The sequence below is a fragment of the Arthrobacter sp. TJ-266 genome, from assembly GCF_058269115.1.
Window position 1 is genome coordinate 1 of the sequence record NZ_JBZCNC010000005.1, and the last position, 185,300, is coordinate 185,300.

168 protein-coding genes, 2 tRNA genes, 3 pseudogenes and 1 riboswitch are annotated in these 185,300 nt (G+C 70.5%); of the genes and pseudogenes, 138 read left to right on the forward strand and 35 right to left on the reverse strand.

Features of this window, described 5'->3' with window-relative positions; translation table 11 throughout:
• Nucleotides 1–243: 243 nt before the first annotated feature.
• From AC4D12_RS14500 to AC4D12_RS14600, 21 genes and pseudogenes are all read left to right on the forward strand, one after another.
• Complete coding sequence (locus AC4D12_RS14500) at nt 244–1,413, forward strand: FHA domain-containing protein (RefSeq protein ID WP_490950664.1); 1,170 nt, start codon at nt 244–246, stop codon at nt 1,411–1,413.
• On the forward strand, nt 1,410–3,119 hold the full coding sequence (locus tag AC4D12_RS14505) for a serine/threonine-protein kinase (protein WP_490950665.1): 1,710 nt from the start codon (nt 1,410–1,412) through the stop codon (nt 3,117–3,119). Before AC4D12_RS14500 ends, AC4D12_RS14505 begins: the two co-directional genes overlap by 4 nt.
• 9 nt (nt 3,120–3,128) lie before the next feature.
• Nucleotides 3,129–3,857 carry a hypothetical protein gene (locus tag AC4D12_RS14510; RefSeq protein WP_490950666.1) on the forward strand — a complete coding sequence of 243 codons (729 nt, stop codon included), beginning with the start codon at nt 3,129–3,131 and terminating at the stop codon, nt 3,855–3,857.
• Nucleotides 3,858–3,866: 9 nt separating this feature from the next.
• Entirely contained in the window at nt 3,867–8,330 is a 4,464-nt protein-coding gene (locus AC4D12_RS14515) for a type VII secretion EssC family protein (protein ID WP_490950667.1), read from the forward strand.
• A 176-nt stretch (nt 8,331–8,506) separates the two neighbouring features.
• Nucleotides 8,507–8,773 (forward strand): WXG100 family type VII secretion target, encoded by a 267-nt coding sequence (locus tag AC4D12_RS14520; protein ID WP_490950668.1) that lies wholly within the window; start codon nt 8,507–8,509, stop codon nt 8,771–8,773.
• A 158-nt stretch (nt 8,774–8,931) separates the two neighbouring features.
• Complete coding sequence (gene ligA / locus AC4D12_RS14525) at nt 8,932–11,259, forward strand: NAD-dependent DNA ligase LigA (protein ID WP_490950669.1); 2,328 nt, start codon at nt 8,932–8,934, stop codon at nt 11,257–11,259.
• Nucleotides 11,256–12,113: an inositol monophosphatase family protein gene (locus tag AC4D12_RS14530; protein ID WP_490950670.1), complete on the forward strand. Its 858-nt coding sequence runs from the start codon at nt 11,256–11,258 to the stop codon at nt 12,111–12,113. Before ligA ends, AC4D12_RS14530 begins: the two co-directional genes overlap by 4 nt.
• Entirely contained in the window at nt 12,110–12,577 is a 468-nt protein-coding gene (locus AC4D12_RS14535; RefSeq protein WP_490950671.1) for a DUF2087 domain-containing protein, read from the forward strand. The genes AC4D12_RS14530 and AC4D12_RS14535 overlap by 4 nt, the downstream gene beginning before the upstream one ends.
• A gap of 155 nt (nt 12,578–12,732) precedes the next feature.
• Nucleotides 12,733–13,074, forward strand: coding sequence for an META domain-containing protein (locus AC4D12_RS14540; RefSeq protein ID WP_490950672.1), 342 nt, complete (start codon nt 12,733–12,735; stop codon nt 13,072–13,074).
• Entirely contained in the window at nt 13,071–13,547 is a 477-nt protein-coding gene (locus AC4D12_RS14545; protein WP_490950673.1) for a YunG family protein, read from the forward strand. The genes AC4D12_RS14540 and AC4D12_RS14545 overlap by 4 nt, the downstream gene beginning before the upstream one ends.
• A gap of 99 nt (nt 13,548–13,646) precedes the next feature.
• Nucleotides 13,647–14,111: a hypothetical protein gene (locus tag AC4D12_RS14550; RefSeq protein WP_490950674.1), complete on the forward strand. Its 465-nt coding sequence runs from the start codon at nt 13,647–13,649 to the stop codon at nt 14,109–14,111.
• A 24-nt stretch (nt 14,112–14,135) separates the two neighbouring features.
• Nucleotides 14,136–14,666, forward strand: coding sequence for a GNAT family N-acetyltransferase (locus tag AC4D12_RS14555; RefSeq protein WP_490950820.1), 531 nt, complete (start codon nt 14,136–14,138; stop codon nt 14,664–14,666).
• Between the two features lie 115 nt (nt 14,667–14,781).
• Nucleotides 14,782–15,078: an Asp-tRNA(Asn)/Glu-tRNA(Gln) amidotransferase subunit GatC gene (gene gatC, locus AC4D12_RS14560; RefSeq protein ID WP_490950675.1), complete on the forward strand. Its 297-nt coding sequence runs from the start codon at nt 14,782–14,784 to the stop codon at nt 15,076–15,078.
• A gap of 3 nt (nt 15,079–15,081) precedes the next feature.
• Entirely contained in the window at nt 15,082–16,599 is a 1,518-nt protein-coding gene (gene gatA, locus AC4D12_RS14565) for an Asp-tRNA(Asn)/Glu-tRNA(Gln) amidotransferase subunit GatA (RefSeq protein ID WP_490950676.1), read from the forward strand.
• Nucleotides 16,596–18,110, forward strand: coding sequence for an Asp-tRNA(Asn)/Glu-tRNA(Gln) amidotransferase subunit GatB (gatB, locus tag AC4D12_RS14570; protein WP_490950677.1), 1,515 nt, complete (start codon nt 16,596–16,598; stop codon nt 18,108–18,110). The genes gatA and gatB overlap by 4 nt, the downstream gene beginning before the upstream one ends.
• A 145-nt stretch (nt 18,111–18,255) precedes the next feature.
• Nucleotides 18,256–19,135: pseudogene (locus AC4D12_RS14575) on the forward strand (aminoglycoside phosphotransferase family protein).
• Nucleotides 19,136–19,385: 250 nt separating this feature from the next.
• A complete protein-coding gene (gene tdh / locus AC4D12_RS14580; protein WP_490950678.1) occupies nt 19,386–20,429 on the forward strand; it encodes an L-threonine 3-dehydrogenase in 1,044 nt (347 codons plus the stop codon).
• A gap of 15 nt (nt 20,430–20,444) precedes the next feature.
• Complete coding sequence (locus AC4D12_RS14585; RefSeq protein ID WP_490950679.1) at nt 20,445–21,692, forward strand: glycine C-acetyltransferase; 1,248 nt, start codon at nt 20,445–20,447, stop codon at nt 21,690–21,692.
• A 57-nt stretch (nt 21,693–21,749) separates the two neighbouring features.
• Nucleotides 21,750–22,847: an NAD(P)/FAD-dependent oxidoreductase gene (locus AC4D12_RS14590; RefSeq protein WP_490950680.1), complete on the forward strand. Its 1,098-nt coding sequence runs from the start codon at nt 21,750–21,752 to the stop codon at nt 22,845–22,847.
• Nucleotides 22,848–23,049: 202 nt separating this feature from the next.
• The gene (locus tag AC4D12_RS14595; protein WP_490950681.1) at nt 23,050–23,532 is read left to right on the forward strand and encodes a cation:proton antiporter regulatory subunit; all 483 of its coding nucleotides are present in this window, start codon (nt 23,050–23,052) and stop codon (nt 23,530–23,532) included.
• Between the two features lie 7 nt (nt 23,533–23,539).
• Complete coding sequence (locus AC4D12_RS14600; RefSeq protein WP_490950682.1) at nt 23,540–24,733, forward strand: cation:proton antiporter; 1,194 nt, start codon at nt 23,540–23,542, stop codon at nt 24,731–24,733.
• Nucleotides 24,734–24,785: 52 nt separating this feature from the next.
• Here AC4D12_RS14600 and AC4D12_RS14605 read toward each other — a convergent pair whose 3' ends face one another.
• Nucleotides 24,786–25,631, reverse strand: coding sequence for a siderophore-interacting protein (locus AC4D12_RS14605; RefSeq protein WP_490950683.1), 846 nt, complete (start codon nt 25,629–25,631; stop codon nt 24,786–24,788).
• A 123-nt stretch (nt 25,632–25,754) separates the two neighbouring features.
• Between AC4D12_RS14605 and AC4D12_RS14610 the strand changes: the two genes are divergently transcribed.
• The 3 genes from AC4D12_RS14610 to AC4D12_RS14620 all read left to right on the forward strand — a co-directional run bounded on the left by AC4D12_RS14610 (nt 25,755) and on the right by AC4D12_RS14620 (nt 28,312).
• Nucleotides 25,755–26,972, forward strand: a complete 1,218-nt coding sequence (locus tag AC4D12_RS14610) for an allantoate amidohydrolase (RefSeq protein ID WP_490950684.1) — start codon at nt 25,755–25,757, stop codon at nt 26,970–26,972.
• Nucleotides 26,973–27,078: 106 nt separating this feature from the next.
• The gene (locus AC4D12_RS14615) at nt 27,079–27,891 is read left to right on the forward strand and encodes a CPBP family intramembrane glutamic endopeptidase (RefSeq protein WP_490950685.1); all 813 of its coding nucleotides are present in this window, start codon (nt 27,079–27,081) and stop codon (nt 27,889–27,891) included.
• A 133-nt stretch (nt 27,892–28,024) separates the two neighbouring features.
• Nucleotides 28,025–28,312 carry a DUF1540 domain-containing protein gene (locus tag AC4D12_RS14620; RefSeq protein ID WP_490950686.1) on the forward strand — a complete coding sequence of 96 codons (288 nt, stop codon included), beginning with the start codon at nt 28,025–28,027 and terminating at the stop codon, nt 28,310–28,312.
• A gap of 101 nt (nt 28,313–28,413) precedes the next feature.
• Here the strand turns inward: AC4D12_RS14620 and AC4D12_RS14625 are convergent, their stop codons facing one another.
• The gene (locus AC4D12_RS14625; RefSeq protein ID WP_490950687.1) at nt 28,414–29,055 is read right to left on the reverse strand and encodes a VOC family protein; all 642 of its coding nucleotides are present in this window, start codon (nt 29,053–29,055) and stop codon (nt 28,414–28,416) included.
• Between the two features lie 118 nt (nt 29,056–29,173).
• A riboswitch (SAM riboswitch) is annotated at nt 29,174–29,290 on the forward strand.
• A gap of 76 nt (nt 29,291–29,366) precedes the next feature.
• Between AC4D12_RS14625 and AC4D12_RS14630 the strand changes: the two genes are divergently transcribed.
• The 3 genes from AC4D12_RS14630 (at nt 29,367) to AC4D12_RS14640 (ending at nt 32,181) form a co-directional block, all read left to right on the forward strand.
• Nucleotides 29,367–30,683: a bifunctional o-acetylhomoserine/o-acetylserine sulfhydrylase gene (locus tag AC4D12_RS14630; protein WP_490950688.1), complete on the forward strand. Its 1,317-nt coding sequence runs from the start codon at nt 29,367–29,369 to the stop codon at nt 30,681–30,683.
• Between the two features lie 6 nt (nt 30,684–30,689).
• Nucleotides 30,690–31,829, forward strand: coding sequence for a homoserine O-acetyltransferase MetX (gene metX, locus AC4D12_RS14635; protein WP_490950689.1), 1,140 nt, complete (start codon nt 30,690–30,692; stop codon nt 31,827–31,829).
• A gap of 109 nt (nt 31,830–31,938) precedes the next feature.
• On the forward strand, nt 31,939–32,181 hold the full coding sequence (locus AC4D12_RS14640; RefSeq protein ID WP_490950690.1) for a hypothetical protein: 243 nt from the start codon (nt 31,939–31,941) through the stop codon (nt 32,179–32,181).
• A 248-nt stretch (nt 32,182–32,429) separates the two neighbouring features.
• Here AC4D12_RS14640 and AC4D12_RS14645 read toward each other — a convergent pair whose 3' ends face one another.
• Both AC4D12_RS14645 and AC4D12_RS14650 read right to left on the reverse strand, forming a co-directional pair.
• Nucleotides 32,430–32,783, reverse strand: a complete 354-nt coding sequence (locus AC4D12_RS14645; RefSeq protein WP_490950691.1) for a P-loop nucleotide/nucleoside kinase family protein — start codon at nt 32,781–32,783, stop codon at nt 32,430–32,432.
• A 118-nt stretch (nt 32,784–32,901) separates the two neighbouring features.
• Nucleotides 32,902–33,753: an SGNH/GDSL hydrolase family protein gene (locus AC4D12_RS14650; protein ID WP_490950821.1), complete on the reverse strand. Its 852-nt coding sequence runs from the start codon at nt 33,751–33,753 to the stop codon at nt 32,902–32,904.
• Between the two features lie 97 nt (nt 33,754–33,850).
• Between AC4D12_RS14650 and AC4D12_RS14655 the strand changes: the two genes are divergently transcribed.
• Nucleotides 33,851–34,636 carry an alpha/beta hydrolase gene (locus AC4D12_RS14655; RefSeq protein ID WP_490950692.1) on the forward strand — a complete coding sequence of 262 codons (786 nt, stop codon included), beginning with the start codon at nt 33,851–33,853 and terminating at the stop codon, nt 34,634–34,636.
• A 36-nt stretch (nt 34,637–34,672) separates the two neighbouring features.
• Here AC4D12_RS14655 and AC4D12_RS14660 read toward each other — a convergent pair whose 3' ends face one another.
• Nucleotides 34,673–34,903 carry an RNA-binding S4 domain-containing protein gene (locus tag AC4D12_RS14660; protein WP_490950693.1) on the reverse strand — a complete coding sequence of 77 codons (231 nt, stop codon included), beginning with the start codon at nt 34,901–34,903 and terminating at the stop codon, nt 34,673–34,675.
• A gap of 40 nt (nt 34,904–34,943) precedes the next feature.
• Between AC4D12_RS14660 and AC4D12_RS14665 the strand changes: the two genes are divergently transcribed.
• A complete protein-coding gene (locus AC4D12_RS14665; RefSeq protein WP_490950694.1) occupies nt 34,944–35,906 on the forward strand; it encodes a DMT family transporter in 963 nt (320 codons plus the stop codon).
• A gap of 192 nt (nt 35,907–36,098) precedes the next feature.
• Here the strand turns inward: AC4D12_RS14665 and AC4D12_RS14670 are convergent, their stop codons facing one another.
• Nucleotides 36,099–37,724 (reverse strand): M28 family peptidase, encoded by a 1,626-nt coding sequence (locus AC4D12_RS14670; protein WP_490950695.1) that lies wholly within the window; start codon nt 37,722–37,724, stop codon nt 36,099–36,101.
• Between the two features lie 319 nt (nt 37,725–38,043).
• On the opposite strand from AC4D12_RS14670, the gene AC4D12_RS14675 reads away from it, so the two are divergent.
• Both AC4D12_RS14675 and AC4D12_RS14680 read left to right on the forward strand, forming a co-directional pair.
• Nucleotides 38,044–39,432, forward strand: coding sequence for a glycine--tRNA ligase (locus AC4D12_RS14675; protein ID WP_490950696.1), 1,389 nt, complete (start codon nt 38,044–38,046; stop codon nt 39,430–39,432).
• Entirely contained in the window at nt 39,432–40,343 is a 912-nt protein-coding gene (locus AC4D12_RS14680) for a GNAT family N-acetyltransferase (RefSeq protein ID WP_490950697.1), read from the forward strand. Before AC4D12_RS14675 ends, AC4D12_RS14680 begins: the two co-directional genes overlap by 1 nt.
• A gap of 103 nt (nt 40,344–40,446) precedes the next feature.
• On the opposite strand, the gene AC4D12_RS14685 is transcribed toward AC4D12_RS14680, so the two are convergent.
• The 3 genes from AC4D12_RS14685 to AC4D12_RS14695 form a co-directional block, all read right to left on the reverse strand.
• Nucleotides 40,447–41,262: a lysophospholipid acyltransferase family protein gene (locus tag AC4D12_RS14685; RefSeq protein ID WP_490950698.1), complete on the reverse strand. Its 816-nt coding sequence runs from the start codon at nt 41,260–41,262 to the stop codon at nt 40,447–40,449.
• Nucleotides 41,263–41,264: 2 nt separating this feature from the next.
• Entirely contained in the window at nt 41,265–42,080 is an 816-nt protein-coding gene (locus tag AC4D12_RS14690) for a DUF1295 domain-containing protein (protein WP_490950699.1), read from the reverse strand.
• Nucleotides 42,081–42,157: 77 nt separating this feature from the next.
• Nucleotides 42,158–42,886 carry an alpha/beta hydrolase gene (locus AC4D12_RS14695; RefSeq protein WP_490950700.1) on the reverse strand — a complete coding sequence of 243 codons (729 nt, stop codon included), beginning with the start codon at nt 42,884–42,886 and terminating at the stop codon, nt 42,158–42,160.
• Nucleotides 42,887–43,100: 214 nt separating this feature from the next.
• Between AC4D12_RS14695 and AC4D12_RS14700 the strand changes: the two genes are divergently transcribed.
• The 6 genes from AC4D12_RS14700 (at nt 43,101) to AC4D12_RS14725 (ending at nt 51,181) form a co-directional block, all read left to right on the forward strand.
• A complete protein-coding gene (locus AC4D12_RS14700) occupies nt 43,101–44,648 on the forward strand; it encodes a YibE/F family protein (RefSeq protein ID WP_490950701.1) in 1,548 nt (515 codons plus the stop codon).
• 158 nt (nt 44,649–44,806) lie between these two features.
• On the forward strand, nt 44,807–46,012 hold the full coding sequence (gene dusB / locus AC4D12_RS14705) for a tRNA dihydrouridine synthase DusB (RefSeq protein WP_490950822.1): 1,206 nt from the start codon (nt 44,807–44,809) through the stop codon (nt 46,010–46,012).
• Between the two features lie 82 nt (nt 46,013–46,094).
• Nucleotides 46,095–47,378, forward strand: a complete 1,284-nt coding sequence (locus AC4D12_RS14710) for a deoxyguanosinetriphosphate triphosphohydrolase (protein WP_490950702.1) — start codon at nt 46,095–46,097, stop codon at nt 47,376–47,378.
• A gap of 73 nt (nt 47,379–47,451) precedes the next feature.
• Nucleotides 47,452–49,446: a DNA primase gene (dnaG, locus tag AC4D12_RS14715; RefSeq protein WP_490950703.1), complete on the forward strand. Its 1,995-nt coding sequence runs from the start codon at nt 47,452–47,454 to the stop codon at nt 49,444–49,446.
• Between the two features lie 54 nt (nt 49,447–49,500).
• A tRNA-Asn gene (locus AC4D12_RS14720) sits at nt 49,501–49,573 on the forward strand.
• 93 nt (nt 49,574–49,666) lie between these two features.
• Nucleotides 49,667–51,181 carry an SDR family oxidoreductase gene (locus tag AC4D12_RS14725; RefSeq protein WP_490950704.1) on the forward strand — a complete coding sequence of 505 codons (1,515 nt, stop codon included), beginning with the start codon at nt 49,667–49,669 and terminating at the stop codon, nt 51,179–51,181.
• Between the two features lie 77 nt (nt 51,182–51,258).
• Here AC4D12_RS14725 and AC4D12_RS14730 read toward each other — a convergent pair whose 3' ends face one another.
• The gene (locus AC4D12_RS14730; RefSeq protein ID WP_490950705.1) at nt 51,259–52,488 is read right to left on the reverse strand and encodes a multidrug effflux MFS transporter; all 1,230 of its coding nucleotides are present in this window, start codon (nt 52,486–52,488) and stop codon (nt 51,259–51,261) included.
• Between the two features lie 251 nt (nt 52,489–52,739).
• On the opposite strand from AC4D12_RS14730, the gene AC4D12_RS14735 reads away from it, so the two are divergent.
• The 7 genes from AC4D12_RS14735 to AC4D12_RS14765 all read left to right on the forward strand — a co-directional run bounded on the left by AC4D12_RS14735 (nt 52,740) and on the right by AC4D12_RS14765 (nt 59,655).
• Nucleotides 52,740–54,197, forward strand: coding sequence for a sugar porter family MFS transporter (locus tag AC4D12_RS14735; RefSeq protein WP_490950706.1), 1,458 nt, complete (start codon nt 52,740–52,742; stop codon nt 54,195–54,197).
• Between the two features lie 159 nt (nt 54,198–54,356).
• Nucleotides 54,357–55,214 carry a phage holin family protein gene (locus AC4D12_RS14740; RefSeq protein ID WP_490950707.1) on the forward strand — a complete coding sequence of 286 codons (858 nt, stop codon included), beginning with the start codon at nt 54,357–54,359 and terminating at the stop codon, nt 55,212–55,214.
• 114 nt (nt 55,215–55,328) lie between these two features.
• The gene (locus AC4D12_RS14745) at nt 55,329–55,940 is read left to right on the forward strand and encodes a CDP-alcohol phosphatidyltransferase family protein (RefSeq protein ID WP_490950708.1); all 612 of its coding nucleotides are present in this window, start codon (nt 55,329–55,331) and stop codon (nt 55,938–55,940) included.
• Entirely contained in the window at nt 55,928–56,803 is an 876-nt protein-coding gene (locus AC4D12_RS14750) for a DMT family transporter (RefSeq protein ID WP_490950709.1), read from the forward strand. Before AC4D12_RS14745 ends, AC4D12_RS14750 begins: the two co-directional genes overlap by 13 nt.
• 49 nt (nt 56,804–56,852) lie before the next feature.
• Complete coding sequence (locus AC4D12_RS14755; RefSeq protein WP_490950710.1) at nt 56,853–58,124, forward strand: glycosyltransferase; 1,272 nt, start codon at nt 56,853–56,855, stop codon at nt 58,122–58,124.
• Between the two features lie 62 nt (nt 58,125–58,186).
• Nucleotides 58,187–58,260 (forward strand) — tRNA-Ile (locus tag AC4D12_RS14760).
• Between the two features lie 204 nt (nt 58,261–58,464).
• Entirely contained in the window at nt 58,465–59,655 is a 1,191-nt protein-coding gene (locus AC4D12_RS14765) for an acyl-CoA dehydrogenase family protein (protein ID WP_490950711.1), read from the forward strand.
• A 133-nt stretch (nt 59,656–59,788) separates the two neighbouring features.
• Here the strand turns inward: AC4D12_RS14765 and AC4D12_RS14770 are convergent, their stop codons facing one another.
• Nucleotides 59,789–60,376, reverse strand: a complete 588-nt coding sequence (locus tag AC4D12_RS14770; protein ID WP_490950712.1) for a murein hydrolase activator EnvC family protein — start codon at nt 60,374–60,376, stop codon at nt 59,789–59,791.
• Nucleotides 60,377–60,835: 459 nt separating this feature from the next.
• Between AC4D12_RS14770 and rpsB the strand changes: the two genes are divergently transcribed.
• The 6 genes from rpsB (at nt 60,836) to AC4D12_RS14800 (ending at nt 65,936) form a co-directional block, all read left to right on the forward strand.
• Entirely contained in the window at nt 60,836–61,771 is a 936-nt protein-coding gene (gene rpsB / locus AC4D12_RS14775; RefSeq protein WP_490950713.1) for a 30S ribosomal protein S2, read from the forward strand.
• A 133-nt stretch (nt 61,772–61,904) separates the two neighbouring features.
• Nucleotides 61,905–62,741, forward strand: a complete 837-nt coding sequence (gene tsf / locus AC4D12_RS14780) for a translation elongation factor Ts (RefSeq protein WP_490950714.1) — start codon at nt 61,905–61,907, stop codon at nt 62,739–62,741.
• 232 nt (nt 62,742–62,973) lie between these two features.
• Nucleotides 62,974–63,711, forward strand: coding sequence for a UMP kinase (gene pyrH, locus AC4D12_RS14785; RefSeq protein ID WP_490950715.1), 738 nt, complete (start codon nt 62,974–62,976; stop codon nt 63,709–63,711).
• 119 nt (nt 63,712–63,830) lie between these two features.
• Complete coding sequence (gene frr, locus AC4D12_RS14790) at nt 63,831–64,388, forward strand: ribosome recycling factor (protein WP_490950716.1); 558 nt, start codon at nt 63,831–63,833, stop codon at nt 64,386–64,388.
• Nucleotides 64,388–65,281, forward strand: a complete 894-nt coding sequence (locus tag AC4D12_RS14795; protein WP_490950717.1) for a phosphatidate cytidylyltransferase — start codon at nt 64,388–64,390, stop codon at nt 65,279–65,281. The genes frr and AC4D12_RS14795 overlap by 1 nt, the downstream gene beginning before the upstream one ends.
• A 79-nt stretch (nt 65,282–65,360) precedes the next feature.
• Nucleotides 65,361–65,936: a DivIVA domain-containing protein gene (locus AC4D12_RS14800; RefSeq protein ID WP_490950718.1), complete on the forward strand. Its 576-nt coding sequence runs from the start codon at nt 65,361–65,363 to the stop codon at nt 65,934–65,936.
• 124 nt (nt 65,937–66,060) lie between these two features.
• Here AC4D12_RS14800 and AC4D12_RS14805 read toward each other — a convergent pair whose 3' ends face one another.
• From AC4D12_RS14805 to AC4D12_RS14820, 4 genes are all read right to left on the reverse strand, one after another.
• A complete protein-coding gene (locus AC4D12_RS14805; RefSeq protein WP_490950719.1) occupies nt 66,061–67,560 on the reverse strand; it encodes a sodium/solute symporter in 1,500 nt (499 codons plus the stop codon).
• Nucleotides 67,553–67,900 (reverse strand): DUF485 domain-containing protein, encoded by a 348-nt coding sequence (locus AC4D12_RS14810; protein WP_490950720.1) that lies wholly within the window; start codon nt 67,898–67,900, stop codon nt 67,553–67,555. The genes AC4D12_RS14805 and AC4D12_RS14810 overlap by 8 nt, the downstream gene beginning before the upstream one ends.
• A 101-nt stretch (nt 67,901–68,001) precedes the next feature.
• The gene (locus AC4D12_RS14815; protein ID WP_490950721.1) at nt 68,002–68,721 is read right to left on the reverse strand and encodes a LytR/AlgR family response regulator transcription factor; all 720 of its coding nucleotides are present in this window, start codon (nt 68,719–68,721) and stop codon (nt 68,002–68,004) included.
• A gap of 27 nt (nt 68,722–68,748) precedes the next feature.
• Nucleotides 68,749–69,936 (reverse strand): histidine kinase, encoded by a 1,188-nt coding sequence (locus AC4D12_RS14820; protein WP_490950722.1) that lies wholly within the window; start codon nt 69,934–69,936, stop codon nt 68,749–68,751.
• A gap of 310 nt (nt 69,937–70,246) precedes the next feature.
• On the opposite strand from AC4D12_RS14820, the gene AC4D12_RS14825 reads away from it, so the two are divergent.
• The 3 genes from AC4D12_RS14825 to AC4D12_RS14835 all read left to right on the forward strand — a co-directional run bounded on the left by AC4D12_RS14825 (nt 70,247) and on the right by AC4D12_RS14835 (nt 74,442).
• Entirely contained in the window at nt 70,247–70,630 is a 384-nt protein-coding gene (locus AC4D12_RS14825) for a DUF485 domain-containing protein (protein ID WP_490950723.1), read from the forward strand.
• Nucleotides 70,627–72,264, forward strand: coding sequence for a solute symporter family protein (locus AC4D12_RS14830; RefSeq protein WP_490950724.1), 1,638 nt, complete (start codon nt 70,627–70,629; stop codon nt 72,262–72,264). Before AC4D12_RS14825 ends, AC4D12_RS14830 begins: the two co-directional genes overlap by 4 nt.
• Nucleotides 72,265–72,450: 186 nt before the next feature.
• Nucleotides 72,451–74,442: a glycoside hydrolase family 3 protein gene (locus AC4D12_RS14835; protein WP_490950725.1), complete on the forward strand. Its 1,992-nt coding sequence runs from the start codon at nt 72,451–72,453 to the stop codon at nt 74,440–74,442.
• A 40-nt stretch (nt 74,443–74,482) separates the two neighbouring features.
• Here the strand turns inward: AC4D12_RS14835 and AC4D12_RS14840 are convergent, their stop codons facing one another.
• Nucleotides 74,483–74,965, reverse strand: coding sequence for an Lrp/AsnC family transcriptional regulator (locus AC4D12_RS14840; RefSeq protein WP_490950726.1), 483 nt, complete (start codon nt 74,963–74,965; stop codon nt 74,483–74,485).
• A 186-nt stretch (nt 74,966–75,151) separates the two neighbouring features.
• On the opposite strand from AC4D12_RS14840, the gene pdhA reads away from it, so the two are divergent.
• The 3 genes from pdhA to AC4D12_RS14855 are packed head-to-tail and all read left to right on the forward strand — an operon-like array spanning nt 75,152 to nt 78,965.
• A complete protein-coding gene (gene pdhA, locus AC4D12_RS14845; RefSeq protein ID WP_490950727.1) occupies nt 75,152–76,384 on the forward strand; it encodes a pyruvate dehydrogenase (acetyl-transferring) E1 component subunit alpha in 1,233 nt (410 codons plus the stop codon).
• Nucleotides 76,384–77,412 carry an alpha-ketoacid dehydrogenase subunit beta gene (locus AC4D12_RS14850; RefSeq protein WP_490950728.1) on the forward strand — a complete coding sequence of 343 codons (1,029 nt, stop codon included), beginning with the start codon at nt 76,384–76,386 and terminating at the stop codon, nt 77,410–77,412. The genes pdhA and AC4D12_RS14850 overlap by 1 nt, the downstream gene beginning before the upstream one ends.
• Entirely contained in the window at nt 77,409–78,965 is a 1,557-nt protein-coding gene (locus tag AC4D12_RS14855; protein ID WP_490950729.1) for a dihydrolipoamide acetyltransferase family protein, read from the forward strand. The genes AC4D12_RS14850 and AC4D12_RS14855 overlap by 4 nt, the downstream gene beginning before the upstream one ends.
• Nucleotides 78,966–79,062: 97 nt before the next feature.
• Here the strand turns inward: AC4D12_RS14855 and AC4D12_RS14860 are convergent, their stop codons facing one another.
• The gene (locus AC4D12_RS14860; RefSeq protein WP_490950730.1) at nt 79,063–79,530 is read right to left on the reverse strand and encodes a GNAT family N-acetyltransferase; all 468 of its coding nucleotides are present in this window, start codon (nt 79,528–79,530) and stop codon (nt 79,063–79,065) included.
• A gap of 68 nt (nt 79,531–79,598) precedes the next feature.
• The gene (locus AC4D12_RS14865; protein ID WP_490950731.1) at nt 79,599–80,252 is read right to left on the reverse strand and encodes a TetR/AcrR family transcriptional regulator; all 654 of its coding nucleotides are present in this window, start codon (nt 80,250–80,252) and stop codon (nt 79,599–79,601) included.
• A gap of 120 nt (nt 80,253–80,372) precedes the next feature.
• On the opposite strand from AC4D12_RS14865, the gene AC4D12_RS14870 reads away from it, so the two are divergent.
• The 16 genes and pseudogenes from AC4D12_RS14870 (at nt 80,373) to AC4D12_RS14945 (ending at nt 97,286) form a co-directional block, all read left to right on the forward strand.
• Nucleotides 80,373–81,992, forward strand: a complete 1,620-nt coding sequence (locus AC4D12_RS14870) for a carboxyl transferase domain-containing protein (RefSeq protein ID WP_490950732.1) — start codon at nt 80,373–80,375, stop codon at nt 81,990–81,992.
• Between the two features lie 4 nt (nt 81,993–81,996).
• Nucleotides 81,997–84,111, forward strand: a complete 2,115-nt coding sequence (locus tag AC4D12_RS14875) for an acetyl/propionyl/methylcrotonyl-CoA carboxylase subunit alpha (RefSeq protein WP_490950733.1) — start codon at nt 81,997–81,999, stop codon at nt 84,109–84,111.
• On the forward strand, nt 84,108–85,289 hold the full coding sequence (locus AC4D12_RS14880) for an acyl-CoA dehydrogenase family protein (protein WP_490950734.1): 1,182 nt from the start codon (nt 84,108–84,110) through the stop codon (nt 85,287–85,289). Before AC4D12_RS14875 ends, AC4D12_RS14880 begins: the two co-directional genes overlap by 4 nt.
• Before the next feature lie 45 nt (nt 85,290–85,334).
• Nucleotides 85,335–86,132, forward strand: a complete 798-nt coding sequence (locus AC4D12_RS14885) for a CoA transferase subunit A (RefSeq protein ID WP_490950735.1) — start codon at nt 85,335–85,337, stop codon at nt 86,130–86,132.
• A gap of 2 nt (nt 86,133–86,134) precedes the next feature.
• Nucleotides 86,135–86,785: a CoA transferase subunit B gene (locus AC4D12_RS14890; protein ID WP_490950736.1), complete on the forward strand. Its 651-nt coding sequence runs from the start codon at nt 86,135–86,137 to the stop codon at nt 86,783–86,785.
• A gap of 20 nt (nt 86,786–86,805) precedes the next feature.
• Nucleotides 86,806–87,348: a MaoC family dehydratase gene (locus tag AC4D12_RS14895; protein ID WP_490950823.1), complete on the forward strand. Its 543-nt coding sequence runs from the start codon at nt 86,806–86,808 to the stop codon at nt 87,346–87,348.
• The gene (locus AC4D12_RS14900) at nt 87,345–88,166 is read left to right on the forward strand and encodes an HpcH/HpaI aldolase/citrate lyase family protein (protein WP_490950737.1); all 822 of its coding nucleotides are present in this window, start codon (nt 87,345–87,347) and stop codon (nt 88,164–88,166) included. Before AC4D12_RS14895 ends, AC4D12_RS14900 begins: the two co-directional genes overlap by 4 nt.
• A gap of 43 nt (nt 88,167–88,209) precedes the next feature.
• A pseudogene (gene dxr / locus AC4D12_RS14905) lies at nt 88,210–89,424 on the forward strand (1-deoxy-D-xylulose-5-phosphate reductoisomerase); the annotation flags it as partial.
• Nucleotides 89,425–89,522: 98 nt separating this feature from the next.
• Entirely contained in the window at nt 89,523–90,866 is a 1,344-nt protein-coding gene (locus AC4D12_RS14910; RefSeq protein ID WP_490950738.1) for a M50 family metallopeptidase, read from the forward strand.
• Between the two features lie 39 nt (nt 90,867–90,905).
• Nucleotides 90,906–91,541: a MarR family transcriptional regulator gene (locus tag AC4D12_RS14915; RefSeq protein WP_490950739.1), complete on the forward strand. Its 636-nt coding sequence runs from the start codon at nt 90,906–90,908 to the stop codon at nt 91,539–91,541.
• 69 nt (nt 91,542–91,610) lie between these two features.
• The gene (locus AC4D12_RS14920) at nt 91,611–92,060 is read left to right on the forward strand and encodes a hypothetical protein (protein ID WP_490950740.1); all 450 of its coding nucleotides are present in this window, start codon (nt 91,611–91,613) and stop codon (nt 92,058–92,060) included.
• 9 nt (nt 92,061–92,069) lie between these two features.
• Nucleotides 92,070–92,360, forward strand: a complete 291-nt coding sequence (locus AC4D12_RS14925; protein ID WP_490950741.1) for a YciI family protein — start codon at nt 92,070–92,072, stop codon at nt 92,358–92,360.
• Nucleotides 92,361–92,459: 99 nt separating this feature from the next.
• Entirely contained in the window at nt 92,460–93,623 is a 1,164-nt protein-coding gene (ispG, locus tag AC4D12_RS14930; protein ID WP_490950824.1) for a flavodoxin-dependent (E)-4-hydroxy-3-methylbut-2-enyl-diphosphate synthase, read from the forward strand.
• Entirely contained in the window at nt 93,577–94,479 is a 903-nt protein-coding gene (locus tag AC4D12_RS14935) for a GNAT family N-acetyltransferase (protein WP_490950742.1), read from the forward strand. Before ispG ends, AC4D12_RS14935 begins: the two co-directional genes overlap by 47 nt.
• Nucleotides 94,480–94,635: 156 nt before the next feature.
• A complete protein-coding gene (locus AC4D12_RS14940) occupies nt 94,636–96,435 on the forward strand; it encodes a proline--tRNA ligase (protein WP_490950825.1) in 1,800 nt (599 codons plus the stop codon).
• 5 nt (nt 96,436–96,440) lie between these two features.
• Nucleotides 96,441–97,286 (forward strand): sulfite exporter TauE/SafE family protein, encoded by an 846-nt coding sequence (locus tag AC4D12_RS14945; RefSeq protein WP_490950743.1) that lies wholly within the window; start codon nt 96,441–96,443, stop codon nt 97,284–97,286.
• Here AC4D12_RS14945 and AC4D12_RS14950 read toward each other — a convergent pair.
• A complete protein-coding gene (locus AC4D12_RS14950; protein WP_490950744.1) occupies nt 97,254–98,312 on the reverse strand; it encodes an aminoglycoside phosphotransferase family protein in 1,059 nt (352 codons plus the stop codon). The genes AC4D12_RS14945 and AC4D12_RS14950 overlap by 33 nt on opposite strands.
• Nucleotides 98,302–99,654 (reverse strand): DUF4439 domain-containing protein, encoded by a 1,353-nt coding sequence (locus AC4D12_RS14955; RefSeq protein ID WP_490950745.1) that lies wholly within the window; start codon nt 99,652–99,654, stop codon nt 98,302–98,304. The genes AC4D12_RS14950 and AC4D12_RS14955 overlap by 11 nt, the downstream gene beginning before the upstream one ends.
• Nucleotides 99,655–99,714: 60 nt before the next feature.
• Between AC4D12_RS14955 and rimP the strand changes: the two genes are divergently transcribed.
• The 5 genes from rimP to rbfA all read left to right on the forward strand — a co-directional run bounded on the left by rimP (nt 99,715) and on the right by rbfA (nt 105,585).
• A complete protein-coding gene (gene rimP / locus AC4D12_RS14960) occupies nt 99,715–100,455 on the forward strand; it encodes a ribosome maturation factor RimP (protein ID WP_490950746.1) in 741 nt (246 codons plus the stop codon).
• Complete coding sequence (nusA, locus tag AC4D12_RS14965; RefSeq protein ID WP_490950747.1) at nt 100,445–101,515, forward strand: transcription termination factor NusA; 1,071 nt, start codon at nt 100,445–100,447, stop codon at nt 101,513–101,515. The genes rimP and nusA overlap by 11 nt, the downstream gene beginning before the upstream one ends.
• Before the next feature lie 209 nt (nt 101,516–101,724).
• The gene (locus AC4D12_RS14970) at nt 101,725–101,994 is read left to right on the forward strand and encodes a YlxR family protein (RefSeq protein WP_490950748.1); all 270 of its coding nucleotides are present in this window, start codon (nt 101,725–101,727) and stop codon (nt 101,992–101,994) included.
• A gap of 138 nt (nt 101,995–102,132) precedes the next feature.
• Nucleotides 102,133–105,033 (forward strand): translation initiation factor IF-2, encoded by a 2,901-nt coding sequence (infB, locus tag AC4D12_RS14975; RefSeq protein WP_490950749.1) that lies wholly within the window; start codon nt 102,133–102,135, stop codon nt 105,031–105,033.
• 114 nt (nt 105,034–105,147) lie between these two features.
• Nucleotides 105,148–105,585: a 30S ribosome-binding factor RbfA gene (rbfA, locus tag AC4D12_RS14980; protein ID WP_490950750.1), complete on the forward strand. Its 438-nt coding sequence runs from the start codon at nt 105,148–105,150 to the stop codon at nt 105,583–105,585.
• A 142-nt stretch (nt 105,586–105,727) separates the two neighbouring features.
• Here rbfA and AC4D12_RS14985 read toward each other — a convergent pair whose 3' ends face one another.
• A complete protein-coding gene (locus AC4D12_RS14985) occupies nt 105,728–106,903 on the reverse strand; it encodes a pyridoxal phosphate-dependent aminotransferase (RefSeq protein ID WP_490950751.1) in 1,176 nt (391 codons plus the stop codon).
• 101 nt (nt 106,904–107,004) lie between these two features.
• Between AC4D12_RS14985 and truB the strand changes: the two genes are divergently transcribed.
• The 4 genes from truB to AC4D12_RS15005 all read left to right on the forward strand — a co-directional run bounded on the left by truB (nt 107,005) and on the right by AC4D12_RS15005 (nt 109,550).
• Entirely contained in the window at nt 107,005–107,922 is a 918-nt protein-coding gene (truB, locus tag AC4D12_RS14990; RefSeq protein WP_490950752.1) for a tRNA pseudouridine(55) synthase TruB, read from the forward strand.
• 2 nt (nt 107,923–107,924) lie between these two features.
• The gene (locus AC4D12_RS14995; RefSeq protein ID WP_490950753.1) at nt 107,925–108,293 is read left to right on the forward strand and encodes a hypothetical protein; all 369 of its coding nucleotides are present in this window, start codon (nt 107,925–107,927) and stop codon (nt 108,291–108,293) included.
• Nucleotides 108,290–108,739: a hypothetical protein gene (locus AC4D12_RS15000; protein ID WP_490950754.1), complete on the forward strand. Its 450-nt coding sequence runs from the start codon at nt 108,290–108,292 to the stop codon at nt 108,737–108,739. The genes AC4D12_RS14995 and AC4D12_RS15000 overlap by 4 nt, the downstream gene beginning before the upstream one ends.
• Nucleotides 108,740–108,830: 91 nt before the next feature.
• A complete protein-coding gene (locus AC4D12_RS15005) occupies nt 108,831–109,550 on the forward strand; it encodes a DUF4345 domain-containing protein (RefSeq protein ID WP_490950755.1) in 720 nt (239 codons plus the stop codon).
• Here the strand turns inward: AC4D12_RS15005 and AC4D12_RS15010 are convergent.
• The gene (locus AC4D12_RS15010; RefSeq protein ID WP_490950756.1) at nt 109,547–111,367 is read right to left on the reverse strand and encodes a hypothetical protein; all 1,821 of its coding nucleotides are present in this window, start codon (nt 111,365–111,367) and stop codon (nt 109,547–109,549) included. The genes AC4D12_RS15005 and AC4D12_RS15010 overlap by 4 nt on opposite strands.
• Nucleotides 111,368–111,881: 514 nt before the next feature.
• Here AC4D12_RS15010 and AC4D12_RS15015 point away from each other — a divergent pair.
• From AC4D12_RS15015 to AC4D12_RS15030, 4 genes are all read left to right on the forward strand, one after another.
• On the forward strand, nt 111,882–112,877 hold the full coding sequence (locus AC4D12_RS15015; RefSeq protein WP_490950757.1) for a bifunctional riboflavin kinase/FAD synthetase: 996 nt from the start codon (nt 111,882–111,884) through the stop codon (nt 112,875–112,877).
• Between the two features lie 103 nt (nt 112,878–112,980).
• Nucleotides 112,981–113,250, forward strand: coding sequence for a 30S ribosomal protein S15 (rpsO, locus tag AC4D12_RS15020; protein WP_490950758.1), 270 nt, complete (start codon nt 112,981–112,983; stop codon nt 113,248–113,250).
• A 277-nt stretch (nt 113,251–113,527) separates the two neighbouring features.
• Nucleotides 113,528–115,783 carry a polyribonucleotide nucleotidyltransferase gene (locus AC4D12_RS15025; RefSeq protein ID WP_490950759.1) on the forward strand — a complete coding sequence of 752 codons (2,256 nt, stop codon included), beginning with the start codon at nt 113,528–113,530 and terminating at the stop codon, nt 115,781–115,783.
• A 101-nt stretch (nt 115,784–115,884) separates the two neighbouring features.
• A complete protein-coding gene (locus AC4D12_RS15030; protein ID WP_490950760.1) occupies nt 115,885–117,252 on the forward strand; it encodes a M16 family metallopeptidase in 1,368 nt (455 codons plus the stop codon).
• 160 nt (nt 117,253–117,412) lie between these two features.
• On the opposite strand, the gene AC4D12_RS15035 is transcribed toward AC4D12_RS15030, so the two are convergent.
• Both AC4D12_RS15035 and moaA read right to left on the reverse strand, forming a co-directional pair.
• Complete coding sequence (locus tag AC4D12_RS15035) at nt 117,413–117,664, reverse strand: MoaD/ThiS family protein (protein WP_490950826.1); 252 nt, start codon at nt 117,662–117,664, stop codon at nt 117,413–117,415.
• 1 nt (nt 117,665) lies between these two features.
• Nucleotides 117,666–118,736 (reverse strand): GTP 3',8-cyclase MoaA, encoded by a 1,071-nt coding sequence (moaA, locus tag AC4D12_RS15040; RefSeq protein ID WP_490950761.1) that lies wholly within the window; start codon nt 118,734–118,736, stop codon nt 117,666–117,668.
• 140 nt (nt 118,737–118,876) lie between these two features.
• On the opposite strand from moaA, the gene AC4D12_RS15045 reads away from it, so the two are divergent.
• The 7 genes from AC4D12_RS15045 to AC4D12_RS15075 all read left to right on the forward strand — a co-directional run bounded on the left by AC4D12_RS15045 (nt 118,877) and on the right by AC4D12_RS15075 (nt 124,643).
• Nucleotides 118,877–120,469, forward strand: coding sequence for a molybdopterin-dependent oxidoreductase (locus tag AC4D12_RS15045; protein WP_490950762.1), 1,593 nt, complete (start codon nt 118,877–118,879; stop codon nt 120,467–120,469).
• Between the two features lie 65 nt (nt 120,470–120,534).
• Complete coding sequence (locus AC4D12_RS15050) at nt 120,535–121,857, forward strand: molybdopterin molybdotransferase MoeA (protein WP_490950763.1); 1,323 nt, start codon at nt 120,535–120,537, stop codon at nt 121,855–121,857.
• Nucleotides 121,854–122,348: a cyclic pyranopterin monophosphate synthase MoaC gene (gene moaC, locus AC4D12_RS15055; protein WP_490950764.1), complete on the forward strand. Its 495-nt coding sequence runs from the start codon at nt 121,854–121,856 to the stop codon at nt 122,346–122,348. The genes AC4D12_RS15050 and moaC overlap by 4 nt, the downstream gene beginning before the upstream one ends.
• Nucleotides 122,345–122,959 carry a MogA/MoaB family molybdenum cofactor biosynthesis protein gene (locus AC4D12_RS15060; protein ID WP_490950765.1) on the forward strand — a complete coding sequence of 205 codons (615 nt, stop codon included), beginning with the start codon at nt 122,345–122,347 and terminating at the stop codon, nt 122,957–122,959. Before moaC ends, AC4D12_RS15060 begins: the two co-directional genes overlap by 4 nt.
• On the forward strand, nt 122,946–123,389 hold the full coding sequence (locus tag AC4D12_RS15065) for a molybdenum cofactor biosynthesis protein MoaE (protein WP_490950766.1): 444 nt from the start codon (nt 122,946–122,948) through the stop codon (nt 123,387–123,389). The genes AC4D12_RS15060 and AC4D12_RS15065 overlap by 14 nt, the downstream gene beginning before the upstream one ends.
• 16 nt (nt 123,390–123,405) lie before the next feature.
• Nucleotides 123,406–124,176, forward strand: coding sequence for a 4-hydroxy-tetrahydrodipicolinate reductase (gene dapB, locus AC4D12_RS15070; RefSeq protein WP_490950767.1), 771 nt, complete (start codon nt 123,406–123,408; stop codon nt 124,174–124,176).
• Nucleotides 124,173–124,643 carry a hypothetical protein gene (locus AC4D12_RS15075; RefSeq protein WP_490950768.1) on the forward strand — a complete coding sequence of 157 codons (471 nt, stop codon included), beginning with the start codon at nt 124,173–124,175 and terminating at the stop codon, nt 124,641–124,643. Before dapB ends, AC4D12_RS15075 begins: the two co-directional genes overlap by 4 nt.
• 119 nt (nt 124,644–124,762) lie before the next feature.
• On the opposite strand, the gene AC4D12_RS15080 is transcribed toward AC4D12_RS15075, so the two are convergent.
• Complete coding sequence (locus tag AC4D12_RS15080) at nt 124,763–125,941, reverse strand: heparan-alpha-glucosaminide N-acetyltransferase domain-containing protein (RefSeq protein WP_490950769.1); 1,179 nt, start codon at nt 125,939–125,941, stop codon at nt 124,763–124,765.
• A 105-nt stretch (nt 125,942–126,046) separates the two neighbouring features.
• Between AC4D12_RS15080 and dapA the strand changes: the two genes are divergently transcribed.
• The 6 genes from dapA (at nt 126,047) to AC4D12_RS15110 (ending at nt 133,420) form a co-directional block, all read left to right on the forward strand.
• Nucleotides 126,047–127,006 (forward strand): 4-hydroxy-tetrahydrodipicolinate synthase, encoded by a 960-nt coding sequence (dapA, locus tag AC4D12_RS15085; RefSeq protein ID WP_490950770.1) that lies wholly within the window; start codon nt 126,047–126,049, stop codon nt 127,004–127,006.
• Entirely contained in the window at nt 127,003–128,703 is a 1,701-nt protein-coding gene (locus tag AC4D12_RS15090; RefSeq protein ID WP_490950771.1) for a ribonuclease J, read from the forward strand. The genes dapA and AC4D12_RS15090 overlap by 4 nt, the downstream gene beginning before the upstream one ends.
• 142 nt (nt 128,704–128,845) lie before the next feature.
• Entirely contained in the window at nt 128,846–131,746 is a 2,901-nt protein-coding gene (locus AC4D12_RS15095; RefSeq protein WP_490950772.1) for an FtsK/SpoIIIE family DNA translocase, read from the forward strand.
• A complete protein-coding gene (gene pgsA / locus AC4D12_RS15100) occupies nt 131,743–132,360 on the forward strand; it encodes a CDP-diacylglycerol--glycerol-3-phosphate 3-phosphatidyltransferase (RefSeq protein ID WP_490950773.1) in 618 nt (205 codons plus the stop codon). The genes AC4D12_RS15095 and pgsA overlap by 4 nt, the downstream gene beginning before the upstream one ends.
• Nucleotides 132,361–132,370: 10 nt before the next feature.
• The gene (locus tag AC4D12_RS15105; RefSeq protein ID WP_490950774.1) at nt 132,371–132,856 is read left to right on the forward strand and encodes a CinA family protein; all 486 of its coding nucleotides are present in this window, start codon (nt 132,371–132,373) and stop codon (nt 132,854–132,856) included.
• Between the two features lie 123 nt (nt 132,857–132,979).
• A complete protein-coding gene (locus tag AC4D12_RS15110) occupies nt 132,980–133,420 on the forward strand; it encodes a helix-turn-helix domain-containing protein (RefSeq protein WP_490950775.1) in 441 nt (146 codons plus the stop codon).
• Nucleotides 133,421–133,493: 73 nt separating this feature from the next.
• Here the strand turns inward: AC4D12_RS15110 and AC4D12_RS15115 are convergent, their stop codons facing one another.
• Nucleotides 133,494–134,003 (reverse strand): MarR family winged helix-turn-helix transcriptional regulator, encoded by a 510-nt coding sequence (locus tag AC4D12_RS15115; RefSeq protein ID WP_490950776.1) that lies wholly within the window; start codon nt 134,001–134,003, stop codon nt 133,494–133,496.
• Between the two features lie 231 nt (nt 134,004–134,234).
• Here AC4D12_RS15115 and AC4D12_RS15120 point away from each other — a divergent pair, with 231 nt between their 5' ends.
• From AC4D12_RS15120 to dapF, 6 genes are all read left to right on the forward strand, one after another.
• The gene (locus AC4D12_RS15120) at nt 134,235–134,453 is read left to right on the forward strand and encodes a DUF3046 domain-containing protein (protein WP_490950777.1); all 219 of its coding nucleotides are present in this window, start codon (nt 134,235–134,237) and stop codon (nt 134,451–134,453) included.
• A gap of 189 nt (nt 134,454–134,642) precedes the next feature.
• Nucleotides 134,643–135,686 carry a recombinase RecA gene (gene recA, locus AC4D12_RS15125; protein ID WP_490950778.1) on the forward strand — a complete coding sequence of 348 codons (1,044 nt, stop codon included), beginning with the start codon at nt 134,643–134,645 and terminating at the stop codon, nt 135,684–135,686.
• Nucleotides 135,687–136,216: 530 nt separating this feature from the next.
• Nucleotides 136,217–136,690, forward strand: a complete 474-nt coding sequence (locus AC4D12_RS15130) for a regulatory protein RecX (RefSeq protein WP_490950779.1) — start codon at nt 136,217–136,219, stop codon at nt 136,688–136,690.
• Nucleotides 136,691–136,849: 159 nt separating this feature from the next.
• Complete coding sequence (gene miaB, locus AC4D12_RS15135) at nt 136,850–138,367, forward strand: tRNA (N6-isopentenyl adenosine(37)-C2)-methylthiotransferase MiaB (protein WP_490950827.1); 1,518 nt, start codon at nt 136,850–136,852, stop codon at nt 138,365–138,367.
• On the forward strand, nt 138,364–139,275 hold the full coding sequence (gene miaA / locus AC4D12_RS15140) for a tRNA (adenosine(37)-N6)-dimethylallyltransferase MiaA (RefSeq protein WP_490950780.1): 912 nt from the start codon (nt 138,364–138,366) through the stop codon (nt 139,273–139,275). The genes miaB and miaA overlap by 4 nt, the downstream gene beginning before the upstream one ends.
• Nucleotides 139,276–139,305: 30 nt before the next feature.
• Entirely contained in the window at nt 139,306–140,253 is a 948-nt protein-coding gene (dapF, locus tag AC4D12_RS15145; RefSeq protein ID WP_490950781.1) for a diaminopimelate epimerase, read from the forward strand.
• 26 nt (nt 140,254–140,279) lie between these two features.
• Here the strand turns inward: dapF and AC4D12_RS15150 are convergent, their stop codons facing one another.
• Nucleotides 140,280–140,888 carry a class I SAM-dependent methyltransferase gene (locus tag AC4D12_RS15150; RefSeq protein WP_490950782.1) on the reverse strand — a complete coding sequence of 203 codons (609 nt, stop codon included), beginning with the start codon at nt 140,886–140,888 and terminating at the stop codon, nt 140,280–140,282.
• A gap of 176 nt (nt 140,889–141,064) precedes the next feature.
• Here AC4D12_RS15150 and hflX point away from each other — a divergent pair, with 176 nt between their 5' ends.
• Both hflX and AC4D12_RS15160 read left to right on the forward strand, forming a co-directional pair.
• Nucleotides 141,065–142,648 (forward strand): GTPase HflX, encoded by a 1,584-nt coding sequence (gene hflX / locus AC4D12_RS15155; RefSeq protein ID WP_490950783.1) that lies wholly within the window; start codon nt 141,065–141,067, stop codon nt 142,646–142,648.
• A complete protein-coding gene (locus AC4D12_RS15160; protein ID WP_490950784.1) occupies nt 142,641–144,731 on the forward strand; it encodes an ATP-dependent DNA helicase in 2,091 nt (696 codons plus the stop codon). Before hflX ends, AC4D12_RS15160 begins: the two co-directional genes overlap by 8 nt.
• Before the next feature lie 68 nt (nt 144,732–144,799).
• On the opposite strand, the gene lexA is transcribed toward AC4D12_RS15160, so the two are convergent.
• Entirely contained in the window at nt 144,800–145,471 is a 672-nt protein-coding gene (lexA, locus tag AC4D12_RS15165; protein ID WP_490950785.1) for a transcriptional repressor LexA, read from the reverse strand.
• Nucleotides 145,472–145,878: 407 nt separating this feature from the next.
• On the opposite strand from lexA, the gene AC4D12_RS15170 reads away from it, so the two are divergent.
• From AC4D12_RS15170 to AC4D12_RS15205, 8 genes are all read left to right on the forward strand, one after another.
• Complete coding sequence (locus AC4D12_RS15170) at nt 145,879–146,319, forward strand: LysM peptidoglycan-binding domain-containing protein (RefSeq protein ID WP_490950786.1); 441 nt, start codon at nt 145,879–145,881, stop codon at nt 146,317–146,319.
• A 9-nt stretch (nt 146,320–146,328) separates the two neighbouring features.
• A complete protein-coding gene (locus AC4D12_RS15175) occupies nt 146,329–147,462 on the forward strand; it encodes a histidinol-phosphate transaminase (protein ID WP_490950787.1) in 1,134 nt (377 codons plus the stop codon).
• 84 nt (nt 147,463–147,546) lie between these two features.
• Nucleotides 147,547–148,164: an imidazoleglycerol-phosphate dehydratase HisB gene (hisB, locus tag AC4D12_RS15180; RefSeq protein ID WP_490950788.1), complete on the forward strand. Its 618-nt coding sequence runs from the start codon at nt 147,547–147,549 to the stop codon at nt 148,162–148,164.
• Nucleotides 148,161–148,799 (forward strand): imidazole glycerol phosphate synthase subunit HisH, encoded by a 639-nt coding sequence (hisH, locus tag AC4D12_RS15185; RefSeq protein ID WP_490950789.1) that lies wholly within the window; start codon nt 148,161–148,163, stop codon nt 148,797–148,799. The genes hisB and hisH overlap by 4 nt, the downstream gene beginning before the upstream one ends.
• A 4-nt stretch (nt 148,800–148,803) precedes the next feature.
• Nucleotides 148,804–148,959, forward strand: coding sequence for a hypothetical protein (locus tag AC4D12_RS15190; protein WP_490950790.1), 156 nt, complete (start codon nt 148,804–148,806; stop codon nt 148,957–148,959).
• A 133-nt stretch (nt 148,960–149,092) separates the two neighbouring features.
• Nucleotides 149,093–149,851: a bifunctional 1-(5-phosphoribosyl)-5-((5-phosphoribosylamino)methylideneamino)imidazole-4-carboxamide isomerase/phosphoribosylanthranilate isomerase PriA gene (priA, locus tag AC4D12_RS15195; RefSeq protein ID WP_490950791.1), complete on the forward strand. Its 759-nt coding sequence runs from the start codon at nt 149,093–149,095 to the stop codon at nt 149,849–149,851.
• Nucleotides 149,848–150,702, forward strand: a complete 855-nt coding sequence (locus AC4D12_RS15200) for an SseB family protein (protein WP_490950792.1) — start codon at nt 149,848–149,850, stop codon at nt 150,700–150,702. The genes priA and AC4D12_RS15200 overlap by 4 nt, the downstream gene beginning before the upstream one ends.
• 25 nt (nt 150,703–150,727) lie before the next feature.
• Nucleotides 150,728–152,023 carry an MFS transporter gene (locus AC4D12_RS15205; protein ID WP_490950793.1) on the forward strand — a complete coding sequence of 432 codons (1,296 nt, stop codon included), beginning with the start codon at nt 150,728–150,730 and terminating at the stop codon, nt 152,021–152,023.
• 58 nt (nt 152,024–152,081) lie between these two features.
• On the opposite strand, the gene AC4D12_RS15210 is transcribed toward AC4D12_RS15205, so the two are convergent.
• Nucleotides 152,082–152,399, reverse strand: coding sequence for a DUF1844 domain-containing protein (locus tag AC4D12_RS15210; RefSeq protein ID WP_490950828.1), 318 nt, complete (start codon nt 152,397–152,399; stop codon nt 152,082–152,084).
• A 516-nt stretch (nt 152,400–152,915) separates the two neighbouring features.
• On the opposite strand from AC4D12_RS15210, the gene infC reads away from it, so the two are divergent.
• From infC to AC4D12_RS15230, 4 genes are all read left to right on the forward strand, one after another.
• Nucleotides 152,916–154,124 carry a translation initiation factor IF-3 gene (infC, locus tag AC4D12_RS15215; RefSeq protein ID WP_490950794.1) on the forward strand — a complete coding sequence of 403 codons (1,209 nt, stop codon included), beginning with the start codon at nt 152,916–152,918 and terminating at the stop codon, nt 154,122–154,124.
• A 105-nt stretch (nt 154,125–154,229) separates the two neighbouring features.
• Entirely contained in the window at nt 154,230–154,424 is a 195-nt protein-coding gene (rpmI, locus tag AC4D12_RS15220; protein WP_055772451.1) for a 50S ribosomal protein L35, read from the forward strand.
• Between the two features lie 95 nt (nt 154,425–154,519).
• Nucleotides 154,520–154,909, forward strand: a complete 390-nt coding sequence (gene rplT, locus AC4D12_RS15225) for a 50S ribosomal protein L20 (protein ID WP_490950795.1) — start codon at nt 154,520–154,522, stop codon at nt 154,907–154,909.
• A gap of 44 nt (nt 154,910–154,953) precedes the next feature.
• Complete coding sequence (locus AC4D12_RS15230) at nt 154,954–155,865, forward strand: TrmH family RNA methyltransferase (RefSeq protein WP_490950796.1); 912 nt, start codon at nt 154,954–154,956, stop codon at nt 155,863–155,865.
• A 71-nt stretch (nt 155,866–155,936) separates the two neighbouring features.
• Here the strand turns inward: AC4D12_RS15230 and AC4D12_RS15235 are convergent, their stop codons facing one another.
• Nucleotides 155,937–157,277, reverse strand: a complete 1,341-nt coding sequence (locus AC4D12_RS15235; RefSeq protein WP_490950797.1) for an MFS transporter — start codon at nt 157,275–157,277, stop codon at nt 155,937–155,939.
• 408 nt (nt 157,278–157,685) lie between these two features.
• Between AC4D12_RS15235 and AC4D12_RS15240 the strand changes: the two are divergent.
• The 4 genes and pseudogenes from AC4D12_RS15240 to AC4D12_RS15255 form a co-directional block, all read left to right on the forward strand.
• A pseudogene (locus AC4D12_RS15240) lies at nt 157,686–157,954 on the forward strand (glutamate-cysteine ligase family protein); the annotation flags it as partial.
• A gap of 40 nt (nt 157,955–157,994) precedes the next feature.
• Nucleotides 157,995–158,792, forward strand: a complete 798-nt coding sequence (locus tag AC4D12_RS15245; RefSeq protein WP_490950798.1) for a YbdK family carboxylate-amine ligase — start codon at nt 157,995–157,997, stop codon at nt 158,790–158,792.
• A gap of 73 nt (nt 158,793–158,865) precedes the next feature.
• Nucleotides 158,866–159,114 (forward strand): hypothetical protein, encoded by a 249-nt coding sequence (locus AC4D12_RS15250; RefSeq protein WP_490950799.1) that lies wholly within the window; start codon nt 158,866–158,868, stop codon nt 159,112–159,114.
• A gap of 47 nt (nt 159,115–159,161) precedes the next feature.
• The gene (locus AC4D12_RS15255; RefSeq protein WP_490950800.1) at nt 159,162–159,611 is read left to right on the forward strand and encodes a (deoxy)nucleoside triphosphate pyrophosphohydrolase; all 450 of its coding nucleotides are present in this window, start codon (nt 159,162–159,164) and stop codon (nt 159,609–159,611) included.
• A 7-nt stretch (nt 159,612–159,618) separates the two neighbouring features.
• On the opposite strand, the gene AC4D12_RS15260 is transcribed toward AC4D12_RS15255, so the two are convergent.
• On the reverse strand, nt 159,619–160,716 hold the full coding sequence (locus AC4D12_RS15260) for an Rv2578c family radical SAM protein (RefSeq protein ID WP_490950801.1): 1,098 nt from the start codon (nt 160,714–160,716) through the stop codon (nt 159,619–159,621).
• A gap of 71 nt (nt 160,717–160,787) precedes the next feature.
• Between AC4D12_RS15260 and pcp the strand changes: the two genes are divergently transcribed.
• Nucleotides 160,788–161,426 (forward strand): pyroglutamyl-peptidase I, encoded by a 639-nt coding sequence (pcp, locus tag AC4D12_RS15265; protein WP_490950802.1) that lies wholly within the window; start codon nt 160,788–160,790, stop codon nt 161,424–161,426.
• 15 nt (nt 161,427–161,441) lie between these two features.
• Here the strand turns inward: pcp and AC4D12_RS15270 are convergent, their stop codons facing one another.
• The gene (locus AC4D12_RS15270) at nt 161,442–161,903 is read right to left on the reverse strand and encodes an eCIS core domain-containing protein (RefSeq protein ID WP_490950803.1); all 462 of its coding nucleotides are present in this window, start codon (nt 161,901–161,903) and stop codon (nt 161,442–161,444) included.
• Between the two features lie 173 nt (nt 161,904–162,076).
• On the opposite strand from AC4D12_RS15270, the gene pheS reads away from it, so the two are divergent.
• Together pheS and pheT are read left to right on the forward strand one after the other, a co-directional pair.
• On the forward strand, nt 162,077–163,156 hold the full coding sequence (pheS, locus tag AC4D12_RS15275) for a phenylalanine--tRNA ligase subunit alpha (RefSeq protein WP_490950804.1): 1,080 nt from the start codon (nt 162,077–162,079) through the stop codon (nt 163,154–163,156).
• Nucleotides 163,157–165,700 carry a phenylalanine--tRNA ligase subunit beta gene (gene pheT, locus AC4D12_RS15280; RefSeq protein ID WP_490950805.1) on the forward strand — a complete coding sequence of 848 codons (2,544 nt, stop codon included), beginning with the start codon at nt 163,157–163,159 and terminating at the stop codon, nt 165,698–165,700.
• A 154-nt stretch (nt 165,701–165,854) separates the two neighbouring features.
• On the opposite strand, the gene AC4D12_RS15285 is transcribed toward pheT, so the two are convergent.
• Nucleotides 165,855–166,820: a quinone oxidoreductase family protein gene (locus AC4D12_RS15285; RefSeq protein WP_490950806.1), complete on the reverse strand. Its 966-nt coding sequence runs from the start codon at nt 166,818–166,820 to the stop codon at nt 165,855–165,857.
• Nucleotides 166,821–166,925: 105 nt separating this feature from the next.
• On the opposite strand from AC4D12_RS15285, the gene argC reads away from it, so the two are divergent.
• From argC to AC4D12_RS15330, 9 genes are all read left to right on the forward strand, one after another.
• Nucleotides 166,926–167,957, forward strand: coding sequence for an N-acetyl-gamma-glutamyl-phosphate reductase (gene argC / locus AC4D12_RS15290; protein ID WP_490950807.1), 1,032 nt, complete (start codon nt 166,926–166,928; stop codon nt 167,955–167,957).
• On the forward strand, nt 167,954–169,123 hold the full coding sequence (gene argJ, locus AC4D12_RS15295; protein WP_490950808.1) for a bifunctional glutamate N-acetyltransferase/amino-acid acetyltransferase ArgJ: 1,170 nt from the start codon (nt 167,954–167,956) through the stop codon (nt 169,121–169,123). The genes argC and argJ overlap by 4 nt, the downstream gene beginning before the upstream one ends.
• 11 nt (nt 169,124–169,134) lie before the next feature.
• On the forward strand, nt 169,135–170,124 hold the full coding sequence (gene argB, locus AC4D12_RS15300) for an acetylglutamate kinase (protein ID WP_490950809.1): 990 nt from the start codon (nt 169,135–169,137) through the stop codon (nt 170,122–170,124).
• 35 nt (nt 170,125–170,159) lie between these two features.
• Nucleotides 170,160–171,497: an acetylornithine transaminase gene (locus AC4D12_RS15305; RefSeq protein WP_490950829.1), complete on the forward strand. Its 1,338-nt coding sequence runs from the start codon at nt 170,160–170,162 to the stop codon at nt 171,495–171,497.
• Nucleotides 171,494–172,447 (forward strand): ornithine carbamoyltransferase, encoded by a 954-nt coding sequence (gene argF / locus AC4D12_RS15310; protein WP_490950810.1) that lies wholly within the window; start codon nt 171,494–171,496, stop codon nt 172,445–172,447. Before AC4D12_RS15305 ends, argF begins: the two co-directional genes overlap by 4 nt.
• Nucleotides 172,444–172,983 (forward strand): arginine repressor, encoded by a 540-nt coding sequence (locus AC4D12_RS15315; RefSeq protein WP_490950811.1) that lies wholly within the window; start codon nt 172,444–172,446, stop codon nt 172,981–172,983. Before argF ends, AC4D12_RS15315 begins: the two co-directional genes overlap by 4 nt.
• Before the next feature lie 118 nt (nt 172,984–173,101).
• Nucleotides 173,102–174,304: an argininosuccinate synthase gene (locus tag AC4D12_RS15320; RefSeq protein ID WP_490950812.1), complete on the forward strand. Its 1,203-nt coding sequence runs from the start codon at nt 173,102–173,104 to the stop codon at nt 174,302–174,304.
• Entirely contained in the window at nt 174,304–175,749 is a 1,446-nt protein-coding gene (gene argH / locus AC4D12_RS15325; protein WP_490950813.1) for an argininosuccinate lyase, read from the forward strand. Before AC4D12_RS15320 ends, argH begins: the two co-directional genes overlap by 1 nt.
• Nucleotides 175,750–175,868: 119 nt before the next feature.
• Nucleotides 175,869–177,830, forward strand: a complete 1,962-nt coding sequence (locus AC4D12_RS15330) for an ABC transporter ATP-binding protein (RefSeq protein ID WP_490950814.1) — start codon at nt 175,869–175,871, stop codon at nt 177,828–177,830.
• Here the strand turns inward: AC4D12_RS15330 and AC4D12_RS15335 are convergent.
• Nucleotides 177,827–178,390 carry a methylated-DNA--[protein]-cysteine S-methyltransferase gene (locus AC4D12_RS15335; RefSeq protein ID WP_490950815.1) on the reverse strand — a complete coding sequence of 188 codons (564 nt, stop codon included), beginning with the start codon at nt 178,388–178,390 and terminating at the stop codon, nt 177,827–177,829. The two genes, AC4D12_RS15330 and AC4D12_RS15335, sit on opposite strands and share 4 nt — an antisense overlap.
• Nucleotides 178,391–178,472: 82 nt before the next feature.
• Nucleotides 178,473–180,005, reverse strand: a complete 1,533-nt coding sequence (locus tag AC4D12_RS15340) for a DNA-3-methyladenine glycosylase 2 family protein (protein WP_490950816.1) — start codon at nt 180,003–180,005, stop codon at nt 178,473–178,475.
• Nucleotides 180,006–180,112: 107 nt separating this feature from the next.
• On the opposite strand from AC4D12_RS15340, the gene AC4D12_RS15345 reads away from it, so the two are divergent.
• Genes AC4D12_RS15345 through tyrS form a run of 4 tightly spaced genes read left to right on the forward strand, consistent with a single transcriptional unit; the run spans nt 180,113 to nt 184,987 of the window.
• Nucleotides 180,113–180,772 carry a DNA-3-methyladenine glycosylase gene (locus AC4D12_RS15345; RefSeq protein ID WP_490950817.1) on the forward strand — a complete coding sequence of 220 codons (660 nt, stop codon included), beginning with the start codon at nt 180,113–180,115 and terminating at the stop codon, nt 180,770–180,772.
• 51 nt (nt 180,773–180,823) lie between these two features.
• Nucleotides 180,824–181,363, forward strand: coding sequence for an adenine phosphoribosyltransferase (locus AC4D12_RS15350; RefSeq protein WP_490950830.1), 540 nt, complete (start codon nt 180,824–180,826; stop codon nt 181,361–181,363).
• Between the two features lie 36 nt (nt 181,364–181,399).
• Entirely contained in the window at nt 181,400–183,652 is a 2,253-nt protein-coding gene (locus tag AC4D12_RS15355; RefSeq protein WP_490950818.1) for a HelD family protein, read from the forward strand.
• A 12-nt stretch (nt 183,653–183,664) separates the two neighbouring features.
• Nucleotides 183,665–184,987, forward strand: coding sequence for a tyrosine--tRNA ligase (gene tyrS / locus AC4D12_RS15360; RefSeq protein ID WP_490950819.1), 1,323 nt, complete (start codon nt 183,665–183,667; stop codon nt 184,985–184,987).
• Nucleotides 184,988–185,300 lie beyond the last annotated feature (313 nt).

Here is a 185,300-nt window from a genome sequence, read left to right on the forward strand (position 1 = left end):
TCGACGTCGACGTCGACGTCGACGTCGACGTCGACGTCGGAGTCGGAGTCGGTGTCCACGTCGGGGCCGGAGCCGGAGTCGACGCGGGGGCCGGCAGGCCGCGCGACGAGCACTCCAACCGCACCCGGCACGGTCCCGGCGTCCGATCCCGCCAGCAGGACCGCCGAGCCCTCCGGCACCGCAGCCGCTTCCGTCGCGCAGAACACGTCGGATCACGCCGCTCACGCCGCACAGATCACCTTGGTGGTCGCCGATCCGACAGCCGCCGACGTCGACCGCCCGGCGGCTCCCGCGGGCTCGAGCACATCGCCCGTGTCCTCCGCCCATGCCATCGAGGAGCAGGGCACCTCCGGGCTGGGCTACGACCACCTGTGGGACCAGACCGTGGCACGCCGCGTCGAGGACGCCGCAGTACGCGAGTCCGAGGGTGACGCCGACGGACACGGCGCGTCCTCGTCAGCGGCGGGCACAGCAGCCGAGGCGTCGGACGCCGACGACCAGCCCACGCTCGGCCGACGTGCCGCTGCAGGGAGCCCGGACGGCGCCGACGCCGCGGACGATGCCCCGAGCGGCGGCCGCCCGGTGGCAGCGGAGCCCGCCGTCGGCGCTGCACCGGCCACGATCCTCATCGACTCGGTGCCCTGGGCCACGCCGCGGCCCGCTCCCGCAGCACCATCGGACGTCCCTGCCACCGGTCCATTCGGAGCGGGGCGAGGTGCCGGTCCGAGGAGCACGGGCGGCACCGAAGCCGCCGGGCGGGGAACCGGAGGCGCCGACGAGGGCGATCACGACGGCCATACCGTGATGCGCAGCGAACTCGGCCGGGGCGGCGCTGCTGCGCCCGGCACGGCGCCGGGTGCGCCGAGCAGAACCGGGACCGGAGGCGCCGTACCCGCGGCAGCCGACGCCACGCCCGCCGCGGCGAGGGGCGCCTCGGATCGACCTGCCGGGACCGGTCCGCTGGTCCTCGCGCGGTTGTGTGTCGCCGGGCATGCGAACGCGCCCACCATCTCCGTCTGCACGGTCTGCGGCGGCGCGGTCAGCGCCGAGACGCAGCAGGTCCGCCGGCCGAGCCTCGGCGTCATGCGCATCTCCACGGGCGAGGTCATCCAGCTCGACCGCTCCCTGATCGTGGGCCGCCAGCCGTCGGTCTCGCGCGTGCAGGGCAAGGAGATGCCGAAGCTCGTGCAGGTGCAGTCCGAGACGGGTGACATCTCGCGGTCGCACGTCGAGGTGCGGCTGGACGGCTGGCACGTGCTCCTGTGCGATCTCAAGGCGACCAACGGGACCGTCCTCATCCGCGAGGGGCAGCCGCCGCGTCGCCTGGGCCAGGGGGAGACGGCGTTCCTGCTCGACGGCGACGTCGCGCAGCTCGGCGACGACGTGTCCCTGCGCTTCGAGGACCTCCCGTGACCACGAAGCGGGCCGCAGCCCCGCCGCCGTCCATCCCCGGGTACCGCTACATCAGCCTGCTCGGTTCGGGCGGCTTTGCGGACGTCTACCTGTACGAGCAGGACAGGCCGCGCAGGCAGGTCGCCGTGAAGGTGCTCATCTCGGACCTCAAGACCGAGGGTGCGCGCCGGGCCTTCGAGTCCGAGGCGAACCTGATGGCGCAGCTGTCCTCGCACCCGTACATCGTGACGATCTACGAGGCCGACACCACGGCCGAGGGCCACTCCTACCTCGCGATGGAGTACTGCTCGCGTCCCAGCCTGGACATCCGGTACCGGCGCGCACGCCTCTCGGTCGCGGAGACCCTGACCATCGGCATCCAGGTGGCGTCCGCCGTCGAGTCGGCCCACCGCGCGGGAATCGCGCACCGCGACATCAAACCCGCCAACATCCTCGTCACGGACTACAACAGGCCCGCCCTGACCGACTTCGGCATCTCCGGCACCATGGAGTCCACGCAGGGCGACGAGGACCAGGGCATGTCCATCCCGTGGTCGCCGCCCGAGGCGTTCCACGGCGGAGGGATCGACGGCGTCAAGGTGGACGTCTGGGCGCTCGGCGCCACCGTCTACACGCTGCTCGCCGGGCGCTCGCCGTTCGTGTTCCCCGGCATGGACAACTCGCAGGCGGCCCTCATGGACCGTATCGGCTCCATGGCGCTGCAGCGGACCGGCCGTGAGGACGTCCCGGATTCGCTGGAGCTCGCCATGGCGACGGCCATGTCCAAGCAGCCCGGCTCGCGGTTCGAGTCCGCGTACTCCTTCGCCCTCACCCTGCAGCGCATCCAGACGGAGCTCGGCTACTCCGTGACGCCCTTCGAGGTGCTCGACGACGCGCCCCAGCACGTCCAGGGGGAGGACGACGGCGCCGAGGAGACGCGCGTGCGCCGCGTCGTCTCGATCGATCCGGAGTCCACGACCTTCGGGCCCACCTTCCCCCACCCGTCGTCCTTCCGCACCACCTCCCCGCATGCGGGTCCGCCCCCGGCGGAGCCGCAGCAGACGGCGCACCCGTCGCCCGCGCCGACCCCGGAGGTCACCTCATCGAGATCCGGCGGCGTGCCTGCGCCCCCGCCCGCACCCGTGCCGCAGGAGAGCCAGGACGGAGGGTGGTCCGAGCGCACCGTCCTGCGCGGAGCGGCGGCGCCCGAGGACTCGCTGCGTCTCGACACCACCATGCACCGGCCCGCCGGGATCACCTCGGGTACCAGCGCGGGCGCGACGGCGGCGGACACCACCCAGCCCGGCCGACGTCGTCTGCCGCTCCTGATCGGGGTCGGCGCCCTGATCGCGCTCGCCGTCGCAGGCGGCGTCACCGCCGTGGCGCTCGGTGGGGGCGAGGACGAAGCGGCCCCGCCGCCGGGGCTCACGCAGCCGCCGTCGGACCCGATGGCGGGACTCGAGGGCAACGTCCCCGCGCCCGAGGGGATCACCGGAGTGCCCGACGGCAGCGTCGTCACGTTCTCCTGGACCAATCCTGACCCGCGCGAGGGCGATCTCTACCGCTTTCGTACGGCGACGGTGCAGCAGACGGGGGAGTGGGTGCGCACCGTGCGGCTCACCGCCGATGTGCAGGCGAACCCCTCCGGGGAGACGTGCATCGAGGTCCAGCTCGTCCGCAGCAACGGGTCCGCGTCGGAGCCCCTCACCAGCTGCTACTCGGGGTAGAAAGGCGTCATGGGGGAACTAGCACTGGATTTCTGCGGGGAATGGCACGAGCCCGCCGAGGACCGCGTCTTCGACATCGGCCGCGAGGGCGATCTCGAGATCGACGACAACCCGTACCTGCACCGGAAGTTCCTGCAGATCGAGCGCCAGAACGGCATCTGGTGGCTCAGCAACGTGGGGTCCATCATCTCCGCCACCGTGGCCGACGTCAGCGGAGGCATGCAGGCCTGGGTGTCGCCCGGCGCCAGGATCCCCCTGGTGTTCGGGCAGACACGTGTGGTGTTCACGGCCGGCCCCACCACCTACGAGTTCGACGTCCACCTGAAGACGCCCGCCTTCCGGCATGACAGCCGCGGTGGTGATGCGACGGGCGAGACGACCATCGGCCCCGTCCGCTTCACGGATGCCCAGAAGGCGCTGATCGTCGCGCTGGCCGAGCCCATGCTCCGCCGCGAGGGAACCGGCTTCAGCTCCATCCCGTCCTCCGCGGAGGCCGCCCGACGCCTCGGGTGGGCGCTCACGCGGTTCAACCGGAAACTCGACAACGTGTGCGACAAGCTGGACCGCGTGGGCGTCGCCGGTCTGCGGGCCGGTGGCGGCAAGCTGGCCACCAATCGCCGCGCGCGCCTCGTGGAGCACGCGATCACCTCCCATCTCGTCACGCCCGAGGACCTCCATCTCCTCGACCACCCGGCCGACGCCGTGCACGATCCGAAGGACACCACCGATGACGACTGACGCCCACGCATGAAACTCCGCCTCACCCTCAGGCGCGAGCCGGAGCCCGCGAAGGACCTCGCCGTCACCGTGGACGGCCTCGCGACCGTCAGTGACGTGGCCCGCGAGCTCTACGCCTCCGATCCCGGCCGCTCCGGAGCTGCCCAGCCGGACGGTCTCTCACTCACGGTCGACGAGTCCTATGTGGCGGGCGGTATGCGCGGGCGCACGCTGGACCCCGATCGCAGCCTCTTCGAGTCCGGCCTGAGGCCGGGTTCCACGGTGACCATCACGCAGGTCAGTGACCAGTTCTCCCTGCCCGGCCAGGACCGCGGACCGTCGGTCGCGACGCTCCGCGTGCTCGCGGGGCCCGACGCCGGCAAGGAGTTCTCGCTGCCGGTCGGCGCCAGCTACCTCGGCCGGGACCGCAACGCCGACATCCGTTTTGCTGATCCGATGATGTCCAAGCGCCACGCGAGGATCAACATCTCGGACACCATCGAGATCATCGACACCAATTCCGCCAACGGGTTGATGATGGCGGGCACGCGTATCAGCAGGGCCGCCCTGACCTCGGCCGACGAGGTGACGCTCGGTGACACCACCATCAGCGTGGTGTCCCTCGGCCGCGCGGGCGCCGGTGAGTCCACCAACCCCCTCGTGGAGTTCAACCGGTCCCCGCGTGTGGTCCCCGCCTTCGACGTGAAACCGCGGACACCGCCCGCCGGCCCCAAGCGCCCCCAGCCGCAGCGCTTCCCGTACATCATGATGGCCGCGCCCCTGCTCATGGGCATGGTGATGTTCGCGGTCACCCGGAGCCCGTTCAGCGCGCTGTTCGCGCTCATGATGCCCCTGATCCTCGTGGCCAACTACTTCGACCAGCGCTCGACGGCGAAGCGGGCCTTCCGTGAGGCCGTCGAGCAGTACACGGCCGCCATGGAGTTCTTCCGGCGGGACCTCGACCGGCTGCAGCGCGTCGAACGCGCCGTCCGGCATGCCGAGGCGCCGTCCGTCGCCGACACCGTGGACTCGATCTACAAGCTCGGGCCGCTGCTGTGGACGCACCGCCCCGAGCACGCGGCGTTCCTGACGCTGCGCTTCGGCACCGGCACGGCGCCGTCGCGCGTGGAGATCCGCGAGGCCTCGAGCAATGACACGCTCGCTGAGTACGCGGAGGAGATCTCCACCGCGGTGGAGCAGTACACCACCATCGACGACGTCCCGATCGTCGCGAACCTCCGGCTCTCCGGTGCGCTGGGCCTCGCCGGTCCCCGCGGCGTCGTGGACGACGTCGCCCGCGGTCTGGTGATCCAGGCCATCGGCCTGCACTCGCCGGCCGAGTTCGTCGTCACGGCGCTGACGTCCGTGGCCTCGAAGGAGCGCTGGAGCTGGCTGCAGTGGCTCCCGCACGTGGGCTCGGTGCACAGTCCGCTCGCCGGCGACCACCTCGGTGCCGGCCCCGCCGCGGGCGCCGCGCTCCTGTCCCAGCTCGAGGACCTCATCGCCGCCCGGTCCCGCCGCCGTTCCGGCCCGAGCCTGCGCGGCATGATCGACCTCAAGGACCTCAAGGACCTCAAGGACCTCAAGGACCTCGAGACGCCCGCCCCCGTGGTCCCGAGCGTGCTCGTGGTCGTCGAGGACGACGCCTCCGTGGACCGTGCGCGCCTCACGCGCGTCGCCGAACTCGGGGCCGACGTCGGCGTCCACCTGCTGTGGATCGCCACGTCCGTCCCCGCCCTGCCCGCGGCGTGCCGCGACTTCCTCGCGGTCGACGGCGACACCGCGAACGTCTCGGGGCAGGTGCGTCTCGGGCGGCTGACCACGCCGGTGAGCTGCGAGAGCGTCGACGAGGCGCTCGCGGGCCAGCTCGCCCGCATGCTCACCCCGGTGGTGGACGTCGGCACGCCGGTCGACGACGATTCCGACCTGCCGCGCGCCGTGTCCTACGTGACGCTCGCGGGTCATGACCTGATGGAGGCCACCGCCGCCGTCGCGGACCGCTGGCGCGAGAACAACTCCGTGGCGGCCTCCGCGGTGCCCAACCGCAAGCACCAGGGTTCGCTCCGTGCGCTCGTGGGGTCAAAGGGCGTGGAGCCCATGTACCTGGACCTCAAGACCGAGGGGCCGCACGCCCTGGTGGGCGGCACCACGGGTGCCGGCAAGTCGGAGTTCCTGCAGTCCTGGGTCCTGGGGATGGCCGCGGCCTACAGCCCCGACCGCCTCACGTTCCTCTTCGTGGACTACAAGGGCGGCGCGGCCTTCGCCGAGTGCGTGCAGCTACCCCACACGGTGGGGCTCGTCACGGACCTCTCCCCGCACCTCGTCCGGAGGGCGCTGACCTCCCTGCGCGCCGAACTGCACTTCCGCGAGCACCTGTTCAACCGCAAGAAGGCCAAGGACCTCCTCGCCATGGAGCGCGAGGCGGATCCCGAGACACCGCCGTCGCTCATCATCGTGGTCGACGAGTTCGCGGCGCTGGCCCGCGAAGTGCCGGAGTTCGTGGACGGCGTCGTCGACGTCGCGGCACGTGGCCGCTCCCTCGGCCTGCACCTGATCCTCGCCACGCAGCGACCCGCCGGTGTCATCAAGGACAACCTCCGCGCCAACACGAACATGCGGATCGCACTGCGCATGGCGGACACCGACGATTCCGAGGACATCCTCGGTGACCCGATGGCCGCCTACTTCAGCCCGACGATCCCGGGCCGCGGCGCCGCGAAGACAGGGCCGGGGCGTCTCCAGGGTTTCCAGACCGGGTACGCCGGCGGCTGGACCACGCGTACGCCGGCGCGGCCCCGGATCGACATCGTGGAGATGGACTTCGGCTCCGGCCCCGCCTGGGAGCGCGAGGGCGTGGCGGAGGTGGAGGAGATCGGCGGACCGAACGACATCTCGCGCATCGTGGCGAACGTGTCCCAGGCCGCGATCGAGCTCGGCATCACCCCGCCCCGCAAACCGTGGCTCGCGGAACTGGCCACCGCCTACGACTTCTCGAAGCTCCCGAACCCCCGCACCGACGAGAAGATGCTGCTCGGCGTCGCGGACGACCCCGCGAACCAGGCGCAGCCCACGGTGTTCTACTCACCGGACACGGACGGCAACATGGCGTTCCTCGGCGCGGGCGGCTCGGGTAAGTCCGCTGCGCTCCGCACCCTCGCCATCGGGGCCGCGGTGACCGTGCGCGGGGGGCCCGTGCAGGTGTACGGGATCGACTGCGCGTCCAACGGGCTGCAGATGCTCGACCAGCTCCCGCACGTGGGGGCGATCCTCGACGGCGAGGACTCCGAGCGCATCGGCCGCCTGCTGCGGTACCTCCGCGGCATCATCGACGAGCGCGCGGATCGCTTCTCCGAGGTCCGCGCGGGCACCATCACCGAGTACCGGGAACTCGCGGGCCGTCCCGACGAGCCGCGGATCCTCCTCATGGTGGACGGGCTCTCGACCTTCCGCGAGAGCTACGAGTTCAAGGGCTCGGTGCGCCACTTCGAACTCTTCCAGCAGATCGCCACGGACGGCAGGCCCATGGGCGTGCACGTCGTGGTCACCGGCGAACGCACCAACGCCCTGCCGCCGTCGCTCGCCGCCTCGATCCAGCGGCGCGTGATCCTCCGGCTCGCGGGGAAGGACGACTACGCGATGCTCGGCGTGCCGAAGGACGTCCTCTCGAACACCTCGCCGCCGGGACGCGGACTGAGCGACGGTCAGGAGATCCAGCTCGCCATCTTCGGTGGCAACGCGAACCTCGCCCTGCAGGCTCGCGAGGTGGAGAAACTCCGCGACGCGATGGTGCGCCAGGGCGTACCGCAGGCACCCGGCGTGCTCAGCCTGCCCGAGAGCCTGGACCTGCAGGTCCTCCCGGCCGGTGCGGAGGGCGCCCCCGTGATCGGTGTGGACGACTACAACCTCGAGCCCGCCGCGCTCACGGCGCACGGGGTCTTCATGATCAGCGGCCCGCCCGGAGCAGGCCGCACCACGGCGCTCGTCACGCTCGCCGCGGCGCTCCAGCGGTCCTCGCCGAGGACGCGGCGGGTCTACTTCGGCGCCAGGAAATCCTCGATCGCCTCCCTGCCGGTGTGGGACGAGGCGTATGCCACCCCGGCGGCCGTGCAGCCGGAACTCGCGCGTCTCCTCGCCCTGACCACCGAGGCGGACGACGCCGTGGCGTTCTTCATCGAGGGCGTCACCGAGTTCACGGACTCCCCGGCGGAGATGGAGCTCTCCGCCCTGGTGAAGGCTGCCGTCAAGGCGAACCAGTGGGTGGTGGGGGAGGCCGAGACGTCCACGTGGTCGAGTGCGTGGAACCTCGCCGGACCCTTCAAGTCGGGCCGCCGGGGGTTGTTGCTCAACCCCGGCGAGATCGACGGCGACACCCTCCTGAGCACGTCCCTCGGGCGGACAACGGGGAACCGCTTCCTGCCGGGCCGCGGGTATGTCATCGGACGGGGCAAGGCGTATAAGGTTCAGATTGCCACGACGATGGGCGGGGCGTCCTAGGTCTCGGATGCTCCGGACACACCCCTGGCAGTTGCTACGCCGTCATGGGTAGAGCTCCCCATCGACACGTCCAGGGGGCTCGCATAAGTTCGACGTAGTAGCTCGGCCGGACGGACCGGCAGGGCGAACGGCACCGGAGGAACCGGGGCCGGCACAACACGACAAGGTGGGGACACATGAGCCAGATCACGCACGGTAACAACCCTCAGGAGATGCAGGAACTTGCAACGCTCCTGACGCAGAAGTCCGAGGAGATCAACCAGATGGTCGGTCAGCTCACCACGAAGCTCGCATCGACGGGTTGGGAAGGCCCCGATGCCGGCCGCTTCCGCAGCGACTGGGAGGGCCACCGCGCCAAGCTCACCGCCATTGCCTCCGAGCTCGGCACCGTGAGCCAGACTGTCCAGAAGAACAAGCAGGATCAGGAGACCGCTTCGGCGTAGTCACTCCTCAAGGACAACGGCCCGCAGCCCCGGCTGCGGGCCGTTGTCCTTTAACGAGGAGTACTGAATGTCGGGCGGCGCGGACCGCCGTCGTCCCGGGGTTGCACCGCCGCCGGCCCGCGGTGGTCCGTGTCAGGGGTGTAGTGCAAGATGGGAAAGTGACCACAGGAATCGAAGACGCCGGCACGACGACGGGCCCCGACGCGGCAGTGCGGGAGGAGCACGCGGCCCTCGCCGAACAGATCCGCGCGCATCGCGTCGCGTACTACCGCCAGGACGCTCCCACGGTCTCGGACGCCGAGTTCGACGCCCTGTTCCGGCGACTGGAGGAGCTCGAGGCGCTTCACCCCGAGCTCGCCTCCAACGACTCGCCCACGCAGGAGGTGGGCGGTGACGTGTCCGCGGCCTTCGCGCCCGTGGACCACCTCGCGCGCATGTACAGCCTCGAGGACGTCTTCTCGCTCGAGGAGCTGAAGGTGTGGCTGGACCGCGCCACCGCGGGCGTCGAGCAGCGGTCGCCCGGCTCCACCATCGCCTGGCTCACCGAGCTGAAGATCGACGGCCTCGCCGTGAACCTCCTCTACCGCAACGGGGAGCTCGTCCGCGCCGCGACCCGGGGTGACGGCGTGACGGGTGAGGACATCACCCACAACGTCCTCACCATCGCGACCATCCCGAAGAATCTCGCGGGCTCCGACCATCCCGAGGAGGTGGAGATCCGCGGCGAGGTCTTCTTCCCCACCAAGGAGTTCGGCCAGCTGAACGAGCGCATGGTCGCGGCCGGCAAGGCGCCGTTCGCCAACCCCCGCAACGCGGCAGCCGGTTCGCTGCGGCAGAAGGACCCGGCGATCACCGCCGAGCGTCCCCTCGACATGTACGTGCACGGCATCGGCGCGCGCACCGGCCTGTCCGCCGAGACGCAGTCCGAGACCTACGACCTGCTCACGTCCTGGGGGCTCCCGACGTCGCCCTACTACAAGGTGCTGTCCACGCAGGAGGAGGTGGTCGAGTTCATCGGGCACTACGGGGATCACCGGCACGACCTCCTGCACGAGATCGACGGCATCGTCGTCAAGGTGGACAGCTTCGCCCTGCAGCGCGCCCTCGGCCACACCTCCCGCGTGCCGCGCTGGTCCGTGGCCTACAAGTACCCGCCCGAGGAAGTGAACACGAAGCTCCTGGACATCATCGTCAGCGTGGGCCGTACAGGTCGCGTGACGCCCTTCGGCCAGATGGTGCCCGTGAAGGTCGCCGGGTCCACCGTCGGGCTCGCCACGCTGCACAACCAGGAGGTCGTCAAGGCCAAGGGCGTCATGATCGGCGACATCGTGGTGCTCCGGAAGGCGGGCGACGTCATCCCCGAGATCGTCGGGCCCGTCATGGCGCTGCGTGACCAGCAGGACCCGCCGGTCCGTGAGTTCGTCATGCCGACCGAGTGCCCGTCCTGCGGCACCACCCTGCAGCCGGCGAAGGAGGGCGATGTGGACATCCGCTGCCCGAACGCCCGGTCTTGCCCCTCGCAGCTGCGGGAGCGCGTTTTCCACCTCGCCGGTCGCGGCGCCTTCGACATCGAGGCTCTCGGCTACGAGGCCGCGATAGCACTGACGCACCCCGCCGAGCCGGAGGCGCCGCCGATCACCACCGAGGCGGACGTCTTCGACCTGACGCCCGAGATGCTCGCCGACGTGCGGATCGAGCGCGACAAGAAGGTCAAGGGCGTGGTGACGGGCCGCGAGCTCGTGCCCTACTTCTACTCGAAGGGCACGGCGAAGAAGCCGTCGGAACCGAGCGCCACCACGCGCAAGCTGTTCATCGAGCTCGAGAAGGCGAAGAAGCAACCGCTCTGGCGCGTGCTCGTGGCACTGTCCATCAGGCATGTGGGCCCCACGGCATCCCGTGCGCTCGCGACGGCGTTCGGCTCCATGGACCGGATCCGGAACGCGTCGGAGGAGGAGCTGGCGAACGTGGACGGGGTGGGCCCCACGATCGCCGCGGCCCTGAAGGAATGGTTCGCCGAGGACTGGCACCGCGAGATCGTAAACCGCTGGGCGGCAGCAGGCGTGCGCATGGAGGACGAGATCGACGAGAGCACGCCCCGCACGCTCGAGGGCCTGACCGTCGTCGTCACCGGATCGCTCGAGAAGTACAACCGCGACGAGGCGAAGGAAGCCATCATCACGCGCGGTGGCAAGGCGGCGGGCTCGGTCTCGAAGAACACCAGCTACCTGGTCGCGGGGGAGAACGCCGGGACGAAGCTCGAGAAGGCCGAGACGCTCGGGGTGCCGGTGCTCGACGAGGAGGGCTTCATCGCGCTGCTGACGCACGGTCCTGCGGCCTTCGCCGAGGCGTCGGACACTCCCTCCGATACTCCGTCCGATTCGGCCCTGAACGTTCAGCCCGAGACGGAGAACGAGGAGCTGGAAGCCGCCGAGGAGCTCGAGGAGAGCGTCGAGGCGCTCCGGTCGGCAGCGGAGGACGGCGTGTGAGCGCAGACCTGCCATCCGTCCCGCCGACCCCCGGCGCACTCCTGCACCTCGCGCGCCAGGCCGCAGAGGCGGGAGCCCAGGTTTTGACGCGGCGCGACGCCGCTACGCTCGGGGCGACGAGCAAGAGCTCGGACAGCGACTGGGTCACGGACTTCGACGTCGCGGCGGAGCGCGCGGTGCGTGCCGTCATCCACCACTCCCGACCCCACGACATCATCACGGGTGAGGAACTGGGCACCACGGTGCCGGAGGGGCGGCACGGCAGCGGCCGTACCCGCTGGTCGATCGACCCGCTGGACGGCACCACGAACTTCATCAGGAACATCGTGTACTACGCCACGTCCGTGGCCGTGGCCGACGAGGACGGCACCTGGCTCGCCGGCGTGGTGCACGCCCCTGCGCTGTCCCGGATCTACTGGGCGTCCCGCGGGCAGGGCGCGTGGCTGAGCGATCACGGACGCGTCAGGCGGCTGACCGGTCCCGGACCCGGGGCGGGCACCGGACGCATCATCGGCACGGGCTTCTCCTACGACCCCGCGACCCGGGCGGACCAGCTCGGGGAACTGGGTCGGTTGCTCGAGGGGTTCGGCGACGTGCGGCGGCTCGGTTCCGCCGCGCTGGATCTCTGCATGGTGGCCGACGGCACGCTCGACGCCTATGCGGAACGCGGCCTCAACGAGCACGATCTCGCAGCGGGTGCCCTGATCGCCGAGGAGGCCGGCGCCGTCGTCCTGCGCCCCGCACTCACGCCCATGCTCCATGGCGGCCCGAGCGACGCCGAGCGGTTGGCCGCGCTCACCGTCGCGGGGTCGTCCGCCTTCGCAGCGTCGGTCACCGCCGGGCGCGTGCGATGACCGCGCCGTCCTGGCAGAAGGTGTTCTCGACCCTCGCGAGCGAGCGGTCGAGGGACCTGTACGCGCAGGCCGTCGTCGGGCAGCCGCTCGACGCTAGGCCGAAGGAACGGCAGCGTCTCGTGGACGCCGGCCTGCTGAGTGCTGACGGCTCGGTGAACAGCGGCCTGTTCACCGAGGTCCTCGCGCAGTCCGCAGCACCGGCGCCGAAGGGAGTCGACAGATTCTTCCGCGAGGGTCGCGTCGACGGTCTGCCGAGGGCGGGCCAGGACCGCCGGGACCTCCTGGAGCATCTTGCCGTCAGGCTGCTGCCGGAGGACGAGGATCTCGGTGAACTCGAGATCAATCGGCTGCTGGCCACCGTCACCCGGGACGTGCCGACGCTGCGCCGAGCCCTCGTGGACCACGGCTTCGTGCGGCGCAACCCGGACGGCACGGGGTACCGCCGGGTCGACGGGGGAGCGTGAGTCTGCCCCGCGTGAGGAGGTCCTTCGGTCCTCGGGCTCGTGGTCCTCGGCCCCGATCGAGCTCAGCTGCGCTTCGCGGGGCGCTGGTCGGCGTCGCGCTGCTGATCCTGATCACGGGATGCGTCCCCGCGGCGGAGCGTGCGTTCGACAGCGCCGTGTTCGCCTCGCGGGTGGGTCAGGACAGCACCGGCCCTCTCCCGTGGATCGAGGTCAATCCGGTGTACTGGCAATTGGAGTACGTCGACGGCCAGTACAGCGCCGTCGTGGGGCCTCCCTGCGCGCCCGTCACGGCACCGGTGACCCTCAGCGAGGACACCATCGAGGTCGACATGGATCGCGCGGCGATCGCCGACGTGGAGTGCGACGGGCCCCGCGCGGCGATGGACGCCTGGGTGCGGGACTTCATCGCCGAGCCCCTGGCGTACACGCTGGAGGGTGAGGTCCTCGTCCTGACCAACGGTGGGGGCAGCCTCACCTTCGAGCGGATCGACCGGTGACCGGCGGCGTCGTGCCCTCCGTCCCGATCTCCACCGCAGCGATCGAAACCGCGCCACCCACACCCGCGGCGGTCGGATGCGCGCCGATCACGCTCGCGGCGCTGGAACGCGCCGTCCGTGCGTCATGGGGCCCCGACACCACCTGTCTCGCGAGGGACAGCCTCCCCTGCTGGACCGCGGACGTCCCGGCGCGGGGCCAGTGCGGACCGACGGCGCTCGTGCTGCAGGACCTCCTCGGCGGGGACCTGCTGATCGCGGACGTCACGCATCCTGACCAAGCAGCCCAGGTGCACTACTGGAACCGGATGCCCGCCGGCCTCGAGATCGACCTGACCCGGGAACAGTTCGGGCCCGAGCACGTGATCGGGGAACCCCGCGTCGTCGTGCGGCCGCCCGGAGGGCCTCGTGCCTACGCCGGCGAGTACGAGCTGCTGCGCACGCGGGTGCTGGCTGCGCTGGGCCGGGCGATGTGACGAGCCCGCATCGATGAGCCCGAGGCCAGTGGGCGGTCCCCAGACCCTCGTGAGCCCGCAGGGTCTCGACCGCAGGCGGATTCCATGCTCCGATGAGCCATGACAGGACGCCGCCTCTCCACCCTCCTCGTGTCGCTCGCGATCGGCGGAACCCTCGCCCTGACCCTCACCGGATGTCTGTCCGCCGCCGAGCGTCGCCTGGATGACGTCGAATTCCGATCGGTGTCCGGCACGGACGGCTCGGGTGAGCTCGGCTGGATCGACCAGCAACCCGTGCGGTGGAGCGCCACCACCCTCAACGGTGAGTACACGGCGGTCATCCTCCCGCCCTGCGCTGCCATCAATGCGCCCGTCGTCATCACCGACGACGACATCGTGGTCGACATGTCGAGGGCTGCCGTCGCGGCCGTCGCCTGCGAGGAACCAACGGCGAGCCGCGATGCCTGGGTGCACTCGTTCTTCTCCGCACCCGTCAGCTACACCGTGGACGGCGGCACCCTGATCATGACCAGCGACGCCGGCACCCTTACCTTCGAACGGATCCCCGAGCGGGCCCGCGGGTGAGCATCGTGACAGGATGGTCGGGTGATTCCAGCCCCCTCCGGTGAAGACCCCCTCCGTTCCGGCATCGTCATCCGCCCTGTCCGGCCGGAGGACTACGACGACGTCCGCCGCATCACGCGCGGCGCCTACCTCGAGGCCGGCTACTTCACGGACGAGACGCACCCGTACATGGCGGTCCTCGCCGATGTGGAGCACCGTGCCGAGCACGCGGAGATCTGGGTGGCCGAGCGCGACGGCGCCGTCATCGGCTCCGTCGCGCTGACGTTCGCGGGCCAGCGGTACACGGACATCGCGGTGGAGGGTGAACTCGAGTTCCGCATGCTCGCCGTCGACCCCGCGGTCCAGCGCGGTGGCGTGGGGCGCGTCATGGTCGAGCGCATCATCGAGCACGCGCGGACCCTGGCCGGCATCGAGGCCGTGAGCCTCACGAGTGGTTCCGAGATGGTCCGGGCGCACGGCCTGTACGCGTCCATGGGCTTCGTCCGGGTGCCGGAGCGGGACTGGGTGGTCCCGAACGAGGACATCATCCTCTGGGTGTTCCGCCTGGCCCTCTGAATCCTGGCCCTCCGGATCCTGCTGCACCGCCGTCACCCACCCCGCAGTGCGGGCCATCGCGCGCGCCCGCACTAGGATGGACGCAGAAACCCACGCCTCCAACCAGGGGAGATCCATGGCCGAGATCAACCGGGACGACGTCGCGCACCTCGCGCGCCTCGCCCACATCGACATGACCGACGAGGAGCTCGACCGCATGGCCGGGGAACTCGCCGTGATCGTCGAGTCCATCAAGTCCGTGAGCGAGGTGGCGGGCGACGACGTCCCCGCGACCAGCCACCCGATCCCGCTGAGCAACGTGTTCCGCGAGGACGTGGTGGGGGAGACCCTCACCAACGAGGAAGCGCTGCTCGGCGCACCCGACAACGCCGACGGACGCTTCAAGGTGCCCGCGATCCTGGACGGGGAGTAACCCATGGCCGATCTGATTCACCTCTCCGCCGACGCCCTCTCGCGGAAGCTCGCGTCGAAGGAGGTCTCCGCCGTCGAGGCCACGCAGGCCTACCTGGACCGCATCGACGCCGTGGACGGCGCCATCAACGCCTTCCTGCACGTCAACACGGACGAGGCGCTGCTCGTCGCCGCCGAGGTCGACAGGGCCCGGGCCGACGGCGACACCCTCCACCCGCTGGCGGGTGTACCGATCGCCGTCAAGGACCTCATCGTGACGAAGGGCCAGCCGACCACGGCCGGCTCGAAGATCCTCGAGGGCTGGCAGAGCCCCTACGACGCGACCGTGGTGCGGAAGCTCCGCGCGGCGAAGATGCCGATCCTCGGGAAGACGAACCTCGACGAGTTCGCCATGGGCTCCTCGACCGAGCACTCCGCGTTCGGACCCACCAGGAACCCCTGGGACCTGGATCGTATCCCCGGCGGATCCGGCGGCGGGTCCGCTGCCGCCGTCGCCGCGTTCGAGGCACCCCTGGCCCTCGGCACCGACACCGGCGGCTCCATCCGCCAGCCCGGCGCGGTGACCGGGACCGTCGGCGTGAAGCCGACCTACGGCGGCGTGTCCCGCTACGGGGCCATCGCGATGGCGTCCTCGCTCGACCAGATCGGTCCGGTGTCCCGCACCGTCCTCGACAGCGCCCTGCTGCACGAGGTCATCGGCGGCCACGATCCCCACGACTCCACGTCGCTCACCGACCCCGTCGGCGCACTCGTCGAGGCCGCCCGCATGGGCCAGGTCGAAGGCATGCGGATCGGCGTGATCAAAGAACTGCAGGGCGAGGGTTACCAGGCCGGCGTCCTCACGCGGTTCTCGGAGTCGCTCGAGCTGCTGCGCTCCGCGGGTGCCGAGATCGTCGAGGTCTCGTGCCCCAACTTCCGGTACGCGCTCGGCGCCTACTACCTGATCATGCCGTCGGAGGCCTCCAGCAACCTGGCCAAGTACGACGGCGTCCGCTTCGGTCTGCGCGTGGTGCCCGATGGCGCCCCGACCATTGAGCGCGTCATGGGAGCCACCCGCGCAGCCGGCTTCGGCGACGAGGTCAAGCGCCGCATCATCCTCGGCACCTACGCGCTGAGCGCCGGCTACTACGACGCCTACTACGGCTCGGCGCAGAAGGTCCGCACGCTCATCCAGCGTGACTTCGCCGCCGCGTTCGAGCAGGCCGACGTGCTCATCTCGCCGACCGCCCCGACCACGGCCTTCAAGCTGGGGGAGAAGCTCGACGATCCGCTGGCGATGTACCTGAACGACGTCGCCACCATCCCCGCGAACATGGCGGGTGTCCCCGGGCTCTCCCTGCCGGGCGGGCTCGCGGACGAGGACGGGCTGCCGGTCGGCATCCAGCTCCTCGCCCCCGCGCGCCAGGACGCACGCCTCTACCGCGTGGGCGCGGTCCTCGAGGCGCTGCTCGAAGAGACATGGGGCGGCCCGCTGCTGGCCAAGGCCCCGCAGATCACTGCTATCCCAGGTGGTACGTCATGACTGCTGTAACCGATGAGGTCCTCTCCTTCGAGGAGGCCATGGAGAAGTACGATCCCGTGCTCGGGTTCGAGGTCCACGTGGAGCTGAACACGAGGACCAAGATGTTCTCCTCCGCGCCGAACGCCTTCGGCGACGTGCCGAACACCAACGTGACGCCGGTGGATCTCGGGCTGCCTGGCGTGCTGCCCGTGGTCAACGGTGTGGCCGTGGAGTCCGCGATCAAGATCGGCCTCGCGCTGAACTGCAGCATCGCCGAGAAGTGTTACTTCGCGCGGAAGAACTACTTCTACCCGGACACCCCGAAGAACTTCCAGACGTCCCAGTTCGAGGACCCGATCGCCTACGACGGCTTCATCGACATCGAGCTGGCCGACGGCACGGTGTTCCGCGTCGAGATCGAGCGCGCCCACATGGAGGAGGACGCCGGCAAGCTCACCCACATGGGTGGCTCGACGGGCCGCATCCAGGGTGCCGAGTTCTCGCTCGTCGACTACAACCGCGCCGGGGTGCCGCTCATCGAGATCGTCACCAAGCCGATCGAGGGCGCCGGGTCGCGTGCCCCCGAACTCGCGAAGGCCTACGTCGCCGCGATCCGCGAGATCGTCAAGAACCTCGGTGTCTCCGATGCCCGCATGGAGCGCGGCAACGTGCGCTGCGACGCGAACGTCTCCCTGCGTCCGTACGGCCAGGAGACGTTCGGGACGCGTACCGAGACCAAGAACGTGAACTCGCTCCGGTCGGTCGAGCACGCCGTCCGCTACGAGATCCAGCGGCACGCGGCCGTCCTCGACACCGGCACGCCCATCATCCAGGAGACCCGGCACTGGCACGAGGACACGCGGTCCACGACGTCGGGACGCCCCAAGTCCGACGCCGACGACTACCGCTACTTCCCCGAGCCCGACCTCGTTCCCGTGGTCACGAACGACGCCTGGATCGAGAAGCTCCGCGCGGAACTGCCCGAGCCGCCCGCCGAGCGCCGCAAGCGGCTCCAGGGTGACTGGGGCTACTCGGACGCCGAGTTCCGCGACGTCGTCAACGCAGGGGTCATGTCCTCCGTCGAGGACACGATCGCCGCCGGCGTGAGCGCAGCCGTCGCCCGTAAGTGGTGGATGGGCGAGATCTCCCGCCGGGCCAAGCTGGCCGACGTCGAGCCCGCCGAACTCGGCGTCACGCCCGAGCTGATCGTCGAGCTCAACGCGCTCATCGAGTCCGGCAAGATCAACGACAAGCTCTCCCGCGACGTGCTCGACGGCGTCCTCGCCGGCGAGGGCACACCCGCCGAGGTGGTCGAGAAGCGCGGCCTCGCGGTCGTGTCCGACGACGGCCCGCTCCTCGAGGCGATCGACGGGGCGCTCGCTGCGCAGCCGGACGTCGCCGAGAAGATCCGCGGCGGCAAGGTGCAGGCCGTCGGTGCGATCGTGGGAGGCGTCATGAAGGCGACCCGCGGACAGGCCGACGCCGGCCGGGTGCGCGAACTCATCCTGCAGCGCCTCGGCGTCGAGGGCTGATCAGGCCGGGTGCTCAAGGGACCCCCCCTGATCGGATACACACCGGGTCGGATCGCCGCGGCGGCCGGCCGGACCCGGGGTGAATTCACCCCGGGTCCGGCCCGTTGCCCCGGCTCTGCAGTTCCAGGAGGTTCCGATGGCCCTGATGCCGCAGGCCGAGTTCGACGTCACGGCCGCCCTCGTCCGATCGCTGCTGCACGAGCAGCACCCCGACCTGGCCGATCTTCCCGTGGAGTTCGTGGGCAACGGCTGGGACAACAAGCTGTTCCGGCTCGGACCGGCGCTCCTGGTGCGGCTGCCGAGGCGCGCGGTCGCGGACGCCCTCATGATCGAGGAGCAGCGCTGGCTGCCCGGCCTCGTGCGCACGGTGGGGCTCCCGACGTCGGCACCGTTGCGCGTCGGGGTACCCGGCGCGGGGTACCCCTGGCACTGGTCGGTCTGCCGCTGGATCGAGGGCGTCCCGGCCGCCGCCGTCCCGCGCGCCGACCGGACACCGGCCGCCGTCCCGCTGGCCCGTTTCCTCGCCGACTTCCATCGGCCCGCGCCCGACGACGCCCCGGTAAGTCCGGTGGGCCGCGGAGGACCGCTCGCAGCGCGCGACGACGTCGTGCGTGCGCGGCTCGTCTCCCTCGGGCAGGGACCGGGCAGCACGGTGCAGGACGTCTGGGCACGCGGTCACTGCGCCCACCCGGTCCGCGCCGCCCGTCTGGCTGCACGGCGACCTGCACCCGGCCAACACCGTGCTGACACAGCGGGGGGAGCTCGCCGGCGTCGTCGACTTCGGCGACCTGCGCGCGGGCGACCCGGCAACGGACCTCGCGGCGGCGTGGCTGCACTTCGGCGTCACCGGGCGTGCTGCGTTCCGCGGGCTCATCGACGATCGTGTGCCCGCCGATCCGGGCCTGTGGGACCGCGCCCGTGGCTGGGCGGTGAGTCTGGGCAGCGCACTCGCGGCGTCGTCGGACGACGCCCCGGCGCTCCGTGCACTCGGGATCGAGACGTTGCACGCCGTCCTCCAGGACTGACGGCAGCGCGGCCCGGGTGCGGCCGAGTGGGCACCCGCCGCGTAGGTCCCGCCCGGCCCCGGAACAATCCGCGTCCCGCCCGGCCGCGGAACGGCTCGATACCCGCGCGCCGTCGAGAGGGCACCCGCCGCGGAGGTCCCGCCCGGAGCCCGCTGATATCGTTGCTCCGGGCACATCCCGCCCAGCACTCGTACCGCACCCTCCGGCCCACCCCGCCGTGATCGGGAAGCGGCGTGGAAGGACGTGGTCAGTGAAGGCGCTGTACACCTCCGGAGCCCGTCCGGGCTTCGAGCTCGTGGATCGCCCCGAGCCCGAGGCGGGGTGGGGCGAGGTCAAGATCCGCGTGATGACCACGGGCATCTGCGGCACGGACCTCCATATCGAGAGCTGGGACTCCTGGGCGCAGAGCATGATCACCGCGCCGCTCATTCCCGGTCACGAGTTCTACGGGGAGGTCGTGGCGCTCGGCGAGGGGATCCGCGACGTGCGGGTCGGCGACCGCGTCTCGGGTGAGGGGCACATCGTCTGCGGGATCTGCCGCAACTGCCGCGCCGGCCGCCGGCAGATGTGCATCAGGACCTCCAGCGTCGGTGTGCAGCGCGACGGCGCCTTCGCCGAGTTCGTCGTCGTCCCCGAAACCAACGTGTGGGTGCACGACGCCACGATCACCCCAGAACTCGGCGCCGTCTTCGATCCGTTCGGCAACGCCGTCCACACCGCCCTGAGCTTCCCGCTCGTCGGCGAGGACGTGCTCATCACCGGGGCGGGTCCCATCGGCCTGATGGCCGTCGCGGTCGCCCGGCACGCCGGAGCCCGCAAGATCGCGATCACCGACGTCTCGCCGTCGCGCCTCGCGCTGGCCCGCGGGGTCGGGGCGGACATCGCCGTCGACGTCAGCCGGACGCGCATCGCCGACGCGCAGCGGGAGCTCGGCATGAAGGAGGGCTTCGACGTCGGGATGGAGATGTCCGGCCACGCCACGGCGCTGCCCGAGATGATCGACAACATGAACCACGGCGGCAGGATCGCGATGCTGGGCCTGCCCTCGGCGCCCATCACCATCGACTGGGGCAAGGTGGTCACGCACATGCTCACGCTCAAGGGCATCTACGGACGCGAGATGTTCGAGACCTGGTACGCGATGAGCGCCATGCTGCAGTCCAACCGGACGCTGCGCGACGCCGTCTCGTCGGTGGTCACCGACTGCCTGCCGGCGAGTGAGTGGCAGCAGGGATTCAGGACCGCGCGCGACGGCGCCGGTGGCAAAGTGGTCCTCGACTGGACCGTCTTCTAGGGAGGCAGGAACACCATGTACTCAGCAGTTCGCGATCAGCTCGCCGGTGAGCTCGACGACATCAGGGACGCAGGCCTCTTCAAGCACGAGCGCCGCATCTCTTCCGCGCAGTCCAGCCACATCACGGCCGGGGCGCTCGACGCCGAGGGCGCTCGGGTGCTCAACTTCTGCGCCAACAACTACCTGGGGCTGGCGGACCACCCGGACATCATCGCGGCCGCGAAGACGGCCCTCGACGAGCGTGGCTTCGGCATGGCCTCTGTCCGCTTCATCTGCGGTACGCAGGACCTCCACCTCGAGCTGGAGCGCCGCGTCTCGCAGTTCCTCGGCACGGAGGACACCATCCTCTTCTCCTCCTGCTTCGACGCGAACGGCGGGGTCTTCGAGTCGCTGCTCGGCGCCGAGGACGCCGTGATCTCGGACGCCCTGAACCACGCGTCCATCATCGACGGCATCCGGCTCTCCAAGGCCCAGCGCTTCCGCTACGCGAACCGCGACATGGCGGATCTCGAGGCAAAGCTCCAGGAGGCATCGGGGGCACGGCGACGCCTCGTGGTCACCGACGGCATCTTCTCGATGGACGGCTACCTCGCGCCGCTCGAGGCCATCTGCGACCTCGCAGAGCGCTACGACGCGATGGTCATGGTCGACGACTCCCATGCCGTCGGCTTCATGGGCCCGAGCGGCGCAGGAACGCCGGAGCACGCGGGTGTCGCCGACCGCGTGGACATCTTCACCGGGACCTTCGGCAAGGCGCTCGGCGGCGCGTCCGGCGGGTACGTCGCCGCACGCGCCGAGATCGTGGCGCTGCTGCGCCAGCGGGCGCGTCCGTACCTGTTCTCGAACTCGCTGGCACCGTCGATCGTCGCCGCAACGCTCACTGCGCTCGACCTCGTCGAGAACAGTGCCGAGCTCCGCGGCAGGCTGACCGACAACGCGGCGCTCTTCCGCCGCCGGATGACCGAGGAGGGCTTCGACCTCCTCGACGGCGAGCACGCCATCATCCCGGTCATGTTCGGTGACGCGGTCCTCGCCGCGCGGACGGCGGACGCGATGCTCGCGCACGGTGTCTTCGTGACGGCCTTTAGCTACCCGGTGGTGCCGAAGGGCAAGGCGCGCATCCGCGTGCAGCTCTCCGCGGCCCACACGGACGAGGACATCGAGTCGTGCGTGCGCGCCTTCGTCGCGGCGCGCGCCGACGTCTCCGCGGGCGCACCGGAGCACGACGACGCCGAGCAGGGTGCGCACGTCGGCGCCTCCTGAGCGAGGCCCCACGCCGCCGGAACGCCGGATGGGGGAGACCCCTCCTAGGATGACCGCATGAGCTCCCTCGAGTGCGACATCCTCATCGTCGGCGGCGGCATCGCCGGTCTCTCCCTGGCGTCCGCCGTCGCGCCCTTCGCCAGTGTGGTGCTCGTCGAGGCCGAGGCGACGCTCGGGTACCACACGTCGTCGCGCTCGGCACGCCAGCTCATCCCGAGCTACGGCCCCGAGCCGGTCCTCGACCTCACCCGGCGCACCCTCGACCTGCTCGCGGGTGTCCAGTCCTCCACGGGCCTGCCGCTCACCGTGCCGCGTTCCTTCCTGCTCGTCGGCTCCGAGGAGCAGGTGGAGGCCGGGGCGAGCGCCGCGATGCGGCGTGTTTCGCACGCCGAAGCGCTGGAGCTCGCACCGCAGCTGCGCCCCGGCGCCTTCGCCGCGGCGGCGATCGACGAGGCGTGCGTCGGCACGGACACGGATCTCCTGCTCGAGTACCACCGGCGGAGCGCGAGCGACGACGGCGTCATCATCCTCACCGGCGCCGAGGTCACGTCCGCGCGCTACGACGGTACGGGCTGGAGCGTGCGCGCGGGCTACCGGCCCATCACGGCGGAGATCGTGGTCGACGCCGCCGGTGCCTGGGCCGACGGCCTCGCGAGCGTGTGCGGCGTCGCTCCGCAGGGGCTCGTGCCGCACCGCAGGACCGCCGCGATCGTCAGGGCGGACAATGCGCCGGCGCTCGGTACACCGATGGTCGCCGCCGCCGACGAGTCCTTCTACTACCGCCCCGATGCCGAGGGCGTGCTCATCTCGCCGAGCGAGGCGGAACCGGCCGAGGCCGAGGACGCCCAGCCGCACCCGGGGGACGTCGAGCGGTTCGTGGAGCACCTCGGGACGCTGACCACACTGGGCATCAGCTCCGTGGTCCGTTCCTGGACGGGGCTGCGGACCCAGCGGGAATCGGGCCTGCCGGTGGTGGGGTTCGATTCCCGGCACCCGGGGTTCTTCTGGCTCGCCGGGCAGGGCGGATACGGGTTCCAGACGTCCTCGGCCATCGCCGAGCTGGCCGCGGTGCTGCTCAGTGGCATCGATCCCCGCGACGTCGGCGCCGACCCCGTGAGCGTCGCGGCCGCGGCGGAAGCCCTCCGGCCCGTGTGACGGGTGGCCACGCGGAGGCACATCACCGCGGGGAACAGGGTGCGGAGCAACGTCCACAGCGACCTGGCAGCGGTGCCGGACGAACCCCCGCCGTCGTGTCCGGAGGGCGGTCGGGACGCAGTCCGCAGCGCGCTCCAGGGTGCCGTCGCGAGTGCCGTCCCTACCGTCTGTCGCTCGTGCCCCGCGGGTCTAGGATGGGCGCATGAACGTCATCGAGATTCGACTCCCCGGCATCGGAGTGCGGCGCGAGATCGTCACGGGTTCGGGCCGGCGCGTAGGGATCGTCGCCCAGCGTGACGGCGATCTCGACCTCATCATCTCGAAGGCCGACGACCCCGACGCCTGCGTGGCGTCCATCCCTCTCACGCCCGACGAGGCCGCCACGATCGGCAACCTGCTCGGTTCCCGCCAGCTCGTGGCGCAGCTCACGGAGGAGCACCGGGACCTCCCGGGCGTCTCCACCCGCCAGTTTCTCGTCGAGGCGGGTTCCCCGTTCGACGGGCGCGCTCTCGCGGACACCCGGATGCGTTCGCGCTCGGGTGCCTCGCTGGTCGCCGTCCTCCGGTCGGGTCAGGTCCAGGCCTCGCCCACACCCGACTTCACCCTCGCCGCCGGCGATCTGCTGGTGGTGGTCGGCACCTCCGAGGGACTCGACACCGCGGCGGACATCCTGCGACGAGGTTGATCGGAACGTGCACTCGACCGCCATCATCCTGATCGAACTCGGGGCCGTCCTGCTCTTCCTCGGCATCCTCGGGCGGCTCGCAGGGAGGATCGGGCTCTCGCCCATACCGCTCTACCTCATCGGCGGACTGTTCTTCGGACACGGCGGGTTCATCGAACTCGAGGGCGTCATGGAGTTCAGTGAGATCGCCGGGGAGATCGGCGTCGTCCTGCTCCTGCTGATGCTGGGACTGGAGTACACGGCGAAGGAGCTCGTGACCGGTCTCCGGCAGTCGTGGCTCGCGGGTGTGGTGGATTTCGTCCTCAACTTCACGCCCGGCGCGCTCGTGGCCGTGATCCTCGGCTGGGGACCTGTCGCCGCACTCGTCATGGGCGGGGTCACCTACATCTCCTCCTCGGGCATCGCCGCGAAGGTCATCAGCGACCTCGGCCGCCTCGGCAACCGTGAGACGCCCACGGTCCTCGCGATCCTCGTCTTCGAGGACCTCGCCATGGCCATCTACCTTCCTGTCCTGACGGCGGTCCTGGCAGGGCTCAGCTTCGCCGGCGGGCTGGGGACCGTGGGGATCTCGCTCCTCGTGGTCACCCTCGTCCTCGTGATCGCCCTCCGCTGGGGCAACGTCGTCTCGGCCGTCGTGGACAGCACCGACCGCGAGGTCTTCCTCCTCACCCTCATCGGCGCCGCGCTGTTGGTGGCCGGACTGGCGTCCGCCCTGCAGGTCTCCGCGGCCGTGGGCGCGTTCCTCCTCGGGATCGCCATCTCGGGTGCGACGGCGGAGAACGCCGCGCGCATCCTCGAGCCTCTCCGCGACCTCTTCGCCGCCATCTTCTTCGTCGTGTTCGGGCTCAACACCGATCCCGCGTCGATCCCGCCCGTGCTCGGCTTCGCCCTGCTGCTCGCGGTGATCACGGCTGCGACGAAGATCGCCACGGGCTGGTGGGCTGCTCAGCGGCAGGGGATCGGGCGCCGCGGCCGGGTGCGCGCGGGGTCGGCCCTCGTGGCGCGCGGCGAGTTCTCGATCGTGATCGCGGGCCTCGCCGTCGCCTCCGGGGCGGTGGTCCCGGACCTCGCTGCCCTCGCCACCACGTACGTGCTGCTCATGGCGGTCCTCGGCCCCGTCCTCGCGCGGCTCGCGGAACCCGCGCTGCAGCAACTCGAGCGGCTTCCCGCGCTCCGGCCGCGACCCGTCGTCGCGGGCTGACCCGGCCTGACGAACCCTGCGACGACCGCTCCGGCGGAGCCCGCACGAGCCCTCAGTCGTCGAGGATCTTGCCGATCGGTTCGCGCTTCTCGGCCTGGAACATGTCCTCCTCGCGGCCGTACGCCCAGTAGCCCGAGAGCGAGACCTGGGATCGTGCGAGCCCTCTGCCCGTGAACAGGACGTCCCGCAGGGCCTTCATCGCGCCGCGCTCGCCGTGCACGAAGGCGTCCACGCGGCCCTCGGGCCACGGCCCGGCGGAGACGGCGTCGGCCAGCAGCGTCGTCGTGCCCGGCTCCCGGCCGGCGCGCAGCAGCCAGTGCAGCTCCACACCCTCGGGGTGTGCGAGCTCCAGGACGTCGGCGTCGCCGTCCACCTCGAGGTACGCGTACCCGACGGCGGTGGGCGGCAGGGCCTCGAGTCCGGCGGAGATCGCCGGGAGGGCGGAGTCGTCGCCGACGAAGAGGTGCCAGTCCGCCTCGGGGTCCGGTGACCACTTCCCGGAGGGGCCCATCATCACCAGCTGGTCGCCCGGGACGGCGCGAGCCGCCCACGGCCCGGCGATGCCCGCGTCACCGTGCACCACGAAGTCGATCGCCAGGCGCTGCGCGGCGCGGTCCAGCCACCGGACGGTGTAGGTGCGCTTGACCGGGCGGTCGCCGGAGGGGAGCCGGTCCTTGAGTGCGGGAAGGTCGTACGGGGGCGTCAGCCCGAGCTCTGGCTTCGCGAACAGCAGCTTCACGTACATGTCGGTGGCATCGCAGTGCTGGAGATCGGCGAATCCCGGCCCGCCCGCGACCACGCGGACCAGGTGCGGACTCAGCCACAGCGTCTCGATCACGGACAGGACGGCCTGCGGGCGCGGGGGCTTGCGCGGCGCATCGGACGGGGGGAGGGCCATGGGGCGGTGCTTCCTTCGCGGTGGGCTCCACTCACCCTAACAAGCCTGTCCGGGCAGTCCCGGGCAGTCCGCGGCCGTCCTCGTGGAATGCTGGAACCTCATCCTCCGGAGAAAGGCAGTGCCGTGCAGACAGTCTCCTCGGTCCTCGACACCATCGGCGCCGTGGGCCGCGACCCGGCACGCGGCGGGTACTCCCGCGGCGTGTTCACCGGTGCCGAGCTGAGCCTGCGCGAGTGGTTCGCCGCGGAAGCCGCGGCACGCGGCCTGGCGGTCGAGACGGACCGCAACGGCATCCTCTGGGCCTGGTGGGACGCCACGGACCGGCGTGACGGCGCACTCGTCACCGGCAGCCACCTGGACTCCGTGCCGGGTGGGGGAGCCTTCGACGGTCCGCTCGGCGTCGCCTCGGCCCTCGTCGCCGTCGACCTCCTGCGCGAGCGCGGGGTGCAGCCCCACCGGTCGCTGGCCGTCGCCGTGTTCCCCGAGGAGGAGGGCTCGCGCTTCGGGGTCTCCTGCCTCGGGTCGCGGCTGCTCACCGGGTCCCTCGACCCCGATCACGTGCGCGCCCTGACGGATGCCGACGGCACCACCTTCGCCGACGCCGCTCGGAGCGCCGGCATCGACGTCGACCACCTCGGCCGGGACGAGGAGGCCATCAGCAGGATCGGCGACTTCGTGGAACTCCACGTCGAACAGGGCCGCGGGCTGATCGACCTCGACTCCGCGGTCGCCATCGGCTCCTCGATGATCGGCCACGGACGCTGGCGCCTCTCGATCACCGGGCAGGGCAACCACGCAGGGACCACGCTCATGGCGGACCGCGCCGATCCCATGATCGCGGCCGCGCAGGTGGTCCTCGCGGCCCGGAAGGCCGCCGCCGAGCAGGACGGCGCCCGCGCCACGGTCGGGCGGCTCCAACCCGTTCCGGGTGGTACCAACGTGATCGCCTCCCGCGTGGACCTCTGGCTCGACGTCCGTCACGAGGACGACGCCGTGACCGCACAGCTCATCGAGAGGATCCACGGTCAGGCGCAGAAGATCTGCGCCTTCGAAGGCTGCCGCGCCACGCTGACCGAGGAATCCCGCAGCGGGACCGTCCAGTTCGACGGGGCCATGCAGCGCACACTCGGCCTCGCGCTCGGCCGGTCCTTCCCCGGCGCCCCGACCCTCCCCACGGGCGCGGGACATGACGCCGGCATTCTCGGCAGCATCGCACCCACCGCGATGCTGTTCGTCCGCAATCCCACGGGTATCAGCCACTCGCCCGAGGAGTTCGTGGAGCGCGAGGACGCCGACGCGGGAGCCATCGCCCTCGCGGACGTCCTCGAGGACCTGCTCTGACGTCGCCGTCCGGTCGGTGAGGGTTACGCCGGCCCCGCTGGGATCGGAGGCCTGCTCCGGTGCCGCCGCGCTGGGAAACACCAGCCGCCGCTGGAATGATGGCGCCATGTCCACCGACCGACGCCCCACCGATCGACGCTCGACCGACCGAAGCTCCTCCGTCCCGACGGTCCAGCCGCCGCGACGCCGGATCACGGCCGAACTGCTGATCGTGCTCGGGCTCTCGCTCGGGCAGTCGGGCGTCTACGCCGTCGTGAGCCTCGTGGACAAGTTGTCCCGCGGGCCCCTGGCCGCACAGACCACCACGTTGAACCCGGTGCTCGACGACCGCCAGTACATCGACCTGACCTACCAGCTGCTCGGGATCTTCTTCGCGCTGGTGCCGGTCGCCCTGGTGCTGTTCCTCCTGAGCGGACAGGGGACATCGGCCTTCCGGCGTCTGGGGTTCACCTTCGACCGCCCGCTGAGGACCTTCGGTTTCGGTGTGGGCCTCGCCGGGATCATCGGCGTCGGCACGCTCGGCGTCTACGCGGCCGGCCGCGCTCTCGGCATCACGACGGCGATCGTCCCGGCCGCGCTCGACGAGTACTGGTGGACCGTGCCGGTGCTGGTGCTCTCCGCGGTGCGGCACGCCGTGTTGGAGGAAGTCATCGTGGTCGGCTACCTCATGCTGCGTCTGCGCGAACTCGGGTGGTCGACGCCCGCCATCATCATCACGAGTGCCCTCCTGCGGGGGAGCTACCACCTGTACCAGGGGTTCGGTCCGTTCATCGGCAACGTGATGATGGGGCTGCTCTTCGCCTGGTTCTACACGCGCACCAAGCGCGTCATGCCGCTCGTGATCGCGCACGCGCTGATCGACATCACCGGGTTCGTGGGGTTCGCCCTGATCGGCCCGGCCATCGGAATAGGTAGCTGAGCCAAGGCTTACCTTTTCTTTTATCGCGCACAAATCATGACTAAATTATTCGCAATTACCGGTGTTACCGTGAATTCATTGAGCAGAAGTACGGATTCCGCCGTCAGGATCCGCCGCACCCCCAGGAGGAATCATGAGCGTCGTCACCAGTGTCTCCGAATGCAGTGTCCACAACTGCTCCTTCAACCATGACGGCTGCACGGCGGTCGCCATCACGGTGTCCGGGAGCGAGGAGCACGCCTCGTGCGCCACGTTCATCGACACGTCCATCAGCGGCGGACTGCCGAAGATGCTCGCCCATGTCGGGGCGTGCCAGCGCTCGGAGTGCTCGTTCAACGCGGATCTCCTGTGCACGGCACCCGCGGTCAAGGTCGGTCCCGGCGCCGAGGCCGCCGACTGCCTGACCTATACCCACGCCTGAGCCGGCGCCGAACCACTGACGAACACAGAAAGGGACCGGCCGTCGGCCGGTCCCTTTCGTCTGAGCTTCGTCTGAGCTTCTTCTGAGCAGAGTGCTGCGTGCTAGATCTCGACCCGCCCGTGGGCGGTCTCGAACGTCACGGACATGACGCCCGGCGTGCCGTTCGGGGCGATCCACTGGACCTGGACGCCGTCGAGCGTCTCCTCGACCTCCGTGCCGAGCCACTCGGTGACGCGCTCGGACGAGCCGGCGATGGTCAGGCAGTCGAGCTTCACCGATGCGGCACGCGCGAGGGAGGGGTGCAGGGCCTCGGTACCCTCGTCCCAGCGGAGGAGGTAGGGCACCTGAGGATCGGCGATGAGGCCCTTGATGCCGATCTGCTGCCAGGAGAGTTCCTGGCCGTCGGGAAATTTGCGGTTGCCCGGGACGGCGCTGCGTCCGAGGCGTTCCTCGAACGGACCGAGGTCGTCCACCGCCACGCACCAGCCCATCCAGCCGCCTCCGGCTTCGGAGCGGGCGCGGACGGCCTGACCGAAGGGGGCCTTGTCCGAGGCGGGGTGGTCGAGGACCTCCACGACCTCGAGGTACTGGCCGTTGACCAGGGGCACGATCATGTTCCGTGTACCGAAGCGGGGATGCACACCGCCTCTCACCGCGTCCGTCCCGAGCTTGGTAGAGATCCGCTCGGCGGTGGCGGCGAGACCGTCGGGTTCACAGGCGTACGACACATGATCCAGGCGCATGCCGATATCTTGGCACTAAGTGATCCACGTCTCGACTTAGGTTCGCCTTACTCGTTCGTCCCTTCACGAAGTGTCATACGGCTTGCCTCCAGCGGGGCCGTGCGCTTCCATGGAGTCAGGTCATGAGTGCCAGCACGAAGCCCCGGCTTGCTGGCCGGCAACCCTCCAACCGCGGTGGGGTGCCCCGGGTGAAGACCAGGCTCGACGCCGGACCGGCGTCGCGCAAGCGCGGGCCCGTGACGGCCCGGTGACCTGGGCGAGACGTCGGCAGGTTCCGGACACCAGCGAGGCCCCTTCCTACAGGGAGCATCATGTCCAACGAGTGGTCTTTCGAGACACGCCAGATCCACGCCGGCCAGGAGCCGGACTCCGCAACGGGGGCGCGCGCGCTCCCCATCTACCAGACGTCGTCGTTCGTCTTCCCGAGCGCGGAGAGTGCCGCCAACCGCTTCGCGCTGACGGAACTCGCGCCGATCTACACGCGTATCGGCAACCCGACCCAGGAGGCGGTGGAGACGAGGATCGCGAGCCTGGAGGGCGGCGTCGGCGCCCTGCTGCTCGCCTCGGGCCAGGCCGCGGAGACGTTCGCCGTGCTCAACATCGCGGAGGCGGGCGACCACATCGTCGCGAGCCCGAGCCTCTACGGCGGAACCTACAACCTCTTCAAGCACACGCTGCGGAAGTTCGGTATCGAGACCACGTTCGTCGAGGATCCGGACGATCTCGAGCAGTGGCGCGCCGCGATCAGGCCGAACACCAAGCTGTTCTTCGGCGAGGTGGTCTCCAATCCGCGGCAGGACGTCCTGGACCTCGAGGGGATCAGCGCCGTCGCCCACGAGCACGGGTTCCCGCTGATCGTCGACAACACGCTCTCGACGCCCTACCTGATCCGACCCATCGAGTGGGGTGCGGACATCGTGGTGCACTCGGCCACCAAGTACCTCGGCGGGCACGGCACGGCCATCGCCGGCGTGATCGTCGATTCCGGGAACTTCGACTTCGCGCGGTACCCGGACCGCTTCCCCGGCCTGAACACCCCCGACGAGAGCTACCACGGACTCGTCTATGCGCGTGACCTCGGGGTGGGCAGCGCCCTCGGTGTCAACCTCGCCTACATCCTGAAAGCACGCGTGCAGCTGCTGCGGGACCTCGGCGCCGCGGTGTCGCCGTTCAACGCCTTCTTGATCGCGCAGGGGCTGGAGACGCTCAGCCTGCGGATCGAGCGGCACGTCCAGAACGCGCAGACTGTCGCCGAGTGGCTGGAGGCCCACGACGACGTCGAGCGCGTGGCCTACGCCGGCCTCCCGTCCAGTCCCTGGTACGAGCGCGGCAGGAAGTACGGGCGGAACGGGACCGGCGCGATCGTCAGCTTCGACATCGCCGGCGGGCACGAGGCGGGCACGCGGTTCGTGGACGGACTCGAACTGCACTCGCACGTGGCGAACGTCGGTGACGTCCGCTCGCTCGTCATCCATCCGGCGTCGACGACGCACAGCCAGCTCGGCGCGGAGGCGCAGCTCACCGCGGGCGTGCGTCCCGGCCTCGTGCGGCTGTCCGTGGGCCTCGAGAACATCAACGACATCCTCGCCGACCTCGACGCGGGGTTCCGCGCCGCCAAAGGAGCCTGACCACCCGTGACCCACCCCCCTGTTGTCCTGAGGCCCGCGGCCGACGCCGCCGATCCCGCCGGAGACGGAATCCTCCGCGTCGCGTCGATCGGCCCGTTGGACCTCGAGACCGGGGGAGTGCTGCCCGAGGTGCACCTCGCGTACGAGACCTGGGGACGGCTCAACAGTGACGCCTCGAACGCAGTCCTCGTGCAGCATGCCCTCACCGGCAGCTCGCACGTGGCGCGGGGGGAGTCCGAGGAGGACGGCTGGTGGGACGGCCTGGTAGGTCCGGGCCGCACCGTGGACACCGACCGGTACTTCGTGGTGTCGGTCAACATGCTGGGTGGATGTTACGGCTCGACGGGGCCGGGCAGTCTCGCCCCGGACGGCACGCCCTGGGGTTCCCGCTTCCCGTTCGTGACCATCCGCGACTCCGTCCGCGCGGAAGCGCTGCTCGCCGACCTCCTCGGCGTCGAGCGCTGGCACTCCGTGCTCGGCGGCTCTATGGGCGGCGCCCGCGCTCTGGAGTGGGCCCTCGTGTTCCCGGAGCGCGTGGAACGATGTGCGGTCATCGCCTGCACCGCAGCCAGCTCGGCCGAACAGATAGCGTTCGCCCAGGCGCAGCTGCAGGCGATCCGCCTCGACCCCGCCTACCGTGACGGCGACTACTACGACGGCCCGCACCCGGACGGCGGGCTGGGAATCGCGCGGCGTATCGCCCACATCACCTACCGCTCCGAATTCGAGCTGGACGCCCGCTTCGGCCGTGCGGCGCAGGGCGACGAGCAGCCGCTCGGCGGCGTCCTGCCGACGGAGCGCGGCCGCTACCGCGTGGAGAGCTACCTCGACCACCAGGCGGACAAGCTGGTGGACCGTTTCGACGCCAACAGTTACGTGGTGCTGACCGAAGCCCTGATGAGTCATGACGCCGCCAGGGGGCGCGGAAGCCTCGAGGAGGCACTGGGGCGGGCCACCGCGCGGTTCTTCGTCGCGGCCGTCGACTCCGACCGGCTCTACTTCCCCGTGCAGTCCGAACGCCTCGCGGCCGGACTGCCCGGCGAGGTACCCGTGCACACCATCTCCTCACCCATCGGTCACGACGCCTTCCTCACGCAGATCCACCAGGTGGGAGCCGCCCTGAGGGCTGCGTTCTACGCAGGCTGACCGTCGGAGGATCGCGGGTTGGGTTTCCTGCGGCGGACACCTAGGCTGGGAGCTAAGCCTGCTTAGGATTCAGGGGCGGGACCGCACCACGACGCACAAGGAGCTGTTCATGGAACTGAGCACCATCGGCTGGAACCAGGAAGCACGCGACAAGATCCTCCTCGACTCGGACCGAGCGCTGCAGGGCGCCGTGCGTGAAGCCGCCGAGACCATGGACGGCAAGACCCGCGACGAGGTGTACGAGTTCCTCTTCGCGAAGCTGCAGCCGCAGTTCGTCGACTTCAAGCCCGGGCCCGATCTCAGCGCCTGCGCGGACGCCGTCGCCAACGGTGAGGTGGACCTCGACGCCTGAGCGGCCCGGAGGTCACCGACGGCACTGCGCACGTCGACGGCACAGCCATGATGACCGGTCGGGAACAACCCGACCGGTCATTCCTGTGAGGCTCAGTCCGCCGCGTGATCGGTCGGAGCGTCAGGCCCGTGCCGGACGATGACGAGTCCCTCCTCCGTCCGCGGTTCCTCGAAGAGGGCAGCGAGAGCACGGACGTCCTGGTCCCGCAGCCGGTGCGCACCGGCCTCCCCGTTGCCCCTCCGCGCGCGTCATCGGTCCAGGGCCGTCGCCAGGGGCACATCGACCCAGTGCACGACGACGGCGTGGCCGGCGCGGTGCGCCCGGTCGGCCCACAGCTGTCGATCCGCTGCTCGCCACCAGTCCCAGTCGAGGACGACGTCGTGCGCGGAGCCCAGCGCGCCCGCCGCGTTCCGCCACAGCGTCTCGCGCTCCTCGACCGCGGCTCTCCCGTACTCATCGGCGGCGTAGTCGAGGTGCGGGTACAGGCGGATCATGTGCTCGTCGAGGCCGAACCGCCGCGCGCCGGTCACCCGGGGGATGCCTCGCGCGACCGTGCTCTTGCCCGCGCCGTTGAAGCCGCACATCAGGTGCACCGTGGCCATGGGGGAGTCCTTCGATCGTCGTCGGTCGCGTCGGACGCGTCGGACGGCTGGCCGCTCCACCCGACGCGTCCGGTCGCGGTTGCTGGGCGCCGACCCGCGGCGGCCGCGAGCGGACGGTTCAGTCCGCCGCACCCGGGGGCATGCCAGGGCCGAAGACGGGCGTGGGTTCCGGTCGCTTGGCGATGACGCCGTCGCCCGATGACTGGTGACGCAGCCTGCGCAGCACCCACGGCACGAAGTATTCGCGGGCCCAGACGAGATCCTCCGTGCGCGCGGCTCGCCAGGTGCGCACCGGCAGGTCCTTCGGGTGCAGCGGTTCGAGGGTGTGCCGGACGGCCAGGGTGTCCAGAACCATCATGGCGATGGTGTGGTGCCCGAGCGGCGAGAAGTGCAGCCGGTCGATGGACCACATCTGGGGGGACATCAGTTGGCGGAGCGCCCACATGTCGGCGATCACGGCCTCGTGGCGTGCGGCGATGCAACGGAGGTTCTCGTTGTAGATGGCGGTCTTCGAGCGGATGCTGCCGAGCACCGTCTCGCGTACGTCCGGACCGGTGAACAGCACCACCGTGGCACCGGAGGCCGCCAGCTGCGAGACGACGTCGTCGAGCCTGTTGGCGAGTCCGTCGGGATCTCCGCCGGGCCGCAGCAGGTCGTTGCCGCCGGCCGAGATCGTCACGAGGTCGGGGCGGAGCTCGAGGGCGGGGCCCACCTGCTGGTCGATGATCTGCTGGAGGAGCCGGCCGCGCACCGCGAGATTGGCGTAGGCGAAGTGCGCCTGGCCTCGGGAGAGTTCCTCCGCCACGCGATCCGCCCACCCCCGATTGCCGCCGATGCTCTCCGGGTTGGGGTCGCCGATGCCCTCGGTGAACGAGTCGCCGAGCGACACGAGGCGATGCCAGGGATGCGGCTCGGTGGTGAGGGTCGGGTCGACCAGCGGACCGTTCGGGATGGTACTCACGCCCCACATTGTTGCAACCTCCGCTGCCGCCGCGCCACACCAGGTCGGGGCGGGAAGCCCCGGGACGGCTCCACCACCGGCGCCCGCCCGTGTCAGGATGGACGCCATGACCGACGCTCCCCACGGCACCGCCGTGCCCTCCCCACCCTCCGCCTCGCCCTCGACCGGCTCTCCAGTGCCCGCCGTCGCACCGCGTGCCTCCGCACCCACCGGTCCGTCGGCGGAGACCTCCGCGACAGTTGGACGCAGCGCGGACTGGGCACCCGTGGTCCTTTGGTCGAAGCCGGAGAGCGAGCGCGACGGCACCCCGCTCCTCGTGCTGTTCCACGGCTACATGGCGGACGAGGCGGACCTCATGGGCCTCACCGACCACCTGCCCCCGGAGTTCACGGTGGCCTCCGTCCGTGCTCCGCAGCCCGCCGGCCCCGGCTACTCCTGGTTCCCGCTCTCGCGCGAGGTCACCTACTCGGTGGAGAGCGTGGTCCGGAGCGTCGAGGCGGTGTCCGCCTGGCTGGACACCGTGCGCGGCGCCCATTCGAGCGTGAGCCTTCTCGGCTTCTCGCAGGGCATGGGCGTGGCGACCTCCCTCCTGCGGCACCGGCCCGCCGACTTCGCGTGCGTCGTCGGGCTGTCCGGCTTCGCCGTGGCACCCGAGGGCCATGCGTTCTTCCGGGACGACGACGTCCGGGCGGCACCCGTGCCCTTCTTCTGGGGTCGCGACCAGGAGGACCCGGTGATCACGCCCGAGCTGATCGAGTACACCCACGGCTGGCTCGTGAAGCACACCACGCTGACGAAGATCCTCTACCCGAACATGTTCCACAGCATCAATCAGCAGGAACTCGCGCACGTGCGCGAGTTCCTCAGCATGACGGTGCTGGGACGGCGCTGACCGGTCCGGGCGGCGGGTGGGGCAGGGCGGCGGGTCCTAGCCGCGGCTGATGCGCACGGCCTGCCCGTTGACGCTGACGACGTCGCCCGGGTGCAGCTGACGCCCCCTGCGCTCCTCGATCTCGCCGTTGACCTGGACCAGTCCGTTGTCGATCAGGGTCTTGGCCTCCACGCCGTCCTCGGCCAGGGAGGCGAGCTTCAGCACCTGACCCAGCCGGATCATGTCGTCGCGGATGGGCAGGTCTTCGACGGGGGCGCGATCACTCATGCGTACCATCATGCCGGACACGCAGCACTAGGCTGGCGGGGTGCAGAATGCCCCCACCCTCCCGCCCGCCGTCGGGTTCCCGCTGGCGCTCGCGGCGGGGCTCGCGGTTCCCATCCAGGGGCGCATCAACGGCGCCCTCGGTACCGCCCTCGACGACGGCATCGCCGCGGCACTCATCAGCTTCGGGACGGGCCTGGTGGTGATGATCGCGATCACGCTGGTGCTGCCGAGCGCGAGGGCGGGCGCCCGCCAGATCATGCCGTCGGTGCGCGAACGGCGCTTCCCGCCGTACTACGTGGCGGCAGGCATGATCGGTGCGTTCTTCGTGTTCTCGCAGTCCCTGACCATCGGGCTGATCGGGGTGGCGCTCTTCACCGTCGCCGCCGTCATGGGTCAGTCCTTCAGCGGCTTGCTGGTGGACAGGGCCGGCATCGGACCGGGCGGGCGTCGGGCTGCCACCCCCATGCGGATCGTCGGGGTGTCCCTCACCGTACTGTCGGTCGTCTGGGCGGTCTCGCCGCGTTTCGGGGGAGCGGGCGAGCTGTCCTCGTGGCTGGTCCCGGTGCTGCTGCCCGTGATCGGGGGGATCATGTTGAGCTTCCAGTCGGCCATGAACGGCACGGCCGCGCTGCACTACGGGTCGCCGCTCGCGGCCACGCTGATGAACTTCGTGGCCGGCTCCACGGTGCTGCTCGTCGCGTGGCTCATCAAGCTCGCGGTCGCCGGACCCACGAACCCTCTGCCCACGGAGTGGTGGTACTACCTCGGCGGACCGATGGGGTGCGTGTTCATCGGCCTCGGCACGCTGCTCGTCCGGAGCCTCGGTGTGCTGCTGACGGGCCTCGTCATGATCGGCGGGCAACTCGTGGGGTCCCTCGCGCTCGATCTCCTCGTCCCGACGCCGGGCAGCATCGTCGTGTTCGCGACGATCGCCGGAACGCTGCTCACCCTCGTCGCGATCGTCCTCACCACTCTGCCCTGGCCGCGCCGACGATCGCTGTGACACCGATGGCCGCGCGGGCCTAACAGCTGACGGCTCGTTGTGATGGCCGTCGGCCAGCGACGATCGCCGTCGTACGGTCCGGAGCTCGAGAGCGGAGAGCCCGCACACGGCACAGGGGCCGTCCGATATGGACGACCCCTGTACTGAGTTCCTCACTGATGCTGCTGGTGGTGCTGCTGCTGGTGGTGCGGGTCAGCGGTCCGCGACGTCGTGGTCGTGGTCGTGCTCCGGGTGGAGCCCGCCGCCGCTCTCGGTGCCGCCACCGAGGGGGTTGCCCTCGAAGCGGTCCTTCTTGCCCTTGCCCTTGACCGGTGCGCCGGCGCCGTTCACACCGAAGGTGCTGGAGGCATAGGTCACGGTCAGGTGCGCCACGGCGTCGCTCAGCTGGTCGAGCGCCTCGATGCTGAGGTTGTTCGTGTCATCGCAGGCCACGTGGTAGCAGGCGTCGTACGGTGCGCCGGCCACGCCGCCGAACAGGGCTGCCTGCTCGACGGTCTTGATGCCCTCGGCGCCGGTGAACAGACCACCGGCAGGAACGCCCTCGGCGATGAAGGGTCCGTAGTCGCTCCGGCCGCTGAACGCGGTCTCGCCCGAGGCGAGGCCTTGCGACGCGAAGTAGTCGTGGAAGTCCTGCTCGATCTGGCCGGACCCCTCCGGGCCCGCGGCGGCGTCGGGACCGACCGGGAAGGCGGAGTTGTCGCCGTCGTACACGAAGCGGCCGAAGTTCGGCGAACCGATCATGTCGAAGTTGAGGTACAGGCCCACGCTGTCCAGCTCGTCCTTCTCCACGAGGTCGGCCACATAGAACTCGGCCCCGAGCAGGCCTTCCTCCTCGGCACCCCACCAGGCGAAGCGCACCTTGTTGGCCGTCGTGACCTTGCTCATGCCCTCGGCCACCGCGAGGATGCCCGCGCTGCCCGTGCCGTTGTCGTTGATGCCGGGTCCGGCGAGCACGCTGTCGAGGTGCGCGCCCACCATCACCACGTTGTCCGGATCACCCGTGGCCGTCTCGGCGAGCACGTTGTACGTCTCGCGGTTCTCGGAGATGGTGTCCACGGCCACGCGGCCACTGACGCCCTCGCCGATGAGGGCGTTGCCCGCTGTGAAGCTCGCTCCCACCACGGGGATGTCGACCACGCCGGGTGCCCCGAGCGTTCCCGCCACCGGGCCCGTGTTGAGGCCCACGCCGGTGTTGAAGATGACGACGGCAGCAGCACCTGCGGCCTCGGCGTTCTCGGCCTTGATCGCGAAGGTGCAGCCACCGCGCTGGACCAGGGCGATCGATCCGGGGGTGAAGCCCGCGAAGTCGGACGGCTCGCAGCCGCTCGTGCCGGTCGCACTCGCTGTGCCTGTCGTGTCGATGGTGCGGATCGCGGCGGAGACGTCGCCCGCTCCCGAGAAGTCCATGGTAGCGACGTCCTCGGCGCCGTAGGTCGTGGCATCCGGGGCGGTCTCCTCCAGGACGGCGGGGGACAGTTCGGCGAAGTAGGGGAAGAGGAACGTCTGGATGGTCGGCGTGTAGCCGGCGGCGGTGAGTTTCCCGACGATGTAGTCCACCGAATCGGAGTAGCCCTCCGTGCCCGAGGCGCGGGTGTTGCCGTTGGCCTCGGCGATGGCGTCGAGCGCCGTGAGATGACCGACCACCTTGTCGACCGTCACCGCGGCTCGCAGCTTCTTCGAGGAGTTGTTGGTGCTGGAATCGAACGTGGGTGCAGCGGTCGCGGTGACGCCGCTCCCTGCCACGAGCGCGACGCTCCCGGCGATGGCGAGCGCGGCGCGGCCGAGGCGGGCGCGCGATGGTGCAATGGGGTGGGGCATGAGGGTCCTTCGTGAGGCGAACGCCCGATCACACGGGCGCGAGTGACGTGTGTCACGTCGACGGTGCCCTCAACCTAGGAAGCTTTCGGCCGGCGGTCAAGGGCCGACGCCGTCGATCCGCGCCCCCAGGCGGCGGACGTGCGCCGAGCGGGCGGCGGAGCTCGCCGATCACGAGTGCCGCGACGTGCCACCCGGTAGGCTTGCCGGGTGGCTTTCCGCCCGCGGTCGACGGCGACGGCGGGCGGCGTCGCACGTATCCGCCCCCCCGCTCGACCCCGTGGGACCGCACCCAGCGGCCTGCACAGAACTGGAGAACTCCGTGGCACAGGCCAAGTCCGCGCTCGACCCCATCATCTCGCTCGCCAAACGGCGCGGCTTCGTGTTCCAGTCGGGGGAGATCTACGGCGGCTCGCGCTCGGCGTGGGACTACGGACCGCTCGGCGCCGAGCTCAAGGAGAACATCAAGCGTCAGTGGTGGCAGACCATGGTGCGCGGCCGTGAGGACGTCGTCGGACTCGATTCCGCCGTCATCCTGCCGCGTCAGGTGTGGGAGGCCTCCGGACACGTCGACGTGTTCAGCGACCCGCTGGTCGAGTGCCTCTCCTGCCACAAGCGCTACCGGGCCGACCACCTGGAGGAGGAGTTCGAGGAGAAGAAGGGCCGTGCCCCGGAGAACGGACTCCAGGACATCACCTGCGCGAACTGCGGCACGAAGGGCCAGTGGACCCCGCCGCAGGAGTTCTCCGGGCTGCTGAAGACCTTCCTCGGCCCCGTCGCGTCCGAGGAGGGCATGCACTACCTGCGCCCCGAGACCGCCCAGGGCATCTTCGTAAACTTCAACAACGTGCTGACCACCGCGCGGAAGAAGCCCCCGTTCGGGATCGGTCAGATCGGCAAGAGCTTCCGCAACGAGATCACGCCCGGCAACTTCATCTTCCGGACGCGCGAGTTCGAGCAGATGGAGATGGAGTTCTTCGTGGAGCCCGGCACCGACGAGCAGTGGCACGAGTACTGGATCAAGGAGCGCTTCGACTGGTACACCGGCCTCGGCATCAACCCCGAGAACCTGCGGCTCTTCGTCCATCCGCTCGAGAAGCTGAGCCACTACTCGAAGGGCACCACGGACATCGAGTACCGCTTCGGCTTCCAGGGCTCGGAGTGGGGTGAGCTCGAGGGCGTCGCCAACCGGACGGACTTCGACCTCTCGACGCACTCGAAGCACTCCGGCACGGACCTCGGCTACTTCAACCAGGCCACCAACGAGCGCTACACGCCGTTCGTGATCGAGCCCGCGGCGGGCCTGACGCGCTCCTTCATGGCCTTCCTCGTGGATGCCTACACCGAGGACGAAGCACCCAACGCCAAGGGCGGCGTGGACAAGCGCACGGTCCTGAGGCTCGACCCCCGCCTCGCACCGGTCAAGGCCGCCGTGCTGCCGCTCAGCCGCAACGAGGACCTCTCGCCGAAGGCGAAGGACCTCGCCGCGCAGCTCCGCAAGGGCTGGAACATCGAGTTCGACGACGCCGGTGCCATCGGGCGGCGTTACCGCCGCCAGGACGAGATCGGCACGCCGTTCTGCATCACGGTGGACTTCGACACGCTCGAGGACCAGGCCGTCACGATCCGCGAGCGCGACACCATGGCGCAGGAGCGCGTTGCGCTCGACCAGGTGCAGGGATACCTCGCCGCGCGCCTGATCGGAGCCTGATGGCTCTCGAGTACCGCGCCTGGCAGGAGGGCGACGACCTCGAGCTGCTCCAGCTGTGGGGTGGCCCGGAGACGGCCGCCGCCGAGCAGTTCCGCGGATCCTTCCGCACGCCGTCGGACCAGCCGTGGAACCGCTGCATCACGGCCGTGGACAAGGGCGTCCCCGTGGCGGCGGGCTGCGTCTACGGTGCCGCGCTGCATCCGGACCGGTTGTGGTGCTACATCGAGGTCGCCGAGGACCACCGCCGTTCGGGCGTCGGCTCGACGCTCCTGACGATGCTGCAGCACGAGGCCGCGCTCTCGCCGTCGGGCGTCACGGCCCTGCGGACGAAGGTCTCGCCCGAGACCACCGGCGCGGCCTTCGCCGAGGCCACGGGCTTCGGGACGCTGCAGCGCTCGCGGCTCGTCGTCGTCGGGCCCGGCGCACTCGCGGCTCCCTCCTTCGACGACCCCGCCGGGCCCCAGCTCGAGGAGGCCGCCACCGGCTCGGTGGAGCTGACGCGCGCGCTGGCGACGTTCTACGAGTCCGTGCACGGGTGGGACCGCGCCGACCTCAGCCTCGGCAGGGCCCAGCAGCTCTTCCTCGGGGAGGCGAGCGGGGCCGGCGGGGCGATCGTCCTGCGTGATCGTCCCAGGGCCGACGGCGGAGCGATCGCGGCGTTCGCGGTCAGCTACACCCAGGCGCGGACCGACGATCCCGCGGACGTCCTCCTCGGCTACGACACCACGCTCACGCCCACGGAGCAGCAGGCCGCGGTGGCCACGATGATCGCGATGCTCGTGCACCAGTACCCCATCCAGCTCGAGATCGACGACGCGATGGAGGCCCTCGTCGCCGTCGTCGAGCCCCTGCTGGGCACGGGCGCAGCGCGGCTCGCCGGGCCGGAGACGCTGGTCGTCGCGACCGCCTGAGGTGAGGCTCCGGTTCCGCGGACCGGACCATCCGCGGCGCGATCGGCGCAGTCGGCGGCACCGGCGTGCGACCGACGCTGCCGACCGACCGAATCGACAGGCGTCAGCCGCGATCGTGCCGGCCGGCCTTCTGGTCGGCGAGGTCCGCCGCCTCGCGTTCCTCGTCCGTCATGGCGCCGCCGCCGAGGTGCGCGGGCATCCACCAGGCGCCCGGCTCGGGCTGTCCCGGGTAGTCGGCGATGCAGAGGTCGATGCCGTTCTGCAGCTCGCGGCGCAGCTCCTCCGTCTCGACGGCGACGTCGAGGCCCGGTGCGTGGTGGATCGGAGGGTTCACGTGCACGCGGACGGGCGTCCGCAGCGCGCGCCTGACCGAGAAGCCGTGCCCGCGGGTGAGCAGCCTGTGCGAGCCCCACACCGAGACGGGGATGACCGGCACGCCCGCCTCGGCGGCGAGGCGCACCGCGCCGGTCTTGAGCGCGCGGACGGTGAAGCTGCGGGAGACCCCGGCCTCGGGCAGGATCGCCACGTACTCGCCGGCGCGCAGGCGCGCCAGGGCGTCGTCGTACGCGGCCGCTCCGGCCTTGCGGTCGGTGATGACGTGCCCGAGCCCGTAGACGAACGGGCTGACGAACCAGTGCTCCACTGCTCGCTTCGAGATCAGGTACCGGGCCTGGATGCGGGCGTGGTTCCAGAGGACCAGCTCGGCGAAGGCGAAGTCGAGGTAGCCGAAGTGCGTGATCGCGACCACCGCGCCGTGTCCGGGGACCGCGCGGCGTGAACGGCCGTCGAGGGGATCCGAGGCGGGCAGGTTCTCCGTCCCGGAGACCGTCACCGGCAGGCGCAGCGCCGTGAAGACGGCCTTCCCCGCGTACACGACCGTCCGGTACATGCGGTCGCTCTGCCGCGGCTTCCATCCCATGCTCAGATACCTCTTCCGGCTCTCGGCGGCAGCGGGAGGAACCCGCTCGTGCGCTCCATGTACTCTTTGTACCCCGGCCGGCCGGACATCCGCTGCTCGGTGAGGGGCTTGCCCGTCTTCCCGGCGAGCGCCCAGATCATCAGGGCAGGGGAGAGCACCGTGAGGATCCCCGGCCACGAGTCGGCGGCCACGAGGAACAGCCCCGTCCACACCAGGGCGTCACCGAAGTAGTTGGGGTGGCGCGTGTAGCGCCAGAGGCCGGTGTCGAGCACCGTGCCGCGGCGTGCGGGGTCGTTCCTGAACGCGGAGAGCTGGTGATCGCCGACGGCCTCGAACGCCAGTCCCGCCGCCCACACGAGTGCACCTGCCCACGCGACGACCCCGAGCGGCCCGGTGCTGACCATCGCCACCTGGAGGGGCAGGGAGACGAACAGCATGACGCCCGCCTGTGGGAGGTACACCTTCCGGAGGGCCAGGAGCGCCGGGGAGCCCTGCGGATCGGCCAGCATCGCGGTGTAGCGGGGGTCCTCCTCGCCACCGCGGGCGCGCCACCCGATGAACGCGGCGAGTCTCACGCCCCACACCGCGACGAGTACCAGCACGAGCAGGCGCCGGCCGTCGTCGGCATCCTCCACGCCGGCGGAGGCGAGGAACGTGACGGCGGCGATCACCACGAAGCCGAGCCCCCAGGTCACGTCGATCACGGAGTGGCGCCGCTGCGCGGTCGCGACGGCGAAGGTCACCGCCATCAGGAGGACGACGGCGAGGATCGAGAGGGCGAGTCCGGTGAGGAACGCGGGGAACGGGAAGCTGGGCACGGGAGCCTTCTGGGAGGGGTGAAGAGATGGGCTGGACGGGATGCGGTGACGGGGACGGAGGAGCGGCCGGGGCCGGCTCAGGCGGTGATGCCCAGCGGATCGTTCGCGCGATAGAGGGATTCCGACGCCTCGAGCGCCCGGGAGCTGATCGCCGCTCCGGTGTCCTCGGCGAAGTGCCGCAGGAGGAAGGAAGTGCTCATGCCGTGCCAGACGGGCACGGAGCGCAGCATGAAGTGACCGGCACCGAGCATGCGCACGTACCGGACGTCCCGGGCCACACCCTGGGCCCGGCGGGCGAAGGAGAGCGACGCCGTCGGACTCGTCCAGCGGTCCGTGTCGCCGTGCATGATGAGGACGTTCCGCCCGCGGACCTGCTCGACCGGGGCCGAGGGTTCCAGCCACGGTGCCAGGGCGCTGATGCTGCGCACCTGCGGGTGGTCGGCAGCGTAGAGGGCGGTCAGCCCGCCCATCGAGTGCCCCAGGAGGTACACCGGCAGTCCCGGATGCTGCGCCTCGATGCGGTCGAGCGCCCACCGGGCGTCCGTGAGGGCGGACTGGTCCGCTCCGTTCCAGCCCCGCACGCGGTTGCGCAGGGTCCAGACCGCGAGACCGTGCGGGCCGCCCTGTGCTGCGAGACGGGCGGCGAACGGACGCATCCGCAGAGGGCTGAGGTGGTACGCCTCCGCTGCGTCGAAACTGTTCGCGCGGCCGCCATGGAGGACGAGCGCGACACCGCGGACGTCCGACGACGCGCCGGTGACCCTCACCACCGGGTCCTGCTCGCGCGCTGGTCCTGCTGGGGCCATCGGTGCCCACCGTCCCTTCGTGCCCCGTGGGGCGTTCCATGCTCGAGGAGCTCTGCTTCGTTGCCGAGTGGGCGCGGGTCCTGGCCTCGCCTTCGCCGGAACCGGCTCGGCCCCACCGTAGAATCGCACACGGCGCCCGGCCCCGCCGGGTTCCGCACCCGCCTCCAGGATCTCCGGATCAGACCGCACGTCCCCGACCAGCCGAGGTACCACCGTGGGCCACAGCCACCTGCAGGCCGCTCGCTCCGACGAGGGTTCGGAGCCGTCACCCTCCGCGATTGCCACGCGGCGGCGGGCCACGCTCCTGCTCTCGATGATCCTCGTACCCATCGGCGTCATCACGCTCGTCGCGATGATCCTGCTGTGGCCCGACGGCGACCGCGGCTCGCTCTCGGTCGCGAACCCCTACGCCACCGCCGAGGGGGTCAGCTTCGAACGCGGCACCGTCCGGGAGGTCACCGAGGCGGACTGCCCCTCCTCACAGGCCGTGGTCGACGCCGGAGGGACGGCGAGCACCTGCACCGTCGCCTACACCGAGCCCGCCGCCGGCGGTGACCGGATCGCCGTCGAGGTGACGCCGGAACTGGCGATGACCGACGCCGTCGAGCCCGGTGACGAGATCCGCTACCTCGACCTCGCGGGCGTCGTGCAGGGCGGAGCGGCGGCCTACGTCTTCGTCGACTTCGTGCGGTCGGTGCCGATCGTCGCGCTCGCGGTGGTCTACGCCGTCGTCGTGGTGGCGGTCGCGCGGTGGCGCGGGCTGCGCGCGATGATCGGGCTCGTCGGCGCTCTCGTGGTCCTCGCGCAGTTCATCCTGCCCGGTCTCCTCGACGGGGCGCCGCCGCTGTTCCTCGGCCTCGTGGGTTCCGTGGTGATCATGTACGGCGTGCTGTACTTCGCGCACGGGTTCTCCGCGCGGACCTCCACGGCGCTGCTGGGAACGGTGTTCGGTCTCGGTATCACGGCACTGCTCGCCGCGTGGGCCACCGATGCCGCGCACCTGACCGGGGTGGGGGACGAGAACGCGTACACGCTGGTCAACGCCTCGGACGAGCTGTCCATCTCGTCGATCATCCTGTGCGGGCTCATCATCTCCGGCCTCGGCGTGCTCAACGACGTCACCATCACGCAGTCGTCCTCGGTGTGGGAGCTGTACGAGCTCGCGCCGGAGACGCCCGCGCGCCAGCTGTTCGGGTCCGCCATGCGCATCGGTCGCGACCACATCGCCTCGACCGTCTACACCATCGCCTTCGCGTATGCCGGTGCCGCCCTGCCCGTGCTGATCCTCGTGTCCCTCTACGACCGCGCGCTGCTCGACACCCTGACCAGCGGTGAGCTCGCCGAGGAGGTGGTCCGGACCCTGGTGGGGTCGATCGGACTGGTCCTCGCGATCCCGCTGACCACGCTCGTGGCGGTCCTCGTGGTGAAGGCGGTGGGGCCGAGGGGAGGCGGGCGATCCGCCGTCGGCGCTTCGACAGGGGGCGACCGCGGCGTCGATGCGGCTCACGAGGGTGATCCGCGTGCCGACGGCACGGCGGTTCACACGGCCGACGGCGGATCGCCGCCTGCCGTGCGTCACGCACCGCGCTTGACGGCCCTCCGGCCGGGCGAACGGCGGGTGGCGGTGGGGGAGCGGCGCGACGCGCTCACGAGGAGCCGGGACGGCGGGCAGGGCGGGCAGGATGGCAGCGGGACGGATACGTCCGGCGGCGGGTACCGCGGTGATCTGCGCTCCGGTCGACCCGGGGAGGACGACGCATGACGAACGCCTGGCGGAAGGCCGCCCGGGAACGACGTCGGCCACCCGGTGGCCTCGGGGCGGCGATCGACGAGCGGAACCCGCACCGTCCCGGATTTGCGGAGCCTTGCGACAATGGAGGGGTGACTGCCGTGACCACCCATCCCGCTCCCGCGCCCTCGGTGAACGCGCCCGACGCAGCGATCGACGTCGTCCCCGACCGGACCGACGCGGCCCTCAAACTCGACCTCCCGCCCCTGACGCTCGGCAACATCACGGTGACCACGCCCGTGATCCTCGCGCCGATGGCCGGCATCACCAACAAGGCCTTCCGCCGCCTGTGCCGCGAGTACGGCGGCGGCCTGTACGTCTCCGAGATGGTCACCTCGCGCGCGCTCGTGGAGCGCAGCCCCGAGTCGATGCGCATCATCTCCCACGACGACGACGAGGCGGTCCGCTCCGTGCAGCTGTACGGGGTGGACCCGAAGACCGTCGGGGCGGCCGTCCGGCTCCTCGTCGAGGAGGACCGCGCCGACCACATCGACCTCAACTTCGGCTGCCCCGTGCCGAAGGTCACCCGGAAGGGCGGCGGTGCGGCCCTGCCCTGGAAGCTCGACCTCTTCACGGCGATCGTGCAGACGGCGGTCCGCGAGGCGTCGAAGGGTGACGTGCCGCTGACCATCAAGATGCGCAAAGGCATCGACGAGGACCACCTGACGTTCCGTGAGGCGGGGAAGATCGCCCGCGACAGCGGGGTGGCCGCCGTCGCCCTCCACGGACGCACCGCGTCGCAGTTCTACTCCGGCCAGGCCGACTGGAACGCCATCGCCGAACTCCGCGAAGCCCTCCCGGACATCCCCGTGCTCGGCAACGGGGACATCTGGAGCGCCGAGGACGCCGTGCGCATGGTCCGGCAGACCGGTGTGGACGGCGTCGTGATCGGCCGCGGCTGCCAGGGGCGGCCGTGGCTCTTCGGCGACCTCATGAACGCCTTCGAGGGCAGCGCGTCCCGGCACCGTCCGGGCCTGGGTCAGGTGGCGGAGACCGTGTACCGGCACGCTGAGCTCCTCGTGGAGACCTTCGGCAGCGAGATGATGGGCCTCCGTGACATCCGTAAGCACATGGCGTGGTACTTCAAGGGGTACGTGGTCGGCGGGGAACTGCGGGCCAAGCTCGCCGCCGTTCCCACGCTGGAGGTGCTGCGGGGCCTGCTGGACGAACTCGACGCGACGTCGCCCTACCCCGGCCAGGACGCCGAAGGGCCACGCGGGCGGGCCGGATCGCCGAAGAAGACCGCCCTCCCCGAGCACTGGCTCGACGGCCGCGTGCTCAACGAGGCGCAGCAGGCGGACATCGCCGCCGCCGAGGTGGATGTCTCCGGCGGATGACGTCCCGTCCGCGCCGTCGATCCCCGTCCACATCCGGCGACCTCCGCTCTTCCCCCGCTCGTCCGTGCACTAGAAAGGCATCATGAGCTTCCTCGATCTCGCCGCCACCACGGGCTACAGCCCGTCGGACACCGAGCGCTGGGTGGCCGAGCACGCGAAGAGCTCGCACCGCACCGACTTCGAGCGTGACCGCGCCCGCGTGCTGCACTCGTCCGCGCTGCGACGCCTCGGTGCGAAGACGCAGGTCGTGGCGCCCGACACGGACGACTTCGTGCGCACGCGCCTCACCCATTCGCTCGAGGTGGCCCAGGTGGGCCGCGAGCTGGGCCGGACGCTGGGCTGCGACCCGGACATCGTCGACACCGCGTGCCTCGCGCACGACCTCGGCCACCCGCCGTTCGGGCACAACGGCGAGTCCGCGCTCAACGGCATCGCCCATGCCATCGGCGGGTTCGAGGGCAACGCCCAGACGCTCCGCCTCCTCACGCGCCTCGAGCCGAAGGTGGTGCAGGCCGACGGCGGGCCGGCCGGCCTCAACCTCACGCGCGCGAGCCTCGATGCCGCCTGCAAGTACCCGTGGACGGCGTCCTCCGCGCCGGTGCTCGCGGGCCGACGCACCACCAAGTTCGGGGCGTACGACGACGACCTCCCTGTCTTCTCCTGGCTGCGCGACGGGGCCCCCGAGGGCCGCTCCTGCCTGGAGGCCCAGGTCATGGACCTCGCCGACGACATCTCCTACTCGGTGCACGACGTCGAGGACGCGATCGTCGCCGGTCACCTGCAGCTGAAGTGGATGGACAGCGCCGACGCGCGCGCCCGGGTGGTCGGTTACACCCAGCAGTGGTACCTGCCGGGCAGCGACGCCGCCGCCGTGGACGCCGCCCTCGCGCGGCTCGAACGGACCCCGGTGTGGGTGCGCGAGGCCGACGGCACGCGCCGCTCCATGGCGGCCCTGAAGAACATGACGAGCCAGCTGATCGGCCGGTTCTGCCTCAGCGCCATGGAGTCGACGCGCTCCATCTACGGGCCGGACCCCCTGACGCGGTACAACGCCGAGATGGTGGTGCCGGAGGAGACCATCATGGAGATCGCCGTGATGAAGGGCCTCGCCACCACCTACGTCATGACCACCGACCACCGCCAGCCGCTCTACGAGCGGCAGCGCGAGGTCCTGACGTCGCTGGTGGCCCAGATCCACGCCGACGGTGACCGCTTCCTCGAGCCGATGTTCGCAGCGGACTGGCGAGAGGCGGCCGACGACGACGCCCGCCTGCGCGTCGTCGTCGACCAGGTCGCCTCGCTCACCGACGCTTCGGCGCTCGGACTGCACGAGCGGATCGTGGGCCCCGTCCCCGCCCTCTGGTGACGCCCGGGAGTGTTTGCCCACATGCTCCCGGCCTGCGTCCGGGGCCGTGGAGGGGCGGGCCTAAACTGGGGCCATGCCCGGACTCATCAAGCGTGAAGACATCGATGAGGTCCGTCAGCGGACGGACATCAAGGAAGTGGTCGAGGGGTACGTCACCCTGAAATCGGCGGGCATCGGCTCCTTCAAGGGGCTGTGTCCCTTCCACGACGAGCGCTCGCCGTCCTTCCACGTCAGGCCGCAGATGGGGTCCTACCACTGCTTCGGGTGCGGCGAGGGCGGTGACGTCATCTCCTTCGTGCAGAAACTGGACCACACCTCGTTCTCGGAGACGGTCGAGAAGCTCGCCGCGCGGATCGGCTTCGAGCTGCACTACGAGGACGGCGGCACGGGCCCTCGCCGCGAGGACGTGGGCCGACGGCAGCGCCTCCTGGACGCCCACAAGATCGCCGCTGAGTTCTACCGCGACCAGCTCCTCACACCGAACGCCGCGACGGCCCGGGAGTTCCTCCAGGGCCGCGGGTTCGACCGCGCCGCCGCCGAGCAGTTCGGGGTCGGCTACGCACCCCAGGGCTGGGACACACTGCTCAACCACCTCACCGGGCGCGGCTTCAGCATGGACGAGCTGAAGCTCACCGGCATGTTCAGCGCCTCGTCGAGCAACGCGGGGCGTTTCTACGACCGCTTCCGCGGCCGGTTGATCTGGCCCATCCGCGGCATCACGGGCGAGACCGTGGGCTTCGGGGCGCGGAAGCTCTACGAGGACGATCAGGGACCCAAGTACCTCAACACCCCGGAGACCTCGCTCTACAAGAAGTCGCAGGTGCTCTACGGCATCGACCTGGCCAAGCGCGAGATCGCCAAGAACCGGCAGCTCGTGGTCGTCGAGGGGTACACGGACGTCATGGCGTGCCACCTCGCAGGCGTGGGTACCGCCGTCGCCACCTGCGGTACGGCCTTCGGAACGGACCACATCAAGATCGCGCGCAGGCTCCTCTCCGACGACGGCACGGGTGGCGAGGTGATCTTCACCTTCGACGGCGACGCCGCCGGACAGAAGGCGGCGTTGCGCGCCTTCGAGGAGGACCAGCGCTTCACCTCCCAGACCTACGTGGCCGTCGAGGCGTCCGGCGCCGATCCGTGCGAGTTGCGCCAGACCAGGGGCGACGACGCCGTGCGCGCGCTGATTGCCGACCGGCGGCCCCTCTTCGAGTTCGCGATCAAGGCCTCCTTCGAGAACTTCGACCTCTCCTCGGGCGAGGGACAGGTCAAGGCACTACGCCACGCCGCCCCGATCGTGGCGCAGATCCGCGACGTGTCCCTCCGTTCCACCTACACGCGCGAGCTGTCCCGCTGGCTCGGGATGCAGTACGTGGGGGAGGACCAGGTGGCGCGAGCCGTCTCCTCGGCTGCGCGGCGCGAGGCGTCGAGCGCGCAGTCGTCGTCCGGGTCGTCATCGGGAGGGCAGTCGTCCGGCGGGCGGCAGTACTCCCAGCAGGGGCAGGGCGGCTCGGGCCCGTCGGGATTGGGGCAGCAGGGCGACCGGCGGCCGGACGGCGCCGAGGGTCCGGGGTCCGGTGCTTCCGACGAGCCCTACTTCGAGCGACCGGATCCCCGTGACCCGATCGCCCGCATGGAGCGTGAGGCCCTCGAGGTGGTGCTCCAGCAGCCCACGATGCTGACGGCGGTGCAGTGGGAGAGCTTCTCGACGTCGCACTTCACGGTGCCCGTGTACGAAGCCCTGCACACCGCGGTGATCGCGGCAGGCGCGGCGGGCGCCGAGCTCTCCCGCTGGGTCGAGGCCGTTCGTGAGGGCGTGCCGGACGTCCTGCGTCCGCTGGTGAGCGAACTCGCCGTCCGGCCGCTGCCCGCGAAGGACGCCGACGCCATGGTCAACTACTGCCGGGACATCCTCAACCGGCTCACCGAGATGAGGATCACGCAGCAGAAGGCGGAGAAGCTGGGGCAGCTCCAGCGCATGGATCCTGCGGCTGATCCGGCTCTCTACAACCAGCTGCAGCGGGACCTCATGGAGCTGGAGATGCAGCGCCGTCAGCTCCGCGTGGACTGACCCCCGGACGATTTCATTCAGCCCTGCAACCTATGTAGAGTGGTAACCGCGCATTCCTCCGTAGCTCAATTGGCAGAGCATTCGACTGTTAATCGAAGGGTTACTGGTTCAAGTCCAGTCGGAGGAGCAGAAGACGCCCCTGACCAGTGGTAACACCGGTCGGGGGCGTTCCTTTTGGGGGCCCGGGTGACCTGTCAGGGGGCGAGCGTAGGCTGTGCGCATGGACACTGACGGCATGCAGGACACTGACGGCACGCTCATCCTGGTCACCGGCGCCACCGGCTACATCGGCGGCCGTCTCGTCACCAAACTCGTGGCGGACGGGCACCGCGTCCGGGTGGTCGTCCGGTCCCCGCAGAAGCTCAAGGACGTGCCGTGGGCCGGCTCGGTGGAGATCGTGCAGGGTGATCTCCAGGACGGCGACACCATGCGGCGGGTGAGTCGCGGCGTGGACACGCTGTACTACCTGGTGCACTCGATGAACTCCGGCAAGGACTTCGACAAGCGGGAAGCGGACATCGCCTCGACCGTCGCGGAAGCGGCGGACGACGCCGGCGTCAAGCGCATCGTCTACCTAGGCGGTCTGCACCCCGAGGGCGTCGAACTGTCCACGCACATGCGCTCACGCACGCAGGTCGGGACCATCCTCCTGCGCTCCGGCACGCCGACCATCGCCTTCCAGGCCGGAGTGGTGATCGGATCCGGGTCGGCGTCCTTCGAGATGATCCGGCACCTCTCCGACGTGCTGCCGGTGATGCCCGCGCCGAAGTGGGTGCTGAACCACATCGAACCCATCGCCGTCCGGGACGTCATCCACTACCTCGTCGGCGCGCTGAACCTGCCGGCGGACCTCAACCGGACCTTCGACATCGGCTCCCGCGAGGTCCTGACCTACGCCGAGATGATGAACCAGTACGCGGAGGCCGCCGGCCTGCCGCGCCGGAAGATCCTCGCCCTGCCGGTCCTCACGCCCCGGCTCGCCGGGCACTGGGTCAACCTGGTCACGCCCATCCCGCGCGTGATGGCGATGCCCCTCATCGAGTCCCTGCAGCACGACGCCGTCACCTCCGAGCACGACATCGACGAGTACATCGACAGGCCCGAGGGCGGCCTGACGGGGTACCGACGCTCCGTGGACCTCGCGCTCGGCAAGATGCGCGGGGGCGAGGTGGAGACCAGCTGGGCCGGGGCGTCGCAGATCGACTCCGAGGCGGACCCCCTGCCCTCCGACCCCCAGTGGGCCGGACACACCGTGTTCACCGACGTGCAGACCTACAGTTCGACGGCGTCGCCCCAGAGGTTGTGGAGCGTGGTCGAGGGCATCGGCGGCGAGAACGGCTGGTACTCCTGGCCCGTCGGCTGGGCTGCCCGTGGCTGGATGGACAAGGTGGCGGGCGGCGTGGGACTGCGGCGAGGCCGCCGCGACTCCCGTGAGCTGCTCACGGGTGAAGCCCTGGACTTCTGGCGCGTCGAGGAGATCGTGCGGGGCGAGCGCCTGCGCCTGCGGGCGGAGATGAAGGTCCCCGGCCGGGCATGGCTCGAGTTCACGGTGGAGCCGGAGGGCTCGGGAAGTGCCTACTACCAGCGCGCCGTGTTCTTCCCCCAGGGCCTCTCCGGCCGCCTCTACTGGCTCGCCGTCCTGCCGTTCCACGGCTTCATCTTCAAGGCCATGGCACGGAACATCGCGAAGGCGGCTGAGGCGTTGCCCGCGGAGTCTGGCGCCGCGGCGTCCTGAGTCGGGGGGACGAGCGACGTCCTGAGGTGCGTTCCGGGTAGCTTCCGGGCAGGCTCCTCGGGGCGTCCTCCGTCCGCCTACTGGAGGGCGGGTACCGTCCGCGGCCTGACCACGGCCCACAGGAACACCACGGCGAAGCCGATGCAGACCGCCATCACCAGTGCCATCGGCGTGGCCGATTCGATGCCGTCGCCGAGCAGGCCCACGAGCGGAGAGATCACTCCGGCCAGGCCGAAGGTGACGGCTCCGAGCAGGGACGCGGCGGTGCCGGCCTGCGCGCCGTTGTTGATCAGCGCGAGCACCTGGACGCAGGGGAAGATGAAGCCCGTGGCCATGATGTAGAACCAGAGCGGCACGGCCGTTCCCCAGAACCCCAGGCCCATCTGGTCGAAGGCGACGATCAGCGATGCCATGACCACCTGCACGGCCGTGGCCCCCGCGATCACCCACTGCGGTCCGAGCCTCCGCAGCAGCCGGGCGCTGACCTGGACGGCGGCCACGATCCCGAGGCTGTTCACGGCGAACAACCAGCCGTACTGCTGTTCGTCGAGCCCGTAGACGTCCTGGAAGAGGAACGGCGACGCCGACAGGTAGGAGAAGAGCCCGGAGAAGTTCATCCCGCCGACCAGCAGGACCCCGATGAACACGCGGTCCCCGAGGACGATCCGGTAGCGCTGCACCACCGTCACCTCGGACTTCCGCCGGTTCTCGGCCGGCAGGGTCTCGATGATGAAGAGCACCACGCCGACGATCACGAGGATCCCGTAGCAGGCCAGGAACCAGAAGATGCCCGGCCAGGGGAACAGCAGCAGGAGCTGTGAGCCGATCACGGGGGCGAGGATCGGGGCCATGCCGTTGACCAGGGCCATGTAGGACAGCATGCGCACGAGCGTGTACCCGCCGAAGAGATCACGCACCATCGCCATCGCCACCACACCGCCGCCCGCGGCCCCGATCCCCTGGAGGACACGGAAGAGCATGAGCATGCTGACGTCCTCGGACGACGCCGCCCCGATCGAGGCACCGACGTGCAGGATCGTCGCGAGGATCAGCGGGACCCGACGACCGATCGCGTCGCTCAGCGGGCCGATGAGGAGCTGACCGCCCGCGAAGCCGATGATCGTGCCGGTGAGCGTGAGCTGGATGGCCGCCTCGGTCACGCCGAAGTCGGCCTGCAGCGCGGGGAACGCGGGCAGGTAGAGGTCGATGGTGAAGGGGGCGAGCGCGGTCAGCGTCCCGAGGATGAAGACGTAGCGGATCTTCTCGCTGCGGGAGAGGGTGTCGCCCGGATGAAGGGTTGTGCTCACGGTGGTACCTCACGATGACGGGATGTACTGCGAGGAGTCGGGGCGGAAGGCCCGGCTCCTGCGGCCCGGCGACGATGGCGGAGCGGCTCGCGCGGCAGCAGCGTCCACGGGCGGAACGGTTGCTGAGGCGAATCAATGACACCACCATCCTAGGGGCCGCGGAAGCTCTACGGGCCCGCGGGAGGAGCCGGAACGCGACCCGTCCATCGGCGTAGGGTGAAGCGACAGGCCACGAGCAGGGAGAGCGCGTCATGACGGACCGGCACACGGATCGGGACACCGAGGGGCAGACGGAGCGGGAGACCCCGCAGTCACCGAAACACATGGCGAGGGTCATCGCGATCACCGTCGCGGCCGCCGTCGGCGGTCTGCTGTTCGGGTTCGACACCGCCGTGATCAACGGGGCCGTGGACTCCATCCAGGCCGACTTCGAGCTCAGCCCGAGCGTGCTCGGCTTCACGGTCGCCATCACGCTGCTCGGGTGCGCGGCCGGCGCTTGGTTCGCAGGAGGTCTCGCCGACCGCTGGGGACGCAAGAAGGTGATGGTGGCCGCGGCCATCCTGTTCGCCGTGAACTCCGCGGGCTCCGCCTACGCCTTCTCCGAGTGGGATCTCATGGCGTGGCGCCTCGTGGGAGGGCTCGCGATCGGCATCGCGTCCGTGATCGTCCCCGGGTACATCGCCGAGATCGCCCCGACGAAGTGGCGGGGGGCGCTGGGCTCGGTCCAGCAGCTGGCCATCACGGTGGGTATCTTCGCCGCCCTGCTCTCGGACGCCTCGCTGGCGAGCGCCGCCGGGGGAGCAGGCAACGAGTTCTGGTGGGGTCTCTCCGCCTGGCGGTGGATGCTGCTCGTCGGGGTGATCCCCGCCGTCGTCTACGGCGTGCTGGCGCTGATCATCCCCGAGTCGCCGCAGTTCCTCGTGCGGGCGGGCAGGGACGACGACGCCGCCCGCGTCCTGTCGCGCGTCACCGGCGTGAGCGACACGTCCGGCAAGATCGACCAGATCCGCCAGAGCTTCGAGCGTGAGGACAGGGCGAGCTACCGCGACCTGCGGGGACCCGCGTTCGGTCTGCAGCCCATCCTCTGGATCGGCATGGCGATCGCGGCCCTGCAGCAGCTCGTGGGCATCAACGCGATCTTCTACTACTCCACGACGCTGTGGCAGTCGGTGGGGTTCAGCGAGAGCGATTCCTTCACCACGTCGGTCATCACGTCCGTGATCAACGTGAGCATGACGTTCGTGGCCATCTTCTTCGTGGACCGCGTGGGTCGCCGGAGGCTGCTGCTCATCGGTTCGGTCGGTATGACGGTGGGACTGCTCGCCGCGACGGTCTCCTTCCTGCAGGCCGAAGGCACGGGTGAGGAGATCACCCTGCCGGGAGTCTGGGGCCCGGTCGCGCTGGTCGGCGCCAATCTCTTCGTGATCTTCTTCGCCGCGACCTGGGGGCCCGTCATGTGGGTCACGCTCGGCGAGATGTTCCCCAACCGGATCAGGTCCATCGCCCTGGGCGTCGCCACGATGGTCAACTGGGTCTTCAATTTCATCGTCACCCTCACCTTCCCGTGGGTCAGCGAGAACCTGGGTCTGTGGATCATGTACGCGGCGTTCACGGTCTTCGCCGTCCTGTCCTTCGTGTTCGTCCGGACCAAGCTGCCCGAGTTTAACGGCAAGGACCTCGAGGACAACGCGGAGCTGACGCACGCATGATGCTCGGCCGGACGTGTTCGGCCGGGTAGCCATACAACACATTCCCGCTGCGGGTGGCCGGGACGGCGGCCCGGAGCACGCGCCGGGCGGGTTCCGGGTCCGGTGGTAATTTTGGTTCAGCCAATGTCCAGCAACACCTTCAGAACGGAGCCAGGGCCTATGAACAGCTCGGCCACTACGCGCGGCAAGCGGTCCACGGGCTCGCTCTCACTCTTCGGGCTGATCAAGCTCCTCGCGCGTCTGACGCCGCGGCAGGTGAGCGACGAAGTGTCGATCGCCATCGGTCAGATGAAGCAGAAGGGCATCAAGGCCGGGATCGCCGTCGCCTTCCTGGCGGTCGCGCTCGTCTTCGTGCTGTTCTTCGCCGTCGCGCTGGTCGTCGCGGCGATCATGGGTCTCGCGGAGGTCATGCCGGCTTGGCTCGCCGCGCTCCTGGTGGCGCTGTTCTTCCTCGTCGTGGGGGGAGTGCTCGCCCTCATCGGGGTGTCACGCCTCAAGAAGCAGCTCCCGCTGGTCCCGCAGGACGCGATCCGCGGCCTGCGCTACGACCTCGGCGTGCTGAAGGAGGGCCGCAGCTTCGACCCCGCGACCCTGGACGTGAAGAAGCCCAAGGACGAGAAGGACGGCAAGGGCGAGAAGGACGGCAAGGACACCACGCCGAAGGAGCCCACGCCCTCCTACGAGGAGCTGCGGAGCCGCTCGGGCGAGCGCCGCACGCACATCGCGGAGGCCCGCGACTCGCTCGGAGCCCGCGCGGACATCAAGGCGCGGCTCGGCAAAGCCAGGCACCGTTCCGGCGACCAGACGTCGAGCAAGGGCTCGGGCACGGGCTCGCAGACCCGCGCCGGCGTGAGCGGGAAGAACGCCGATCCGGGCGCCACGAGGCCCGCGGCTGTCGCCGTGCGCCGCGACGTCCCGCACAACACGACTCTCGCGGATCGGTGGAAGCCGCTGAGCGTGCTGGCCGCGTCGGTCGCCGCGATGCTGGTCATGCTCCGCCGTCTGCTCACCAAGTAGTTCCGCACACTCCACGGCCGTTCACCGGCGATCACGACGGCTCGCTGCCGCCGGGGTCGCCGGAGAGCGGCCGTTCGCTGTGCATAATGGCAGGGAGAGGCTCGGTGATGGGGAATGAGGTCAGGCGCGCAGCCGGACGGTGACGCCGTCCTCGCGACAGCGTGGACCCTGCCGAACCTGATCACGGTCATCCGCTTCCTCGGGGTCCCGCTCTTCGTGTGGTTCATCACCCAGCAGAGGTACGGAGCAGCGGTGATCACGCTCGTGGTCGTCGGCTCGACGGACTGGGTCGACGGCTGGCTCGCCCGACGGCTCCACCAGGTCTCGGTCGTCGGCAAGTGGCTCGATCCCGTGGCCGACCGCACCGCGCTGATCGTCATCGCCGTCACGTTCGTGGTAGACGGCATCACGCCGGCCTGGTTCGTGTGGACCATCGTCATCCCCGATGTGATCCTCATCGTGAACGCGCTCGTCCTCTTCCGTGGACCACTGCATCTGCCGGTCATCACCGTGGGGAAGATCCGGACGGCTCTCCTCCTCGTCGGCGCACCCCTCCTCCTGCTGTACCGCGTGGACGGGTTCGCCCAGGAGTGGATCCTCGTCACCGCGCAGGGGCTGTTGGCCGCGGGCTGCGCGCTCCACCTCGTCGCCTTCGTCCTCTACTTCAGGGCGGCGCACCACAAGTACAGGCTGGAGCAGGCCGAGCAGCAGTCGTGCCCCTCCTAGCCATCGTCCTGGCGCTCCTCGGTGCCGTCTTCCTGGCGTTCGGAGCGCAGCGGCAGGGCAGTGCCGTCCGTGCCAACACCGGCGGCCTGAACCTCAGCTCGTCGGGCTTCAGCAGGCTCCTCGTCAACCCCCGCTGGCTGTTCGGTCTCGTGCTCCTCGGCGCGGGCATGGCCCTGAACGTCGTGGCGCTCACCCTCGCCAGCCTCACCGTGGTGCAGCCCATCGGCGCCGTCGCGCTGGTCATCACCACCGTCGTGAACGCCCGTGATCAGGGCATCCGCATCAATCGGCCCACCGTCGCGGCCATCACGGCGTGCGTCACGGGCAGCGCCCTCTTCGTGTTGCTCGCCGTCACGGTCACCCGGGAGAACCATGCCATCGACCCGGCGCAGGAGCTGTCCGTGGTGCTGCTCGTCGGGGCCGCCGTCGCGCTGTTCGGCTCGCTCGCGGTGATGGGCAGGCACCGCCTCAACGCCTTCGCCTACATCCTGGGCGCCGGGGTGCTGTTCGGTTTCGTCGCCGTCCTGACCAAGATCACGGCGGGGCACCTGCTGGACCCGAACGGCCGGTTCCTACTCAACGTGCCCGTCCTCACCGTCGTCGCCCTGGTGGCGGCTGCCGCACTCGGCGCGTGGTTCGTGCAGAGCGCCTACGCCACGGGCCCACCGGACCTCGTCATCGCCGGGCTCACCGTCATCGACCCCATGATCGGGATCGCCGTGGGCATCGTCATCCTGGACGAACTGCAACCGGATGTCCGGACCGTCACGGCCCTGGGCATGGGGGCAGCGGCCCTCGTTGCTATCGTGGGGGTCGTCGCGCTGTCACGCCACCACCCCGATGTGGTCAAGCGTCAGCGGTGACGCCGACCGGCACCCCGAGTGCCAGCACACCGACGTAGGGGATCCACGCGTGAGTTACCCGGCTGATACCAAGCCTCTGACCATCCTGATCGCCGCCGACACCTACCCGCCCAATGTGAATGGCGCGGCGCAGTTCGGCTACCGCCTGGCGAAGGGCATGGCCGGCCGCGGCCACGACGTGCACGTGCTCGCTCCGAGGCCCTCGAACGGCAGGAGCTACACCGAGGCCGACGGCGACTGGACGGTGCACCGGCTCAGGTCCCACAGCGTGCCGACCCACGACTACTGGCGCATCTGCTACCCCTGGGAGATCCGGCGCGACATCAGTCTGCTGTTCGACCACGTTCAACCCGACGTCGTCCACATCCAGTGCCACTACATGGTGGGCGAGTACACGCTCTACGAGGCGGTCAAGCGGGGCATCCGCGTGGTCGCCACCAACCACTTCATGCCGGAGAACCTGAATCCGTTCCTGCCGTTCCCGGAGTGGTTCAAGCGCATCATCGCGAAGAACTCGTGGAAGGACATGGGCAAGGTGATGGGCAAGGCCGCCGCCGTGACCACTCCCACGCCGCTGGCCGCGAAGGCGATGCACGACCACGCGTTCCTGACGGAGGTACTGCCGGTCTCCAACGGGATCGACGCCTCGGCGTACGAGGTCCGGCCCGGCGAGACGGTCGTGCCGCACGACCACCCCACCGTCCTGTTCGTGGGCAGGCTCGCGGAGGAGAAGCACGTCGACGTCCTGATCGACGCCGTCGCCCGGACGCCCGAGCACCTCGACGTGCACCTGGAGATCGTCGGCGGCGGTGAGGTCAAACCCGCACTGCAGGCGCAGGCCGCGCGGCTGGGTATCAGCCACCGCGTGAGGTTCCGCGGGTTGATCGACGACGACGAACTGCGGCTGAGCTACATCCGCGCCTCCCTGTTCTGCCAGCCCGGCACCGCTGAACTGCAGTCACTCGTCACGCTCGAGGCGATGTCCGCCTCGACACCCGTGGTGCTCGCTGACGCGATGGCCCTGCCGCACCTGGTCGACGACGGGAAGAACGGGTACCTCTTCACCCCGGGCGACGCCGACGGTCTCGGTCGCCGCATCACGGAGATCCTCGGTTCCTCCCCGGAGCAGCAGCAGCGAATGGGCGCGGCCAGCCGGGATCTCGTCCGTGCGCACGACATCGGGACCACCCTCGCGACCTTCGAGGCGCTGTACTACGGAACACTGCGCGCGGGCGCGGCGACGTCGGCCGCGGGTGGTCACGTCGACGTCCCGGGTGCGGTCGCCGGCCCGGAACGAGGCGGAGCGGTCCGCATACAATAGGACTCGCGCCGAGCGGGACGGTCCGGTCACCGGGCGGTGCGGGGGAGCTCGGGTCTCCCCGAGGGGCTGTAGCTCAGCTGGTTAGAGCAGCGGACTCATAATCCGTTTGTCCTGGGTTCAAGCCCCAGCAGCCCTACGGACGGTCGGATCACATCATCGAGGACGGCGCTTCCCGCGATCGGGAGGCGCCGTCCTCGCTGTGTGTGGTGCCCTCGTGCCGCTGGCGCGCTAAGTTACCGGCGGGTAACATAGCTCTCGCGTCGACGACGGCGCACCCGTCAGGCGTCCGCCTGGCCGAGCACTAGTCCTGGTCGCCGATGACCGGAGTGAGGCCGTACCGATGAGCAAGACACCGATCGACATCGACAACCTTCCCTATGCCGACGGCGACTTCTACGCGTTCGAGGAGCTGCTGACCGACAAGGAGCGCTCCCGGCTCGAGGAGGTGCGTTCCTGGCTCACGCGCGAGGTCCGCCCGCACGCCGTCGAGTGGTGGAACCAGGGTGCGTTCCCGCAGGAGCTCATCCCCAGGATCGCCGAGCTGGATCCGGTCAGCCCCGTGTACCGCCAGGGCTACTCGAACCTCTTCGCGGGCATCGTCCACGCCGAGTTCAGCCGCGCGGACACCTCCATCGCCACGTTCATGGGAGTGCACGACGGTCTCTTCACGGGGTCGATCGAGGCGCTCGCCTCCCCGGAGCAGCAGCAGGAATGGCTCCCGGACGTCTATGCGATGCGGAAGATCGGCGCCTTCGGGCTCACCGAGCCCCTCGGGGGATCGGATGTGGCCGGCGGTACCCGCACCACGGCCCGCCGCGACGGGAACACCTGGATCCTCAACGGCGCGAAGCGGTGGATCGGTAATGCCACCTTCTCGGACTGGGTCGTCATCTTCGCCCGGGACGTGGCGGACAACCAGGTCAAGGGCTTCATGGTGGACACCTCCTCGGAGGGTTTCTCGGCGACGAAGATCGAGAACAAGATCGCCCTGCGCATCGTCGAGAACGCGGACATCGTCCTCGAGAACGTCGTGGTGCCGGACGACCATCACCTGAAGGGTGCGAACAGCTTCCGCGACACCAACAAGGTCTTGAAGGTCACGCGACTGGCTGTCGGGTGGCAGGCCGTGGGCCAGCAGATGGCGGCGTTCGACGTCGCGCGGCGCTACGCCGTGGAGCGCGAGCAGTTCGGCCGGCCGATCGCGAGCTTCCAGCTCGTACAGCAGCAGCTCGTGCAGATCCTCGGCAACGCGATGAGCTCGATGGGCATGATGGTGCGGCTGTCCCAGCTCGAGGACGCGGGCAAGGCGAAGGACGAGCAGTCCGCGCTCGCTAAGGCGTTCACCACCGCGCGCATGCGCGAGAGCGTCGCCGCGGGACGCAACATCCTCGGAGGCAACGGGATCGTCACCGACTACGAGATGGCGAAGATCTTCTCGGACGCCGAGGCCATCTACTCCTACGAGGGAACGCAGGAGATCAACACCCTCGTGGTGGGGCGTTCCATCACGGGCATCGCCGCGTTCGTCTGATCCGGAGCGCGTCCGCGACGCACCGGATGACGCATCGGACGACGTCGGAGCAGATGACGTATCGGATGACACAGCGGATGACGTATCGGATGACGTCGGAGTAGGGGTCCCTGGGCGCCGCGCGATGCCCGGCTCAGGGCTCGAGGGGCAGGAGGACCGACGGCCTCCTGTCCGTCACGAAGCCGAGCGGATCGACGTACTCGCCGTCCTCCCGCACTCCCCAGTGGAGGCATCGGGACGGGCAGTGGAAGAGGCCGGACGTGCCGGGAGCATCGGCGAGGACGGCGACCACCTGACCCTCGCGCACCTGCTGTCCCTTGACGAGGTCCGTCCGCACCGGTTCGAAGCTGCTGACGCGACCGCCGCCGTGGTCGATCGACAGCACGCCCCGGTCCACCACGGTGCCCGCGAATGAGACGACGCCGTCCGCGGGGCTGAGTACGCCGCCGCCGGGCGATCCGGCCGGTGCCGCGAGGTCGACGCCGCGGTGGCCGCGCTGCCACGGGCGCGGCGGCTTCTCGAAGGGCCTCAGCACCCGGGGAGCGGGTGCCAAGGGCCAGGACCACTCGGCGACGAACGGCGAAGCTGCGGATGTCCGAGCCGCCCCTCCCGTCTCGACGCCGTGCGCGCCCTGCACCCCGGACGTGCCCAGCAGGGCGAGCGTCAGGAGGAAGACGGCGGGCAGTGCCGGCGTCGGGCGTGGTCGCGGGGGAGGGGCCATGGCACCACGATGCCGTGGACCGCGCGTGGACAACGGCTCGCCCGCCCCTATGTGGACAATCCCCTGCCCGCCCCTCGGTGGACACTCCCTGGGCCGGCGGAAGGGCCGGCGAAAGGGCTCTCGGGAGGCCTTTCGGGCGCGCCGCCGGTAGGTGTCAGGAGCCCCGGCCCGACCCCGCCGCTGTAGTACACTTGTGCGAGCAGTCTGCTGCTCCCATGCCCTCGTGCCCTCGGCACGCGTGCGACCGGGAAGAAGCAACTGACTACGCGTATCCATGGTTCGGCCCCCTCGAGGGTCCGAGGATCCGCCCCGCGGTCCGGCGTCGTCCGGTGGGGGTGGGTGTCCTGATGGACGAACGGGTACCAGGAATGTGCCGCCCGCCCTGGGCGGCGCGAAGACAACCGTCAACAAGCACCGGCGGCGCCCTGCGCAGGAGCCGATGCTGAGGAAAGGCATGACATGCCAGTAGTAACAATGCGCCAGCTGCTCGACAGCGGCGTCCACTTCGGTCACCAGACCCGCCGCTGGAACCCGAAGATGAAGCGTTTCATCTTCACCGAGCGCAACGGCATCTACATCATCGACCTGCAGCAGTCGCTGGGCTACATCGACCGCGCGTACGAGTTCGTGAAGGCCACCGTGGCACACGGCGGCACCGTCCTCTTCGTCGGTACGAAGAAGCAGGCCCAGGAAGCGATCGCCGACCAGGCCGCCCGCGTCGGCCAGCCCTACGTCAACCAGCGTTGGCTCGGCGGTATGCTCACCAACTTCCAGACGGTCTCCAAGCGCATCCAGCGCATGAAGGAGCTCGAGGAGATCGACTTCGACGACGTCGCCGGGTCGGGCCACACGAAGAAGGAGCTCCTGCTCATGCGGCGTGAGCTCACCAAGCTCCAGACCAACCTCGGTGGCATCCGCAACCTGACCAAGGCTCCCTCGGTCGTGTGGGTCGTGGACACGAAGAAGGAACACCTCGCCATCGACGAGGCCAAGAAGCTCAACATCCCTGTGGTCGCGATCCTCGACACCAACTGCGACCCGGACGAGGTCGACTTCCCGATCCCGGGTAACGACGACGCCATCCGCGCCGTCAACCTGCTGACCCGCGTGATCGCCGACGCCGTGGCCGAAGGCCTCATGGAGCGTCACAACCGCTCGGGCAACAACAACGACGCCGCGGCCGCCGAGCCGATGGCCGAGTGGGAGCGCGAGCTGCTGCAGGGCAACGCGGACGCCGAGCCCGACGCCGCCCCCGCCGCCGAGGCCGCAGCACCCGAGGCTGCTCCCGAGGCCCCCGCGGCCGACGAAGCACCCGCCGGTCTGCAGGCCCCGATCGCCGAGGAAGTCCCCGAGGCAGTCGCTCCCGCAACGGAAGCCGCAGCCGACACCAAGTAGTACCCGTGCGTGAGGGGTGTGGGTATCCCACGCCCCTCTCGCATGTTCCACACGTGTTCATCGCGTGAGACTTGCTCCGAGGGCTGCGCCCTGCGGATGCTACTGGTAGATCATCAACGACTGAGGAGTTCGTATGGCAAATTTCACTGCCGCTGACATCAAGGCCCTGCGCGACCGCACGGGCGCGGGCATGATGGACGTCAAGAAGGCGCTCGACGAGGCCGACGGCAATGCCGACAAGGCACTCGAGCTCATCCGCATCAAGGGCCTGAAGGGCGCCACCAAGCGTGAAGGCCGCTCGACGGCCGAGGGCCTGGTCGCCGCGCGCGTCGAGGGTTCCGTGGGCGTCATGGTCGAGGTCAACTGCGAGACCGACTTCGTGGCCAAGGCCGGACCCTTCATCGACTTCTCGAACAAGGTCCTCGGTGCGGCCATCGAGTCCGGCGCGAGCGACGTCCAGACGCTCCTCGCGTTCGAGCTCGACGGCAAGCCCGTCTCCGAGCACGTCATCGAGGCCGGTGCCCTGCTGGGCGAGAAGGTCGACGTCCGCCGCATCGCCCGTGTCGAGGGTCAGATCGTTGACGCCTACCTCCACAAGACGTCGAAGGACCTCCCCGCCCAGGTCGGCGTGCTGTTCGCCGTCGAAGGTTCGGGTGACGCCGCCGTCGAGGCCACGCACGACATCGCCGTGCACATCGCCGCGTACTCGCCCACGTACCTGACGCGCGAGGACGTCCCCGCCGAGCTCGTCGAGTCCGAGCGCCGGATCGCCGACGAGACCGCACGCGCCGAGGGCAAGCCCGAGCAGGCACTGACGAAGATCGTCGAGGGTCGTCTGACCGGCTTCTTCAAGGAGGGCGTCCTCGTGGACCAGGCCTTCGCGAAGGACGCCAAGAAGTCCGTCGCCGCGGTGCTCTCCGAGGCGAACGCCACGGCAACCGCGTTCGCCCGTTTCCGGGTCGGCGCCTGATCGTCCACTGATCACCCTCTGATCACACGGCGACCGGCACGGCCGGTCGACGCACCACCAGGAAAGGGCGGCCGCCGTCGAGGAGGCCGCCCTTTCCCGTGCCCGCGGCCCGGCACGTATCCTGAGACGGATCCGTCCCAGCGCCGATGCGCAGCAGACAGCACCCCACCCACACGCAACCGGCCGTTCGACCACGAGCGGCGAACAGCCCTACGCCCGGGAGGCACCCCCCATGGACACCACCGAAGCACCGACGGGCGGCACACCCACACGGCGCCGCGTGCTCCTCAAACTGTCCGGGGAGGTCTTCGGCGGCGGCAAGCTCGGCGTCGATCCTGAGACCGTCCGGGGCGTGGCCCGGCAGATCGCCGAGACCGTCGACGAGGTCGAGGTGGCGATCGTGGTGGGTGGCGGCAACTTCTTCCGCGGCGCCGAGCTGTCGCAGAGCGGCATGGACCGCTCGCGCGCGGACTACATGGGGATGCTCGGGACGGTCATGAACTGCCTCGCGCTCCAGGACTTCCTCGAGCAGGCGGGCGTCGAGACGCGCGTGCAGAGCGCCATCACCATGGGGCAGGTCGCGGAGGCGTACATCCCGCGGCGGGCCATCCGCCACCTCGAGAAGGGCCGTGTGGTGATCTTCGGAGCCGGTGCCGGCCTGCCGTACTTCTCCACCGACACCGTCGCGGCGCAGCGTGCCCTCGAGGTCCACGCGGACGAGGTCCTGATGGCCAAGAGCGGAGTGGACGGCGTCTACACGGCGGACCCACACAAGGACCCGACGGCGCAGAAACTGGACACCCTCTCCTATGACGAGGCCCTGCGTCGCGACATCCGCGTGATGGACCAGACGGCCATGACCATGTGCAAGGACAACGACCTCACGATGGTGGTCTTCGGCATGGAGGGCGAGGGGAACGTCACCCGCGCCATCCGAGGCGAAAGGCTCGGAACGCTCGTCACGGCCTAGCGGCTGCACGCCGACTCGGCAACGGAAGGCCGCGGCCCCCGGGTGGGGACGCGGCATTGAACTAGGATTGTCCACTGGACCGGTTGCCTGTCAACCGACTGCGGAGCGAAGGAGACATTGTGATCGAAGAGACCTTGCTGGAAGCCACCGACAAGATGGACAAGGCCGTGGAGGTTGCAAAGGACGATTTCGCGACGGTCCGCACCGGCCGAGCGAACGCCGCGATGTTCTCGAAGGTCGTGGTGATGTACTACGGCGCCCCGACGCCGCTGCAGCAGCTCGCCTCCTTCCAGAACCCCGAGGCCCGCACGCTGCTCATCACCCCCTTCGACCGTGCCTCGCTGAACGACATCGAGAAGGCCCTGCGCGACTCCGACCTCGGGGCGAACCCGTCGAACGACGGCAATGTCATCCGCGTGGTGCTGCCCGAGCTGACGCAGGAGCGCCGCAAGGAGTACGTGAAGCTGGTCCGGACGAAGGCGGAGGACGCCAAGGTGTCCGTCCGCAACGTCCGCCGCAAGGCGAAGGACGGCATCGACAAGGCCGTGAAGGACGGCGATGCAGGTGAGGACGAGGGGTCGCGGGCCGAGAAGGAACTGGACGCCCTCACGAAGTCCCGCGTCGACCTGATCGACGAGCTGCTGAAGCGCAAGGAAACCGAGCTGCTCGAGGTCTGATGGCTGACTCCGATCCTCCCGGCCCGGGCAGGGGGACCCTCGTGTCGCGACTGCCCGGCCGGCGTCGGCCCGGGGCGCCGTCGCGTGCGGGCCGGGACCTGCCGGCGGCGTTCGGCGTCGGAGCCGCCCTGCTGATCCCCGTCCTCGCCGGGCTGCTGTTCTTCCCTGTCGTCTTCGTGGCGATGGTGACCCTCTTCGGGGCCGTGGGCGCCTGGGAGCTGTGCCGGGCGCTCGAGCTCCGCCGTATCCACGTTCCCCTGCCGCCGGTGATGGCGGGCTCCCTGGCGCTGCCGTTCTCCGCCTACCTCCACGGACCGGAGGGATTGGCCGCGGCGACGGTGTGCGCGGTGCTGGTCCTGTTCGTCTGGCGCACGCTCGACCCGGCGCCGGATGCCGCGAAGAGTCTTGCGGCCGGCTGCTTCGCGATGCTCTGGGTGCCGTTCATGCTGAGCTTCGCGATGCTGCTCATGCGCGCGGACGGCGGCTACCTCGTCATCGCCACGCTCCTCCTCCTCGTCGTCGCGAACGACACCTTCGGCTACCTCATCGGCGCGTTCTTCGGGAAACACCCCATGGCCCCGAAGATCAGCCCCAAGAAGTCCTGGGAAGGGTTCGGCGGCTCGATCGGCGGCGCCTTCGTGGTCGGGGGTCTCTGCGCCGTCCTGCTGCTGGACCAGCCCCTGTGGCTGGGTCTCGCCCTCGCCGTCGCCATCGTGGCGTCCGCAACGGCCGGCGATCTCGCCGAGTCGATGATCAAGCGGGAACTCGGCGTCAAGGACATGGGCACCATGCTGCCGGGGCACGGCGGCATCATGGACCGCCTCGATTCCATCGTCTTCGCCTCCCCGGTGGCCTATCTCCTGTCCGCTACATTGATACCGGGATTGCTGTAGCCGCACGTCGGCCGGCGTCCTTCGGGGGACGACCCACTCCCGCTCGGTCTCAGCAGGGTTCGGCAGAAGGATCTCGACAATGGATGTGGCTCGCCCCGGCAGCTCCCCGTTCGCCCGTGTGGGGCGCCGGGCCTACGGCTACAACACCCGGCAGGTCGACCGCTTCCTCACCAAGGCCCGGGAGCACTACAACGCCGAGCACGTCACGGCCTCGATCACGAGCAACGACGTGCGCGCGATGTCCTTCGACCCGGCCAGGGGCGGCTACGAACCGCAGGCGGTCGACGCTGCCCTGGACCGCCTCGAGGACGTCTTCGCGCAGCGGGAACGCGATCATCTCATCAGCACGGAGGGCGAGGACGCCTGGCTGCGACGCATCGGCCGCACCGCCGCCGTGCTCCGGAACCGCCTCCACCGGCCGCCGGGCGAGCGGTTCAGGAGGCCGTCGAAGAAGCGGACGTCGAGCTACGACGTCGACGACGTCGACCGCCTCTGCGACGAGCTGCTGCAGTACCTCGAGCACGACCGGCCCATGAGCGTCGACGTGGTGCGCAGGGCCGTGTTCCGCGAGGCGCGGGGTGCGGACGGCTACGAGGAGAACCAGGTGGACGCCTTCCTCGACCGCGTCGTGGAGCTGATGGCCGGGATCGACTGACGCGGCGGTCGGACCACCCGGCGCGACCCAGCACGACCGTCACGATCAGCCACGCCCGGCACCTCCAGCGGCCGCGCGGCCAAAGGCACGCGCAGCGCCAGCAGCGCGACCGGGACGACTGTTGCTAGTGGCGCGCCTCGGGCGTGTGCAGGCGGGCGAGCACGCGCGACGCCGACGCCGGCCGCCGCCCCGCCGTCGCCCGTGAGACCAGGACCATGGTGACGAACGCGGTGGGGACGGTCCAGAGGGCCGGCTGGGCGAGCCACTCCCACGCCGTCTCGCTTCCCGGACCGAGCAGCGCGGTGACGAGGATCGCCCCGCCGCAGAGCACCGCCCCGGTGAGCATCCCGGCGATCGCCCCGGCGTCGGTCAGCCCACGCCACCAGATCCCGAGCACCAGCAGCGGGCAGATGGTCGATGCGGTGAAGGCGAACACCGAGCCTACGCTGCCGGCGAGGGCCAGGCTGTCGGTGAGCAGTGCGAACACCAGGGGCACGACGGCGGAGAGGAGTGCGGCGCGTCGGAACCCCCTGACGCTGCCACCGAAGAACTCCTGGCTGACCACCCCTGCGAGGGAGACCACGAGCCCGCTGGTGGTCGAGAGGAACGCGGCGAACGCGCCGGCGGTCACGAGGGCCGAGAGGATGTCGCCCGTCGCGCCGTCGAGGATCCGTCCCGGCAGCAGGAGCACGGTGGCGTCCGCCGCCCCGGCCGCGGCGAGCTCGGGCGTGTGGATGCGCCCCAGGATCCCGTACACCGTGGGGAACAGGTAGAAGACGCTGAGCAGACCGAGCACGATCACGGTGGTCCTGCGCGCCGAGGCGCCGTCCGGGTTGGTGTAGAAGCGCACCAGGACGTGCGGCAGTCCGAGCGTGCCGAACAGCAGCGCGATGACGAGGGAGATGGTGCCGTACAGCGAGGCGTCCGCGGCCGAGTCGAGATCCCGGGCGAAGGCGCTGCCGCCACCCGTGATCGGTCCGCCGTCCGCGCCGAGTCGCAGCAGGACGAACACCACCGGGACGGCGAGCGCCGTCAGCTTCAGCCAGTACTGGAAGGCCTGCACGAAGGTGATGGACCGCATGCCACCGGTCACGACGCTCAGCGACACCACGACGACGACGGCGACGGGGCCCACCCAGGCGGGGAGACCGGTGGTGATGGTGACCGTCAGGGCCGCCCCGTGCAGCTGCGGCACGATGTAGAGCCAGCCGACGACGACGACCAGCAGGCTCGTGACCCGGCGCACCAGCAGCGAGTCGAGGCGCGCCTGGGCGAAGTCGGGGATCGTGTAGGCGCCCGAGCGGCGCAGGGGAGCGGCGACGAAGAGCAGGAGCATGAGGTAGCCGGCGGTGTAGCCGATGGGGAACCAGAGGGCGTCCACTCCGGACACGAGGATCAGGCCCGCCACACCGAGGAAGCTCGCGGCGGAGAGGTACTCCCCGCCGATGGCCGACGCGTTCCACCAGGGGCGCACGGTGCGGGAGGCCACGTAGAAGTCGCCCGTGGTCCGTGAGACGCGCAGGCCGTAGATGCCGATCAGCACCGTGCTGAGGGCCACCAGGATCAGCGCGGTGTACCCGACGGCGGGGCTGAGCTGCAGGGCGGCGTCCCGGACGTCAGTCATCGTCCACCAGGTCCTGGAACCGGCGCTCGTTGCGGGTCGCGCTCCGAAGGTAGAGGACGGCGGAGCCGATGGCGAGCGGGTAGATGCCGAGGCCGAGCAGCAGCCAGGGCACGGGCACCGTCAGGATCGTGACGGTGTCGATGGCGGGGAACACCGCCAGGAGCACGGGGATGCCGATGAGGATCACGAGGAACCCCCCGGCCACCACGAGCGCCAGGCGGAGCTGCGAGCGGATCAGGGAGGTGACGAAGAGCTGGCCCACCTCGGACTGCTCGGCCATCTCCCGGGACACCGGGAACGAGGCGCCCGTCGCGCGGGCTGCCGCACGGGGAGCGGTCACGCGCACGCGGGGAGGCGGCGAGGCCGGCTGGTCGAGGGGCGCGGGGCTCGCGGGGGAGACTCCTCCATCCGGCGGATCGGACGACGGCACGGGGCGGACCGTCAGTGGCCGGGGCGCAGGCGCGTGGCTTCGAGCTTCTCGCGCACGTCCGAGAGGTGCCGGCGGCTCACGGGCAGCTCGGCGTCCCCGATGTACAGACTCGCGCGCCCGGCGCCGATGCGCACCTTGCGCACCTGATCCATCGCCACGAGGTAGGACCTGTGGGTCCGCAGGAACCCGGCGTCGGACCACTGGCGCTCGAGGTCGTTGAGCGGTATGCGGATGAGGTAGCTCGCCTCGGAGGTGTGGAGGCGGGCGTAGTCGCCCTGCGCCTGGACGTAGCGGACGTCGTCGCGCCTGATCATGCGGCTCACGCCGCCCTGGTCCACGGTGATGAGTTCGGGTGCCGCGGCGGCGCCGTCCATCAACTCCGAGATGCGGCGCACGGACTCCGCGAGGCGGTCGGTCCGCACGGGCTTCAGCAGGTAGTCGACGGCGCGGAGGTCGAAGGCCTCGAGCGCTCGGTCCTCGTCGGCGGTGACGAAGACGACGGCGGGGGGCCGGGGCTGCCCGGCGATCACGCGCGCGATGTCCAGACCTGACAGCGCGGGCATGTGGATGTCGAGGAACATCGCGTCCACGGGGTGCTGCTCGAGGAGGCGGAGGGCTTCGGCGCCACCGGACGCCCGGTGGATGGATCCGATGCGCGCGTCCCGGCGGAGGAGGAAGGCCAGTTCCTCGACGGCGGGTTGTTCGTCGTCGGCGACGATGACGTTGACCATGGGCCTACAGTACGTGGACCGCGCGCCTCAGGCCCGGTGATCGGGCTGAGACTTCGGCACCCTCAGGGTGATGAGGGTCCCTGCGCCCGGCGCGGTGTCGATGATGAGCCCGTGGTCGTCGCCGTAGACCTGACGGAGCCGCGAGTCGACGTTCCGCAACCCCACGTGCACCCCTTCCGTGTGGCCGGCGAGGACGGACCGCAGGTGGTCGGGGTCGATGCCCACGCCGTCGTCCTCGATGGTCACCTCGGCGTAGGGGCCGGCGTCGTGCGCGGTGATGGTGATGTTGCCGATGCCGTCCTTCGAGTCGAGGCCGTGCCGCACCGCGTTCTCGACGAGCGGCTGGAGGCTGAGGAAAGGGATCACGGTGCTGAGGACCTCCGGCCCGATCTCGAGGGTCACCGTGAGCCGGTCACCGAACCGCGCACGCTCCAGGAGCAGGTAGCGGTCGATGCTCCTCAATTCCTCGGCCACGGTGGTGAAGTCCCCGTGCCGGCGGAAGGAGTACCGGGTGAAGTCGGCGAACTCCACCACGAGATCGCGGGCCCGCTCGGGGTCCGTGTTGATGAAGGATGCGATGGCGTTGAGGGAGTTGTAGATGAAGTGGGGGCTGATCTGCGCGCGCAGTGCCCGGAGCTCGGCCTCGGCGAGGAGCCGGCGCGAGGAATCGAGCTCCGCCAGTTCCACCTGCGTGGACACCCAGCCCGCCAGCTCGTTGGTGGCACGCACGAGACCGGCGTCCACCACCGAGGTGAACGCGCCCACGGTGCCGACCACGCGGTTCTCGACCCGGACCGGGGAGACCACGCCCTCGCCGAGACCGGGCAGTCCGGCTGCGTCCAGCTGCTGCCGGCGGAGGATCTGCGTGCGCCCGCTCTCGAGGACCTGGCGGACGAGCGGCATGACGTCCGGTGGTGTCCCGCGGCCGCCCTCCCACGCCAGCACTCCGGCGTCGTCGCTGATCATGAGGACGTCGCAGCGCAGCAGGCCGCGGAGATGGCGGCTGGCCTTCGTGGCGCCCGCGGGGGTGAGGCCCTCGCGGAGGTGCTCGGAGGCGAGGGCCGCCGTGTGCAGGGTGGCGTAGGTGGCGCGGTCGGCGTCGGACCCGAGGTCGCGGTAGGAGCGGGAGAGGCGGAAACCCAGCGAGGCGACGACGGCGAGGGTGATCACCGCGACGGCGAACACCAGGGCGGTGTCGACGGCGGCGCTGAACATTGCTCAACACTAGCTCCCGGTTGCGGACCGGCCTCCCGCCGTCGCCCGCCCGGTGGGGGCCGGAGCCGACCCCTCCGGACGACGCCGCGCCTCGCCGCAGCGGGCCACCCGGGCGTCGCCGGCGCAGCAGGAGCCGGCCACGTGCGACCGTTCACCGCACTTCGCCGCTCGTTCACCGACGCGCCCGCGCGTGCTTCTGGTGGGCGCCGTCGTCGTCGCGCAGAGTGATGGCAGTCACACCGCCGTGCCTCCCTGTGCGGCGATGCCGCCGCCGTCGCGGCCCCGTGACCACCGAGACAGAGGAGAAACAATGGGTTCGCACCCGGTCGAGCCGTCCAGCGGCTCCGGTGCTGCCGTCGACTTCACGGAAGTCCAGCAGACCGAGCAGTTCAAGGAACTGCGCAAGCGCCACCGCAGCTTCGTCTTCCCCATGGCAGTGTTCTTCCTGCTCTGGTACTTCGCCTATGTGCTCCTGGCCGACTACGCCCACGAGTTCATGGCGACGCCCGTGTTCGGCAACATCAACATCGGCATCATCCTCGGACTGCTGCAGTTCGTCAGCACCTTCGCGATCACCATGTGGTACGTGAGCTACGCGAACAAGCGGCTCGACCCGATCGCCGCGAACCTCAGGCACGAGCTCGAGGAAGCGGCCCCCGATGTGTTCGTCGACCCGGCAGGTGGAAAGAAATGATCGGCATCACCCAGGGCGCCGTGCGCGTCCCGTCCCAGACGGCGGAGGTCACGACGGTCGGCTCGCCCGTCCTCAACATCGCCATCTTCGGCATCTTCGTGGCCATCACCCTCGTGATCGTGCTGCGGGCCAGCCGCAACAACAAGACGGCAGCCGACTACTACGCGGCCGGCCGCTCCTTCACGGGAGGCCAGAACGGCACGGCCATCGCGGGTGACTACCTCTCTGCGGCGTCCTTCCTCGGGATCGTGGGCGCCATCGCCATCAACGGGTACGACGGCTTCCTGTACTCCATCGGGTTCCTCGTCGCCTGGCTCGTGGCGCTGCTGCTCGTCGCGGAACTGCTGCGCAACACCGGCAAGTTCACCATGGCGGACGTGCTGTCCTTCCGCCTGAAGCAGCGACCGGTCCGCATCGCCGCAGCGATCACCACCCTGGCCGTGTGCTTCTTCTACCTGCTCGCTCAGATGGCCGGCGCCGGTGGCCTCGTGTCCCTGCTGCTGGGCATCAATGACCGCGTGGGGCAGTCCGTCGTCATCACCGTGGTGGGCGTGCTCATGATCATGTACGTGCTGATCGGCGGCATGAAGGGCACCACCTGGGTGCAGATCATCAAGGCCGTGCTGCTCATCGCGGGCGCATTCATCATGACGGTCTGGGTGCTCGCCAAGCACGGCTTCAACTTCTCGACGCTGCTCGGTGCGGCGATCGAGACCAGTGGCAACGCCGCGATCACGAGCCCGGGTCTGCAGTACGGCCTCAGCGCCATCACCCGCCTGGACTTCCTCTCGCTGGCGCTCGCCCTCGTGCTGGGAACCGCCGCCCTGCCGCACGTCCTCATGCGCTTCTACACCGTCCCGACGGCGAAGGAGGCCCGCCGCTCGGTGGTCTGGGCCATCTGGCTCATCGGTGCGTTCTACCTCTTCACCCTCGTGCTCGGCTACGGCGCCAGCGCACTGATCGGCCGGGACCGCATCCTCGCGGCTCCGGGCGGCGTCAACTCGGCGGCTCCGTTGCTGGCCTTCGAGCTCGGCGGCTCGGTGCTGCTCGGTCTCATCTCGGCCGTCGCGTTCGCCACCATCCTCGCGGTGGTCGCGGGCCTCACCATCACGGCCGCGGCGTCCTTCGCGCACGACATCTACGCCAGCGTGATCCGCAAGGACCGCGTGGACCCGGACGGCGAGGTCAAGGTGGCCCGCCGCACGGTGGTCGTCATCGGGCTGCTCTCGATCCTCGGCGGCATCGGCGCCCAGGGCCAGAACGTCGCGTTCCTCGTGGCGCTCGCCTTCGCGGTCGCAGCCAGCGCCAACCTGCCGACCATCCTCTACTCGCTGTTCTGGAGGAAGTTCAACACGCAGGGCGCCATCTGGAGCATGTACGGCGGCCTCGGCTCGGCGATCCTCCTCATCGCCCTCTCGCCCGTGGTCTCGGGCGGCGAGCGCTCCATGATCCCCACCGCGGACTTCTCCCTGTTCCCGCTGAGCAACCCGGGCATCGTCTCGATCCCGCTGGCCTTCTTCCTGGGCTGGCTCGGAACGGTGCTCTCGAAGACCACGGAGGACCCGATGAAGCAGGCCGAGATGGAGGTGCGGTCCCTCACGGGCGTCGGAGCCGAGAAGGCCACCGACCACTGACGACGTGCTGCCCCGCGTGACGAGGCCGTCCCACCGAGCGGTGGGGCGGCCTCGTCCGTTCCCGTGAGAACGGCACGCGGCGCGTCGGACAGGGCACCTCCGGAAGCAGAACGAAAACCCAGTAGCACTCGGTTTTTCTGTAGGCTGGGTCACATCGACCATCACCGACGTGACGAGGGAGTCATCATGGGAAGACCTTCAGCAGGTTCCGGCGGACAAGGACGCCGACCGATCGCACTCGTGACCGCGGGGGTGATGCTCGCGACGATCCTCGCCACCGGGACTCCCGCCTCGGCCGGACCGCCGGCGAAGCCCCGCCAGCCGATCCTGGACAGTCGATCGGCGGACATCCTCCGGGTGGACGGGCGAACCTTCCGCGACCTCGACGGGGACGGCGGGCTCACGCCCTACGAGGACTGGCGCCGCTCGCCGGAGGACAGGGCCCGCGACCTCGTAGGCCGCCTGTCGCTCGAGCAGAAGGCCGGGCAGCTGATGCACGCGTCGCTGTCCGGGCAGGGTGCCTACGACCGCGCAGCCTTCCAGCGGCTCCTCTCGGAGCGTCACATCACGACCTTCATCTCCCGCCTGGGGGCCGGCGCGGGGACGCTCGCCGAGGAGCACAACAGCCTGCAGGAACTCGCCGAGGCGGAGCCCTTCGGCATCCCGCTGAAGATCAGCACGGACCCGCGCAACGGTTTCACCGTCACGGAGGGCCAGACCGTCTCGAACGGGGACTTCACGCCCTTCCCCGACCCGATCGGCATGGGAGCTGCAGGGCGGCCCGATGCCACTCGAGCCATGGCCGACATCATCCGCGAGGAGTACCGCGCCGTCGGGATCCACGAGGCACTGTCGCCGCAGGCCGACCTCGCCACCGAGCCCCGGTGGACGAGGATCAACGGTACGTTCGGCTCGACCGGCGAGGCGGTCGGAGAGCACGTGCAGGCGTACGTCGAGGGCATGCAGGGCGGCCCGGAGGGGTTGTCACCCGATGGGGTGGCGACGGTCGTGAAGCACTGGGTGGGCTACGGGGCGCAGGTGAACGGCTACGACAGCCACTACTACTACGGCCGGTACGCCGCCTTCCCCGGCGGCAATTTCGAGGAGCACCTCACGCCGTACGAAGGGGCCTTCGACGCCGGAGCGGCGGGCATCATGCCCACCTACTCGATCCTCCAGGACCTCGAGCGGAACGGGACGGCGCTGGAACAGGTGGGCGCGAACCACAACGAATACCTCCTCCAGGACGTGCTCCGCGGCGAATACGGCTTCGAGGGAGTCATCACCTCCGACTGGGGGATCGCCAACGACTGCCCGGCGTCGTGCCTCGCCCTCAGGCCACCGCTCTCCTTCGTCGGCGCGCACGGCGCGGGGATGCCGTGGGGCGTCGAGAGCCTCACCCTCCCGGAACGCTACGCGAGCGCCATCAGCGCCGGTGTGGACATCATCGGTGGAAGCGACAAGCCCCAGTACGTGATCGAGGCCGTGCGCACGGGGCTCCTTTCCGAGGACCGGGTGAACGAGGCCGCGCGACGTGTGCTGACGCAGAAGTTCGAGCTCGGACTCTTCGAGAACCCGTACGTGGATGTCCGCGCCGCCGAACGCACCGTCGGCAGCGCCCGGTCGCAGAGGGCCGGTGAGGCCGCCCAGCGGGCGAGTCTCACACTCCTCGAGAACGACGCCGTGCTGCCGCTGTCACGGAAGGACGTACGGAAGCTCTATCTTCAGGGCATCGACGCGGACGCCGCCCGGGAAGCGGGTTTCACGCCGGTGGACACCGTGGAGGAGGCCGACGCCGCCGTGATCCGGATCTCCGATCCGAGGGGCGGGCCCGATCTCACCGACCTCGATGTCGGCGGCGACGATCCCGGGTACCAGGCCCTCCTGGCGGCGTCGAACGCCGGCATCCCGGCCATCGCCGTCCCGAACCTCTCGAGGCCGCTCGTCCTCGCTGACGTCGTCGAGCATGCCGACGCGGTCCTCGCGGACTACGGCGTAGCGGACGCTGTTCTCGTGGACGTGCTGCGCGGTCGCGGTGAGCCAGGCGGGCACCTGCCGTTCGAACTGCCGTCGTCGATGGCCGAGGTGGAGGCGCAGTTGCCCGACGTCCCGGATGACACCGCCGCGCCTCTCTTCCCCGCGGGTTTCGGGCTCACCTACGACCGCGCGGGTCGCTGAGGGGGGGGGGCGGCTCCCGGAGTCGGCGCCCGGGGAGGAATCAGGGCGCCGGCTGCGGACCCCGCGCGAGCAGCGGCTCCACCCGGAAGGGGATGAGCTCGCCCATCGCCAGCGAGGTGTCGCAGCGCTCCACGCCGTCGCAGCTGAGGATCTTGCCGTTGATGCGGAAGAGGTCCTCGGCGTCCACCGCGACCACACGCACCAGGATGTCCGCCTGCCCCGTGAGCCCGAACGCCTCGATCACCTCCGGCACGGCTGCGATGCTCTCGGTGATGGCGGCCAGCTTCTGCTGCTGCACGTGGACGTGGATGAACGCGGTGAGCGGATAGCCGAGCGCCGCGGTACTCACGCGGCGCTCGAAGGAGAGGAAGACGCCCTTCTTCTCGAGCTGCGCCATCCTCGCCTGCACGGTGTTGCGCGAGAGTCCGAGCTTCTGGGCCAGGGCCACGACGGTGCGTCGGGGATCCTTCGCCATCGCCTGCAGCAGGCGGGTGTCCGTGAGGTCGAGGTCAGGGGAGCGCATACTGCGCAACGCTAACACGGGCAGTCGCGGCCTGATCGAGCAGGATGCTCAGTGCGGGACAAAACGGTTGTGCGACCTGCGCGCTGTGAGTAGGGTCACAGTCACTCCGGGTGATGGCGCCCGGACGTCCACGGAGGCGCTCGACGAGCCCGTGGACACGCGTCTGCCAGTGCGGAGGAACGTGCGATGAACCAGGACGAGGCCCTTTCCGATCCGGTGGAGGCCGGTGGCCCGGCGGCCCGCGGGAGCGGACCCTTCGACTTCCCGCCCGCGGCGACCGACACCCGGAGCTCGTCCGGGACGGCACGGCCCGGGCCCCAGCATCCTGGCGCGGACGACCTCGTCCAGCTCATCGACGAGCACGGGGTGCGCCACCCTCACGCGCACTACGACCGCTTCGTGGACGACGTCGACGGGCCGGCGCTCCAGGCCCTGTACGAGGACCTCGTGGCGGTGCGCCGCATCGACGCCGAGGCGACGGCCCTGCAGCGGCAGGGCGAGCTCGCGCTGTGGCCACCGCTCCTGGGTCAGGAGGCCGCCCAGATCGGTTCCGGCCGCGCGCTCCGCTCGGACGACTTCGTGTTCTCCAGCTACCGCGAGAACGCCGTCGCCTACTGCCGCGGCGTGGACCTCACGGACATGCTCCGGGTGTGGCGCGGCAATGCCTCCTCGGGCTGGGATCCCTACACCGTCAACATGGCGACCCCCCAGGTGATCATCGGCGCGCAGACCCTCCACGCCACGGGCTACGCCATGGGGATCCTGACCGACGGCGCGGACTCGGTGGCCGTCAGTTACTTCGGTGACGGGGCAACCAGCCAGGGCGACGTCAACGAGGCCATGGTCTTCGCCGCCAGCTACCAGGCGCCGGTCATCTTCTTCTGCCAGAACAACCACTGGGCCATCTCCGAGCCCGTGGGTCTCCAGGCGCATGTCCCGATCGCCCGCCGGGCGCCGGGCTTCGGCATCCCGTCGGTCCGCGTGGACGGCAACGACGTCCTCGCGTGCCTCGCCGTGACGCGCGAGGCGCTCGACCGAGCACGGTCCGGCGGTGGGCCCACCTTCATCGAGGCCGTCACCTACCGCATGGGTCCGCACACCACGGCGGACGATCCCACGCGCTACAGGGACGCGAACGAGCTGGAGGACTGGGCGGCCCGCGACCCCCTGGCGCGCGTCGCGGCCCTGCTGGACTCGCTCGGTCTGCTCGGGGCCGACTACACGGACTCCGTGAAGGCGAAGGCCGACGCCGTCGCCGCCGAGCTGCGGGAGGGCTGCCTCACCATGGCCGAACCCGCGCCGTCCGATGTCTTCCGGCACGTGTACAGCGAGCCGAACTCCTGGCTGGACCGCCAGCAGGACCACTACGAGCGTTACCTCGCCTCCTTCGGGCAGGCGTCCCAGGGAGGAACCCACTGATGCCGACGATGACCTTCGGCCGCGCGATCAACGCCGGCCTGCGGCGCGCCATGGACACCGACCCGAAGGTGATCCTGATGGGTGAGGACATCGGGAAGCTCGGTGGGGTCTTCCGGATCACGGACGGCCTGCAGAAGGACTTCGGGCAGCACCGGGTCCTGGACAGCCCCCTCGCCGAGGCCGGCATCATGGGCACCGCGGTGGGCATGGCCTACCGCGGGTACCGGCCCGTGGTCGAGATCCAGTTCGACGGCTTCATCTACCCGGCCTTCGACCAGATCGTCTGCCAGGTCGCGAAGCTGCACTACCGCACGCAGGGCGCCGTGACCATGCCGATCACCATCCGGGTGCCGTTCGGCGGCGGCATCGGTTCGCCCGAGCACCATTCGGAGTCGCCCGAGGCGTACTTCACCCACACCTCCGGCCTCCGGGTGGTCAGCGTCTCCGACCCCCAGGACGCCTACACGATGATCCAGCAGGCCATCGCCTGCGACGACCCCGTGCTGTACTTCGAGCCCAAGCGCCGCTACCACGTCAAGGGCGAGGTGGACGAGTCGGTGGACCTGTCGTCGTCGGACATGGGTGCCGCACGCGTGGTGACGGAGGGGACCGACGTCACGCTCGTGACCTACGGACCGCTCGTCCCGACCGCTCGCGACGCGGCGATCGCCGCGTCCGACGACGGCGTCTCGATCGAGGTCATCGACCTCCGGTCCCTGGCCCCCATCGACTTCGCGACCATCGAGGCGTCCGTCCGGAAGACCGGCAGGCTCGTGGTCACGCACGAGGCGGCGCAGTCGGGAGGGCTCGGCGCGGAGATCGCGGCGAGCATCACCGAACGCTGCTTCGACCACCTGGAGCACGCGCCCGTGCGCGTCACCGGCTTCGACATCCCGTACCCGTACTCCAAGCTCGAGTTCCACCACCTCCCGGACCTCGACAGGATCCTCGACGGCGTGGACCGCGCGCTCCGCCGCCCCAACTCGCTCAGCGGTCTCGACCGCCTCCCCGAAGGAGCGGCACAGTGACGGCTCCCGCCGAGACCCGCAGCACGACGACGGTGCGCGAGTTCCGCCTGCCCGACCTCGGGGAGGGCCTGACGGAATCCGAGATCGTCCAGTGGCACGTCGCCGAGGGTGACCGGGTGGAGCTGAACCAGATCATCGCCGACGTCGAGACCGCGAAGGCCGTCGTCGAGCTCCCCTCGCCGTACGCCGGAACCGTGGTGCGGCTTCACGAGGGAGCCGGTACCGTCGTCGACGTCGGGGCGCCGATCGTCTCCTTCGAGGTGCCGGGGGAGCCGGGCGCCACGGGCCGTGTTCCGTCGTCGAGCCCGTCGTCGAGCCCGTCCGCTACCTCTGACATGCCTGGGGCGGACGCCGCTCCGGCCCGCCGCGAGCCGAACCTGGTGGGCTACGGTGCCGCTGTCGAGAAGGGCGGACGTCCGCAGCGCAGGAGCAGGACGCTGCCGCAGCCAGCACCCGCCGCAGTACCGCACGAGGGTGCGCGCGCCGTCGCTGGCGCCGAGCCCGGACCGGTGCACGACGCGCGCGTCACCGCTGCCGCCGCCCCGGCGTACGCGGTGTCACTGAGCGCCCCCTCCCCGGAGACGTCAGCGACGCGCATCACCGAGCGGCCGCGGTCCACCCCGCCGGTCCGCAAGCTCGCGCGTGACCTCGGCATCCCGCTGGAGGGGCTCACGGGGACGGGACCGCAGGCCCTGATCACCCGCGCCGACGTCCTGGCTGCCCTCGCGAGTTCCTCGGGCGGGGCAGCCGCGCCGTCCGTCCCCGACGACGCGTCCGCGGGCGCTCAGGGTGCGACCGTCAGCGTCCCTGCGAGCGCGGCAGCCACATCGCCGGCCGGTCGGGCGACGCCGGGCGCCGTCACCCGCATCCCGATCAAGGGGATGCGCAAGCACACCGCCGCCGCGATGGTGGCCAGCGCGTTCACGGCCCCGCACGTCACCGAGTTCCTCACCATCGACGTCACGCCGACCATGGACCTGCTCGCGGAGCTGAAGGCGGGGCGCGCGTTCGAGGGCACGAAGGTCACGCCGCTGACCATCGTGGCGAAGGCCGTGTGCATCGCGGTGGGGCGCAACCCCTCGCTCAACGCCTCGTGGGACGAGCAGGCCCAGGAGATCGTGCAGTACGAGGACGTGAACCTCGGGATCGCCGCGGCGACACCCCGCGGTCTGCTCGTCCCCACCATCAAGGCTGCGCAGACCCTGCCGCTCGTGGAGCTCGCCCGCGCACTCGGCGCGCTGACGGAGACCGCGCGCGCCGGGAGGACCACACCGGCGGATCTCGCGGGCGGCACCATCTCCATCACGAACATCGGGGTCTTCGGAATCGACGCCGGCACGCCGATCCTGAACCCGGGCGAGGCGGCCATCCTCGCCATGGGTGCCGTCCGGCGCATGCCGTGGGAGTACCGCGGGGAGATCGCCCTCCGCTCGGTGATGACGCTGAGCCTGTCCTTCGACCACCGGCTGGTGGACGGCGAGCAGGGCTCACGCTTCCTCGCCGACGTCGGCACCATTCTGCGGAACCCGGCCATGGTCCTGACCATGGTCTGAGCCGCCCGGGCGACCGGTTCACGCACAGGAGCCCCGCACCACAGCTGTGGTGCGGGGCTCCTGCCGTCCGCCGGATGCGCCACCCGGAGAGCGGGCGTCAGACCAGTTCGAGGATGAGCTCGCGGACCACGGCGCCGCGGGCGGGTGCGAAGCCCTGTGTCTCGCCGACCTGGCGGAAGCCCCACCGCTCGAGGATGCGGATGGAGCTCGCGTTGTCGGCCACCGCGCGCGCCCTGAGCGGCCGCTCGGTGACCTCGTTCAGGAACTGCCCTACGGCCGCTGTGGTGATGCCCTGGCCCCAGCGTGACCTGTCGATCCAGTAGCTGATCTCCGGCGTGGCCTCGTGGTGGTAGGCGAGGATGCTCCCCACCACCTCGCCGTCGGAGAGGATGGTGCGCACGGTGATCTTGCCGTCGTTCAGGATGTCCTGCCAGTGGTGGTCGAACACCCCGCGGTCCGAGGGGTTCTTGGCGCCGAAGGCAGCCATGTGGTTGGCGCTCGGGTCCAGCTGGTGGGTGAAGAACTCGTCGACATCGGCGGCTTCCACGGGACGTAGCGTGATCACAGCGTCACTTTCAGTAGGCGGTGGGCCGGCTCGTGCGGCGCGGCCCGGGAATCTCGTGCTTCAGCGTACTAGGCGGTCCGGGTCCCGTTCACGGCCGGTGCGGCCCCGCCGTCGACCGTCAGTGCAGCCCAGGCCATGTGCTGCAGGAGGTCCTCGAGCAGATCGAGGTCCTCGGGGGTACCCGAGCGGCGGGTGGTGTGGGGCGTGGAGTTGATCAGACCGAACACGGCGTGCACCCGGGAGCGCAGGAGCGAGGTGTCGACGCCGGGGCGGTGCGCGGCGAGCTGCTCGACCCAGACCTCCACGTAGCTGCGCTGGAGGGACCGCACCGTGCGGCCGTCGTCGTCCGTCAGGGACCCGAGGTCGCGGTCCTGGACGCGGATCACGTCGGGGTTCCCGAGCGCGAAGCCCACCTGGAACCGGATGAGTCCGCGGAGGGCGTCCGCGGGGGACGGCGCGGCGGCCGCGACGTCCCGGCCACCGCTCAGGAGATCCTCGCTGACGCCCGTCAGCAGGGCGGAGAGGACGGCCGGTTTGCCGGAGAAGTGGCGATACACGGCGGGTCCGCTCACACCGGCCGCCGCGCCGAGGTCCTCGATGGACACACCGTTGTAGCCGCGCTCCGCGAACAGTCGCGCGGCGGCACGGAGCAACGCCGTGCGCCGCGACGCCTTCGCGATGCTGCGGCCGGTCATGCGGTCTTCGGCGGGTGGTGCTTCCATGCAGGTCCTTCGCGTCCGCTGGGGGAGTTTTCCCTCATTCTGATGGACAGGAGGGTTAATGACCACTAACCTGATTCCGGTTAGTGTCTGCTAACTGAAGGCCGCTCGAGGAAGAGACCGATGGAGACCCTTGCGTCGAAGGTGGACCCGCTCTCGCCGTCGTTCCTGGCCAATCACGCGGCGCAGACCGCGCTGGTGGGGGAGCTCCGCGAGCGGCTCGCCGCCACCGCCCTGGGCGGCCCCGAGCGGTCCCGTGAGCGCCACGTGGCGCGGGGCAAGCTCCTGCCGCGCGAGCGGATCGACCAGCTGCTCGACGACGGCAGCCCCTTCCTCGAGATCGCCCCGCTCGCGGCCAACGGCATGTACGACGACGAGTGCCCGGGAGCGGGCGCCATCGCGGGGATCGGCCTGGTGCACGGCCGCCACGTCCTGGTGCTCTCCAACGACGCCACCGTCAAGGGCGGCACCTACTACCCCATGACGGTCAAGAAGCACCTCCGTGCGCAGGAGATCGCGCTCGAGAACAACCTGCCCTGCGTCTACCTGGTCGATTCCGGTGGAGCGTTCCTCCCGCGCCAGGACGACGTCTTCCCGGACCGCAACCACTTCGGTCGCATCTTCTTCAACCAGGCCACGATGTCCGCGCGGAAGATCCCGCAGATCGCGGCGGTGATGGGCAGCTGCACCGCGGGCGGGGCCTACGTACCCGCGATGAGCGACGAGACCGTGATCGTCCGGAACCAGGGGACCATCTTCCTCGGCGGGCCGCCGCTCGTGAAGGCCGCGATCGGCGAGGTCGTGACGGCCGAGGAGCTCGGCGGCGGTGACGTGCACTCGCGCATCTCGGGCGTCACGGACCACCTCGCCGAGAACGACCAGCACGCGCTGGAGATCGTGCGCGACATCATCGCCACCCTCCCGCCGCCCTCGGCACCTGCCCCCTTCGCGCCGCCGGTCGACGCGGAGGTCCTCGAGCCCGCCGTGCCGGAGGACGAGCTCTACGGGGCCGTCCCGACGGACGTCAACGCGTCCTACGACGCCCGCGAGATCATCGCGCGGATCGTGGACGGCTCGCACTTCCACGAGTTCAAGCGCGAGTACGGCACCACCCTCGTGACCGGCTTCGCGACCATCCACGGCCACCGCGTCGGCATCGTCGCCAACAACGGCGTGCTGTTCAGCGAGTCCGCGCTCAAGGGGGCGCACTTCATCGAGCTCTGCGACCAGCGCGGGGTGCCCCTCGTGTTCCTGCAGAACCTCTCCGGCTTCATGGTGGGCAAGGACTACGAGGCCGGCGGCATCGCGAAGAACGGGGCCAAGATGGTCACCGCCGTCGCCACCGCCCGTGTCCCGAAACTGACCGTCGTCGTCGGGGGGTCCTTCGGCGCGGGGAACTACTCGATGTGCGGCCGGGCGTTCTCGCCGCGCTTCCTGTGGATGTGGCCCGCCGGCCGCATCTCGGTGATGGGTGGCAACCAGGCCTCGAGCGTCCTCGCCACCGTCAAGCGCGACCAGCTCGAGGCCCGCGGCGAGGAATGGGCGCCCGAGGACGAGGAGTCCTTCAAGCAGCCCATCCGCGACCAGTACGAGGCGCAGGGCAACCCCTACTACTCGACGGCGCGCCTCTGGGACGACGGCGTGATCGATCCCGCGGACACGAGGACCGTCCTGGGCCTCGCCCTCGACGTGTGCGCCAACGCGCCGCTGCCCGAGACCTCCTTCGGCCTCTTCAGGATGTGACCCGATGACCCCTCCAACTCCGGCCGGTCCCTGGCCCTTCGACACCGTGCTCGTCGCGAACCGCGGCGAGATCGCCTGCCGCGTCATCCGTTCCGTACGGGCCCTCGGGCTGCGTTCGGTCGCGGTGTACAGCGACGCCGACGCCGGTGCCCGGCACGTGCTCGAGGCCGACGTCGCCGTCCGCATCGGTGAGGCGGCATCGACGTCCAGCTACCTCTCCATCCCCGCCGTGCTCGACGCCTGCCGCCGCACCGGCGCCGGTGCGGTGCACCCCGGGTACGGCTTCCTCAGCGAGAACGCGGCCTTCGCCGAGGCGCTGCGCGAGGCGGGGATCGTCTTCATCGGTCCGAGCGTGCACGCCCTCGACGTCATGGGCGACAAGATCCGCTCGAAGAACCACGTCGCGGGGTCCGGAGTGCCGGTGGTCCCGGGCATCGCCGAGCCGGGACTCACGGATGAGGCCCTCATCAGGGCCTCGACGGACGTCGGCTTCCCCCTGCTCATCAAGCCGTCCGCGGGTGGCGGGGGCAAGGGCATGCATGCCGTCCACCGCCCGGAGGACCTCCCCGAGGTCCTCGCGACGGCGCGCCGCGTCGCCGCGCGCGCCTTCGGTGACGACACCCTGTTCCTGGAACGGCTCGTCGAGCGTCCGCGCCACATCGAGGTGCAGGTCCTCGCGGACGGGCACGGCACGGTGATCCACCTCGGGGAGCGCGAGTGCTCCCTCCAGCGCCGCCACCAGAAGGTCATCGAGGAGGCGCCCTCGGCCCTGCTCGACGACGCCACGCGGCGCCGCATCGGCGAAGCCGCCTGCCACGCCGCCCGGAGCGTCGACTACACCGGCGCCGGGACGGTGGAGTTCCTCGTCTCCGACACGGCGCCCGACGAATTCTTCTTCATGGAGATGAACACGCGCCTGCAGGTGGAGCATCCCGTGACCGAACTCGTGACCGGCGTGGACCTCGTCGAGTGGCAGATCCGTATCGCGGCAGGCGAGCACCTGCAGCTCACGCAGGACGACGTCGTGCTCACCGGGCACGCCGTGGAGGCGCGCGTGTACGCCGAGACGCCGGAGGCGGGGTTCCTGCCCTCGACCGGCCGCATCCTCGCGCTGACCGAACCGTCCGGCGAGGGCGTCCGGGTGGACAGCTCGCTGCTGACCGGCGGCACGGTCTCCTCCTCCTACGACCCGATGCTCTCGAAGGTCATCGCCTGGGGGGAGGACCGCGCCCAGGCCCTCGACCGGCTGGACACCGCGCTCGCCGGCACCCGCGTGCTCGGCGTCGACACCAACATCGAGTACCTCCGCCTGCTGATCGCCGACGAGGACGTCCGGGCCGCGCGCCTCGACACGACCATGATCGAGCGGAAACTGCCGGGGCTCGCGTTCCGGCACGTGGGGCCGGATGAGCTCGCGCTCGCGGCCGTCCTCCTCGTCGAGGCCGCCACTCCTGCGAGCGGCCGTCCATGGCAGCGCGGCGACGGCTTCCGTCTCGGGCCCCCGCGTCCGCGCACGGTGGTCCTCGAGCACGCCGGCGGCACCGACACCGTCCGCCTGCTGCGGCGCGGTGCGGCATGGTCCGTGACCGTCGGCGACGCGACCGGCGTCGTGACCACGGGAAGCGCCGGGGCCGCGATCGACGGCGTCCGCGCGGGGCTCACGCACCACGTCGACGGCGACACGGTCTGGATCGGCGACGCCGGCTGGTCGGCCCGCCTGCGCCGGCCCGGGCGCCGCGAACTCCTCGACGCCGTGCTGTCGCGCATCGAGCGCGAGGAGGGCTCGGCCGATCCGCTGGTCCGCAGTCCCATGCCCGGCACCGTCGTCTCCGTCGCCGTCGCCGACGGGGCAACCGTGCAGGCGGGCGACGTCCTCGTCACCGTCGAGGCCATGAAGATGGAGCACCAGCTGACCGCGGGCCTCGCCGGCGTCGTCCGCCTGTCCCTCGCACCGGGCGACCTCGTGAAGGCCCAGCAGGTCGTCGCCACCATCGAAGCCACCGAAGCCATCGAAGCCACCGAAGCCACCGACCCCGCCGGTGCGCCAAGCGCGCCCGGCACCACCACGATGAGAACCGACACCGCATCACCGAGTCCCACGGAAGGGAACGCAGCATGAACTTCGAACTGAGCGAGGAATACCAGGATCTCGTCGACACCGTGCGCGAGTTCGCGGACGAGGTCGTGGCCCCGGTCTCCGCCAAGCACGACGCCGAGCACAGCTTCCCCTACGAGGTGGTCAAGCAGATGGGTGACATGGGACTGTTCGGCCTGCCGTTCCCCGAGCAGTACGGGGGAATGGGCGGGGACTACTTCGCGCTGTGCCTCGCCCTCGAGCAACTGGCCCGCGTGGACCAGTCCGTCGCGATCACGCTCGAGGCCGGCGTCTCCCTCGGCGCCATGCCGGTGTACCGGTTCGGCACCGAGGAGCAGAAGCAGCAGTGGCTGCCCTCCCTCGCGTCGGGTGCGGCGCTCGGCGGCTTCGGCCTGACCGAGTCCGAAGCCGGATCCGATGCCTCCGGGACCAAGACGACGGCGAAGCTCGAGGCGGGGGCCGACTCTTCAGGAGCGTCGGAGTGGGTCATCAACGGCACCAAGGAGTTCATCACCAACTCCGGCACGGACATCACCTCGCTCGTCACCGTCACCGCGGTCACGGGGACCTCCGAGCGCCCGGACGGGACGGTCAAGAAGGAGATCTCGACCATCCTCGTACCGAGCGACACACCCGGATTCACGGCGGAGAAGGCCTACAACAAGGTGGGCTGGAACGCCTCGGACACGCACCCGCTCACCCTCAAGGACGTCCGTGTCCCCGAGGCGAACCTCCTCGGCGCCCGCGGCCGCGGGTACGCGAACTTCCTGCAGATCCTCGACGAGGGCCGGATCGCCATCGCGGCCCTCGCCACCGGTGCCGCGCAGGGGTGTGTGGAGCAGTCCATCAAGTACGCCAACGAGCGCTCGGCGTTCGGCAGCACCATCGGCACGTACCAGTCCATCCAGTTCAAGATCGCGCGCATGCAGGTCCGCGCCCACACCGCGCGGCTTGCCTACTACGACGCCGCGGCCCGCATGCTGGCCGGGAAGCCGTTCAAGAAGCAGGCGTCCATCGCGAAGCTGGTGGCCGGTGAGGCCGCCATGGACAACGCCCGCGACGCCACGCAGATCTTCGGCGGCTACGGCTTCATCAACGAGTTCGTGGTGTCCAGGCACTACCGTGATTCGAAGATCCTCGAGATCGGTGAGGGGACCACGGAGGTCCAGCTCATGCTCATCGCGAGGGATCTGGGGCTCTAGCACCTGACCGCCGCAGCCCTGCGTGCGGCGACCGAAGGAGAAGCAGTGATCGACAAAGTGGTTGGCAGTGCGGCGGACGCCGTGGCGGACATCCCCGACGGCGCCTCGCTCGCCGTCGGGGGGTTCGGTCTGTGCGGTATCCCCGTGACCCTCATCGACGCGCTGCACGCGCAGGGCACGTCGGAGCTCGAGACCGTCAGCAACAACTGCGGGGTGGACGACTGGGGCCTCGGGATCCTGCTCGCGGACCACCGGATCCGCCGGACCATCAGCTCCTACGTGGGCGAGAACAAGGAGTTCGCGCGCCAGTACCTCTCGGGTGAGCTCGAGGTGGAGCTGACGCCGCAGGGCACTCTCGCGGAGAAGCTCAGGGCCGGGGGCGCGGGTATCCCCGCGTTCTACACCACGGCGGGGGTGGGCACGCAGGTCAGCGAGGGCGGATTGCCCCGGAAGTACGACGCCGAGGGGAACGTCACCGTCGCCTCGCAGGCGAAGGAGGTGCGCACCTTCGACGGCGTCGACTACGTCCTCGAGGAATCGCTGCGCCCGGACTACGCGCTCGTGCACGCCTGGAAGGGCGACCGCCACGGCAACCTGGTGTTCAACGCCACCGCCATGAACTTCAACCCGCTGTGCGCCCAGGCCGGCCGGATCACGATCGCCGAGGTGGAGGAGCTCGTGGAGCCAGGCGAACTCGATCCCGCGCAGATCCACACGCCGGGTATCTTCGTCCAGTGTGTCGTCGTCGCCTCCGGCGTCGAGAAGCGCGTGGAGAAGCGGACCGTCTCGATCGGTGGCAGCCCCGATCCGCGGACCGGCGTCAACGCGCCCGAAGGAGCATGACCATGGCACTCACCCGGAACGAACTCGCCGCTCGCGTGGCACTGGAGCTCGAGAACGGCCAGTACGTGAACCTCGGCATCGGGATGCCCACCCTGATCCCCAACTACATCCCCGAGGGCGTGGAGGTGGTGCTGCACTCCGAGAACGGGATCCTCGGCGTGGGCCCGTACCCGGCGGAGGACGCCGTGGACCCGGACCTCATCAACGCCGGCAAGGAGACCGTCACGGCGAACGCCGGGGCCGCGTACTTCGACTCGGCAGCCTCCTTCGGCATGATCCGGGGCGGTCACGTGGACGTCGCCGTGCTCGGTGCCATGGAGGTCGCGCAGAACGGGGACCTCGCGAACTGGATGGTGCCCGGCAAGATGGTCAAGGGGATGGGCGGCGCAATGGACCTCGTGTTCGGGGCGAAGCGCGTGATCGTGATGATGGAGCACGTGGACCGCGCGGGTCGGCCGAAGATCGTGGAGTCCTGCTCGCTGCCGCTCACGGGCAAGGGGTGCGTGGACAGGATCGTCACGGACCTCGCCGTCATCGACGTGACGGCGGAAGGTCTCGTGCTCCGCGAGACCGCGCCGGGCGTCAGCCCCGAGGACGTCGTCGCCGCCACCGGTGCGCCGCTGCGCGTCGACCTCGGGGGAGCCGTCGCGTGAGTACGGACGCCTCCGGGGGAGTGGACGACGGCGGTGCCGCGGCGGCGTCGACCGCTGCGCCGAGCGCTGCGCCCGCGCGGCGCGTCATCGAGCAGCGCGGCCTGTACCTCGACGAGCTCGAGATCGGGGCCGTCTACGCCCACCGGCCGGGCCGCACGCTGACCGAGGCCGACAACGTCCTGTTCACCACGCTCACCATGAACACGCAGGCTCTCCACCTGGACGCTGCCTGGTCCGCGGAGCAGCCGTTCGGTCAGCGCCTCGTGAACTCGATGCTCACCCTCGCGACCCTCGTGGGTCAGTCCGTGTCCCATCTGACGCAGGGCACCATCGTGGCGCAGCTCGGGCTCACCGACGTCGTGTTCCCGAAGCCGCTCTTCCACGGCGACACGCTGTACACGGAGACGGAGATCACTGGGGTCCGGCCGTCGTCGTCGCGCCCGGGCCAGGGGATCGCGACCATGACCCACACCGGGCGGAACCAGCACGGCGAGGTGGTCGCGACGGCCGCCCGTTCGGTGCTCATGTGGTCCTCGGACGCGGCACCCCAGGAGCGGGCGTGAGCCTCACCCACCTCGGACCGGCCCTGCTCTTCTGCCCCGGCGACCGCCCCGAGCGCTACTCCAAGGCCGCCGAGCGGTCGGACACCGTGATCCTCGACCTCGAGGACGCCGTGGCACCCGCTGCGAAGGACGCCGCACGGCTGGCACTCGGGGCCACCCTGCTGGACCCGGACCGCACCGTCGTCCGGCTGAACGCCGTCGGCACCGACGACTTCGTCCTGGACTGCGAGGCTGTCCGCGGCACGCCCTACCGCACCGTCATGCTGGCGAAGACGGAGTCGCCCGAGGACGTCGCCGTCGTCCGGGCGGCGCTCGGCGAGGTGGAGGTGATCGCGCTCTGCGAGACGGCACGCGGAGTGCTCCGGGCCGCGGACATCGCGGCGACGGACGGCGTCGTCGCGCTCATGTGGGGCGCGGAGGACCTCGTGGCATCCCTCGGTGGCACCTCGAGCCGATCGGCCGGCGGCGCCTACCGGGCGGTCGCCGTGCAGGCGCGCTCGCAGGTGCTCCTCGCTGCCGGTGCCGCGGGCGTCGCCGCGATCGACGCCGTGTACGTGGACATCGCGGACACGGCGGGCCTGGCGGAGGAGGCCGACGACGCCGTCGCCTCCGGATTCGGGGCCAAGGCCTGCATCCACCCGGGTCAGGTCGCGGTGGTCCGCGCGGCCTTCGCGCCCGAGGAGACCGAGGTGGTCCGCGCCCGGGCCCTGCTCGCGGCGGCCGAGGACGAGCGCGGCGTCTTCGTGTTCGAGGGACGCATGGTGGACGAGCCGATCCTCCGTCACGCACGCGCCGTCCTCGCGAGGTCCCGCGCCTGACAGCCTGAGCGGGCCGCGCGCCGGTCTGCGGGATACTGGGGCCATGGATGTCAGCAACCTCTCGCGGGCCCACCGGCGCGTGACGATCCTCGGATCCACCGGCTCGATCGGCACGCAGGCCCTCGAGGTCATCGCCGCGGCCCCCGACCGGTTCGGCGTGGCCGGACTGAGCGCCGGCGGACGCAACCTCGCGCTCCTCGCACACCAGGCCGTCGCCGTGCGGGCTCCCGCCGTCGGTGTCGCGTCCGCCACGGAGGCCGACCTCGAGCGGGCGATCGGCCGCGCGGCCGACGCCGCGGGCGTGAGCGGCTACGCGCCGCAGCTCTTCGCGGGCGGGAGTGCGGCCGCGCGGGTCGCCGCCTGGCCGGACGCCGACGTCGTCCTGAACGGCATCACGGGGTCCATCGGGCTGGAGCCGACCCTCGCCGCGCTGGCCGCCGGGCACCTGCTGGCGCTGGCCAACAAGGAGTCGCTCATCGCCGGGGGAGCACTCGTCCGGGCGGCGGCGGCTCCGGGCCAGCTCGTGCCGGTCGACTCCGAACACTCGGCGATCGCGCAGGCGCTGAGGGGCGGCACCGCCGACGAGGTGGACCGCCTGGTGCTCACGGCATCGGGAGGGCCGTTCCGCGGCCTCACCCGCGAGCGGCTGCGCCACGTCACCCCGGCGCAGGCCCTCGCGCACCCCACGTGGGACATGGGCCGCGTGATCAGCACGAACTCGGCGTCCATGGTCAACAAGGCCCTCGAGGTGGTCGAGGCCCACCTGCTCTTCGACATCCCCCTCGAGCGGATCGACGTCGTGGTGCACCCGCAGTCCGTCATCCACTCCATGGTCCAGTTCGTCGACGGGTCCACGCTCGCCCAGGCCTCACCGCCGGACATGCGGCTGCCGATCGCCCTCGGGATCGGGTGGCCCTTCAGGGTGCCGGGCTCCGCGCGCCCCTGCGACTGGAGCAGGGCTGCGCAGTGGTCCTTCGAGCCGCTCGACGAGGAGGCGTTCCCGGCGATCGCGCTGGCCAAGCGGGCGGCGTCGGAGGGTGGCACGCGCATGGCGGTGTACAACGCGGCGAACGAGGAAGCGGTCGAGGCCTTCCACAGCGGGGCCATCGGTTTCACGGACATCGTCGACGTGGTGGCCGCCGTGGTCGACGAACAGCGGGTCACGGAGCCGGCCCCGGGCTCGCGCGCGGTGACGCTCGACGAGGTGCTCGGGGCCGAGCGCTGGGCACGGACCCGGGCACGGATCCGTTGTGGCGTGGGGGAGTCCGGACGCGGTGCGGTCGACGCACCGGGTGCGGCGGGTGCTCCATCTACAACCGACGCGCCGTCGGACCCGAGAGGCCAGAAGGAAGAGCTGTGACCGTTCTGCTGTTCATCGTCGGAGTACTCGTCGTGGTCCTCGGCATCGCCGCGTCGATCGCGCTGCACGAGGTGGGCCACCTCGTGCCCGCCAAACTCTTCCGCGTGCGCGTCACGCAGTTCATGGTGGGTTTCGGACCCACGGTGTGGTCACGGCGCCGCGGCGAGACCGAGTACGGGCTGAAGGCGATCCCGGCCGGCGGCTACGTGTCGATGGTGGGCATGTTCCCGCCCGCCGCCACCGAGGACGGCGCCGTGAGGCAGTCCAGTACGGGCGTGTTCCAGCAGCTCTCCAACGACGCCCGGCAGGCGGCCGCGGAGCAGCTCCGGCCGGGGGACGAGAATCGCGTGTTCTACAGGCTGCCCATCTGGAAACGCATCATCATCATGCTCGGCGGACCCCTCATGAACCTGCTGATCGGGACGGTGCTGTTCGCCGTGCTCATCATGGGGTTCGGTACGGCCCAGTCCACCACCACGATCGCCTCCGTCTCCGAGTGCGTGGTGCCCGCGAGCCAGCAGGCCGCGACGGGACAGACAGAGTGCACGCCCGAGGACCCCGCGGCCCCGGCCTTCGAGGCGGGGCTCCTCCCGGGCGACCGCGTGGTGGCCTTCGACGGCCGCGAGGTCACCGACTGGGACCAGCTCTCCGGATGGATCCGGGACGCCGCGGGTCGTGAGGTGGACATCACCTACGTGCGTGACGGCGAGACCGTCGAGTCCACGATCACCCCTCTGCTGACGGAGCGGCCGGTGGCCACCGAGGCCGGCACCGCTGCGGTCGACGACGACGGCGTCGCGATCACCGAGGAGGTGGGCTTCATCGGCGTCGGCTCCACGCAGGAACTCGTCCGGCAGCCCGCGAGCGAGGTGCTTCCCGCCGTCGGGGACTCGCTCGTGAGCGTCGCCGGGGTGGTGCTCAACCTGCCGCAGCGGCTCGTCGACGTGGGCGAGGCCGCCTTCTCCGACGCGCCACGCGACCCCGAGGGGCCCATCAGTGTGGTGGGCGTGGGCCGGATCGCCGGCGAGATCTCCGCCATGGACGAGGTGCCGGTCGCCTCGCGGGCGGCCACGCTCGTCGGTCTCGTGGCGGGTGTCAACCTCGCCCTCTTCGTCTTCAACCTCATCCCGCTGCTGCCGCTCGACGGCGGGCACGTGGCCGGCGCCCTGTGGGAGGGGCTGCGGCGGACCGTCGCGCGGCTCTTCAAGCGGCCCGATCCCGGACCGTTCGACATGGCGAAACTGCTGCCGCTGACCTACGCGGTGGCGATCCTGCTCATGGGTATGGGGGCCTTGCTCATCTACGCGGACATCGTGAAGCCCGTCGACCTCTTCGGCTGATCGGTTGTAATCCGCAATTCAACCGCATACGGTTGATCAATGTTCGTCCTCACGATCGACCAGATGGGCAGCCGCGTGACCGGGGACAGGATCCCGGAACTCCTCGACCTCCTCGCACCCATTACGCCCGTGCTCCCCTGGGAGCGGTCGGTCGGCGACGAGGCGCAGGGCGTCCTCGCGGATGCGACCGCCGTCGTCGACGCCGTCATGCTGTGCCTACGAGCGGGTGGCTGGTACGTGGGCATCGGAATCGGCGAGGTGGAGCGGCCCTTCCCGGCCTCGCCCCGTGAGGGCCGTGGTGCCGCCTTCGTCGCAGCCCGTGCCGCCGTCGAACGCGCCAAGCGGGCCGGCGGCGCCTTCAAGGCCCCGCTGGCCGTGGAGGCCCCCGATGGACGCGCCGCGGCAGCCGCGGAGGCCGAGGGCGTGCTGGCGCTGCTCGGGCGTCACGTCATGAACCGGTCCGAGGCCGAGTGGCGCATCCTCGATCTCCTGGAACCCGGGACGCGCGGCTCGCAGACCGTCGTCGCCCGCGCCCTCGGCATCACCCCGCAGGCCGTGAGCAAGGCTGCGGCCCGCGCTGCCTGGCATGAGGAGCAGGCGGCACGTCCCGCCGCCGCGCGTCTGCTCGCGTGGGCAGACGACGACGACGGTGACGGCGACGGCGACGGCGACTGAGCCGGGCCGCGGCGACCGCCGTTTGGGGGAGCGGTGGGATACACATGGACCAGGACACAAGGAGGTCGGATGGACGCGCTGTGGATCGTGCTGGCGCTCGTGGTGGCGGGCGCCCTGGGTGCACCCGTGACGATGCTCGTGCTCCGGCTCGCGCGATCGGTGGACAGCGCGGAGAGGCGCCGCGAGGAACTCCCGGAGCCCGCGGACCAGCCGCAGCTGGAGCTCCCCGCCCCTCCGGCAGAACCTCCCCGCGTGCCCATCGACGCCCTGCCGCCCGGGGTGCTGCGCGGCGGGCTCGTGATCGGCGTCCTCGAACGGCTCGCGGTGACCGTCGCCATCCTCGGGGGCCAGCCGGTCGCCATCGCCTACGTGGTGGCCGTGAAGGCGCTCGGCCGGTACGCCGAGCTCAAGGAGACGCCCGCGGCCTCGGAGCGCTTCATCATCGGCACCCTCGCCTCGATGCTGTGGGCCGCGGGCATCGCCACCCTCGTCAAGGTCTACCTCCTGCCGGTCACGTAGGGTGAGAACATGAGCATCTTCGCCGTCGAATACGTCTACAACCCCGACCACGACGACCTCCGGACCGAGCACCGGCCGGCCCATCGCCAGTGGCTCGAGGGCCTCGCGGAGCAGGGCGTCGTCCTGTCGTCCGGGCCCTTCACCGACGGCAGCGGGGCGCTCCTGCTGTTCTCCGCCGAGGACGAGGCCGCGCTGAACGGGATCGTCAGCCAGGATCCCTTCGCGCTCGCCGGCGCCATCTCCGCGGTGAAGACCATCGGCTGGAACCCGGTCATCGGGGCGTTCCGCGACCGCGTGTGACGTGCGTCCTGCCCGGCGTCCCGCGCGGTGGGCCGGGTGGATAATGAAGTCGAACAGCTCGTCCGATCCGCGGTGCAGGCCGCCAGCATGGAGGAAGTCGTGGCCTCGGTCAACCTAGGAATGCCAGCAGCGCCCCCGCCGGTACTCGCTCCGCGGCGCAAGACCCGCCAGATCAAGGTCGGCTCCGTGGGGGTCGGGTCGGACTCCCCGATCAGCATCCAGTCCATGACCACCACCCAGACCACCGACATCAACGCGACCCTCCAGCAGATCGCGGAACTGACGGCCACGGGCTGCGACATCGTCCGCGTGGCGTGCCCCACGAGCGACGACGCCGCCGCACTCCCGATCATCGCGAGGAAGTCGCAGATCCCGGTGATCGCCGACATCCACTTCCAGCCCAAGTACGTCTTCGCCGCGATCGACGCCGGGTGTGCGGCCGTCCGTGTGAACCCGGGCAACATCCGCAAGTTCGACGACCAGGTCAAGCAGATCGCCGAGGCGGCGAAGGCGGCCGGAACCTCCATCCGCATCGGTGTGAACGCCGGATCGCTCGATCCGCGCCTCATGGAGAAGTACGGCAAGGCGACGCCCGAGGCACTCGTCGAGTCGGCGGTGTGGGAGGCGTCCCTGTTCGAGGAGCACGACTTCCACGACTTCAAGATCTCGGTCAAGCACAACGACCCCGTGATCATGGTCCGCGCCTACGAACTCCTCGCCGAGCGCGGTGACTGGCCCCTGCACCTCGGCGTCACCGAGGCGGGCCCGGCCTTCCAGGGCACCATCAAGTCGGCCACCGCCTTCGGCGCGCTGCTCTCCAAGGGCATCGGCGACACCATCCGCGTCTCCCTGTCCGCGCCTCCGGTCGAGGAGGTCAAGGTGGGCAACCAGATCCTGCAGTCGCTCAACCTGCGCCCGCGCAAGCTCGAGATCGTGTCCTGCCCCTCGTGCGGCCGTGCCCAGGTCGATGTCTACACCCTCGCCGAAGAGGTCACCGCCGGCCTCGAGGGCATGGAGGTGCCCCTGCGCGTCGCGGTCATGGGATGCGTCGTCAACGGGCCCGGCGAGGCTCGCGAGGCGGACCTGGGTGTCGCGTCCGGCAATGGCAAGGGCCAGATCTTCGTCAAGGGGGAGATCATCAAGACCGTCCCCGAGGACCAGATCGTGGAGACGCTCATCGAGGAAGCCATGAGGCTCGCAGAGGAGATGGAAGCTGATGGCGAGACTGCTGGCCAGGGTGGCCCCATGGTTACCGTTAGCTAGACCACAGCCCGACCCGGAGGGCCCCTGGTCCTTCCGGGTCCTCGGGGAGGCGGACACGCGTGACCTCTGGGCCCTCGTGCTCGCCGACCCCGTGGCGAACGTGTTCGTGGCCGCCCACCTCGAGTCCATGGGTAACGCGGCGCCCTCCTTCTCCGGCGGCGAGATCATCGGGATGTTCCGGCACGGGACGCTGCGTGCGGCCTGCTGGGCCGGGGTCAACCTGGTGCCGGTCGGTGTGACGGACGAGACCGGCGCCATCTTCGGCGACCACCTCGGGCGGTCCGGCCGCACGTTCTCCTCCATCTTCGGGCTCTCCGAGGGCGTCATGGACCTCTGGTCCACGTTCGAGGACTACAGCGCCGACCCGTTCGACGTACGGCCCAACCAGCCCCTCATGTCCATCGACACCGACCCGCTGATCACCCCCGCACCGGACCTCCGGTTCACGCGCCCCGACGAGCTCGATCGCGTGCTCCCCGCGTGCGCGGCCATGTTCGAGGAGGAGGTCGGCTACTCACCCTTCATCGGCGGCTCCGAGCACTACCGGCGGCGCGTCGCCTCGCTGATCGGACGGAAGCATTCGCTCGCGGCCTTCGACGACGACGGCGGGGTGATCTTCAAGGCCGAACTCGGCACGGTCTCCTCCCAGACGGTGCAGGTCCAGGGCGTGTGGATGCACCCGGACCAGCGTGGTCGCGGGCTCAGTGCCGCTTACATGGCCGCCGTCGTCGTCGCCGCGCGGGCACTCGCACCGACCGTGAGCCTGTACGTGAACTCCTACAACGCGCGGGCCATCGCCGCCTACCAGCGTGTGGGGTTCCGGCAGGTCGACACGTTCGCGACCATCCTCTTCTAGAGCTTTTCCCGAGGCCCTGCTCGTCCGGAGGCGTACCCGTCGAGCGGACCGTGCCTCGGCGCGCTTCCGCCGACCCACTAGATTGGTACGTGGTTCTCCGCCCCACGGCGGGGAGCGTCACGGCACGGCCCGACGAACATGAACGGAACAACCCGCGTGGTCCTACGACTCTCGACCCTCTTCCTCCGCACGCTCCGCGAGGATCCCGCCGACGCCGAGGTCGCGAGCCACCGCCTGCTCGTCCGCGCCGGTTACATCCGCCGCGCGGCGCCGGGGATCTACAGCTGGCTGCCGCTCGGACTGAAGGTCCTGGCGCGGGTCGAGGGGATCGTCCGCGAGGAGATGGAAGCCATCGGCGCCCAGGAAGTGCACTTCCCCGCGCTGCTGCCGAGGGAGCCCTACGAGGCCACCAACAGGTGGACCGAGTACGGTGACGGGATCTTCCGGCTGAAGGACCGCAAGGGCGCGGACTACCTCCTGGCACCCACCCACGAGGAGATGTTCACCCTCCTCGTGAAGGACCTGTACACCTCGTACAAGGACCTGCCGCTCAGCCTCTTCCAGATCCAGACCAAGTACCGTGACGAGGCTCGGCCCCGCGCCGGGCTTCTCCGCGGACGCGAGTTCATCATGAAGGACTCCTACTCCTTCGACATCGACGACGAGGGCCTCGAGGCGAGCTACCAGCGCCACCGCGGCGCGTACCTGAGGATCTTCGATCGTCTGGGCCTCGAGGTGGTTCCCGTGACGGCGACCGCCGGCGCGATGGGCGGGTCCAGGAGTGAGGAGTTCCTCCACCCCACGCCCATCGGTGAGGACACCTTCGTCCGGTCGGCGGGCGGCTACACCGCCAACGTGGAGGCCGTCACCACGGTGGTGCCCGCCGCCGTCGACTCGACCGACGCGCCCGCTGCGGAGGTCCGCGACACCCCGGACACGCCGACCATCGACACCCTCGTGCAGCACGCCAACTCCTCCGTGCCCCGCGACGACCGTCCCTGGACGGCAGCGGACACGCTCAAGAACGTCGTCCTCGCCGCCGTCCTGCCCACGGGGGAGCGCGAGATCGTCGTCGTCGCCGTCCCGGGCGACCGCACCGTGGACCTCAAGCGCATCGAGGCGACGATCGCCGGTCACTTGGAGACCGGTGGCGAGGTGGCCGTCGAGGCCGCGACCGAGGACGACCTGAAGGAGTACCCCGGCCTGGTCAAGGGCTACATCGGCCCCGGCCTCACGCTCGAGGCTGCGGTCCTCGGCGCCGAGTCGTCGACGGGGCTGCGCTACCTCGTGGATCCCCGCGTCGTGGTGGGTACCGCCTGGATCACCGGCGCCAACGAGCAGGGACGGCACGTCTTCGGGCTCGTGGCCGGCCGCGACTTCACCTGGGACGGCACCATTGAGGCCGTCGAGGTGCGCGAGGGTGACGAGGCTCCGGACGGCTCCGGCCCGCTGGTCGCTGCGCGGGGCATCGAGATGGGCCACATCTTCCAGCTCGGGCGCACCTACGCCGAGGCGCTCGGCCTCAAGGTGCTCGACCAGAACGGCAAGCTCGCCACGGTCACCATGGGTTCCTACGGCGTGGGCGTCACACGTGCCATCGCGGCGCTCGTCGAGTCCAACTTCGACGACCGCGGCATCATCTGGCCCCGCAACGTCGCCCCCGCGGACGTGCACGTCGTCGCGACCGGCAAGGGTGCGGAGATCTTCGAGGCGGCCGAGAAGCTCGCGACCGAACTCGAGTCCGCCGGGCTCACGGTGCTCTACGACGACCGCCCGAAGGTGTCCCCGGGCGTGAAGTTCGGTGACGCGGAGCTCATCGGCATGCCGACGATCGTCGTGGTGGGCCGCGGTCTCGCCGACGGCGTGCTGGAGGTCAAGGACCGGCGGACGGGTGAGGCGCAGAACGTCGCGGTCGACGACGCCGTCGCGCTGCTGCTCGACATCACCGCGCACTAGCGGCCGTGTTCCCCCTCGGTTCGGGCCTCGAGGAGTTGCAGCTCGCCACCATTTTGCTGGTCCTCGTGGCAGGGTTCGCCGCAGGATGGGTGGACGCCGTGGTGGGTGGCGGCGGTCTGCTGCAGCTGCCGGCGCTGCTGCTGGTGCCCGGCATCACCCCGGTGGAGGCGCTCGCCACGAACAAGCTCGGGTCGATCTTCGGCACCACGACGAGCGCCGTCACCTACTACCGCCGGGCGCACCCGGACCTGCGCACGGCGCTGCCGATGGCGGGTATCGCGCTCGTGGGCAGCTTCGGCGGTGCCGTGCTCGCCGCGTCCCTGCCGGCCTCTGTCTTCAAGCCGATCATCGTCGTCGCGCTCGTCGCGGTGGCGGTCTTCACGGCGCTCAAGCCGTCCGTCGGCACGCTGACCCAGCTCCGCCACCAGGGCGCCCGCCACTACGGCACCGCAGGTGGGATCGGGCTCGTCATCGGCTTCTACGACGGGCTGATCGGTCCCGGGACGGGCTCCTTCCTGATCATCGCGATGGTGACCCTGCTCGGGTACAACTTCCTCGGCGCCAGCGCCAAGGCGAAGATCGTGAACATGGCCACCAACTTCGGTGCGCTCATGTTCTTCCTGCCCAACGGCTCCATCTTGTGGGGCCTCGGGCTCCTGCTCGGCGTCGCGAACATGGCGGGCGGCTACACCGGCTCCCGCATGGCCATCAGCCAGGGGAGCAGATTCATCAGGATCGTGTTCCTCGTGGTGGTCGGTGCGCTGATCCTGAAGCTCGGTCACGACGTCTGGGTGGAGAACATCCGGCCGCTCGTGGCCTCAGAGCCTCTCGAGGTCGCGCGCGGCAGGTAGCCCGTCGAGCGTCCTGCCGAGCACGGAACTCGCCACCCACAGCGAGCGCTCGGCGCCGCCGGTCCGCCCGAGGCCCACGTGCCAGAGCGCGTTGCGGACCTCGCGCACCACGGCCCATCCGACGGCGAGTTCGGCGTCCATGCCTGCCGCGTCGGCCAGGGCTGCGCAGTGCGCGCGCAAATGTCCCGCGGGATCCGCGGCGTCGAGGTCCTGCAGCCGGTTCCACAGCATCGGGGCCAGGGCGTACTCCGCGTCGCCGAGCACGGGTTTCGGGTCGATCGCCGTGAAGTCCCTCAGCTGGCCCCGGGTCGAGGGCAGGAGGTTCTCGTAGTGCAGGTCGGAGTGCACCAGGACGTCGCGGGCCGAGCGGCGTCCCACGATCCCGCGGAACTGGCAGATCTCGAGCGCCGCTTCCATGAGCCAGCGCGGGAACGGCCGGCCCAGCTCGTCCCAACGCGCGGGGAGGGTATCGGTCCACTGCTCCGCCTCCGAGGCGAGACGGGGGAACGCGGCCCACTGCGGGCCCTCGCCGACGGGGAGCGAGAGCGCCTGCACCACGCGACCCCACGCGTCGGGGGTGTCGGCGAGCGGCACGTCGGCGAGGGAGCGGTCGCCGTCGAGCCTCGGCAGCAGGAGCGCGTAGTCATTGCGCGACGCCGCCAGCAGGCGGACGGCGCCGACTCCGTCCCAGAGCTCGAGGGCGTCCGGTTCGGTCAGCGCCTCGTCGTGCGGGACGGTGAGTTTGAGGACGGCCCGCGTTCCGTCGGTGTCCAGATCGGCGTTCGGATCGGCGTTCAGGCGGGTCACCGGGATCACGACGGCGCACTGGCCGGACCAGACGCTGCCGTCGGGCGGCAGGTCCAGCTCGAGGTTCCACGCCTCGAGGCGGTCGCGCAGGAGGTCGCCCCAGGTGTGCAGCCAGGCGGCGCCACCCTCGATCGCGCGGGCACTGCGGACGAGCCGTTCCGGCAGGTCGGGGATTCCGTGCGGCGTGCGGCTCGCCGGGACCGGCACGTCAGTCGCCATCGCGCCGCTCCTCCTCCGCGTCCTGCCCCGGCATGGGGGAGGGTGAACCGGCGTCGCCCGACGTACTGGGCGGGCCGTCGGCCGGACGCGGTTCCGCGTCGATACCCGGCAGCGGTTCCAGCGGCGCGCCGGACTCCACGCTCCGCAGGACCGCCGCCACCAGGGAGATCGACGCCCAGGCACGCGCATCCCGCCCGACCGTCGCCACGTATCCCGCGTAGAGATCCACGTGCTGCTCCTCGAGGCGCCGCAGCTCGCCCACCGGGTCCGAGCGGAAGGCCGCCGTGAGCACGAAGCCGGCGGGAACCGGGGGTTGGTCCGCGCACAGGGCGGTGAGGCGCTCCGCGGCGAGGCGCGCGGCGGACTCGTGTTCTGCCGCGCGTCGGAGGGGAGCGTCACGGTCCGGCAGCAGCGCTGCCGCGACCTCGTAGCCGTAGTGTGCCTGCTCCGCCGCCGCCCTCGCGTTCGTGAGTGCCTGCCGGTCAGCGTCGGGCCCGAGCGGTGTGCCTGCGCACTCCGACCCCGGGACCGGGTTCGGGGTCGGCTCACCGGTGCCCGACGTGCTGCCGGGGGCCGGGGTGGGCATCGGCCCGGTCACCGGCTCGTCCGTCGAGCCGGCCGTGGCGCCGGGTCCGGCCGTGCCGAAGGGGCCGGTCGCGCCGAAGGGGCCGCTCGCGTCGTCGAGGGCCGTCAGGGCGGCGGCGTCCGGCGCGGGCAGATCCGACGCGACGCTGAGCGCGGCAGCGAGGGAGAGCGTCCGCTGCCACTGGTTCGCACCCGCGGCGGCCAGCACGCGGGCGGGTCCCGGATCGGCGTCGAGCGCGTCCGCGAGACTGCCGAGGGCGCTCTCCCGGAGCAGCGACAGGAACCGGGGTGCGTCGACGGCCGGGCGAACCGCGTCCGTGGGCGCAGCGCCCTCCGGCGTTGCCTCCGCAGAATCCGGGTCCGGAGAGCCCGATGCGGGCGCGTCGGACGGGAGGGGAAGGGCAGCGGGGCCGGGAGAGTCCGGGGAACGGGGGAGGGCGACGGCGTCGGCCTGCCGGTCCAGATCCGAGGCCGTCGAGAGGAGCAGGTCGGCGAGTGCCGGTTCGGTCGCCGAGAGGTTCCGGGCCGACGCGGCGAGTGAGCGGAAGCGCTTCTCGGCTGAGAGCTGCGCTTCCTGCGACGCGGAGTAGACCGGGGCCTCGCGGTCGGGCGCCCGCAGACCGGCGCCGATGCCCACCACGAGGAGCACCACGACGGCGAGTCCGACCAACCGCGCGCACCACGCGACCAGGCGGGTCATGGCGGAGCGCGCGCGTCGGGGGAGCCCCTCGCGCCTCGTCCGCCCCTGCTTCTCCACAGTCCCCGATGATGTCACGGGTGGCCCGTTCCGCTCCGGCCATACACTCCGCCCAGCGGAATGTCGGTACTCTGGAAGGACAACATCATCGAGCGGGAGGCAGTCATGGCGGTCCGGTCCGGGAACGAACATCATGCCGCGGCCCGCAGGCCGTCCGTCGAGGCGGAGCTGCAGGTCGAAGCCCAGCGGCTGCGCACGCGGCTGCAGCCCGTCGTCGAACAGCATGACCTCTTCCTCGAGGAGATCGACATCAAGGTCGCCGGGAGCCACCGCACCATCCACGTGATCGTCGACCTCCCCGAGACGGCGTCGGGGAGCGTGGGCCTGGACGTCATCTCGTCCGTCTCCTCCGACCTCTCCGCGGCGATGGACAGCATCTCCGACGACGAGGGCGACGACCGCCCGTACAACCTCGAGATCTCCTCGCCCGGCGTCTCGCGTCCCCTGACCGAGCCGCGCCACTGGCGCCGCAACGTCGGGCGGATGATCGAGGTGAAGCCGGTCAGCGGCGACGTCGTCCTCGGACGACTGCTCGACGTCACCGCGACGGGCATCCGGCTGCTGCCCGAGCTGCCCGTGAAGAAGGGCACCAAACCGAAGCAGGGCGACCCGCTCGCCCTCGACTTCTCGAAGATCCGCAAGGGGATCGTCCAGGTCGAGTTCGCTCACCTCGACGACGCGCCGCACGCCGGCGATCCCGACGAAGCCAACGCCGACGACGGCGTCCACGACATCGATGGAGCCGGACCGGACACCTCCGGGCCCGGGCACCACGCCCAAGGAGACCCACATGAACATTGACATGAGCGCGCTGAGGCTGCTCGAGCGCGAGCGGGAGATCCCGCTCGACAAGCTCGTACCGACGATCGAGCAGGCACTGCTCATCGCCTACCACCGCACGCCGGGAGCGCACGAGACCGCGCGCGCCGAACTGGACCGCCGCAACGGCCACGTGACCATCTGGGCCACGGAGAAGGACGACGACGGCGAGCCGGTCGGCGAGTTCGACGACACCCCCACCGGATTCGGCCGTATCGCAGCGAGTACCGCCCGCCAGGTGATCCTGCAGCGGCTGCGCGACGCCGAGGACGACAACATCCTCGGCGAATTCCGCGGCAAGGAGGGCGAGCTCGTCGCCGGGATGATCCAGCAGGGCACCAACCCGCACATGGTGCAGGTGAACCTCGGCTCGGTCGAGGCCGTGCTGCCCCCGCCCGAGCAGGTCCCCGGGGAGAAGTACCTCCACGGCTCGCGTCTCCGGGCGTTCGTCGTCGACGTGCACCGCGGCATGAAGGGTCCGTCGATCACGCTCTCGCGCTCGCACCCCGGCCTGGTCCGGAAGCTCTTCGAACTCGAGGTCCCGGAGATCGCGGACAGGACGGTGGAGATCGTCGCCATGGCCCGCGAGGCCGGGCACCGGACGAAGATCGCGGTGAGGGCGAACGTCCCGGGCGTCAACGCGAAGGGCGCCTGCATCGGTGAGATGGGTACGCGTGTGCGGGCCGTCATGAACGAGCTCAACGACGAGAAGATCGACATCGTCGACTACAACGACGACGCCGCCGCCTTCATCGCGAGTTCGCTGTCGCCGTCGCGCGTGACGTCGGTGACCATCACGGACGAAGCCACGCGGTCGGCTCGCGTCGTCGTGCCCGACTACCAGCTCTCCCTGGCCATCGGCAAGGAGGGCCAGAACGCACGCCTCGCGGCGAAGCTCACCGGATGGCGGATCGACATCGTCTCCGACGCCGCACCGTCCACGCCGTCCGGCGCGTCCGGTACCACCGGCACGTCCGCACCGTCGGGCCGGTCGGGCCAGCCACCCCGGTCCCAGCAGCCGCCGCGCACCGCGGCGAACTGACGCGACGCACCGGGGCCGGGACAGGTCCTGGACCAGGGCAGGGACCGACGCCACGACCGGTTGACCGGTCGGGTGGAGGAACTGGAAGGGGTATCATGAAAGGGACTGCTGCCGAGCCGCGCCCTGACACAACCGGGCGTCAGCCGGAGGAGAGCCATCCCGTTCGCACTTGCGTGGGATGCCGCCGGCGGGACCGCCAGTCACACGTGATGCGGGTTGTCGCACGATCGAAGGACGGCAGGATGATCGCCGTGCTCGACGAGCGCCGCCGGCTGTCCGGACGGGGTGCATGGCTGCACCCCGACCCGGCATGCATGGAAAGAGCGGTAGCACGGAAGGCCTTCTCGAGGGCGTTCCGAGGGCCCGTGGAGACTGCGCAGTTGGCGGTCGAGGTCCAGGCACTCCTGGAGCGTCGTGACGCTCCGAACCACAACCGTCCCCCCGGAAAGCGGGTTACAACCCTCATGGAAATCCGATGAGTACCCAGCGATGAGTGCGCAACGATGATTCATTCGTCGCGCTCTGCATTCGATCTGCCGGCCGCCCTCGCGGCTGGGATCAACAGCAGGAAATAGACGGTTCGTGCCTGACTCGGTGCGGACCGAGACAGGAGAAATGTGGCCAAGGTCCGCGTACACGAGCTCGCGAAAGAGCTCGGTATAACCTCGAAAGACGCAGTTGCGAAACTGCAGGAACTGGGCGAGTTCGTTCGTTCAGCCTCGTCCACCATCGAGGCCCCCGTCGTGAAGAAGCTTCGCGGCGCATTCCCCAACGCTGCAGCCCCCACCGCTGCGGCTCCCGCACGCACTCCGGCCCCCGCGTCGTCGGGTCCCAAGCCGGGCGCGGCACAGCCGGCAGCACCCGCTCCGGCAGCGCAGGCACAGGAGACGGCACCCACGCCGGCTCCGACGGCAGCACCGTCGCCGTCGCCCGCCGCCACACCCCAGGCATCACCTTTCTCGAACGGCGCCGCACCGGCTACGTCGGCCGAGCCACAGGACGCACCGGCCACGGGTGGCGAGGCCCCGTCCTCGGACTCCCGTCCGGGCCCCCGCCCCGCCACACCGCCCGAGGCCCCGTCGGCCGGCACCACCCGCCCGTCGGGTGCCCGTCCCGGTGGAGCGCCGCGTCCCGGCAACAACCCGTTCGCCCCGTCACAGGGCATGGGCTCGCGCCGCGGGGACACGGATCGTCCGGAGCGCACGTCGCGTCCCGGCAACAACCCGTTCGCCCCCTCGCAGGGAATGCCCCGACCCGGTCGTCGTGACGACGTCCAGCGTCCCGCAGCAGGACCGGGCGGACCCCGTCCTGCCGCCGGTGCAGGCGGACCCCGTCCTGCCGCCGGTGCAGGTGGACCCCGCCCGGGCGCACCGCGTCCGGGTGCCCCCCGCCCCGCCGGAGCCCCGGGCTCGCGTCCCACTCCGGGCATGATGCCCAACCGCACCGAGCGTCCCGCTGCCCCCGGCCGCGGTGCACCCGGGGCGGGAGCCGGACCGCGTCGCGGTCCCGGTGGAGCGCCGGCCAGCCCCAGCGGAGCACCCGCAGGTGGCGGTTTCGGCAAGGGCACCCGCGGACGCGGCGGCACCGCCGGTGCGTTCGGCAAGGGTGGCGCCGGTCGTGGCAAGCAGCGCAAGTCGAAGCGCGCGAAGCGGCAGGAACTCGAGCAGATGTCGGCTCCGTCGCTGGGTGGCGTGAGCGTACCCCGTGGCGACGGCACCACGATCGTGACCATGCGTCGCGGCTCGTCCATCACGGACTTCGCCGACAAGATCGAGGCGAACCCCGCAGCGCTCGTCACGGTGCTCTTCCACCTCGGTGAGATGGCCACGGCCACCCAGTCGCTGGATGAGGACACGTTCGAGGTGCTCGGAACCGAGCTGGGCTACAAGATCCAGGTCGTCTCGCCCGAGGACGAGGAGCGCGAACTCCTGTCGAGCTTCGACATCGACTTCGATGCCGAGCTGGAAGCCGAGGGCGACGAGGACCTGGAGGTCCGGCCGCCGGTCGTCACGGTCATGGGCCACGTCGACCACGGTAAGACGCGCCTGCTCGATGCGATCCGCAACACGAAGGTCGTCGAGGGCGAGCACGGTGGCATCACGCAGCACATCGGTGCCTACCAGATCCAGCACGTCCACGAGGACTCCACGCGCGCCATCACCTTCATCGACACCCCCGGTCACGAGGCGTTCACCGCCATGCGTGCCCGTGGTGCGAAGGTCACGGACATCGCCGTGCTCGTCGTCGCCGCGGACGACGGCGTCATGCCCCAGACCGTCGAGGCGCTGAACCATGCCCAGGCGGCCAACGTCCCGATCGTCGTCGCCGTCAACAAGATGGACAAGGAAGGCGCGAACCCGGACAAGGTCAAGGGCCAGCTCACCGAGTACGGTCTGGTCCCCGAGGAGTACGGCGGCGACACCATGTTCGTCCACGTCTCCGCCCTCCAGGGCATGGGGATCCAGGAACTGCTCGAGGCCGTCCTGCTCACCGCCGACGCGGCGCTCGACATGCGGGCGAACCCGAACAAGGACGCCCGCGGTATCGCGATCGAGGCCAACCTCGACCGTGGCCGAGGCGCCGTCGCGACGGTGCTCGTGCAGTCCGGAACGCTGAACGTCGGCGACACGATCGTCGCCGGTACGGCTCACGGCCGTGTGCGAGCGATGTTCGACGAGAACGGCGACGTCGTCACGACGGCGGAGCCGTCGCGTCCCGTCCAGGTGCTGGGTCTGTCCAACGTCCCCCGTGCAGGTGACACGTTCTTCGTCACGGACGACGAGCGCACCGCCCGCCAGATCGCCGAGAAGCGCGAGGCAGCGGACCGCAATGCGGCCCTCGCCAAGCGTCGCAAGCGCATCAGCCTCGAGGACTTCGACCAGGCCGTCGCCGACGGCAAGGTCGACACCCTCAACCTCATCCTCAAGGGTGACGTGTCGGGTGCCGTCGAGGCCCTGGAGGACTCGCTGCTCAAGATCGACGTCGGGGAAGGCGTGCAGCTGCGCGTCATCCACCGCGGTGTCGGTGCGATCACGCAGAACGACGTCAACCTGGCGACGGTCGACAACGCGATCATCATCGGCTTCAACGTCAAGCCGGCAGAGCGCGTCGCCGATCTCGCCGAGCGCGAGGGCGTCGACATGCGCTTCTACTCGGTCATCTACGCCGCGATCGACGATATCGAGCTCGCCCTCAAGGGCATGCTCAAGCCGGAGTACGAGGAGGTGCAGCTCGGTACCGCAGAGGTCCGCGAGGTGTTCCGTTCCTCCAAGTTCGGCAACATCGCCGGTTCGATCGTCCGCTCGGGCATCATCCGACGGAACTCGAGGGCTCGTGTCACGCGTGACGGCAAGGTCATCGGCGACAACCTCTCGGTCGACTCGCTGAAGCGCTTCAAGGACGACGCCACCGAGGTCCGCACGGACTTCGAGTGCGGTATCGGCCTCGGCTCCTTCAACGACGTCAAGGAAGGCGACATCATCGAGACCTTCGAGATGCGGGAGAAGCCCCGCGCCTAGCACGCAGGTCAGCACAGGCGCCCCGGGTCATCCGGGGCGCCTGTGCCTTTCGTACCGCGGGAACCGGCAGGGCCGGGGTCCCGATTCCATCCGCTTCACGAGGAGTTATCAGCAATGGCAGATCCGGCCCGCGCCGCGCGGCTCGCGCAGCGCATCAAAGTCATCGTCGCCGAGGCGCTCCGGCGTCGTGTGAAGGACCCGCGGCTGGAAGCCGTGACCATCACGGACGCCCGCGTCACCAACGATCTCCAGCACGCCACCTTGTACTACACGGTGCTCGGAGATCCGGAGGAGCAGCAGGCCACGCGCATGGCACTGGAATCGGCCCGTGGCGTCCTCCGTTCCGAGGTCGGCAAGAACATCACGGCGCGGCTCACGCCGACGCTCGAGTTCGTCCCCGACGAGGTGCCGGTCAACGCCAGCCACCTCGAGGAGCTGCTGCAGAAGGCGCGCGAGCGCGACGCCGAGGTGGCCGCCCTGGCGCAGGGAGCCGACTTCGCCGGCGATGCGGACCCCTACCGCAGCTCGGACGACGACGACACGGAGCGCTAGGCCGGGCGCGACGTCGTCCGAACCATCGCTCACGGGCAGCCGACCATCCGGTCGGCTGCCCTTCGTGTGTCCGGCCGCCGATGAGGACGGGCGTCGTCCGGGAGGCTCTCCGCAGGACGGGCGCCGGACGACGTCCGGAGGATCAGCCGCGCGGCGACGGAAGGCGGGACAGTCCCTCGACGAGGTCCTCGGTCCGGCCACACAGCGCGATCCGCACCCAGCCCTCGCCCATCGCGCCGAACGCGGTGCCGGGCGCGACGGCGACGCCGCGCTCCGCGAGCAGGGTCCGCGTCCAGGCCCTGACGTCGCCGCCGGTTGCATGCGTCATGTCGGCCCACAGATAGAACGCGCCGCTCGCGTCGAGGTAGTCGACGCCGAGCGTGTCGAGGACGGCCGTGGCCGCGTCGCGGTTCGACCGGTAGTGAGCGAGCGCCGTCTCCACGTAGTTCTGCGGTCCCGTGAGCGCGGCGAGGCCCGCGTACTGCGACGGCGCTGAGACGCAGGAGACCGTGGCTTCCATGACGTTGCTGAGCACGGTTTCCATACCGGACGGCGTGATGAGCGCCCCGATGCGCAGGCCGGTCAGCCCGTAGGTCTTCGACAGCGTCAGCGACGTGATGACGCGAGCATCGCCGGCCCCGGCGACGGCCTCGGGGCCACCGGTGTCGAAGCGCGCCGGACTGACGTGCGGCACGTCGTAGGTGAAGGCTTCGTAGCACTCGTCCGAGATGATCCACAGATCGTGCTCGTGGGCGAAGCGGACGAGGTCCCGCGTCAGGTCGGCGTCGAACACCGAGCCGAGCGGATTCGACGGCGAGTTGAGCATGAGCACCCGGGTGCGGGGCGTCAGTAGCTGCTCGAGATCGGCGATGCGCGGCTGGAAACCGTGCTCGGGTACCAGGGGATAGGGCACCGGTCGCCCGCCCAGCAGGCCGACGGTCATGGCGAAGGTGGGGTACCCGGGGTCGGGGACGAGGACGTCGTCGCCCGCGGTGATGAGCGTGCTGAGCGCCAGGTGGAGGCCCTGCTGGGCGCCCGCGACCACGAACACGCGCGACGGGTCCGTCGCCACGCCGGAGCGCGCGGCGAACCGGTCCGCGAAGGCCGACCTCACCGGGGCCAGGCCGGAGTTCGGCGTGTAGTTCGTGTCGTCCCGGGCCAGCGCCGCCATCGCGGCGTCGAGCACGTGGCGTGCGACGGGGAACGCCGGCTCGCCGATGCTGAGGACGATCGAGTCCGGAGTGGCCCAGGCCGCCTGGGTGATCTCGCGGATCTGGTTGACCGGCACATCGGTCGCAGAGGGGGCGATGGAGGGCATACGGAGGATGGTATCCCGCAGGTGACGGCCGGTCCGCTGCCTGGGCTGTGCGCCCGGCCACCCCGTCAGGCCCCCCAGCAGCGGCTCCTATACTGGGGAGCGTGAATTCCGGGCAGGTCCACTCAGGGCTGATCATCGTGGACAAGCCTCAGGGCTGGACGAGTCATGACGTGGTGGGCAGGCTGCGGAGGCTTGCGGGGACCCGAAAGGTGGGCCACGCAGGCACGCTGGATCCCATGGCGACCGGCGTCCTGGTGGTCGGCATCAACCGCGCCACACGCCTGCTGACGTTCATCGTCGGTACCTCCAAGACCTACACCGCCACCATCCGGCTCGGCCAGTCCACCCTCACGGACGACGCCGAGGGGGAGGTCACCGGGGGCGCCATCGCAGCGGCCGTCACGGAGGAACAGATCCGGGCGGCGATCGTCGAGCTGACCGGTGACATCCAGCAGGTTCCGAGCAGTGTGAGCGCCATCAAGGTGAAGGGCGAGCGTTCCTACGCCCGCGTGCGCTCGGGCGAGGAGGTGGACCTCCCGTCCCGGCCCGTCACCGTCCACCGCTTCGAGGCCCACGCCGTCCGACGCGTCAGCAACGGCAGGCTGCAGGACGTCGACGTCACGGTCGACTGCAGCTCCGGCACCTACATCCGTGCGCTCGCCCGGGACCTCGGCGCAGCGCTCGGCGTCGGGGGACACCTCACCGCGCTCCGCCGCACCCGGGTGGGACCCTATTCGATCGACCAGGCGCGGACGCTCGAGGACCTCGCGGCCGAGCTGCGGGTGCTGCCGCTGCAGGAGGCCGGACGGGCGCTGTTCCCCGTCCGGGAACTGACGGCGGAGGAGGCTGAGGACGTCTCCCACGGCCGGAGGATCACACCGAGCGCCGCCGCCGACGGGCCGGCCGCGGAGGGGCCTGTCGCCGCGTTCTCGCCCGACGGGACCCTCGTGGCGTTGCTCGAGGACCGCGGCGGTGCCGCCCGCACAGCCCTGGTCTTCGCGCCCGGCGGGGGCGACTGATCGTGGACCCGTTCTTCGTGGTCGGAGCGCTGGTGTGTGCGGTTTCGGCCCTCCTGTGCCTCGGAGCAGGTGTGCTCCGACAGCCGCCCAACGACATCACCATCCTCTCCGTGGCCGCCGTCGAGCTGTTCCTGCTGGTCTACACCGTCGCAGCAGTGATCAGGCAGCTCACGGGCGATCCCGTGGTGGGGGAGGCATGGGAGTTCTGGGGCTATCTCCTGACGGCACTGGTGGTGCCCGTCGGAGCCTTCTGGTGGTCGATCATCGAGAAGACACGCTGGAGCAATTTCGTCCTCGCGGCGTCCGGCCTGACGATCGTCGTCATGCTGTATCGCATGGAACAGATCTGGGACGGGGTGGCAGGACTGTGAGCACCGAGCACGGGCGCACCCGCGCAGCGGAGACCGATCGTGGAACGAGCCGGGCAACCGGACCGGGCCGACTCCTGGTGGCCGTCTACGGCGTGTTCGCACTGGCCGCGACGGCGAGGGCGACCTTCCAGATCACGACGAAGTTCGACGAGGCCCCGCTCGCCTATGCGCTGTCTGCCGTCGCAGCACTCGTGTACGTCGTGGCCACGGTGTCCCTCGCCCGACCAGGGGCGGTGGCCTACCGGGTGTCGGTGATCGCCGTGACGCTCGAGCTGCTGGGAGTCCTGACGGTGGGTGCGCTGAGCATCGCCGACGCGCAGGCCTTCCCTCATGAGACGGTGTGGTCGGCCTTCGGGCGGGGCTACGGCTTCGTGCCGCTCGTGCTCCCGATCCTCGGTCTGCTCTGGCTCCGCCGGACCAGGCCGCGTATGCACCCCGCGCCCTAGTCCGCACGCCGGCGTCCGCCCCGGCGGAGCGGTGCGGCGCGTGAGAGTATGACGAACGAGTGCACCATCGAGCCGTTCCAGGGAGTAAGCCATGACCAGCAACAGTCACGAGCGCGACGACGCGTCGGCGACATCGGGTACGTCCTCCGTCTCCGGGCGGGACGGCCGCCGCGGAGCTCCGGGCGATGCACCGTCGCCGAACGGCGGGCCTGTTGCCGGCGCGGCTGGAGCGGGCACCGCCCCCTCGAACGCGCCGACCGGTCGCGGCGACACGTCCGCGACGAGTTCGCCTGCCTCCTCCCGTCCGAGTGGGCGCGGGTCGGCGCAGGGGACCGGAAAGGCCAAGCCCACGGAGAAGGGCGCCGGTCGGACCCCCGGCACCGCGTCGAAGGGCGGGGACTGGAACGTGTTCCGCACCGTCGTCGTCCTCGTCGGGCTGGTGATCGCAGGATTCGGCGCGTACTACCTCATCCTGGGAACCGCGGGCCTGCCTGACACCGAGGCGGATCCCGTCAACCCGACGCTCGAGAACCAGTTCCGGTTCTTCTCCGCGATGATGGTCGGCGTCGGGGCAGCCTTCATCACGATCGCCATCAAGTTCCAGTGGGCCAACATGCTGTGGCTCGTCTGCCTCATGGTCTTCGTCGGCGGGATCGGGCGCGTTCTCTCCTGGGCGTTCTCGGGGACGCCGAACTACATCCTGATCATCCTCATGGTGGTGGAGCTGGCCTTCCCGCCGGCCCTGCTCGTCTGGCACAAGTACATCGCCAAGACTTCGGACCTGCGTCGGGAGTTCGCGGAGCGCGGTTAGGCCCTGCGCCGCGCGAGCGTCCGGAGCCCCAGCCCGGCACCGACCGAGATCAGCGCCAGACCCGACACCACCGCTGCGCCTACGCCGGTCCGCGCCAGTTCGGCGGGCGGTGCTGCGGCCGGTCCCGGCGGCGGTCCTGCAGCGGGTACCGGGGAGTTGTCGGGCACAGGTGCGGACTCGGTGCCCGTCACCGGCGGAACCGGAACCGCGGGTGGCTGGACGCACACCGTCTCCTCGGGGATCCCGAACGCCGAGGTGAACGGGGACTCCTCACCACTGCCGACGAAGGTGGCCACCACGGTGTAGCATCCCGGCTCCACGAGAGGCGCGAAGTCTCCGGACGTCATCGACCCGTTCCGTGCGGGCACCTCGAGTGCTGAGTGGACGGGGGCGCCTTGCGGGACGTCGGCGCTTTCGACAGGGGACCCGGCGAGAGGGCCGTACATGGTGAGCTGCACGACATCGTCGTCGTCCGTGGGCGCGAAGCCGCTCATGACGATCGTGTCCTGGACCGTTCCGCCCGGCTCGGCCTCGGTCCGTGTGAGACGGGTGGTCACCGCCGGCGACCACGGCACGAGGGTGGTTTCCGCCGCGAGCCCGAACCGGCCGGCCCATGCGTCGACGAAGGGTGCGGCGCCCGCCGGGAGGGTGCTGGCCGGATCGATGGTCTCCGTCCAGACGTAGTAGCCCGGTGCGGGCACCGTGAGGGCCGGCGTCTCGTAGCGGCCGGGTCCCTCGACGCGGGAGACAGTGCTACCGAGCGAAGGAGTGCCGGCCGGAACGGAGGCGCCCTCGACGGGTGGAGCGGGCAGCGGCCCCCACAGCGTCGAGACCACCTCCAGCGTGACGGGGCGCCCCGTCACCGGATCGATCGACCAGGGGGCATCGGAGCTCACCTCGAGGACGTCGAACACCTCGGCGCCGGGTGCTGTCCGCGCCGAGGAGGTCGCCGTCGTGACCTTCGGTGCGAAGCGGGTGGGCGCAGGTACTGCGACCGAGGCCGATGCTTCCGCGGATACCGGTGCCACGACGAGGCGCTGGACGTCCCGCTCGACCGGCGACAGCCACGTGGCGTTCGACGCGGGAACTGTCGGGGCGACGATCGTGACGCCGGCGGGTCCGAACCCCGTCCTCCGGACGACCAGGTCGTGCGATCTGTCGGTCGAGGTCCAGCGCGCCGTGGTCGAGGTGTCTTCGAAGACTCCTCCTTCGACCACAGCCGAGACCTGCAGGCCCGGCCGTGGCGTGCCATCGGCGGACACCACGGTGGCTTCGACCCGACCACCCGTCTTGTCCGGCGCGAACGAGGTCCGGATACTGTAGGGGCCTGCCTCCGTCCGGGCCTGCTCGAGCATGGCTCGGGCGCGGATTTCCAGCTCCGGAGCGAGGCGCTGTGCGCTGAGGAAGGACGTCATGCCGGGGCCGTCCCAGTGCATGCCGACCGCGGTCAGGGACCACACGGCGAGCTGGACCGACGCCGCGTCGGCGTCGTCGGTGGTGGCGCCCCATCTGCCGAGGACGAACGCCAGTGCGCCATTGTCCGAGGCCGAGAGCGCCGTCCCGTCGCTGCGCGTGAACGGTCCGGTGCCGCCCTCCGTGTATCCCGAGGCCCGGTCCGGGGAGAGGCGCTCGATATCGGTGCAGTAGGCGATCTTCCCGTCCGCGGTGCGGTGCTGGCCGACGAAGTACCCGGTGCCGACTACTCCGGCGCCCCTGGACCACCCCCCGGCCTGGGACTCGGCCGTGGCGGGCGTGGCCGCGGCGAGACCGCCCAGCAGGACGAGGACGCCCACGAGGAAGCCGGTCAGCCGCAGCATCAGCCCGCGCCGTCCTGGCGATGTCGGCAGTCCGTGCGCCTGCGGAGCGGTACGGGCGACGGACAGGTCGGGAGCGTGAAGGCAACGGTCGCGGGACCGCGATCCATCAGGAGCCGACGTGGTCGGGGCGGTCGGTCGATCGGCCGGGTGGACAGCGGGGTCGACGGGTCGGTAGGGGAGCGGGACATGCATGGCGGGCACCAATCAGAAAAGAGACGGAGGAGACGGGCGAGTCACAGGTGACGGGGAGGAGGGGAACAGGGGCGTCGTACCGATGCTCCGGTGCAGGGCGTGCCGGCGCCCGCCGCGCTCCTCGTATGTGGACAAGTCGTCGGCTGAGCGTGCGAGAGTACCCGCTGTGCTGTGCCGTGCCGGGGACGCACGGGCGGATGACGTCCCCCGCGATCGTGTCGTCCATAATGGGAGCGGCGATCAGGCGGCTCCTCACCCGCGACACCCCACCCGTGGCACCCACCCGGGACCGCAGCACGCCGCCGAATCACGAAGGAGATGCGTGTTCTACTGGAGAGACCTGGACAGCGTGCCCGCGGATTTCGGGCCCTCCGTCCTGACGCTCGGTAACTTCGACGGCGTCCACCGGGGCCACCAGCGCGTGCTGCAGCAGGTCGTCGACGCCGCTCGGGAGCGTTCCGCGGCCGCCGTCGTGGTGTCCTTCGACCCGCACCCGTCGCAGGTCCACCGGCCCGAGAGCGCCCCCGAACTGATCATGGGCCTCGACGACCGCGTGGAGACCCTCGCCGGGACCGGCATCGACGCGCTCCTGATGATGCACTACACCCTGGATCTCGCCTCGAACACACCCGAGGAGTTCGTCGAGCGCGTCTTCGTCCAGGCTCTCGGGGCGAAGGCAGTGGTGATCGGGCATGATGTCCGGTTCGGACGCGGCAACAGCGGCGACCTCGAGACGATGCGCGCGCTGGGCCTGAAACTCGGGTTCGAGGTCATCGCGATCGACGACTTCGGTGCCAGTTACCCGCAGGACGCCACGGACGCCGACGGGGATCGCCGATGCTCCTCGACCTGGGTCCGGGAGGCCCTGGAGGCCGGAGACGTCGGAACGGCCGCGCGGGTGCTCGGTCGGCTCCACCGGATGCGCGGCGAGGTGGTGCACGGCGCCGCGCGCGGCCGCGAGCTGGGGTACCCCACCGCCAACCTCGGACCGACCGCGCAGGGGTTCATCCCGGCGGACGGCATCTACGCGGGCTGGCTCATCGACGAGGCGGGGGAGCGCTGGCCGGCGGCCATCTCGGTGGGGTCGAACCCGACGTTCGAGGGGGTGGACCGGCAGGTGGAGGCCCACGTGATCAACCGGCCGCCCGAGCGGGTCCAGGACTTCGACCTGTACGGGCAGAAGGTGGCCGTCGAGTTCGTCGAGCACCTGCGCGGACAGGTGACCTACACGGGTCCCGAAGCACTGATCGAGCAGATGAAGCTCGACGTCGCGCGAGCACGCGATCTGCTTTCGACAGAACAACGGCCCAGACGCTAAACTGATCACAGATCCGGCTGCAGTCCGTGGTGGCTGGATTTTTCTGTGTCGTCGTGCAAGCGACGCTCAGCACTTGATCACGGTACAACTCTAGGAGTTACTCGTGGCCCTTGACGCCGCCATCAAGCAGGAAATCATCAAGCAGTACGCACTGGCGGAGGGCGACACCGGGTCACCCGAGGTGCAGATCGCGATGCTCTCGCGTCGCATCCTCGACCTCACCGAGCACCTGAAGATGCACAAGCACGACCACCACACACGTCGTGGCCTGCTTCTTCTGGTCGGTCGCCGTCGTCGCCTGCTCGACTACCTGCGCGACACCGACATCACGCGGTACAGGACGCTCATCGAGCGTCTCGGCCTGCGTCGATAGCAGTACGAGAAGGCGGCATCCCATCACGGGAGGCCGCCTTCGCTGCTGGTGGCGATCACCGGCACAGCAGGACCAGCACCATCACGACCAGCAGAATCCAAGAACACCAGGAGCAACCGGCACCACGCATTCGCGGTCCTCGGTAGTGGTCTCCGGAGGGCCGACAGGGCACTTCCGTGGATCTCGATCGAAGACCGGGTGCTGCGGTTCGTCCCGACGGACGGAACCGAGATGGGTGCCGATTGCCTCCGATACCGCAGAAACGGAGGTGACTCTCGTGGAGGGTCCCGAAATCCAGTTCGCCGAAGCAGTGATCGACAACGGTCGCTTCGGAACACGCACCGTCCGGTTCGAGACCGGACGCCTCGCCCAGCAGGCTGCCGGCGCGGCCATGGTCTACATCGACGAGGACACCGCGCTCCTGTCGGCCACGACGGCCGGCAAGCACCCGCGCGAAGGCTTCGACTTCTTCCCGCTGACGGTCGACGTCGAGGAGCGCATGTACGCCGCGGGACGCATCCCGGGCTCGTTCTTCCGCCGCGAGGGCCGTCCCTCGACCGAGGCCATCCTCGCCTGCCGCCTCATGGACCGCCCGCTGCGCCCCGCCTTCGTCAAGGGTCTCCGCAACGAGGTCCAGATCGTGGTGACCGTCCTCGCGATCAACCCCGACGTCCGCTACGACGTCGTGGCCATCAACGCGGCGTCGATGTCCACGCAGCTCTCGGGCCTGCCCTTCTCGGGTCCGATCGGCGGCGTGCGCGTCGCCCTCGTGTCCGACGGCAGCGGCACCGACCAGTGGATCGCCTTCCCGAAGCACTCCGAGCTCGAGAACTCCGTCTTCGACATGGTCGTCGCCGGGCGTATCGCCGGTGACGACGTCGCCATCATGATGGTCGAGGCCGAGGCCACCGACAACTCGTGGACCCTCATCAAGGAGAACGGCGCCACCGCCCCCACCGAGGAGATCGTCGCCGACGGCCTCGAGGCGGCGAAGCCGTTCATCCGCGCGCTGTGCGAGGCGCAGGCCGACCTCGCGGGGCGTGCCGCGAAGCCGACCGTCGAGTTCCCGGTCTTCCTCGACTACCAGGACGACGTGTACCAGGCGATCGAGGCCGCAGGCTCCGAGAAGCTCGCACAGGTCTTCCAGATCGCCGACAAGCAGGAGCGCAACACCGCTTCCGACGCGCTCAAGGACGAGCTCATGGGCGCCCTGGGCGCCCAGTTCGAGGGACGCGAGAAGGAGCTGTCCGCAGCCTTCCGCTCCCTCAACAAGGCCGTCGTCCGCCAGCGCATCCTCAAGGACCAGGTCCGCATCGACGGCCGTGGCCTGAGCGACATCCGCAAACTGACCGCCGAGGTCGAGGTCCTGCCGCGCGTGCACGGTTCGGCGATCTTCGAGCGCGGCGAGACCCAGATCATGGGTGTCACCACGCTGAACATGCTCAAGATGGAGCAGCAGATCGATTCGCTGTCGCCCGTCACGCGCAAGCGCTACATGCACAACTACAACTTCCCGCCCTACTCCACCGGTGAGACCGGCCGCGTCGGTTCGCCGAAGCGCCGCGAGATCGGCCACGGAGCACTGGCCGAGCGCGCCCTCGTGCCCGTCCTGCCGACACGCGAGGAGTTCCCCTACGCGATCCGCCAGGTCTCCGAGGCGCTGAGCTCCAACGGCTCGACGTCGATGGGCTCGGTCTGCGCGTCCACACTGTCGCTGCTCAACGCCGGTGTGCCGCTGCGCGCGCCGGTCGCGGGCATTGCCATGGGTCTCGTGTCCGACGTCGTCGACGGTCAGACCCGCTACGCGGCGCTGACCGACATCCTCGGGGCCGAGGACGCCTTCGGTGACATGGACTTCAAGGTCGCCGGTACCGCGGAGTTCGTCACGGCCATCCAGCTGGACACGAAGCTCGACGGCATCCCGGCGTCGGTCCTCGCTGCGGCCCTGAAGCAGGCCCGTGAAGCACGCCTGCACATCCTCGGCGTCCTTCAGGCCGCGATCGACGCCCCGGACGAGCTCTCCGAGTTCGCACCGCGGATCATCTCGGTCAAGATCCCGGTGGACAAGATCGGCGAGGTCATCGGCCCCAAGGGCAAGATGATCAACCAGATCCAGGAGGACACCGGCGCCGACATCTCGATCGAGGACGACGGAACCGTCCTCATCGGGGCGACGAACGGCGAGTCGGCCGAGGCCGCGCGCGCGGCGGTCAACGCCATCGCGAACCCGCAGGTCCCCGAGATCGGCGAGCGCTACCTGGGCACGGTCGTCAAGACCACGACCTTCGGCGCCTTCGTCTCGCTGACCCCGGGCAAGGACGGCCTGCTGCACATCTCCGAGCTGCGCAAGCTCGCCGGTGGCAAGCGCGTCGACAACGTCGACGAGGTCGTGTCCGTGGGCCAGAAGGTCCAGGTCGAGATCACCAAGATCGACGACCGCGGAAAGCTGTCCCTCTCGCCCGTCGTGGCGGACGAGATCGCCGACTCCGAGGACGCCGGGATCGACCTGCCCGACGCCGTCGACGCCGAGTAGTCCCTCGCGCTCGTCCTGAGCGACACACGGCCCCGACGCCACCGGTCGAATCGGTCGGCGCCGGGGCCGTCTGCCTTTCCCGAACCGTCAGAAAGTCCAGGATGTCCCTGTCCTCCGTAGTAGCCCTGCCCCTCCTGCCCACCCCGCGCGACGGCGACGGATCCGATTCGTTCGTGGCCGGTGACCCGGGTGGCAACGTCGTCCGGCGCAGCGTGCTGCCCGGAGGGGTCCGCGTCCTGACCGAGGCCATGCCCGGCCAGCGATCCGCCACCATAGGGTTCTGGGTCGGTGTCGGTTCCCGTGACGAGGCCGAGGGCCAGCACGGTTCGACGCACTTCCTGGAACATCTCCTCTTCAAGGGCACCGAGCGCCGGAGCGCCATGGACATCGCGTCCGCCTTCGACGAGGTGGGCGGCGAGTCCAATGCGGCGACCGCGAAGGAGAACACCTGCTACTACGCACGCGTGCTGGATTCGGACCTCCCCATGGCCATCGACGTCATCGCGGACATGGTGACCTCGGCGGTGCTGGATCCCGAGGAGCTCGAGCAGGAGCGCGACGTGATCCTCGAGGAGATCGCGATGGACAGCGACGATCCCGGTGACGTGGCGCACGAGAAGTTCGTGGAGCTCGTCCTGGGGGAGCACCCCCTGGGCCGTCCGATCGGCGGTACGCCGGAGGCGATCAAGGCCGTCCCGCGGGACTCGGTGCTCGCCCACTACCGCCACTACTACGTGCCCTCCGAACTCGTCGTCACCGCGGCGGGCGGCCTCGACCACGATGTCGTCTGCAGCCTCGTGCAGGAGGCGCTGGAGGCGGCCGGCTGGTCTCTGGAGGACGGCGCCCTCCCGGTCCCGCGGCGCTCGACGACGGCGGCCCCGGTCCGTGGCGCGACGGGTACCCACGTGATCCGCAGGGCTGTCGAACAGTCCAACATCCTCATCGGCTGCCCGTCCCTGACGGCCACCGACGAGCGGCGCTTCGCCATGAGCGTCCTCAACGCCGTCCTCGGCGGCGGGATGTCCTCGAGGCTGTTCCAGGAGATCCGCGAGAAGCGCGGCCTCGTGTACTCCACCTACTCGTTCTCCGCGGCCTACGCCGACGCCGGCTACTTCGGCATGTACGCGGGCTGCTCGCCCGCGAAGACCGGGCAGGTCATCCGGCTGCTCGGCGCGGAACTCGACCGTCTCGCCTCGGACGGCATCGACGCGGAGGAACTCCGCAAGGCCGTGGGGCAGCTCTCGGGCGGCCTCGTCATGGCGCTCGAGGACAGCAGTTCCCGTATGTCGCGGCTCGGGCGCTCGGAGCTCGTGTCAGGGGAGTTCGTGGACATGGACGCCTCGCTCGAACGGATCCGGGCCGTCACGGCCGAGGACGTGCAGGCGCTCGCCCGTGATCTCGCGGCAGCTCCACGCACCACCGTGGTCGTCGGTCCCTTCGACACCGAAGCGGACTTCGCCGACCGCTGAGGCGCTCGTCGACACGAGGCCCGGGCCGGTCGTTCGGCCGACTGCCGGGCCTCGCCGCGCGCTGCGGAGGCTGCTGAGCCGGATGCCCAGCAGGACCGGCGAACGGTCTGCTGACGACGCCGGGTGGACCCGGGCCGGACCAGCGTGTGTCGGTGCGGGCTCAGCCGCCGGCGAAGGGCGGCAGGACGTCGAGGACGTCGTCGGGTCCGAGGACCGTCGCATGATCGCGGAGGGCGATCTCGTTGAGCAGGAAGCTGCTGCGACCCAGTACCGTCGCTAGCGAGGGGGCGCCCGGTGCGACGGGTCGGGTACGGAGCTCGGCAAGGACGTCCGCGAGCGTGCGCCCTGCGGGCAGGGACTCCTGATCGACGCCGGTCGCGGCCCGCGCCGCGCCGAAGTACCGGACGAGCACCTCAGCCACCGATGGCGCTCATGGATCGGTCGGGCTGCACGAAGTCCTCGGCGCCGAGGCCGGTGTGGCCCATGCCGTGTGCCTTGGGCTTCAGCCACATGGCGTCGCGCCACCGCTGGGCGACGGCGGCGTCGTCGGCGCCCGATCGCAGGAGGTCGCGCAGGTCCGTCTCCTCCCGGGAGAACAGGCAGCTCATGACCTTGCCCTCGGCGGTGACGCGCGTGCGGCGGCAGTCGGCGCAGAACGGTTCCGTCACGGAGGCGATGATGCCCACGATCCCGAGGACGACGTCGGGCGCGTCCTTGGAGCGCACCTCCCACCGCTCGGCGGGAGCGCCGTCACGTGTGCGGGGATCGGGGGTGAGCACGAAGCGTGTCTCGACGAGGGCGCGCATCTCCGCCGCCGTCACCATGCCGTCCCTCGTCCAGCCGTGGTCGGCGTCGAGCGGCATCTGCTCGATGAAGCGGAGTTCGAAGCCCCGGGCGACGGCCCACTCGACGAGGTCGGGCGCTTCGTGGTCGTTGATGCCGCGCATGAGTACGGCGTTGATCTTCACGAGGCCCAGCCCGGCGTCGGCAGCGGCCTCGATGCCCTTGAGCACCCGGTCGAGGAACGGACGGCGGGTCAGCTGGGCGAAGGTCTCGGGGTGCAGCGAGTCCATGGAGACATTGATGCGGGTGAGCCCGGCCTCCTTGAGCTGGACGGCGCGGCGGTCGAGCCCGAGGGCGTTCGTGGTCATCGAGATCGGGAGGTCGGGGTGATTGGCCCGGATGTCGCGGATGATCTCGAGGAGGTCCGCGCGCACGAGGGGCTCGCCACCCGTCAGACGGAGTTCGCGGACACCGAGCGAGTCGACGCCGATCCTGACCAGGCGGACGATCTCCTCGCGGGAGAGCACCTGGTCCTTCTGCAGCCAGTTCAGCCCCTCCGCCGGCATGCAGTACGTGCAGCGCAGGTTGCATTTGTCGGTCAGGCTCAGGCGCATGTCAGTGGCGCGGCGGCCGTGGGTGTCGATGAGACCCGGGGCCGCTGCCTCGCGGGCGAGGCCCGGCATTCCCAGTTGGAGTCCCATGCATCGAGGGTACGCCTTTCGACGGCCCGGCCCGAAGTCGGGGGAACTGCCACCGGACGGCGGTCGTGGTACCAGAGGCCACCCCGGCCGGCATCGAGCCGTCCGTACCTGCACCAGATCCGCACGACGAGGGAGCGACGATGATCCGACGCCGAACGTGGGCCGCGGTCTCCGGTGGGCTCGCCGTGGGCCTCGGGGTCATCGGCGGCGAGCTGTCCGCCGCGGCGCTGAGCCCCTCCGTCACGCCTGTCAGCGCGGTCGGGTCCTGGGTCATCGACATCCTGCCGCCGGGCGTCAAGGACTGGGCGATCGCCGCGTTCGGCACGTCCGACAAGCTCGTCCTGCTCTCGACCATCGCCGTGATCATCGCGGTCATCGCACTCGCAGCGGGCCTCGCCGAGTTCCGACGCAGGTTCGCCGGACGCGCGGTCATCGCCGGCTTCGGGGTGCTCGGCGCGATCGCGGTCGCCTCCCGCCCGCAGTCCTCCGCGATCTCCTACGTCGCTCCGATCGTGGCGGCGTTGGTCGCGATCGTCGTCCTCGACGCCCTCATCCGCTCGCTCCGCACCTGGTCGAGCGCAGCGGAGAACGCGGGCAAGAACGCGGGGGAGGACGCCGGCACGGACGACGCCACGTCCGGCCGGTCTGCTCGCCGCCGGTTCCTGCAGGGCGCGGGGGGAGCCGCCGTCGTCGCCGTCGCGACCGGCGCCGCAGCCGGTGGGGTGCGGTCCTCGCAGTCCGCCGTGACGCAGCAGCGTTCCGCGATCGTGCTGCCGGCGCCGTCGGAACCGGCGGTACCCCCGCCCGCCCCGGGCTCCTTCGTCCCCGAGGGCGCCGATCTCGGCGTCCGGGGTGTCAGCGAGCTCGTGACGCCGTCGGACGACTTCTACCGCATCGACACAGCTCTCGTGGTGCCGGTGGTCGACGCCGCCGAGTGGAGGCTGAGGATCACCGGTCTCGTGGACCGGGAGGTGGAGATCGGGTTCGACGAGCTGCTCGCCCTTCCCCTGATCGAGCGGTACGTGACGCTCGCCTGCGTGTCGAACCCCGTGGGCGGGAACCTGACCGGGAACGCGCGATGGCTCGGTTACCCCGTCCGGTCGCTCCTGGAACGGGCCGGGGTCAGGCCGGGAGCGGACATGGTGCTCTCGACGAGTGCGGACGGATTCACCGCGGGCACCCCTCTCGAGGCGCTGACCGACGACCGCGACTCGTTGCTCGCGGTCGGCATGAACGGACAGCCGCTGCCGGTGGAGCACGGCTTCCCGGCGCGCCTGGTGGTGCCGGGTCTGTACGGATTCGTCTCCGCCACCAAGTGGGTCACCGAACTGAAGGTGACCCGGTTCGCCGAGGACAAGGCCTACTGGTCCACGCGTGGCTGGTCCGAGCGCGGACCGGTCAAGACGTCGTCGCGCATCGACGTGCCCCGGGCGAACGCGAGCGTCCCGGCGGGCGCCGTGACCATCGGTGGCGTGGCCTGGGCGCAGCACAGGGGAGTGGAGGCGGTGGAGGTACGCGTCGACGGCGGGGCCTGGCAGCGCGCGACGCTCGCCACACCCATCTCCGCCGATACCTGGTGCCAGTACAGCGTCACCCTGACCCTGGAACCGGGCTCCCGCACCGTGCAGTCCCGTGCCGTCGACGCCCGGGGCGACATCCAGTCGGACGCCTTCGTCGATCCCGCCCCGGACGGCGCCGAGGGACTGCACACGGTAACGTTCACGGTGACCTAGGCCGGACGGTCGTCGCCCACGGACAGCCGTGAGCCGCGATGCCGGCAGACCCGCGGGAGGCGCGCGTGAAGAGATCTGTCGCCGAACACCAGGCCGCCGTCAGCGGACTCCTCCGGTGGAGTGGCGGGTACGACGCCGCCCGCAGCGAGGTCCTGCCCCTCACCGCAGCGCGGGGTCGGGTCCTCGCCGAGGACGTCACAGCGCCGGTCAGCCTGCCACCCTTCGACAATTCGCAGATGGACGGCTACGCCGTCCACGCGGACGATCTCGACCGCACCTCGCCGCTCGTCGTCGCCGAGGCGATCCCCGCGGGCTCGATGCCCGGTGAGCTCCAGCCCGGCACGACGGCGCCCATCATGACGGGCGCCGTCCTGCCACCGGGTGCGGCCGCCGTCGTGCCGATCGAGCAGGCCGATCCGGCGCAGTTCCCGACGCCCGCCGCGGTGCGGGCGGGCGAGGTGACGGTCGTCCTTCCTGCCGGCGTCGACACGGGACGTTTCGTCCGCCGGGCCGGCAGTGACATCGCGGCCGGCGATGTCGCCCTCCCGGCAGGCACCGCCCTCGGCCCCGCCCAGCTCGGACTCCTCGCGGCGTGCGGGGTCGACGTCGTGCCCGTCCGTCCCCGCTTCCACGTCCTGCTCCTCTCCACCGGGGACGAGGTCGCCGAGCCCGGCGCACCGCTGGTGCCGGGCACCATCTACGACGCGAACACCACCCTGCTGGAGGCCGCCCTGCACGAGGCGGGCGCGGAGGTGACGCGGCACAGACTCCTCGGTGACGACCCGGCCGTGCTCCGGGAGGTGCTCGGCGGCATCGACGGCAGCACCACGCACCTCGTCCTCAGCACCGGCGGCATCAGCCAGGGCGCGTACGAGGTGGTGAAGCAGGCGCTGGCCGATAGCGCCGTCGAGTTCTCGTCCGTGGCGATGCAGCCCGGGGGCCCGCAGGCGCACGGCACCATCGGGGGCGTCCCGTTCCTCGGGTTCCCGGGCAACCCCGTCAGCGCCTTCGTGTCCTTCGAGATGTTCCTCCGGCCGGTGCTGCGCCGGCTGACCGGTGCTCCCGCACGTCGGCCGGTCCTCCGGGCCGACCTCGCGGACGCGATCACCAGTCCCGCCGCGAAGCACCAGATCCGACGCGGCCTGTACCGGCAGGGCCGCGTGACCGTGGTCGGCGGTCCGGACTCCCACCTCCTCCACGCACTCGCCGCGTCGAACTGCCTCATCCACGTGCCCGAGGGCGTCGTGTCCCTGGAGCCGGGGGACGCCGTCGAGGTGACGCTCTTCGGCCCCGAACCCGAGGACCCCTTCGCGGTGGACGACGTCCTGGTCACGGAGGAGGCCGTCTCGCCGGACGACACGCGCAACCCCGCTGGAAGGACCCCATGACACACCCGCCCGCCCCGCAGCCGGAGGGCCTCTCCCACGTCCGCGCCGACGGCACCGCCCACATGGTCGATGTCTCCCACAAGCAGGCCACCGTCCGGGAGGCCGTCGCCGAGGCGACCCTGCAGACCACCCCCGAGGTCGTCGCACTCGTGTCGGCCGGCGGACTGCCCAAGGGGGACGCGCTCGCCGTCGCCCGCGTGGCAGGGATCATGGCCGCGAAGCAGACGTCGACGCTCATCCCGCTTTGCCACCCGCTCCCGCTGTCCAAGGTCACGGTGGACTTCGAGCCCGACGACGGCGGCCAGGTACGCGTGGTCGCGCTCGTGCGGACCACGGCGCTGACGGGCGTCGAGATGGAAGCCCTCACGAGTGCTTCCGTGGCGGCGCTGACGCTGTACGACATGATCAAGGCAGTGGACAAGCGCGCCGTCATCACGGGCATCCGCGTGCTGTCGAAGACCGGTGGCAAGAGCGGGGACTGGACGGCATGAGCGCTCCCCACGAGCACGGCGCGAGCAGCCACACGACCAGTGGCACGAGTAGCGACACGACCAGCGACACGAGCGGCGACACGAGTGGCCACGCGCACGGGCGGAGCCATGGGCCGACCGGCAGGGGGCCGGGGATGCGGTCGGCCGCGATCGTCATCGCCTCCACCCGCGCCGCCGTGGGCACGTACGAGGACGAGTGCGGCCCGGCGATCGCCGCCTGGCTCTACGAGCACGGCTACGCGGTGGCCGACGCCGTCGTCGTCCCGGACGGTGACGCGGTGGGGCAGGCGATCGGGGTGGCCCTGGAGGCACGGCCCGCCGTGCTCATCACGAGTGGCGGCACGGGACTCAGCCCCGACGACGCCACGCCCGAGCAGACGGCGCCCTACCTGACCCGGAGCCTGCCCGGCATCATGGAGGCCGTCCGGCGGGCGGGCGAGGCCGCAGTGCCCACGGCCGTTCTCAGTCGCGGGCTCGCCGGCGCCGCCGGTTCCACGTTCGTGATCAACCTGCCCGGATCTCCGGGCGGCGTGCGGGACGGACTGGCCGTGCTCTCGCCGCTCGTCGACCACATCTGCTCGCAACTGGAAGGCCACAATGACCACCGATAAGGCCCTGGGCGTCGTCGTCCACGCAGCCGTCGCCGAGGCTCCGATCACCCCCGACCAGGCCCGGGCGGGCGTCGATTCCCCGCAGTGCGGCGCCGTGGTGGGTTTCAGCGGTGTGGTGCGGAACCACGACGGCGGGCGCGAGGTCACGTCGCTCAGCTACTCCGCGCACCCCAGCGCGGAGCGGATCATCCGGGAGGTCGCCGAGGAGATCGCCGCGCGGCACGACGGCGTCCGCCTCTGGGTGGCGCACCGGGTGGGTCCGCTCGTGATCGGGGACCAGGCGCTCGTCGCCGCCGTGGGTGCCGCGCACCGCGGCGAGGCCTTCGCGGCGTGCTCGGAGCTCGTGGACCTCGTGAAGGAACGCGTCCCCATCTGGAAGGAGCAGTTCTTCACGGACGGCACGGTCGAGTGGGTCGGCGCAGGAGCCTGACAGTAGGCTGGGACGCATGACCGATCTACTGCCCGTGGCCGTGCTCGGTGCCCGTGGCCGGATGGGATCGGAGGCCGTGCGCGCCATCGAGGCCGCCCCCGACCTCGATCTCGTGGCGGTCCTCGGCAGCTCCGATCCGCTCGAGGACCTCGTCTCGGCGGGAGCGCGGGTCGTCGTCGACCTCACCGTCCCCGACGCGACGGCCGCCAACGTGCGCTTCGTCGTCGAGCACGGCATGCACGCCGTGGTGGGTACCACCGGCTGGACGAGCGAACGCGTCAGCGAGCTCGAGGCCCTGCTCGCGGACACACCGGCCGCGGGTGTGCTGATCGCTCCGAACTTCGCCCTCGGGTCCGTGCTCGCCACGGCCTTCGCCGCCGCCGCCGCACAGTACTTCGACTCCGTGGAGATCATCGAGCTGCACCACCCCGACAAGGTGGACGCGCCGTCCGGGACCGCCACCAGGACGGCCCAGCTCGTCGCTGCGGCGCGGCTGGCGGCAGGCGTGCCCGACGCACCCGACGCGACACGCGACCAGCTGCCCGGAGCCCGTGGCGCGGCGGTCGACGGCGTCCCGGTCCACTCGGTCAGGCTCCGCGGCCTGACCGCGCACCAGGAGGTGCTGCTGGGTGGCCCGGGGGAGCAGTTGAGCATCCGGCACGATTCCTTCGACCGGGAGTCCTTCATGCCCGGCGTTCTCCTCGGTATCCGCACGGTGGTGCAGCGTCCCGGCCTCACGGTGGGGCTCGACGGCTACCTCGATCTGCACCTCGGCCGCACATCGTGAACGGAATCGTCGGTTTCTACCGCGAGCACAGCGTCAAACTGGGCGTGCTGCTCGTCACGGCGCTGCTGGTCTTCTGGCTCGTCGTCGCCTTCCAGCGGAGTTTCCTGTTGCTGGGTGACCCCGATCCCGTCGCGAAGGCGCTCGGCGTCGGCTACCTCCTGCTTCCGTGCATCGGTGCCTGGGCGCTGATCCGCGAACTCCTCTTCGGCGCGCGCACGCAGTCGATGGCCCGCCACCTGGAGCGCGAGGGCGGGCTGCCCGTCGACGACCTCCCGCGGACGCCGGCCGGGCGGATCGTCCGGTCCGCCGCCGACGAGGCGTTCCCGCCGTACCAGGCGGCGGTCGAGGCGGACCCCGAGAACTGGCGTACCTGGTTCCGGCTCTCGTGCGCCTACGACGCCGCCGGCGATCGCAAGCGAGCCCGCCGCGCCATGCGCGATGCCGCGAAGCTGTACTCGGCGCGCTGACTGCGCCGCCGCTGACGATGGTGCTCACGCCGGGGCCGAGAGCTCACTCGTCCGGTCGCTCGTCTTCGCGGTTCTCCGCCCGGCTGCTGCCCGATCGTGTCACCGTCGTCGTTCCGACGTCAGGTGCGGGCGTCCGCCCGGCTGTCCCGTGCGGCCGTCGCGGCCCCGGAGGCCAGGAGCTCCAGCGGCCCGCGTGAGCGCAGGCGCTGGAAGAGCATGCCGATCAGGACCGCCACCACCACCTGCAGCCAGTACAGCTGCGTGGGGTCGGGGAGGGGCGTCAGCTGGTCGGCCCAGCTCATGACGCAGATGTGCAGGGTGTAGAGGGTCAGCGTCATCGCGCCCGGCGCCGAGAGCGGCAGGAGCGCGAGCGGGAAGCGGCGGGTCAGGAGCAGGCACAGCCCGACGACGGCGGCGGAGGACCCGCTGACCGAGAGGAGGTCCAGTGTGGTCCCGGAATGCGGTGCGCTCACGGCGAGCCACCACCAGGACCCCGACTGGTCGATCCCGGCGAGACCGACGTCCAGCATGGCCTCCAGCGGGTACCGGGCGCCATCCGGCGTCTGCAGGATCTTCGCGAGCCCTCCCGCCGGCCCGAGCAGCTGGAGACTGGCGAACTTCGCGGCAGCCATCGCGAGGACCCCACCGGCGACGAGGGCCACCTGGACGGGGAGACGCCGCAGGTCCGTCCGCCCGATCAGCAGGCCCACGAGGATGAAGCCGAGCCACTGCAGCACGGGATAGTAGCCCGTGAGGAAGACGTCCGCCGCGAGGGTCTGCGGCGCGAGGACGTGCTCGAAGATCGGGTTGCCGCCGAGGGAATCCGGTTCCACGACATTCCGCACGACCGGCCGCAGCAGGTAGGCCGCCACCGGAGCGAGGAGCAGCCACCCGGCCGCCCACGCGGCGAGCGCGCGGACCGGCAGGCCGAGGAAGGGCAGCGCCAGGAGGAACAGCACGCCGTAGTGGAAGAGGATGATGGCGATGTTCGTCTCCACCCCACCGAGGACGAGCCCGATCAGGGAGATGATCACGGCGCGGACGGCGATACCCGTGCGGTCCGCGGACAGCAGCCCGTCACGGTGGGGCGACCGTCCGCCCGTGAGCAGCGCGAGGCCTATCCCGGCGACGACGGCGAAGAGGCCGGAGGCACGGCCCGAGAAGAGGAGTGCGGTGGTCGAGGCCTCGACCGTTCCCGGGACGTAGAGCGGGAATATGTGCGTGCTCATCATGCCGAAGAGCGCCACACCGCGGGCGGCGTCGATACCGGTCAGTCGCCGCGCGGGGGTGGTCTGCATCCAGCCATGGTTGCACAGCCCCTCGGGTGGCGGCTGGGAGCGACTGTGGGCGACAGGGAGCTTCTGCCCACGTCCGCGGGACGTCGAACGGGTAACGTTTCTCCCATGGCCGATACCTCCACGCCCACCCGTCCGTTCGGCACCCTCGTGGCCGCCATGGTCACGCCCTTCGACGCCGATGGAGCAGTGGACCTCGATGCCACCGCGGCCCTCGCCGTCCGGCTCGTGGACGAGGGCTGTGACGGCCTGGTCGTGTCGGGGACCACGGGGGAGACCTCCACGCTCGAGGACTCCGAGAAGGAGGACCTCTACCGTGTCGTCGTCGACGCCGTGGGGGACAGGGCGCGCGTGATCGCCGGCACGGGGACGAACCACACCTCCCACTCCGTCGAGATGGCCCGGCGGGCGGAGCGGGCAGGCGCCCACGGACAGCTCGTGGTGACGCCGTACTACAACAAGCCGACGCAGGCCGGCGTGGTGGCGCACTTCGAGGCGGTCGCGGCGGCGAGCGACCTGCCCATCATGATCTACGACATCCCCGGCCGCTCCGGCATCCCCATCGAGACCGACACGATGCGCAGGCTCGCCGAGAACCCGCGCATCACGGCGCTCAAGGACGCGAAGGCGGACTTCGCCGCGGTCACCCGCGTCCTCGCCTCCACCGATCTCGACGTCTACTCGGGCGACGACGGCCTCACGCTGCCCTGGATGGCAGCGGGCGCCGTCGGCGTCGTGAGCGTCAGTGTGCACGTCGCCACGCGGACGTTCCGCGCCCTCGTGGACGCGGCCGCCGCCGGGCGCTTCGACGAGGCACGCCGTCTCCACTTCGAACTCGACCCCGTGATCCGGGCCGTGATGACACACATCCCCGGCGCGGTGTCCGCCAAGCACGTCCTCCGCCTCCAGGGCGTCCTGGCCAACGACGTCGTCCGCCTGCCGCTCGTGGCGCCTGAGCCGGGAGAGGTCGAGGCGATCCTCGCCGACCTCGCTGAGGCCGGCTGGGACCTGTCCGCGGTATCGAAGGAACCGACGGGGCCGTCGGATCGCGCGGAGCTCCCCGCATGAGCGACGCCGCGCACCTCGCACCGCTCCTGCCGTCGCTGCCGCCGCCCCTGGAGCCGGGGACGCTCCGCGTGGTGCCGCTCGGCGGGCTCGGTGAGATCGGCCGGAACATGGCGGTCTTCGAGATCGGCGGGAAGATCCTCATCGTCGACTGCGGCGTCCTGTTCCCCGAGGAGACGCAGCCCGGCGTCGACCTGATCCTGCCGGACTTCTCCTATATCGAGGACCGGCTCGACGACGTCGTGGGGCTCGTCCTCACCCACGGGCACGAGGACCACATCGGGGCGGTCCCGTACCTGCTGCGCCTGAAGGCGGACATCCCGCTCATCGGGTCGCAACTCACCCTGGCGCTCATCGAGGCCAAGCTGCAGGAGCACCGGATCCGGCCCTACACGCTGACGGTGTCCGAGGGGCAGATCGAGCAGTTCGGCCCGTTCGAGTGCGAATTCGTCGCCGTCAACCACTCAATCCCCGACGCCCTCGCGGTGTTCATCCGCACCGAGGCCGGCAACGTCCTCCACACGGGCGACTTCAAGATGGACCAGTTGCCGCTCGACGGCCGGATCACCGACCTGCGCGCGTTCGCCCGCCTCGGCGAGGAGGGCGTGGACCTGTTCATGGTGGACTCCACGAATGCCGACGTACCTGGCTTCACGACGGCGGAGCGCGAGATCGGACCGGTCCTCGAGAACCTCTTCGGCCAGGTCCGCAAGCGCATCATCGTGGCGTCCTTCTCGTCCCACATCCACCGCGTGCAGCAGGTCCTCGACGCCGCGCACGCCCACGGCCGCTTCGTCTGCTTCGCGGGGCGCTCCATGGTGCGCAACATGTCGATCGCCGCGAAGCTCGGGTACCTGAAGGTGCCCGACGGCATCCTCGTGGACATCAAGAACGTCGACGACCTGCCCGACGACCGCGTGGTGCTGATGTCCACCGGCTCGCAGGGCGAACCCATGGCCGCCCTGTCGCGCATGGCGAACGGCGACCACCGGATCACGGTCGGGCCCGGCGACACGGTGATCCTCGCGTCCTCGCTCATCCCCGGCAACGAGAACGCCGTGTACCGCGTGATCAACGGGCTGCTGAAACTCGGCGCGGACGTCATCCACAAGGGCAACGCCAAGGTGCACGTCTCCGGGCACGCCGCTGCGGGTGAGCTGCTGTACTGCTACAACATCCTCCGGCCCAAGAACGTGATGCCGGTGCACGGCGAGACGCGGCACCTCATTGCGAACGGCAAGCTGGCGCAGCAGACCGGCATCCCCGCGTCGAACGTCCTGCTCACGGACGACGGCTCGGTCATCGACCTCGTGGACGGCACCGCGAAGGTGGTCGGCGCGGTCGAGTGCGGATTCGTGTACGTGGACGGTTCGAGCGTCGGCGAGATCACCGACGCCGACCTCAAGGACCGGCGCATCCTCGGCGAGGAGGGATTCATCTCGATCATCACCGTGGTCAACCGCACCACGGGCAAGATCGTGTCCGGCCCGGACATCCACGCGCGCGGCTTCGCGGAGGACGACTCCGTGTTCGACGAGATCAAACCGAGGATCGCCGAGGCCCTGGAGGAAGCGGTGATGACGAACCGCGACCACACCACCTACCAGCTCCAGCAGGTCGTCAGGCGCATCATCGGTACCTGGGTGAACCGGCGCCACCGCCGGCGCCCCATGATCATCCCGGTGGTGCTGGAGGCCTGAGCCGGGAGCGACGCGGTGACTGTATGGCTCTCGCTCGCGGCCCGGAGTCGCCCGCTCCGCAGGCCGGTAGCGCTACCCGTTCCCGATCGGGCGGGTGCGGGAATCCGGCGTCGCGCCAGACCTGTCGGGTACCGTGAGGATCATGGCCACTCGAACGTCCCCCGCCCCGCGGGGCCAGCAGCAGACCCGCGGCAGGGGAGCCTCGGCCGCTTCGACGCCCTCGCGTGGCAAGGCTCCTGCGAAGGCCGCGGGCCGCGCGGTCACGGAGACACGGCAGGCCCCGGTGACGCCGGAGCCCCAGCACGAGGAGCGCCTCGCCTTCCCCCTGAGGGCCGTGCGCGCCGTCTGGATGAGCATGGCCCGCGTGGTCGCCTCGGGTGTCCGCACCTTCGGTCACGACGTCGCCCCCGAGCGTGAGCTCCGCCGCGACGGTTCCGGATTCTTCCTGATGCTGCTCGCCCTCGCGGTCGCCGCCGTCGAGTGGTGGGCACTGACGGGCCCACCCGCCGACGTCGTCCATGCAGCCGCGGGCGGCACGTTCGGCTGGATGGCCCTGCTCCTGCCGTTCATGCTGGTGATCGGAGCCGTGCGTCTGTTCCGGTATCCCGAGCGACACCGGGGCAACAACCGCATCGCGATCGGTCAACTCGTCATCCTCTTCGCCGGCTCCGGGATAGCGCACCTGTTGGGCGGCGCTCCCGGCCTGTCGGACGGCCTCGATGCGCTGTGGCGTGCCGGCGGCGTGGTCGGATTCCTCGTCGCGGGCCCGTTGAGCAGCGTCCTCACGGCCTGGCCGGTCGCCTTCCTGCTCGGCCTCCTGGTGCTGCTCGGCCTGCTGATCGTGACGGCAACGCCGTTCCGACACATCCCCTCGCGCCTGCGCGCGCTCTACGAGCACCTCATGGGTCAGGATGCGGACGGTTCCGGCGGACCCGCCCGCCGGCGCGACCGCAGCGACGACGAGGACCACGACCAGAGCTACCTCTACGAGACGCACGGCGCCAGTGCGGCGCCGGGGCCGAAACGCCGTAAGCGCCTGTTCGGCCGCGACACAGCAGCTGCACCGCACGACGCCGGTTCCGAGTCCGAGATCGACGGCTACGTGGGCGACGAGGCCTTCGAGCGGGCGCTCATCGAGGACGAGGAGCGCCGCGCCCGTGAGGCGGAGGCGGCCGTGCCGCCGGGCGTCCGTCGTCCGACGAAGCAGGAGCTCGCAGCCGAGGAACTGAAGCGGACCCAGGTGGCCCGCGCGGCGGCGCCCGCCGCTCCTCCGGTCGCGCTGCCCCGCGCCCCCGAGGGCGCCACCGAGGCCATCGACGTCGTGCCTGCCGCCCAGGCACTCATCGTTCCTTCCACCCCCGTGCAGCCGCAGGTGCCTCCCACGCCCATCCCGCAGCGGACGGAGCAGCTGCAGCTGGCCGGCGACGTCGCCTACACCCTGCCCCCGTCCGACTACCTGCCCGCCGGGACCCCGCCGAAGGAGCGCTCGGAGGCGAACGACGCCGTCGTCGCCGCCCTGACGCACACCATGGACCAGTTCAACGTGGACGCGAAGGTGACCGGCTTCTCCCGCGGGCCCACCGTCACGCGGTACGAGATCGAGCTCGCCCCGGGTACCAAGGTGGAGCGCGTCACCGCGCTGTCCAAGAACATCTCCTACGCCGTCGCGTCCTCGGACGTCCGGATCCTCTCGCCCATCCCCGGCAAGTCCGCCATCGGTATCGAGATCCCGAACACGGACCGTGAGACCGTCTCACTCGGTGACGTGCTCCGCTCGGGGAACGCCCGGAAGACGGAGCACCCGATGGTCATGGGTGTGGGCAAGGACGTCGAGGGCGGGTTCGTCGTCGCGAACCTCGCCAAGATGCCGCACCTGCTCGTCGCCGGAGCCACCGGCGCCGGCAAGTCCTCCTTCGTCAACTCGATGATCACGTCGATCCTCATGCGGTCCACGCCGGACGAGGTCCGGATGGTCATGGTCGATCCGAAGCGCGTGGAACTGACCGCCTACGAGGGCGTCCCGCACCTCATCACCCCGATCATCACCAATCCGAAAAAGGCTGCAGAGGCGCTGCAGTGGGTGGTCCGCGAGATGGACACGCGCTACGACGACCTCGCCAACTACGGCTACAAGCACATCGACGACTTCAACAAGGCCGTGCGCAACGGCAAGGTGGTGCCTCCCGAGGGGTCCAAGCGCGTCGTGCGCCCCTACCCGTACCTGCTGGTGATCGTGGACGAGCTGGCCGACCTCATGATGGTCGCCCCGCGCGACGTCGAGGACTCGATCGTCCGCATCACCCAGCTCGCCCGAGCCGCGGGCATCCACCTCGTGCTCGCCACCCAGCGTCCGTCGGTCGACGTCGTGACCGGGCTCATCAAGGCCAACGTGCCCTCCCGGATGGCCTTCGCGACGTCCTCGGTCACCGACTCCCGCGTGGTCCTCGACCAGCCCGGCGCCGAGAAGCTCATCGGGCAGGGCGACGCCCTCTTCCTGCCCATGGGTGCCTCCAAGCCCATGCGAGTGCAGGGGGCCTGGGTCACGGAGTCGGAGATCCACCGGGTCGTCGAGCACGTGAAGGGACAGCTCCAGGCGACGTACCGCGAGGACGTCGCCGTGGAGGCGCCGAAGAAGCAGATCGACGACGACATCGGGGACGATCTCGACGTGCTGCTGCAGGCCACCGAACTCGTGGTGACCACGCAGTTCGGGTCCACGTCGATGCTCCAGCGGAAGCTCCGCGTCGGCTTCGCGAAGGCGGGCCGGCTCATGGACCTGCTGGAATCCCGCGGTGTCGTCGGTCCGTCCGAGGGGTCCAAGGCCCGCGACGTGCTGGTCAAGCCGGACGATCTCGAGTCCGTCCTGGGCGCCATGCGCGGAGACGAGGCGCCCCGGCAGGCAGAGGTCCGGCCGCCGATCGATCTCGTGGCGGACGACCTCGCGGCCAGGGCGCAGGCCGTCGATTACCACGACGGCGCCGATCCCAGCACGGATCCGGACGACGACGACGGGCACGACGCCTGGAACCTGACCGGGAGATGAGCGTGGCCGACTCCACGAACGCGGCAGTGCCGGTCCTCAACATCGCGAACGTCCTCACAGTCGTCCGCATCCTGCTCGTCCCCTTCTTCATCTGGTTCCTCCTCGCGGACGACGGCGCGGACGGCCTGTTCCGCTGGTTCGCGGTGATCACCTTCGCGATCGCCATCTACACGGACAAGCTCGACGGCGACCTCGCGCGGAGCCGCGGACTGATCACGGACTTCGGCAAGATCGCGGACCCGATCGCGGACAAGCTGCTCATCGGGTCCGCGCTGGTGCTGCTGTCCGTCCTGGGCGAGCTCTGGTGGTGGGTGACCATCCTGATCCTCGCCCGCGAGCTGGGCATCACGCTGCTGCGGTTCGCCGTGATCCGCTACGGGGTCATGCCGGCCTCGCGCGGCGGGAAGCTGAAGACCGTGGTGCAGACGGCCGCCATCCTGCTGTTCCTCGTCCCGCTGCAGACGTTGCTCGGCGAGTGGGCCTGGTGGCCCGCCGCCGTCGTCATGGCCGCCGCCGTCGTGATCACCGTCGTGACGGGCGTCGACTACGTCGTCCAGGCGATCAGGCTCCGCGCCGGTGCCCGGTCCGCGGGTCATGGTGACGGTCGCGCCTAGCACGGCGTCGGTGCTCGCGGCCCGCGTCGTCGGGCTCGCGACCGAACGCGGCCTCAGCCTCGCCACCGCGGAATCACTCACGGCCGGTCTGATCGCGTCCGCTCTCGCCGACGTCGCCGGGGCGTCCGCCGTGCTCCAGGGTGGCGTGGTCGCCTATCAGCTCTCCGTCAAGCAGGCGGTGCTCGGGGTCGACGCCGAGCTGCTCGAGACGGCGGGGGCGGTCGACCCTCGGGTCGCGGCGGCGATGGCCGATGGTGCACGGCGTCTGTTCTCGGCGGACATCGGGGTTGCGACCACCGGTGTCGCAGGTCCAGGGCCGCACGAGGGCAAGCCGTCGGGCACCGTGTTCACGGCGGTGAGCACGAGCGAGGGGACGCGCACCTTCTCCTACGGCTTCCCCGGCGACCGTCAGGCAGTGAGGTTCGCGACGCGGGAGGCGGTTCTCACCGAGCTGTTCGCCGAGCTGTCCAGGGGAACAAACCATCACCGAGGGTAGTTATGTAGACAGTCGCCCGTTGGTAGGGTTGACGACTCAAGCTCAGGTCGAACGGGGCAAGTCATCATCAGGAGGCACGCCCACCGGGCGGCGCCTCATCTATGAGGGAGCAAGGCGATTCAGATGGCAAAGCAGCCCGTCTCCGTAAACGGTGTGGTCCGTTGGCGTGATGTGGGGTTGGCGGAGGACGCACAACGCAAGCCCAAGGAGCGCAAGATGGTAGTTCTACGTCATGAGATCGGCGACGTCCTCCGTGACGTCCGCCAGCGCCAGGGCCGTACCCTGCGAGAGGTGTCGCACAGTGCGAGGGTTTCCCTCGGATACCTCAGCGAGGTCGAGCGTGGGCAGAAGGAAGCATCCTCCGAACTCCTCTCGTCGATCTGCAGTGCACTCGAGGTACCGCTCTCCTCGATGCTGCGCGAGGTCAGCGACCGCTTGGCAGAAGCAGAAGGCGTGTCCATCCCGGACACCATCCCTCAGGAATTCTCCCGCGAGTTCGGGGACGAGTTCACCGAGGGTCTCAACGACGACTTCCGTCGGGGGCTCGCGGCGACGAACCGCTAGTCCACCGAACCGGTCCGGGACACCCCGGGAACAAGGAAGGCCCGCCCCTCGGGGCGGGCCTTCCTGCCGTTCGTCACCAGTTGTCCTTGGTGTACGTGTTGTTGAGCTGGGCGATCAGGGTACCCAGACGCGTCAGGTCCGACACGTCCCAGTCCTCCATCAGCTCGTGGAACGCCTGCTTGCGCGCGGTCTGGGCCGCGACGAGCTGACGCGTGCCGGCCGCCGTCAGCGAGATCGCCTGCGCACGGCCGTCGAGGGGGTCGGCTTCCTTCTGCACCAGGCCGAGATGCTCGAGCATGGCGATCTGGCGACTGACGGACGGCTTGCCGACGCCGACGCTCGCGGCGATGTCCGTCAGGCGCATGGAGCCCTCCCGCTGCAGGATCACCAGCAGACCGTAGGCAGCGGGCTCCATGTCCGGGTGCACGCGCCGGGCGACCTTGTAGGAGTTCGAGCGAGCACGCCGCCACAGCATGCTGAGCTGCTGCTCGAGGGCTTCGATCGCGGCATCGGTGTCCGCGTCGTCGCCCGGACGAGCTGCGAGGCCCGGGGCGGCGTCTGTGGTGCTCGACTTCGAGTTCATGGGGCAATTGTAGGGTTCAGGGCGCGGGCCGCCAGTACCGGACGGCGCGACGTTCCTGTGGCCGTCGGGCACGGGCTCCGGGATCCATGATGGGGTGGAGCGTGCGGGGCGATCGGCGGACAGCACGAGCGACACATGGGCAGGGTCGGGGACAGGGAGCACGGGCCCGGACAGCGGCCCGGACTCGGGCACGGACACGGACACGGACACGGATGAGGACAGGGATGGACGATGCGGACGAGTGACTTCTGGCGGCTGATGGACGACGAGTTCGGGGCCGGCTACTCGCGGACGCTGGCGCGGGATCTCGTCGTCGACCGTCTGGGGGATCGGACGGCCGCCGAGGCGCTGGATGCCGGTGTCGATCCGAAGGCGGTCTGGGAGGCGATCTGCCGGGTACAGGACGTGCCGCGCGAGCGGTGGCTCGGTCGCGACGTGAGGCCCCGCTGACGCACCGACAACACGCGCGCGGAGGACGAATTAATCGAATGCCTGTTCGGTCTGTCGTATGATCGACACTGGCGGTGGTCCCCACTTGTGCACATAGCGGCGGCCGCATCTCAAACTGTCGGCGACTGCAAATACAGTCGTCATGAACACGTAAACAGGCCGTTTGGCCATGGATGACCGAGGTGAAGAATGGCCGCTCCAGACCGCGAGAAAGCCCTCGAAGCTGCACTCGCACAAATCGACAAGCAGTACGGCAAGGGCTCGATCATGCGTCTCGGGGACGAGATCAGGGCCCCGATCGAGACGATCTCGACGAGCTCCATCGCCCTCGACGCCGCGCTCGGCATCGGTGGCCTCCCGCGGGGCAGGATCGTCGAGATCTACGGGCCGGAGTCCTCCGGTAAGACCACGGTGGCACTGCACGCGGTCGCCAGTGCCCAGCGCAACGGCGGCATCGTCGCCTTCATCGACGCCGAGCACGCGCTCGATCCCGAGTACGCGAAGCGGCTCGGCGTGGATACGGACGCCCTGCTCGTCTCTCAGCCGGACACCGGCGAGCAGGCGCTCGAGATCATGGACATGCTCATCGGGTCCGGCTCCATCGACCTCGTGGTCATCGACTCCGTCGCCGCTCTCGTGCCGCGTGCCGAGATCGAGGGGGAGATGGGTGACAGCCACGTGGGTCTGCAGGCCCGTCTGATGAGCCAGGCGCTCAGGAAGATCACCGGTCGCCTGAGCCAGACGAAGACCACTGCCATCTTCATCAACCAGTTGCGCGAGAAGATCGGCGTGTTCTTCGGAAGCCCCGAGACGACGACGGGTGGTAAGGCGCTGAAGTTCTACGCCTCCGTCCGCATCGACGTGCGGCGCATCGAGACGCTGAAGGAGGGTGTGAACCCCATCGGTAACCGCACCCGCGCCAAGATCGTCAAGAACAAGATGGCGCCGCCCTTCAAGCAGGCCGAGTTCGACATCCTGTACGGCTACGGGATCTCACGTGAGAGCGGACTGATCGACGTGGGCGTGGAGAACGCCCTGGTCAAGAAGTCCGGTGCATGGTTCACCTACGACGGCGACCAGTTGGGCCAGGGCAAGGAGAACGCGAGGAAGTTCCTCATCGACAACCCTGACCTCGCCGACGAACTGGAGCAGAAGATCAGGGTGAAGCTGGGCATCGGCGTTCAGGTCGAGGAGCCGGAAGCGCCGAAGCTGAAAGCGGTCGGCGGCGAGTAGCACCTGTGCCGTCGGACACCGCGCCCGAACCGGCCGGATGGGGAATCTCCTTCGGCCGGTTCGACGGCCATGACCCGGTCGGCCGCGCCCAGCCGGACGGGGACGCCGAAAGCCCTCCGGTACACGGACGCCGCGACCGACAGCGGTCCCGCACAGAGCCCTCGCCCGGCCTGGACTCTGCCGACGAACGGGACGGAAGCAGCGTAGGGGGGCGGCCGCGGGCTGCCCGGACGAGCCGGAGCCGGTCCTGGAAGCGGTCGTCGTCGTACAGCGACCCCTTCGCGCCGGCTTTCGGCACCTCGGCCGAAGCCGCCGACGAGGCCCGGCCGCCCTCCGCGGAGGACCTCGCCGGCGCCCCGTACGCGACGTCTCCGTCCGATGCCGACGGCTCCGGCCGAGGTACGCGCCGCGCGGCGTCCAGGAGTCAGGGGCGGAACGGTGACCGCGACGCCTCAGGCGATGGAACGGCTGCGGACAGCGTCGCGCAGGACCGAAGTGACGAGGAATGGGCGACCGAAGGTCGAGCGATCATGCTCAGACAGCTCGCACTCGGTCCGCGGAGCCGTCATCAGCTGGGGCAGAAGCTCGCCGAACGGGACGTCCCTGCATCCGTGGTGACGGCACTCCTCGATCGCTTCGAGGAGGTGCAGCTCATCGACGACGCAGAGTTCGCCCGTCTGTGGGTGAGAACGCGTTCCTCGGTGAAGGCGCTCGCCCGGGCGTCCATCCGACGGGAACTCGCGGAGAAGGGTATCGATCCCGAGCTCGCCGAGGACGCCCTCCTGCAGATCTCCGACGAGGACGAGCACGACCAGGCGCGGGAGATCGTCGTGCGCAAGCTCCGGACGCGGACCGATCTCTCCGACCGCTCGCTGCGCGACAAGGAGATCCGGCGGCTCGTCGGGGTCCTCGCGCGGAAGGGCTACAGTCCTGGTGCCGCTTTCACCATCGTCAAGGACGTGGTGGCGGAGACCGAGGCAGACGCCGGTGCCGCGTCCGAGTAGCCGGACGAGCAGCAGTAGCCGGAGTGGCCGGACGAGCAGCAGTAGTCGTAACGCAGGCGGATTGCGGGTGGCTGCGCCGCCCGCCGTACGCTTGATCGCGTGAGTATCGCCCAGACCCCCCGGCTCGACGCGCCGTCGACCGTCCTCGATGAAGGTCCCGTGTCAGCAGACGCTCCGGCGGGCTCCGCACCCGCCGACGGACGTACCTATGAGGTCCGGACGTTCGGGTGCCAGATGAACGTGCACGATTCCGAGCGCATCTCGGGCCTGCTCGAAGGTGCAGGGCTGCAGCGCACCGGTGGAGGCCAGGCGGACGTCGTCGTCTTCAACACCTGCGCCGTGCGGGAGAACGCGGACAACAAGCTCTACGGGAATCTGGGCATCCTGAAGGCGGTCAAGGAGGCTCGCCCCGGGATGCAGATCGCCGTGGGCGGCTGCCTCGCGCAGAAGGATCGCGAGACCATCCTGAGGAAGGCGCCCTGGGTGGATGCCGTGTTCGGCACCCATAATATCGGGGCGCTGCCGGCCCTGCTCGAGCGGGCCCGACACAACCAGGAGGCCCAGCTCGAGATCCTCGAGTCGCTCGATGTCTTCCCCTCGACGCTGCCGACGAGGCGTGAATCGGTCTACGCGGGGTGGGTGTCCATCTCCGTGGGGTGCAACAACACGTGCACCTTCTGCATCGTCCCCTCCCTCCGGGGGAAGGAACGTGACAGGAGACCGGGTGAGATCCTGGCCGAGGTGGAGGCTCTCGTCGCCGACGGCGCCGTCGAAGTGACCCTGCTGGGTCAGAACGTCAATTCTTACGGGGTGGAGTTCGGAGATCGCGGAGCTTTCGCGAAGCTCCTACGCGCCTGCGGCGCGATCGAGGGCCTCGAGCGCGTCCGCTTCACGAGCCCACACCCTGCCGCCTTCACCGACGACGTCATCGACGCTATGGCCGAGACGCCGAACGTGATGCCCCAGTTGCACATGCCCCTGCAGTCGGGATCGGACCGGGTGCTGAAAGCGATGCGCCGTTCCTACCGGTCCTCACGATTCCTCGGGATCCTCGACCGCGTGCGCGAGCGGATGCCGCACGCGGCGATCTCGACGGACATCATCGTCGGCTTCCCCGGGGAGACCGAGGAGGACTTCCTCGCCACACTCGACGTCGTAGAACGGTCGCGGTTCGCCACCGCCTTCACCTTCCAGTACTCCAAACGTCCCGGGACCCCGGCCGCCGATCTGCCGGACCAGCTGCCGAAGGCCGTGGTCCAGGAGCGTTTCGAGCGTCTGACCGCCCTGCAGGACCGCATCGCCCGGGAGGAGAACGCCCGTCAGGTGGGCCGCATTGTCGAGGTGCTCGTGACGGACCAGCCGGGGCGGAAGGGCGGCGAGACGCACCGGCTCACCGGCCGTGCGAAGGACCAGCGGCTGGTGCACTTCTCCGTACCCGACGGCGCCGAGATCCCGCGGCCCGGGGACTTCGTCACGGTGCCCGTCACGGAGGCCGCCTCCTTCCATCTGCTGTCCGATCCGACGACAGCCGAGTACGGGGTGCGCCGCTCACGTGCGGGGGATGCCTGGGACAGAAGTCAGGCTGACTCGTGCGGGGCGCCGGCGCCTGCGACGGGAGCGCCCCGGGCGGTCTCGCTGGGCATGCCGCCGCTGCCCGTGCGCGGTTCCGCCGGGTGACGCAGCCGATCATCGCCGTCGTCGGTCCCACCGGGTCAGGGAAGTCCGACCTCGGCGTCGCGATCGCACGCGAGCTGGACGGCGAGGTCGTGAATGCCGACGCGCTGCAGTTCTACCGGGGCATGGACATCGGCACCGCGAAGCTGCCGCCTGCCGAGCGCGAAGGCATCGAGCACCACCTCCTGGACGTCCTCGACGTCACCGAGGAAGCCAGCGTCGCCGCGTACCAGGACCAGGCCCGCCGGGTCTTCGAGGACATCCGGTCCCGCGGCCGTGTGCCGGTGCTCGTCGGGGGCTCGGGCCTGTACGTCCGCGCAGCACTCGACACCCTCGAGTTCCCGCCCACCGACGCCGGCGTACGGAGCCGCCTCGAGGCCGAGCTCGGCGTCGAGGGGCGGGAGGTCCTCCGCGGCAGGCTCCACGCGGTCGACCCCGTGTCCGCCGCACGGATCGAGGACGATCGGCGGCTCGTCCGTGCCCTCGAGGTCCACGAGATCACCGGCCGCCCGTTCAGCTCCTTCATGCCGCGCCGGGAGTACCACCAGCCCGCGGTGCAGATCGGCCTCGCAGTGGACCGGGAGCTCCTCCGCGAACGCCTTGCACAGCGCGTGCACGCGATGGTGGGCAACGGTCTGGCGGAGGAGGTGGCGCGGTTGGAGGAGGCAGGGCTCCGGCGTGGCCGGACGGCGTCGCGCGCGCTCGGCTACTCCCAGTTCCTGCGGGTGCTCGACGGGAGCATGACGGCGGCGGCGGCCACGGAGGACACCATCGACGCCACACGCCGCTTCGCGCGCAGGCAGCTCACGTGGTTCCGCGCCGACCCGCGGATCGCGTGGCTCGACTGGGAGGCGGCCGATCTCAGGGAGCGGGCCGTCGATGTGGTCCGTCGCGGGACCGACCTAAGCTAGGACCGTGACCTACGAGCCCATGACCCGCCCATGACCACTACCGGCGCCATCGACGAGTCCTCCCGCCCGTCGGGGGTGCCCTTCACCAAGGGCCACGGGACGGGCAACGACTTCATCCTGACCCTGGATCCGGAGGGCTCCCTCGCGCTCGACGTGCCGTTCGTCGCCCGGGCCTGCGACCGCCACCTGGGTATCGGCGCGGACGGGTTCATCCGCGCGGTGCGCTCCACGGCGCTCCCGGAGGGCCGGGCCCTCCTGCCGACCGAACCGGACGCCGAGTGGTTCATGGACTACCGCAACGGTGACGGCTCCGTCTCGGAGATGTGCGGCAACGGTGTGAGGGTGTTCGTGCACTTCCTGATCGCCCAGGGCCTCGTCGACCTGCCCGACGGCGCCACGCTCCCGATCGGCACGCGGGGAGGGGTCAAGCGCGTCTCGCGGTCCGGTGAGGGATACGCGGTGGACATGGGTCCATGGGACCTCATCGACCCCGAGGCGGCGGCAGCGCGGGGAACCGACGCGATCGTGGATGTCGCGGGGCTCGACGTCGACCGCCCCGCCCTGTCCATCAGCATGGGAAACCCGCACACCGTCGTCGCCCTCGCGGAGTACGAGGAACTCGGGACCGCGAACCTCCACACTGCGCCGATCGTCCGGCCGGTACCTCCGCACGGTACCAACGTCGAGCTGGTCGTGCCGTCGGAGCCGCTGGTGGGCGATGACGGCGTGGGCCGCGTGACGATGCGCGTCCACGAGCGGGGCGTGGGGGAGACCCTCTCGTGCGGCACGGGCGCCTGCGCGGCCGCGGCGGCGATCCGGTACTGGGCCGGAGCCGGAGCGCCGGACCAGTGGCTCGTCGGCGTGCCGGGTGGCACGGTCGGCGTCGCGTTCTTCGCCGGACCCGAGGGCCGCGAGCACATGCAACTGAGCGGTCCGGCAGTGCTCGTGGCCGAGGGAACGCTCCACCCCGACCTCTGAACCCCGGGTCTTTCGCGCCCGACGACTCAGTCGGGGCGCCGCACCTCGAGGACGCGGAACGACTTCGACGTCTCCGCCCGGCGCGCCACGAATCCCGCGGGCAACTCCTCCTGGAGCCAGCGCAGCAGGGAGTCGGCGCCGAGGTTCTTCTGCACCACCAGCCACGCGCGACCACCCGGGGCCAGGCGGGGGAGCCAGCGCAGCAGCAGGGCGTGGAGCTCCTGCTTGCCGATACGGATGGGCGGGTTGGACCAGATCGTGTCGAACTGCAGCGAGGGATCCACGTCGTCGGGTGTGCTCGAGCGGATGGTGCGGAGCCCCAGGCGGTCGGCGTTCTCGGCCGTCAGGGCGATGCTGCGTTCGTTGACGTCGATCGCGTACACGGTCGCCTCAGGTGACAGCAGTGCCATGGTGAGGGCGATCGGTCCCCACCCGCTGCCGATGTCGAGCAGCGTGCCGCCCTCCGGCGGCGGGACGGTGTCGAGCAGGATCGCCGTCCCCTTGTCGATGCCGTCAGGGCTGAACAGGCCCGACGACGTCACGAGCTCGCGCCGTGCCCCGGCGAGCACCACGGAGAGGGGACGACGGACCGCAGGGCCCTGCGGCGAGGCGGTGAAGTAGTGCTGCGAATCCATGCAGAAAGCCTATCGGGCGGTTGGCGGGCGGCGGACGGGCGGTGCGGCGGCCGGTTCCCCCCGCGCACCGCTGCGCCAGAGGCGGTCGAGGAGCGGGGAGTTTCGCGCTGGGAGAAGAACCTGCCACAGGGGAGGCACGCAGCCGTAGAATTAGGGGACATCCCATAAAGGAGAACATGACCACGAATGACGGACGAACCGACGGAGCCGACATGGGCCCGGAGGAGATCCAGGCAGTGATCGACCGGATCCTCGCCAGCGATGAAGCTGCTGTGGCGAAGGTGAAGAAGTCGGGAGCGGGCGAGGAGACGTCCGCCGCTCCCATCGAGAAGACGTGGCGGTCACGGGCCCTCGCGCTGTCGCGGGACGACACGCCATCCGACGCCGACGGCGACCAGGAGGACCTCGCCGAGCGGCGCGCCCTCCGGCGCGTGGCGGGACTGTCCACGGAGCTCGAGGACGTCACCGAGGTCGAGTACCGGCAGCTGCGGCTCGAGCGGGTCATCCTCGCCGGGCTGTGGAGCGAGGGTACGGCCAAGGACGCCGAGAACTCCCTCCAGGAGCTTGCGGCGCTGGCCGAGACGGCGGGCTCGGAGGTCCTCGACGGGATCGTCCAGCGGCGGCTGAAGCCGGATCCGGGCACGTTCCTCGGCTCGGGCAAGGCGCAGGAACTGAAGTCGATCGTGCAGGCCACCGGTGCTGACACCGTGATCGTGGACAGCGAGCTCTCGCCGTCGCAACGACGTGGCCTCGAGGACATCGTGAAGGTCAAGGTGATCGACCGCACGGCCCTGATCCTCGACATCTTCGCGCAGCATGCCAAGAGTCGCGAGGGCAAGGCGCAGGTCGAACTCGCACAGCTCGAGTACCTGCTGCCGCGCCTGCGTGGCTGGGGCGAGTCGATGTCCCGGCAGGCCGGTGGCCAGGTGGGTAGCGCCAGCGCCGGTATGGGTTCCCGTGGTCCCGGTGAGACGAAGATCGAGCTCGATCGCCGGAAGATCCGTACGCGGATGGCGAAGCTCCGTCGTGAGATCGCCGGGATGAAACCTGCCCGCGAGACGAAGCGCTCCAACCGACGGAGGAACCAGGTTCCCTCGGTCGCGATCGCCGGGTACACCAACGCCGGGAAGTCGTCGCTGCTGAACCGGCTGACGGACGCGGGCGTGCTCGTCGAGAACGCCCTGTTCGCGACACTCGATCCGACGATCCGCAGGGCCGAGACGCCGGACGGCATCGGCTACACGCTGGCCGACACCGTCGGCTTCGTGAGGTCACTCCCGACGCAGCTGATCGAGGCGTTCCGTTCCACGCTCGAGGAAGTGGCGGACGCGGATCTGATCCTGCACGTCGTCGACGCGTCCCACCCGGACCCCGAGGGGCAGATCGCGGCCGTCCGCGCCGTGCTGACGGAGGTCGACGCCCGCAAGGTGCCGGAGATCATCGTGCTCAACAAGGCCGATGCAGCCGATCCGTTCGTCATCGAGCGCCTCCGGCAGCGTGAGCCCCGCTCCGTGGTCGTCTCCGCCCGCACGGGCGAGGGCCTGACCGAGTTGCGCCAGCTGGTCAGCACCAGCATCCCGCGGCCCGGGGTGAAGATGGACCTGATGATCCCCTACGAGCACGGTGAGATCGTCAGCCGCCTGCACGAGGAGGACGCCGAGATCCTCGGCATGGAGCATGTGGACGAGGGAACGCGCCTCGAAGTGATGGTGCGTGAGGGTCTGGCAGCCGAACTGGAGCCGTACCTGCGGCATGAGTGAGTCCACGCGGTCCGGCGCCGTGATCGCGGCGCCGGACACCGCGGCCGGCGGGGTGCCCTCCCCGCACGCCCGCCGATCCCTCGAACTGCTCGACGCCGCCGTGGGTGCGATGGGCGGTGAGATGCGCTTGGGCCAGCACGAGATGGTGCGTCAGGTCAGTGAGGCGATCGACTCCGGGGATCACCTCCTCGTCCAGGCCGGCACGGGCACCGGTAAGTCCCTCGCCTACCTCGTGCCGCTGATAGCCCATGCCATGGAGAGCGACCGCCCGTCGGTCGTCTCCACGGCGACCCTGGCCCTGCAGGCGCAGATCGTGGGACGGGATCTCCCGCGGTTGCTCGACGCCGTCCGACCGGCGCTCTCCCGCCCGGTCGACGTCGCGCTCCTCAAGGGGCGCTCCAACTACGTCTGCCTCCACAAGACTGGCGGCGGCTTCCCGGAGGAGGACGCCCCGGGAACGCTGTTCAGCCTCGGCGAGGACGCCGCACAGCATCCGTCCCCGGCGCTGGGCGGCGGTGCACCCGCCTCGGCCCTCGGCCAGGAGGTGGTGCGGCTGCGTGAGTGGGCCGGGGAGACGACGACGGGCGACCGCGACGACCTCGTGCCCGGCGTGAGCGACCGCGCGTGGCGACAGGTGTCCGTGTCCAGCATGGAATGCCTCGGCGCGGCACGCTGTCCTATGGCGCAGGAGTGTTTCAGCGAGAAGGCGCGCGCGGCTGCGGCGGACGCCGACATCATCATCACCAACCACGCGATGCTCGCGATCAGTGCCTTCGAAGGGCTCGCTGTGCTGCCCGAGTACGACGTCGTGGTCATCGACGAGGCCCACGAGCTGCACGACCGCGTCACCGGTGCCGTGTCCGGTCAGCTCTCGGCGTCGATGGTCTCCGCCGCCGCCGCAGCACTGCGGCGGCACGCGTCCATCAGCACGGGCGCTCTCGACACGGCCGGCGACGCCTTCGAGGCGGCCTCGGAACGCCAGCCGTCGGGGCTCCTGCCGGGCGGACTGCCCGAGGAACTCGCGCAGTCCCTGGAGCAGGTGCGGGACGCCTCCCGTGCCGCCCTGTCGGACACGAAGACCGAGGGGAAGTCGGAGGCCGACGCCGACGGCGGGCGGCAGGTGGCGCGCTCCCGGGTGACGCTCGTCTTCGAACTCGCCGAGCGGATCCTCGCCGCGGCCGATCTGAACGAGGTGGTGTGGGCCTCGCGCCCCAGCACGTTCACCCCGGGCTCCGGGTACTCCCAGCCGGACGAGACCTCACCGGCCACGCTCAACGTCGCCCCGCTCTCGGTGGCGGGTCGCCTGCGCGAGGGTCTGTTCGAGGACCACACGGTGATCCTCACCTCCGCCACGTTGGCCATCGGTTCCGAGTTCGGTCCCGTCGCGGGATCGCTCGGGCTCAGCGGCCCGGGTGCGCCGGCCTGGACCGGGGTCGACGTCGGCAGTCCGTTCGACTACCCCAAACAGGGTGTGCTCTACGTGGCACAGGACCTCCCGAAGCCGGAGCGGGGGGTGTCCGACGCCCAGCTCGCGGAGATCCTCACGCTCATCACGGCGAGCCGTGGGGGAGCGCTCGGCCTCTTCTCGTCCAAACGGGCCGCCGAGGAGGCTGCGGAGACGCTCCGGCCCAAGGTGGACTTCGAGATCCTGTGCCAGGGCGAGTCCTCGCTCAACGCCCTCGTGACACAGTTCGCCGACGAGCCGGACACCTGCCTGTTCGGGACGATGTCCCTCTGGCAGGGGGTGGACGTCCCCGGGTCGTCCTGCAGGCTGGTGATCATCGACCGCATCCCGTTCCCGAGGCCGGACGATCCGCTCATGACGGCGCGCACGCGAGCCGTTGCGCGGAACGGGGGCAACGGGTTCATGAGTGTCTCGGCGACGCATGCCGCGGTGCGGCTCGCGCAGGGCGCGGGTCGTCTGATCCGCGCGGCGGAGGACCGCGGCGTGGTCGCGGTGCTCGACAGCCGCCTCGCGACCGCGCGGTACGGCGGGTTCCTCCGCGCTGCGCTGCCGCCCTTCTGGGCGACCACCGACCGGGCGACCGTGACCGGCATCCTCGAGCGGCTCTCCGCGCGCTGACCCGGCCTGACGGGCGGTGACGACCGCAGTCGACGGGAGTTGTCCGGGGCGGTCAGGGCCCGACGGCCTCAGAGTGCGCGCATCACCGAGACGACCTTGCCCATGATGCTGGCGTGGTCGCCGAGGATCGGTTCGTACCTCGTGTTCTGGGGGAGCAGCCAGGTGTGCCCGTCACGCTGGCGGAAGGTCTTGACGGTGGCCTCGTCGTCGAGCAGCGCCGCGACGATGTCCCCGTTCTGGGCGCTCTGCTGTTTCCGCACCACCACCCAGTCGCCGTCGCAGATGGCTGCGTCGACCATGGAGTCACCGGAGACCTTGAGCATGAACAGCTCCCCGTGCCCGACGATCTGGCGCGGGAGGGGCATCACGTCCTCGATCACCTGGTCCGCGAGGATCGGCCCACCAGCCGCGATGCGTCCTACGAGGGGTACCAGTGCGGTGTCCACCGCGATCTGCTGATCCGCGCTCGACGCCGCCCCGCCGTCCGACGGGTCCGATGACGCGCCGTCGGTCGTCAGCGTGAGCGGGAGGAGGACCTCCATGGCCCGCGGACGCTTGGGATCCCGCCGGAGATAGCCGAGGCGCTCCAGCTGGGACAGCTGATGGGTCACGCTCGAGAGACTCGCGAGACCGACGGTGTCGCCGATCTCACGCATCGACGGTGGGTAGCCCTTGTCCGAGATGGACCGCTGAATGGTTTCCAGGATCGTCAGCTGCCGCGGCGTCAGGCCCTTGGACACCGACCGCCCGCGGGGACGACCACGACCGGCCGGCCCGGGAACCGCGCGCGGACCGCTCGCTGTGTTCGATTCCTGCCGGTCTGCCGGTGCTGCTTCCGCCACGCGCATGCCCTTCGTCCAGATCTGGGTTCCCCCGCCGGACCGTCCGGACCGCGGGAGCGATTCTGTCGGTGGCGGGTGATTGTCTGGACCTAGATCGGAAGCCCCGGTCCCCGAGGGGACAAGGAATAACGGTCGTCGGTCCTTCACGCCACGCTAGGCGAGTCGATGCTTGTTTTCAAACATATGTTCGAGCGAGTCTCGACACGCATCGTCCCTCAGTGCTAAGAAGGACCCAGGAGTATTAGTACGCATGTTCGATTCGGAATCAGATCCCGGACGGACCGTTCGAAGGGAAGAGGCAGGTCATGACCGAAGCACTGGTTCTGCAGGGCAGCTCCACGACGTCCATCGTCGATCGTGGCGTCATCGTGCCCACCGTCGCCCGTTCCCGGACGTCGGCCGGCGCCGAGCGCGTCCACACGCCCGCCGGCGTATCCGATCGCATCACCTTGACCCGCCGCGGGCGTCTCCTCCTCGTCGGGCTCCCGATCACCCTGATCGTCGCGATGCTCATCCTGCTCGGGGCGTTCCTGACGTCCGAGGCCCAGGCAGGGGACGGGCCGTCGCAGGCAGCGCCGACCATCGACGTGACCGTCGCGGCGGGGGAGACACTCTGGGGCCTCGCCTCGTCCTATGCGCCTGATCGCGATACGCGGGATGTCGTCGCCGAGATCGTCGAGCTCAACAACCTGCGGACCTCCGTGGTGCAGGCCGGACAGAGCATCTCGGTACCCGTCCAGGGCTAAACTCGGCAGGTGCCTTCCTCTGCCGACGCCCTTGCGAGCCTGCCCCTCCGCGACGACCTCGTAGGGCAGCACCCCTACGGTGCGCCCCAGCTGGACGTCCCCATCCTCCTGAACGTCAACGAGAACACGCACGGTGTCCCCGCCGACGTCCACGAGGCCATCGTGGCCGCCGTGTCGGACGCCACCGGCGGGTTGAACCGGTACCCGGACCGCGAGTTCTCGGAACTCCGCGCGAACCTCGCCGCGTACCTGGGTCACGGGTTGACGCCCGACCAGCTCTGGGCGGCCAACGGCTCGAACGAAGTGCTCCAGCAGATACTGCAGGCCTTCGGCGGTCCCGGACGCACGGCCATCGGCTTCCCGCCCACCTACTCCATGTATCCGCTGCTCGCCAGCGGCACGGGGACGCGCTACGTGACCGCGGAGCGCGGAGCGGCCTTCGCGATGGACCCCGAGTCCACGGCGCGGGCGGTCACGGAGTCGGGCGCGAACGTGGTGTTCCTCTGCTCACCCAACAACCCCACGGGGACGGCCCTTGGTCTCGACGTGATCGAGGCGGCCTATGCAGCGGGTGAGGCGGCCAGGGCGATGATCATCGTCGACGAGGCCTACGGCGAATTCCTCCAGCAGGGCACCCCGAGTGCGCTGACCCTGTTGCCCGGCCGGCCGCGCCTGATGGTTTCGCGCACCATGAGCAAGGCCTTCGCGATGGCGGGCGCGAGGCTCGGGTATCTCGCGGCGGCCCCCGAGGTGACGGACGCCCTCCGGTTGGTGCGGCTCCCGTACCACCTGTCCGCCCTCACGCAGGCGGCGGCGAACGCGGCCCTCACGCACGCCGACACCCTCCTGGCCAACGTCGAGGCGATCAAGGTGCAGCGGGACCGCATCGTCCGCGAACTGACCGATCTGGGCCTCACTCCTGCGCCGTCGGATGCGAACTTCGTGTTCTTCTCGGGCCTCGAGGATCCCCGCCGGATCTGGGAGGGTCTCCTCGAGGCGGGCGTCCTGATCCGCGACGTCGGGATCGCCGGTTCACTGCGGGTGACGGCCGGCACGGAGGAGGAGACCACCGTCTTCCTCCGGGTGCTCTCCGGACTCCTCGAGCGCGACCAGGCCACCGTGCCCGGCGCGCACGTCTTCTAGACTGGTTCGGCGGGTCCGCGCGATCCGCGGTCCTGGGCGAAGGCCCACCACACCCCCTGATCATCGATCCTTCGAAGGGATGTCATGACAGTCACTGCCTCCGGCACTCGTACGGCACGCATCGAGCGCGTCACCAGCGAGTCCAGCGTGCTCGTCGAGCTTGACCTCGACGGCACCGGAGTCTCGTCGATCGACACCACCGTGCCGTTCTACGACCACATGCTCACGGCTCTGTCCAAGCACTCCCTGATCGACCTCACCATCAAATCGAGCGGTGACACGCACATCGACGTCCACCACACGGTCGAGGACACCGCCATCGCCATCGGTGAGGCGCTGAGGCAGGCACTCGGCAGCAAGGCCGGTATCCGTCGCTTCGGGGAAGCCACCGTGCCTCTCGACGAGGCGCTCGCCCAGGCCGTCGTCGACATCTCCGGACGCCCCTACTTGGTCCACGGGGGTGAGCCCGCCGGGCAGGAGTACCACCTGGTCGGAGGCCACTTCACCGGGTCGCTCACGCGCCACGTGTTCGAGGCCATCGCCCTGCACGCCGGGATCTGCCTGCACGTCACCGTGATCGCCGGACGCGACCCGCACCACATCGTCGAAGCGCAGTTCAAGGCGCTCGCGCGGGCGCTGCGCGCGGCTGTCGAGCCCGATCCGCGGGTCACGGGCATCCCGTCGACGAAGGGATCGCTGTGACCTCACGCACGGTGACCGTCCTCGACTACGGCTCGGGCAACGTCCGCTCCGTGGTGCGGGCGCTCGAACACGTCGGGGCGGAGGTCGTCCTCAGCGCCAAGCCGGACGACGTCCTCAACGCCGACGGGCTCCTCGTGCCGGGTGTCGGCGCTTTCGAGGCGGTGATGAAGGGCCTGAAGGACGTCGACGCCCTCCGCATGATCGGGCGGCGCGTCGCCGGTGGACGGCCCGTGCTCGGCATCTGCGTGGGCCTGCAGGTGCTCTTCGACGAGGGTGTGGAGCACGGTGTGCGCACGCCCGGCATGGGCGAGTGGCCGGGTACCGTCGAACGGCTCAAGGCCGACGTGGTGCCCCACATGGGATGGAACACCGTGGAGCCACCCGCCGGGTCGGTACTCTTCGACGGGCTCGAGGACGAGCGCTTCTACTTCGTGCACTCCTACGGTGTGCAGGACTGGTCCTTCGACGTGACCCAGCCCGCGATGAAACCTCCGCAGGTCACCTGGTCGCGCCACGGCGGCCCCTTCATCGCAGCCGTGGAGAACGGTCCGCTGGCCGCGACGCAGTTCCATCCGGAGAAGTCCGGCGACGCCGGGGCCCAGCTCCTGCGCAACTGGATCGGCAGCCTGCGGTGATCGGATGCTGAGCCTGGTCCTGATGGGAGTCGCCGGGCTGTTGATCGGCGGAGCGTTCTCACTCCGCGGTCAGGAATTCCCACGCTGGGTCTGGATCGCCTTCCTCGTCCTCGCGGGCCTCTCCCTGCTCGCCGCCTACCTGTTCACCCTCCAGGCGTGACACCCTCGCACGCACTCGTCCCACCCGGATCACCACCGGTCACCACCGGTCCGCCCCGTGACCACGACCGACCGCGAACCTCCCCGACCGACGTCGACCCTCGGCCCGTTCCGTCCCCGCAGAAAGCAGCCCCATGAGCCCCTTCGCCGAATCCCCCTCGCTCGAACTCCTGCCCGCCGTCGATGTCGCCGACGGCCAGGCCGTCCGCCTGGTGCAGGGTGAGGCGGGCAGCGAGACCAGCTACGGGGACCCCCTGGACGCCGCCCTCGCCTGGCAGGAGGCCGGCGCGGAGTGGGTGCACCTCGTGGACCTGGACGCGGCGTTCGGTCGCGGTTCCAACCGGGACCTCCTCGAGCGCGTCGTGAAGCACCTCGACATCAAGGTGGAACTCTCCGGGGGCATCCGCGACGACGTCTCGCTCGAGGCCGCGCTCGAGCTCGGAGCCACCCGCGTCAACCTGGGCACGGCTGCACTCGAGAACCCGGAGTGGACCGAGCGGGTCATTGCGCGCTTCGGTGACGCCGTCGCCGTCGGGCTCGACGTCCGGGGGACCACCCTCGCCGCGCGCGGCTGGACCGAGGAGGGCGGTGACCTCTGGGAGGTGCTGCAGCGCCTCGAGGACGCCGGGTGTGCCCGGTACGTCGTCACAGACGTCACGAAGGACGGCACGCTGAAGGGTCCGAACATCGACCTGCTGCGCGAGGTCCTCGCCAGGACGATGCGGCCCGTGGTCGCATCGGGTGGCATCAGCAGCCTCGACGACATCGCCGCCCTGCGCGAGCTGGTGCCGCTCGGCCTCGAGGGCGCGATCGTCGGCAAGGCGCTCTACGCCGGAGCGTTCACGCTGCCGCAGGCGCTCGACGTCGCGGGGCTGCCCGGCACCGACGAGTGAGCGGTCGGCAGCTCCCGGCACACATCCGGGCGGCGCTCGAGGGCAACGCGGCGGACTCGGCCGGGAGGCCGTGGGCCGACCGCGACCTCTCGGGGGACAGGAACCCGTTGCACGTGTTCGACGACGACGACGGCTCACCCGACGCCGGTCTCGTCACCGCCGTCGCGGCGCTGCTCGGGACGCCGGGTCAACCCGGCCCACGGGAGCGAGCCGTCTTCGCGGCCCTCGGGAGCGCCAGGGTCTTCATCCCGATCGTCGCGCAGGTGGCTGCGGCCGTGGAGACCGACGACGGCCTGACGGCCGACAAGGAAGCCGACATGGCGCTGGTCACGCTGACGGCGCCCGACGGGCGGGCGGCGCTGCCCGTGTTCTCCTCGACCGCGCGGCTCGCGTCGTGGCACCCGACCGCGCGGCCCGTCGCTGTCGTCGCCCCTCGCGCGGCTCTTGCGGCCGCCGCCGAGCAGGCGGAACTCCTGGTGCTCGATCCCGGTGCCGAGGTGACGTTCGTCCTCCGCCGTCCGGCCGTGTGGGCGCTCGCGCAGGGGACCGCGTGGCTTCCGTCCTACGAGGACGAGGGACTTGCCTCCCTCGTGGGTGACGTCGCCGTCGGGGAGGAGTTCGTCGTCGGGCTCGAACTGCGACCGGGCGCCGGCGTCCTCACCCGCGCCGCCGACGGTAGCATTGCCTCCGGTGGCGGCCCGGGCCCCGAGCTGCGGATGGACGTGCGGCTCCGGGAGGGCTTGTCCGCCGACCAGGTGAAGACTGCCGTGACGTCGCTGCGGGCCAGGCTGCTGGGCCTCCCCGCGTTCGTGGAACGCGTCGATTCGCTCGACATCAAACTCATGCGCTGACGAGGGTCGGCAAGGAAGAACGCCCGTGAATTTCGCCGTGTACCGAGAGCTGCTCCGCGTGCGGCCCGTCCGCATGCTGCTGCTCGTCGGCATGATCGCCCGCTTCCCCCACTCGGCAGCCGGTGTGCTGCTCACGCTGCACGTGGTGCAGACCCTCGACCGGGGGTATGCGGAGGCCGGCGCCGTCGCCGCGGTCGTGACGATCGGGATCGCCGTCGGCGCCCCGTGGCGCGGCCGACGGATCGACACCGTCGGTCTGCGACGTGCGCTGATCCCGTCCGTGGTGGCCGAGGCGGCCATCTGGTCCATCGCGCCGCACCTGTCCTACCAGTGGTTGCTCGTCGCGGCGCTGATCGGCGGGCTGTTCACGCTGCCCGCCTTCTCCGTGATCCGCCAGGCGCTGGGCGTCCTCGTGGACGGCGATCAGCGACGCACGGCCTTCACGCTCGACGCCATCTCCACCGAGGTGATCTTCATGGCGGGCCCGGCGGTCGGCGTGGTGCTCGCGACGCAGATCTCCACGGTGCTGGGTCTGACCCTCGTAGGCCTCGCGACAGCCACCGCGGGCATCTTCCTCATGTGGTTCAACCCGCCGACGCGCTCCGACCGATCCGCCGAGGCCGTGACCCTCGCCGCTGCGGCACCCGCAGGAGTGGGGGAGGCTGCAGCGGACCTGATCGGCCCGGGTGACCCCGACCACCGCCCCAGGGCGTCCCTGCTCCGCCGCGGCGTCAGGCAGGCCTTCCCGTGGCTGACGCCGTCGCTCGTGCTCGTCATGGTCATCGCCGCAGGCGCGGGGCTGGTGCTCTCGGGGTCGGAGGTGGGGATCGTCGCCACGCTCGAGCTGAACGGCAACGAGGGCCAGCTGGGGCTCGTGTTCGTGGCATGGTGTGCGGCGTCCGTGGTGGGTGGCCTGGTGTACGGGGCGCTCCACCGTCCTGTCCCGCCGTCCCTGCTGCTCCTGGGCATGGCACTGCTGACCCTGCCGCTGGGCTTCGCAGAGACGACGCTCGCCCTCGCCCTCCTGACTATTCCCGCCGGGTTGCTGTGCGCACCCGTGCTGTCGGCGGCGTCGGAGAAGGTGGCGGAGCTGGTGTCGGAGGACCGCCGGGGAGAGGCCATGGGCTGGTACGGATCGGCACTGACCTCGGGCGTCGCGCTGGGCGCGCCGGTCGCGGGCTTCCTCATCGACCTCACCGGTCCCTGGGGCGGCTTCACCGCCGTGGCCGTCGTCTCCGCGCTGATCGGCGTCGTGGGGCTGACGGTGCAGGCTGCGCACGGCCGGCGCGCGGTGAGCGACGCGGCCCCGGCGTCCCGCTAGGGCTTCCGCTGCCGCCGTCGCGGCACCGGTTCCGTCCCGCGAGGGCCCTACTGACTGGTCAGTTGACGGGGCCGGTGTACTTCTCGCCCGGGCCCTTGCCCGGAGGGTCCGGGATGATCGATGCTTCGCGGAAGGCGAGCTGCAGCGACCGCAGCCCGTCGCGCAACGGTCCGGCGTGCTGCGAGCCGATCTCGGGAGCGGCCGCCGTGACGAAGCCCGCGAGAGCCGTGATGAGCTTCCGGGCCTCGTCGAGGTCCTTCAACTGTTCGGCGTTGTCCTCGTGGGCGAGCCCGCACTTGACCGCCGCCGCGCTCATGAGGTGGACGGCCGAGGTGACGATGACCTCCACGGCGGCGACCTCGGAGATGTCGCGCATCTGACGACGCACACCCTCCTCGGCGTCACTCGCCGTGTCGGTGGTCCCTGCCTCCCCGGGCACACCGGATGCGCCCGAGTTCATCGCGCCGGCGGTCGATTCCTGCTCGTCGGTGAAGCTGCGGCGGGAGGCGGTCGGCTCGACGGGGCCGGGGGAGTGCTGCGGATTGTCGCGGGGCGTGTCCATACTGGTAAGCTTGGCACAGACCAACCGGTCGCTGGAACCCGCGTGCTCTTCGGAGCCCGGGCCTGTAACCGGTATGCAAGCGGAGACCTCTCCCACCCGCGTTTGCCTGGTATCTCCCCGGAGGTATTGCAGGTAGCCGGGTCCCTGGTCGGTCCTGGCGGTGATCGCAGGGAGCTCGCGCTTCCCTCCGTCCCCCGGATCGTCCGTCGAGGCCTTCGATTGCTCATGCAATGGAAGGCCTTCTTTCGTTTGCACGGGTATCCGCCTGAGAAGCCACAGGAGTTACACATTAGCGAGCCAAGAATCAATGATCGTATCCGCGTCCCCGAGGTGCGGCTGGTCGGTCCTGCCGGCGAACAGGTAGGAATCGTCCGTATCGAGGACGCCCTCCGTCTCGCCGCCGAGTCCGACCTGGATCTGGTCGAGGTAGCACCGCAGGCCAAGCCTCCGGTCGCGAAGCTCATGGATTTTGGTAAGTACAAGTACGAAGCGGCCGTCAAGGCACGCGAGGCCCGGAAGAACCAGACCAACACGGTCCTCAAGGAGATCCGGTTCCGCCTGAAGATCGACACGCACGACTACGAGACCAAGCGCGGCCACGCCATCCGCTTCCTCGGTGCGGGCGACAAGGTCAAGGCCATGATCCAGTTCCGTGGACGTGAGCAGCAGCGCCCCGAGATGGGTATCCGTCTGCTCCAGAAGTTCGCGGAGGACGTCTCCGAGGTGGGTGTCGTCGAGTCGACCCCCCGCATCGACGGACGCAACATGGTGATGGTCATCGGGCCCACGAAGAACAAGGCCGAAGCGAAGGCCGAAGCGCGCCGGGAGTCCCAGCGCGCCGAGGCCAAGGCCGCGAACGAGGCCGCGAAGACCGGGGGTGACACGCGACGCGTGGACACGTCCGGTAACAGCGGCGCGCCGCTGACGCAGTCGCTCGCCGACCTGCTGCCGGAGGGGTACTCGATCACGACCGAGCCCGAGTCCGCGGTGGAGGAGACGTCCGCGCCGGCCGCAACCACGGACCGGGCGGATGCTCCGGCTGTGACCGAGGCACCCGAGGCGACACCCGTCACCGCACCGGTGACGAGCGCGCCTGAGGCGCCCGCGACCACAGCAGCTCCCGCGAGGAGCACGTCGGCCCCGCGGTCGACCTCGTCCGCCCCGCGGTCCACGTCCTCCGCACCCCGGTCGACGTCGTCGCGCCCGGCCTCCGAGCGTTCCGCACCGCCTCGCTCGACGTCCGGTACCGCCGCACCGCGGCCCGCGACGAGCACGCAGTCCAGGCCGGCCACCCAGCCGACGCGGACCCTTCCGGCCCCCCGACCGGCGACAGCGGCACCCGCTGCGTCGTCGGCTCCGGCTCCGGCCACCCCGGCTGCGGCCACCCCGGCTGTGGCACCCAAGCCTGCAGCCGCGGCGAAGCCGTCGGCCATGCCGAAGCCAGGTGCGCCGAAGCCCTCGGCCACACCCAAGCCAGCCGGCCGCACGGCTCCGACCAAGAGCCCGACCAGCCGTCCCAAGCCCGGGAGCACCGACTAGGGCTCAGGCCCTGTCCCTTCCGGACACGTTCGACAACCAGCAGGCACCTTCGGGTGCCGACCTCCGGGTGCACCCGCCCCGGCTAGAAGAAGGAGATCGGTTCCCATGCCGAAGATGAAGACCCACAGCGGCGCCAAGAAGCGCTTCAAGCTGACCGGTAGCGGAAAGCTCAAGCGCCAGCAGGCGAACCGCCGCCACTACCTCGAGCACAAGTCCTCGACCCTGACCCGCCGGCTCGCGAGCGACCAGATCGTCTCCAAGGCCGACACCAAGGTCATCAAGAAGATGCTGGGCATCTAACACCACCAATCCACCCCCTCGGGAAAGCGCAGGTACCTCCGGGTACCGTGCTGCGGCTACGGCCGTGACCGAAGAAGATCCAAAGGAGTACACACGTGGCACGTGTGAAGCGGGCAGTCAATGCCCACAAGAAGCGTCGCGTCATCCTCGAGCGCGCCAAGGGCTACCGCGGACAGCGCTCGCGCCTGTACCGCAAGGCCAAGGAGCAGCTGCTCCACTCGTTCGTCTACAGCTACGGTGACCGCCGCAAGCGCAAGGGTGACTTCCGTCGACTCTGGATCCAGCGCATCAACGCTGCGTCCCGCGCCAACGGCCTCACCTACAACCGCCTCATCCAAGGTCTCAAGGCCGCCGACATCCAGGTGGACCGCCGGATGCTCGCCGACCTCGCCGTGACAGACGGCGCCGCGTTCGCCGCACTCGTGCAGCTCGCGAAGAACGCCCTGCCGGCCGACACGTCGGCTCCGCTCAAGGCTTCGGCCTAGGCACATCGGCTGCGGCGGGCCCCTGCCCGCGCAACCGGTCCACGATGACTGCTCACGGACGCCCCCAGGCGCCACTGATGACCAACACCCAGGCTGATCGGGTGAAGGAGGTGGCACGCCTGGCCGGGCGTCCGTCGCGGTTAAGGCGCCGCGAGTTCCTCGCCGAGGGACCGCAGGCGGTGCGTGAGGCCCTCCGGCTGCACCTGCAGAGGACGGACGACGGCGCCCCGGGCGTCGTCGTTAACGTGTACGCCACCGCCGACGCACTCGATCGCCATGCGGACGTCGCGGAGCTGTTGGCCGCGGACAGTGCGCCGACGGTGCGACTCGCGAGCGCCGACGTCCTCGCCGCGATGTCCTCCACTGTCACACCGCAGGGCTTCATCGCCGTCTGCCGCTTCGTGGACAGCACCCTGGAGGACGTCCTCTCCGCCGGACCCCGACTCGTGGCCGTCCTCGTCGAGGTCCGCGACCCCGGCAACGCCGGCACCATCATCCGGGCGGCCGATTCGGCGGGTGCCGACGCCGTCATCCTCACCGGTGCGAGCGTGGACCCGTACAACCCGAAGACCGTCCGCTCCACCGTGGGGTCCCTCTTCCACCTGCCGCTGGTCATCGGCGCCGACCTCGACGGTCTCGCCGATCGCCTCCGGTCAGCAGGCCTCACCGTCCTGGCCGCCGACGGATACGGGACGACGAGCCTCGACGACCTGCAGGACGCCGGGGACGCCGGGGGCGCCGCCGCTCCGACGACCGACGGCGGCCGGCCCGTCCGCCTCGAGGACCCGGCGGCGTGGCTGTTCGGCAACGAGGCGCAGGGTCTTCCGCCCGAGGTGTCGTCCGCCGCGGACGCGCAGGTCGCCGTGCCGATCTACGGGAAGGCCGAGTCCCTCAACGTGGGAACGGCGGCGACCGTCTGCCTCTACGCCTCCGCACGCGCGCAGCGCCGCCGCTGACGTCGTCCGCTCGCGCGCAACGCCGCGGCTGACCCCTAGTCCTCAGCGCAACGTCGTCAGCGCGTCGTAATTCAGGGGGCGCTGACGCGTCCGGTCGGGGAGTCCTGCGCCGTGGCGCCCACCGACCCGGCGGAGGCGGCCGTTCCGGCCGTGCCTGCTGCCCCGGGAGTCCCGGCTGTCCCGGCTGTCCCGGAGGTCGCCGAGCCGGAGCCACGACGGTCCATCCGACCGCTCACGAGTGCCACACCGAGCCCGAGGACGGCCAGGCCGGCACCCACGAGCGCCGGCGACGTGAAGCCCCACCCGGCGGTGATGACCGCTCCGCCCACCGCTGCTCCGAGGGCGTTGGCCGTGTTGAGCGCCGAGTGGTTCATCGACGAGGCGAGGGACGGCGCCCCCGGTGAGACGTCGAGGAGCCGGGCCTGGAGCGGCGGGATGAGCATCGAACCGCTCGTTCCGACGAGGAACACGAACAGGCATGCCGACCACGGCGCCGTGGCGGCGAGGGGAAAGAGCAGCAGGACCACGGTGATGGCCGCCATGATGGCGTAGATGCTGCCCATGATGGAGCGGTCTGCGAGCCGTCCGCCCAGGATGTTGCCGACCACCATCCCCACCCCGTACAGCGCGACGACGAGCGGCAGCAGGGCAGCACGCAGTCCCGCCACCTCCGTCATGATCGGGGAGATATAGGTGTAGACGGCGAAGAAGCCGCCGAAGCCGACGATCCCGATGAGGAGCGTCATCCAGAGCTGTGGGCGCCGCAGGGCTCCCAGCTCCGACCGGATGCTCGCTCCCGCCCTGACCGGGATCGACGGGACGAAGGTGCGGATCAGGACCAGCGTCCCGAGGCCGATCAGGCCCACCAGCAGGAACATCGAGCGCCAGCCGAACTGCTGGCCGAGCCACGTGGCGAACGGTACCCCGACCACGTTCGAGATGCTGAGACCCAGCATCACCATCGAGATGGCCCGGCCACGCCTGGCAGGATCGGCCAGGGTCGCCGCGATCACGGCGGCCACGCCGAAGTAGGCGCCGTGGGGCAACCAGGACAGGAACCGGGAGGCGAGCATCCAGCCGAAGCCGGAGGCGAAGAAGGAGGACAGGTTGGCGAGGGTGATGACCAGCATGAGCGCCAGGGCGACCGTGCGCTGCGGTTTCTTGGCCCCCATGGTCGCGAGGATCGGAGCGCCCACCACCACGCCGAGGGCGTAGGCGGAGATGACGTGGCCACCCTGCGCGTAGTCGACGCCCAGGTCCGCGCGCATCTCCTCGAGCAGGCCCATGATCGTGAACTCGGTGGTTCCGATGGCGAAGCCACCGACGGCGAGCGCCGCGATGGCGAGCGTCAGTCTGCGGCCCGACAGGCGCTGGGACGGTGTGTCGGTGGGGTTCGGGGCGGGGGCGGTCATGGGTGTCCTAGCGACGGGAGGTGATCGGGATCGGCCGGCCTGCCGTCGACGGGCCCTTCGGACAGGGCTGTCCATGGAGGGGGACGGCAGCAGGGTGACGCCGTCGTCCCGGTCAAGCCTAGGTGACGGCTCTCCCTTCATAGCGCCGTGCGCCGTAATGACAAGCGGAAAATGGGGCCGCACAGGCTTTGCGCCACGAAGGTCAGCCGCCTTACCGTTTCAGACGGAATCACGGTTCAGCAGCGGCCCTGACACTTCTTCTGCTCAGGAGCCCGACATGTACCCACCCGTCCTGCGCGCAGCGTGGCGCGCACCATCCACATCCCTTCACGACGAGGTGGTCGGATCATGAGGACCTTCGGGGTCGAGGAGGAGTTCCTGCTCATCGACGCCTCGTCGGGACAGCCGATGCCCCTCGGTCAGGAGGCCGTGGGCCAGTGCATCGACGATCGGCTGACCTGCGAGATCAAGCAGGAACAGATCGAGACCGGCACCCTCCCGCACCTCGACGTCCATGACCTCGCCGTGGACATCGCCCGGTGCCGTGCGCTCGCCGACGAGACCGCCGCCCGCGTCGGAGCCCGGACCGCGGCCCTCGCCACCTCCCCCAACCTGTCACCCTCCTCGCCTCGCCCGGCCCCCGGTACGAGGTGATGCAGGAGCGGTTCGCCCTCACGGCGCGCGAACAACTGACCTGCGGCTGTCACGTGCACGTCAGTGTCGACGACGACGAGGAGGGCGGATGCCGTCCTCGACCGGATCCGGGGCTGGCTGCCCGTGCTCCTCGCCCTCTCGAGCAATTCCCCCCTGTGGAGCGGCACCGACACGGGGTACGCGAGCTACCGGTCGCAGGCTTGGAGCCGTTGGCCCATGACGGGCCCGTGCGACATCTTCGGCACGGCCGAGCGGTACCACGCGGCCGTCGACGGTCTGCTCGAGACAGCCGTCCCCGTCGATCTCGGACAGATCTACTTCGACGCCCGGCTCAGCCACCACCACCCGACCGTCGAGATCCGCGTGAGCGACGTGTGCCTGTACTCCGACGATGCGGTCCTCATCGCGCTGCTGACCCGCGGGCTCGTCGAGACCGCCGCCCGTGAGTGGCGCGCCGGTGTACCTCCCCTCGACGTCCCCAGGGTCGCCATCCGGATGGCGTCCTGGCGGGCGGGCAGGTTCGGTATGGACGGCGATCTGCTGCATCCGCTGAGCGGCAAACCGCAGGACGCCGGTACGGTCGCGTTCGCCCTGCTGCGCCACATCGCGCCTGCCCTCGCAGAGCAGGGCGAGGCCGATCTCGCCGAATCGCTGCTCCGGCAGCTCCTGGCGCGCGGGACGGGCTCCCGCCGTCAGCGCGCGGCCCTCATGCGCAGGGGCATGCTGAGCGACGTCGTCTCCGAGGCCGTCCGCGTGACCAACCTGCCACGCGGCGGGATCGTGGACCACCACGAGGCTGCGCACGTCCCGAGCCGCCGCGCCGTCGCGGGCCTCGGCGCCTGGGGGAGTGCGCTGCCGTGAGGGCCCCGGCCAGAGCTGGGCGGCGGTCTTCGGTGACCGGAGCGGCGCACCTTCGACGAACAGGACGAGAACGATGAGCTGGATACCGCGGCCCTTCGAGGTGCCACGGAGCGAGCACCTGCGCGAGGACATCAAGCTCCCCGAGGAACCGGGCGCCGAGGACGCGGCGGAGTTCTCCGAGGACACCTACACCTCCACGGAGCTCAACGCCGGGCAACAGGTGCCCGGTCTCAGCCCGCACGGGGAGTACCGGCGAGGGGACAACCCGGAACGCCGCACGACGCCCACGGGGGACGGGCTGGCCTCACCCGAGGAGAGCTGATGACGGTCCGCACGGAAGCCGTCGGGCAGGCTGACTAGACTCTCCGGGTGACCCAACCCGTGCCGGACCGCCTCCGCCAGATCGTGGGCGCCGCTCTCGTCGACTCCCTCGCTCGCCCGTCGCACCTCCTCGTCGCCCGGCGTACGGCACCGCCGGAGTTCGCCGGCATGTGGGAGTTCCCCGGCGGCAAGGTGGAATCCGGGGAATCGTGTGAGGCGGCGCTGTGCCGCGAGCTCTCGGAGGAACTGGGGATCACTGCAGCGCTGGGGTCCGAGGTCGTGGGGCCGCACCCGCAGGGCTGGCCCCTGAACGGGAGGGCCGCCATGCGCGTCTGGCTGGCCGAACGGACCGCCGGAGACCCGCAGCCACTCCAGGACCACGACGAACTCCGATGGGTCCCGTTCGATCCCGCCGACGAGTTGGATGCGCTGCCCTGGATCCCGGCGGACCGACCCATCGTCGCCGCGCTCCGTGGGCTGGTGGCCGTCCGGCCGTGACGGCTCCCTAGAACAGGGCGGCCTGCATCGGAGCAGCGGAAGCCGGCCGGGTGCGTGCCCGGCCGGACGCCGCGCCTGCCCCGGCGCCGGCGCCTGCCCCGGCGCCGGCGGGGGCCCCGGCCGGCGTCAGGTTCCGGAAGAAGCCGGCGCCCGCGGCGAGACCGTGGTTCCTGCGGTGCACGCGGATACGGCCGGAGAGCCAGTCCCGGTACTCCTTCGAGGCGTAGCTCCCTTCCGCGTACAGCGCCTCGTACCGCGTGACGAGCTGCGGGTGGTGCGCCGAGAGCCACTGCATGAACCATTCGCGTGAGCCGGGCCGGAGGTACAGCGGACCCGCGCTGACGCCGCTCGCACCTGCTGCCGCGAGGGCGCCGAAGAGCCGGTCCAGGGATTCGTCGCCATCGGTGAGCCAGGGGAGGATCGGCATCGCCAACACACCGCAGGGCAGCCCCGCTTCCCGGAGCCGCGAGATGAGCGCCAGGCGCGCCCTCGGTGCGGGAGTCCCGGGCTCGATCGACTCGGCGAGGACGGGATCGAGCAGCGCGAGCGAGATGCCCACGCCGACCATGACGGACGTCGAGGCCGCCGCGAGCAGAGGGATGTCCCGGGCCAGCAGGGTGCCCTTCGTGAGGATCGAGAACGGCGTCCCGGAGTCCGCCAGGGCCGTGATGATGCCCGGCATGAGCTGGTACCGGCCCTCGGCGCGCTGGTAGGGATCGGTGTTCGTGCCGAGCGCCACGTGGTCACGGTTCCACGAGGGGCGCGCGAGTTCCCGGGTGAGCACCTCCGCGGCGTTGATCTTCACCACGACCTGGGAATCGAAATCGAGGCCCGTGTCCAGGTTCAGGTAGCTGTGGGTCTTGCGTGCGAAGCAGTAGACGCAGGCATGGGAACAGCCCCGGAAGGGGTTGATGGTCCAGGAGAACGGCATCGAGGACGTGGGCGGCACCTTGTTGAGCACCGACTTCGCGGCGACCTCGTGGAAGGTGATGCCGGCGAAGTCGGGGGTCCGCACGGTCCGGACGAGCCCCGCCAGGGGCAGCAGGCTCGGCGCCGCGACGACGGCGTTGTCGTCCTCCCTGATCTTCTGACCTTCCCACCGCATGGACAGTATTAGAACACGTGTTCTAATACTGTGTCACCCCTGGTCCCGTGAGCTTGTCCTAGGCTTGGGCCATGATCCTCCTCACCGGTTTCGAACCCTTCGGGGGAGAGACCACGAATCCTTCATGGCTCGCCGCCCGCCGTGCTGCCGACCTGCTGCGTGCGGAGGGGCATGACGCGGTCGCCGTCGAGGTGCCCTGCGTCTTCGGCGCCAGTGTCGACGCCGTCACGACGGCGATCGAGCGGTACCGACCAGAGATCGTGCTCTGCGTGGGCCAGGCGGGCGGGCGCCCGTCCGTCTCGGTGGAGCGGGTGGCGATCAACGTCGACGACGCGCGCATCCCCGACAACGCGGGCCGTCAGCCGATCGACGAGCCGATCGCCCCGGGCGGTCCTGCGGCCTACTTCTCGTCCCTGCCCATCAAGGCCTGCCGCCAGGCGGTCGCCGCACTCGGCATCCCGGTGGAGGTCTCGCAGACTGCCGGGACCTACGTGTGCAACCACGTCTTCTACGGGCTGATGGATCACCTCGCCTCCCGGGACGGCACGAGAGGTGGGTTCGTCCACGTCCCCTATTCGGCGGAGCAGGGCGTGGCGAACAGTGCACCCGGTCTCGCCCTCGAGGACATGGCGGCAGCCCTCGTGGCCATCGCGCTGACGACGGCGGACACCACGGCGGACCTCCGGGTCACCGGCGGCGCGGAGCACTAGACCTGCGCCGGGGCGCTACCCGCGGGGTCGGCCCCGTGTGAGCGCTGCACGCACGGACGCCGTGACGGGACGCACCGGCTGTTCGCGGTACCCGCCGTCGGCCAGCCCTGCGCCCCGCTCGAAGGGGTTGCGCGACGCAGGGTCGCCCGTCCGCAGCAGGGACCAGCCGGCAGCGAGCAGGTAGGCGGGAAGGAACGGCAGCCCCAGGAGCGCTGCGTACTGCCGGGTGTGGCGTGCTTCGTGCTCGAGGAGCCGAGCGAACCCGGCCGGCGCGTCGTGGGGTACGCGTCCGCGAAGCAGCACCACGCTGCCCACCGTGAACGCCCTCGCCTTCGGCAGGCGGCGGCGGTAACCCTCGGCGAGCAGGATGCCGTGGGGTCCCGGGGAGATGCGGCATCCCGCGAGCGCGGCGACGGCGAGGCCGCAGGGCGTGGACAGGTTGATCCAGTTGAGGAACGGGACGATCCTGCTGTTCATGGCGTCATCGTACGGGTGCGGACGTGGCAGACGCTTCACCTAGACTTGTCACGCCGGTGCGCCAGCAGTGCTCCGCGCACCCCGACCGACTCCTGTCCCATCCCAGGCCACGACTGCGTCCCACCACCGGTGTCCGCCGCAGCCCTGTCCGAGAGTGCGAGGTAAGCCAGCCCATGACCGACACGCCAGAGCACTCCGGAGCGGCTGGAAGCCTGCGGGTGCCGGACCCGACCGACGCCGCGGAGGTCGCTGCGGCGGTCGACGCCGCGCTCGCCGACATCGCGGCCGCAGCGGATCTCGACGAACTCAAAGGCGTCAGGATCGCCCACACGGGGGAGAAGTCCCCGCTGAGCCTTGCCAACCGCGGAATCGGCGCACTGCCCAAGGACCAGAAGTCCGCTGCCGGCAAGAACATCGGCCCGGCGCGGGGCCGCATCAACCAGGCGCTCGCCGGCCGCACCACGGAGCTCGAGGCCGAGCGCGACGCCCGTATCCTCGTCGAGGAGGCCGTCGACGTCACGGCCGCCCCGCGGCGTCGTCGTCCCGGTGCCCGGCACCCGCTCTCCACCCTGCAGGACCGCGTCAGCGACGTGTTCGTCGGCATGGGCTGGGAGATCGCCGAGGGCCCGGAGCTGGAATCGGAGTGGTTCAACTTCGACGCCCTGAACTTCAAGCCCGATCACCCCGCCCGCGAGATGCAGGACACGTTCTTCGTGGAGCCGCCCGAGGCGCACCTCGTCCTGCGCACCCACACGTCCCCGGTGCAGGTCCGCTCCATGCTCGAGCGCGAGCTGCCCATCTACGTGCTGTGCCCGGGCAAGGTGTTCCGCACCGACGAGCTCGACGCCACCCACACGCCCGTCTTCCACCAGTTCGAGGGCCTCGCGATCGACAAGGGCCTCACGATGGCCGACCTCGTGGGGACGCTCGAGCACTTCACCCAGCAGCTCTTCGGCGACGACGCGAAGGTGCGGCTGCGCCCCAACTACTTCCCGTTCACCGAGCCCAGCGCGGAGCTCGACATCTGGCACCCCGGTGCCAAGGGCGGTCCGCGCTGGATCGAGTGGGGCGGCTGCGGCATGGTCAACCCCAACGTCCTGCGCGCCACGGGGATCGACCCGGACGTCTACTCCGGCTTCGCCTTCGGCATGGGGATCGAGCGGGCCCTCATGTTCCGCAACGAGGTCATCGACATGCGCGACATGATCGAGGGCGACGTCCGTTTCAGCGAACACTTCGGGATGGAGATCTAAGTGAGAGTCCCACTCTCCTGGCTGCGCGAGTACGCAGCCGTACCTGCGGATGCGACCGCGGAAGACGTCATGGCCGAGCTCGTGAAGGTCGGGCTCGAGGAGGAGGACGTCCACCGTCCCACCGACGAGCTGTCCGGCCCGATCGTCGTCGGGCAGGTGCTCAGCGCGGTCAAGGAACCGCAGACGAACGGCAAGACCATCAACTGGTGCCAGGTGCGCGTGGTGCCCGAGGGTGCTGAGCAGACGCTCACGGGTGAGGGCATCGACCCCTCGGGCGTGCAGGGGATCGTCTGCGGAGCGCACAACTTCGTGGAGGGCGACAAGGTGGTGGTGACGCTTCCGGGCGCCGTGCTCCCGGGCGACTTCCGCATCAGCCCCCGCACCACCTACGGGCACGTGTCCGCGGGCATGATCGCCTCCGTGCGTGAGCTCGGCATCGGCGACGACCACGACGGCATCCTCGTGCTCTCGACCCTCGGGCTGGACCCGGAGGTCGGTACCGACGCCATGGAGCTGCTCGGGCTGTACGACGAGGCCGCGGAGATCAACGTGACGCCCGACCGCGGCTACTGCTTCTCCCTCCGCGGCGTCGCCCGCGAGTACGCCCACGCGACCGGCACGGCCTTCACGGACCCCGCGGGTGCCGTCGTCGTCCCGCCCTCCGCGGGTGACGGCTACCCGGTGCGCCTCGAGGACGCCGCTCCCGTGTACGGGGTGCCGGGCTGCGACCGCTTCGTGGCCCGCACGGTCCGCGGCGTGGACCCGACGCGCCCCACGCCGCCGTGGATGTCCGCCCGCCTCCGACTCGCCGGGATCCGCTCCATCTCCCTCGTGGTCGACATCTCCAACTACGTGATGCTCGACCTCGGGCAGCCGCTGCACTTCTACGACCTCGCCCGGCTCGAGGGCGACATCGTGGTGCGCAGGGCCGCGGCGGGGGAGACGCTCCGCACCCTCGACGACAAGGTGCGCACGCTCGACGCCGGCGACCTCCTGATCACCGACGCGTCCGGGCCCATCGGCATCGCCGGGGTCATGGGCGGCGCCGCCACCGAGGTCACGGACGCGACCGTCGACGTCCTGATCGAGTCCGCGCACTTCGACGCCGTCAGCATCGGCCGCTCACGCCGCCGTCACAGGCTGCCCTCGGAGGCGTCCAAGCGGTTCGAGCGCGGCGTCGACTGGCACGTGGCGGACATCGCTGCGCAGCGCGCGGTCGAGCTCCTCCTCGACCTGGCGGGCGGGACTATCGACGACGCCGCGACCGACGTCGGCCAGGCTCCGGAGGCCCGCGTGATCGATCTCGCCACCGACTTCCCCGCGCGCCTGATCGGGCGCACGTTCACCGACGAGGAGATCGTCGGGACGCTCACCGACCTCGGAGCCTCCGTGGAGCGCGTGGACGGCGGCTACCGGGTCACCGCCCCGAGCTGGCGTGCGGACCTCGAGACGCGCGAGGACCTGACGGAGGAGATCATCCGCCTCCTCGGGTACCACACCATCCCGTCCACGCTGCCCGTCGCGCCTCCGGGGCGCGGTCTCACCCGCGTGCAGCAGCAGCGCCGTAGGCTCCTCACCGCCCTCGCGGCGGCAGGCTTCACCGAGGTGCTGTCCTACCCGTTCGTGGGGGTGCGCGCCAACAGCGTGTTCGGCGCTGCCGAGGCGGAGGCCGACGCCCCGGCCGTGAAGCTCGCCAATCCCCTGAGCGCCGAGCTCGCCTTCCTGCGGCGGTCCATCCTCCCGGGACTCGTGGAGCTCGCGAAGCGCAACATCTCGCGCGGCTTCCGTGACCTCGCCCTCGTCGAAGCCGGTGCCGTCTTCCTGCCGTCCGGGCCGATGGGTACGGCGACCATCCCGCCGCTCGGGGTCAAACCGGAGGACGCGGTGCTCGACGGGCTCTACGAGGGCATCCCCGACCAGCCCCTGACCGTCGCCGCCCTCTTCACGGGACACGAGGCTGCGGCGTCCGCCGGCGCATCGCCCCGCCCGTGGGACTGGGCCGACGCCGTCGACGCGGTGCGCCTCATGGCGCAGGTCACCGGTGTGGACGTCGTGGTGCGGCAGGGGAGCCACCAGGCGTTCCATCCGGGCCGCACGGCGGAGTTCTTCCTGCGGAGCGGGGAGCTGCTGGGGTACGCCGGCGAGCTCCATCCGAAGCTCGTCGCGTCCGAGGACCTGCCGGCCCGCACGGTGGCCTTCGAGATCAACGCCGACCTGCTGTTCGAGGCCGCCGCGGACGTCATCGTGGCCCGTCCCCTCTCGACCTACCCCGCCGCGACGCAGGACGTGGCGCTCGTCGTCGACTCCGCCGTCGTCGCGGGTGACGTGCTCGAGGCCCTGCGCGAGGGCGCCGGGGACCTGCTCGAGGACATCAGCCTCTTCGACGTCTACACCGGCGCGGGTATCGCGGAGGGCCGGAAGTCCCTCGCGTTCGCCCTGAGGTTCCGTGCTCCGGACCGCACACTGACCGCCGAGCAGGCGAGCGGCGCGCGGGACGCCGCCGTCGCCCTCGCGGCCGAACGGTTCGACGCCGTTCAGCGCTGACGTACGCAGGAGAAGGCCCGCCCGCCCCGTCGGGGCGGGCGGGCCTTCCCCGTCCAGCTCGGGGTCCGAGGAACCAGGTCCGAGGATCCCGGTCCCGGTCCCGGTCCCGGTTCCGGTTCCGGTACCGATCAGGGTCAGGGGAGCCCGGTCCCGATCAGGGGATGAGCAGCACCTTGCCCGTGGTGCGGCGGGCCTGCAGGTCCTCGTGGGCGCGTGCCGCCTCGGCGAGCGGATACCGCGCACCGATCCGGACGTCGAGCTGCCCTGCGGTGACGGCCCCGAACAGTTCCTCGGCCCGCCAGCGTCGCTCCTCGGCCGAGAGCAGGTAGTGCACCAGGGTGGGCCGGGTGACGAAGAGGGAACCGCCGGAATTCAGCCGCTGCAGTTCCAGCGGCGGGACGGCGCCCGACGCCGCGCCGAACAGCACCATCGTGCCGCGGACGCGCAGCGAGCGGAGGGACTCGTCGAAGGTCGCCTGCCCCACGCCGTCGTACACGACGTCGACACCCACGCCGTCCGTCAGGGTCCTCACGGCGTCTGCGAAGCCCTCGTACCTGAGCACCTCGTCGGCACCTGCGCCGCGAGCGAGGTCCTCCTTTTCCGGCGTCGAGACCGTGGTGATGACGCGGGCGCCCTTCGCCTTGAGCAGCTGGATGATGAGCAGGCCCACGCCGCCGGCACCCGCGTGCACGAGCACCGTGTGGCCCTGCTGCACCGGGAACGTCGAGTTGATGAGGTAGTGCGCCGTCATGCCCTGGAGGGGGAGCGCTGCCGCCGTCTCGATGTCCACGCCGTCCGGTACGGGGAGGGCGCGATCGGCGTCGACCAGCGCGTACTCGGCGTAGGTGCCCCTGCCCTCGGCGAAGGCCACGCGATCTCCCACCTCGAAGCCCTCGGTCCCGTCACCGAGTGCCTCGACCGTGCCTGCGGCCTCGGCCCCCGGAGTGAAGGGATGCTCGACGGCGTAGGCACCGCTGCGCTGGTAGGTCTCGATGAAGTTCACGCCGGCGGCGGCCACCTTCACGAGGAGCTGACCCGCGGCGGGCTCGGGGCGGTCGGTGGCGGTGAGGCGGAGGACGTCGGGCCCACCGGGGGCGGCGACGGTGATGGCTGAGGGCATGATGGTTCCCTTTCGGTGGCGTGCGTCCATGCTATTCGTGCGCTCGGGGGCCGGGCAGTGCATAAATATGTGGGCTGCTGCATGTTGTTGCTGTAGGGTTGGAGAATGACCTTCACAGCAGCGGTATCCGGAGCCAGTGGGTACGCCGGGGGAGAACTCCTGCGCCTCCTGGCGAACCACCCGGACGTCGAGATCGGGGCGATCACGGCGCACAGCAATGCCGGTTCCACCCTCGGGGAGCTCCAGCCGCACCTGCACGTGTTGGCCGACCGCGTGCTCCAGGACACCACGGCGGAGGTCCTCGCCGGGCACGACGTCGTCTTCCTCGCCCTGCCGCACGGCGCAAGTGCCGGCATCGCGGCGCAGCTCCCGCCGGAGACGCTCGTCATCGATGCCGGTGCGGACCACCGGCTCCAGGACGCTGCTGCGTGGCAGGCGTTCTACGGTTCGCCGCACGCCGGGACGTGGCCCTACGGCCTGCCGGAACTGCCCGGCGCACGCACTGAGCTCGCCGGCGCGCGCCGCATCGCCGTGCCGGGCTGCTACCCCACCAGCGTGCTCCTGGCCCTCACTCCCGGCTTCGCCGCGGGCCTCCTGAAGTCCGACGACGTCGTCGTCATCTCGGCATCGGGCACCTCGGGCGCCGGCAAGGCGGCCAAGCCGAACCTCATCGGCTCCGAGGTCATGGGCGGCATGAGCCCCTACGGCGTCGGCGGCGGGCACCGCCACACGCCCGAGATGGAGCAGGGCCTCAGCCTCGCCGCGGGGGAGCCCGTGTCCCTGTCCTTCACGCCGACCCTCGCGCCGATGGCGCGTGGCATACTCACGACGGCGACCGCGAAGGTGCGCGCCGGCGTCGGGTACGCCGAACTCAGGGCCGCGTGGGAGACGGCGTATGCGGACGAGCCCTTCGTGCGCGTTCTTCCCGAGGGGCAGTGGCCCGCCACCAAGTCCGTCCTCGGGTCCAACTACGCAGCGCTGCAGCTCGCGTTCGACGAGCACGCCGGGCGCGTGATCGTGAGCAGCGTGATCGACAACCTCACCAAGGGGACCGCCGGCGGCGCCGTGCAGTCCATGAACATCGCCCTCGGTCTCGACGAGACTGCAGGCCTGACCACGCAGGGGATCGCGCCATGAGCATCACGTATCCGGGCGGGTTCCGCGCCGCCGGCGTCGCCGCCGGGCTCAAGAGCACCGGCAAGCCCGACGTCGCGCTCGTGGTCAACGATGGCCCGCTGCACAACGCGGCTGCCGTCTTCACCTCGAACCGCGTGGCCGCGGCGCCCGTTCTCTGGTCACGTCAGGTCGTCTCCGACGGACGCGTCGACGCCGTCGTCCTGAACTCCGGCGGCGCCAACGCCTGCACGGGGCACGAGGGTTTCCAGAACACCCACCGCACCGCGGAGGTGACCGCCGATCTCCTCGGCGTCTCGGCCACCGACGTGTTCGTGTGCTCGACGGGCCTCATCGGGGAGCAGCTTCCCATGGACCGGCTTCTCGCGGGCGTCACGGATGCCACCGGGTCCCTGAGCAGGGGCGGCGGGCCCACGGCGGCCGAGGCCATCATGACCACGGACACCGTGCCCAAGGAGGCGCGCTACCCGGCCACCGCCGATTCCGCGAGCGAGGGCTATGCGATCGGCGGGATGGCCAAGGGTGCGGGCATGCTCGCCCCGGGGCTCGCCACGATGCTCGTGGTCCTCACCACCGACGCCGCCCTGGACGCCCCGGCGCTCGACGCCGCGCTCCGCGAGGCCACACGCGTGAGCTTCGATCGCACCGACGCGGACGGCTGCATGTCCACGAACGACACCGTGGTGCTGCTCGCCTCCGGCGCCGCGGGAATGGCCCCCGACCAGGCGCAGTTCACCGCCGCGCTCACGCAGGTCTGCCTCGACCTCGCCGCACAGCTCATCCACGACGCCGAGGGCGCGAGCCACACGATCGCCGTGACCACGCTCAACGCCGCCAGCGAGCGCGATGCCGAGGTGGTCAGCCGCGCCGTCGCCCGTTCGAACCTCTTCAAGACCGCGATCTTCGGCAACGACCCGAACTGGGGCCGTGTGCTGGCCGCGGTCGGGACCACCGACGCCGCCTTCGAGCCGGACCAGCTGAACGTCTCCATGAACGGGGTGCAGATCTGCAGGAACGGGGGCATCGGGGACTCCCGCGACCTCGTGGACCTCACGGGACGCGAGGTCACCGTCGAGATCGACCTCGCGTCGGGATCGGCGAGCGCCACGATCTGGACCAACGACCTCACGCACGAGTACGTGCACGAGAACTCGGCGTACTCGAGCTGATGGGAACCGCGATGCCCGACGTGACCGGTGTGACCGACGCAGCCACCCCCTCCGCCTCGACCCTGCGCGCGCAGGACAAGGCGGCGACCCTCATGGAAGCGCTGCCCTGGATCCAGCGATTCGCCGGGACCACCATGGTCGTCAAGTACGGCGGTAACGCCATGGTGGACGAGGACATGCGGCGTGCCTTCGCCGAGGACATCGTGTTCCTGCACCACGTGGGGATCCGCCCCGTCGTGGTGCACGGCGGAGGTCCCCAGATCAATGCGATGCTGGGCCGGCTCGGCATCGAGTCCGAGTTCAAGGGCGGGCTCCGCGTGACCACGCCCGAGGCCATGGACGTGGTCCGGATGGTCCTCACCGGCCAGGTGGGCCGCGAGCTCGTGGGCCTCATCAACTCCCACGGCCCGTACGCCGTCGGCCTCTCGGGGGAGGACGGCGGCCTGCTCCGCGCCGTCCGCACCGGGACCGTCGTCGACGGCGAGCCCGTGGACCTCGGCCTCGTCGGCGAGGTCACCGCGGTGCACCCCGGGGCCATCCTCGACATCCTCGAGGCCGGCCGGATCCCTGTCATCTCCACGGTGGCGCCGGAGTACGATGCCGACGGCGAGGCGACGCAGCAGGTGCTGAACGTCAACGCCGACTCGGCAGCCGCCGCGCTCGCCGCGGCGCTCGGCGCGTCGAAGCTCGTGATCCTCACCGACGTCGAGGGCCTCTACGCCGACTGGCCCGACCGCAGCTCCCTCATCTCGAGCCTCTCGGCGTCGCAGCTGCGCGAGCTCCTGCCCGGGCTCCAGAGCGGCATGATCCCGAAGATGACCGCCTGCCTGCAGGCCGTCGAGGGCGGCGTGGAGCGGGCGCACATCGTCGACGGTCGCCTCGCGCACTCGATGCTCCTCGAGACCTTCACCACGGCGGGCATCGGCACGCAGGTGGTACCCGACGAGCTTCCAGCAGAAATTCCGGCAGAGATTCCATCAGGGACGGGAGACCGGTCATGACCGAGCTCGACACGGCGGCGTCCGTCGCCCCATCCATGACCACAACCGGCCCGACGGACAGCAGCCCGTCCCTGACCGCGACCGGCCACGGCCGGCACGCGGCGCCCGGCCCGGTCGACTCCGTGGCGTCCACCGAGGGCGTGGACGTCCTCACGGGCGGCGACTCGGGGGCCGACTGGCTCGCCCGGTACAGCGGCTCGCTCATGGGCGTCTTCGGCACACCACAGCGGGTGCTGGTCCGCGGTGCGGGGTGCTACGTCTGGGACGCCGACGGCGCCCGGTACCTCGACCTGCTCGGCGGGATCGCAGTCAACGCACTCGGCCACGCGCATCCGTTCGTGACCTCGGTCATCTCGAGTCAGCTGGCCACGCTCGGCCACATCTCCAACTTCTTCACCAGCCCCACGCAGGTGGCGCTCGCGGAGAAGCTCCTCGCGCTGGCCGTGGCGCCGGACGGCTCGCGGGTCTTCTTCACCAACTCCGGCGCGGAGGCCCTCGAGGCCGCCGTGAAGCTCGCCCGCCGCAACAGCACGCCCGAACGCACGCGGATCCTCGCGCTCGACGGCGCCTTCCACGGCCGCACCATGGGTGCACTCGCCCTGACGTCCAAGAAGGCGTACCGGGAACCGTTCGAACCGCTGCCCGGCGGCGTGGAGCACATCGCCTTCGACGACGTCGATGCCCTGAGGGCCGCGATGGACTCCACCGTGGCCGCGCTGATCGTCGAACCCATCCAGGGCGAGGCCGGTGTCCGCCCGCTGTCCGCCGAGTACCTGAGGGCCGCCCGCGAGCTGACGCGCGAGCACGGTGCGCTGCTGATCCTCGACGAGGTGCAGTCCGGCATCGCACGGACGGGCCGCTGGTTCGCGCACCAGTGGGTGGACGGCGTCATGCCCGACGCCATGACCCTCGCGAAGGGACTCGGCGGGGGCTTCCCGGTCGGCGCCCTCGTGACCTTCGGCGAGCGCGTCTCGACCCTGCTCTCCGCGGGTCAGCACGGCTCCACGTTCGGCGGCAATCCCGTGGCCACCGCGGCGGGTCTCGCGACGATCCACGCCCTCGAGTCGGGGGGCTCCCTGCAGGGCGCGCACGACGTCGGCGGTCACCTGCGCGAGCGGCTCGCCGCCGTGGAGGGCGTCACCGAGGTGCGCGGCGCGGGCCTGCTCATCGGCTTCGACCTCGACGGCGGGTACGCTCCCGCAGCGGTGCAGGCTGCGCTGGCGGCGGGGTTCATCATCAACGCCACCGGCCCCACGACCATCCGGCTCGCCCCTCCGCTGATCCTCACGCGCGAGCAGGCCGACACCTTCCTCGACGCCCTGCCGTCGATCCTCAGCACCGCTCAGACCACACTCCGGGAGGCATCAGCATGACGCGCCACTTCCTCGTCGACACCGACCTCTCGCCCGCCGAGCAGGCGGAGGTCCTCGACCTCGCCCTCGACCTGAAGGCGGACCCGTACGCGCACGCGCCCTTCGCCGGAACGGGCGCCGGGCGGCAGACCGTCGCCGTGATCTTCGACAAGACCTCCACCCGTACGCGTGTCTCCTTCGCGGCAGGCATTGCGGATCTCGGGGGAGTGCCGCTCATCATCGGGGCGGGGGATTCGCAGCTCGGCCACAAGGAGACCATCACGGACACCGCGAAGGTCCTCGAGCGCATGGTCGCCACCATCGTGTGGCGCACCTACGCCCAGTCCGACCTCGAGGAGATGGCCGCGGCGTCCAGGGTGCCGGTCATCAACGCGCTCTCCGACGACTACCACCCGTGCCAACTGCTCGCCGACCTGCTCACCATCCGCGAGCACAAGGGCACGCTGGCCGGGCTCACCCTCGCGTACCTGGGGGACGCCGCGAACAACATGGCGAACTCCTACCTGCTCGCCGGAGTCACGGCGGGGATGCACGTCCGCATCGCCGGTCCCGAGGGGCACCTCCCGGACGCTTCCGTCGTCGCCGCCGCGGAGGACCGCGCGGCCGAGACGGGCGGATCCGTCCTCGTCACCACGGATCCCGCCGGGGCGCTCGCAGGGGCCGACGTCGTCGCCACGGATACCTGGGTGTCCATGGGCCAGGAGGACGAGAAGGCTGCACGGCAGGAGCTGTTCCGCTCCTACGCCGTGGACTCCGCAGCCCTGGCGCAGGCCGCCCCGGACGCCGTCGTGCTCCACTGCCTGCCCGCCTACCGCGGGTACGAGATCTCGGCCGACGTCATCGACGGCCCGCAGTCGGTCGTCTGGGACGAGGCCGAGAACCGGCTGCACGCGCAGAAGGCCCTCATGACGTGGCTCCTGCGGAAGTCCGCGGAACAGGGCGGATCATGACCGTCCAGCGGGACTCCGCCCGGCCCACCACCAAGACGTCGCGGCACGCACGCATCACGGATCTGCTGACCGCGCAGTCCGTGCGCTCGCAGGTGGAGCTCGCGTCCCTGCTCGCTGCGGACGGCGTCCAGGTCAACCAGGGCACGCTCTCGCGCGACCTCGTGGAGCTCGGCGTGGTGCGCGTCCGCGGGGCCGACGGCGCGCTCGTCTACGCGGTGCCCGTCGAGGGTGGCGGGCGGCACGTCCAGAGTGGTGTGTCGCAGGAGATCCTCGACGCGCGGCTGACCAAGCTGTGCAACGAACTGCTGGTCACCGCCGAGGCCAGCGGGAACATCGTCATCCTGCGGACCCCGCCCGGTGCGGCGAACTTCCTGGCCCTCGCGATCGACCACTCGGTCATGCCGTCCATCCTCGGCACGATCGCCGGCGACGACACCGTGATGCTCGTCAGTCGCGAGCCCGACGGCGGCTCCGCCGTCGCCGAGCGTTTTCTCCGCCTGGCGCAGGAGGCGCAGGCCGGCGCCGAGCCCGCCTGACCCCGACCACCCGGACAGACCCGAACCCGCCGCCGCTACGCTGACAGCTGCGGCCCCACCGATCGAGTGGCCCGGCACGAGCCCGGCCACCCACCGCACAACCTAAGGAGCACCTCCCGTGACCGAACGCATCGTCCTCGCCTACTCCGGCGGACTCGACACCTCCGTGGCCATCGGCTGGATCGCCGAAGCCACCGGGGCCGAGGTGATCGCCGTGGCGGTCGACGTCGGACAGGGCGGCGAGTCCCTCGAGACCATCCGCCAGCGCGCGCTGGGCTGCGGCGCCGTCGAGGCCTACGTGGCCGACGCCCGCGACGAGTTCGCCAACGAATACTGCATGCCGGCGCTCAAGGCCAATGCCCTGTACATGGACGCCTACCCGCTGGTCTCGGCGGTGTCCCGTCCGGTCATCGTCAAGCACCTCGTCGCAGCAGCGCGGGAGTTCGGCGCCACCACCGTGTCCCACGGCTGCACCGGCAAGGGCAACGACCAGGTGCGTTTCGAGGTCGGCATCCAGACCCTCGGCCCGGACCTGAAGTGCATCGCGCCGGTGCGCGACCTCGCACTGACCCGCGACAAGGCCATCGCCTTCGCCGAGGAGAAGGGCCTGCCCATCGAGACCACGAAGAAGAACCCCTTCTCGATCGACCAGAACGTCTGGGGCCGCGCCGTCGAGACCGGCTTCCTAGAGGACATCTGGAACGGTCCCACGAAGGACGTCTACGACTACACGGCTTCTCCCGAGTTCCCGCCGGCCGCGGACGAGGTCACCATCTCCTTCAAGGAGGGCATCCCCGTCGCGATCGACGGCAACCCCGTCACGCCGCTGCAGGCCATCGAGGAGCTCAACCGCCGAGCAGGCGCGCAGGGCGTGGGCCGGATCGACATCGTCGAGGACCGCCTGGTCGGTATCAAGAGCCGCGAGATCTACGAGGCCCCCGGCGCCATGGCCCTCATCGCGGCGCACCGCGAACTGGAGAACGTCACCATCGAGCGCGAGCAGGCCCGGTTCAAGAAGACCGTGGGCCAGCGCTGGACCGAACTGGTGTACGACGGCCAGTGGTTCTCGCCGCTGACGCGCTCGCTGAACGCGTTCATCGACGACACCCAGAAGTACGTGACCGGGGACATCCGCATGGACCTGCACGGTGGCCGCGCCACCGTGACGGGGCGCCGCTCGGATGTCGGCCTGTACGACTTCAACCTGGCCACCTACGATTCCGGCGACACCTTCGACCAGTCGATGGCCCGGGGCTTCATCGAGCTCTTCGGCATGTCCTCCAAGGTGGCGTCGCGCCGGGACCAGCAGGCGGGCGCCTGATGGCTCCAGCGCAGGGCGGCGGACCGCGAGCGCAGGGGACGAACGAGGGATCGCTGTGGGGCGGCCGGTTCGCCGGCGGCCCCGCGGACGCCCTCGCGGCCCTGAGCAAGTCGACGCACTTCGACTGGCGGCTCGCCACGTACGACATCGAGGGATCCCGCGCCCACGCGCGGGTGCTGCACACCGCGGGCCTCCTGGACGACGACGAGCTCAGTGGCATGCTCGACGCCCTGGACCGGCTCGACGCCGACGTGCGGTCGGGTGCCTACATGCCGGCCGAGACGGACGAGGACGTGCACGGCTCGCTGGAGCGCGGGCTGATCGAGCGGGCCGGGCCGGCCCTCGGCGGCAAGCTCCGCGCCGGGCGTTCGCGGAACGACCAGGTGGCGACCCTCGGCCGGATGTACCTGCGTGACCATGCGCGGATCATCGCCCGGGGCGTCCTGGCCACCATCAAGGCCCTCGTCGACCAGGCGGAGGCGAACCTCGAGGCGCCCATGCCCGGGCGCACCCACCTGCAGCACGCCCAGCCCGTGCTGCTCAGCCACCACCTGCTGGCCCACGCGTGGGCGCTCCTGCGGGATGTGCAGCGGCTCTCCGACTGGGACCGCCGGGCAGGGGTCTCGCCGTACGGCTCGGGCGCCCTCGCCGGGTCCTCGCTCGGCCTCGATCCCGAGGCGGTCGCCGCAGACCTCGGGTTCTTCTCGGCCACCCACAACTCGATCGACGGCACCGCGTCACGGGACGTCTACGCCGAGTTCGCCTGGGTCACGGCGATGATCGGGGTGGACCTCTCGCGCATCAGCGAGGAGGTCATCATCTGGGCCACGAAGGAGTTCTCGTTCGTGACGCTCGACGACGCCTTCTCCACCGGGTCCTCGATCATGCCGCAGAAGAAGAACCCCGACGTCGCGGAGCTGGCGCGCGGCAAGGCGGGCCGCCTCATCGGCGATCTCACCGGCCTGCTCGCGACGCTCAAGGGCATGCCGCTGGCTTACAACCGGGACCTCCAGGAGGACAAGGAGCCCGTGTTCGACGCCGTCGACACCCTCGAGGTGCTGCTGCCGGCCGTCTCCGGGATGATCGCCACGCTCGTGTTCAACACCGAGCGGATGGCCTCGCTCGCGCCGCAGGGCTTCGCCCTGGCCACGGACATCGCGGAGTGGCTCGTCCGTCAGGGCGTGCCCTTCCGCGAGGCCCACGAGCTGTCGGGTGCGGCCGTGCGCGTCGCGGAGTCACGCGGCGTCGAGCTCTGGGATCTCACCGACCACGAGTTCGCCGGGATCTCGGACCACCTCACCCCGGCGGTCCGCGAGGTGCTCACGGTCGAGGGCTCGCTCGCGAGCCGCGACGCGCAGGGCGGCACGGCGCCGTCCGCCGTCCGGCGTCAGCTCGAGGCGCTGGCGGCGGAGCTCGACGCTGTGGGGGCGTACGCCGCTGGCTGACCCGGCTGAGGACGCCGCGCCGCCCCGGTGCGCGGCGTCCGCCGGGTTACGGACCCTCCGCTGCTACGCCTGCCGCGAAGTCCTTTGACTGGGGTGCGTGCCCGGCGCATCGTGTGATCATGCAGCCGTCCGGTCCGGCACCGCAGCAGCGGGCCACCCTCAGAGAATTCTTTCCCTACCTCCGCGGGCACGTCCGCGTGCTGGTCCTCGTGGCCGTGGTATCCCTCGTGTCCACCGGCCTGTCCATCGCCCAGCCGCTCATGGTCCAGCAGCTCGTCAACGCGGTGTCGGCCAACGAGCCCGCAACGATCTTCGTGTGGTTCCTCGTGGGTATCACGCTCGGCGGGGCCGTGTTCGGCGCAGCGCAGTCCTACCTCCTGCAGCGCACCGCGGAGTCCGTGGTGCTCGGTGTGCGCCGGTCACTCGTGGGCCAGCTGTTGGCCCTGCCCGTGCGGGAGTTCGACCGGCGTCGCGTCGGCGACCTCATGTCCCGCGTGGGCTCGGACACCACCCTGATGCGCAGCGTCATCACCTCGGGCCTGTTCGAGATCGTCTCCTCGGTCCTGATGTTCTGCGCAGCCGTCGTCCTGATGGTCCTGATCGACCCGCTGCTCTTCGGCATCACGCTCACCGCCGTCCTGCTCGGGGCCGGCGGTGTGCTGTTCCTGGGGCGTCTGATCCGCAAGCGCAGCCGCGACGTCCAGGACGCCGTGGGGTCCATGACGGCGGCCGTGGAGCGGGGCCTGTCCGGGATCCGCACCATCAAGGCGTCGGTGGCGGAGGAGCGCGAGGCGGCCGTGATCGACGTCGAGGCCACCAGTGCATTCCGCGCGGGCATCGCGATGGCGAAGCTGCAGGCGGCGGTCCAGCCAATCATGTCGATCTGCATCCAGGGCGCGTTCATCGTGGTGCTGGCCGTCGGCGGCATCCGGGTGGCAGCCGGCGAGCTGCAGCTGGGCGACCTCATCGCCTTCATCCTCTACCTGTTCCTCCTGGTCATGCCGATCGGCTCGGCGATGAGCGCGTTCGTCCAGATCCAGTCCGGGCTCGCCGCACTGGATCGGATCCAGGAGATCGCCCGGCTCGAGCCCGAACGCGCGGACGAGGCAGGCACCGTCGCCGCCGGTGCAACGACAGCAGCACGCCCCGCCGCGCCCGTCGGCGCCCTGGAGCTGAGGAACGTCAGCTTCCACTACGCGGAGGCCGACGACGGCGCAGGTACAGATACCTCTCCCACCGTCACCGCTGACGGTGCAACCGGTACGGGTGGTGCCACAGCCGACGACGGCGCCGTCAGCCGCGACAGCAGTCCCCTCGAAGGGCCTCCACGGAGCGGCCCGGATGTCGAGGGCCCGCGCGAACCGCTCCGTCCCGTGCTCGACGGCGTGAGCTTCACCGTGCCGGCCGGCAGCAGGACCGCGCTCGTGGGCCCCTCGGGTGCCGGGAAGTCCACGGTGCTCGCCCTGCTCGAGCGGTTCTACGAGCCCACAGATGGCAGCATCACCTTCGACGGCGTCGCGCTCCCGGCCGTTCCCCGGTCCGAGCTCCGGTCGCGGATCGGCCTCGTGGAGCAGGAGGCCCCGGTCCTCAGCGGCACGCTCGCGGATAATCTGCGGCTTGCCGCACCGGACGCGACGGACGAGCAGCTCCGCCGGGTCCTGACGTCGGTGGGTCTCGATGCCCTGGGCGACAGGTCCGAGGACGGTCTCCATCTCAACCTGGGTGAGGACGGCATCCGCCTCTCCGGCGGCCAGCGTCAGCGCCTCGCCTGGGCCCGGGTGATCCTCGCGGACCGGCCTGTGCTGCTCATGGACGAGCCCACCTCGGCCGTCGACTCCAGGACCGAGCAGTTGCTGCAGCAGACCCTGGGGGAGGCGTCCCGGGACCGCACGGTCGTCGTCGTCGCCCACCGGCTCTCGACGGTCGCGGACTTCGACCAGATCGTGGTCCTCGACCAGGGGCGCGTCTCCGCCGTCGGGACCCACGAGGACCTCCTGCGCACCAGCGAGCTGTACCGGGACATGGCGGCGCGTCAGCTGCTCGTGTCACCGGCCGGGTCCCCGGCCCGCACGTCCGTCTAGACGACCGGTCGCCCCGCCTCCCGGTCGAGGAGCCGCTGTTTGACGCCGAGGCCCCAACGGAAACCGCCGAGACTCCCGTCCGTGCGGATGATGCGGTGGCAGGGGACGAACAGTGCTGCGGCGTTCTTGGCACAGGCCCCCGCCGCGGCGCGGACGGCCGTCGGGTTGCCGGCGCGTTCCGCGTACTGGAGGTAGGTGACGGGTGCTCCGGGCTCCACCGCCCGCAGGACGTCCCAGGCGTGGGAGCGGAACGGGCCCGAGACCTGCCGCACCGTGACCGTGCGGGAGGCCTCGAAGTCGCCGTCGTAGTACCGCGCCACGGCGTCGAGGGCCGGCGCAGCGTTCGACGCCGCGCGGTCGAAGCTGGCGGTTCGGAGGCTCGAATGGATCTGCCCGATCAGTTCGGCTGCCCGATCGGTCCATCCCGAGGCGAGCACGGCGCCCTCGGCCTCGATGACCGTGAACGCTCCGTCCGGGGTGTCGATCGTGGTGGTCGTCGAGCCGCGCAAAATCACGGGCCCCGGGTAGTCGATCGCTTCGGGTGCTGTCACGGCTGACATGGGGGTGCTCCATTCGACGACGGGGGAGTGGGGGAGAAGAGGGATCCTGGGGAGCTCGCGTATCGGGGGTAGGGGGTGACGCTCATCGGATGCCGGCTCTCGCGGGCTCGGTCCGCTGCGCCGCTGCGCTCCAGAGATGCACCGTGGCGTAGGAGCGCCAGGGCCGCACCGTCTCCATCGCGGCATCCACCGTGGCGCCTATCGAGGCGTCCAGCGTGGCAGACGGATCCTGGTCGGTGGCCCGTCTCCACCCGGCTCGGACGGCGGCGTCGGCGGAGAGGTGGACGTCCGGGTGGCCGAGTACGCGCATCACCACGTAGTCGGCCGTCCACGGCCCGATGCCGTCCACCGCGAGCAACGCCGCCCGGAGAGCTGCGGGCTCCGCCTCGATGCCGACGCCCAGGGAGCCGTCCGCCAGCAGGCGGGCGACGTTCCGGAGCGTCGCGTCGCGGCGGCGCGGGCCCGGCAGGAGCGGCTCGGCGGCGTCGGCGAGCTCCCCGGCCGTGGGGAACATGCGCGTCAGGGCGGTGCCGGGTAGCTCGATCGACGGGCTGCCGGCGGCGAGACGTCCGAGCGCCGTCGTCGCCGATGCCACGGTGATCTGCTGGCCGACGATCGCGCGGACCAGGGTCTCGTCGGGATCCACCGATCCGGGCAGGCGCATCCCCGGGTGCGCGGACACGAGCCGTGCGAAGGTCCTGTCCCGGCTGAGGGCGGCGTCGATCGCGTAGGGGTCGGCGTCGAGGTCGAACAGCCGCCGGATGCGCGTGAGCAGCGTGGGAAGGTCCGCGAGGCGGGCGACGGACACCGTCACCGGCAGCACGCCACGGCCGTCGGCGCGGGACTCCACCGACGTGGCCCTGAACCAGGCAGGCCCGGCGGGCAGCCGGAGCGCCCGCTCATAGCTCCTCGTCGTTCCCTCCTCCACGCCCTCGACGGCGCGGGCGGCGAGGAACCGGAAGATGTCCGGATCGAAGGGCAGCCGCACCGGCAGGAACAGCGAGAGGCGCACGGCACGGGCGTCCGGACCGACGACGCCCTCGGACGCCTCCGTCGCGGCCCTCGACGCGCTGCGCACCTGCCCCGGAGTGAGGTCGAAAACCTCCTGCACGGTGTCGTTGAACTGGCGGATGCTGCCGAATCCGGCGGCGAACGCGACGTCCGCGAAACGCAGGGACGAACCGGTCAAGAGGGTTCGGGCCGTCTGTGCCCGGTGCGCCCGCGCGAGCGAGAGGGCTCCTGCGCCGAGTTCCTCGCGCAGGATCCGGTTGAGGTGGCGCGGGGAGTAGCCGAGCCGGGCCGCGAGCCCGGACACCCCCGTCCGCTCCACCTCCCCGTCGGCGATCAGCCGCATGGCGCGGGCCGCGGCGTCGCTGCGCAGGTTCCACGCGGGGTCACCGGGCACGGCCTCCGGCAGGCATCGCTTGCAGGCCCGGTACCCGGCGTCGTGCGCTGCCGCGGACGTGCGGTAGAAGCGGACGTTGTCCGGTTTCGGGGTGCGCGCGGGGCAGGAGGGCCGGCAGTAGATGCCGGTGGTGGACACAGCGGTGACGAACTGGCCGTCGAAGCGTGGGTCGCGCGCATCGATCGCGCTGTACCGCTGCCAGAAGTCCATGCCGCCATCCTGCCACCGCCGCTCCTCCCCCTCTAGCGGGAAACGGACACGGCAGTGGCAGGCCCGCCGCCGGAGCGCGCACCGCTGCTCGTCGCTATCGTCGGAGGATGATCGACCCCCGCGAGACCCCCGACAGCACGGACAGCACGGACAGCACGGCCACGCGGCGCCTCCTGAGTGGGAGCGCCCTCGAGGTCGCCCCCTCGCTCCTCGGTGCCCACCTCACACACCAGGACGACGACGCCGGCCCCGTGACCGTGCGGATCACCGAGGTCGAGGCGTACCTCGGCCCCGACGATCCCGGTTCGCACGCCTTCCGGGGGAAGACCGCCCGGAACGCGACGATGTTCGGCGCCGCGGGCCACCTGTACGTCTACTTCACCTACGGCATGCACTACTGCGCGAACATCGTGTGCGGCACCGAGGGGTGGGCCACGGGGCTCCTGCTTCGCGCCGGCGAGATCACCGAGGGCGTCGATCTCGCGCGCGAGCGGCGGTCCCGGCCGGCCACGGATCTCGATCTCGCCAGGGGACCCGCCCGTCTCGCGCAGGCGCTCGGCTTGGACCGCAGGGTCGACGGCGCCGATGCGCTGGCCGCACCCTTCCGGCTCGTCCTGCCGCCCGTGCCGGCGGCCGATGTCAGCAGGGGCCCGCGCGTCGGGGTGAGCGGTGTCGCGGGAACTGCACAGTACCCGTGGCGCTTCTGGCTACCGGGCGAGCCCACGGTGTCCCGCTTCCGGCCCGGCAGGATGCCGCCGGCGCCGTAAGGTTGACCCGTGACAACGAGCAACGCCCCGACCCACCCGACGGCCGACGCGATCGAGCAGGCGCGGACCGCGATCGACCGCCTCGCCGCTGTCGTCCCCGATTTCCCCTCACCGGGCATCGCCTTCCAGGACCTCACACCGGTCTTCGCCGACGCGCACGCGTTCAAGGCCGTCGTCGACGCCGTCGCGTTGCCCTTCGCCGGATCGTTCGACGTCGTCGCCGGGGTGGAGGCACGGGGCTTCCTCCTGGCGGCCGGCGTCGCCTACGCCACCGGCACCGGTGTGGTGACCATCCGCAAGGCCGGCAAGCTGCCCCGGGCGGTGTTCCGTGAGTCCTACGACCTCGAGTACGGCCAGGCCGTCCTCGAGCTCCACCAGGCGGATCTGGCAGCCGGCACCCGTGTCCTCGTGCTCGACGACGTCCTCGCGACGGGCGGAACGCTGGTCGCGGCATGCGCGTTGCTGGAAAGGGCGGGAGCCGTCGTCGTCGGGTGCGGTGTGGTCCTCGAACTGGACGAGCTCGGCGGACGGGCCGCCCTGGCCGGGCGGAGCGTCCGGACCGTGCACCACGTGGGGTCCCCGGCGCGCTAGAATCGACGGTCGGCCCGCGAGAGAAGGAAGGTGCCCATGCCCGAGACGCCGCAGGCGAGGATCGAGCTGGACAACGAGCGCGAGTACGTCGACGCCCTCTACCGCCGGCTGGACGAGCTGAGAGCCGAGAAGGCGCAGCAACTGGCGGAGGTCCGCCGCACGCAGTCCTCGGGCTCGCACCAGAACCGCTCCGAACGTGACGCCTTCGCCACCATGTACGAGGACCGCTTGGCGCAGCTGAACGCGGTCGACGACCGCCTGGTGTTCGGCAGGCTCGACCTCGACACAGGGGACAAGCGCTACATCGGCCGCATCGGGCTCTCGGACGACTCCCTGCGACAGCTCATGGTGGACTGGCGGGCACCGGAGGCCGGTACCTTCTACCAGGCCACGGCCTTCGAGCGCATGGGCGTACGACGGCGTCGCCACCTCATCCTGTCCCGGCGCGACGTCGTCGCGATCGAGGACGACGTCCTCGACGCCGACCTCCTCGGTGACGAGGAGTCCCTGCAGGGCGAAGGCGCCCTGCTCGCGGCCCTCAACACGCGACGCACGGGGCAGATGTCGGACATCGTCGGCACCATCCAGGCCGAACAGGACCGCATCATCCGGGCACCTCTGCCCGGAGTCACCGTGGTGCAGGGCGGCCCGGGCACCGGCAAGACCGCCGTGGCGCTGCACCGCGCCGCCTATCTCCTCTACACGCACCGCGACCGCCTGAAGTCGGCGGGCGTGCTGCTCGTCGGTCCCACCGATGCCTTCATGCGGTACATCGAGCGCGTGCTCCCCTCCCTGGGTGAGACCGGCGTCGTGATGGCCGGTATCGGCACGCTCATGCCGGGGATCACCACCGTGCAGGAGTCGTCCGAGCAGGCCGCAGCGCTCAAGGGGCGGCTCGAGATGGCCGAGGTTCTGCGCCGTGCCGTGGCGAACCGGCAGCGCGTCCCCGCGGAGAACCAGCGCCTCAACGTCGAGGGGACGCTCCTCACGCTGACGCCCAAGCAGGTGGGCCGCGCGCGCGAGCGGGCCCGTGCCACGGGCAAGCCGCACAACGAGGCGCGCATGACCTTCGTCAAGATCCTGCTGCGCGAACTCACCGAGCAGCTCCTCGAGAAGCTCGAGGAGTCCTCGGGCGGCGGCAACAACGCGGACCGCTCGTACCTCGCCGAGGACGTCCGCAGTGCCCGCGACGTGCGCGTCGCCCTGAACCTGGCGTGGATGCCGCTCACACCGCAGAAACTCGTGGCGGAGCTCCTGTCCCGCCCCGGGCAGCTGCGCGCCGCAGCACCGGACCTCGACGATGCGCAGATCCGCTCGATGACGCGTGCCGTCGACGCGCCCTGGACCGAGGCGGACGTCCCGCTCCTCGACGAGGCCGCCGAGCTGCTCGGCGACCTCGACGCCTCCGCGGGCCGCGACGGTGCGGCGCGGGAGCAGGAGATGAAGCGCGATCTCGCCAACGCCGAGCGCACGCTCGAGAACGTCAACGCGTCCCTCATGGACTCCGGGGTGGACGGCGTCCTGACCGCGGAGGAGCTGGCGCAGGCGAACACGGTGTCCGCCACGCGGCTGTCCGCGGCGGATCGCGCGGCGACCGACCGCACCTGGGCCTACGGGCACATCGTGGTCGACGAGGCGCAGGAGCTGTCCGCCATGCAGTGGAGGCTCCTGATGCGGCGCTGCCCGCTGAAGTCCTTCACGATCGTGGGCGACATCGCCCAGACGAGTTCCGCGGCGGGATCGAGTTCCTGGCAGCAGGCCCTGCAGCCCTTCGTCGGGGACCGCTGGCAGCTCGAGGAGCTGACCGTCAATTACCGCACGCCCTCGCAGATCGCGGAGGCCGCCGTCCGCATGGCCAATGCGGCCGGGCTGGTCGTGTCCGCGCCGAAGGCGGTCCGCGAGGGTCGGTTCGCCCCGGTGCTGGACACCGTGCCGGAGCTCCTGCCCGCACTCGTCGCGGCCCTGCGGGAGGAACTGGCGGTCGTGGACGGCGGACTCCTCGCCGTGATCGCCCCGGACCACCTGTTGACGGGCGTCCGTCAGGCACTCGCGGCGACGTACGGTCCCCGCGTCGGCTCCGGTGCCGGCGGCCCCAGCCAGGACATCGTGGTGATCAGTCCGCGCGAGTCCAAGGGACTCGAGTTCGACGGCGTGGTCATCCTCGAGCCGCAGGACATGATGGATTCGGCGACGGCCCGCGTCGGTGACCTCTACGTGGCGATGACGCGCCCCACCCAGCGGCTCCGCGTCATCTCCACCGGCCGAATTCCCGCGGGTATCGCCGACTGATAATTTGGGACGGTGTCCCAGCAAACAGAACGTCCGGTCAGCGGCCTCTCCGGCCAACAGAACGACCCCTCCTTCGACACCGTGTACGACGAGCTGCTGTGGCGCGGCCTCGTCCACGTGTCGACGGACGAGACGGAGCTGCGCGAGCTCCTCGCCGGCGCGCCCATCACCTTCTACTGCGGCTTCGATCCGACGGCGCCGAGCCTGCACCTCGGCAACCTCGTCCAGCTCCTGACCATGCGACGCCTTCAGCTCGCCGGGCACCGTCCGCTGGGTCTTGTCGGCGGCTCCACGGGTCTGGTCGGCGATCCGCGGCCGACGGCGGAGCGCACCATGAACACGAAGGAGACCGTGGCCGAGTGGGTCGGCTACCTCCAGGGGCAGGTCCAGCGCTTCCTCGACTTCGAGGGGGAGAACCCGGCGCGCATGGTGAACAACCTCGACTGGACCGGGCCCATGAGTGTCATCGACTTCCTGCGCGACGTCGGCAAGCACTTCCGCGTGGGCACGATGATCAAGAAGGAGGCCGTCGCCAAGCGGTTGAACTCCGACGAGGGCATCAGCTACTCCGAGTTCAGCTACCAGATCCTGCAGGGCATGGACTACCTGCAGCTGTTCCGCGAGTACGACTGCGTGCTCCAGACCGGTGGGTCCGACCAGTGGGGGAACCTCACCAGTGGCACCGAGCTGGTGCGCAAGGTGGAGGGGAAGGGCGTCCATGCCATCGGCACGCCCCTCATCACCAACTCGGACGGCACGAAGTTCGGCAAGAGCGAGGGCAACGCCGTCTGGCTCGATCCCGCGATGACGAGCCCCTACGCCATGTTCCAGTTCTGGCTCAACACCAGCGACACCGATGTGGTGGAGCGCCTGAAGATCTTCACCTTCCGCTCACGGACCGACATCGAGCAGTTGGAGCGGGCGACCACGGAACGTCCGCATGCGCGCGAGGCGCAGCGGGCCCTGGCGTACGACGTCACCTCTCTCGTGCACGGGGTCGACGCCACCGAGAAGGTCATCGCCGCGTCGGCCGCCCTGTTCGGGCAGGGCGACCTGTCATCCCTCGACCTCGTGACCCTGCAGGCGGCGACGGCGGAACTGACCGCGGTCACGGCGCCGAAGGATGCGCTGGGGATCGTGGACCTGCTGGTGACGTCGGGACTCGCAACGAGCAACTCCGGTGCCCGGCGCACCGTCGCCGAGGGCGGCGCCTACGTCAACAACGTGAAGATCACCGACGCCGATCATGTCGTGGGGAAGCATGAACTGCTCCACGGGCGGTACCTCCTGGTGCGGCGCGGGAAGCGCAACCTCGCGATGGTCGACGCCGGCTGAGCCGGGCGGGAGCGCCGAGCAGGGGCGGGATCCCCGTCGATTTGGCGCTACCGTCCGTCAGACCCTATAGTTATGGAGTTGCCCCGATGAGGGCGACAAACCCCCCAACTGATCGAGAACGGCCCGGATGCGCTGTGCGCATCGAGGCAACGTGACGGTCCTCCGGAAGCGGAAATCCACGGAACAGTGCGGATTTGCGGAACTCGGAGCGGTGCGGGTAAGCTTCAAAAGTTGCTCCGGAGCGATGACATGACGGTTTGGTTGTGTTTGGTGCCGGTTGCTCCTGTTGTTTGAGAACTCAATAGTGTGCCAA

Bases quoted from the DNA above. Each gene is read 5' to 3' on its own strand.
- AC4D12_RS15170 (WP_490950786.1), top strand. From the start codon at position 145,879: ATGACCGAAGCACTGGTTCTGCAGGGCAGCTCCACGACGTCCATCGTC.
- AC4D12_RS14840 (WP_490950726.1), bottom strand. From the start codon at position 74,965: ATGCGCTCCCCTGACCTCGACCTCACGGACACCCGCCTGCTGCAGGCG.
- rimP (WP_490950746.1), top strand. From the start codon at position 99,715: ATGTCGGTACTCTGGAAGGACAACATCATCGAGCGGGAGGCAGTCATG.
- AC4D12_RS14640 (WP_490950690.1), top strand. From the start codon at position 31,939: ATGGAACTGAGCACCATCGGCTGGAACCAGGAAGCACGCGACAAGATC.
- AC4D12_RS14835 (WP_490950725.1), top strand. From the start codon at position 72,451: ATGGGAAGACCTTCAGCAGGTTCCGGCGGACAAGGACGCCGACCGATC.
- AC4D12_RS14620 (WP_490950686.1), top strand. From the start codon at position 28,025: ATGAGCGTCGTCACCAGTGTCTCCGAATGCAGTGTCCACAACTGCTCC.
- AC4D12_RS15130 (WP_490950779.1), top strand. From the start codon at position 136,217: ATGCTCAGACAGCTCGCACTCGGTCCGCGGAGCCGTCATCAGCTGGGG.
- AC4D12_RS15095 (WP_490950772.1), top strand. From the start codon at position 128,846: ATGGCCACTCGAACGTCCCCCGCCCCGCGGGGCCAGCAGCAGACCCGC.
- AC4D12_RS15305 (WP_490950829.1), top strand. From the start codon at position 170,160: ATGACCACAACCGGCCCGACGGACAGCAGCCCGTCCCTGACCGCGACC.
- argH (WP_490950813.1), top strand. From the start codon at position 174,304: ATGGCTCCAGCGCAGGGCGGCGGACCGCGAGCGCAGGGGACGAACGAG.
- AC4D12_RS14630 (WP_490950688.1), top strand. From the start codon at position 29,367: ATGTCCAACGAGTGGTCTTTCGAGACACGCCAGATCCACGCCGGCCAG.
- AC4D12_RS15120 (WP_490950777.1), top strand. From the start codon at position 134,235: ATGCGGACGAGTGACTTCTGGCGGCTGATGGACGACGAGTTCGGGGCC.
- AC4D12_RS14800 (WP_490950718.1), top strand. From the start codon at position 65,361: ATGGATGTGGCTCGCCCCGGCAGCTCCCCGTTCGCCCGTGTGGGGCGC.
- AC4D12_RS15090 (WP_490950771.1), top strand. From the start codon at position 127,003: ATGAGCGACGCCGCGCACCTCGCACCGCTCCTGCCGTCGCTGCCGCCG.
- argC (WP_490950807.1), top strand. From the start codon at position 166,926: ATGACCTTCACAGCAGCGGTATCCGGAGCCAGTGGGTACGCCGGGGGA.
- dapF (WP_490950781.1), top strand. From the start codon at position 139,306: ATGACCACTACCGGCGCCATCGACGAGTCCTCCCGCCCGTCGGGGGTG.
- AC4D12_RS14935 (WP_490950742.1), top strand. From the start codon at position 93,577: ATGGCGAGACTGCTGGCCAGGGTGGCCCCATGGTTACCGTTAGCTAGA.
- AC4D12_RS14520 (WP_490950668.1), top strand. From the start codon at position 8,507: ATGAGCCAGATCACGCACGGTAACAACCCTCAGGAGATGCAGGAACTT.
- rpsB (WP_490950713.1), top strand. From the start codon at position 60,836: ATGCCAGTAGTAACAATGCGCCAGCTGCTCGACAGCGGCGTCCACTTC.
- AC4D12_RS15270 (WP_490950803.1), bottom strand. From the start codon at position 161,903: ATGAACAGCAGGATCGTCCCGTTCCTCAACTGGATCAACCTGTCCACG.
- AC4D12_RS14650 (WP_490950821.1), bottom strand. From the start codon at position 33,753: ATGTGGGGCGTGAGTACCATCCCGAACGGTCCGCTGGTCGACCCGACC.
- moaC (WP_490950764.1), top strand. From the start codon at position 121,854: ATGACACACCCGCCCGCCCCGCAGCCGGAGGGCCTCTCCCACGTCCGC.
- AC4D12_RS14590 (WP_490950680.1), top strand. From the start codon at position 21,750: ATGAGCTCCCTCGAGTGCGACATCCTCATCGTCGGCGGCGGCATCGCC.
- gatB (WP_490950677.1), top strand. From the start codon at position 16,596: ATGACTGCTGTAACCGATGAGGTCCTCTCCTTCGAGGAGGCCATGGAG.
- AC4D12_RS14875 (WP_490950733.1), top strand. From the start codon at position 81,997: ATGACCCCTCCAACTCCGGCCGGTCCCTGGCCCTTCGACACCGTGCTC.
- AC4D12_RS14950 (WP_490950744.1), bottom strand. From the start codon at position 98,312: ATGGCGACTGACGTGCCGGTCCCGGCGAGCCGCACGCCGCACGGAATC.
- AC4D12_RS14985 (WP_490950751.1), bottom strand. From the start codon at position 106,903: ATGCCCTCCATCGCCCCCTCTGCGACCGATGTGCCGGTCAACCAGATC.
- AC4D12_RS14915 (WP_490950739.1), top strand. From the start codon at position 90,906: ATGTTCGTCCTCACGATCGACCAGATGGGCAGCCGCGTGACCGGGGAC.
- rpmI (WP_055772451.1), top strand. From the start codon at position 154,230: ATGCCGAAGATGAAGACCCACAGCGGCGCCAAGAAGCGCTTCAAGCTG.
- AC4D12_RS15210 (WP_490950828.1), bottom strand. From the start codon at position 152,399: ATGCGCGACATCTCCGAGGTCGCCGCCGTGGAGGTCATCGTCACCTCG.
- AC4D12_RS14925 (WP_490950741.1), top strand. From the start codon at position 92,070: ATGAGCATCTTCGCCGTCGAATACGTCTACAACCCCGACCACGACGAC.
- AC4D12_RS14870 (WP_490950732.1), top strand. From the start codon at position 80,373: ATGGAGACCCTTGCGTCGAAGGTGGACCCGCTCTCGCCGTCGTTCCTG.
- hisB (WP_490950788.1), top strand. From the start codon at position 147,547: ATGACAGTCACTGCCTCCGGCACTCGTACGGCACGCATCGAGCGCGTC.
- pdhA (WP_490950727.1), top strand. From the start codon at position 75,152: ATGAACCAGGACGAGGCCCTTTCCGATCCGGTGGAGGCCGGTGGCCCG.
- AC4D12_RS15330 (WP_490950814.1), top strand. From the start codon at position 175,869: ATGCAGCCGTCCGGTCCGGCACCGCAGCAGCGGGCCACCCTCAGAGAA.
- AC4D12_RS14740 (WP_490950707.1), top strand. From the start codon at position 54,357: ATGAACAGCTCGGCCACTACGCGCGGCAAGCGGTCCACGGGCTCGCTC.
- AC4D12_RS14970 (WP_490950748.1), top strand. From the start codon at position 101,725: ATGCGGGTTGTCGCACGATCGAAGGACGGCAGGATGATCGCCGTGCTC.
- AC4D12_RS15160 (WP_490950784.1), top strand. From the start codon at position 142,641: ATGAGTGAGTCCACGCGGTCCGGCGCCGTGATCGCGGCGCCGGACACC.
- AC4D12_RS14625 (WP_490950687.1), bottom strand. From the start codon at position 29,055: ATGCGCCTGGATCATGTGTCGTACGCCTGTGAACCCGACGGTCTCGCC.
- rbfA (WP_490950750.1), top strand. From the start codon at position 105,148: ATGGCAGATCCGGCCCGCGCCGCGCGGCTCGCGCAGCGCATCAAAGTC.
- AC4D12_RS15060 (WP_490950765.1), top strand. From the start codon at position 122,345: ATGAGCGCTCCCCACGAGCACGGCGCGAGCAGCCACACGACCAGTGGC.
- AC4D12_RS14735 (WP_490950706.1), top strand. From the start codon at position 52,740: ATGACGGACCGGCACACGGATCGGGACACCGAGGGGCAGACGGAGCGG.
- AC4D12_RS15065 (WP_490950766.1), top strand. From the start codon at position 122,946: ATGACCACCGATAAGGCCCTGGGCGTCGTCGTCCACGCAGCCGTCGCC.
- AC4D12_RS15335 (WP_490950815.1), bottom strand. From the start codon at position 178,390: ATGTCAGCCGTGACAGCACCCGAAGCGATCGACTACCCGGGGCCCGTG.
- argJ (WP_490950808.1), top strand. From the start codon at position 167,954: ATGAGCATCACGTATCCGGGCGGGTTCCGCGCCGCCGGCGTCGCCGCC.
- AC4D12_RS14890 (WP_490950736.1), top strand. From the start codon at position 86,135: ATGGCACTCACCCGGAACGAACTCGCCGCTCGCGTGGCACTGGAGCTC.
- AC4D12_RS14815 (WP_490950721.1), bottom strand. From the start codon at position 68,721: ATGGTCAACGTCATCGTCGCCGACGACGAACAACCCGCCGTCGAGGAA.
- AC4D12_RS14880 (WP_490950734.1), top strand. From the start codon at position 84,108: ATGAACTTCGAACTGAGCGAGGAATACCAGGATCTCGTCGACACCGTG.
- AC4D12_RS14745 (WP_490950708.1), top strand. From the start codon at position 55,329: ATGAGGTCAGGCGCGCAGCCGGACGGTGACGCCGTCCTCGCGACAGCG.
- AC4D12_RS14515 (WP_490950667.1), top strand. From the start codon at position 3,867: ATGAAACTCCGCCTCACCCTCAGGCGCGAGCCGGAGCCCGCGAAGGAC.
- AC4D12_RS14820 (WP_490950722.1), bottom strand. From the start codon at position 69,936: ATGTTCAGCGCCGCCGTCGACACCGCCCTGGTGTTCGCCGTCGCGGTG.
- AC4D12_RS15345 (WP_490950817.1), top strand. From the start codon at position 180,113: ATGATCGACCCCCGCGAGACCCCCGACAGCACGGACAGCACGGACAGC.
- AC4D12_RS15340 (WP_490950816.1), bottom strand. From the start codon at position 180,005: ATGGACTTCTGGCAGCGGTACAGCGCGATCGATGCGCGCGACCCACGC.
- AC4D12_RS14695 (WP_490950700.1), bottom strand. From the start codon at position 42,886: ATGGCCCCAGCAGGACCAGCGCGCGAGCAGGACCCGGTGGTGAGGGTC.
- pcp (WP_490950802.1), top strand. From the start codon at position 160,788: ATGATCCTCCTCACCGGTTTCGAACCCTTCGGGGGAGAGACCACGAAT.
- tsf (WP_490950714.1), top strand. From the start codon at position 61,905: ATGGCAAATTTCACTGCCGCTGACATCAAGGCCCTGCGCGACCGCACG.
- dapB (WP_490950767.1), top strand. From the start codon at position 123,406: ATGACCGATCTACTGCCCGTGGCCGTGCTCGGTGCCCGTGGCCGGATG.
- AC4D12_RS14615 (WP_490950685.1), top strand. From the start codon at position 27,079: ATGTCCACCGACCGACGCCCCACCGATCGACGCTCGACCGACCGAAGC.
- AC4D12_RS14660 (WP_490950693.1), bottom strand. From the start codon at position 34,903: ATGAGTGATCGCGCCCCCGTCGAAGACCTGCCCATCCGCGACGACATG.
- AC4D12_RS15285 (WP_490950806.1), bottom strand. From the start codon at position 166,820: ATGCCCTCAGCCATCACCGTCGCCGCCCCCGGTGGGCCCGACGTCCTC.
- argB (WP_490950809.1), top strand. From the start codon at position 169,135: ATGCCCGACGTGACCGGTGTGACCGACGCAGCCACCCCCTCCGCCTCG.
- pheS (WP_490950804.1), top strand. From the start codon at position 162,077: ATGACCGACACGCCAGAGCACTCCGGAGCGGCTGGAAGCCTGCGGGTG.
- AC4D12_RS14655 (WP_490950692.1), top strand. From the start codon at position 33,851: ATGACCGACGCTCCCCACGGCACCGCCGTGCCCTCCCCACCCTCCGCC.
- moaA (WP_490950761.1), bottom strand. From the start codon at position 118,736: ATGGGACTCCAACTGGGAATGCCGGGCCTCGCCCGCGAGGCAGCGGCC.
- AC4D12_RS14605 (WP_490950683.1), bottom strand. From the start codon at position 25,631: ATGGCCCTCCCCCCGTCCGATGCGCCGCGCAAGCCCCCGCGCCCGCAG.
- AC4D12_RS14685 (WP_490950698.1), bottom strand. From the start codon at position 41,262: ATGGGATGGAAGCCGCGGCAGAGCGACCGCATGTACCGGACGGTCGTG.
- AC4D12_RS14865 (WP_490950731.1), bottom strand. From the start codon at position 80,252: ATGGAAGCACCACCCGCCGAAGACCGCATGACCGGCCGCAGCATCGCG.
- AC4D12_RS15260 (WP_490950801.1), bottom strand. From the start codon at position 160,716: ATGCGGTGGGAAGGTCAGAAGATCAGGGAGGACGACAACGCCGTCGTC.
- AC4D12_RS15250 (WP_490950799.1), top strand. From the start codon at position 158,866: ATGAGCTGGATACCGCGGCCCTTCGAGGTGCCACGGAGCGAGCACCTG.
- AC4D12_RS14825 (WP_490950723.1), top strand. From the start codon at position 70,247: ATGGGTTCGCACCCGGTCGAGCCGTCCAGCGGCTCCGGTGCTGCCGTC.
- AC4D12_RS14585 (WP_490950679.1), top strand. From the start codon at position 20,445: ATGTACTCAGCAGTTCGCGATCAGCTCGCCGGTGAGCTCGACGACATC.
- pyrH (WP_490950715.1), top strand. From the start codon at position 62,974: ATGGACACCACCGAAGCACCGACGGGCGGCACACCCACACGGCGCCGC.
- AC4D12_RS15030 (WP_490950760.1), top strand. From the start codon at position 115,885: ATGTCCCTGTCCTCCGTAGTAGCCCTGCCCCTCCTGCCCACCCCGCGC.
- AC4D12_RS14725 (WP_490950704.1), top strand. From the start codon at position 49,667: ATGGACACTGACGGCATGCAGGACACTGACGGCACGCTCATCCTGGTC.
- AC4D12_RS14770 (WP_490950712.1), bottom strand. From the start codon at position 60,376: ATGGCCCCTCCCCCGCGACCACGCCCGACGCCGGCACTGCCCGCCGTC.
- AC4D12_RS14680 (WP_490950697.1), top strand. From the start codon at position 39,432: ATGGCTCTCGAGTACCGCGCCTGGCAGGAGGGCGACGACCTCGAGCTG.
- argF (WP_490950810.1), top strand. From the start codon at position 171,494: ATGACGCGCCACTTCCTCGTCGACACCGACCTCTCGCCCGCCGAGCAG.
- AC4D12_RS15005 (WP_490950755.1), top strand. From the start codon at position 108,831: ATGACCAGCAACAGTCACGAGCGCGACGACGCGTCGGCGACATCGGGT.
- AC4D12_RS15230 (WP_490950796.1), top strand. From the start codon at position 154,954: ATGACTGCTCACGGACGCCCCCAGGCGCCACTGATGACCAACACCCAG.
- AC4D12_RS14510 (WP_490950666.1), top strand. From the start codon at position 3,129: ATGGGGGAACTAGCACTGGATTTCTGCGGGGAATGGCACGAGCCCGCC.
- AC4D12_RS15080 (WP_490950769.1), bottom strand. From the start codon at position 125,941: ATGCAGACCACCCCCGCGCGGCGACTGACCGGTATCGACGCCGCCCGC.
- gatC (WP_490950675.1), top strand. From the start codon at position 14,782: ATGGCCGAGATCAACCGGGACGACGTCGCGCACCTCGCGCGCCTCGCC.
- AC4D12_RS15355 (WP_490950818.1), top strand. From the start codon at position 181,400: ATGCCCGAGACGCCGCAGGCGAGGATCGAGCTGGACAACGAGCGCGAG.
- hflX (WP_490950783.1), top strand. From the start codon at position 141,065: ATGACCACGAATGACGGACGAACCGACGGAGCCGACATGGGCCCGGAG.
- AC4D12_RS14550 (WP_490950674.1), top strand. From the start codon at position 13,647: ATGACAGGACGCCGCCTCTCCACCCTCCTCGTGTCGCTCGCGATCGGC.
- gatA (WP_490950676.1), top strand. From the start codon at position 15,082: ATGGCCGATCTGATTCACCTCTCCGCCGACGCCCTCTCGCGGAAGCTC.
- AC4D12_RS14595 (WP_490950681.1), top strand. From the start codon at position 23,050: ATGAACGTCATCGAGATTCGACTCCCCGGCATCGGAGTGCGGCGCGAG.
- AC4D12_RS14535 (WP_490950671.1), top strand. From the start codon at position 12,110: ATGACCGCGCCGTCCTGGCAGAAGGTGTTCTCGACCCTCGCGAGCGAG.
- AC4D12_RS15045 (WP_490950762.1), top strand. From the start codon at position 118,877: ATGATCCGACGCCGAACGTGGGCCGCGGTCTCCGGTGGGCTCGCCGTG.
- AC4D12_RS14920 (WP_490950740.1), top strand. From the start codon at position 91,611: ATGGACGCGCTGTGGATCGTGCTGGCGCTCGTGGTGGCGGGCGCCCTG.
- AC4D12_RS14670 (WP_490950695.1), bottom strand. From the start codon at position 37,724: ATGCCCCACCCCATTGCACCATCGCGCGCCCGCCTCGGCCGCGCCGCG.
- dapA (WP_490950770.1), top strand. From the start codon at position 126,047: ATGGCCGATACCTCCACGCCCACCCGTCCGTTCGGCACCCTCGTGGCC.
- AC4D12_RS14765 (WP_490950711.1), top strand. From the start codon at position 58,465: ATGAGCAAGACACCGATCGACATCGACAACCTTCCCTATGCCGACGGC.
- nusA (WP_490950747.1), top strand. From the start codon at position 100,445: ATGAACATTGACATGAGCGCGCTGAGGCTGCTCGAGCGCGAGCGGGAG.
- dnaG (WP_490950703.1), top strand. From the start codon at position 47,452: ATGCCCGGACTCATCAAGCGTGAAGACATCGATGAGGTCCGTCAGCGG.
- AC4D12_RS14850 (WP_490950728.1), top strand. From the start codon at position 76,384: ATGCCGACGATGACCTTCGGCCGCGCGATCAACGCCGGCCTGCGGCGC.
- pgsA (WP_490950773.1), top strand. From the start codon at position 131,743: ATGAGCGTGGCCGACTCCACGAACGCGGCAGTGCCGGTCCTCAACATC.
- AC4D12_RS14710 (WP_490950702.1), top strand. From the start codon at position 46,095: ATGAGCTTCCTCGATCTCGCCGCCACCACGGGCTACAGCCCGTCGGAC.
- AC4D12_RS15190 (WP_490950790.1), top strand. From the start codon at position 148,804: ATGCTGAGCCTGGTCCTGATGGGAGTCGCCGGGCTGTTGATCGGCGGA.
- AC4D12_RS15150 (WP_490950782.1), bottom strand. From the start codon at position 140,888: ATGGATTCGCAGCACTACTTCACCGCCTCGCCGCAGGGCCCTGCGGTC.
- AC4D12_RS15235 (WP_490950797.1), bottom strand. From the start codon at position 157,277: ATGACCGCCCCCGCCCCGAACCCCACCGACACACCGTCCCAGCGCCTG.
- priA (WP_490950791.1), top strand. From the start codon at position 149,093: ATGAGCCCCTTCGCCGAATCCCCCTCGCTCGAACTCCTGCCCGCCGTC.
- recA (WP_490950778.1), top strand. From the start codon at position 134,643: ATGGCCGCTCCAGACCGCGAGAAAGCCCTCGAAGCTGCACTCGCACAA.
- AC4D12_RS14795 (WP_490950717.1), top strand. From the start codon at position 64,388: ATGGCTGACTCCGATCCTCCCGGCCCGGGCAGGGGGACCCTCGTGTCG.
- AC4D12_RS15315 (WP_490950811.1), top strand. From the start codon at position 172,444: ATGACCGTCCAGCGGGACTCCGCCCGGCCCACCACCAAGACGTCGCGG.
- AC4D12_RS14645 (WP_490950691.1), bottom strand. From the start codon at position 32,783: ATGGCCACGGTGCACCTGATGTGCGGCTTCAACGGCGCGGGCAAGAGC.
- AC4D12_RS14830 (WP_490950724.1), top strand. From the start codon at position 70,627: ATGATCGGCATCACCCAGGGCGCCGTGCGCGTCCCGTCCCAGACGGCG.
- AC4D12_RS15110 (WP_490950775.1), top strand. From the start codon at position 132,980: ATGGCAAAGCAGCCCGTCTCCGTAAACGGTGTGGTCCGTTGGCGTGAT.
- AC4D12_RS15115 (WP_490950776.1), bottom strand. From the start codon at position 134,003: ATGAACTCGAAGTCGAGCACCACAGACGCCGCCCCGGGCCTCGCAGCT.
- AC4D12_RS15010 (WP_490950756.1), bottom strand. From the start codon at position 111,367: ATGCTGCGGCTGACCGGCTTCCTCGTGGGCGTCCTCGTCCTGCTGGGC.
- AC4D12_RS14805 (WP_490950719.1), bottom strand. From the start codon at position 67,560: ATGACTGACGTCCGGGACGCCGCCCTGCAGCTCAGCCCCGCCGTCGGG.